At 71.5% G+C, this 227,798-nt stretch carries 204 protein-coding genes, 1 tRNA gene and 6 pseudogenes (1 of these 211 running past the window's edge); 98 read left to right on the top strand and 113 right to left on the bottom strand.

Annotated elements, in window-relative coordinates; genetic code table 11:
• A protein-coding gene (locus NW895_RS26525; RefSeq protein ID WP_289938591.1) for a PadR family transcriptional regulator crosses the window boundary here: on the top strand, nt 1–354 show its 3' portion. It extends 222 nt beyond the left edge of the window; 354 of the gene's 576 nt are visible here — the last part of the coding sequence; the start codon falls outside the window, past its left edge; it ends in the stop codon at nt 352–354.
• Nucleotides 355–505: 151 nt separating this feature from the next.
• On the opposite strand, the gene NW895_RS26520 is transcribed toward NW895_RS26525, so the two are convergent.
• Nucleotides 506–1,312, bottom strand: coding sequence for an SGNH/GDSL hydrolase family protein (locus NW895_RS26520; protein WP_289938590.1), 807 nt, complete (start codon nt 1,310–1,312; stop codon nt 506–508).
• A gap of 207 nt (nt 1,313–1,519) precedes the next feature.
• Between NW895_RS26520 and NW895_RS26515 the strand changes: the two genes are divergently transcribed.
• From NW895_RS26515 to NW895_RS26495, 5 genes are all read left to right on the top strand, one after another.
• Nucleotides 1,520–1,951 (top strand): MarR family winged helix-turn-helix transcriptional regulator, encoded by a 432-nt coding sequence (locus tag NW895_RS26515; protein ID WP_289938589.1) that lies wholly within the window; start codon nt 1,520–1,522, stop codon nt 1,949–1,951.
• Between the two features lie 558 nt (nt 1,952–2,509).
• Complete coding sequence (locus tag NW895_RS26510) at nt 2,510–3,580, top strand: aromatic ring-hydroxylating dioxygenase subunit alpha (RefSeq protein WP_289938588.1); 1,071 nt, start codon at nt 2,510–2,512, stop codon at nt 3,578–3,580.
• Nucleotides 3,577–3,747 carry a hypothetical protein gene (locus NW895_RS26505; RefSeq protein ID WP_289938587.1) on the top strand — a complete coding sequence of 57 codons (171 nt, stop codon included), beginning with the start codon at nt 3,577–3,579 and terminating at the stop codon, nt 3,745–3,747. The genes NW895_RS26510 and NW895_RS26505 overlap by 4 nt, the downstream gene beginning before the upstream one ends.
• Nucleotides 3,744–4,679 carry a PDR/VanB family oxidoreductase gene (locus NW895_RS26500; protein WP_289938586.1) on the top strand — a complete coding sequence of 312 codons (936 nt, stop codon included), beginning with the start codon at nt 3,744–3,746 and terminating at the stop codon, nt 4,677–4,679. Before NW895_RS26505 ends, NW895_RS26500 begins: the two co-directional genes overlap by 4 nt.
• Nucleotides 4,680–4,859: 180 nt before the next feature.
• Nucleotides 4,860–5,006: a hypothetical protein gene (locus NW895_RS26495; RefSeq protein ID WP_289938585.1), complete on the top strand. Its 147-nt coding sequence runs from the start codon at nt 4,860–4,862 to the stop codon at nt 5,004–5,006.
• Here NW895_RS26495 and NW895_RS26490 read toward each other — a convergent pair.
• The 8 genes from NW895_RS26490 to NW895_RS26455 all read right to left on the bottom strand — a co-directional run bounded on the left by NW895_RS26490 (nt 5,000) and on the right by NW895_RS26455 (nt 12,382).
• Nucleotides 5,000–5,671, bottom strand: coding sequence for a GntR family transcriptional regulator (locus NW895_RS26490; protein WP_289938584.1), 672 nt, complete (start codon nt 5,669–5,671; stop codon nt 5,000–5,002). The two genes, NW895_RS26495 and NW895_RS26490, sit on opposite strands and share 7 nt — an antisense overlap.
• Before the next feature lie 42 nt (nt 5,672–5,713).
• On the bottom strand, nt 5,714–6,715 hold the full coding sequence (locus NW895_RS26485; RefSeq protein ID WP_289938583.1) for a proline racemase family protein: 1,002 nt from the start codon (nt 6,713–6,715) through the stop codon (nt 5,714–5,716).
• A 2-nt stretch (nt 6,716–6,717) separates the two neighbouring features.
• Nucleotides 6,718–7,620, bottom strand: a complete 903-nt coding sequence (locus NW895_RS26480; protein ID WP_289938582.1) for a dihydrodipicolinate synthase family protein — start codon at nt 7,618–7,620, stop codon at nt 6,718–6,720.
• A 7-nt stretch (nt 7,621–7,627) separates the two neighbouring features.
• Nucleotides 7,628–8,992 carry an NAD(P)/FAD-dependent oxidoreductase gene (locus NW895_RS26475; RefSeq protein ID WP_289938581.1) on the bottom strand — a complete coding sequence of 455 codons (1,365 nt, stop codon included), beginning with the start codon at nt 8,990–8,992 and terminating at the stop codon, nt 7,628–7,630.
• Complete coding sequence (locus NW895_RS26470) at nt 8,982–9,281, bottom strand: (2Fe-2S)-binding protein (protein WP_289938580.1); 300 nt, start codon at nt 9,279–9,281, stop codon at nt 8,982–8,984. Before NW895_RS26470 ends, NW895_RS26475 begins: the two co-directional genes overlap by 11 nt.
• Nucleotides 9,278–10,429 (bottom strand): FAD-binding oxidoreductase, encoded by a 1,152-nt coding sequence (locus NW895_RS26465; RefSeq protein WP_289938579.1) that lies wholly within the window; start codon nt 10,427–10,429, stop codon nt 9,278–9,280. The genes NW895_RS26470 and NW895_RS26465 overlap by 4 nt, the downstream gene beginning before the upstream one ends.
• A gap of 91 nt (nt 10,430–10,520) precedes the next feature.
• Nucleotides 10,521–11,621, bottom strand: coding sequence for a substrate-binding domain-containing protein (locus tag NW895_RS26460; RefSeq protein ID WP_289938577.1), 1,101 nt, complete (start codon nt 11,619–11,621; stop codon nt 10,521–10,523).
• A gap of 101 nt (nt 11,622–11,722) precedes the next feature.
• Complete coding sequence (locus NW895_RS26455) at nt 11,723–12,382, bottom strand: hypothetical protein (protein WP_289938576.1); 660 nt, start codon at nt 12,380–12,382, stop codon at nt 11,723–11,725.
• 223 nt (nt 12,383–12,605) lie between these two features.
• Here NW895_RS26455 and NW895_RS26450 point away from each other — a divergent pair, with 223 nt between their 5' ends.
• The 3 genes from NW895_RS26450 (at nt 12,606) to NW895_RS26440 (ending at nt 14,251) form a co-directional block, all read left to right on the top strand.
• Nucleotides 12,606–13,265: a helix-turn-helix transcriptional regulator gene (locus NW895_RS26450; RefSeq protein ID WP_289938743.1), complete on the top strand. Its 660-nt coding sequence runs from the start codon at nt 12,606–12,608 to the stop codon at nt 13,263–13,265.
• 32 nt (nt 13,266–13,297) lie between these two features.
• On the top strand, nt 13,298–13,837 hold the full coding sequence (locus NW895_RS26445) for a toxin-antitoxin system, toxin component (protein WP_289938742.1): 540 nt from the start codon (nt 13,298–13,300) through the stop codon (nt 13,835–13,837).
• A 177-nt stretch (nt 13,838–14,014) separates the two neighbouring features.
• The gene (locus NW895_RS26440) at nt 14,015–14,251 is read left to right on the top strand and encodes a hypothetical protein (RefSeq protein ID WP_289938575.1); all 237 of its coding nucleotides are present in this window, start codon (nt 14,015–14,017) and stop codon (nt 14,249–14,251) included.
• A 26-nt stretch (nt 14,252–14,277) separates the two neighbouring features.
• Here NW895_RS26440 and NW895_RS26435 read toward each other — a convergent pair whose 3' ends face one another.
• Nucleotides 14,278–14,958, bottom strand: coding sequence for a 4'-phosphopantetheinyl transferase superfamily protein (locus NW895_RS26435; RefSeq protein ID WP_289938574.1), 681 nt, complete (start codon nt 14,956–14,958; stop codon nt 14,278–14,280).
• On the bottom strand, nt 14,955–15,833 hold the full coding sequence (locus tag NW895_RS26430; protein WP_289938573.1) for a metallophosphoesterase: 879 nt from the start codon (nt 15,831–15,833) through the stop codon (nt 14,955–14,957). Before NW895_RS26430 ends, NW895_RS26435 begins: the two co-directional genes overlap by 4 nt.
• Before the next feature lie 310 nt (nt 15,834–16,143).
• On the opposite strand from NW895_RS26430, the gene NW895_RS26425 reads away from it, so the two are divergent.
• A complete protein-coding gene (locus NW895_RS26425; RefSeq protein ID WP_289938572.1) occupies nt 16,144–17,274 on the top strand; it encodes an ATP-grasp domain-containing protein in 1,131 nt (376 codons plus the stop codon).
• A gap of 142 nt (nt 17,275–17,416) precedes the next feature.
• Nucleotides 17,417–19,100 (top strand): annotated as a pseudogene (locus tag NW895_RS26420) (carbohydrate binding domain-containing protein).
• 21 nt (nt 19,101–19,121) lie between these two features.
• On the opposite strand, the gene NW895_RS26415 reads toward NW895_RS26420, so the two are convergent.
• The 5 genes from NW895_RS26415 to NW895_RS26395 all read right to left on the bottom strand — a co-directional run bounded on the left by NW895_RS26415 (nt 19,122) and on the right by NW895_RS26395 (nt 26,572).
• Complete coding sequence (locus NW895_RS26415; protein ID WP_289938571.1) at nt 19,122–19,985, bottom strand: sulfotransferase; 864 nt, start codon at nt 19,983–19,985, stop codon at nt 19,122–19,124.
• 158 nt (nt 19,986–20,143) lie between these two features.
• Nucleotides 20,144–21,394 carry an alpha-L-fucosidase gene (locus tag NW895_RS26410; RefSeq protein WP_289938570.1) on the bottom strand — a complete coding sequence of 417 codons (1,251 nt, stop codon included), beginning with the start codon at nt 21,392–21,394 and terminating at the stop codon, nt 20,144–20,146.
• A gap of 3 nt (nt 21,395–21,397) precedes the next feature.
• On the bottom strand, nt 21,398–24,451 hold the full coding sequence (locus tag NW895_RS26405) for a glycoside hydrolase family 38 C-terminal domain-containing protein (protein WP_289938568.1): 3,054 nt from the start codon (nt 24,449–24,451) through the stop codon (nt 21,398–21,400).
• 22 nt (nt 24,452–24,473) lie between these two features.
• On the bottom strand, nt 24,474–25,811 hold the full coding sequence (locus NW895_RS26400; protein WP_289938567.1) for a 6-phospho-beta-glucosidase: 1,338 nt from the start codon (nt 25,809–25,811) through the stop codon (nt 24,474–24,476).
• Nucleotides 25,808–26,572, bottom strand: coding sequence for a DeoR/GlpR family DNA-binding transcription regulator (locus NW895_RS26395; RefSeq protein WP_289938741.1), 765 nt, complete (start codon nt 26,570–26,572; stop codon nt 25,808–25,810). The genes NW895_RS26400 and NW895_RS26395 overlap by 4 nt, the downstream gene beginning before the upstream one ends.
• 141 nt (nt 26,573–26,713) lie before the next feature.
• Between NW895_RS26395 and NW895_RS26390 the strand changes: the two genes are divergently transcribed.
• Genes NW895_RS26390 through NW895_RS26355 form a run of 8 tightly spaced genes read left to right on the top strand, consistent with a single transcriptional unit; the run spans nt 26,714 to nt 38,272 of the window.
• On the top strand, nt 26,714–27,733 hold the full coding sequence (locus NW895_RS26390; protein WP_289938565.1) for a carbohydrate kinase family protein: 1,020 nt from the start codon (nt 26,714–26,716) through the stop codon (nt 27,731–27,733).
• Nucleotides 27,734–27,780: 47 nt separating this feature from the next.
• Entirely contained in the window at nt 27,781–29,067 is a 1,287-nt protein-coding gene (locus tag NW895_RS26385) for a substrate-binding domain-containing protein (protein WP_289938564.1), read from the top strand.
• A complete protein-coding gene (locus NW895_RS26380; RefSeq protein WP_289938562.1) occupies nt 29,067–30,032 on the top strand; it encodes a sugar ABC transporter permease in 966 nt (321 codons plus the stop codon). The genes NW895_RS26385 and NW895_RS26380 overlap by 1 nt, the downstream gene beginning before the upstream one ends.
• An 11-nt stretch (nt 30,033–30,043) precedes the next feature.
• The gene (locus NW895_RS26375; RefSeq protein WP_289938560.1) at nt 30,044–30,883 is read left to right on the top strand and encodes a carbohydrate ABC transporter permease; all 840 of its coding nucleotides are present in this window, start codon (nt 30,044–30,046) and stop codon (nt 30,881–30,883) included.
• Nucleotides 30,880–33,795 carry a glycoside hydrolase family 2 TIM barrel-domain containing protein gene (locus NW895_RS26370; protein ID WP_289938559.1) on the top strand — a complete coding sequence of 972 codons (2,916 nt, stop codon included), beginning with the start codon at nt 30,880–30,882 and terminating at the stop codon, nt 33,793–33,795. The genes NW895_RS26375 and NW895_RS26370 overlap by 4 nt, the downstream gene beginning before the upstream one ends.
• 50 nt (nt 33,796–33,845) lie before the next feature.
• Complete coding sequence (locus NW895_RS26365; protein ID WP_289938558.1) at nt 33,846–35,675, top strand: LamG-like jellyroll fold domain-containing protein; 1,830 nt, start codon at nt 33,846–33,848, stop codon at nt 35,673–35,675.
• Between the two features lie 54 nt (nt 35,676–35,729).
• A complete protein-coding gene (locus NW895_RS26360) occupies nt 35,730–37,430 on the top strand; it encodes a PHP domain-containing protein (RefSeq protein ID WP_289938557.1) in 1,701 nt (566 codons plus the stop codon).
• Nucleotides 37,430–38,272 carry a hypothetical protein gene (locus NW895_RS26355; protein ID WP_289938556.1) on the top strand — a complete coding sequence of 281 codons (843 nt, stop codon included), beginning with the start codon at nt 37,430–37,432 and terminating at the stop codon, nt 38,270–38,272. Before NW895_RS26360 ends, NW895_RS26355 begins: the two co-directional genes overlap by 1 nt.
• Here NW895_RS26355 and NW895_RS26350 read toward each other — a convergent pair.
• From NW895_RS26350 to NW895_RS26335, 4 genes are read right to left on the bottom strand one after another with little or no spacing between them, the layout of a single operon-like run.
• Entirely contained in the window at nt 38,263–38,718 is a 456-nt protein-coding gene (locus NW895_RS26350) for a MaoC family dehydratase (protein ID WP_289938555.1), read from the bottom strand. The genes NW895_RS26355 and NW895_RS26350 overlap by 10 nt on opposite strands.
• Nucleotides 38,719–38,733: 15 nt before the next feature.
• On the bottom strand, nt 38,734–40,239 hold the full coding sequence (menE, locus tag NW895_RS26345) for an o-succinylbenzoate--CoA ligase (RefSeq protein WP_289938554.1): 1,506 nt from the start codon (nt 40,237–40,239) through the stop codon (nt 38,734–38,736).
• Between the two features lie 11 nt (nt 40,240–40,250).
• On the bottom strand, nt 40,251–41,126 hold the full coding sequence (locus NW895_RS26340; protein ID WP_289938553.1) for an amidohydrolase family protein: 876 nt from the start codon (nt 41,124–41,126) through the stop codon (nt 40,251–40,253).
• An 11-nt stretch (nt 41,127–41,137) separates the two neighbouring features.
• Entirely contained in the window at nt 41,138–42,055 is a 918-nt protein-coding gene (locus tag NW895_RS26335) for an SDR family oxidoreductase (RefSeq protein WP_289938551.1), read from the bottom strand.
• A 224-nt stretch (nt 42,056–42,279) separates the two neighbouring features.
• On the opposite strand from NW895_RS26335, the gene NW895_RS26330 reads away from it, so the two are divergent.
• The gene (locus NW895_RS26330) at nt 42,280–42,705 is read left to right on the top strand and encodes a MarR family transcriptional regulator (RefSeq protein ID WP_289938549.1); all 426 of its coding nucleotides are present in this window, start codon (nt 42,280–42,282) and stop codon (nt 42,703–42,705) included.
• A 92-nt stretch (nt 42,706–42,797) separates the two neighbouring features.
• Nucleotides 42,798–43,556 carry an IclR family transcriptional regulator gene (locus NW895_RS26325; protein WP_289938547.1) on the top strand — a complete coding sequence of 253 codons (759 nt, stop codon included), beginning with the start codon at nt 42,798–42,800 and terminating at the stop codon, nt 43,554–43,556.
• Between the two features lie 40 nt (nt 43,557–43,596).
• Here the strand turns inward: NW895_RS26325 and NW895_RS26320 are convergent, their stop codons facing one another.
• Nucleotides 43,597–44,889 carry a lipase family protein gene (locus tag NW895_RS26320; RefSeq protein WP_289938546.1) on the bottom strand — a complete coding sequence of 431 codons (1,293 nt, stop codon included), beginning with the start codon at nt 44,887–44,889 and terminating at the stop codon, nt 43,597–43,599.
• Nucleotides 44,890–45,113: 224 nt separating this feature from the next.
• Nucleotides 45,114–46,163, bottom strand: a complete 1,050-nt coding sequence (locus tag NW895_RS26315; protein ID WP_289938545.1) for a hypothetical protein — start codon at nt 46,161–46,163, stop codon at nt 45,114–45,116.
• A 274-nt stretch (nt 46,164–46,437) separates the two neighbouring features.
• Here NW895_RS26315 and NW895_RS26310 point away from each other — a divergent pair, with 274 nt between their 5' ends.
• The gene (locus tag NW895_RS26310) at nt 46,438–47,850 is read left to right on the top strand and encodes a glycoside hydrolase family 16 protein (RefSeq protein WP_289938544.1); all 1,413 of its coding nucleotides are present in this window, start codon (nt 46,438–46,440) and stop codon (nt 47,848–47,850) included.
• Nucleotides 47,851–47,924: 74 nt separating this feature from the next.
• Here NW895_RS26310 and NW895_RS26305 read toward each other — a convergent pair whose 3' ends face one another.
• Both NW895_RS26305 and NW895_RS26300 read right to left on the bottom strand, forming a co-directional pair.
• Nucleotides 47,925–48,290, bottom strand: a complete 366-nt coding sequence (locus tag NW895_RS26305) for a hypothetical protein (protein ID WP_289938543.1) — start codon at nt 48,288–48,290, stop codon at nt 47,925–47,927.
• A gap of 86 nt (nt 48,291–48,376) precedes the next feature.
• Nucleotides 48,377–49,279 (bottom strand): AraC family transcriptional regulator, encoded by a 903-nt coding sequence (locus NW895_RS26300; RefSeq protein WP_289938542.1) that lies wholly within the window; start codon nt 49,277–49,279, stop codon nt 48,377–48,379.
• Between the two features lie 146 nt (nt 49,280–49,425).
• Here NW895_RS26300 and tkt point away from each other — a divergent pair, with 146 nt between their 5' ends.
• From tkt to NW895_RS26260, 8 genes are read left to right on the top strand one after another with little or no spacing between them, the layout of a single operon-like run.
• Nucleotides 49,426–51,501: a transketolase gene (gene tkt / locus NW895_RS26295; protein WP_289938541.1), complete on the top strand. Its 2,076-nt coding sequence runs from the start codon at nt 49,426–49,428 to the stop codon at nt 51,499–51,501.
• Between the two features lie 19 nt (nt 51,502–51,520).
• On the top strand, nt 51,521–52,663 hold the full coding sequence (tal, locus tag NW895_RS26290; protein ID WP_289938540.1) for a transaldolase: 1,143 nt from the start codon (nt 51,521–51,523) through the stop codon (nt 52,661–52,663).
• Nucleotides 52,664–54,286 carry a glucose-6-phosphate dehydrogenase gene (gene zwf / locus NW895_RS26285; RefSeq protein WP_289938539.1) on the top strand — a complete coding sequence of 541 codons (1,623 nt, stop codon included), beginning with the start codon at nt 52,664–52,666 and terminating at the stop codon, nt 54,284–54,286.
• Complete coding sequence (gene opcA / locus NW895_RS26280) at nt 54,283–55,218, top strand: glucose-6-phosphate dehydrogenase assembly protein OpcA (RefSeq protein ID WP_289938538.1); 936 nt, start codon at nt 54,283–54,285, stop codon at nt 55,216–55,218. The genes zwf and opcA overlap by 4 nt, the downstream gene beginning before the upstream one ends.
• On the top strand, nt 55,211–56,863 hold the full coding sequence (gene pgi, locus NW895_RS26275) for a glucose-6-phosphate isomerase (protein ID WP_289938537.1): 1,653 nt from the start codon (nt 55,211–55,213) through the stop codon (nt 56,861–56,863). Before opcA ends, pgi begins: the two co-directional genes overlap by 8 nt.
• 1 nt (nt 56,864) lies before the next feature.
• Entirely contained in the window at nt 56,865–57,746 is an 882-nt protein-coding gene (gnd, locus tag NW895_RS26270; RefSeq protein ID WP_289938536.1) for a phosphogluconate dehydrogenase (NAD(+)-dependent, decarboxylating), read from the top strand.
• A gap of 7 nt (nt 57,747–57,753) precedes the next feature.
• Nucleotides 57,754–58,341 (top strand): histidine phosphatase family protein, encoded by a 588-nt coding sequence (locus tag NW895_RS26265; protein ID WP_289938535.1) that lies wholly within the window; start codon nt 57,754–57,756, stop codon nt 58,339–58,341.
• Nucleotides 58,342–58,398: 57 nt separating this feature from the next.
• Nucleotides 58,399–59,862: a membrane-associated oxidoreductase gene (locus NW895_RS26260; RefSeq protein ID WP_289938534.1), complete on the top strand. Its 1,464-nt coding sequence runs from the start codon at nt 58,399–58,401 to the stop codon at nt 59,860–59,862.
• Here NW895_RS26260 and NW895_RS26255 read toward each other — a convergent pair.
• Nucleotides 59,849–61,642: a sugar phosphate isomerase/epimerase and 4-hydroxyphenylpyruvate domain-containing protein gene (locus tag NW895_RS26255; protein WP_289938532.1), complete on the bottom strand. Its 1,794-nt coding sequence runs from the start codon at nt 61,640–61,642 to the stop codon at nt 59,849–59,851. The genes NW895_RS26260 and NW895_RS26255 overlap by 14 nt on opposite strands.
• Before the next feature lie 26 nt (nt 61,643–61,668).
• Nucleotides 61,669–62,544, bottom strand: coding sequence for a shikimate dehydrogenase (locus NW895_RS26250; protein ID WP_289938531.1), 876 nt, complete (start codon nt 62,542–62,544; stop codon nt 61,669–61,671).
• Between the two features lie 145 nt (nt 62,545–62,689).
• Between NW895_RS26250 and NW895_RS26245 the strand changes: the two genes are divergently transcribed.
• The gene (locus tag NW895_RS26245) at nt 62,690–63,355 is read left to right on the top strand and encodes a TetR/AcrR family transcriptional regulator (RefSeq protein WP_289938530.1); all 666 of its coding nucleotides are present in this window, start codon (nt 62,690–62,692) and stop codon (nt 63,353–63,355) included.
• 202 nt (nt 63,356–63,557) lie between these two features.
• Nucleotides 63,558–64,904, top strand: a complete 1,347-nt coding sequence (locus NW895_RS26240; protein ID WP_289938528.1) for an MFS transporter — start codon at nt 63,558–63,560, stop codon at nt 64,902–64,904.
• A gap of 54 nt (nt 64,905–64,958) precedes the next feature.
• Here NW895_RS26240 and NW895_RS26235 read toward each other — a convergent pair whose 3' ends face one another.
• Together NW895_RS26235 and NW895_RS26230 are read right to left on the bottom strand one after the other, a co-directional pair.
• Nucleotides 64,959–65,393: a VOC family protein gene (locus NW895_RS26235; protein ID WP_289938527.1), complete on the bottom strand. Its 435-nt coding sequence runs from the start codon at nt 65,391–65,393 to the stop codon at nt 64,959–64,961.
• A gap of 89 nt (nt 65,394–65,482) precedes the next feature.
• Nucleotides 65,483–65,932 (bottom strand): PPOX class F420-dependent oxidoreductase, encoded by a 450-nt coding sequence (locus NW895_RS26230; protein ID WP_289938526.1) that lies wholly within the window; start codon nt 65,930–65,932, stop codon nt 65,483–65,485.
• Nucleotides 65,933–66,016: 84 nt separating this feature from the next.
• Here NW895_RS26230 and NW895_RS26225 point away from each other — a divergent pair, with 84 nt between their 5' ends.
• From NW895_RS26225 to NW895_RS26215, 3 genes are all read left to right on the top strand, one after another.
• Nucleotides 66,017–66,595: a TetR/AcrR family transcriptional regulator gene (locus NW895_RS26225; RefSeq protein ID WP_289938525.1), complete on the top strand. Its 579-nt coding sequence runs from the start codon at nt 66,017–66,019 to the stop codon at nt 66,593–66,595.
• Nucleotides 66,592–67,938: an MFS transporter gene (locus NW895_RS26220; RefSeq protein ID WP_289938524.1), complete on the top strand. Its 1,347-nt coding sequence runs from the start codon at nt 66,592–66,594 to the stop codon at nt 67,936–67,938. The genes NW895_RS26225 and NW895_RS26220 overlap by 4 nt, the downstream gene beginning before the upstream one ends.
• 63 nt (nt 67,939–68,001) lie before the next feature.
• Nucleotides 68,002–69,231, top strand: a complete 1,230-nt coding sequence (locus tag NW895_RS26215; RefSeq protein ID WP_289938523.1) for a serine hydrolase domain-containing protein — start codon at nt 68,002–68,004, stop codon at nt 69,229–69,231.
• Here the strand turns inward: NW895_RS26215 and NW895_RS26210 are convergent.
• The 4 genes from NW895_RS26210 to ribA all read right to left on the bottom strand — a co-directional run bounded on the left by NW895_RS26210 (nt 69,221) and on the right by ribA (nt 73,339).
• On the bottom strand, nt 69,221–70,372 hold the full coding sequence (locus tag NW895_RS26210) for a saccharopine dehydrogenase family protein (protein WP_289938522.1): 1,152 nt from the start codon (nt 70,370–70,372) through the stop codon (nt 69,221–69,223). The genes NW895_RS26215 and NW895_RS26210 overlap by 11 nt on opposite strands.
• Nucleotides 70,365–71,426, bottom strand: coding sequence for a saccharopine dehydrogenase (locus NW895_RS26205; RefSeq protein ID WP_289938521.1), 1,062 nt, complete (start codon nt 71,424–71,426; stop codon nt 70,365–70,367). Before NW895_RS26205 ends, NW895_RS26210 begins: the two co-directional genes overlap by 8 nt.
• Nucleotides 71,423–72,568, bottom strand: a complete 1,146-nt coding sequence (locus NW895_RS26200; RefSeq protein WP_289938520.1) for an FAD-binding oxidoreductase — start codon at nt 72,566–72,568, stop codon at nt 71,423–71,425. Before NW895_RS26200 ends, NW895_RS26205 begins: the two co-directional genes overlap by 4 nt.
• A gap of 111 nt (nt 72,569–72,679) precedes the next feature.
• A complete protein-coding gene (gene ribA, locus NW895_RS26195; RefSeq protein WP_289938519.1) occupies nt 72,680–73,339 on the bottom strand; it encodes a GTP cyclohydrolase II in 660 nt (219 codons plus the stop codon).
• Between the two features lie 47 nt (nt 73,340–73,386).
• Between ribA and NW895_RS26190 the strand changes: the two are divergent.
• Nucleotides 73,387–74,058: pseudogene (locus NW895_RS26190) on the top strand (creatininase family protein); the annotation flags it as partial.
• Here the strand turns inward: NW895_RS26190 and NW895_RS26185 are convergent.
• The 5 genes from NW895_RS26185 to NW895_RS26165 form a co-directional block, all read right to left on the bottom strand.
• Nucleotides 74,031–75,179 carry a lysylphosphatidylglycerol synthase transmembrane domain-containing protein gene (locus NW895_RS26185; protein ID WP_289938739.1) on the bottom strand — a complete coding sequence of 383 codons (1,149 nt, stop codon included), beginning with the start codon at nt 75,177–75,179 and terminating at the stop codon, nt 74,031–74,033. The pseudogene NW895_RS26190 and the gene NW895_RS26185 overlap by 28 nt on opposite strands.
• Before the next feature lie 26 nt (nt 75,180–75,205).
• A complete protein-coding gene (locus tag NW895_RS26180) occupies nt 75,206–76,189 on the bottom strand; it encodes a class I SAM-dependent methyltransferase (protein WP_289938518.1) in 984 nt (327 codons plus the stop codon).
• Nucleotides 76,186–77,388, bottom strand: a complete 1,203-nt coding sequence (locus NW895_RS26175; RefSeq protein ID WP_289938517.1) for a glycosyltransferase family 4 protein — start codon at nt 77,386–77,388, stop codon at nt 76,186–76,188. The genes NW895_RS26180 and NW895_RS26175 overlap by 4 nt, the downstream gene beginning before the upstream one ends.
• Complete coding sequence (locus NW895_RS26170) at nt 77,385–77,783, bottom strand: 6-carboxytetrahydropterin synthase (protein WP_289938516.1); 399 nt, start codon at nt 77,781–77,783, stop codon at nt 77,385–77,387. Before NW895_RS26170 ends, NW895_RS26175 begins: the two co-directional genes overlap by 4 nt.
• 150 nt (nt 77,784–77,933) lie before the next feature.
• Entirely contained in the window at nt 77,934–78,914 is a 981-nt protein-coding gene (locus NW895_RS26165) for a zinc-binding alcohol dehydrogenase (protein ID WP_289938515.1), read from the bottom strand.
• 108 nt (nt 78,915–79,022) lie between these two features.
• Between NW895_RS26165 and NW895_RS26160 the strand changes: the two genes are divergently transcribed.
• Nucleotides 79,023–79,799 carry a CDP-alcohol phosphatidyltransferase family protein gene (locus tag NW895_RS26160; RefSeq protein ID WP_289938514.1) on the top strand — a complete coding sequence of 259 codons (777 nt, stop codon included), beginning with the start codon at nt 79,023–79,025 and terminating at the stop codon, nt 79,797–79,799.
• A gap of 3 nt (nt 79,800–79,802) precedes the next feature.
• Here the strand turns inward: NW895_RS26160 and NW895_RS26155 are convergent, their stop codons facing one another.
• The 5 genes from NW895_RS26155 to NW895_RS26135 form a co-directional block, all read right to left on the bottom strand.
• Complete coding sequence (locus NW895_RS26155; protein WP_289938513.1) at nt 79,803–80,249, bottom strand: GNAT family N-acetyltransferase; 447 nt, start codon at nt 80,247–80,249, stop codon at nt 79,803–79,805.
• 150 nt (nt 80,250–80,399) lie between these two features.
• Complete coding sequence (locus tag NW895_RS26150) at nt 80,400–81,647, bottom strand: MFS transporter (protein ID WP_289938512.1); 1,248 nt, start codon at nt 81,645–81,647, stop codon at nt 80,400–80,402.
• On the bottom strand, nt 81,644–83,443 hold the full coding sequence (locus NW895_RS26145; protein WP_289938511.1) for an ABC transporter permease subunit: 1,800 nt from the start codon (nt 83,441–83,443) through the stop codon (nt 81,644–81,646). Before NW895_RS26145 ends, NW895_RS26150 begins: the two co-directional genes overlap by 4 nt.
• 3 nt (nt 83,444–83,446) lie before the next feature.
• Nucleotides 83,447–84,943, bottom strand: coding sequence for an ABC transporter substrate-binding protein (locus tag NW895_RS26140; RefSeq protein ID WP_289938510.1), 1,497 nt, complete (start codon nt 84,941–84,943; stop codon nt 83,447–83,449).
• 3 nt (nt 84,944–84,946) lie between these two features.
• Nucleotides 84,947–85,483, bottom strand: a complete 537-nt coding sequence (locus tag NW895_RS26135; RefSeq protein WP_289938509.1) for a GNAT family N-acetyltransferase — start codon at nt 85,481–85,483, stop codon at nt 84,947–84,949.
• Nucleotides 85,484–85,635: 152 nt separating this feature from the next.
• On the opposite strand from NW895_RS26135, the gene NW895_RS26130 reads away from it, so the two are divergent.
• The 3 genes from NW895_RS26130 (at nt 85,636) to NW895_RS26120 (ending at nt 87,788) form a co-directional block, all read left to right on the top strand.
• Nucleotides 85,636–86,583, top strand: a complete 948-nt coding sequence (locus NW895_RS26130) for an ATP-binding protein (RefSeq protein WP_289938507.1) — start codon at nt 85,636–85,638, stop codon at nt 86,581–86,583.
• A 66-nt stretch (nt 86,584–86,649) separates the two neighbouring features.
• Nucleotides 86,650–87,042 (top strand): SCO5389 family protein, encoded by a 393-nt coding sequence (locus NW895_RS26125; protein ID WP_289938506.1) that lies wholly within the window; start codon nt 86,650–86,652, stop codon nt 87,040–87,042.
• A 320-nt stretch (nt 87,043–87,362) separates the two neighbouring features.
• Nucleotides 87,363–87,788: a hypothetical protein gene (locus NW895_RS26120; RefSeq protein WP_289938505.1), complete on the top strand. Its 426-nt coding sequence runs from the start codon at nt 87,363–87,365 to the stop codon at nt 87,786–87,788.
• A gap of 60 nt (nt 87,789–87,848) precedes the next feature.
• On the opposite strand, the gene NW895_RS26115 is transcribed toward NW895_RS26120, so the two are convergent.
• A complete protein-coding gene (locus tag NW895_RS26115; RefSeq protein ID WP_289938504.1) occupies nt 87,849–88,685 on the bottom strand; it encodes an alpha/beta hydrolase in 837 nt (278 codons plus the stop codon).
• Nucleotides 88,686–88,777: 92 nt separating this feature from the next.
• Nucleotides 88,778–89,566 (bottom strand): annotated as a pseudogene (fusA, locus tag NW895_RS26110) (elongation factor G); the annotation flags it as partial.
• Nucleotides 89,567–89,711: 145 nt separating this feature from the next.
• Here fusA and polX point away from each other — a divergent pair.
• The 3 genes from polX to NW895_RS26095 all read left to right on the top strand — a co-directional run bounded on the left by polX (nt 89,712) and on the right by NW895_RS26095 (nt 93,427).
• Complete coding sequence (gene polX, locus NW895_RS26105) at nt 89,712–91,478, top strand: DNA polymerase/3'-5' exonuclease PolX (protein WP_289938503.1); 1,767 nt, start codon at nt 89,712–89,714, stop codon at nt 91,476–91,478.
• Nucleotides 91,479–92,109: 631 nt separating this feature from the next.
• Nucleotides 92,110–92,715: a sigma-70 family RNA polymerase sigma factor gene (locus NW895_RS26100; protein WP_289938501.1), complete on the top strand. Its 606-nt coding sequence runs from the start codon at nt 92,110–92,112 to the stop codon at nt 92,713–92,715.
• A 13-nt stretch (nt 92,716–92,728) separates the two neighbouring features.
• Complete coding sequence (locus NW895_RS26095; RefSeq protein WP_289938500.1) at nt 92,729–93,427, top strand: hypothetical protein; 699 nt, start codon at nt 92,729–92,731, stop codon at nt 93,425–93,427.
• Between the two features lie 130 nt (nt 93,428–93,557).
• On the opposite strand, the gene NW895_RS26090 is transcribed toward NW895_RS26095, so the two are convergent.
• On the bottom strand, nt 93,558–93,833 hold the full coding sequence (locus NW895_RS26090; protein ID WP_289938498.1) for a hypothetical protein: 276 nt from the start codon (nt 93,831–93,833) through the stop codon (nt 93,558–93,560).
• 395 nt (nt 93,834–94,228) lie between these two features.
• On the opposite strand from NW895_RS26090, the gene NW895_RS26085 reads away from it, so the two are divergent.
• Together NW895_RS26085 and NW895_RS26080 are read left to right on the top strand one after the other, a co-directional pair.
• Nucleotides 94,229–95,332, top strand: a complete 1,104-nt coding sequence (locus NW895_RS26085) for a hypothetical protein (protein ID WP_289938496.1) — start codon at nt 94,229–94,231, stop codon at nt 95,330–95,332.
• Nucleotides 95,333–95,415: 83 nt separating this feature from the next.
• Nucleotides 95,416–95,745, top strand: coding sequence for a hypothetical protein (locus tag NW895_RS26080; RefSeq protein ID WP_289938494.1), 330 nt, complete (start codon nt 95,416–95,418; stop codon nt 95,743–95,745).
• Between the two features lie 175 nt (nt 95,746–95,920).
• On the opposite strand, the gene NW895_RS26075 is transcribed toward NW895_RS26080, so the two are convergent.
• The 4 genes and pseudogenes from NW895_RS26075 to sucC all read right to left on the bottom strand — a co-directional run bounded on the left by NW895_RS26075 (nt 95,921) and on the right by sucC (nt 99,026).
• Nucleotides 95,921–96,008, bottom strand: a tRNA-Leu gene (locus tag NW895_RS26075).
• A gap of 233 nt (nt 96,009–96,241) precedes the next feature.
• Nucleotides 96,242–96,937, bottom strand: a pseudogene (locus NW895_RS26070) (aldehyde dehydrogenase family protein); the annotation flags it as partial.
• Nucleotides 96,938–96,996: 59 nt separating this feature from the next.
• A complete protein-coding gene (sucD, locus tag NW895_RS26065) occupies nt 96,997–97,881 on the bottom strand; it encodes a succinate--CoA ligase subunit alpha (protein ID WP_289938493.1) in 885 nt (294 codons plus the stop codon).
• Nucleotides 97,882–97,895: 14 nt separating this feature from the next.
• Entirely contained in the window at nt 97,896–99,026 is a 1,131-nt protein-coding gene (gene sucC, locus NW895_RS26060) for an ADP-forming succinate--CoA ligase subunit beta (RefSeq protein ID WP_289938492.1), read from the bottom strand.
• 144 nt (nt 99,027–99,170) lie between these two features.
• Between sucC and NW895_RS26055 the strand changes: the two genes are divergently transcribed.
• From NW895_RS26055 to NW895_RS26035, 5 genes and pseudogenes are all read left to right on the top strand, one after another.
• Complete coding sequence (locus NW895_RS26055) at nt 99,171–100,853, top strand: thiamine pyrophosphate-binding protein (RefSeq protein WP_289938490.1); 1,683 nt, start codon at nt 99,171–99,173, stop codon at nt 100,851–100,853.
• Between the two features lie 12 nt (nt 100,854–100,865).
• Nucleotides 100,866–102,107, top strand: coding sequence for a formyl-CoA transferase (gene frc, locus NW895_RS26050; RefSeq protein ID WP_289938489.1), 1,242 nt, complete (start codon nt 100,866–100,868; stop codon nt 102,105–102,107).
• Between the two features lie 4 nt (nt 102,108–102,111).
• Nucleotides 102,112–104,256 carry an acetate--CoA ligase family protein gene (locus NW895_RS26045; RefSeq protein WP_289938487.1) on the top strand — a complete coding sequence of 715 codons (2,145 nt, stop codon included), beginning with the start codon at nt 102,112–102,114 and terminating at the stop codon, nt 104,254–104,256.
• A gap of 122 nt (nt 104,257–104,378) precedes the next feature.
• A complete protein-coding gene (locus NW895_RS26040) occupies nt 104,379–105,767 on the top strand; it encodes an OFA family MFS transporter (protein ID WP_289938485.1) in 1,389 nt (462 codons plus the stop codon).
• 11 nt (nt 105,768–105,778) lie between these two features.
• A pseudogene (locus NW895_RS26035) lies at nt 105,779–106,048 on the top strand (MFS transporter); the annotation flags it as partial.
• Between the two features lie 153 nt (nt 106,049–106,201).
• On the opposite strand, the gene NW895_RS26030 reads toward NW895_RS26035, so the two are convergent.
• From NW895_RS26030 to NW895_RS26005, 6 genes are all read right to left on the bottom strand, one after another.
• Nucleotides 106,202–107,200, bottom strand: coding sequence for a sugar phosphate isomerase/epimerase family protein (locus NW895_RS26030; RefSeq protein ID WP_289938482.1), 999 nt, complete (start codon nt 107,198–107,200; stop codon nt 106,202–106,204).
• A gap of 15 nt (nt 107,201–107,215) precedes the next feature.
• On the bottom strand, nt 107,216–108,427 hold the full coding sequence (locus NW895_RS26025) for a Gfo/Idh/MocA family oxidoreductase (protein ID WP_289938480.1): 1,212 nt from the start codon (nt 108,425–108,427) through the stop codon (nt 107,216–107,218).
• Nucleotides 108,428–108,502: 75 nt separating this feature from the next.
• Nucleotides 108,503–109,552, bottom strand: coding sequence for a substrate-binding domain-containing protein (locus tag NW895_RS26020; RefSeq protein WP_289938478.1), 1,050 nt, complete (start codon nt 109,550–109,552; stop codon nt 108,503–108,505).
• 17 nt (nt 109,553–109,569) lie between these two features.
• Nucleotides 109,570–110,589, bottom strand: a complete 1,020-nt coding sequence (locus NW895_RS26015) for an ABC transporter permease (RefSeq protein WP_289938477.1) — start codon at nt 110,587–110,589, stop codon at nt 109,570–109,572.
• Nucleotides 110,586–112,106 carry a sugar ABC transporter ATP-binding protein gene (locus NW895_RS26010; RefSeq protein ID WP_289938476.1) on the bottom strand — a complete coding sequence of 507 codons (1,521 nt, stop codon included), beginning with the start codon at nt 112,104–112,106 and terminating at the stop codon, nt 110,586–110,588. The genes NW895_RS26015 and NW895_RS26010 overlap by 4 nt, the downstream gene beginning before the upstream one ends.
• A gap of 131 nt (nt 112,107–112,237) precedes the next feature.
• Nucleotides 112,238–113,419, bottom strand: coding sequence for an ROK family transcriptional regulator (locus NW895_RS26005; protein ID WP_289938737.1), 1,182 nt, complete (start codon nt 113,417–113,419; stop codon nt 112,238–112,240).
• A 251-nt stretch (nt 113,420–113,670) separates the two neighbouring features.
• On the opposite strand from NW895_RS26005, the gene NW895_RS26000 reads away from it, so the two are divergent.
• On the top strand, nt 113,671–114,087 hold the full coding sequence (locus NW895_RS26000; RefSeq protein WP_289938475.1) for a PaaI family thioesterase: 417 nt from the start codon (nt 113,671–113,673) through the stop codon (nt 114,085–114,087).
• Between the two features lie 35 nt (nt 114,088–114,122).
• Here NW895_RS26000 and NW895_RS25995 read toward each other — a convergent pair whose 3' ends face one another.
• The 4 genes from NW895_RS25995 to NW895_RS25980 form a co-directional block, all read right to left on the bottom strand.
• Nucleotides 114,123–114,800, bottom strand: coding sequence for a GntR family transcriptional regulator (locus NW895_RS25995; protein ID WP_289938474.1), 678 nt, complete (start codon nt 114,798–114,800; stop codon nt 114,123–114,125).
• Between the two features lie 166 nt (nt 114,801–114,966).
• Nucleotides 114,967–115,905, bottom strand: a complete 939-nt coding sequence (locus NW895_RS25990) for a beta-ketoacyl-ACP synthase III (RefSeq protein ID WP_289938473.1) — start codon at nt 115,903–115,905, stop codon at nt 114,967–114,969.
• Between the two features lie 158 nt (nt 115,906–116,063).
• Nucleotides 116,064–116,198 carry a hypothetical protein gene (locus NW895_RS25985; RefSeq protein WP_289938472.1) on the bottom strand — a complete coding sequence of 45 codons (135 nt, stop codon included), beginning with the start codon at nt 116,196–116,198 and terminating at the stop codon, nt 116,064–116,066.
• Nucleotides 116,167–117,498 (bottom strand): OFA family MFS transporter, encoded by a 1,332-nt coding sequence (locus NW895_RS25980; RefSeq protein ID WP_289938471.1) that lies wholly within the window; start codon nt 117,496–117,498, stop codon nt 116,167–116,169. Before NW895_RS25980 ends, NW895_RS25985 begins: the two co-directional genes overlap by 32 nt.
• A gap of 225 nt (nt 117,499–117,723) precedes the next feature.
• On the opposite strand from NW895_RS25980, the pseudogene NW895_RS25975 reads away from it, so the two are divergent.
• The 5 genes and pseudogenes from NW895_RS25975 (at nt 117,724) to fdhD (ending at nt 123,843) form a co-directional block, all read left to right on the top strand.
• Nucleotides 117,724–118,392 (top strand): annotated as a pseudogene (locus NW895_RS25975) (ketopantoate reductase C-terminal domain-containing protein).
• Nucleotides 118,389–120,308, top strand: coding sequence for a molybdopterin-dependent oxidoreductase (locus tag NW895_RS25970; protein WP_289938470.1), 1,920 nt, complete (start codon nt 118,389–118,391; stop codon nt 120,306–120,308). The pseudogene NW895_RS25975 and the gene NW895_RS25970 overlap by 4 nt, the downstream one beginning before the upstream one ends.
• A 5-nt stretch (nt 120,309–120,313) precedes the next feature.
• A complete protein-coding gene (locus tag NW895_RS25965) occupies nt 120,314–122,131 on the top strand; it encodes an NADH-ubiquinone oxidoreductase-F iron-sulfur binding region domain-containing protein (RefSeq protein WP_289938736.1) in 1,818 nt (605 codons plus the stop codon).
• The gene (locus tag NW895_RS25960) at nt 122,128–122,988 is read left to right on the top strand and encodes a 2Fe-2S iron-sulfur cluster-binding protein (protein ID WP_289938469.1); all 861 of its coding nucleotides are present in this window, start codon (nt 122,128–122,130) and stop codon (nt 122,986–122,988) included. The genes NW895_RS25965 and NW895_RS25960 overlap by 4 nt, the downstream gene beginning before the upstream one ends.
• Before the next feature lie 6 nt (nt 122,989–122,994).
• Complete coding sequence (fdhD, locus tag NW895_RS25955) at nt 122,995–123,843, top strand: formate dehydrogenase accessory sulfurtransferase FdhD (protein WP_289938467.1); 849 nt, start codon at nt 122,995–122,997, stop codon at nt 123,841–123,843.
• Between the two features lie 114 nt (nt 123,844–123,957).
• On the opposite strand, the gene NW895_RS25950 is transcribed toward fdhD, so the two are convergent.
• Nucleotides 123,958–124,395, bottom strand: a complete 438-nt coding sequence (locus NW895_RS25950) for a MarR family transcriptional regulator (protein ID WP_289938466.1) — start codon at nt 124,393–124,395, stop codon at nt 123,958–123,960.
• Nucleotides 124,396–124,504: 109 nt separating this feature from the next.
• Here NW895_RS25950 and NW895_RS25945 point away from each other — a divergent pair, with 109 nt between their 5' ends.
• Entirely contained in the window at nt 124,505–125,422 is a 918-nt protein-coding gene (locus NW895_RS25945) for a zinc-binding dehydrogenase (RefSeq protein WP_289938464.1), read from the top strand.
• 112 nt (nt 125,423–125,534) lie between these two features.
• On the top strand, nt 125,535–126,767 hold the full coding sequence (locus NW895_RS25940) for a DUF4185 domain-containing protein (RefSeq protein ID WP_289938463.1): 1,233 nt from the start codon (nt 125,535–125,537) through the stop codon (nt 126,765–126,767).
• Here the strand turns inward: NW895_RS25940 and NW895_RS25935 are convergent.
• Nucleotides 126,703–127,716 (bottom strand): bile acid:sodium symporter family protein, encoded by a 1,014-nt coding sequence (locus NW895_RS25935; protein WP_289938734.1) that lies wholly within the window; start codon nt 127,714–127,716, stop codon nt 126,703–126,705. The two genes, NW895_RS25940 and NW895_RS25935, sit on opposite strands and share 65 nt — an antisense overlap.
• A gap of 182 nt (nt 127,717–127,898) precedes the next feature.
• Between NW895_RS25935 and NW895_RS25930 the strand changes: the two genes are divergently transcribed.
• The 3 genes from NW895_RS25930 to NW895_RS25920 all read left to right on the top strand — a co-directional run bounded on the left by NW895_RS25930 (nt 127,899) and on the right by NW895_RS25920 (nt 131,884).
• Complete coding sequence (locus NW895_RS25930) at nt 127,899–128,771, top strand: LysR substrate-binding domain-containing protein (RefSeq protein WP_289938461.1); 873 nt, start codon at nt 127,899–127,901, stop codon at nt 128,769–128,771.
• Between the two features lie 365 nt (nt 128,772–129,136).
• Entirely contained in the window at nt 129,137–130,963 is a 1,827-nt protein-coding gene (locus NW895_RS25925) for an AMP-dependent synthetase/ligase (protein WP_289938460.1), read from the top strand.
• Between the two features lie 84 nt (nt 130,964–131,047).
• On the top strand, nt 131,048–131,884 hold the full coding sequence (locus NW895_RS25920) for an aldo/keto reductase (RefSeq protein ID WP_289938459.1): 837 nt from the start codon (nt 131,048–131,050) through the stop codon (nt 131,882–131,884).
• 73 nt (nt 131,885–131,957) lie between these two features.
• Here the strand turns inward: NW895_RS25920 and NW895_RS25915 are convergent, their stop codons facing one another.
• From NW895_RS25915 to NW895_RS25900, 4 genes are all read right to left on the bottom strand, one after another.
• On the bottom strand, nt 131,958–132,659 hold the full coding sequence (locus NW895_RS25915; RefSeq protein ID WP_289938458.1) for an SDR family NAD(P)-dependent oxidoreductase: 702 nt from the start codon (nt 132,657–132,659) through the stop codon (nt 131,958–131,960).
• 83 nt (nt 132,660–132,742) lie between these two features.
• Nucleotides 132,743–133,612 (bottom strand): class I SAM-dependent methyltransferase, encoded by an 870-nt coding sequence (locus NW895_RS25910; protein WP_289938457.1) that lies wholly within the window; start codon nt 133,610–133,612, stop codon nt 132,743–132,745.
• 158 nt (nt 133,613–133,770) lie between these two features.
• The gene (locus NW895_RS25905) at nt 133,771–135,486 is read right to left on the bottom strand and encodes a glycoside hydrolase family 6 protein (RefSeq protein WP_289938456.1); all 1,716 of its coding nucleotides are present in this window, start codon (nt 135,484–135,486) and stop codon (nt 133,771–133,773) included.
• A gap of 29 nt (nt 135,487–135,515) precedes the next feature.
• Nucleotides 135,516–136,763, bottom strand: a complete 1,248-nt coding sequence (locus NW895_RS25900; protein ID WP_289938455.1) for a cellulose binding domain-containing protein — start codon at nt 136,761–136,763, stop codon at nt 135,516–135,518.
• A 267-nt stretch (nt 136,764–137,030) separates the two neighbouring features.
• On the opposite strand from NW895_RS25900, the gene NW895_RS25895 reads away from it, so the two are divergent.
• The 4 genes from NW895_RS25895 (at nt 137,031) to NW895_RS25880 (ending at nt 143,838) form a co-directional block, all read left to right on the top strand.
• The gene (locus NW895_RS25895) at nt 137,031–139,949 is read left to right on the top strand and encodes a glycoside hydrolase family 48 protein (RefSeq protein ID WP_289938454.1); all 2,919 of its coding nucleotides are present in this window, start codon (nt 137,031–137,033) and stop codon (nt 139,947–139,949) included.
• Nucleotides 139,950–140,171: 222 nt separating this feature from the next.
• Nucleotides 140,172–142,817 carry a cellulose binding domain-containing protein gene (locus NW895_RS25890; RefSeq protein WP_289938452.1) on the top strand — a complete coding sequence of 882 codons (2,646 nt, stop codon included), beginning with the start codon at nt 140,172–140,174 and terminating at the stop codon, nt 142,815–142,817.
• Nucleotides 142,818–142,976: 159 nt separating this feature from the next.
• On the top strand, nt 142,977–143,252 hold the full coding sequence (locus NW895_RS25885) for a hypothetical protein (RefSeq protein WP_289938451.1): 276 nt from the start codon (nt 142,977–142,979) through the stop codon (nt 143,250–143,252).
• Nucleotides 143,253–143,358: 106 nt separating this feature from the next.
• Entirely contained in the window at nt 143,359–143,838 is a 480-nt protein-coding gene (locus tag NW895_RS25880) for a DUF4383 domain-containing protein (RefSeq protein WP_289938448.1), read from the top strand.
• A gap of 15 nt (nt 143,839–143,853) precedes the next feature.
• On the opposite strand, the gene NW895_RS25875 is transcribed toward NW895_RS25880, so the two are convergent.
• The 3 genes from NW895_RS25875 to NW895_RS25865 form a co-directional block, all read right to left on the bottom strand.
• On the bottom strand, nt 143,854–145,725 hold the full coding sequence (locus NW895_RS25875; RefSeq protein WP_289938447.1) for a rhamnogalacturonan lyase: 1,872 nt from the start codon (nt 145,723–145,725) through the stop codon (nt 143,854–143,856).
• Nucleotides 145,726–145,838: 113 nt separating this feature from the next.
• Nucleotides 145,839–146,588 (bottom strand): class I SAM-dependent methyltransferase, encoded by a 750-nt coding sequence (locus NW895_RS25870; protein ID WP_289938446.1) that lies wholly within the window; start codon nt 146,586–146,588, stop codon nt 145,839–145,841.
• 4 nt (nt 146,589–146,592) lie between these two features.
• A complete protein-coding gene (locus NW895_RS25865) occupies nt 146,593–146,898 on the bottom strand; it encodes a 4a-hydroxytetrahydrobiopterin dehydratase (protein ID WP_289938444.1) in 306 nt (101 codons plus the stop codon).
• A 127-nt stretch (nt 146,899–147,025) separates the two neighbouring features.
• Between NW895_RS25865 and NW895_RS25860 the strand changes: the two genes are divergently transcribed.
• Nucleotides 147,026–147,841 carry a helix-turn-helix transcriptional regulator gene (locus NW895_RS25860; RefSeq protein WP_289938443.1) on the top strand — a complete coding sequence of 272 codons (816 nt, stop codon included), beginning with the start codon at nt 147,026–147,028 and terminating at the stop codon, nt 147,839–147,841.
• Here NW895_RS25860 and NW895_RS25855 read toward each other — a convergent pair.
• Nucleotides 147,823–148,248: a hypothetical protein gene (locus NW895_RS25855; RefSeq protein ID WP_289938441.1), complete on the bottom strand. Its 426-nt coding sequence runs from the start codon at nt 148,246–148,248 to the stop codon at nt 147,823–147,825. The genes NW895_RS25860 and NW895_RS25855 overlap by 19 nt on opposite strands.
• A 220-nt stretch (nt 148,249–148,468) precedes the next feature.
• Between NW895_RS25855 and NW895_RS25850 the strand changes: the two genes are divergently transcribed.
• Both NW895_RS25850 and NW895_RS25845 read left to right on the top strand, forming a co-directional pair.
• Entirely contained in the window at nt 148,469–149,332 is an 864-nt protein-coding gene (locus NW895_RS25850; RefSeq protein WP_289938438.1) for a helix-turn-helix transcriptional regulator, read from the top strand.
• A gap of 109 nt (nt 149,333–149,441) precedes the next feature.
• Nucleotides 149,442–150,257: an SAM-dependent methyltransferase gene (locus tag NW895_RS25845; RefSeq protein ID WP_289938437.1), complete on the top strand. Its 816-nt coding sequence runs from the start codon at nt 149,442–149,444 to the stop codon at nt 150,255–150,257.
• Between the two features lie 10 nt (nt 150,258–150,267).
• Here the strand turns inward: NW895_RS25845 and dnaK are convergent, their stop codons facing one another.
• The 8 genes from dnaK to NW895_RS25805 form a co-directional block, all read right to left on the bottom strand.
• Complete coding sequence (gene dnaK, locus NW895_RS25840) at nt 150,268–152,136, bottom strand: molecular chaperone DnaK (RefSeq protein ID WP_289938435.1); 1,869 nt, start codon at nt 152,134–152,136, stop codon at nt 150,268–150,270.
• A 60-nt stretch (nt 152,137–152,196) separates the two neighbouring features.
• Nucleotides 152,197–152,955, bottom strand: coding sequence for a glycerophosphodiester phosphodiesterase family protein (locus NW895_RS25835; protein WP_289938434.1), 759 nt, complete (start codon nt 152,953–152,955; stop codon nt 152,197–152,199).
• Nucleotides 152,956–152,961: 6 nt separating this feature from the next.
• Nucleotides 152,962–154,350, bottom strand: a complete 1,389-nt coding sequence (locus NW895_RS25830; RefSeq protein ID WP_289938433.1) for a hypothetical protein — start codon at nt 154,348–154,350, stop codon at nt 152,962–152,964.
• A 130-nt stretch (nt 154,351–154,480) separates the two neighbouring features.
• Nucleotides 154,481–154,906: an OsmC family protein gene (locus NW895_RS25825; RefSeq protein WP_289938432.1), complete on the bottom strand. Its 426-nt coding sequence runs from the start codon at nt 154,904–154,906 to the stop codon at nt 154,481–154,483.
• 74 nt (nt 154,907–154,980) lie between these two features.
• Entirely contained in the window at nt 154,981–156,786 is a 1,806-nt protein-coding gene (locus tag NW895_RS25820) for a hypothetical protein (protein WP_289938429.1), read from the bottom strand.
• Entirely contained in the window at nt 156,783–157,844 is a 1,062-nt protein-coding gene (locus NW895_RS25815; RefSeq protein ID WP_289938427.1) for a MoxR family ATPase, read from the bottom strand. The genes NW895_RS25820 and NW895_RS25815 overlap by 4 nt, the downstream gene beginning before the upstream one ends.
• Before the next feature lie 113 nt (nt 157,845–157,957).
• On the bottom strand, nt 157,958–160,030 hold the full coding sequence (locus NW895_RS25810; protein ID WP_289938426.1) for a phage holin family protein: 2,073 nt from the start codon (nt 160,028–160,030) through the stop codon (nt 157,958–157,960).
• Between the two features lie 106 nt (nt 160,031–160,136).
• The gene (locus tag NW895_RS25805) at nt 160,137–160,538 is read right to left on the bottom strand and encodes a hypothetical protein (protein ID WP_289938425.1); all 402 of its coding nucleotides are present in this window, start codon (nt 160,536–160,538) and stop codon (nt 160,137–160,139) included.
• An 83-nt stretch (nt 160,539–160,621) separates the two neighbouring features.
• On the opposite strand from NW895_RS25805, the gene NW895_RS25800 reads away from it, so the two are divergent.
• Both NW895_RS25800 and NW895_RS25795 read left to right on the top strand, forming a co-directional pair.
• A complete protein-coding gene (locus tag NW895_RS25800) occupies nt 160,622–161,395 on the top strand; it encodes an MBL fold metallo-hydrolase (protein WP_289938424.1) in 774 nt (257 codons plus the stop codon).
• Nucleotides 161,392–162,018, top strand: a complete 627-nt coding sequence (locus NW895_RS25795) for a VTT domain-containing protein (protein WP_289938422.1) — start codon at nt 161,392–161,394, stop codon at nt 162,016–162,018. Before NW895_RS25800 ends, NW895_RS25795 begins: the two co-directional genes overlap by 4 nt.
• A gap of 35 nt (nt 162,019–162,053) precedes the next feature.
• Here the strand turns inward: NW895_RS25795 and NW895_RS25790 are convergent, their stop codons facing one another.
• From NW895_RS25790 to NW895_RS25775, 4 genes are all read right to left on the bottom strand, one after another.
• On the bottom strand, nt 162,054–163,109 hold the full coding sequence (locus NW895_RS25790; protein WP_289938421.1) for an MBL fold metallo-hydrolase: 1,056 nt from the start codon (nt 163,107–163,109) through the stop codon (nt 162,054–162,056).
• Nucleotides 163,106–164,350 (bottom strand): aminotransferase class I/II-fold pyridoxal phosphate-dependent enzyme, encoded by a 1,245-nt coding sequence (locus NW895_RS25785; RefSeq protein WP_289938419.1) that lies wholly within the window; start codon nt 164,348–164,350, stop codon nt 163,106–163,108. Before NW895_RS25785 ends, NW895_RS25790 begins: the two co-directional genes overlap by 4 nt.
• 156 nt (nt 164,351–164,506) lie before the next feature.
• Nucleotides 164,507–165,079 carry a hypothetical protein gene (locus NW895_RS25780; protein ID WP_289938733.1) on the bottom strand — a complete coding sequence of 191 codons (573 nt, stop codon included), beginning with the start codon at nt 165,077–165,079 and terminating at the stop codon, nt 164,507–164,509.
• A gap of 1,237 nt (nt 165,080–166,316) precedes the next feature.
• Complete coding sequence (locus NW895_RS25775) at nt 166,317–167,111, bottom strand: RNA polymerase sigma factor SigF (RefSeq protein WP_289938417.1); 795 nt, start codon at nt 167,109–167,111, stop codon at nt 166,317–166,319.
• Between the two features lie 358 nt (nt 167,112–167,469).
• Between NW895_RS25775 and NW895_RS25770 the strand changes: the two genes are divergently transcribed.
• The 5 genes from NW895_RS25770 (at nt 167,470) to NW895_RS25750 (ending at nt 171,694) form a co-directional block, all read left to right on the top strand.
• A complete protein-coding gene (locus NW895_RS25770; protein ID WP_289938415.1) occupies nt 167,470–169,266 on the top strand; it encodes a thiamine pyrophosphate-requiring protein in 1,797 nt (598 codons plus the stop codon).
• Nucleotides 169,267–169,594: 328 nt separating this feature from the next.
• The gene (locus NW895_RS25765) at nt 169,595–169,972 is read left to right on the top strand and encodes a DUF2795 domain-containing protein (protein WP_289938414.1); all 378 of its coding nucleotides are present in this window, start codon (nt 169,595–169,597) and stop codon (nt 169,970–169,972) included.
• Nucleotides 169,973–170,077: 105 nt separating this feature from the next.
• Nucleotides 170,078–170,509 carry a CBS domain-containing protein gene (locus NW895_RS25760; protein ID WP_289938412.1) on the top strand — a complete coding sequence of 144 codons (432 nt, stop codon included), beginning with the start codon at nt 170,078–170,080 and terminating at the stop codon, nt 170,507–170,509.
• The gene (locus tag NW895_RS25755; protein ID WP_289938410.1) at nt 170,506–171,144 is read left to right on the top strand and encodes a diguanylate cyclase; all 639 of its coding nucleotides are present in this window, start codon (nt 170,506–170,508) and stop codon (nt 171,142–171,144) included. The genes NW895_RS25760 and NW895_RS25755 overlap by 4 nt, the downstream gene beginning before the upstream one ends.
• A 7-nt stretch (nt 171,145–171,151) precedes the next feature.
• Entirely contained in the window at nt 171,152–171,694 is a 543-nt protein-coding gene (locus NW895_RS25750; RefSeq protein ID WP_289938408.1) for a type 1 glutamine amidotransferase domain-containing protein, read from the top strand.
• Nucleotides 171,695–171,721: 27 nt separating this feature from the next.
• Here NW895_RS25750 and NW895_RS25745 read toward each other — a convergent pair whose 3' ends face one another.
• On the bottom strand, nt 171,722–172,000 hold the full coding sequence (locus tag NW895_RS25745) for a DUF6158 family protein (protein WP_289938406.1): 279 nt from the start codon (nt 171,998–172,000) through the stop codon (nt 171,722–171,724).
• 59 nt (nt 172,001–172,059) lie between these two features.
• Here NW895_RS25745 and NW895_RS25740 point away from each other — a divergent pair, with 59 nt between their 5' ends.
• A complete protein-coding gene (locus NW895_RS25740; RefSeq protein ID WP_289938405.1) occupies nt 172,060–173,181 on the top strand; it encodes a Vms1/Ankzf1 family peptidyl-tRNA hydrolase in 1,122 nt (373 codons plus the stop codon).
• Between the two features lie 23 nt (nt 173,182–173,204).
• Here the strand turns inward: NW895_RS25740 and NW895_RS25735 are convergent, their stop codons facing one another.
• Nucleotides 173,205–174,824: an ATP-binding cassette domain-containing protein gene (locus tag NW895_RS25735; RefSeq protein WP_289938404.1), complete on the bottom strand. Its 1,620-nt coding sequence runs from the start codon at nt 174,822–174,824 to the stop codon at nt 173,205–173,207.
• 145 nt (nt 174,825–174,969) lie between these two features.
• Here NW895_RS25735 and NW895_RS25730 point away from each other — a divergent pair, with 145 nt between their 5' ends.
• The 3 genes from NW895_RS25730 (at nt 174,970) to NW895_RS25720 (ending at nt 177,662) form a co-directional block, all read left to right on the top strand.
• The gene (locus NW895_RS25730) at nt 174,970–176,463 is read left to right on the top strand and encodes a bifunctional phosphatase PAP2/diacylglycerol kinase family protein (RefSeq protein ID WP_289938403.1); all 1,494 of its coding nucleotides are present in this window, start codon (nt 174,970–174,972) and stop codon (nt 176,461–176,463) included.
• A 155-nt stretch (nt 176,464–176,618) separates the two neighbouring features.
• Nucleotides 176,619–177,449 carry a class I SAM-dependent methyltransferase gene (locus NW895_RS25725; protein WP_289938402.1) on the top strand — a complete coding sequence of 277 codons (831 nt, stop codon included), beginning with the start codon at nt 176,619–176,621 and terminating at the stop codon, nt 177,447–177,449.
• Between the two features lie 42 nt (nt 177,450–177,491).
• The gene (locus NW895_RS25720; protein ID WP_289938400.1) at nt 177,492–177,662 is read left to right on the top strand and encodes a hydrophobic protein; all 171 of its coding nucleotides are present in this window, start codon (nt 177,492–177,494) and stop codon (nt 177,660–177,662) included.
• A 53-nt stretch (nt 177,663–177,715) separates the two neighbouring features.
• Here NW895_RS25720 and NW895_RS25715 read toward each other — a convergent pair whose 3' ends face one another.
• From NW895_RS25715 to NW895_RS25655, 13 genes are all read right to left on the bottom strand, one after another.
• A complete protein-coding gene (locus NW895_RS25715) occupies nt 177,716–178,018 on the bottom strand; it encodes a gas vesicle protein K (protein WP_289938399.1) in 303 nt (100 codons plus the stop codon).
• Nucleotides 178,015–178,203 (bottom strand): gas vesicle protein, encoded by a 189-nt coding sequence (locus NW895_RS25710; RefSeq protein WP_289938398.1) that lies wholly within the window; start codon nt 178,201–178,203, stop codon nt 178,015–178,017. Before NW895_RS25710 ends, NW895_RS25715 begins: the two co-directional genes overlap by 4 nt.
• Nucleotides 178,200–178,994 (bottom strand): GvpL/GvpF family gas vesicle protein, encoded by a 795-nt coding sequence (locus NW895_RS25705; protein WP_289938397.1) that lies wholly within the window; start codon nt 178,992–178,994, stop codon nt 178,200–178,202. Before NW895_RS25705 ends, NW895_RS25710 begins: the two co-directional genes overlap by 4 nt.
• On the bottom strand, nt 178,991–179,317 hold the full coding sequence (locus NW895_RS25700; protein ID WP_289938396.1) for a gas vesicle protein: 327 nt from the start codon (nt 179,315–179,317) through the stop codon (nt 178,991–178,993). Before NW895_RS25700 ends, NW895_RS25705 begins: the two co-directional genes overlap by 4 nt.
• Nucleotides 179,314–180,378, bottom strand: coding sequence for an SRPBCC family protein (locus NW895_RS25695; protein WP_289938395.1), 1,065 nt, complete (start codon nt 180,376–180,378; stop codon nt 179,314–179,316). The genes NW895_RS25700 and NW895_RS25695 overlap by 4 nt, the downstream gene beginning before the upstream one ends.
• A complete protein-coding gene (locus tag NW895_RS25690; RefSeq protein WP_289938394.1) occupies nt 180,375–181,034 on the bottom strand; it encodes a DNA primase in 660 nt (219 codons plus the stop codon). Before NW895_RS25690 ends, NW895_RS25695 begins: the two co-directional genes overlap by 4 nt.
• Entirely contained in the window at nt 181,031–181,294 is a 264-nt protein-coding gene (locus NW895_RS25685) for a gas vesicle protein GvpG (protein ID WP_289938393.1), read from the bottom strand. The genes NW895_RS25690 and NW895_RS25685 overlap by 4 nt, the downstream gene beginning before the upstream one ends.
• 3 nt (nt 181,295–181,297) lie before the next feature.
• The gene (locus NW895_RS25680) at nt 181,298–182,068 is read right to left on the bottom strand and encodes a GvpL/GvpF family gas vesicle protein (protein ID WP_289938392.1); all 771 of its coding nucleotides are present in this window, start codon (nt 182,066–182,068) and stop codon (nt 181,298–181,300) included.
• A complete protein-coding gene (locus NW895_RS25675) occupies nt 182,065–182,499 on the bottom strand; it encodes a gas vesicle structural protein GvpA (RefSeq protein ID WP_289938391.1) in 435 nt (144 codons plus the stop codon). The genes NW895_RS25680 and NW895_RS25675 overlap by 4 nt, the downstream gene beginning before the upstream one ends.
• 46 nt (nt 182,500–182,545) lie before the next feature.
• Complete coding sequence (locus tag NW895_RS25670; RefSeq protein ID WP_289938390.1) at nt 182,546–182,920, bottom strand: gas vesicle protein; 375 nt, start codon at nt 182,918–182,920, stop codon at nt 182,546–182,548.
• 66 nt (nt 182,921–182,986) lie between these two features.
• Nucleotides 182,987–183,916: a non-homologous end-joining DNA ligase gene (ligD, locus tag NW895_RS25665; RefSeq protein ID WP_289938389.1), complete on the bottom strand. Its 930-nt coding sequence runs from the start codon at nt 183,914–183,916 to the stop codon at nt 182,987–182,989.
• Nucleotides 183,913–185,769 (bottom strand): transketolase, encoded by a 1,857-nt coding sequence (locus NW895_RS25660; protein WP_289938388.1) that lies wholly within the window; start codon nt 185,767–185,769, stop codon nt 183,913–183,915. Before NW895_RS25660 ends, ligD begins: the two co-directional genes overlap by 4 nt.
• Nucleotides 185,766–187,592 carry an FAD-dependent oxidoreductase gene (locus NW895_RS25655; RefSeq protein ID WP_289938386.1) on the bottom strand — a complete coding sequence of 609 codons (1,827 nt, stop codon included), beginning with the start codon at nt 187,590–187,592 and terminating at the stop codon, nt 185,766–185,768. Before NW895_RS25655 ends, NW895_RS25660 begins: the two co-directional genes overlap by 4 nt.
• Before the next feature lie 169 nt (nt 187,593–187,761).
• Here NW895_RS25655 and NW895_RS25650 point away from each other — a divergent pair, with 169 nt between their 5' ends.
• Both NW895_RS25650 and NW895_RS25645 read left to right on the top strand, forming a co-directional pair.
• On the top strand, nt 187,762–188,718 hold the full coding sequence (locus NW895_RS25650; protein ID WP_289938384.1) for an LLM class F420-dependent oxidoreductase: 957 nt from the start codon (nt 187,762–187,764) through the stop codon (nt 188,716–188,718).
• Between the two features lie 17 nt (nt 188,719–188,735).
• Nucleotides 188,736–189,827, top strand: coding sequence for an enolase C-terminal domain-like protein (locus NW895_RS25645; RefSeq protein ID WP_289938383.1), 1,092 nt, complete (start codon nt 188,736–188,738; stop codon nt 189,825–189,827).
• A gap of 38 nt (nt 189,828–189,865) precedes the next feature.
• Here NW895_RS25645 and NW895_RS25640 read toward each other — a convergent pair whose 3' ends face one another.
• Both NW895_RS25640 and NW895_RS25635 read right to left on the bottom strand, forming a co-directional pair.
• Nucleotides 189,866–190,915, bottom strand: a complete 1,050-nt coding sequence (locus NW895_RS25640; RefSeq protein WP_289938382.1) for an SDR family oxidoreductase — start codon at nt 190,913–190,915, stop codon at nt 189,866–189,868.
• 6 nt (nt 190,916–190,921) lie between these two features.
• Nucleotides 190,922–191,281 (bottom strand): phage holin family protein, encoded by a 360-nt coding sequence (locus NW895_RS25635; RefSeq protein WP_289938381.1) that lies wholly within the window; start codon nt 191,279–191,281, stop codon nt 190,922–190,924.
• 166 nt (nt 191,282–191,447) lie between these two features.
• Between NW895_RS25635 and NW895_RS25630 the strand changes: the two genes are divergently transcribed.
• The gene (locus tag NW895_RS25630) at nt 191,448–191,795 is read left to right on the top strand and encodes a VOC family protein (protein WP_289938380.1); all 348 of its coding nucleotides are present in this window, start codon (nt 191,448–191,450) and stop codon (nt 191,793–191,795) included.
• Between the two features lie 93 nt (nt 191,796–191,888).
• Nucleotides 191,889–192,236 (top strand): DUF6204 family protein, encoded by a 348-nt coding sequence (locus NW895_RS25625; RefSeq protein WP_289938377.1) that lies wholly within the window; start codon nt 191,889–191,891, stop codon nt 192,234–192,236.
• Here the strand turns inward: NW895_RS25625 and NW895_RS25620 are convergent.
• The 7 genes from NW895_RS25620 to NW895_RS25590 form a co-directional block, all read right to left on the bottom strand.
• Complete coding sequence (locus tag NW895_RS25620) at nt 192,208–192,759, bottom strand: GNAT family N-acetyltransferase (protein ID WP_289938376.1); 552 nt, start codon at nt 192,757–192,759, stop codon at nt 192,208–192,210. The genes NW895_RS25625 and NW895_RS25620 overlap by 29 nt on opposite strands.
• 19 nt (nt 192,760–192,778) lie before the next feature.
• Nucleotides 192,779–193,021: a DUF1049 domain-containing protein gene (locus NW895_RS25615; RefSeq protein ID WP_289938374.1), complete on the bottom strand. Its 243-nt coding sequence runs from the start codon at nt 193,019–193,021 to the stop codon at nt 192,779–192,781.
• 59 nt (nt 193,022–193,080) lie between these two features.
• Nucleotides 193,081–194,850, bottom strand: a complete 1,770-nt coding sequence (locus NW895_RS25610) for a CocE/NonD family hydrolase (protein ID WP_289938373.1) — start codon at nt 194,848–194,850, stop codon at nt 193,081–193,083.
• A gap of 149 nt (nt 194,851–194,999) precedes the next feature.
• Nucleotides 195,000–195,923, bottom strand: a complete 924-nt coding sequence (locus NW895_RS25605; RefSeq protein WP_289938372.1) for an LD-carboxypeptidase — start codon at nt 195,921–195,923, stop codon at nt 195,000–195,002.
• Nucleotides 195,920–197,872 (bottom strand): prolyl oligopeptidase family serine peptidase, encoded by a 1,953-nt coding sequence (locus NW895_RS25600; protein ID WP_289938371.1) that lies wholly within the window; start codon nt 197,870–197,872, stop codon nt 195,920–195,922. Before NW895_RS25600 ends, NW895_RS25605 begins: the two co-directional genes overlap by 4 nt.
• A 16-nt stretch (nt 197,873–197,888) precedes the next feature.
• A complete protein-coding gene (locus NW895_RS25595; protein ID WP_289938369.1) occupies nt 197,889–199,193 on the bottom strand; it encodes a M20/M25/M40 family metallo-hydrolase in 1,305 nt (434 codons plus the stop codon).
• Entirely contained in the window at nt 199,186–200,019 is an 834-nt protein-coding gene (locus tag NW895_RS25590) for a M55 family metallopeptidase (RefSeq protein ID WP_289938368.1), read from the bottom strand. Before NW895_RS25590 ends, NW895_RS25595 begins: the two co-directional genes overlap by 8 nt.
• A gap of 183 nt (nt 200,020–200,202) precedes the next feature.
• On the opposite strand from NW895_RS25590, the gene NW895_RS25585 reads away from it, so the two are divergent.
• Nucleotides 200,203–201,450, top strand: a complete 1,248-nt coding sequence (locus NW895_RS25585) for an ABC transporter substrate-binding protein (RefSeq protein WP_289938367.1) — start codon at nt 200,203–200,205, stop codon at nt 201,448–201,450.
• 23 nt (nt 201,451–201,473) lie between these two features.
• On the opposite strand, the gene NW895_RS25580 is transcribed toward NW895_RS25585, so the two are convergent.
• From NW895_RS25580 to NW895_RS25565, 4 genes are read right to left on the bottom strand one after another with little or no spacing between them, the layout of a single operon-like run.
• Nucleotides 201,474–202,214 carry an ABC transporter ATP-binding protein gene (locus NW895_RS25580; RefSeq protein ID WP_289938366.1) on the bottom strand — a complete coding sequence of 247 codons (741 nt, stop codon included), beginning with the start codon at nt 202,212–202,214 and terminating at the stop codon, nt 201,474–201,476.
• Between the two features lie 2 nt (nt 202,215–202,216).
• The gene (locus tag NW895_RS25575; RefSeq protein ID WP_289938365.1) at nt 202,217–203,149 is read right to left on the bottom strand and encodes an ABC transporter ATP-binding protein; all 933 of its coding nucleotides are present in this window, start codon (nt 203,147–203,149) and stop codon (nt 202,217–202,219) included.
• Nucleotides 203,139–204,131: a branched-chain amino acid ABC transporter permease gene (locus NW895_RS25570; protein WP_289938364.1), complete on the bottom strand. Its 993-nt coding sequence runs from the start codon at nt 204,129–204,131 to the stop codon at nt 203,139–203,141. The genes NW895_RS25575 and NW895_RS25570 overlap by 11 nt, the downstream gene beginning before the upstream one ends.
• Before the next feature lie 9 nt (nt 204,132–204,140).
• Nucleotides 204,141–205,136 (bottom strand): branched-chain amino acid ABC transporter permease, encoded by a 996-nt coding sequence (locus tag NW895_RS25565; protein ID WP_289938363.1) that lies wholly within the window; start codon nt 205,134–205,136, stop codon nt 204,141–204,143.
• 66 nt (nt 205,137–205,202) lie between these two features.
• On the opposite strand from NW895_RS25565, the gene NW895_RS25560 reads away from it, so the two are divergent.
• On the top strand, nt 205,203–206,117 hold the full coding sequence (locus tag NW895_RS25560) for a class I SAM-dependent methyltransferase (RefSeq protein ID WP_289938362.1): 915 nt from the start codon (nt 205,203–205,205) through the stop codon (nt 206,115–206,117).
• 95 nt (nt 206,118–206,212) lie between these two features.
• Here the strand turns inward: NW895_RS25560 and NW895_RS25555 are convergent, their stop codons facing one another.
• Both NW895_RS25555 and NW895_RS25550 read right to left on the bottom strand, forming a co-directional pair.
• Nucleotides 206,213–208,603 (bottom strand): MFS transporter, encoded by a 2,391-nt coding sequence (locus NW895_RS25555; RefSeq protein ID WP_289938361.1) that lies wholly within the window; start codon nt 208,601–208,603, stop codon nt 206,213–206,215.
• A 151-nt stretch (nt 208,604–208,754) separates the two neighbouring features.
• Nucleotides 208,755–209,198, bottom strand: coding sequence for an SRPBCC family protein (locus tag NW895_RS25550; protein WP_289938359.1), 444 nt, complete (start codon nt 209,196–209,198; stop codon nt 208,755–208,757).
• Nucleotides 209,199–209,359: 161 nt separating this feature from the next.
• Here NW895_RS25550 and NW895_RS25545 point away from each other — a divergent pair, with 161 nt between their 5' ends.
• The 3 genes from NW895_RS25545 to NW895_RS25535 all read left to right on the top strand — a co-directional run bounded on the left by NW895_RS25545 (nt 209,360) and on the right by NW895_RS25535 (nt 212,608).
• Nucleotides 209,360–210,397 carry an Rv2578c family radical SAM protein gene (locus NW895_RS25545; protein WP_289938357.1) on the top strand — a complete coding sequence of 346 codons (1,038 nt, stop codon included), beginning with the start codon at nt 209,360–209,362 and terminating at the stop codon, nt 210,395–210,397.
• A gap of 137 nt (nt 210,398–210,534) precedes the next feature.
• Entirely contained in the window at nt 210,535–212,151 is a 1,617-nt protein-coding gene (locus tag NW895_RS25540; RefSeq protein ID WP_289938356.1) for an alpha/beta hydrolase, read from the top strand.
• Between the two features lie 58 nt (nt 212,152–212,209).
• Entirely contained in the window at nt 212,210–212,608 is a 399-nt protein-coding gene (locus NW895_RS25535) for a RidA family protein (RefSeq protein ID WP_289938354.1), read from the top strand.
• A 164-nt stretch (nt 212,609–212,772) separates the two neighbouring features.
• Here NW895_RS25535 and NW895_RS25530 read toward each other — a convergent pair whose 3' ends face one another.
• Nucleotides 212,773–213,348: an adenylosuccinate lyase gene (locus tag NW895_RS25530; RefSeq protein ID WP_289938352.1), complete on the bottom strand. Its 576-nt coding sequence runs from the start codon at nt 213,346–213,348 to the stop codon at nt 212,773–212,775.
• 370 nt (nt 213,349–213,718) lie between these two features.
• Between NW895_RS25530 and NW895_RS25525 the strand changes: the two genes are divergently transcribed.
• From NW895_RS25525 to pssA, 9 genes are all read left to right on the top strand, one after another.
• A complete protein-coding gene (locus tag NW895_RS25525; RefSeq protein ID WP_289938351.1) occupies nt 213,719–215,524 on the top strand; it encodes a 3-hydroxyacyl-CoA dehydrogenase family protein in 1,806 nt (601 codons plus the stop codon).
• Between the two features lie 232 nt (nt 215,525–215,756).
• Nucleotides 215,757–216,566: a TetR family transcriptional regulator gene (locus tag NW895_RS25520; RefSeq protein WP_289938350.1), complete on the top strand. Its 810-nt coding sequence runs from the start codon at nt 215,757–215,759 to the stop codon at nt 216,564–216,566.
• 397 nt (nt 216,567–216,963) lie between these two features.
• The gene (gene ccrA / locus NW895_RS25515; protein ID WP_289938731.1) at nt 216,964–218,301 is read left to right on the top strand and encodes a crotonyl-CoA carboxylase/reductase; all 1,338 of its coding nucleotides are present in this window, start codon (nt 216,964–216,966) and stop codon (nt 218,299–218,301) included.
• Between the two features lie 11 nt (nt 218,302–218,312).
• Entirely contained in the window at nt 218,313–220,340 is a 2,028-nt protein-coding gene (locus tag NW895_RS25510) for a protein meaA (protein ID WP_289938349.1), read from the top strand.
• Nucleotides 220,337–221,296 carry a CoA ester lyase gene (locus NW895_RS25505; RefSeq protein ID WP_289938348.1) on the top strand — a complete coding sequence of 320 codons (960 nt, stop codon included), beginning with the start codon at nt 220,337–220,339 and terminating at the stop codon, nt 221,294–221,296. Before NW895_RS25510 ends, NW895_RS25505 begins: the two co-directional genes overlap by 4 nt.
• Nucleotides 221,297–221,300: 4 nt before the next feature.
• Nucleotides 221,301–221,813, top strand: a complete 513-nt coding sequence (locus NW895_RS25500) for a MaoC family dehydratase (RefSeq protein WP_289938346.1) — start codon at nt 221,301–221,303, stop codon at nt 221,811–221,813.
• The gene (locus NW895_RS25495) at nt 221,813–223,018 is read left to right on the top strand and encodes an acyl-CoA dehydrogenase family protein (RefSeq protein WP_289938343.1); all 1,206 of its coding nucleotides are present in this window, start codon (nt 221,813–221,815) and stop codon (nt 223,016–223,018) included. Before NW895_RS25500 ends, NW895_RS25495 begins: the two co-directional genes overlap by 1 nt.
• A 170-nt stretch (nt 223,019–223,188) precedes the next feature.
• Entirely contained in the window at nt 223,189–223,836 is a 648-nt protein-coding gene (locus NW895_RS25490; protein WP_289938340.1) for a phosphatidylserine decarboxylase, read from the top strand.
• Between the two features lie 22 nt (nt 223,837–223,858).
• Nucleotides 223,859–224,677 carry a CDP-diacylglycerol--serine O-phosphatidyltransferase gene (pssA, locus tag NW895_RS25485; RefSeq protein WP_289938730.1) on the top strand — a complete coding sequence of 273 codons (819 nt, stop codon included), beginning with the start codon at nt 223,859–223,861 and terminating at the stop codon, nt 224,675–224,677.
• 559 nt (nt 224,678–225,236) lie between these two features.
• On the opposite strand, the gene NW895_RS25480 is transcribed toward pssA, so the two are convergent.
• A complete protein-coding gene (locus tag NW895_RS25480) occupies nt 225,237–226,373 on the bottom strand; it encodes a glycerate kinase (protein ID WP_289938729.1) in 1,137 nt (378 codons plus the stop codon).
• 204 nt (nt 226,374–226,577) lie between these two features.
• Between NW895_RS25480 and NW895_RS25475 the strand changes: the two genes are divergently transcribed.
• Entirely contained in the window at nt 226,578–227,651 is a 1,074-nt protein-coding gene (locus tag NW895_RS25475) for an ADP-ribosylglycohydrolase family protein (RefSeq protein ID WP_289938339.1), read from the top strand.
• Nucleotides 227,652–227,798: the final 147 nt, after the last annotated feature.

The raw sequence follows: 227,798 nt of genomic DNA, 5'->3' as shown, positions 1-227,798 counted from the left end.
GGGCGGAAGGCCGTCCACGCCTACACCGCCGAACCCTTGGGCAAACCGGCGGTGATCCGGGACGAGCTGATGGTCAAGGTGCAGTGCCTGGACGCGGGCGACGTGGAAGCGGTCCGGACCGCCATCGCCGAGCGCATGGAGTGGGCCACCGCCAAGCTGGCCCGCTACGAGCGGCTCCGGCAACGTCTGCTCGACGGTCGCTCCGAGGAGGCGTACTTCGCCGAGGCCGAGCGCATCGGCCCATACCTCACCCTGCTGCGCGGAATGTCCTTCGAGCGGGAGAACCTCCAGTGGGGGGACATGGCACTGCGCAGGCTCGAACAGCGCACGGCCGCACTCCGGGCCGACAGCTGACCTGCGGCGGCCCAACCTGGAGCCAGTAATAGATGGCACACCGGGAGCACGGCAACGGGCAGCTCGACCTGCGTGGCTCGCACTGTCCAACTACCGTCCGACGAGGAGAGTTCAGCACGAGGAGCCACCGGCGTCGTCGCAAGCCAGAGCATCACACCGTTGGGGAGGTGTCCTCAGCGAACCCGGCCACCGGACGCAGCGCAGGCCGCTTGGCCTGGCGGCCGTCGCCGGAGGAGCGGCCACGCAGGCGGCGGCCGATCCAGGGGCCGAGGAAGGTGCCGACCCAGCGCAGTTCGGCACCCACGGCCCTCCAGGCAGAGATGTCCGTCCCCGCGGCCGGAAGGGGAAGGGCCCACTTGTCGTCGCTGCCCGGCAGACCGAGCGCCTGGGCCACGGCAGCGGCGATGCGCGCGTGTCCCAGCGGGCCTGCATGCAGCCGGTCAGCACTCCACAACCGCGGATCGGTCGCCGCCGCGTGCGCTGCCGTCTCCGCGACCACTACGCCGTGGCGGTCGGCGGCCTCCCGGATGCGCGCGTTGAGAGCGAGAACACGGTGACCGATCGGGCGGGCCAACGGCGTGATACGCCCGACGTCGGGAAACATGAGGGTCGCGACGGTGGCGCCCTGCGCGGTGAGGGCGGCGAACATCGCCTCGACATGGCCGGCCACCTCGTCGAGGTCGCACCTCGGACGCAACACGTCATTGACCCCAGCCACCACGGTGGCGAGGTCGGGCCGCATCGCGAGAGCCGGACCGAGCTGCTCGGCGCGCACCTGACCGGCCTTACGGCCGCGCACCGCGAGGTTGGCGTAGAGCAGGCCGGGACTGTGGCGAGCGACCTGCTCGGCGAGCCGGTCCGCCCACCCCCGAAGACCACGGACGTCGTCGCCGTCCCCGAGCCCCTCTGTGTGACTGTCACCCAAGGCGACATAGCGCAGATACGCACTGCTCGACACGGGGCTGACCGCCTCTCGTCAACGCTGATGATGGAAGTGGCACACGATCACCGATGGACAACTAGGCACCTAATCATATTGTTGAATAGGATGGTAGTAGCTACCGGCTCACCTTCCTGCAAAGTGACACAGCTCTGAGAGGAGCCAAGGCCGTCGAGAGCGGTCCACCGCCCCGGTCCACCGCGCCGGTGGGGCGGGCGGCACCACATGCCCGATCCCGACCCCCGCCTGTTCTTCCTGTTGCAGCGCGCGACGCACCAACTGCGTACGGTCGCGGACCGCCGGTGCCTGGCCGCCGCCGGGGTCACCACCGCGCAGATCGGCGCGCTGTTCGCCGTCCACGACCGGCCCGGCATCACCCAGAGGCAACTCGCCGGCACTCTCGGAGTGCGCGAGTCTGCCGTCACCGCGCTGGTCACCCGGCTCACCGGGGCGGGACTCGTCGCCAAGCGCGCGCATCCGCGCGAGCACCGTGCCGTCGTTCTGGAGCTGACTGGCGACGGCCACGCCGCGCTGCGCGCCGCCCGGCCCGAGATCGACCGGTTCAACGGGGAGTTGCGGGCCCTGCTCGGCGACCAGGGGTTCAACCGAACCGCCGCCGCACTGGAACGACTTGTCCAAGCGGAGTGGGACGATTGACCGCTGTGGCCGTGGCGGCGGCTTCTTACCGATGGGTGGAGAGACCCGTACGCCGTCAGGGCCTGCGCCGGACTGTGGCAGCGCTGCGCGGGGAACTGTCCGGGCGGGGGTGCGGGGTCGTGGGGCGCCACGCCGGACGGGGCTCGTGTCCCGGGTGGCGAGTCCCGTGGCATGGGCGGCGGCAGCTTCCGCGGGCCGGGCGGCAGTTCCCGTGGACCGGGCGACCGTGATGGCAAGGGGACCGGAAACCGGGGCTCGTGGCGTCCGCGTGCGGTGGCCGCTCTCGCCGGGGTGGCCGTCCTGGTCGCCGCCTGGGGCATTGCCACCGTGTTCGCCAAACCCATCACCGGCCACCTCAGGAGTGATCCGCCCAGCGGCGACGCCCCGCAGCCGCCGCCAGTGACAGGCAAGACGCATGACAACGCCCTGAACAGCTCTTTCGCAGAGCCCCTTCCGCCTGGCAGAAGCCGCCTTGCGCGGCCACCACAGCCGTCAGGACCCTGATCCCAACCACGGCACGCGGGGCGACGACGCCCCGCCGACAGGGACGGGAACCCCATGCCTCACATGACCGCCTTCGCCAGGAACCAGTGGTACGTCGCCGCCTACAGCCACGAAGTCGGACGCGAGCTGCTCGGCCGGACGATCCTCGGTGAGACGCTCGTCTTCTACCGGACCGAGGAGGACGGGACGCCGGTCGCCCTGCACGACCGCTGTGTGCACCGCCGCTACCCGCTGTCGGAAGCCCCGACCCGCCTCGACGGCGACCGGATCGTGTGCGGCTACCACGGGTTCACGTACGACACGACCGGCACGTGCGTGTACGTGCCGGGACAGAAACGGATACCGCGCACCGCCCGCGTCGCCTCCTACCCCGTCGTCGAGCAGGACTCCCTGATCTGGGTGTGGATCGGCGACCCGGCCCTCGCCGACCCGCAGACCATCCCGCGGGCGAAGCACCTGGACTCCCCCGGCTGGGTCACCGTCCGCGGCATGGAGCCCATCGACTGCGACTACGGCCTCCTCGTCGACAACCTCCTCGACCTCTCCCACGAGACGTATCTGCACGGCGGCTACATCGGCACCCCGGAGGTCGCCGAGACGCCGATCACCACGGAGGTCGACGAGGGCGCCGGGATCGTCCGGGTGAGCCGGCACATGGACGACGCCGAGTGCCCGCCGTTCTACGCCAGGTCGACCGGCATCGAGGGGCGGATCACGCGCTGGCAGGACATCGAGTACCACGCCCCCTGCCTGTACCTGCTGCACAGCCGGATCGCCCCGGTCGGCGTGCTGCCCGAGCCGGACGGCAGCGACCCGAACGGCTTCCACACCGAGATCACGTACGCGATCACACCGTCCGCCGACGGCAAGGTGTACGACTTCTGGATGGTCTCGCGCGACTGGGCGACGGACGACGCCGAGGTCACCGAGTTCCTGCGGGGCAACAACCACACGGTCGTCATGCAGGACGTGACCGCGCTCAACCTGCTGCAGAAGACGCTCGGCACCGAGCGCACCGGCTACCAGGAGCTGAGCATCAACATCGACACCGGCGGTCTGGCCGCCCGCCGTATCCTCGCCCGCCTGGTCGAGGAGGGCGAGAAGCCCGTGGAGAAGGTCCAGTGACCTCCCCGACGGGCGAGATCTACCGCATCGACTGGCTGCCGGGCACCGACGTCCTGCACGGCACCTGCCACTGTGGCGCCGAACACACCGCGCAGGATCCGGTCGAGATGTGGGAATGGATGCTGGCCCACCCGCAAGGACACGAGCCGCGAGGAACCGACTCATGACCCTGTACGAAGCCGAACTCGTCGTCGACCGCAAGGAGTCGGTGGCCGAGGGCGTGCTCGCCCTCACCCTGCGCCACCCGCTGGGCGAGCAGCTGCCCGCCTGGGAGCCGGGCGCCCACGTCGACGTGGTCCTCGGCCCGGACCTGGAGCGGCAGTACTCGCTGTGCGGCGACCCGGCCGACCGGGACACCTGGCGGATCGCCGTACTGCGCGAGCCGGACGGACGCGGCGGATCGGCGTACGTGCACGACCAGGTGGGGCAGGGCGACAAGGTACGGGTGCGCGGGCCGCGGAACCACTTCCGGCTTCAGTCCGCGCCCCGCTACCGCTTCATCGCCGGCGGCATCGGCATCACGCCGATCCTGCCGATGCTGGCGGCGGCGGAGGCGGCGGGCGCCGAGTGGACGCTGCTCTACGGCGGGCGGACGCGTGCCTCCATGGCGTTCACCGGGGAGTTGGGGCGGTACGGGGAACGGGTCACGCTGGCGCCGCAGGACGAGACGGGGCTGCTGGACCTGGCCTCCGTGCTCGGTGATCTGGCGGACGGCACGCTCGTCTACTGCTGTGGTCCCGGTCCGCTGCTCGACGCGGTCGAGGAGCGGTGCCCGTCCGGGGTGCTGCACGTGGAGCGGTTCCAGGCGAACGAGCAACAGACGGGCGACGACGCCGAGTTCGAGGTCGAGCTCGCGCAGAGCGGACGCACGCTCACCGTCCCCGCGGACGTCTCCGTGCTCGACACCGTCCGCGCCGCCGGCATCGAGGTGCTGTACTCCTGCACCGAGGGCACCTGCGGCACCTGCGAGACCGACGTCCTGGAGGGCACCCCGGACCACCGGGACTCGGTGCTCACGCAGGAGGAGCGGGAGAGCGGCGAGACGATGATGATCTGTGTGTCCCGGTGTCGTGGGAAGCGGCTCGTGCTGGACCTGTGATTCCCCGGGTCGGCGTCGATCCGCGCGACGGCCGCCGGCAGGCGGGGCAGCAGATCACGGCGCACGGACTCGACCACCTCGCCGTCCCGGTCCCGCACCGGGGCGGCGACCGACCTGAGCGGGCGAGCCGGGCCTCGATCGCGTCGTCCGGGAGGTGCGCGAGGACCCCGGCCCACGGAGGTGACGTGCGCCGGGAAGCGGGTGCCGACCGTGATGGACGCGGACGAGTCCGGGTACCTCGGCGAGCGGGTGCTCGTGCTGTCCGCCTCCCTGTACGAGCAGATCCAGGCGGCGAAGCACGGAGGGGCGGAGAAGACCGGTCAGTGAGCGGCCCACAGGCCGCGGACGTGCCCGAGGTGCCGGGTCATCACCGCCCGTACGGCCTCCTCGTCCCGCGCCAGCAGGGCGTCGAGGAGTGCGAGGTGCTCCTCCGCCGACGCCTCCAGCCGCCCCTGCTCGGCCAGTGCCGTCAGGCCGTAGAGCCGGGAGCGGCGTCTGAGGTCCCGGACGACCTCCACGAGATGGTCGTTGCCGGCGAGCGCCAGCAGTCCGAGGTGGAAGCGCAGATCCGCCTCGACGTACGCGATGAGGTCGCCGGCCGCGGCCTGGGTGACGATCTCCTGGGCCAGGGGCCGCAGGGCCTGAAGGGCGAGGGGATCGGCGGTGGCGGCGAGTGCGGCCGTCGTCGGGATCTCGATCAGGGACCGGATGTGGGTGTACTCGTCGAGCTGCTTCTCGGAGACGGCGGTGACCCGGAAGCCCTTGTTGGGCACGGTGTCGACCAGGCCCTCCTTGGCGAGGTCGAGCATCGCCTCGCGCACCGGCGTCGCGGAGACGCCGAACCGGGCGGCGAGGGCGGGCGCCGAGTACACCTCGCCGGGCCGCAGTTCGCCGGCGATCAGCGCGGCCCGCAGCGCGTCCGCGACCCGCTCCCGGTAGCTGGGCTTCCTGCCGCCCAGCACGGGCAGGTCGGGGCTGTGCTGCGGGGCCATGGTGGTCGTCCTCCTTCGGTCACCGGAGATTATCGGCCCTGCCTACAGCACGAAGCCCGCCGGGAAGGGGTCCTCGGGATCCAGCAGGTACTGGGCGGTGCCGGTGATCCAGGCGCGGCCGGTGAAGCTGGGCAGGACGGCCGGGCGTCCGGCCACCTCGGTGGTGCCGAGGAGGCGTCCGGTGAAGCGGGTTCCGATGAAGGACTCGTTCACGAACTCGGTGTGCAGCGGGAGTTCGCCGCGCGCGTGCAGCTGCGCCATGCGCGCGCTGGTGCCGGTGCCGCAGGGCGAGCGGTCGAACCAGCCGGGGTGGATCGCCATGGCGTGCCGTGAGTGGCGGGCGGTCGAGCCGGGAGCGGCCAGGTACACGTGGTGGCAGCCGTGGACGGAGGGGTCCTCCGGGTGGACGGGCTCCTCCTCTGCGTTGACGGCGTCCATCAGCGCCAGTCCCGCCTTCAGGATGTCGTCCTTGCGGGACCGGTCGAAGGGCAGGCCGAACTGCTCCAGCGGCAGGATGGCGTAGAAGTTGCCGCCGAAGGCCAGGTCGTACGTCACCGTCCGCCCGTCGGGCAGGGTCGCCTTGCGGTCGAGGGCGACGGCGAAGGACGGGACGTTCCGCAGCGTGACGGCCTTGGCGGCACCGTTCTCGACGGCGACCTCGGCGACGACGACTCCGGCCGGGGTGTCGAGGCGGATCGTGGTGACGGGCTCCACGACCTCGACCATGCCGGTCTCCACGAGCACGGTGGCGACGCCGATCGTGCCGTGCCCGCACATCGGCAGGTAGCCGGAGACCTCGATGTAGACGACGCCCCAGTCGCAGTCGGGGCGGGTCGGGGGCTGAAGGACGGCGCCGCTCATGGCGGCGTGGCCGCGCGGCTCGTTCATCAGCAGCTGCTTGACGTCGTCGCGGTGTTCGCGGAAGTACAGCCGCCGCTCGTTCATGGTGGCGCCGGGGATGGTGCCGATGCCGCCGGTGATGACGCGGGTCGGCATGCCCTCGGTGTGCGAGTCGACGGCGTGCAGGACGAGGGTGCTGCGCATGATCAGTCCTTCTCGTAGGCGAGCCCGGCGGCGACGGCCTTCTCGGTGGCGGCGCGCACGGCGGCCTCCTGCTCGGGCAGCAGCCGCATGCGCGGCGGGCGGACCGGGCCGCCGTGCCGCCCGACGACGTCCATGGACAGCTTGATCGCCTGGACGAACTCGACCCGGGAGTCCCAGCGCAGGAGGGGGTGCAGCTGGCGGTAGAGCCGGCCGGCGGTGGACAGGTCGCCGTCGACGGCGGCGTGGTACAGCTCGACGGACGCGGCGGGCAGCGCGTTCGGGTAGCCGGCGACCCAGCCCTTGGCGCCCGCGATGGCGAGCTCCAGCAGGACGTCGTCGGCGCCGATCAACAGGTCGAGTTCCGGGGCGAGTTCGGCGAGCCGGTAGGCGCGGCGGACGTCTCCGGAGAACTCCTTCACGCCGTGGATGTATCCCTCGGCGTGCAGCTTGGCGAGGAGCTCCGGCACCAGGTCGACCTTGGTGTCGATGGGGTTGTTGTACGCGACGACCGGCAGGCCCGCCTTGGCGACCTCCGCGTAGTGGGCGAGGACGGAACGCTCGTCGGCGCGGTAGGCGTTGGGCGGCAGCAGCATCACCGCCCGGCAGCCCGCGTCCCGCGCCTGCTCGGCCCAGCGCCGCGCCTCCGCGGACCCGTAGGCCGCCACGCCGGGCATCACGTGCTTCCCGCCGATCGCGGCGACGGCCGTCTCGACGACCTTGGCGCGTTCCTCGGGGGTGAGCACCTGGTACTCGCCGAGGGAGCCGTTCGGCACCACGCCGTCGCAGCCGTTCTCGATCAGCCAGACGCAGTGCTCGGCGAACTTGTCGTGGTTCACGGAGAGGTCGTCGTTCAGCGGAAGCGCGGTGGCGACGAGGACGCCGCGCCAGGGGCGGTGGTCGGGCATGAGGGTCCTACCTTTCGTCGGTGGGCTCCTGGGCGAGTACGCCGAGCGGCACGGGACGTGCGAAGGGCCGCGGGGACGGGGTGAGGTCGCATCCGGTGAGCCCGGCGACCGCGGGCCCGCACATCCGGCCCTGGCACCAGCCCATCCCGGCCCGGGTCAGCAGTTTCACGGTGCGGACGTCACCGGCGCCGAGGTCGCGGGCCTCCCGGACGGCACCGGCGGTGACCTCCTCGCAGCGGCACACGACGGTGTCGTCGGTGACCTGACCGGCCCAGTGCCCGGGCGGCGCGTAGGCGGCGGTGAGGGCGTCGGCGGCCTTGCGGAGCTTGGCGCGGGACCTGGCGGCCGGGGACCGGTCCGCCGGGTCGGGTGCCGTGCCCTTGAGACGTGCGGCGATCGAGCGTCCGGCGATGTGGCCCTCGGCGAGCGCGAGGGCGGCTCCGCCGATGCCGGTGGCTTCTCCGGCGGCCCACACACCGGGGACGTCCGTGCGCTGCTCGGCGTCGACCGCCACGGTGAGTCCGTCGAGGCGGCAGCCGAGGCTCTCGGCGAGGTCGGTGTGCGGGAGCATGCCGTGGCCGACGGCGAGGGTGTCGCAGGGGATGCGCCGCTCGGTGCCGGGCCGGACGCGCCCGCCGGCGTCGAGGGCGGCGACGGTGACGCCGGTCAGCCGGTCCTCGCCGTGGGCACGGACGACCGTGTGGCGGGCCAGGAACCGGACGCGGTGCCGCAGGAGCCGGGCCGCGTGTCCGGCGCCCTCGGGGAGTTTGCCGGCGAGGGCACGGCCGTGACGGATGAAGCCCTTCGGGTCGGCGGACTCCACGAGTGCCGCCACCTCGACGCCCGCCGTCGCGAGCCCGGTCGTCACGGGAAGCAGCAAGGGCCCGGTCCCGGCCACGACAGCCGTCCTCCCCTGCACCGCGAGCCCCGCCTTGAGCATGGCCTGGGCGCCTCCGGCGGTGACGACACCGGGCAGGGTCCAGCCGGGAAACGGCAGCACCTGCTCGTACCCGCCGGTCGCGAGCAGCACGGCGTCGGCGCGCACGGCGACCGGCTCGTCCTGCTCGGGACCGAGCAGCGCGTGCACCGTGAAGCCGTCGGCTTCCCTTTCCACGCACCACACGTGATGGCCGGTCAGCAGCCGTACGTCACTGGCGGCGAGCCCGTCCCGCAGCCGCTCCCAGGTGCGCCACCGGTGGTGCAGTGCCTCCGGCCGCCGCGCCCCGAGCCCGGCGGCGGGCTGCCGGTAGAACTGCCCGCCCGGCCCGTCCGCCCCGTCGACCAGCGCGACCCGCACACCGCGCGCGGCCGCCGCCAGGGAGGCCGCGAGCCCCGCCGGGCCCGCGCCGATCACCGCGAGGTCAGTCCTCATGTCCCGTCCCCTCCTGGGTGCGGATCACGTCACCCGGCCGCACGGGCACGAGACAGGCCCTGAGGTTGGGCCGCCCGTTCACGGTCACGAGGCAGTCGAAGCAGACGCCGATCCCGCAGAAGATCCCGCGCGGGCGGCCCGCGCCCCGCGTGGAGCGCCAGGAGGTGACTCCGGCCGCCCACAGCGCGGCGGCGACCGTCTGGCCGGGCAGCGCCTCGATCTCCCGGCCGTCGAAGGTGACGGTGAAGGAGGGGCCGGGCCGCGCTCTCGCCAACTCCAGTGGGTTCACTCGGTCTCCTGGGCAAAGCGGTCGGGCCGGAACGGCGTGAGGTCCAGGTCGGTCCTGCGGCCGGTCAGCGCCTGTGCGATCAGCTGCCCGGTGCCGGTGGCGAGTCCGATGCCCGCGCCCTCGTGTCCGCAGGCGTGCAGCAGACCGGGCGCCCGGGGGTCGGGGCCGATCGCGGGAAGATGGTCGGGCAGGTACGGCCGGAAGCCGACGTAGGCGCGCATGGCCCGTACCTGGGCCAGGAACGGGAACAGACGCGTCGCGCCCGCCGCCAGCGCCCGCAGCGCCGGGAGCGACAACGACCGGTCGTAGCCGACCCGTTCACGACTGGCGCCGATGAGGATCGGCCCGGCGGCGGTGCCCTCCACCACCGGGGAGGTCTGCAGCGCCGCCGAGTCGCTGGCGACGTCGGCGACGTAGTCGGCGGCGTACACCTTGTGCCGTACGCGGCGCGGCAGCGGCTCGGTGACGAGGACGAACCCTCGTCTGGGGAGGACCGGCAGGGACACTCCGGCGAGCGCGGCCACCTCACCGCCCCAGGTACCGGCCGCGTTGACGACCGCGGGGGCGTGCACCTCCCCCGCCTCGGTCCGTACGCCCCGCACCGCACCGTCCGCCGTGCGCAGCACCTTTGTCACCGCCCGGCCGCCGATCAGTCGCGCCCCCGACGCCCGCAGCAGCTGGGCGGCGGCGAGGGCGGGCATCACCTGGGCGTCCTGCGGGTAGTGCACCGCGCCCGCGAGTCCGGGGGCCATGTACGGCTCCAGATCGTGGAGTTGCCCGGCCGGGACGCTCACCGCGTCGACTCCGGCTCCACGCTGACCGGCCGCGAACTCCTCCAGCCCGCCCAGCGCCTCGGGCGTGGTGGCGACGACGACCCCGCCCTTGGGCTCGTACTCGATCGCCCTGCCCGGTTCCTCGGCCAGTTCGGCCCACAACCGGCAGGACAGCAGGGCCAGTTCGAGCTCGGGACCGGGCGCCTTGTCGGAGACGAGGAGGTTGCCCTCCCCCGCGCCCGTGGTGCCGCCGGCCACCGGACCGCGGTCGAGCACGACGACGTCCAGGCCCGCGCGGGCCGCGTACAGGGCACAGGCGGCGCCCACCATGCCGGCCCCGACGACCACGACATCGCAGGTCAGTCGCTGACTCACGCCAGTACTATGTCACATACCCCATGTGCTGAAAACGGCGTCCGACCAGCGCTGACGCGACTGCCGGCTCCGTCCGGGGGCGGTCGGCCGGTCAGCCGGCGGTCGACGAACGGACGTGCAGTTCGGGGAGGATCGACAGGCGGTGCGGGGGCCGGTCGGGGTCGCCGAGGCGCTGGAGCAGGAGGTCCACGGCTGCGCCGCCCACGGCACGCCTGGGCGGCGCCACGGCGGTCAGCGGCGTGTCCGCGAGGGCGGCGACCTCGTCGCCGTACGCGACGATCGCGAGGTCCTTCGGGACGGCGAGGTCCCGGCCGCGCAGTCGGGACAGCAGCAGCAGCGCGTCCTGGTCGTCGTGGACCAGTACCGCGTCCAGGGCTCCCGCCTCGGCCAGCTCGACGTAGGCATCCAGACGGCCGTCCTGGTCGCCGGGGGCCGTGTCGGAGGTGAGGCGCGGCGCCTCGGGGGCGTCGAGGCCCGCCGTCGCCAGCCCGGTCCCGTAGCCCTCGGTGAGGGCGGCGGCATGCGGGGTGTCCTCCCGCACGGCCAGTGCGATGCGCCGCCGGCCGAGGCCGGCGAGGTGGCGTACGGCGAGCCGGGCGCCGTAGGCGTGGTCGCTGATGACGTACTCGGCGGGGCTGTCCTCGCCCTGCCGGCTCTCCACCAGCATGACGGGGACCGGCAGTTCGGCGTACCAGGGGGTGGTGTCGCCGGTGCCGCCGGGGGCGAGGAGGAGGGCGTCCACGTCGTCGGCGAGCAGCCGCTCCGCCTGGGCCCGCTCCTCGGTCTCGTCGTAGCGGGAGATGCCGAGGACGAGCCGGACGCCGTGCCGGCCCGCGGCCTCGCGGGCACCCCGGATGACCTCGGGGTAGTAGGACGACGCGTCCGGCACGATCATGCCGAAGGTGCGCGGGAGCTGCCCGCCGGGCGGCCGCCAGGGCTCGGGGGCGGGACCGGTCCCGGTACGGGTCTCGGGCAGGACGGCTCCGCCGTGCACCCGCGCGAGCAGCCCGCGCTCGTCGAGCGTCTCGACGTCCCGGCGGATCGTCACGGACGAGACGCCCAGCTCGCCGGCGACGTCACTGACTCTGATCGAGCCGCTCTGGCGCAGCCGGTGCAGGATCGCCTGGTGTCGTTCCTCGGCGTGCATGACCCACTCCGTTTCCTTCGGCGTGGGTTCGAGTGTAGTTCGCATGCGATCACTTGTGAACGTTTCTGTCCGATCGAAATCGATCGGACAGCACTCAGTGCTTGATCGCAGGCGAACGCAAAACACACAGGGAACGCCGACGGCGCTCACTCGGCCGTCGGAACCACCCTGAGATGGGAGGCGGAGCGGCGGCTCCGGCGGACCCTGGACGGGGTGCGGCGGGCCTCGCGCAGGACCAGCGTCAGCCGCGTGTAACCGGACTGTTCGAGGGACCTCGGGGTCTCCACCACGATCCGGCAGTCGGTGGTTCCCCAGCGTGGGTCGGGGTGGTGCAGCGGACGGACGGCGCCGTCCTGCTCGGCGGCCTCCTCGCCGACCGCGCGGATCCAGTGCGGCAGGCCCTGCCGGTAGGCGGCCTCCATGATCGGGTCCTGGGCGATGTCGCGGCGGATGGCCTGCAGTCCATGGTCGTGGCCGTGCCGCTCCACGGCGGCCGCGAAGTGGGCCAGCATCGGCAGGCACCAGCTCGACTCGTGCTCGCCCAGGACCGTGGCAGCGTCCGGATGGAACAGGACGAACCTGAGGAAGTTGCCGTCCGGCATGGCCGTCGGATGCGCCCCGACCTCGCGGAAAAGTGTCCGGAAGGCACTGTTGGCCAGGACCACGTCCCAGCGGTGGTCGACGACGAAGGAGGGGAAGGGGACGGCCTCCAGCAACGCGGTGTAGTCCTGCAGATAGGCCTGGGCCTCGGGAGTCCGGGGGACGGGCCGCGGTACCGACCGCTGCCCTCCTGCCTGAAATGCCATCGGGAGGTCACCCCTCTTGCCTATGCGGCCTTCACGCGGCGCCCCGATCCTGCTGCCCGGACGCAAGTCGTGTCAACTATCGTGGCATTTCGTGCCTGTTGACGGCTGAAATTGGCCACAGTTGTGGCGAGACCTGGATGTGAGTTCGAACAAGGGGCTACTCTCCGGGAAGTTCACGGCAACCGCTTGTGAGAAGCCTGTGAGAGACGTAGGAGATCTGTCGGTGTCGGGTGGCTTCGTCGAAGGTCCGGGCGCCACGCCGACCGCCGCGCTGCCGGCCGTCGTCGCCCGCGTCACCGCACTCGCCGACCGGCTCGGCGTGCCGCACGCCGAGGTCTTCGACGTGGGCCGCCTGTCCGTCGCCTCCGGCGTCCCGGAACCCGTGGTCAGGGCCCTGCTGAGCGGCCGGCCCGCGGGCGAACCCGACGTGCAGGCCCGGTTCCTGCAGCGGCTGGACCTGTTGCGCCGCACCCGGCTGAAGCCGAACGGACGCAAGTACACCCAGCAGGAGATCGCCGACGGCGCGGGCATGTCGCGGCAGCAGGCGGGCGCGCTCATCAACGGGGACCGGCGTCCCACCATGGAGCACTGCGACGCCATCCAGCGCTTCTTCCGGGTGCACGCCGGCTTCCTCACGGCCGAGGACCCCGAAGCGCTCGCCGGCGCGCTGCAGCAGACCGAGCAGGAACTGCTGCAGCAGCTCGCCGACCGGGAGCGGAAGGCGGCCGCGGCGGCCGACGACCCGCTGGAGCGGCTGCTGCAGGACCACGGCGTCCGCGGGATCGCCTGGCGGGCCGCGCAGCTGCCCACCGACCAGCACCGCGACAAGGTCGCGGAGTGGCTGGACATGCTCCTGGAGAGCGTCAAGCGGCCCGAGTCGTGAGCCTGGGGAGACAAGTGGGCATCGGTAGGGAAATGCGCCGCCTGTGCGGCGAGTTGGTCGCGGAGCTGACGCTTCCCGCCCCGGCGCGGCCCGCCGACCTGTACGCCGCGCTGTGCGAGGCGATGAGCAGACGCCGTGGCCGTCCCGTCCACTTCCGTACGGCCGCCTTCCCGCCCGGGACCGCCAGCGGGCTGTGGCTCGACATGGCCGACCGGGACCTCGTCGTGATCGAGGAACGCACCGCACCGGACCACCAGTTGGTGATCCTCGGACACGAGCTGTGGCACATGAAGGCCGGGCACTGCAGCCACCACGTCGACGGTGCCGCGGTCGCCGCCCGGCTGCTCAGCGACGACGCCGACGACGCGGTCCTGAGAGCGACCGTCCTGAAGGTCGCCGCCCGCTCCCGCTTCGACCTCGCCGAAGAGGAGGAGGCCGAGAGCTTCGGTCTGTTGCTGGCCAGCAAGTGCCGTACCTGGCTGGCCGGTTCGTCGTTGCGCGGACCGGTGCAGCGCGATCATCTGGCCGGGCGGATCGAGGCGTCGCTGGGGTACCTGGGGTCGCAGGGCTGAGCGACGGCCGGTTCCCTCCGGCGCGGACGGGTCCCTGACGCGGCTTCGGTGCGTTCCGCATGCGCTGAGCGGGCGAACCGGGGCGGAACGCGGGGGCATTGTCAGTGGCGGACGGCAAGCTGGAGGTGCGCCCACGCGCATGACCGCCGATCGCACCGACACGGGGAGAGCCGACCCATGACCACCGCCGTACTGACCGACCGTGAGCGCATGGCCGTCCAGGCCTATCTGCGGCTGCTGCACACGGTCCGAGCCGCCTTGGACGCCGAGTCCGGCCCGCCCGGCGGCCACCGACCGGCGGTCGTCCCGCCGGCGGTGCTCGCCGAGGCGGAACAGGCCCTGGCGGCCGCGGGCCTGACCGGCAACGAGGAGTCGTTCTTCCGGCTGCTGCGGAGCTGGTGCCCCCAGGGGTGACCCGGGCCGGTCGCTCAGCCGGTCGTTCAGCCGTGCGGGACCGTCACCGCCGTGGCCACCAGGCCACGCCCGGCGGTCCAGCGGCCGTCGAAGTGCGCGAGGCGGCGGCCGGCCACCTGCGGGCCCGGCACGAGGAGGACGGCGCGGAAGGTGCCGTGCCGTCCTTCGCCGGTGGCCGCGGTGATCTCGATGTCGGCCTCCGTGAAGTCGAGCCACTTCCGGGTGAGGGGGAACCACGCCTTGTAGACGGACTCCTTGGCGCTGAACAGCAGCCGGTCCCAGTGGACCCCTGGGTGCTCCTCGGCCAGGAGGCGCAGTCGCCGCGCCTCCCCGGGCAGGGACACGGCGGGCAGGACCCCCTCCGGGAGCGGTCCGTCGGGCTCCGCGTCGATGCCGAGGGAGGCCAGGTCGGTGGCGCGCACCAAGGCGGCGGCGCAGTAGCCGTCGCAGTGGGTCATGCTGCCGACCAGGCCGGACGGCCACTGCGGCGCGCCGCGTTCGCCGGGCAGCACGGGGTGGGGCGGGACGCCGAGCTTCTCCATGGCCTGGCGGGCACAGGAGCGCACGGCGGCGAACTCCCGGCGCCGCTTGTCGACCGCCTTGGCCACCAGCACCGCTTCCTCGGGGTACAGGGGCGCGTGCCAGGCCTCGTCGTGACCGTGCGCCTCCACGGTGACCACGGTGTCCGGCAGCAGTTCCTCGATCACCAGACCTCGCCTTCCTTGGAATCCTCGGGCTCCCTGGGCAGGATGCGGCGCAGCCGTCCGGGGGGTTGCGTGCGTTTGCGCCACTCGCGGGGGTAGCCCACCGACACTTCCTTGAAGCGGACGCCCTCGTGCCAGGTGGTGCGCGGAATGTGGAGGTGGCCGTAGACCATGGTGTCGACGCGGAACCGGCGGTGCCAGTCGGCGGTCAGGCTGGTGCCGCACCACATGGCGAACTCGGGGTACCACAGGATGTCGGTCGGGTGCCGGTCCAGCGGGTAGTGGTTGACGGGGATCACGGGCAGGTCGCGAGGCAGTTCGGCGAGTCTGCGTTCGGTCTCGGCGACCCGCGCCCGGCACCAGGCCTCACGGCTCGGGTAGGGGTCGGGGTGCAGCAGGAACTCGTCGTTGCACACGACCCCGGTTCCGTGCGCGTACTCCAGTCCCTCCTCCTTGGTGGTGCACCCGGCCGGCAGGAAGGAGTAGTCGTAGAGCAGGAACAGCGGGGCGACGACGACCGGGCCGCCCGGGCCGTCCCAGACCGGGTAGGGGTCCTCCGGCGTGGTCACGCCGAGGTCCCGGCACATCTCGACGAGGTACTGGTAGCGGGCGACGCCCCGCAGGGTGACGGTGTCCTTCGGATGGGTCCACAACTCGTGGTTGCCGGGCACCCACACGACCCGGTGGAAGCGGTCCGCGAGCGTCTTCAGAGCCCAGCGGATGTCGGACACGGTCTCCGCGACATCGCCGGCGACCAGGAGCCAGTCGGCGTCCGACTCGGGGTGCATCTTCTCGACCAGGGCGCGGTTCTCCGGATAACCGATGTGCAGGTCGCTGATGGCCCACAGGTGCCCGGCACCACCGGCCGTCGACGTCACTCTCGCCCCCTCCGCGCACGTCGCCCCCTCGGGGGACAAGAACGGCACCACCTGATCATATCCGTGGGCGAGGGACAAGGGCGGGACCTTCCGGCGCGTCGGCCGGCCCGGGCCCGGTGTTCCACGTGGCGTGATGATCGGGAAATCCGTAACACGGGCGTTGCACGCGGCGGTCCCGGGAGGCCGTATGATCGCCCCACACACCACCGCCGGAACTTCCCTCACTCAGGGGCGGTTTGGTGTCCCTCCATCCACCCTGGCCGGGCACGGCCTGCTTCGCCCTGCCCGCATACCGTGAAAGGCGGCCTGCATGGTCTCTCGCGTACGCGTCTGGCTCAACCGCACGTACGCGGAGAACGTGTTCTTCATGGATCAGCTGCGGAGAAATCCCAGCGACCGGGCCGTCGAGATCCATGCCACGCACGGCGACGCCGACTCCCCCGTCCTGGCCGCGGCCGACACCGCCGAGCTGGAGCCGGAGGGGCTGTCCCCGGCCGCCTACGTGGAGTTCGCCCTGGACCAGTGCGCGCGGCGGGGCATCGACGTGTTCGTGCCGCGACTGCACCAGGCGGCGATCGTGGCGCACCGCGCGGAGTTCGAGGCGGCCGGCACGGCCCTGCTGGCGCCGCCGCCCGAGGCGGTGGCCGTCTTCCAGGACAAGGTGATCGCCTACGAGGCGGTCCAGGCGATCGGCGTGCCCGTGCCGCCGTGGTGGCGGGTGCGGACCGCGGGCGAACTCATCGCCGCTGTCGAGGAGTTGGAGGCGCACGACCACAAGGCGTGCTTCAAGCCGGCGTCCGGGGCGGGCGGGGTCGGCTTCCGCGTGATCACGCGCGCCCCCTTCTCCGTCACGCACCTGAGCGGCTTTCCCAGCCCGTACGTGCCGCTCGACCTGGTCGTCGAGGCGGTGCGGAAGGCCGAGGAGCCGGTGGACTGGCTGGTGATGCCGCGTCTGGAGCAGCCGGAGGTGTCGGTGGACTGCCTGACCGGCCCGGACAACCGGGTGCGCCTGGCCGTGGGCCGCACCAAGAACGGCCGGCGGCGGGGGTTCACGCTGCACGAGCAGTGGCTGGAGCCGGCGCGGCGGATCGCGGAGGGCTTCGGGCTGCACTATCTGTCCAACATCCAGTTCCGGATGTTCGGCGGGGAACCCGTCCTCATGGACGTCAACACGCGTCCGGCCGGTGGGCTGCATCAGCTGTCGCTGTGCGGTGTCAACGCGCCCTGGCTGGCTGTGCAGTTGGCGCTCGGCGAGGATCCGGGGCAGGTCGAGCCGCCGTTCCTGGGGCAGGACTACACGGTGGTGTCGGGGCCGCGGCCGTTGCGGCCGGTGTCGCTGCCGCAGCAGCGGGCGGAGGACGCGGAGGCGCTGTTGCCGGCGGTCCCCTCCCCCGCGCCGGCCGACTCCGTCGGGGCCGCGGCGCAGGCGCTGCCTCTCTAGGGCCTGTCTGACAGACCCCAGCGCCGAGCTCACCGGTATGGGCCGATCCGGCGTCAGCTCTTGACACCGCGATTGGTCCATACCAACTTGGTGGCGCACCTCTCTGCACTCCCGAACACCCCCATACCTTCAGGGAGATCGCGTGCGCTCCTCACTTCTCCGACGCCCCAGACGTCGTCTCCTCGCCCTCCTCGGCTCCGCCGCCCGGGCCCTCACCGGAGCGGTCGCCCTGCCCGGTACGGCCCACGCGGCCAACGTCCTCGCCAATCCCGGCTTCGAGTCGGGGGCCCTCTCCCCCTGGTCCTGCCAACAACCTCGGCTCGGTCGTCTCCTCCCCGGTGCACGGCGGGACCAAGGCCCTTGCCGGGGCGGTGAGTTCGAGCGACATCGCCAAGTGCAGCCAGACCGTCTCCGTGCAGCCGAACACGACGTACCAGCTCACCGGCTGGGTGCGCGGCGCTTACGTCTATCTGGGTGTGGACGGCGGCTCCTCGACGTGGACGTCGTCGCCGTCGGCGTACAGCCGGCTCAGCGTGTCGTTCACCACCGGCGCCGCACAGACCCGGGCGACGGTCTATGTGCACGGCTGGTACGCGCAGGGCACCTACCACGCCGACGACATCAGCCTCGACGGTCCCGGCGGTGGCGGTTCGGACTCCCAGGCGCCGACGGCCCCCTCGAACCTCCGCTCCACCGGAAAGACCTCCTCCAGCGTGTCCCTCGCCTGGAACGCCTCGACGGACGACGTCGGTGTCACCGCGTACGACGTCTACAGCGGCTCCAGCCAGGTGCTCAGCGTCTCCGGCACCTCGGCCACGGTCAGTGGACTCGCGCCCAGCACGGGGTACACGTTCACCGTGAAGGCACGGGACGCGGCCGGGAACACCTCGGCGGCCTCGAACGCGGTGACCGTCACGACCGAGGCGGGCGGTGGCGGCGGCAGCGGGTTCAAACAGGCCGCGCCCTACCTCTACCTCGGCTGGGGCGACCCGCCGAGCGCGACCTCGGTGATGAGCGCGACCGGCATCAAGTGGTACACGATGGCGTTCATCCTCTCCTCCGGCGGCTGCACCCCCGCCTGGGACGGGCAACGTCCGCTGACCGGCGGCAACGACCAGGCCGTCATCAACGCCATCCGCTCGGCGGGCGGTGACATCGTCCCGTCGATCGGCGGCTGGAGCGGCAACAAGCTCGGACCGAACTGCTCGACGGCCGAGGCGCTGGCGGGCGCGTACCAGAAGGTGATCGACGCCTACGGGCTGAAGGCGATCGACGTCGACATCGAGAACACGGACGAGTTCGAGAACGCGGCCGTGCAGGACCGGATCCTGAACGCCCTGAAGATCGTCAAGGCGAACAACCCGGGCCTGCGCACGATCGTCACCTTCGGCACCTCGACGACCGGCCCGACGTACTGGGGCAACCGGCTCATCGAGCAGGCCAAGGCGCTGAACGCGGGCATCGACGTCTTCACGATCATGCCGTTCGACTTCGGCGGAGGCGCCGACATGTACGGCAACACCGTGAACGCCACCGAAGGACTGAAGAACAAGCTCAGGTCCACCTTCGGCTGGGACGACGCCACGGCCTACGCCCACATCGGCATCTCCGGCATGAACGGTCTGAGCGACCAGCAGGAGCTCACCTCGCCCGCGACATGGACGCAGATCCGCGACTGGGCCAACAGCCACCACATCGCGCGGCTCGCCTTCTGGTCGGTCAACCGTGACCGGCCCTGCCCGGGCGGCGGAGTGACGAGCAACTGCTCCGGCATCAGCCAGAACACCTGGCAGTTCACGTCCGTCACGGCCGGCTTCACCGGCTGACCCACAGGGGCGTGGGGGTACCTAGGGCCCCTCCGGGTACCCCCACGCCTTCGCCAACTCGGTGAGGCGCGGGGGGAGTTCGACGTGCGGTGCGGCCGTGCGGGCGGTCTGGATGCGGCCGGACCTGATGGTGCTGGACCAGTCGCCCAGCTGGGGGCGGAAGGTGCCGTGGTCCTTGCTGCCGTAGTCGAGCATGCCGGGCTCCCAGGGGACGCCGAGGTGGTCGCAGACACCCCGGGTCACCTTCTCCGGATCGGCCGTGAGGTCCTCGTACCTGATCACCTGCACGTTCGGGAGACGCTGCCGGGCCTCCTCCAGCTTTTCGCCGTAGTCGAGGACCTCGGCGCGGATGGCCTCGTGGTCGGGGTCCGTACGACGGTCGGTGAGGGACATGACGACCGCGCCGGGGTGGCGCAGCAGGACGATGTAGCGGGCGTTCGGCCAACATCGGCGCAGCCGGGGCCAGATGAGCGTGTTGGGCGGCGTCTTGTCGACGATGACGTCCTTGCCGCTGCGGGTGAGTTCCAGGTGCAGCACCCGGTCCCACAGCACGTGCTCCAGTTCCTCCTTGTCGAGCTGGAGCTCCTTCATGGCGTCCGCGGTGAAGTCGCGGGACAGGTGGACGTGCAGGGTGCGCAGGTGCATCTCGTGCGGGGCGCGGATACGGCTGTGGCTGTTGAGCAGGACGCGCAGGAGGGTGGACCCGGAACGTACCGACGACAGCACGAAGACCGGGGACTCCACCAGGCGCGGGGCCCGCGGCGCGGTGTAGGTGTCCGTGTTCTGCCGAGGGCCCGGGATCGCGTCGAGGTTCCGGCGCGGGGGGCTGACGGCCTGCATCACCAGCCTTCCGCGCCGCTTGAGTCCCTTGCCGATCGCAGCCATTCGCGGGTCTCGCACCATGACACCTTTCTCTCGCGCCGTGCCGTCGGAATCCCAGTGGCGGAAGGTGACGTTCAGGTGTCGCGCAGGGAAAGCACCCTGGTCACGCGCGTCCACAAACCGCTCGTGACCAGGGCATTTACCGTATTTTTGATAGTGCGTCAGAATCTGCCCGAGCCGCGGTACAGCTGAAGTTCGCCGTCCAGTTCGACGGCGAGCACCGTGGCATGCGGGTCGAGGTCGGTCTCGGCCGGCGGCTCGATCCAGAGGATGCCGGGTGTCTCGTGCAGGCCGCCGGTGATCCGGTGGGAGAGCTCCGTGCCGCTGCCGAGCACCGTGACCCGGCGGACCGTGCTGAGCAGCCCGCGGACGTTGATCTCGGCGCGCGGGGCGTCGAAGAGGATCAGGTACAGCGTGCGGCGGTCCTTCGAGAGGGTGCTCGGGCCGTAGTGGTGCCCCGCCGGCAGCCCGCGCACGGTGCCGTACACGGCCTGCGCGTGCCGGGCGATCCAGTCGCCCAGCCCTTCCAGCCGCTCGGCCTGCTCCTCGGGGATCGTGCCGTCCTCCCGCGGCCCCACGCTGAGCAGCAGGTTGCCGCCACCGCCGATCGTCTCGGCGAAGTAGCGGATCAGCTGGCCGACCGACTTGTGGTTGTGGTCGTGGTGCTGGAAGCCCCAGGAGTCGTTGATCGTCAGGCACAGTTCCCAGGGACCCTCGGGCGGTACGACGGGGGCGCCCTGCTCCGGGGTGGCGTAGTCGCCCTCGCTGAGCATCCGCGCGTTGAAGACGACGTCGGGTACGTAGGACCGGATGAGCGCGGCGAGTTCGGGGATGCGCCACTGCTCCTCGCTGCGGTCCCACTCGCCGTCGAACCACATCAGGTCGGGCCGGTAGCGGGAGGCCAGTTCGCGGATCTGGCCGTCGCGGTAGGCGATGAACCGCTCCCAGGCCTGAAGGTCCTCGTCCTCGGCCGCGACCTCCGAGTACCGGTTGTCCTCCAGCTCCGGCGGTCGGCCCGGCTTGCGCGTGGAGGCGTAGTCGGGGTGGCTCCAGTCCGAGTGCGAGTAGTAGAGACCGACCTTGAGGCCCTGCTCGCGCAGGGCGTCGGCATACCCGGCGATCAGGTCGCGGCCGACGTTCAGATCGCCGTGAGCGGTGTCCCACAGGGCGACGCCGTCGTGGTGACGGCTGGTCAGGACGGCGTACTTGGCGCCGGCCCGCGCGAAGAGCTTCGCCCACTCGCGCGGGTCGTAGCGGGAGGCCGTGAAGCGGTCGAGCTGGGACATGTACTGGTCGTAGGGAACGATGTCGTCGTAGAACGACCAGGACTCCTGGACGCCGTCGACGGCGTAGATGCCCCAGTGGATGAAGATCCCGAACTTGGCGTCGGTGAACCAGGGTTGCATGGGCATGGGTCAGCTCTCCCGGGCACGCTTCAGCCGCAGGGTCAGGACCTGGAAGGGCCGCAGCGTGACCGCGACCGCGCCGTCGCCGTCGAGGTCCGCGTCCTGAAGCGGCCGCTCAAGCAGGTCGGTGACCTGGGCGCCGGCGAGCGGGAACCCGGTGCGCAGCACGCCCTGGGCGCGGCCGCCGCGGGACTCGTACAGGCGCACCACCACGTCGCCCGACTCGTCGTCGGCGAGCTTCACCGCCTCGACGGTCACGCCCTCTCCGGCCACGGAGACGACCGGCTCCGGGGCGCCCGCCGACTCGGCCACGCGCAGCGGCAGGTTGAGGGCGTAGCCCTCGGCCACCGCGTCCTCGATGCGCGCGCCGGGCAGCAGGGAGTAGGTGAGGCGGTGCTTGCCCTGGTCGGCCTCGGGGTCGGGGATGCGTGGGGCGCGGACCAGGCTGAGCCGGACGGTGGTGGTCGTACCGCCGTCCTCGCGGACCGTGCGGGAGACGTCGTGGCCGTACGTCGAGTCGTTGATGACCGCGACGCCGTAGCCGGGCTCGCCGATGTGCACCCAGCGGTGCCCGGACACCTCGAAGCGAGCCGCCTCCCAGCTGGTGTTGGTGTGGGTGGGGCGCTGGATGTGACCGAACTGGATCTCCGCGGAGGAGTGGGGCGCACGGACGTCCACGGGGAAGCCCGCCTTGAGGATCTTCTCCACCTCGTGCCAGTCGATGTCGGTCTCGAAGTCGATGCGGGGGCTGCCGGCCCGGACGGTGATCGTCTGGGTGATCTTCGAGCCCTTGCCGAAGGACCTTTCGACCCTGATGGCGCCGACCAGCGGGTCGGCCTCGACGACCGTCACCGCGTCCGCCTCCAGCAGGTCCCGGTAGCGGTTCTGGTAGTGCTTGTCGATGTCCCAGGCGTCCCAGTAGTTGGGCAGGTCCGTGTGGAGGCGGAGCAGATTGCCCTGGTCGGCGAGGACCTCGCGCCCGGCGCGCAGATCGCGTACGGACGCCAGCGTGCCGTCCTCGGCCACCTCCACCCGGACGAGGCCGTTGTCGAGGACGCGTCCTTCGACCGTCACGGGCTGCGGGGGCTCGGCGGCGGCGAGGGGAGCGCTGCCGCTCGCGGGCACCTTCACGTACACCGGTGCGCCCTCCGAGGTGCGGACCACCTCGGCACGGTCGTAGGGGCTGGTGTTGAAGACCCGGGCGGAGCCGGCGCCGAGGGCGGTGATCGCCTCGGCGGTGAGCGCCTGGAGTTCTGCTGCCACCCGCGCGTACTCCGCCTCCGCCTCCCGGTGCACCCAGGCGATCGACGAGCCCGGCAGGATGTCGTGGAACTGGTGCAGCAGGACCGTCTTCCACAGCCGGTCCAGCTTCTCGTGGGGGTACGCGTATCCCGGGGCGTGCAGCGCGGCGGTCGTGGCCCACAACTCGGCCTCGCGGAGCAGGTGTTCACTGCGCCGGTTGCCCTGCTTCGTGCGCGCCTGGGAGGTGTACGTGGCGCGGTGCAGCTCCAGGTAGAGCTCGCCGTTCCAGACCGGGGCGTCCGGGTACTCCTCGCGGGCCTTGGCGAAGAAGTCGTCCGGGTGCTCCACGACGACCTTGGGCGAGCCCTCCAGGTCGGCGAGGCGGCGCGCCCGTTCCATGATCTCGCGGGTGGGGCCGCCACCGCCGTCGCCCCAGCCGAACGGGGCGAGGGAACGCTTCCCCGCGCCCTTCTCGGAGTAGTTGCGCACCGCGCGGTCCATCTCCTCGCCGCTGAAGCGGGCGTTGTAGGTGTCGACCGGCGGGAAGTGGGTGAAGATGCGGGTGCCGTCGATGCCCTCCCACCAGAAGGTGTGGTGGGGGAACTTGTTCGTCTGGTTCCAGGAGATCTTCTGGGTCAGGAACCACTCGTTGCCGGCGAGCTTGGCGAGCTGCGGGTAGGCGGCGGTGTAGCCGAAGGAGTCCGGCAGCCAGACGCCCTTGGTCTCGATGCCGAAGTGCTCGATGAAGAAGCGCTTGCCGTGGATGAGCTGGCGGGCCATCGCCTCGCCGCCGGGCAGGTTGCCGTCGGCCTCGACCCACATGCCGCCGACCGGCGCCCACTGGCCCTTCTTCACGGAGTCCTGGATGCGGGCCCACACGTGGGGGTAGTTGTCGCGCACCCACTCGTACTGCTGGGCCTGGGAGCAGGCGAAGATGAAGTCCTCGTACTCGTCGGCCAGGGACGTCACGTTGGAGAAGGTGCGGGACGTCTTGCGCTTGGTCTCGCGGATGGGCCACAGCCAGGCGGAGTCGATGTGGGCGTGGCCGACGCCGGAGATGGTGTGGGCGCTGGCGTGGGCGGGCTTGGCCAGCACGGGCGCGAGCACCTCGCGGACGGCCGCGGCGCTGCCGGAGACGTCGTCCAGGTCCAGGGCGTCCATGGCCCGGTCCAGGGTGTGCAGGATCTCGTGGCGGCGCGGTTCGTGCTCGCCCAGGTGGACCATGAGTTCACGCAGCACCTGGAGGTCCAGGTCCAGGTGCCAGACGTCCTCGTCGAGGACGGCGATGTCGGCGCTCTTGAAGACGTACAGCGGTTGGTCGCCGGCCGTGAGGACGTCGCCCAGCGGGGTCGGGGCGGAGAAGTTGTCGGCGAGGATGTCCGGATTCGAGGCCGCCTCGACCAGGTAGTCGATCGTCTCCCCGCCCGACGCGGGGTTGGCGATCGGTACGTACTGGTTGAGCGGGTTGACCGCCTTCAGGGGGCGGCCGTCGGGCAGGTGCACCAGCGCCTCGGCCTGGTTGCCCGGCCAGTCGCCCACGAACCCGAGGTCGATGACCGCTTCGACGCGCTTTCCGGCCCACTCGGCGGGCACCTGCCCGCGCATGCGGAACCAGGTGGTGCCCCAGGGCGGGCCCCAGGGGGTGCCCATGGCGAAGGGCTCGTACCGCGCGGCCGCGGCCTCCTCGAAGGAGACCGGCTCTCCCGGCGCCTGCCAGGCCTCGACCGCGAAGGGGACGGTTGCCGCGTAGATCGCGGGCTTGATGCGCTGGGTGTGGAGGCGTTCGGCGCGCTCCTCGATCCGGCGGCGTTCGTCGTGCATGGGACTTGGTCTCCTGACAGGTCTACTTGAGGTAGGCGAGGCCGGGGTGGACGGCGGTGTAGCCCTCGACGAGGCGGCGGGCGACGTTCACGGAGTCGACGAGCGGGTGCAGCGCGAACGCCTTCACGGCCGTCGTACGGGAGCCGGACCCGGCGGCGGCGAGCACCTCGCGCTCGACCGCCTTGACCGCGCAGACCAGGCCGGTGGCGTGGTCGGGCAGCGGGTCCACGGCGACCGGGTGCGCGCCATTGGCGTCGACCAGGCAGGGGACCTCGATGACGGCCTCGGAGTCCAGCACGGAGAGGGTGCTGCGGTTGCGGACGTTGAGGATGAGGGTGGTGCGCTCGTCGCGGGCGATGGCCCGCATCAGGGCGAGGGCGACCTTCTCGTAGCCGCCGGAGAGATCGTCGGCGTCGCGCTCGCCGGCGCCCGCGCTCTGACGGTTCTCGGCCATGTAGGTGGCCTCCCGCTCGGCGCGGGTGCGGTCCCAGGCCGCCAGGGCGGGCGTGTCCGGGTCGCGCATCTCCTCGTAGAAGCGGGCCTGCTGGTCGCGCAGGAAGGCGCCGCGGGTCCGCTCGGCCTGCTGGTAGGCGCGGACGGCCTCACGGTTGAAGTAGTAGTAGTGCAGGTACTCGTTCGGGATCGCGCCCAGGGACTGCAGCCAGTCGACGCCGAAGAGCTTGCCCTCCTCGAAGGAGCCGAGCAGGTCCGGGTCGGCGAGCAGGCGCGGGAGCTCGTCGCGCCCGGCGACGCGCAGGCCGCGCACCCAGCCGAGGTGGTTGAGGCCGACGTAGTCGATCCAGGCGTCCCCCGGGTCGGCGCCGAGCACGCGGGCGATACGGCGGCCGAGGCCGACCGGCGAGTCGCAGATGCCGATGACACGGTCGCCGAGGTGGCGGGACATGGCCTCGGTGACCAGTCCCGCCGGGTTGGTGAAGTTGATGACCCAGGCGTCGGGGGCCAGGCGGGCCACCCGCTGGGCGATGTCGACGGCGACCGGCACGGTCCGCAGGCCGTAGGCGATGCCGCCCGCGCCGACCGTCTCCTGGCCGAGGACACCCTCCGCCAGGGCCACCCGCTCGTCGTCCGCGCGGCCCTGAAGACCGCCGACGCGAATCGCGGAGAACACGAAGTCGGCGCCGCGCAGGGCCTCGTCGAGGTCGGTGGTGGCCGTGACCTCGGGGGCGTCGGGCACGCCGGCGGCCTGCTCGGCGAGCACCCGGGTCACCGCGGACAGCCTCGGGGCGTCCAGGTCGTGCAGCACGACATGCGTGACGCGGCCCTCGGCGCGGTCCCCGAGGAGCGCCCCGTACACGAGCGGCACCCGGAATCCGCCGCCGCCCAGAATCGTCAGTTTCACGCTTGCACCTTTCCCGCCACGACCACCTCGACGCCTGCCTCCTCCAGGGAGGACCGCGTCTCCGCGTCCACGGTCGCGTCCGTCACCACCACGTCCAGGTCCTCCGGACCGCAGACCTTCGCCATTCCCGTACCGGGGAACTTCGCCGAGTCGGCCAGGAGCACGACCGTGTCACCGGCCTTGATCATGGCCCGCTTGACCGGCACCTCGACGACCGTCGTGTCCATCACCTGCCCTCCCGGGCGCACTCCGCTGGTGCCGAGGAAGAGCCAGTCGGCGTGCAGCTGGCGCAGGTTGTCCTCGGTGAGGAAGCCGACCAGGGAGCGGTACTCGCGGCGGACCATGCCGCCGAGCAGCACCAGCTCGATGCCCTCGTCGTCGGCCAGCTCCTCGTAGACCACCAGATTGCTGGTGATCACGGTGAGGCGGCGGCCGTGCAGCTGGCGAGCGAGCCGGTAGGCGGTGGTCCCGATGTCGAGCAGCACCGACTGGCCGTCCGTGATCATCTCCGCGGCGCGCACGGCTATCGCGTCCTTCTCGGGCACGCGCACCTCGGCGACCTCGGCGAAGGGCTGGTCGCCCTCCTCGGCCACGGCGCCGCCGTGCACGCGGGTGAGCAGGCCGTCCTCCTCCAGTTTGACCAGGTCACGCCGGACCGTGGCGGGGCTCACACCCAGCTGCTCGGAGAGATCGGTCACGGCCGCCGCGCCGCCGGAGCGCAGGGCCCTCAGGATGAGTTGGTGTCGTCGTTCTGCCAGCACGACGTGAACAGTACTCGTCATGCTCAATCATTTCCATGCTCACTTCTGCTCAGGTATTGACCAATCTCATGCAGCAGCGCAACGATTCCCGTCACTGAAATGAAGAGTTCTGACGCTCTCCCCGACGAGAGGACTGCGCGCGTGGACGACGACCGGCCCGATGTGCTGCTGACCGGGCTGCTCTTCTACGACCTCGTCCTCACCGGCCTGGGCAGGCCGCCGACGCCGGGCGAGGAGATCTGGACGGCCGGCATGGGCTGCGGCCCCGGCGGTATCGCCAACCTCGCGGTCGCCGCGTCCCGCTTCGGCCTGAGGACCTCCCTGGCCACGGTCTTCGGCGACGACTTCTACGGCGCCCACTGCCGGGAGATCCTCGCCGGCCAGGAGAACGTCGACCTCTCGCTCTCCCGCGTCGCGGACGGCTGGGCCACCCCGGTCACCGTGTCCCTGGCGTACGGCGACGACCGGGCCCTCGTCACCCACGGCCAGGAACCCCCCTACTCCCAGGACGCGCTGATGGGCGACCCGCCCGAGGCGCGCACCGCCCTGGTCCACATCGAGGCCCAGCCCCGCGCGTGGCTCGCCAAGGCCGCCGCGAACGGCACGCGGATCTACGCCGACGTCGGCTGGGACCCCACCCAGGAGTGGTCCACCGACCTCCTGGAGCAGCTCTCGCTGTGCCACGCCTTCCTCCCCAACGAGAGGGAGGCGATGGCCTACACCCGCACCGACAGCGCGGTCGCGGCGCTCGGCACGCTGGCCGAGCTGGTGCCGGTGGCCGTGGTCACGCGCGGCGGGGACGGCGCGGTCGCCGTCGACCAGCTGACGGGCGAGTACGCGGAGGTGCCCGCCCTCGACGTGGACGTCCTGGACGCGACGGGTGCCGGGGACGTCTTCGGCGCGAGCTTCGTCGCGGCCTCGCTCGGCGGCTGGCCGCTCCAGGAGCGGCTGCGGTTCGCGGTACTGGCGGCCGGGCTGTCGGTCCGGCACCACGGAGGGGCGCCGGCCGCCCCCGGCTGGTACGGCGTCGACCGCTGGTGGCGCTCGCTGACCGACCCCGACCTCAAGCGGGCGTACGGCTTCCTGGCGGACCGCATCCCGGCGGATCCCGGCCCGCCCGTGCGGTACGCCCCCGTGACCCCTCCCGCACGGCAGTACTGACCCCCCACATTCGACGTTTCGAGAACACCCGAAAGGCGGTGGGAGCTGTGCGGCTCTCACGAAGAGGCCTCCTGCGCGCGGGTCTGGCCGGCACGGCGGCCACGACGCTCGCAGGCCTGGCGTCCGGCTGTGCCGTCCCCACCGGCTCGACCGGCCGGAACATGGTCCTGTGGTACTGGGACGGCGGTCTGGGCGACACGGTCGTGACGAAGGCCAGGGCCCGCTACGCCGGCACGGTGAACCTCCGGGCCGTCAAGATCGGCGGTTACTACCGCTCCAAGCTGATCACCACCTTGGCCGGCCGCGCCCACGTCCCGGACATCGCGGGCCTCAAGGGCGAGGACATGGCCTCCTACCTGCCCAACGCCGACCAGTTCGTGGACCTGCGGACGCTGGGCGCGGAGAAGTACCGGAGCCGGTACCTGCCCTGGAAGTGGGACCAGGGCATCGCCGACGACGGGTCGATGATCGGATTCCCGATCGACTGCGGCCCGGTCGCGCACCTCTACCAGTACGAGGTGTTCCGCAAGGCGGGGCTGCCGTACGAGCCCGCCGACGTGTCGAGGGAACTGAACACCTGGGAGGCGTTCTTCGCGGCCGGCGAGCAGCTGAAGAAGCGGATCCCGGGGACCTGCCTGCTGACCGATGTCAGCAGCGTCTTCGAGAACGTCGTGCAGCAGGGCAGCAAGCGGTACGTCGACAAGGACCGCCACTTCATCGGCGACCAGGAGCACATACGCCACGCCTGGGCGCTCGCCGTGGAGGCCAAGCGACGGGGGATCGTCTCGAACCTCGTCAGCGGCACCCCGGACCAGCTGTCGGCGATCGAGGGCGGCAAGCTGCCGAGCCAGCTGGGCGCCTCCTGGGCCACCAACGACATCAAGAACGGCGTGCCCAGGACCAAGGGCAGGTGGCGCGTGGCCCAGATGCCCGTGCGGCCCTCCAACAACGGCGGCTCGTTCCTGTCGGTCACCAAGGCGTGCCGGAACCCCGAGAAGGCCTTCGAGATCATCGCCTGGATGCTCGACGCGGACAACCAGGCCCAGGGCTACGTCGACGCGGGCCTGTTCCCCTCCATCCCCGCCTCGTACGGCCTGAAGCAGCTGCGCGAACCGGACCCCTTCTTCGGAGGGCAGGTCACGATGGACGTCTTCGGGCCCGCCGCGCAGAAGATCGTGGTCGCCTACAACAGCCCGTTCGACGTGGCGCTCGGGCAGCCCGTCAAGGACGAGATCAAGAACGTCGGCGTCCTCGGCAAGGACCCGGAGCAGGCCTGGAAGGACGCCATGAGCAAGTGCCGGCGCATCGCGAACCACCTGGGGGTGAGCTACTGATGGCCACCGCCCCCGCAGTGGAGAAGCCCCCGGCGGTCACCGTGGACACGCCCGCCGCGCGGCCGCGGAAGGGCCTGCGCACGTACTGGCACCTCTACGCCGCGATCTCCCCCTTCTACCTCCTCTTCCTCGTCTTCGGCCTGATCCCCGTCGGCTTCTCGCTCCATCTGTCCTTCCACCGCTGGGACGGCCTCGGCCCGATGGAGTCCGCGGGCCTCACGCAGTACCAGTACCTGCTCAGCGACAGCGACTTCTGGAGCTCGATCGGGAACACCCTCGTCATCTGGGCGATGGCCACCTTCCCCATGATCTTCCTGGCGATGGTCACGGCCGTGATGCTCAACTCGGCGGTCCGCTTCAAGAACGTCTACCGCTTCGCCTACTTCCTGCCGAACGTCACCTCGGTCGTCGCCGTCGCGATCATCTTCGGCTCGGTGTTCTCCACCAACTTCGGCCTGATCAACGCGCTGTCGCAGGCCGTCGGGCTCGACCAGGTGGCATGGCTGAACACGCCGTGGGGCATCAAGGTCGCCATCGCTACGCTGATGACCTGGCAATGGACCGGCTACAACGCGATCATCTTCCTCGCCGGGCTCCAGACCATTCCGAGCGATCTGTACGAGGCGGCGCGCATCGACGGCGCCGGTCCGGTGCAGACGTTCTTCCGGGTGACGCTGCCGCTGCTGCGGCCGACGCTGCTGTTCGTGCTCGTCGTCTCGACGGTCACGGGTCTGCAGAGCTTCTCCGAACCGCAGGTGCTGCTGCAGAACACCTCCAACGACTCGACGTTCTCCGGCGGCCCGGACCACGCGGGCCGGACGATGGTCCTCTACTTCTTCCAGCAGACCTTCGACAACAACGACTTCGGCTACGGCGCTGCCGTGGCCTGGGGCATCTTCCTCGTCGTCGTCCTCTTCTCGATCATCAACTGGCGCCTGGTGCAGCGCCGGGGCGAAGAACAGTGAGGCCGCACACCATGGCATCCATCAAGGGCTCCGGGCGCCGGGGCATCGCGCTGCACGGGTCCCTGATCGTCGGCGTGGTGCTGTCGGCCTTCCCGTTCTACTGGGCCGTCATCATGTCGACGCACACGACGACAGAGATCTTCTCCTACCCGCCGAAGCTGCTGCCGGGCACGCACTTCCTCGAGAACGTCCGCAGCCTCTTCGACAACATCGACTTCTTCGGCTCGATGTTCAACTCGCTGCTGGTGGCCGGGTCGGTGACGTTCCTCGTCCTGTTCTTCGACTCGCTCGCCGCGTTCGTCTTCGCCAAGTTCGAGTTCCCGGGCCGCAAGGTGCTGTTCGCGCTGCTGATGGTGATCTTCATGGTGCCGACGCAGCTCCAGGTCATCCCGCAGTTCGTGATCATGGCGAAGATCGGCTGGATCGGCTCGATGACCGCGCTGATCGTGCCGGCGGCGGCCAACGCGTTCGGCATCTTCTGGATGCGCCAGTACATGAGGAGCGCCATCCACGACGAGCTGCTCGACGCCGCCAGGCTGGACGGGGCGAACTTCCTGCGCCAGTACTGGCACGTGGCGCTCCCCGTGGTCCGCCCGGGCCTGGCCTTCCTCGGCATCTTCACCTTCATGGGCCAGTGGAACGACTACGCCTGGCCGCTGATCGCCCTCACCAACCCGGACAACGTCACCCTCCAGGTCGCGCTGTCCCAGCTCAACGGAGTCCACGGCACCACCGACTACGGCATGGTGATGACCGGCGCCCTGCTCGCCCTCCTCCCGCTGCTGATCGTCTTCGCCATCGGCGCCCGGCAGATCATCGGCGACCTCGCCAAGGGGGCCGTGCGCGGATGACCAGCGATTCCCTGCGCCCCTGGCAAGCGCCCGAGCTGACCTCCTGGGGCAGGCTGCCGATGAGCGCCGTCGACCGGCGTTCGGGTGCCCTCTCCCTGGACGGCGACTGGCGCTTCCAGCTGCTGCCCGCGCCGGACGCGCCTGTACGCGACACCTGGTCCTCGTCGTACGTCCCCGGCGCCTGGACGATGCAGGGCACCGACGACCTGCCGCAGTACACCAACGTCCGCATGCCGTTCCCCGAGTTCCCGCCCGCGGTGCCCGCCGCCAACCCGACAGGTGTCCATGAGCGCGAGGTGGACGTTCCCGCCGAGTGGGCCGGGCGGCGGATCGTGCTCCAGGTCGGTGCCGCCGAGAGCGTGCTTCTGGTGCACGTGGACGGGCGGCCCGTCGGGATCTCCAAGGACTCCCATCTGGCCGCCGAGTTCGACCTGTCCGCCGTCGTACGTCCCGGCGAACGTGCGAGCGTCCGCCTGACCGTCGTGAAGTGGTCGGACGCCTCGCACATCGAGGACCAGGACCAGTGGTGGCACGGCGGGATCACAAGATCGGTGCTGCTGTACGCGACGGATCCGCTGCACCTGGCCGACGTGACGGTACGGGCGGGGCGCCACGGTGACCTGCGCGTCGACTGCCGGGTGCGGAACGCGGACGGTGCGCTGCCGGACGGCTGGTACGTCAGCGGGGAGCTGGACGGGCAGCTGCTGACGCAGGACGAGGAGTTCGACCGCGCAGGCGCCGAGGACGAGCGTGTCTCCGCCTTCCTCGGCGAGGCACGGCTGCAGGCCACCGTCCCCGAGGTGCGCGCCTGGACCGCCGAGACGCCCGAGCTGTACGGCCTGACCGTCCGGCTGCACCGCGCCGACGGCACGGTCGCCGACACCTCCCGCCACCGCGTCGGCTTCCGCGACGTCGAGATCGCCGGCCGGGACCTGCTCGTCAACGGTGAGCGGATCTACGTCCGGGGCGTCAACCGGCACGACTTCCACCCGCTGACGGGCCGGACGGTGTCGTACGACGACATGCGCGCGGACCTGGTCCTGCTGAAGCGTTTCGGCTTCAACGCGATCCGCACCTCCCACTACCCGAACGACCCGGCGCTGTACGACCTCGCCGACGAACTCGGTTTCTACGTCGTCGACGAGGCGGACATCGAGTCCCACGACCACGCCCACGAGATCGCCGACGACCCGCGCTATCTGAACGCCTTCGTGGACCGGGTCTCACGCATGGTGCTGCGGGACAAGAATCACCCGTCGGTCGTCATCTGGTCGCTGGGCAACGAGTCGGACTACGGCGCCCACCACGACGCGGCCGCCGCCTGGGTGCGGCGGCACGACCCGACGCGGCCGGTCCAGTACGAGGGGGCGGCCAAGCTCGACTGGGCGGACCCGCGGCTCGCCTCGGACATCGCCTGCCCGATGTACGCGCCGATCGAGGACTGCGTCGCGCACGCGCTGTCCGGGAAGCAGACCAAGCCGCTCATCCAGTGCGAGTACTCGCACGCCATGGGCAACAGCAACGGCACCCTCGCCGACCACTGGGCGGCCATCGAGGCAACGCCGGGTCTTCAGGGCGGCTTCATCTGGGAGTTCTGGGACCACGGCATCCTCCAGCGTGTGAACGACGGAAGACCGGCCGGGCGTGGGGGCGCCGGGCTGTACGAGGGCGGGGTCGCCGCGCCGGGCCACCGGTGGGCGTACGGCGGCGACTTCGGGGAGACGGTCCACGACGGGGCGTTCATCGCCGACGGTGTGGTGTTCCCCGACCGCACGCCCAAGCCGGTGCTGTACGAGCACCGGGAGATCGCGGCGCCGGTGCGGCTGGAGTGCTTCCGGCACGAGGGCGTCGTCGTCGGCAACCACCAGCACTTCCGGGGGCTGGAGTGGCTGTCCTTCGCGTGGGAGCTGGTGGTGGCGGACGGCCCGGCGGTGACCGTGCCGGCCCGGCTGCCCGCCCTGCGGCCGGGTGAGACGGCGGCGGTGCCGCTGCCGTTCGAGCTGCCGGAGGACGGCGGGGAGGCGTGGCTGACGCTGCGGGTGACGACGGCCGACGACGAACCCTGGGCGCCGCGTGGCACGGTGGTGTGTCTGCCGCAGGTGCGGCTGCGGGCGGCGCCCTCGATGACGCACGTGCCGGTCGCGGACCGCTCGGTGGAGGTCGACGAGGAGGGGCTGCTCGTCCATCCGCTGCTGACGGCCGCCCCCACGCTGTCGCTGTGGCGGGCGCCCACGGACAACGACGAGCTGGGCGGCATGGCGGCCCGGTGGCGGGAGTGGGGGCTCGACGCGCCGGAGCGCAAGGTGGTCGGTGTCCGGCGGGCGGGCGGCAGGGTCACCGTGCGGGCGGAGTACGTCACGCGGGCCGGGGTCGTCCGCCATGAGCAGGTCTTCACCGCCGTCGAGGGCGGGATCCTCGTCGAGGAGAGCGCCGAGCTGCCCGAGGCGCTGGACGACGTGGCGCGGGTCGGGTCGGTGTTCGAGACGGTGGCCGGGCTGAACCTGCTGGAGTGGTTCGGGCAGGGGCCCTGGGAGTCGTATCCGGACCGCTGCACGGGGGCGCCCGTCGGCCACCACACCCTCCCCGTGGACGAGCTGTTCACTCCCTATCTGCGGCCGCAGGAGAGCGGCGGCCGGCACGGTGTCCGGCGGTTCACGCTGTCGGCGCCGGACGCCACCGGGCTGGCCGTGCGGCTCGACCGGCCCCGCCAGGTCTCCGTCACCCGCCATCGAGCCGCCGACCTCGCGGCGGCCGCCCACCACGACGAGCTGGTGCCGCGCCCCGGGTGCGTGGTGCATCTCGACGCGGCCCACCGGGGCCTCGGCACCGCCTCGTGCGGGCCGGACACCTCACCGTCGTACCTGATCCCCACCGGCGTCCACAGCTGGGCCTGGACGCTGCGCGTTCTCTGACAGACACACCCCCCGCTCACTGCCCGCTGCCCACCTTTCCTGGAGCACCCGTGTGTACTTCGCATGAGCACGAACAGGGCGAGGCCCCTCAGGCCGGCGCCGGAAGACGCAGTTTCCTGCGGGCCACCGCGCTGCTCGGCGCGAGCGCCGCGGCGACCGCGGTGGCGGTGCCCGCCGCCACCGCACGGACGGAGGCGACGAGTTGGCGCCCCGACCCGGACAGCCGCCGCTTCACGCTCGCCGTGATGCCCGACACGCAGTACCTCTTCGACGGGCCCAGCATCGACAGGGCGCCGGTGGAGGCGTCCCTGCGCTATCTCCTGGAGCACGGCGGGGACAAGAACATCGTCTTCCTCTCCCACCTCGGCGACCTCACGCAGAACGGCGCGGCGGAGGAGTTCGCGGCCATCGGCGACGCCTTCCGGCTGCTCGACCGGCAAGGCGTCGGCTACAGCGTCCTCGCCGGCAACCACGACGTGAAGTCGTCCACGGACGACCAGCGCGGCCCGACGCCGTACCTGGACGCCTTCGGGCCGCGGCGGTTCCAGGGCAGGCCCACCTTCGGCGGCGCCTCTTCCGACGGCTACAACACCTTCCACCTGTTCAGGGCAGCGGGACGCGAGTGGCTGGTGCTCGCACTGGACTGGCGGCTGTCGGAGAAGGGGTACGCGTGGGCCGAGGACGTCATCGCCCGGCACCCGAGGACGCCGGTCATCCTCACCACGCACGAGCTGGTCGCCGAGGACGACTCCCTGTCGTCCTACGGGCAGCAGCTGTGGGACCAGCTGGTCAAGGACCACGACCAGATCTTCCTCACCCTCAACGGGCACTACTGGCCCGCCGGCCGGGCGATCCGCGCGAACGCGGCCGGACATGACGTCCACCTGCACCTGACGAACTACCAGAACCGCTACTTCGGCGGCGCTGCGATGATCCGCCTCTACCACTTCGACCTGGACCGGAACGTCATCGACGTGGAGACGGTCTCCCCGTGGATCCTCGGCCGGGCCGCCGACGGGCTCAACGAGCTGGAGCGGCAGGAGATCGAACTCAGCGGTGACGCCGACCGGTTCACCGTCGAGATCGACTTCGCCGACCGCTTCTCCGGCTTCGATCCGGTACCGGCCCGTCCGGCGCGGCCCGCGTCGCAGCTACTCGTCCCGGGCACGGTCGCCTACTGGCGCTTCGAGGAGCCTGTGCACGGCACCGTCCGGGACCTGTCCGGACGCGGCAACGACCTCGCGCTCGTCACGGTGGGCGGCGGCCGGCTGGGCTGGTCCGCCGACCACCACCCGGACCAGCCCGGCCACGGCAGCCTGGAGTTCCAGGGCTACAAGTCCCCGCTGCGGGGCGCGTACCTGCGCACGGTCGACGGCGCACCGCTCAACGCGGAGAGGTTCGCGAACGGTTACACCATCGAGGCGTTCTACCGCCTTCCCACCAACTGGGACCCCTCCCACAACGCCTGGGCCGGCCTGGTCAGCCGTACGGGCACGGGCGGCGCCGCCGGCAAGACCGCCGACGATCCGGACGAGCCGCTGGCCACCCTGTCGCTGTCCAACGACCGGGAGCCTCAGTGGGCGATGCGCCCGCTCAACCAGGAGGGCATCGCGACCAACTGGGGCCAGGAGACCCCACTGGAGACCTGGTGGCATCTCGCGGTCGTCAACGACGGCGAGCACACGACGATGTACGTCGAGGGCTGCCCGGTGGTCCGCAATCCGAAGGCCACCGCGGTCGGCATCACCTCGGTCGGGCTGCCGTGGCTGCTCGGCGGCTACGAGTACGGCGGAAAGATCGACCAGATCCTGTACGGCCGCCTCGGCGACGTCCGGATCGTCGCGCGGGCGCTGCCCGTCACGTCCTTCATGAACCACTGAGCCCTTCACGAACCACTGACCCCTTCATGCACCACTGACGCCTCAAGGACCACCATGGCCGAGCAACAGCTGCCCGCCTGGGCCGACCCGTCCGTCCCCGCCGCCGCCCTGGACGCGCAGGGCGTCTCCAGACGCGGGCTCCTGCGCCGCGCGGGCCTCTTCGGCGCCGCGCTCGCCCTCGGGTCCGCGACCCCGGCTCTCGCCGCCGACGACAGACGCCTCGGCGGCAACGACCCCCACCTCGCCTACCTGGTCGGCGACCACCACATCCACTCCGTCTACAGCCACGACGCCAAGTACACGTTCTCCCAGCTGGCCGCCGCGGGCGCGAAGTACGGCCTGGACTGGATGGTGTTCACCGAGCACTCCAACTTCGGGCACGCCCGGTACGGCGCCCCGCTGGAACATGAGGAGATCCTCAGGGCCCGCGCCGAGAACCCGCGCCAGCTGATCTTCCAGGGCCTGGAGTGGTACATCCCGGCCGCCGAGCACTGCACGGTGTTCGTGGCGCCCGGTCCGCACGAGGTCGACGTACTGACCCGGTTCGAGAGCGCCTTCGACGGCAAGCTGCTCGGCTACACCGAAGGATCCGCCGGGGCCGCCGACACCGCCCGCAACGAAGCGCACGCCGTCAAGGCACTCCAGTGGCTGGCCGAGCAGCGCCGCACCGGCTACGTCGACGACGTGCTGGTCCTCGCCAACCACCCGATGCGCCTGGGCATCGACTCCCCGCACGAGATGCGCAACTGGCGGGACGCGGCCCCCGAGATCATGATCGGCATGGAGGGCGCGCCGGGCGCCCAGGGCGCGGCCATCCCCGGCTGGCGGGGCTCCACGTCGATCCGGGGCGAGTACGAGAACAAGCCGTCCGCGCAGTCGTGGGCGGGTTACCCGGCGGACGCGTATCCGACGTACGGCGGCTTCGACTGGGCGACGGCGACCGTCGGCGGCCTGTGGGACTCGATGCTGGCCGAGGGCAGGCTGTTCTCCGTCACCACCAACTCCGACGCCCACCGCATCGTCTTCGACACCTGGAGGAACGGCGACTGGCCGGCGGGGCAGAACTTCGACAACACCGGCAAGCTGCCCGACCCGGTCGACACCGGCTCCCCGCAGCCGGGCAGCGACTTCTGGCCGGGCCAGTTCAGCCGTACGCACGTCGGCGTCACCCTCCCCCACTACCTGAACGGTGGGGGCGGTGCCCCCATCGGCTACCGGGCGGTGATGGCGGGCCTGCGCGCCGGCCGTGTCTGGCTCGACCACGGGCACCTGCTGGACGGCCTCGACGTGCGCCTCAAGCGCGACTGCGACGACGGCCCCGGTGTGACGCTGGGCAGCAGGCTGCGCGTCCGAGAGGGCGACAAGCTCACGCTCACCGTCACCGTGACGACCGCCTCCCGCCCCAACCCGCACGGCCTCCTGCCCGAGTTGGCGCATGTGGACGTCATCCGGGGCGCGGTGCGCGGCCCGGTGGCCGACCGCGACAGCTGGCGGGCGCCCGACACCAGGGTCGTGCACACCACGGACGTCACCGGCCGGACGGGGACGTACACCCTGCGCATCCCGGTCACCGCCGGGGACGAGTCCTTCTACCTCCGGCTGCGCGGCAGCGACGGCAACCGGCACGGCACCGGCTACCTCGGCGCCTCCGTCGACCCGCACGGGCCGATCCCCCACGAGCCCGGAAACGGTGACCCGTGGGCCGATACGTGGTTCTATGCGAACCCCATCTTCGTCGACGTGAAGGGCTCCTGATGAGACGTCACCTCTTCGTATCCACCGCCTTATCGGGAGCCCTCGCGCTGGGCGCGGGTACGGCGTCGGCCGCCGGTGACCCCCAGTGGGTGCAGACCGGCACGGCGTACACCGACACGCTGGGCTCGGGCCAGGGCCTCGCGAGCCGTGCGGACGGCTCGCTGCTGTACCGGGGCCTGGTCTCCGTCCCGCCGGCTCTTCGCGTCAAGGGCTGGAACCACATCGGCGACCCGGACATCGCGCGCGGCCATGTCTTCGACGCCTACCAGGGTGCCGACACGGCCACGTCGAAGATGTTCGCGGTGACCACCCCGGCCGGGAAGCGCTACGAGTACGTCCATCAGCTGACCGCGGGCGAGAAGGTGAACAACTCCTTCGCCGCCGTCTCGCCCGACGGGCAGTGGCTGGTGTCGGGCGAGTGGGGCGAGCAGCGCAGACTCCAGGTCTTCCCCGCTCCCCTGCTCAACCCGTCCACTGCGCCGACGGGCGGCGCGCTGCCGGAGGCCGGGCAGATCACCCTGGACAGGCCGGTGCGCGACATCCAGGGCTGCGACTTCGTCACCGACACCCGCCTGGTGTGCGCGTCGAACGACGCCACCGGAACCCTGTTCCCCGAGATCCGGCCGCTGCTCCAGGTCGACCTGCCGCACAAGCCGGACGGCCGGCCGGTCACCGGCTCGGTGAAGAGCCTGTTCGCACTGCCGCAGCGCAGCGTGTGCACGGGCACGTTCGAGACCGAGGGAGTCGACTACGACGTGACCAGCGGCACGCTGCGCGCGGAGGTGATCCCGCCGGGGGTGTGCGCGGTGGCTACTGCGGTCTATTCGTACCGTCAGGCGTAGAACCGCGACAGGCTCTGCAGTACCGCCGCCGGCTTGGCTCCGCCCTCGATCTCGATCGTGCCGTCGACGCTGATCTGCACTCCGCCGGGCACCTCCTCGACCTCCGCCAGCTTCCCCACCAGCCGGATCCTCGACCCGACCTTCACGGGTGCGGGGAAACGCACCTTGTTCAGGCCGTAGTTGACCTTGGTGGTGACGCCCTGGACGTCCAGCAGTTCGGTGAACAGCGGGATGAAGAGGGAGAGGGTGAGGTAGCCGTGCGCGATGGGCGCGCCGAAGGGGCCGGTGGCGGCCTTCTCCGGGTCCACGTGGATCCACTGGTGGTCGCCCGTGGCGTCGGCGAAGGTGTCGATGCGCTCCTGGGTGACCTCGATCCACTCGCTGGTGCCCAGGTCGCTGCCGGCGAGCTTCTTCAGTTCGTCGAGACCGTTGACGGTGATGCCCATGAAGGTGTCCTTAACTCAGGAGTCGGTGCCGTAGCGCTTGCGCACCCGGGACTTGAGGAGCTTGCCGGAGGCGGTGCGCGGCAGTTCGTCCGCGACCACCACCGACTTGGGGATCTTGTACTTGGCGAGGCGTCCGGCCAGGGACGCGAGGACCTCGTCGGGGTCCAGCGCGGCGCCCTCCCGGGGTACGACGACCGCGCGCGGCACCTCGCCCCACTTGTCGTCCGGCACGCCGATGACCGCGCACTCGACGATGTCCGGGTGGGCGAGGAGCTGGTCCTCGATCTCGGCGGGGTAGATGTTCTCCCCGCCGGAGATGATCATGTCCTTGATCCGGTCGACGATGAAGACGTAGCCGTCCTCGTCGATCCGGGCGGCGTCGCCGCTGCGGAACCAGCCGTCGGCGAAGGAGGCGGCCGTCTCCTCGGGCAGTCCCCAGTAGCCGGGCATGACGTGCGGTCCGCGGACGATGACCTCGCCGGTCTCGCCGACGTCGGCCGGTGACATGTCGGGCCGTACGACCCTCACGTCGCTGAAGAAGTGCGGTACGCCCGCCGAACCCGCCTTGGTGACCGCGTGTTCGGCGTCCAGGAAGAGCGTGCCGGGGGCCGCCTCCGTCATGCCGTAGCCCTGCAGGAAGGTCAGCCCGCGCTCCTGGTACTTCGCGATGAGCGGTGTCGGGACCGGGGAGCCCCCGCAGGTGAGGATGCGCAGGGAGGACAGGTCCGCGGCCGCCCAGCGTTCGTGCCGGGCCACCTGGTCGAACATGGTCGGCACCCCGAACATGAAGGTGATGCGGTGCCGGTCGATCAGGTCGAAGGTGGTCTCCGGGTCGAAGGCCTCGACCAGGACGCAGGTACCGCCCTTGAGCAGCACGGGCAGGGTGAGCATGTTCAGCCCGGCCGTGTGGAACAGGGGCGCCGAGACCAGGGCGCGTTCGTCGGCGATCAGGTCGTGGTCGATCAGGACGTTGAACGCGTTCCAGATGAGATTGCCGTGCGTGAGCATCGCGCCCTTGGGGCGGCCCGTCGTCCCCGAGGTGTACATGATGATGCAGGTGTCGTCGGTGGTGACCGGTTCGTCGATCGGCTCGTCCGGGGCCCCGGCGACCTCCTCCTCGTACTCGGCGCCGACCTCGAGGTACGTCCGTACGTCCGTGCTGCCCGGCAGCCCGGCGACGAGCCCGGCGTGCGAGGGGCCGTAGACGAGGGCCTTCGCACCGGAGTCGCTGAGCTGGTAGGCGATCTCGGGCCCGGCGAGCCGGGTGTTGAGCGGCACGAACACCGCGCCGAGCGTGCCCGCCGCGAACAGGGTCTCCAGGTAGGAGGGGTGGTTCGGGCCGAGGTAGGCGATCCGGTCGCCGCGCCTGACGCCCCGGGCGCGCAGGGCGTGGGCGAGCCGGGTGGTGCGTGCGTACAGGTCGGCGTAGGTGATCGCGGTGTCGCGGTGGATCAGGGCGGTGCGGTGCGGGGTCTTGCGGGCCCGGCGTGCGGGCCACGAACCCAGTCCCTCGTTGCGCATCTTCGCGCCCCTTACGGTGTGGTCAGCCCGAGCAGGCGGGCGGCGTTCTCCTTGAGGATCTTCGGCCGGACCTCTTCCTTGATCGTCAGCTTGTCGAAGTCGGCGAGCCAGCGGTCGGGGGTGAGGACGGGGAAGTCGGAGCCGAAGAGGACCTTGTCCTTCAGCAGCGTGTTGGCGTACTGCACCAGCTGCGGCGGGAAGTACTTCGGCGACCAGCCGGACAGGTCGATGTGCACGCCCGGCTTGTGCGTGGCGACGGCGAGGGCCTCGTCCTGCCAGGGGAAGGACGGGTGCGCCAATATGATCTTCAGGTGCGGGAAGTCGGCGGCGACGTCGTCGACGTGGAGCGGGTTGGAGTACTTCAGGCGGATCCCGCCCCCGCCCGGCACCCCGGCGCCGATGCCGGTCTGGCCGGTGTGGAACAGGGCGATGGTGCCGGTCTCCTCGATCACCTCGTACAGGTCGTACGCCACCGAGCGGTCGTTGGGGAAGAAGCCCTGGATGCTGGGGTGGAACTTGAATCCCTTCACCCCGTACTCCTCGACCAGGCGCCGCGCCTGCTTGACCCCCGCCCTGCCCCGGAAGGGGTCGATGGAGGCGAACGGGATCAGCACGTCCGCGTTGGCGGCGGCGGCCTCGGCGACCTCCTCGTTGGGGACCGGTGCGGTGCCGGTGGCGGACTCGGCGTCCACCGTGAAGATCACGGCGGCCATCTTCCGCTCACGGTAGTAGGCGGCCGTCTCCTCAAGCGTCGGCTTCCGCTTGCCCTCGACCTTGAAGTAGGCGGAGGAGGCGTCGTGCAGGTCGTCGTCCAGGGAGGAGTGGCCCTTGGAGGAGACCTCGGCGTGGGTGTGGACGTCGATGGCGACCAGTTCGTCGACGTTCATGGAGAGGTCCATCACGCCTCCGGGAGCTTCGGCGCCGGGATGCCGACCGTCTGGAGTTCCGCGCCGACCGAGGTGGGCCAGGCGGCGGCCAGGGCGTCGGGGGTCCAGCCGCCGTCGGCGTAGGCCGCCCTGATCTCCTGCGGATGCGACCAGAGTGCCACCTTGTCACCGCCGATGCCGATGGCCTGCCCCGTGATGCCGCGCGCGGCCTCGGAGGCGAGGAACGGGATCAGGGCCGCGCAGTCCTCGGGGGTGCCGAAGCCCTCGCCCTTGCGGAGGAAGTCCGGCAGCGGCTCGCCGTTCTTCATGGCCTCGATGTACGGGGCGAAGGCGGGGATGGTCTCGGTCATCGCGGTCGCCGCGACCGGCACGACGGCGTTGACGGTGATGTTCGCGCGGCCCAGTTCCATGGCCCAGGTGCGGGCCATGGCGGCGATGCCGGCCTTCGCGGCCGCGTAGTTCGTCTGGCCGAAGTTGCCGCGCTGGCCGGCCGGGGAGCCGATCAGGATCAGGCTGCCGCCCTCGCCCTGCTCGCGCATGCGGACGGCGGCGGCGCGGGCGCAGGTGAAGGTGCCCTTGAGGTGGGTGGTGATCACCGCGTCGAAGTCGTCGTCGGTCATCTTCCACAGCACCTTGTCGCGCAGAATGCCGGCGTTGGTGACCAGGACGTCGAGGCGTCCGAACTCCTCCACCGCGCGGCCGACGAGCCGGTCGGCGGCCTCGCTCGTGCCGACCGGGACCACCTCGGCGACGGCCGTGCCGCCGGCCTCGGTGATGGACTTCACGGCCGCCTCGGCCACGGCTTCGTCGATGTCGTTGACGACCACGGACGCACCGTGGGCGGCCAGGGCATGGGCGTAGGCGAGGCCGAGACCCCGGCCGCTGCCGGTGACGACGGCGGCCTTGCCGGAGAGATCGATGCTGGGCACGGGCGAGTCCCTTCGCATGGAGTGCGCCTGGACGGCGCGGCGGTGCGGCTTCGAGATCGAAGCTAAGAGCAATAATTGTCGACGTCAATAGTTGTTGATGACCGCGTGGTGCGCCATGCTGGAATCTCCCTGGGGAACCGGCCCCGGCGATCGAGAACAGGGAGCCCGCCATCACACGCCAGCACGTCACGAACACCGACCCGATCGACGCGGACGAGCCGTGGATGCGCGGGCTGCACGCGGACGCGGGGTACCTGCTGTACCGCCTGGGCCTGCGCTCGGGTCAGCTGTTCAACTCCTTCCTGCAGGAGTCGGGGCTGCGCCTGCGCCACTACGCGGTGCTGCGCTTCCTCGCCACCACCCAGGGCGCGCTGCAGCGTGAGCTGAGCGCCCGGCTCGGCTACGACCCGAGCGCTATCGTCGGCCTCGTCGACGACCTCGAGAAGCTCGGCTTCGCCGAGCGCAGACCGTCCCCCGACGACCGGCGCAGCCGGATCGTGGTCCTCACCGAAGAGGGCCGCGACTTCCTGCGGGACACCGACGAGGCGGGAGTGCGGGTGACGAACGAACTGCTGGGCCCGCTCGATCCGGCGGAGCGGGAGACCCTGCACGCCCTGCTGCTGCGCATCGCGGGGGACGGGCTCAGCTGATGCCGTGCAAGTGATTGACTGCCGCGGGGTCCCTGCCTAACTTCGGTCTGCCCCTCCCCCGACGCCCCCGCACCCCCGGGAGACGCCCGGCCATGACCGTGACCGCCCGCTCCGCGCCCGACCGGCTGCTGTCCGTGCTCGCCGCCTTCGACCACGAGCACCCCGCGCTGTGCCTGACGGACATCAGCCGCCGGGCCGGGCTCAGTCTGACCACCGCGCACCGGCTCGTGGGCGCCCTCACCCAGTGGGGCGCCCTGGAGCGGGACGAGTCCGGCGTCTACCACGTCGGGCTGCGGCTGTGGGAGGTCGCCGCGCTCGCGCCCCGCGGTCTCGCGTTGCGGCAGATCGCGCTGCCGTACCTGGAGGACCTGTACGAGGCGACACACGAGAACGTGCAGATGGCGGTGCGGGACGGGGCGGAGGTCGTCTACATCGAGTGGCTGTCGGGGCGGTCCGCGGTCGGCGTGCACATCCGGGTCGGCGCGCGCTGGCCGCTGCACGCCACCGGGGTCGGGCTCGCGCTGCTGGCGCACGGCGAGCCGGAGTTCCAGGAGGCGTACTGCTCGGGTCCGCTCGTCTCCTTCACCCCGTACACGATCACCGACCCGGCACGGCTGCGCCGGGTGCTGGCGGAGGTGCGGCGCACCGGGGCCGCGGTGAGCGACCGCCAGGTCACGGACGACGCGCTGTCGGTGGCGGCCCCGGTGCGCGGGCCCGACGGCACGGTGGCCGCCGCCGTCTCGGTCGTCGTACCGCACGCCGACGCCCAGGTACCGGTGCTGGTCCCGGCGGTGCGGCTGGCGGCGCGCGGGATCTCACGGGCACTGGGGTGGCAGCCGGAGCGGCCCTGAGCCGGTGAGCGACGTCAGGGCCGCCGGGCGCGGGGTGCCGTCAGCAGTTGCCGGGCATCGGCTTCCCGGCGAAGCGGTCGCCGAGCCACTTCACGACGTCGTCGACCGCCTGGAAGTCACCGAGCATGTGGTCGCCGAGGTAGGTGTTCCACTGGGTGGGGATCCTGGCGGAGCAGTACGCCTGCCGGGTGGCCTCCTCGGTCTCGGACGGGATGACCTCGTCGAGGAGGCCGCGGTACTGCAGCACGGGGAAGCGGATCTCGTAGCGGGCGCCGGAGCCGGCGGGGCCGACGCCGGCTCCGAGCTTGTTGCGGTCGACGATCTGGCCCCAGGTCGTGCCGTCCGGGCCGCGCAGCGCGAAGATCTGGTCGAGCGTCAGCTTGTCCTTGGTGTAGTTCTCGGTCCTGCCGCCGACGAAGCGCGCGAGGGTGCCGACGAGGCACAGTGTCTTCGCGTCCCGCACGGCCGTGCGGCCCTCGTCGTTGAGGAGTTCGTCGAAGGGCATCTCCGGGTTGGTCGTGGCCATGCCGATGACGGCGTCGAGCAGAAACCCGGCGAACGCCCCGCCGTCGAGGCTCTTCGCCACCACCTTGAGGTCCCCGGGCACCCCGCCGGACGCCACACCCACGACGTTCAGGCCGGGGGCGTACGAACGGGCCAGCTGCGCGGCCCACAGGCTGCCGGCGCCGCCCTCCGAGTAGCCCCACAGGCCGACCCGGGCCGCCGCGCTCAGCCCGCTGCCGGGCACCTTCGGCGCGGCCCGCGCGATGTCCAGCACCGCGTGTCCGGCGTCGGCGCCGGAGACGTACGGGTGGACCTGGCCGTCGAGGTACCCGGCGCCGTCCGTCGCGGCGACGGCGTACCCGGCGCGCAGCAGCGCGGCGATGTTCCCGCCCTCGTAGGCGTCCTGGTACTCGCCCGCGAGCTGCTTGGAGAAGGCGCACTGCGGTCCGATGCCGAGGGTGCCGGGCGCGAACGCGACCAGCGGACGTTCGCCCGGACCGGTCCACGCAGCGCGGGGCACGACGACCGTGCCGGACACGGCGACCGGCCGGCCCCGTCCGTCGGTCGACGCGTACTGCACCTTCCAGGCGGTCATCGGGGTGTCGTCACCGACCAGCGGCAGGGCGTCGACCTGGCGGCAGGCGAGGACGGTCCCCGGGGCGGCCGTGACGTTCGCCGGGGCCTGGTAGATCGCGGCGTCCGCCGCGGCGCAGCCCTCCAGGGCGGTGCCGGCCCTCGCCACGGGCACGGCGAGGGCGGTCGCCAGCAGAGCACCGGCACCGAGCAGCGCGGCTCTGCGCACCGACGGCTTCTTCGACCTGTGTGACATCACGTCAGAGCGTCCCTTCCGAGCGGTGAGGTGGGGGCGGGACGACGGTACGAACAGGCCAGTGAGCACTGCTAGTTAAGGAATTACGAACCGGGAGCGCCTTCAGTGCGCCCCGGTGACAAAGCCCGGATGCCGTGCGCAGCCGGGGGCGGCTCCCCGGGCAAGGGCCGTGGGCGGTGCGGGAGGCGGCGCGGCCCTGCGAGCCCCGGCTCGGCCGTCCCTGACTACCGGCTGAAGCAGTCCGTCCCCGTGGCACGGCGGGTGACGGTCCGTGCGCCGGGGCGGACGCGGAACTCGTAGCAGCCCTGGTCCGTCCCGCCCTGGTCCAGGGTGCCGACCCTGGCATCCAGGATCACCGCCGTGGCCGATCTGTCGATGCCGAGGGGGACGGCCACCGGGTCGTGGACCGCGGGCTGCCCCATCGGGCCGGTCTTCGGCAGGGCGAGCGCGTCGCGCAGTTCCGCGTCGGTCGCCCCGCCGTCCGCGACGGCACGGTGGAGCCGCTGTGCGATCTTCCGGGCGGCAGCGTCGAGCCGCGCTCGGGCGGCGGCCTCCTCGCGGGCGAGCTGCTCACGATCCATGCGGTAGCAGCCCTGGTCGGTGAGCTTCCGGTCGGTGACGGAGGCGGGCCGCACCCGGACGCGGAACTCGTAGCAGTCCTTGTCGCCGGCGTTCCTGGACAGCCAGACGAGAGCGGTCAGGTGTCCCCGGTCGGTCTCCTGGTTCTGTATGCCGACGCCGCGGGTGCGCCACACCGGGGCGGCGCGGACCGCGTCGAGTCCGCCGTCGGTGAGGGCCGCGCGCAGCTCGGCGGTGATGTCGCGGGCGACGGTCTCCGGTGCGCGGTAGGGAGCGGAGGGCAGCCGCGTGCAGGCGTCGTAGGGGACTTCCCGCACCCGGACGGCCGGTGGTTCGGCCCGGAAGCGGTAACAGCCGGAAGCCGTGGTGCCACCGGCGAGCCAGCCCGGTCCCGCTCCGTGGAGTGCGGCCGTGATCGTGACGCCGCGTCCCTGTCTCCGGGTCTCGCTCGGGGTTTTGCCCAGGACCCGGTCGATCTCCGTACCGAGCAGGGTGCCGTCGGCGGCGGAGTCGGCGAGCCGTGCCCTCGCCGACTCCACGGCGGTGCGCAGACTGGCGCGCGCCTCGGCCTCGTTGGCGTCCGACGTCTCCGCGAACCACCACCACAAGCCGCCCCACAGCAGCACGATCAGCACCAGAATGGTCATCACAGCGGTCAGACAGCCGTCCACCGCGCGTCCCCCGTCGCTCCCCATGCCCCCAGGCTTCCCGTATCAGCCACCGAGGGGTGACGCGTGTCCGACACGTGATCGGAAAGGGCCCGGCCCGCAACAGAGGCCTCACCGGCGGGCGTCCGGGGTTTCACGGGGTGAACTCCACTGCCGCCCAAGCACTTTCACGGTTTCACCTCTTGACGGCCTCCGTGACGAGGAGCACATTGGCGGCACTTTGAGAGCGCTCTCAGGGACGTCCGGGGCGCTCCCCGGGCTCACCCGCGCACATCACCCCGTACCCGAGAGGCACCCCCACATGAGTGACACCTCCGGTATACCCGTCCCCGCCCCGACGCGCAGACGCCGCCCCGTCCGGCGCGCGCTCGTCGCCGTACTCGGCACCCTCGGCCTCACGTTGACCGCCGCCGCGGTCGCCGGCCCGGCCGCGAACGCCTCCGCTCCCACACCCCCGGCCGGCTGGACGCAGGTCTTCCTCGACGACTTCAACGGCGCCGCGGGCACGGGCGTCAACACGTCCGACTGGCAGTACGCGACCGGCACGTCGTACCCCGGCGGCCCCGCCAACTGGGGCACCGGCGAGGTCGAGACGATGACGAACAGCACCGGCAACGTCTCCCTCGACGGCAACGGCAACCTGCGCATCACCCCGCTGCGCGACGCGGCCGGCAGGTGGACCTCGGGCCGCATCGAGACCAACCGCACCGACTTCCAGCCCCCGTCCGGCGGCAAGCTGCGCGTCGAGGCCCGCCTCCAGATGCCCAACGTCACCGGCACCGCGGCCGAGGGCTACTGGCCCGCGTTCTGGATGCTGGGCGCGCCCTACCGCGGCAACTACCAGAACTGGCCGGGCGTCGGTGAGCTGGACATCATGGAGAACGTCCAGGGCCGCAACCAGGTGTGGGCCACGATGCACTGCGGCACCAACCCCGGCGGCCCGTGCAACGAGACCACCGGCATCGGCAACTCCACGGCGTGCCCGAACACCACCTGCCAGTCCGGCTTCCACACGTACACCATGGAGTGGGACCGCTCGGTGAGCCCGGAGGCGATCCGGTTCTCCGTCGACGGCGTCACCTTCCACACGGTCACCGCCAACCAGGTCGACGCGACCACCTGGGCCAACGCCACCGACCACGGCTTCTTCATCATCCTCAACGTCGCGATGGGCGGCGCCTTCCCGGACGCGTTCGGCGGTGGCCTGGACGGCGACACGCGATCCGGCGTCCCGATGGTCGTGGACTACGTCCAGGTGCTGTCGGCCGGTGGGAGCGGTACCACGCCTCCTCCGACCGGCAGCCGGGACGCCTACAGCGCCATCCAGGCCGAGTCGTACGACGGCCAGTCGGGGGTGACCACCGAGACCACCTCCGACTCCGGCGGCGGCCGGAACATCGGTTCGCTGGCCAACGGTGACTGGGCCCTCTTCAAGGGCGTCAGCTTCGGCTCCACCGCGGCCAGGCAGTTCTACGGCCGGGTGGCGAGCGGCGCCGCCTCCGGCGTCAGCGGCCTGGTGGAGGTGCGCCTCGACAGCCGTACCAGCACACCCGTCGGCAGCTTCGCGGTGGGCAACACGGGCGGCTGGCAGTCATGGCGGACGATCCCGGCGAACATCAGCCCGGTGACGGGCACGCACGACGTGTATCTCACCTTCACCAGCGGGCAGTCGCAGGACTTCGTCAACGTGAACTGGTTCGACTTCGGTCACTGACCCCGGGCCGAGCACGCGCCGGCGAGCGCCCTGCGCCCACCCGCACAGGGCGCTCGCCCCGCTTGCGCGGGCCGTCAGGCACCCCGTCGGTCGAGCGAGGCCAGCCACTGCCACCGTCGGCGTTCCGTGACGAGGGTGGTGGCGGCCAGCAGGGACACCAGGACCGCTGCCCAGGACGGCCAGGCCAGCCACGCGGAGATCACGGCCGCGGCGAGTTGCAGCAGCACCAGCAGGATCGTGACCCGGCCGGGCACCGGCACGATCACCTGGGCCTTGTCCCCTGGGGTGGAGAAGACCGTCGGGAGGCCGATCAGGACCACCACGGCCAGGACGGCGAGCAGCCATGAGTGCCCGGACAGCGCCCAGGGAGTGGCCACCCAGGCGGCGAGTTCCGTCGCGAAGCGCAGGACCGGCGCCGTGCGGTCGTCCGGTCGTTCCAATCGTCCCCCCGAGCAGCGAAGTGAGCCACCGGCAGGCGATGTTACGGGTGGGGCCGTCGCAGGAGAAGGCGATTTCCCGATGGCCCCTAACGCAACTCCGCGCGGAACGCCGCCGGCGTCATGTCCGTGTGCTGGTGGAAGAACTTGGAGAAGTTCGCCGCGTCGGGGAAACCGACCGCCGCGCCGACCCGGCCGATCGGCATGTCGGTGTGGGCGAGAAGGCGCTTGGCCTCCAGGACGACCCGCTTGTCGATGAACGCCTTGGGCGTCTCGCCGGTGGCGGCGCGGACCGCGCGGACCAGGGTGCGGCGGGAGTAACCGAGGGCGTCGGCGTAGGCGCTGACGCTGTGGTTGGTGGCGAACCCCTCCTCCACGGCGTCCCGGAAGAGGGTGAAGGTGGTGCCGGGCCGCCCGGCGGCCTGAGCCGCCGAGCTCGCCGCGAGATGCGCCAGGCGCAGCAGGAACGCCGTCAGGGAGTGGCGCAGCACCGCGGTGTGCAGGCTCAGCGGCAGCGTCGACGTGTCCTCGTACTCGCGCCGCAGCTGGGCGAGCGCGGCTTGCAGGCCCTTCCGCTGTGCCGCGTCGGGGTGCAGCAGGGGCGGCAGGTCGTAGCGGTACAGGCCGGTGGCCTCGACCGTGGCGCGGGGCAGGAAGCCGGGCTGCATGGTCAGGACGGTTCCGCGGTACTCGCTGTCCCGCGCGAAGCGGTGGACCTGCCCCGGGCGGATCCACAGCAGGTCGCCGGCCGTCGCCTCGTACTCGGCGAAGTCGATCATGTGTCGTACGGGGCCGTCGCTGAAGAGCATCACGACGTGGAAGTCGATGCGGTGCACACGGTGAAGCGGCGCCTCGGCGTGCCAGGTGCGGCCGGTGCCCATGGGGCCGACCTGCATGCCGACGCCGAGGACGCTCCGATCGACCGGGAAGGGGAACGTTCTGATCCCGTCGCCGCCGACACCGTCACCGTCTTGGATGGTTCTGTCCGCCATGTTCTTCTTGTGCCCGCTCGATCGCCCGGTCGGTGTCCCAGTTTCACCAAAGGCTGGCACACCGCGACCTTCCCTCAGAAAAGTCAGACTTTTAAGTTCGAACACGTCGGACCAGCTACCACGCTCCCATCGAGGACTTCTTGAAGATGAGCACGCAGACACCGGACACCTTCGAATGGACCGAACTCGACCGGCGTGCCGTCGACACCGCCCGCCTGCTGGCGGCCGATGCCGTGCAGAAGGTCGGAAACGGGCATCCCGGCACCGCGATGAGCCTCGCCCCGGCGGCGTACACGATCTTTCAGAAGGTGATGCGCCATGACCCGGCCGACCCGGAGTGGGCCGGCCGCGACCGCTTCGTGCTGTCCCCCGGCCACACCTCGCTGACGCTCTACACCCAGCTCTTCCTCTCGGGCTACGAGCTGGAGCTGGACGACCTGAAGGCGTTCCGCACGCACGGTTCGAAGACCCCGGGTCACCCCGAGTACGGCCACACCGCCGGCGTGGAGACCACCACCGGCCCGCTCGGCCAGGGCGTCGCCAACGCCGTCGGCATGGCGATGGCCGCCCGCTTCGAGCGGGGCCTGTTCGACCCGGACGCCCCGCAGGGCGAGTCCCCCTTCGACCACACCATCTGGGCGATCGTCTCCGACGGCGACCTCCAGGAGGGCGTCTCCGCCGAGGCCTCCTCCCTCGCCGGCCACCAGAAGCTCGGCAACCTGGTCTTCCTGTACGACGACAACCACATCTCCATCGAGGGCGACACCGCCACCGCCTTCTCCGAGGACGTGCTCAAGCGGTACGAGGCCTACGGCTGGCACGTGCAGCGGATCGAGCCCGCCGAGAACGGCGACATCGACGTGCACGCGCTGTACGCGGCGCTGCGGGCGGCGCAGGCCGAGACCGGGCGTCCCTCGATCATCGCGATGCGCACGATCATCGCCTGGCCCGCCCCGAACGCGCAGAACACCGAGGCCGCGCACGGCTCGGCGCTCGGCGAGGACGAGGTCGCGGCCACCAAGCGCGTCCTCGGCTTCGACCCGGAGCAGACCTTCGAGGTCGCCGACGACGTCCTCGCCCACACCCGCCGCGCCCTGGACCGGGGTGCCGAGGCGCACGCCGCCTGGGACAAGCGGATCGCCGCCTGGCGCGGCGCCGACGCCGAGCGGGCGGAGCTGTTCGACCGGATCAGCAAGGGTGAGCTGCCGAGGGGCTGGGAGGACGCCCTGCCGGTGTTCGAGCCCGGCAAGTCCGTCGCCACCCGTGCCGCGTCCGGGAAGGTGCTGCAGGCGCTGGGGGCGGTGATCCCCGAGCTGTGGGGCGGCTCGGCCGATCTGGCCGGCTCGAACAACACCACCATCGACAAGACCAGCTCCTTCCTGCCGACGGGCAACCCGCTGCCGGAGGCCGATCCGTACGGCCGCACCGTTCACTTCGGCATCCGTGAGTTCTCCATGGCCGCGGAGATGAACGGCATCGCACTGCACGGCAACACCCGCATCTACGGCGGCACCTTCCTGGTGTTCTCCGACTACATGCGCAACGCCGTCCGCATGTCGGCCCTGATGCAGCTGCCGGTGACGTACGTCTGGACGCACGACTCCATCGGCCTCGGCGAGGACGGCCCCACCCACCAGCCGGTCGAGCACCTGGCCTCCCTGCGCGCGATCCCGGGCCTGAACGTCGTCCGCCCGGCCGACGCCAACGAGACCGCGATCGCCTGGGCGGAGATCCTCAAGCGGCACGCCACCGACCCGGCCCCGCACGGCCTCGCGCTCACCCGCCAGGGCGTGCCGACGTACCGGCCGAACCCGGACGCGGCGAAGGGCGGCTACGTCCTCGCGGAGTCGTCGAAGGAGGCCCCGGACGTGATCCTCATCGCCACCGGCTCCGAGGTGCAGCTCGCCGTCGCCGCGCGGGAGCGGCTGGAGGCCGAGGGGATCGGCACCAGGGTCGTGTCGATGCCGTCCGTGGAGTGGTTCGAGGAGCAGGACCAGGCGTACCGCGAGCGTGTCCTGCCGCCGTCCGTGAAGGCCCGGGTCGCGGTCGAGGCCGGCATCGGTCTGACGTGGCACCGGTTCGTGGGGGACGCGGGACGCATCGTCTCCCTGGAGCACTTCGGCGCCTCGGCCGACGCCAAGACCCTGTTCGCCGAGTACGGCTTCACCGCCGAGAACGTCGTCGCCGCAGCCCGGGAATCCCTGGCCGCCGCGCGTGCCTGATCCGACCGCCGGAAAGAAGATGATCACTGTGACCGAAGCGACCGCATCCGCGGGAGCACTCAAGCGCCTGTCCGACGAGGGCGTCTCGATCTGGCTGGACGACCTGTCACGCCGGCGGATCGAGTCCGGCAACCTGGCCGAGCTCGTCGATACCAGGCACGTGGTGGGCGTGACCACCAACCCGTCCATCTTCCAGGCCGCGATCGGCTCCGGCGAGGGCTACGAGGAGCAGCTCGCCGACCTTGCGGTGCGGGGCGTGACGGTCGACGAGGCCGTGCGCATGATGACCACCGCCGACGTACGGGCCGCCGCCGACGTCCTCAGGCCGGTGTACGAGGCGACCGGCGGCCGGGACGGCCGGGTCTCCATCGAGGTCGACCCGCGCCTCGCCCACGACACGGCGGCGACGGTCGCCGAGGCCAAGCAGCTGGCCTGGCTGGTCGACCGCCCCAACGTGATGATCAAGATTCCGGCGACCAGGGCGGGTCTCCCGGCGATCACCGAGGTGATCGGCGCCGGCATCAGCGTCAATGTGACGCTGATCTTCTCGCTGGAGCGCTACCGCGAGGTCATGGACGCCTACCTCGCCGGTCTGGAGACGGCACAGGCGGCCGGGCTCGACCTGTCGGCCATCCACTCCGTCGCCTCCTTCTTCGTCTCCCGCGTCGACACCGAGATCGACAAGCGGCTGACGCTGCTGGGCACGGACGAGGCCCTCGCCCTGAAGGGGAAGGCGGCCCTGGCCAACGCGCGGCTCGCGTACCAGGCGTACGAGGAGCTCTTCGCCGGGGAGCGCTGGACCGCCCTCGCCGCGGCCCGCGCCAACCGGCAGCGCCCCCTGTGGGCCTCCACCGGTGTGAAGGACCCGGCCTACAAGGACACCCTGTACGTGGAGGACCTGGTGGCGCCCGGCACGGTCAACACCATGCCCGAGGCCACGCTGAACGCCACCGCCGACCACGGTGCCGTCGCCGGCGACACCGTCACCGGCCGCTACGCGCAGGCCCGTGCCGACCTCGCGGCCGTCGAGCGGCTGGGCGTCTCCTACGACGAGGTCGTGCGGCAGCTGGAGGAGGAAGGCGTCGCCAAGTTCGCGGTGGCCTGGCAGGACCTGCTGGACGCGGTCACGAAGTCCCTGAACAGCAAGGGAGTTGAGGCTTGAATGAGCGACGAGATCCCCACGGCGGACACGGCCGCCGCCCCCGCGAAGAGCACGGCCGTCCTCGAAGCCGCCCTCACACCGGAGGACCCGCGCCGGACGGACTACTGGTCCAACCCCCTGCGCGACCCCCGCGACCGGCGCCTGCCCCGTATCGCCGGCCCGTCCGGCCTGGTCATCTTCGGTGTCACCGGTGACCTGTCCCGCAAGAAGCTGATGCCGGCCGTGTACGACCTGGCCAACCGCGGCCTGCTGCCGCCGGGCTTCTCCCTGGTGGGCTTCGCCCGCCGGGACTGGGAGGACCAGGACTTCGCGCAGGTGGTGCACGACGCGGTGCGCGAGCACGCCCGCACCCCCTTCCGCGAGGAGGTCTGGCAGCAGCTCGCCGAGGGCATGCGGTTCATCCCCGGTGACTTCGACGACGACACGGCGTTCAAGCAGTTGCGTGCCGCCGTCGACGAGCTGGACGCCTCCCGCGGCACCAGCGGCAACTACGCCTTCTACCTGTCCGTGCCGCCGAAGTTCTTCCCCAAGGTCGTCCAGCAGCTGAAGAAGCACGGCCTGGCCGACGCGCCGGAGGGCTCCTGGCGCCGGGCGGTCATCGAGAAGCCGTTCGGGCACGACCTGGCGAGCGCCTGCGACCTGAACGCGATCGTGCACGACGTGTTCGAGCCCGACCAGGTGTTCCGCATCGACCACTACCTGGGCAAGGAGACCGTCCAGAACATCCTGGCGCTGCGCTTCGCCAACCAGATGTACGAGCCGATCTGGAACCGGTCGTACGTCGACCATGTGCAGATCACCATGGCCGAGGACATCGGCATCGGCGGCCGCGCCGGCTACTACGACGGCATCGGCGCCGCCCGGGACGTCATCCAGAACCACCTGCTGCAGCTGATGGCGCTGACGGCCATGGAGGAGCCGGCCTCCTTCGACGCCGAGTCGCTGCTCACCGAGAAGCTGAAGGTCCTGCGCGCCGTGCGGCTGCCGGACGATCTCGGCAGGCACACCGTGCGCGGGCAGTACGCGCCCGCCTGGCAGGGCGGCGAGAAGGTCCGCGGCTACCTGGAGGAGGAGGGCATCGACCCGGCCTCCACGACCGACACCTACGCCGCGATCAAGCTGGGCATCGACAACCGCCGCTGGGCGGGCGTCCCCTTCTACCTGCGCACCGGCAAGCGGCTCGGCCGCCGGGTCACCGAGATCGCGGTGGTCTTCCAGCGGGCGCCGCACTCCCCCTTCGACTCCACCGCCACCGAGGAGCTGGGCCAGAACGCCATCGTCATCCGCGTCCAGCCCGACGAGGGCATGACGGTCCGCTTCGGCTCCAAGGTGCCGGGCACGTCGATGGAGATCCGGGACGTGTCGATGGACTTCGCCTACGGCGAGTCGTTCACGGAGTCCAGCCCGGAGGCGTACGAGCGTCTCATTCTGGACGTCCTTCTGGGCGATGCCAATCTGTTCCCGCGTCACCAGGAAGTGGAAGAGTCCTGGAGGATCCTCGATCCGATCGAGGAGTACTGGGCGACACACGGCAGGCCCGCGCAGTACGCCTCGGGCACCTGGGGACCCGAGGAAGCCGACGAGATGCTCGCACGAGACGGACGGAGCTGGCGCAGGCCATGAAGATCGACCTGACCGACACCACGGCAAGCAAGATCAACAAGGCGCTGGTGCAGGGTCGCCGCGCCATCGGTACACCCGCGGTGGGCATGGTCCTGACGATGGTGATCGTCACGGACGAGGAGAACGCCTACGACTCGATCAAGGCGGCCGAGGAAGCCTCGCACGAGCACCCCTCGCGCACCCTCGTCGTCATCAAGCGACAGGCCCGCACCCCGCGCGACCGCACCCGCTCCCACCTCGACGCCGAGGTCCGGGTGGGCGCCGACGCGGGCACCGGCGAGACGGTCGTCCTGCGCATGTACGGCGAGGTGTCCGAGCACGCCGACTCGGTGGTGCTGCCGCTGCTGCTGCCGGACGCCCCGGTCGTCGTGTGGTGGCCGGTGGACGCGCCGGAGAACCCGGCGAAGGACCCGCTCGGCGCCCTCGCCCAGCGCCGGATCACCGACCTGTACGCCGTCGAGCACCCGCTGCGGACCCTTGAGGCCCGCGTGAAGTCGTACGCGCCCGGCGACACCGACCTCGCCTGGACCCGCCTCACACCGTGGCGCTCGATGCTGGCCGCCGCCCTGGACCAGGCCCGGCTGGACGTGACCTCGGCGGCCGTGGAGAGCGAGGCCGACAACCCGAGCGCCGAGCTGCTGGCCCGCTGGCTGGAGGCCCGGCTGAACGTGACGGTCGACCGGGTGGAGACCGCCGGTCCGGTCGTCACCGGGGTGCGCCTGGGCACCGAGAAGGGCGAGATCGTCATCGACCGTCCCGAGGGCCCGCTGGCCACGCTGTCCCTCCCGGGCCAGCCCTCGCGCACGCTCGCGCTGAAGGTCCGTCCCACCTCCGAACTCATCGCCGAGGAGCTCAGGCGCCTCGACGCGGACGAGATGTACGCCGTCGCCCTGCGGGGCGAGGGCACCAAGGAGACCCCGGCACATGTCTGACCTGCCCAAGCTCACCCGGCGGCCGCAGTGGGCCGCCCTGGAGGACCACCGCGCGGAAGCCCTGCTCCACCGGAACCTGCGGGAGCTGTTCGCCGCCGACCCGGGGCGCGCGGAACGTTACGTCGTACGCGTCGGCGACCTGCGCATCGACTACTCCAAGAACCTCGTCACCGACGACACGCTGGCCCTGCTCCAGGAGCTGGCCGCCGCCACCGACGTGTTCGGACTGCGCGACGCCATGTTCCGCGGCGAGAAGATCAACGTCACCGAGCAGCGGGCCGTGCTGCACACCGCCCTGCGGGCCCCGCGGGACGCGGTCATCGAGGTGGACGGCGAGAACGTCGTCCCCGAGGTCCACGCCGTCCTCGACAAGATGGCGGCCTTCGCGGACCGGGTCCGCTCGGGCGAGTGGACCGGCCACACGGGCCGTCGCATCCGGAACGTCGTCAACATCGGCATCGGCGGCTCCGACCTGGGCCCGGCGATGGCGTACGAGGCGCTGCGTCCCTACACGGCACGGGAGTTGACGTTCCGCTTCGTGTCGAACGTCGACGGCGCCGACCTGCACGAGGCGGTCCGGGACCTGGACCCGGCGGAGACGCTGTTCATCGTCGCGTCCAAGACGTTCACCACGATCGAGACGATCACGAACGCCACCTCGGCCCGCTCCTGGCTCCTGGAGGGTCTGGGGGGCGACGAGAAGGCGGTCGCCCGGCATTTCGTCGCCCTGTCGACGAACGCCGAGAAGGTCACCGAGTTCGGCATCGACACCGAGAACATGTTCGAGTTCTGGGACTGGGTCGGCGGCCGCTACTCCTACGACTCCGCGATCGGTCTGTCCCTGATGATCGCCATCGGTCCGGACCGGTTCCGCCAGATGCTCGACGGGTTCAGGACCGTCGACGAGCACTTCCGGAACGCACCCGCCGAGGCCAACGCACCTTTGATCCTGGGCCTGCTGGGTGTCTGGTACGGCAATTTCTTCGGCGCCCAGTCGCACGCGGTACTGCCGTACTCGCACTATCTGTCGAAGTTCACGGCATATCTGCAGCAGCTGGACATGGAGTCCAACGGCAAGTCCGTGGACCGGGACGGCAGCCCCGTGGAGTGGCAGACCGGGCCGGTGGTGTGGGGCACGCCCGGCACCAACGGGCAGCACGCCTACTACCAGTTGATCCACCAGGGCACCAAGCTCATCCCGGCCGACCTGATCGGTTTCGCCCGGCCCGTCGCCGAGCTGAGCGACGACCTCAAGGCGCAGCACGACCTGCTGATGGCCAACCTGTTCGCGCAGGGCCAGGCACTCGCCTTCGGCAAGACGGCCGAGGAGGTACGGGCGGAGGGCGTACCCGAGGAGCAGATGCCGCACCGCACCTTCAAGGGCAATCACCCGACCACGACGATCCTGGCCACCGAGCTGACCCCGTCGGTGCTGGGCCAGCTGATCGCCCTCTACGAGCACAAGGTGTTCGTGCAGGGCGCGATCTGGAACATCGACTCCTTCGACCAGTGGGGCGTCGAGCTCGGCAAGGTCCTCGCCAAGCGCGTCGAACCCGCCCTCACGGAAGGAGTGGACGTCCCCGGTCTCGACCCGTCCACCGCCGCCCTCGTGGCCGCCTACCGCGACCTTAAGGAAGTGAACTGACATGCAGATCGGTCTGATCGGCCTCGGCAAGATGGGCGGCAACATGCGCGAGCGGATACGCCGCGCCGGCCACACCGTCATCGGCTACGACCGCAACCCCGAACTCTCCGACGTGAGCAGCCTGACCGAACTGGTCGGCAAGCTCGAAGCCCCCCGCACCATCTGGGTGATGGTCCCGGCCGGCGCCGCCACCCAGTCCGTCGTCGACGAGCTGGCGGACCTGCTCCAGCCCGGCGACACCGTCGTCGACGGCGGCAACTCCCGCTGGACCGACGACGAGAAGCACGCCGCCGAACTCGGCGCCAAGGGCATCGGCTTCGTCGACGCCGGCGTCTCCGGCGGCGTGTGGGGCCTGAAGAACGGCTACGCGCTGATGGTCGGCGGCGACACCGAGCACGTGGAGCGGCTCAAGCCGATCTTCCACGCGCTCAAGCCGGAGGGCCCGTACGGTTACGTCCACGCGGGCAAGGTGGGCGCCGGGCACTTCGCGAAGATGGTCCACAACGGCATCGAGTACGCGATGATGCAGGCCTACGCCGAGGGCTGGGAGCTGCTGGAGGCCGTGGACTCCGTGGACAACGTCCGCGAGGTGTTCCGCTCCTGGCAGGAGGGCACCGTCATCCGCTCCTGGCTGCTCGACCTCGCGGTGAACGCCCTCGACGAGGACGAGCACCTGCACAAGCTGCGCGGGTACGCGGAGGACTCCGGCGAGGGCCGCTGGACCGTCGAGGCGGCCATCGACAACGCGGTGCCGCTCCCGGCGATCACTGCCTCGCTCTTCGCCCGGTTCGCCTCCCGCCAGGACGACTCGCCGCAGATGAAGATGATCGCGGCCCTGCGCAACCAGTTCGGCGGCCACGCCGTCGAGTCGGCGAAGGAGTAGTCCGGCCATGGGGGATCTCCTGCTGGTCCGCCACGGAGAGACGGAATGGAGCGCGTCGGGACGGCACACCGGCCTCACCGACCTGCCCCTCACCCAGCACGGCGAGGAGCAGGCCAAGTCACTCGCTCCTCTCCTCACCGGACGGACCTTCGCCCGCACGCTCACCAGCCCGCTCGGCCGCGCGCTGCGCACCGCCGAACTCGCGGGCCTGACCGGGGCGGTGACGGACGCCGACCTGCACGAGTGGGACTACGGCGCCTACGAGGGCGTCACCACCGCCGAGATACACCGCACACGGCCCGGCTGGGACCTGTGGACGGACGGGGTGCCGCCCGGCCCTCCAGGGCATCCCGGCGAGACACCGGCACAGGTGGGCGAGCGCGCCGACCGGGTGCTGTCCCGGGTGTCGGAGGCGCTCGCGGACGGCGATGTGATGCTCGTGGCCCACGGGCACTTCCTGCGCGTGCTCACCGCGCGCCGGCTGGGCTTGCCGCCGGCGGACGGGCGGCTGTTCCGGCTGGAGACGGGGACGCTGAGCCGACTGTCGACGGAGCATGGCAGGCCCGTGATCGCGGAGTGGAACACCAGGTCGTAAAGCACGGCTGCCGGGGGCGAGTTGACAGCCCCCGGCAGCCGCGTCAGAGTCCCGGCGATGGAGATCAACGATCTGACGCCGGCCGAGGAACGGGTGTGGCGGGCCTTCCCCCGCGGGGAGGCCGTGGACTTCCGCACCGGGGAGGACGAGGACCCGGCGCCCGGCGACGGCCGGGGACCGGAGCGGACCGTACGGGCGGGGGTGCTGCGGGCACTGCTGCTGACGGCTCCGCAGGAGGAGGGGGAAGTCGCCGCCCTCAAGGTGGCCGGCGCCCGGATCACCGGCGTACTGGACCTTCGCTACGCGACGGTCGACAGCGTCGTACGCCTCAGTCACTGCCGCTTCGACGACACTCCCGACCTCTCCGGCGCCCACCTGAGCTATCTCAACCTGAGTGACTCCGTGCTTCCCGGCCTGGGGTTGGCACGCGCCCGGGTGGACGGCAGCCTGCGGCTGACGCGCTGCCGGTTCCGGGGGCCGCTCCGGCTCGGCGGGGCGCAGATCGCGGGATCGCTGTTCCTGGAGAGGGCGGAACTCACCGAACCGGACGGGCCTCGGCCCGTGCTGCAGCTCAAGCACGTGACCATCGAGGACGAACTGTGTGCGCCCGGGCTGCGTACGCAGGGCGGGATACGGCTCGACGGCGCCACCATCGCCGGGTCGGTCGACTTCGACGACGCCCGGCTCCACCACCCCGGCGGAGCCGTCATCGACGCGCAGACCCTCGTGGTGGAGGGCAACATCCTCATGCGGCGCGTGGACCTGACCGGCTGGATCGGCCTGCGCGGCGCCCGTGTGGCGGGTCGCTTCGACCTGTCGCACGCACGCCTGTCGAACCCCGGCGGCCCGGCCCTGCGGGCGAGCGGCTGCGCCATCGGAGAGCTCTGGCTGCGCCGGAGCCCGCCCATGGAGGGGAGCCTCAACCTGCGCCGCGCTCAGGTCGACACCCTGTTCCTGGAACCGGAGGCGGTCCCGGACGAGGTCCTCCTCGACAGCCTCGTCTACACCACCCTCATCCCCCACGAGCCCGCCGAGCGCCGCCTGCCGATGCTGGAGCGGGACCGCGAGGGTTATGTCCCCCACGCCTACGAGCAGTTGACCGCCGCCTACCGCCGTATCGGTGACGACCACGCGGCCCGGCTCGTGCAACTCGCCAAGCAGCGCCGCCACCGCGGCACACTGCCCTGGTACGGCCGGTTGTGGGGCCACCTCCAGGACGCCACCGTCGGCTACGGCTTCCGCCCGCTGCGCGCCTGCGTCTGGCTGCTGTCGCTGCTCGCCGTCGGCTCGGTCGCGTACGGCCTGCACCATCCCCCGCCGCTGAAACCGTCGGAGGCCCCGCGCTTCGACCCGGTGTTCTACACGCTCGACCTGCTGCTGCCGGTGATCTCCTTCGGTCAGGAGAACGCGTTCGCCCCGCGCGGCTGGTACCAGACGCTCTCCTACGTCCTGATCATCACCGGCTGGATCCTGGCCACGACGGTCGTCGCCGGCGTGACCCGGACCGTCAGCCGCCAGTGACCCCCTTCACCGTGTGCTGGGCCGCCAGCCGTACGGGGGCGTTCTGAGCGCCGTAGCCGCGGTAGCCGCCGTCGCGCTGGACCAGTTCGAGGAACACCCGGCCGAGAGTGAGGGTGTAGCAGTGCCGGAACTCGCCGTGCGCGTCCCGGTCGTGGAGGATGCCGAGTTCGCGGTACGTCTCCAGCTCGCCGTCGGCGAACTCGTGCCGGGCCGCCAGGTCGTCGTAGTAGTTCGCGGGGATGGGCAGCAGGCGGCCCCCGGCCGCGCGGAAACGGCGGGCGGCGGCGACGACGTCGGTGGCCAGCGCGATGTGCTGGGCCTGCACGGTGTCGTCGGTGGGCGCCGCGCCGACGCTCAGCGCGATACGGACGCTGCCGTCGGGGTTGGTGACGGCGCGGCTGCGCAGCAGGCCGTAGGGGTCGGCGAGGTCCACGCTCTCCTGGGCGTGCAGGCCGAGGACGCTGCGGTGGAAGAGGGCGGCCTCGTCGAAGTGGTGCCAGGGCTGGGTGAGGCCGAGGTGGTCGATGCGCCGGATGCCGCCGGGTGTGGCGTGGTGCGCCACGTCCGTGAAGTCCGCTCGCCAGTCGGGCAGTCCGGGTCGGTCCGTGGCGCAGAAGAAGAGTTCCGTGCCGTCGGGGGCGGCGACCGCGTCGAGCGGGGCGTCCTCGGGGGCGCGGCGGCGCGGCAGCACGGGGGCCAGCAGGGCCTCGGCGCGGCGGGCCGCGCCCGCCGGGTCGGGTGACTCCAGTCCGATCGCGGCGAGCTGGGTGCCGTCCCGGCGCACGGCGGGGCCGGTGTTGACCAGGACGCGGGCCTCGCCCTGCTGCCACAGGTCGACGGGCTTGCTGCGGTGCCGTGCGGTGCGGACGAAGCCCAGCGCGCCGAGCAGCGCCGCGACGGGTGCCGCGTCGGGGGTGACCAGCTCGGCGAAGGCGACGCCGGTGGGGACGACGGGCGCGGGCGGCGTGGTCACGCCGACCGTTTCCTGGAGCACCCGCAGGGAGCGCTGGGCGTCCACCGCCGTGGGGCCGGCCTCGGACTGCCGGAAGACGTCGTTGAAGACCTCCAGCGAGAGCGGGCCGTCGTAGCCGGTGCGCAGCACGTGCCGCACGAGTCCGGCCACGTCGAAGCCGCCCTGCCCGGGGAAGCAGCGGTAGTGGCGGCTCCACTGCAGCACGTCCATCGCGAGCAGCGGGGCGTCGGCGAGCTGGAGGAAGAAGATCTTCTCGCCGGGGATGTCCTCGACGCCCTTCGGGTCGCTGCCGCGGGAAAGGATGTGGAAGCTGTCCAGGCAGGTGCCGAGCGCGGGGTGGCCGGCGGTCTCCACGATGTGCCAGGCGTGGTCGTAGGTGCTGACGTGCCGGCCCCAGGCGAGCGCCTCGTAGGCGATTCGGATGCCGGACTCCTGTGCCAGGTCGGCGAGCCGGCTCAGCTGCTCGGCGGCGAGCGCGTCGTCGTCCACGGCGAGCGGGGAGACGCTGGAGCAGACCAGGACGGTGTCGGCGCCGAGCCTGCGCATCAGCTCGAACTTGTGGCGGGCGCGCCGCACGTTGCGGGCGAACTCGTCGGCGGGTACGGCCTCGATGTCCCGCATCGGCTGGTAGAGGTCGATGGTGAGGCCGAGATCGGCGCAGCGGGCGCGGACCTCCTCGGGGGTGAGGGGGCTGGCCAGCAGGTCGTTCTCGAAGATCTCCACGCCGTCGAAGCCGGCCCGGGCGGCGGCCGTGAGCTTCTCGGTGAGGGATCCGCTGAGGGAGACGGTGGCGATGGATGTACGCACGTCGGTACCTCTCCTTACCTCGGGTCCTACCTCGGGCTTCCTACGGCACCCGCCAGCTCGGCGATGTCCGCGAGCATGCGTGCGCTGTCGGGTTCCCGCCCGGTGAACAGGCGGAACGCGTCCGCGGCCTGGAAGACGGCCATGCCGCCGCCGTCGAGGGTGGCGCAGCCCAGCGCGCGGGCGGTGCGCAGCAGCTCGGTCTCCAGGGGGCGGTAGACCACCTCGGCGATCCACAGGTCCGGGTGGAGCAGTTCGGCGGGCAGCGGCAGGCCCGGATGGGCTGCCATGCCGGTGGGGGTGGCGTGGACGATGCCGTCGGCGGCCGTGAGCAGCTCGGGCAGCCGGTCCGGGGGCGCGGCGGCCGCGCGGCCGCCGCCGAAGTGCCGGTTCAGGGAGGCCGCGAGGGCGGTGGCCCGCTCGGGCCGCGCGTCGACGACGGTGACCCGCCCGGCGCCGAGGGTGAGCGTGGCGTGCGCGACGGCCGCGCCCGCGCCGCCCGCGCCGAGCTGCACCACTTGCTCCAGCGGCACGTCGGGCAGTCCGCGCGCGAAGGAGGCGGCGAAGCCGGTGACGTCGGTGTTGTGGCCGATCGCCCGGCCGCCGTCGAAGACGACGGTGTTGACCGCGCCGAGCGCCCGGGCCTGCGGGGCCAGCTCGTCCAGGTGCTCGATGACGAGCTGCTTGCAGGGGTGGGTGATGTTGAGCCCGTCGAAGCCGAGGTCGCGGGCCGCGCGCACCAGATCGCCCACCGCCTCGGGCGGCAGGCCGAGCGGGTCGATGTCGATCAGCCGGTACAGACAGCGCAGCCCCTGGCGGTCGGCCTCCCGCTCGTGCAGTGCCGGACTGAGTGAGGGGCCGATGCCGGAACCGATCAGTCCGACGAGATACGAGTCCTGGGGCACCGCGGGCCTCCCGAGCGGCTAATGTACGAACCAGTACGTTAGTCATAGCAGCCAGGGGCCGGACAGGGGAAGACCTCGTCGGGTACGGCGGCACGGAGCGTGCTTCTACAATCACCGGCACTGGCCCCTCGTCCGAAGGAACCCGATGACCAGCGTCGAAGAACCGGCACGACCGAACGGGCGGATCCGTGACGCCGCCCGCACCAAGGCCGAGATCCTCGACGTGGCCACGCAGGAGTTCGCGCGGGCCGGCTACGACGGGGCCCGCGTGGACGAGATCGCCGCCCGCACCCGCACCACGAAGCGGATGATCTACTACTACTTCGGCGGCAAGGAACAGCTGTTCACGGCCGTCCTGGAGCGGGCCTACAGCGTGATCCGCGAGGCCGAGCAGCAGCTCGACGTCGAGCACCTGGACCCGGTGGCGGCCATCCGGCGCCTGGCGGAGGTGACCTTCGACCACCATGAGCAGCACCCCGACTTCATCCGCCTGGTCAGCATCGAGAACATCCACGGGGCGGAGCACATCGCGGCCTCCGAGAAGCTCGGGAAGATCGGCTCACCGGCGCTGGACGTCATCCGCCGCATCCTGGAGGCGGGGCAGGAGTCGGGGCTGTTCACGTCCGACGCCGACGCGGTCGACCTGCACGCGATGATCAGCGCCTTCTGCTTCTTCCGGGTCTCCAACCGGCACACCTTCGGCGCCCTGTTCGGCCGCGACCTGGTGGACCCGGCCCGGCGCGAGCACTACCGCACCATGCTCGGCGACATGGTGATCGCCTACCTGACCGCGGAGCGCGCGGCGGACTGAGCGCCGTACCGACCGCGTACGGCGCGACCCCTTGACACGTGGGAAACGCGGGCGCAGCATCCCTACCCAACCGCTACTAACTACCCAGTGGGTTAATTAGCCGGGTAGCGCCCGGCACGGCCGTCCCGTCACCCCAGGGATCCGGTACTACTCCCCGCCGTCTCACTCCGCCCGCGTCGGAGTCCCCTCGAAGGAGCACGCCGTGTCCGTCCCCGCCCCCGACGCCCCACCCGGGCAGCCGAAGAAAGCCGCGGCCGCCGCCTGGATCGGCAGCGCGCTGGAGTACTACGACTTCTTCATCTACGGCAGCGCCGCCGCGCTGATCTTCCCGCAGGTCTTCTTCGACGAGTCGGACCCGGCCACCGCGACCCTGCTGTCGCTGGCCACGTTCGGTGTCGCGTACGCGGCCCGTCCGGTCGGCGCGCTGTTCCTCGGCCACTTCGGCGACCGCCTCGGGCGCAAGAAGATCATGGTTTTCACCCTGATCCTGATGGGCCTGTCGACCTTCCTCATCGGCTGTCTGCCCACCCGCGCCCAGGTCGGCACGCTCGCTCCGGTGCTGCTGGTGCTGTGCCGGGTGCTGCAGGGCATATCGGCGGCGGGAGAACAGGCCAGCGCCAACTCGATGACCCTGGAACACGCGCCACCGGGCCGGCGCGGGTTCTTCACCAGCTTCACCCTGAGCGGCACGCAGGGCGGCCAGCTCCTCGCGACCCTGGTCTTCGTCCCGGTCGCCGCGCTCCCCGAGGACCAGCTGCTGTCCTGGGGCTGGCGGGTCCCGTTCTGGCTGAGCGTCGCGGTCGCCGTCGCCGGCCACGTCATCCGCCGCACGCTGGAGGAGACCCCGGCCTTCTCCCAGCAGGCCGCGAGCGAGGGCGTGGCGAAGCTGCCGCTGGTCGTGCTGGTGCGGGAGCACTGGGCGGACGTGCTGCGGGTGATCGCGGGCGCGCTCATCGCCTCGGTCAGCACGATCTTCACGGTGTGGGCGCTGGCGTACGCGACCAGTGACTCGGTCGGCATGTCCCGCTCGTCGATGCTGTGGGTGGGCGCGCTCGCCAACCTGGTCGCGCTGGCCGCCATCCCCCTGTGGGCCACGCTGTCGGACCGCATCGGCCGCCGCCCGGTCTACCTGATCGGCGCGGCCGGCAGCGCGGTGACGATGTTCGCCTACCTCTGGGCGATCTCGACGGGCTCCTACCCGCTGGCGCTGCTGCTCGGCATCGTCGCCTTCGGCGTCGTCTACAGCGCCGCGAACGGTGTGTGGCCCGCCTTCTACGGCGAGATGTTCTCCACCCGGGTCCGGCTGTCCGGCGTGGCGATCGGCACGCAGATCGGCTTCGCGGTGGCCGGGTTCGCGGTCACCTTCGCCGCGCGGATCGCCGGCCCGAACGGCGACGACTGGTCGGCGGTGGCCCTGTTCACGGCGGCCCTGTGCGTCCCGCCGGTGATCGCCGCGCTCTCGGCCCGCGAGACCCACAAGGTGCCGACGGAACGGCTCGGCGAGCGGGCCCGGCAGGAGACGTCACAGCCGGAGACGGTGACGGCCTGAGCCCGCGCCCCGCATGCCCCGGGTCCCCGGATCCCTCGTGGCATCCGGGGACCGTCACGCGGAGGCGGCGCCGACGCAGAACTCGTTGCCCTCGGGGTCGGCCATCACGACATGGTGCCCGTCGTACTCCTCCAGCACGGTCGCGCCCGCCGTCACCAGCCGCTCGGACTCCGCGCGGACACGGGCCCACCGCTCGTCGGGGCCGCCGTGTCCCGGCACCCGGATGTCGATGTGGAGCCGGTTCTTGCCCGTCTTGGCCTCGGGGACCTTGAAGAGGGACAGGCGGGGCCCGGCGCCGTCCGGGTCGCAGAGCCAGGCTCCGTCGTCCGCCGACTCGTCCTCCGGCAGATCGAACTGCGCGAGCCACTCCTCGCGTGTGGTGAAGGGAGCCGGCGGTGGCTCGTCGACATAGCCCAGCGCCGTCTTCCAGAACGCGGCGAGGAGCTGTGCGTCCGCACAGTCCAGGGTGAGATCGAATGTGGCTGCCATGGCGGGACCGTACCGGGCGGCACTGACATTGATGCTGATACTCAGGTTCCGGTGGCTCATGGCGCCGGCCGGGCGGAACACGGCCCACGTCAGCCCCGGTCCGCCCTCCTGGGGATGCCGTAGGCCCGCTCCACCCGCAGCCGCAGCACGAGGCGGCGGTCGCGGACCATCGCGGCCCGGTAGTCGTCCCAGTCGGGGTGCTCGCCCTGGACGTCACGGTAGAGGCGGATGAGCTCCTCGACCGTCTCGTCGTGCGGGTCCGAGGCCACCGGCGAGAGGTCGGCCGTGCCCTCGGCGACCGTGTAGGCCCACCGGTCGGGGGTGGTCACGTGGTACGACGCCCGGGGGTCACGGCGCAGGTTGCGGGTCTTGGCGCGGTCGTCCGTGAGGGACACCCGGATGATCCGCTCGTCGGGGTAGTAGGCGTGGCTGACGTTCGACAACTGGGGGCGGCCGTCGCGCTTGAGGGTGACCAGCACCCCGCCGTGGCCTTCGGAGAGCAGGCTGAGCAGCGCTTCCTGCGTGGCGTCCTGAGTCATATCCGGGTCAACCGGCCCGGTCGGCCCGACCATTCCCGCACCAGCACCGTAGACAGTGTCTACTACGACTGGTAGACAGTGTCTGTGAACGAACCCGAGACGGGGCTGCGCGCCCGGCTGGTCGAGGCCGGCGTCGATCTGGTGACGCGGGAGGGTGTGGGGGCGCTGAGCCTGCGGGAGATCGCCCGCCGGGCCGGCGTCTCGCACGGTGCGCCGCGCCGCTACTTCCCCACGCATCTGGAGTTGCTGTCGGCCATCGCGCGCCGCGGTTTCGCCGAGCTGGCGGACCGGGTGACGGCGGCGACCGGCGAGGGCGCGGCCCCGCGTGCCGAGCTGGAGACGCTGGTCCGCGTCTACCTGGATTTCGCGCTGGACAACCCCGGCATGTACGAGCTGATGTTCCGCCACGACCTGCTGGAGAGCGGCCACTTGGGGCTGCGGGACACCAGCCTTCCGCTGTTCGGCCGCCTGGTGGACCTGGTCGGCCGTGTCCGCCCGGAGGCGGATGCCCGGCTCGTCGCGGGCGCGCTGTGGGCGAACCTGCACGGCATCGCCCAGCTGTGGCGCTGGGGCAGCATGCAACTCGCCACCGGCGCCGACGACTTCGTGCCCCTGCTGCGGTCCGCCCTGGACGCTCACCTCGGTCGCGGGGACGGGCGGTGAACCCCCGTCTGACGCTCGCGAGCAGCGTGGCCGGGGCGGCGGTCGTCGCCCTGGACGGCACGGTCCTCACCGTCGCACAGCCCACGCTGCAACGGGACCTGGACGCCTCGTTCGGGCAGGTGCAGTGGACCAGCACGGGATATCTGATCGCGGTGGCGAGCCTGCTGGTGTTCGCCGGGCGGCTCGGCGACCGGTACGGGCACCAGCGGGTCTTCGGCATCGGCATGCTCGGCTTCGGCGCCGCGTCCGCGGGCGTCGGGCTGGCCCCCGACGCCGGCTGGGTGATCGCCCTGCGGATCGCCCAGGGAGTCTCCGGTGCGCTGCTGCAACCGGCCACACTCGGGATGCTGCGCGCCGCGTACCCGCCCGACCGGCTGCGGCTGCCGATCGCCCTGCGGACCAGCGCGATCGGACTGGCGGCGGCCGCCGGGCCGGTCGCGGGCGGGGCGCTGGTGGCCGGGCCTGGCTGGCGTGCCGTGTTCCTCGTCAACGTCGTGCCCGCGCTGGCGTTCGGCGTGCTCGCCCTCGCCGTACCGGGCCCGAGACGCGCCCACCGCTCCCCGCTGGACCTCCCCGGCGCCCTGCTTCTCGCCGTGACGCTCGCCTGCCTGGTGCACGCCCTCGTCGCGCTGCCGGAGCCCGGCTGGACGGCGGTGGCCGGGCCGGCCGCGGGAGCCGCCTTCGTCCGCCATGAGCGCCGTACGGCCAGACCGCTGGTGCCGGAGGACATCGCCCGCTCCCCGGCCGTCGGCTCGGCGCTCGGCATCCTGGTGGCCGCGTCGGCCGCCCTGTCGGGCACGCTGTTCGCGGGCACCTTCGTCCTGCAGGACACGCTCGGCCTGGACCCCGTCCAAAGCGCCCTGCGCAGCCTGCCGTTGGCCCTGCTGATGGTGCTCGCGGCGCCCTGCTGCGCCGTGCTGCTGCGCCGGGCCGGTGCGCGCCGGACGACCGTGGCGGCGATGGCCGTCCTCGCCCTGGGCATCCTGGTGCTCTCCCGAGCGTCGGCCACGCCCGCGCTGTGCGGCGGCTTCGCGCTGATCGGTGCCGGGTTCGGCACGGTGATGGTGGCGGCGACCCATGTCGTCGTGCGGCAGGCCCCCGTCGCGTCGGCCGGAGTGGCGGGCGGGCTGCAGCAGACCGCGATGAACGTCGGGCCGACGCTGGGGGTCGCCGCCGCGACCACCCTCATGGCGCTCGGCGGCGCGGGAGCGGCCCTGCTCACCCTGGCCGCTGTGGCGGTGGCCGGTGCGACGGCGGGGCTCGCGCTGCCGGGACGCCGCGGCGTCACGATCGTCGGTCTTCCCGACGAAGCCGGCCCTTCGCGTGTTACTGCGCCACGATGAGGTCTGAGGGCATCCGTGCTGGGTATGCCGGATCGCACTTGAGGAATGCGACGGAGGAAAGCCATGGCACAGCTGCGACAAGAGGTCGACCCGGGTGAAGTGGGACTGGATCCGAAGGCTCTGGACCGCCTCGACCAGCACTTCGCCCACCAGGTCGACGAAGGACACCTCCCCGGCTACCTCGTGTCCGTCACCCGCGGCGGACGCGTCGCCCACCTCACCACCCACGGCCACCGCGACCTCGCGGCCGGGCTCCCCGTCGGGACCGACACGCTGTGGCGGATCTACTCCATGACCAAGCCGGTCACCTCGGTCGCCGCGCTCATGCTGGTGGAGGAGGGCCGGCTGTCGCTGGACGACCCGGTCGCCGACCACATCCCGGCCTTCGAGAACCCGCGCGTCTACATCGGCGGCTCCGGCGACGGCACCGAGACCCGGCCGGCCGCCGGCCCGATACTCGTCCGGCACCTGATGACCCACACCGCCGGCCTGACCTTCGGCTTCTACCACACCCACCCCGTCGACGCCCTCTACCGCGCCGCCGGACTGGAGTCCTCCGTGCGTCCCGGCTGGGACCTGGCCGCGACGGTCGACCTGTACGCGAGCCTGCCGCTGCAGTTCGAGCCGGGCACGCAGTGGAACTACTCGGTCGCGAGCAACGTGCTGGGCCGGGTCATCGAGGTGGTGTCCGGACAGCCGCTGGACGCGTTCCTCGCCGAGCGGATCTTCGGGCCCCTCGGCATGGCCGACGCCGGGTTCTGCGTCACGGACGAGCAGGCCGAGCGGCTGGCCGAGCTGTACGGGGAGCGGGACGGCGGCGGCATCGAACCGATCCCCGGATTGCCGCTGCGGGGCCGGCCGCGGTTCCTGTCCGGCAGCGGCGGCATGGTGGCCTCGGCCCATGACGTCCACCGCTTCATGGAGCTGCTGCGACGCCGCGGCGAACTCGACGGCACCCGTCTGCTCGCCCCGCGGACGGTGGACCTCATGACCCGCAACCAGCTGCCCGGCAACGCCGACCTGCGCGCCTTCGGCAGCCGCCCCGCCCACGACGAGCGCGGCAACGACGGCGTCGGCTTCGGTCTCGGCGTCTCGGTGGTGATCGACCCCGCCCGCACCCAGGCGCCCTCCGGCCTCGGCACCTACGGCTGGAGCGGCGTGGCGACCACGACCTTCTGGGTCGACCCGAGCCGCGATCTGACCGTGCAGTTCATGACGCAGGTACGGCCGAAGTCCTCGCACACGACCTTCCCGGACCTCAAGCGGCTCGTGCACGAGGCCGTCAAGGACTGAGCCGCCCGAACCGGACGCCCTCGTCGGCGAGTTCGCGCAGCCACTGACGGGACCGCTCGGCCGTCTCCGCGGCCCGGTTCAGGCCCGCCGGCAGGGAGCCGTCCAGGATGTGGCGGACGCCCAGGGCGAGGGTGCGGGAGACGCAGCGGGCCATGGCGCTCTCCTCCGCGTCGCCCACCAGGTCGAGGAGGCAGCCGTCCGACCACGACAGTCCCTCCGCGCCCCGCACGTCCAGCGACACGGCGAGGACGACACGGTCGCGGTCGGCGTCGGTGGTCGGGTAGGCGTCCGCCAACTCCCGTGCCAGGGCGGCGATCCGTGCGTCGTCGCCGCTCTTCAGCTCCTCGAAGACGCCGTCCCAGGCCCGCAGCCAGCCCGCCAGGCGCAGAGTGCCGCGCACGAACGTCCGTGGCTTCCAGGCGGGCGGCAGGCCGTACTGCTCGACGAACGGGACGCTGTCGCGGTTGGGGTAGACCTCGAAGGCCTCCCCGTCGAGAACGTGCCGCCGGGTGGCCTCCCAGGGGCGCTCGGCGAGGGTCTGCGCGCCGTCCTCGATGTAACGGGCGGGCGAGCGAAGGGCGTTGAGCACGCCCAGGGGCGCCCAGCTGAAGCGGTAGGTGAAGTCGTTCGGGACGGCGGGGACGCCGCCGCAGTACGAGGTGAGGTCGTACGAGGCCGCGGTCGTGTCGCCGACCGCCTCGCGGGCCCGGGCGACCAGGTCGTGCGCGAAGAGGTGGTCGATGCCCGGGTCGAGCCCCGCCTCCGTCAGTACGACGAGCCCCGCGGCGAGGGCCGCGGGCACCTGCGCGAGGACCGCGTCCGAAACATAGCTGGAGCAGGCGAAATGGGCCCGCCGGTCCACGCAGGCGGCCAGCAGCCCGGCGTGTTCGGAAGCGGGCAGCATCGACACGACGACATCGCCGGGCGCCAAGGCTGCCGTGAGCGCGGAGAGCGTGTAGGCGCGGGGTTCGGCGCGTCCCGTCAGGCCCAGCCGGTCGAGGGCGCCGGCCGCGCGGTCCTCGGTGCGGTGCCACAGCCGTACCCGCTCGGCCGTCTCGCACAGCCGGGCCAGGCCGCTGCCCGTGGACAGGCCGGCACCGATCCAGTGCACGGTGCCGCTCGCGGGACTCAGGTCAGACATCACCGAACTCCTCTCCCTCGACACCCAGTTCACGGCAGGCCCGGTGGAAGCTGTCCAGGCAGCGGCCCCACGGCCCGCCGACGCCGAAGTCCAGCAGGTGGGGCAGCAGGGCGGCCGAGAAGTCGGTGCTGGACTCCTTCGGCAGCAGGGACGGCAGGTTGTCGATGGCGATCAGGTCGAGCGGGGGCTCCTTGCGCAGCCGGCGGGCGGGCTCGTCCCAGTCGGTGGTGCGGTCGTAGATCGGCAGGACGTTGAGGGGCGAGCCGACGTCGCAGGTGACATCGCAGAGCGTGCGCAGACGACGGGACGGGTCGTCGAGGTCCTGCTCACGGAGGAAGGGCGGCACCGGGCTGGTGGCGAGGACCGCGTTCACCATCACGTCGTGGTCCAGCAGGGCGCGGCGGTCCAGGTCGCGGGTCTCCTCCAGGTCCCAGCAGGTGGGCTCGACCCCGGCCACGGAGAACGCCACACGCGCGCCCCGGCCGCTGCGGCCGAGAGAGCCGATCACGAGTGCGGTGAAGTCCGCGTCCCCGGCCGCGGGCCGCAGCCTCGCGTCCAGTTCGTCCTTCGTCGTGGGCGTCAGGGGCGCGGCCGTCCTGCCCCGGTGCTGGAGCACCGCCAGGGCCGCGCCCAGATAGCCCGCCCAGAACCCGAAGGCGGCCAGGCGCCGCCCGGTGTCGTCCACCAGGTACTCCACGTCGAACAGCCGCCCTCCCCCGGCGGCGAACCGCCGCAGCAGCTCCGCCGCTCCCGGCTGCCGCTTGTAGGCGTGCCCGAAGTAGAGGTGGCGGTGGACCAACCGGGCCGGTTCGTCGGGGAGTTCCTTCAGGCCGGTGATCACGGCGTCCTCGGGCGCCGAGGTCCACGATCCCGCGGGCGCGACCCGGCAGCCGGCCGCCTCGTACTCCTCGATCGGGAAGATCCGCTGCGGTGACTCCTCCACGGTGAGGGTGACACCGTTCTCGACGAGGCGGCGGGCGTCGGAGGGCACGATCGGCGTGCGCCGCTCGGTCGTACGGACCTCGTGGCGCAGCCACAGATGGAGCTCGGTCATACCAGGTTGGCCTCCGGGCGCGGGGCGTCGGCCGCGAACCGGCCGGCGCTGAGCGGGCTGACGTCCACGAAGGGTACGCGGCCGAGGTACAGGTCGCGGACGATCTCGCCCACGGCGGGTCCCTGGAGGAAGCCGTGGCCGGAGAAGCCGGTCGCGTACAGGAAGCGGGAGGGTGAAGTCGCCTCGCCGATCAGCGCGTTGTGGTCCGGGGTGATCTCGTACAGGCCCGCCCAGCCGCCGGTGCGGCGCAGGTCGAGCAGGGCCGGCGCGCGGTGCTCCATGGCCGCGCACAGCCCGGGGATCCAGCGGTCGTGGGGGTCGGTGGCGAAGCCGGGCGTCTCGTCCGGGTCGGACATGCCGACGAGGAGGCCGGGGCCCTCGCGGTGGAAGTAGAGGCTCGTGGTGAAGTCGATGGTCATGGGCAGGGACGGCGGCAGCCCCGCGACCGGTTCGGTGACCGCGATCTGGCGGCGCAACGGCTCCACCGGCAGGTCCACGCCGGCCATCGCGCCGACGGCCCGCGACCAGGCGCCGGCCGCGCAGATCACCGTGTCGGTGGTGATACGGCCCCGGGTGGTGGTCACCGCGGTGATGGTGTCGCCGTGCCGTTCGATGCCGGTGACCTCGGTGTGCCGCAGGATCCGGGCGCCGTGGCGGCGGGCGGCGGCCGCGTAGCCGTGGACGACGGACTCGGGGGTGCAGTACCCGTCGTCCGGTGAGAACGCGGCCGCCAGCAGCCCGTCGGTGCTGATCAGCGGGGAGAGTTCCGCGGCTTCCTCCGGGGCGAGCATGCGGCTGGGCACGCCGAGGGAGTTCTGCAGCCGTACGCCCGCCTCGAAGGCGGCGACGTCCTCGGGCGTGGACAGCAGGAACAGGTAGCCGACCCGGTGCAGCCCGATGTCGTACCCGGTGTCCTCCTCGAACCGGCCGAACGCCTCCAGACTGCGCGCGCCGAGCAGCACGTTCAGCTCGTCGGAGAACTGCGCCCGCACCCCGCCCGCGGCCTTCGACGTCGAGCCGGAGGCGAGTTCCTCCCGCTCGACGAGGACGACGTCGCGGACGCCGGCGCGGGACAGGTGGCAGGCGATGGACGTGCCCATCACACCGCCGCCGATGACGACGACCGAGGCCTGTGTGCTCACGCGGGCGGCTCCTTCCGGCGGGCGGCCCCGGCCCGGCTGCCGAGGCCGACGCAGTCGTACGTGTCGTACGTGTGGTACGTGTCGTCGTACCAGGAGACCGCCCGGACGCCGTCAGGACCAGTGCGCCACGGCGTCCAGATGCGGCAGGTGGTGGTCCAGTCGCTCCCGCTTCGTGCGCAGATACGTGATGTTGTCGTCGCACGGCGGTATCAGCAGCGGCACCTGCTCGGCGACCTGGATGCCGTGCCGCACCAACGCCTCGCGCTTGCGCGGGTTGTTGGACATCAGGCGGACCGACTTCACGCCCAGGTCCTCCAGGATCCGGGCGGCGACGCCGTAGTCGCGGGCGTCCACCGGCAGGCCGAGGGCGAGGTTGGCCTCGACGGTGTCCAGGCCCTCCGCCTGCAGCGCCATGGCGCGGAGCTTGGCGAGCAGGCCGATGCCGCGACCCTCATGCCCTCTCAGGTAGACGACGACACCGCTGCCTTCAGCGACGACGGCACGCAGCGCGTGGGCGAGCTGGTCGCCGCACTCGCAGTGCTGGGAGCCGAACGCGTCACCGGTGAGGCACTCCGAATGCAGCCGGACCAGAACGTCGTCCGAGCCGATCTCGCCGTAGACCAGCGCGACTTGCTCGTCGCCGCGCTCGTGGTCCATGTAGCCGACCGCCTGGAATTTCCCGTACACCGTGGGCAGCGGTGCATTCACCACGCGTTCCACGTCCGTGCGCTGCGGTGACTTCGTGCCGAGTACGCCAATTTTTTCTGTCATGATCGAGTTCCTAAGCAGTTCCTGCGGAGACGAAAGGCCGTGAAGAAATGAGTGGTTCGAAGACGCGGTCGGGGGCACTCGGTCCGGCGCACGGTCTGGTGCCGGCCGACACCACCGAAGACGTACGGATGCGAGGCGCCGACGTCTCACGACAGGTCGCGGTTCTTCCCGTGGGGAGCTTCGAGCAGCACGGTCCGTTCCTGCCGCTGGCGACCGACACGCTGGTCGCCTGTGCCATCGCGCGGGAGATCGCCGACAGGTATCCGGTGCACCTCCTTCCGCCGGTGACGATCTCCTGCTCGCACGAGCACGCGGCCTGGCCGGGGACCGTCAGCATCTCCTCGGTGACCCTTCATGCGGTGATACGGGACATAGCGGCGTCGCTGCGCCGATCGGGTGTCGAAGCCCTGGTGGTGGTCAACGGGCACGGCGGCAACTACGTGCTGGGCAACGTCGTTCAGGAATCCTCCGCGTGCGGCGAGCGGATGGCGCTCTTCCCGGCCCCGGAGGACTGGGAGGCGGCGCGGGAGCGGGCGGGGGTGGAGACCTCGCTGCTCACCGACATGCATGCGGGGGAAATTGAGACCTCCGTCCTTCTGCACGCTCATCCCGAATTGCTCCGACCTGGTTATGAGACCTCCGACTTCGTCGCCGACGACCGGCGTCATCTGCTCTCCCTCGGTATGTCCGCCTATACCGATTCCGGTGTCATCGGTCGTGCTTCGCTGGGTTCGGCGGAAAAGGGGAAGGAACTTCTGGCGAGCCTGGCGGATTCCTTCGGCGCGTATTTCTCGTTGCTGACCTCCACGGACGACGCGGGGTAGGGCCCGTCGGACGCGTGCGGCTCCGGGGCCGCCGCGGCGGTCCCGGAGCCGGCGCGCAGAGCCGTGTACCAGCGGGCCACGAGGACGAGGACGCCCGGCAGGCTCGCCACGAAGCTGAGCACCCCGTAGACGACGGCGACGGACAGCCCGCTTCCGGCGCCCAGCCCCGCCGCGCCGAACGCCCAGGCGGCGACGCCCTCCCGGGGGCCCCAGCCACCGACGTTGAGCGGCAGCGCCATGGCGAGCAGCGCGAGCACGCCCAGCGGCAGCAGGACGACGACGGAGGCGGAGACCCGCGCCACCCGGGCGGCGAGGACGAACATCGCCAGATACCCGGCCAGGACGACGACGGACGAGATCACGACACCGGGCCAGTTGCGGCGGGACAGCAGTCCCGCACGCGCCTCGCCGAGCGCCGCGCGCAGGGCCCGGCCCCGGCGGGAGGGCGCCCGGTTCATCCGGAACGCCAGGACGACCGCGAGTGCGCCCAGCGCGGCGAGGGCGGCGAGCGGGACGATGTGCCGGGCCTCCGCCAGCACCGGGGACGGCATGGTCAGCAGCACCACGGCCCCGACCGCGGCCAGCGCGAGCTGTCCCGCGGCCCGTTCGATGACGACCGAGCGGACACCGCGGCCGAGGTCGCCGGTGCTCTGTCCGTGCCGCACCGCCCGGTGGACGTCGCCGAGGACGCCACCGGGCAGGGCCGCGTTCAGGAACAGCGCGCGGTAGTAGTCGGCGACGGCCGGCCCGAGCGGCAGCCGGATCCGGAGACCCCGCGCCACCAGCGCCCACCGCCAGGCACTGAACACCGTGGTCACCAGCCCGATCCCGAGCGCCGCCAGCAGCGTCACCCCGTCGATCCGGCGCAGCCCGTCGAGGAGGACACCGGTGCCGAGGCGCCACAGCAGGACGGCGAGGATGACCACGCCGGCCAGGGTGCCCACGTGGGTGCGCAGCGCCTTGAGGTTGAGGGCACGCGTGCGGCGCGCCGCGTCCCCGCGCACCCCCGCGCGCATCACCGGTGCCTCGACGGTCTGCACGCTCACGCCACCCCGTCCGTCGGCCGGCACAGGGCCAGCAGGTCGCTGTGGTGGACCACGACCCGCAACTCCCCTGCGGCGCAGGCCGCGAGACGCTCCTCCAGATAGCGCTCGGCGCGCTCGCGCAGTTCGGGGCGCTGTTCGACGGCCGCGCCGACCCAGCCGCGCAGCCATTGGGCCGTCAGCTCGGACTCGGCGGGGCCGAGCCGCCAGGGGCTCGGGTGCACCAGGACCGTCGCGCCACGCTCCGAGAAGGCCTCGCAGGCCGCGTTGACGGCGTCCGGGCCGAGCAGGCCGGTGCGCCGCTGGTGGGCGTTGAACGCCTCGGTGATCTCGGTGTCCAGCGGGTGGGACGGGGTGAGGTCGACGCGTCCGGCCACCGAGAGCGTCAGCAGGGCGGGAACGCCGGCTCCCGCACAGGCGGCGGCGAGGGCGTCGACCTCCTCGCGGGTGAGGACGTCGAGCAGTGCGGACGCCGTCACCAGCGAGGCGCCGGCCAGGGCGTGCGCGGTGAGGCGGCCGACGTCACCGCGCCGCGTCTCGACCGTGACCCTGCTGCCGTCGGCGGCGGAGCGCGGGGAGGCGACGGCCGCGAAGTGCAGGAGGTAGGGGTCGCGGTCGTGCAGGATCCAGTGCTGGGCGCCGTCGAGCAGGGGGGCGAGCCAGCGCCCCATGGAGCCGGTGCCGCAGCCGATGTCGTGCACGGCCACGCCCGCCTTGCCCGGCAGGTTGGCGAGCCGGATGCGCAGCGGATCGAGCAGGTCGTGGGCCCGCGCGGAGGCGTCGGCGGGCTCCCGCAGCTGAAGCCACTCGGGCGCGTACCGGGGCGGTTCCTCCGGCCCGTCCTCCCGCAGCTTGACGGTGGGCCTCTCGCCGGGGCGCACGGTGGGTCCGGCGCCCGGAATCACGGCGTCTGCGGACTCGGGGGCGTCCTTCGGTCCGGGCTGTGCCGGGATCTTCTCCCCGACCGATGCCGTCTTGCTCATGCCGCCCTCCTGGGCTCGTTCGGCAGCCGGCGCAGTACTCCGGCCAGGCTCTGTGCCGTGGTGGCCCAGCCGTCCAGGGCCACGCGCCGGCTGCGGGCGGCCGCCTTCAGCCGGCGCCGTACGTCCGCCTCGCCGAACCAGCCGCGCAGTTCGGCGGCGATCGCGGCGGGGTTCTCCGGCGGGACGAGGATGCCGGGCACACCGCCGTCGGGGGCGCGTCCGACCGCCTCGGGAAGTCCGCCGACGTCCGTGGCCAGCACCGGGATGCCCCGGGCGAGGGCCTCGGTCACCGCCATGCCGTAGGTCTCGGCGTAGGAGGTGAGGACCATGAGGTCGGCGGCGGCGTAGGTGGCGTCGAGTTCGGCGCCGGCCTGCGGTCCGGCCAGCTCCAGCCGGTCCTGGAGGCCGTACTTGCGGATCAGGGCGCGAAGTTCGGCGACGTACTCGGGTTCCTGTTCGAGGCTGCCCACGCACACGCAGCTCCACGGCAGGTCGGCCGCCGCGGCCAGCGCCTCGACCAGCCGGTGCTGGCCCTTGCGGGGCGTCACCGCGGCGACGCACAGCAGCCGGGAGACGCCGTCGGTGCCGGGGGCGACGGGCGCGATGTCGGCGCCGGGGGCGGCGACATGAACGCGGTCCGGGGCGAGGCCGTGGTGGGAGACGAGGCGGCGGACCGCCCAGTCGCTGGTGCCGATCACCGCCGGGACGGCCCGCAGCACCTCGCGCTCGCGGGCGTCCAGCTCGGCGGCCACGGCGGGTTCGAGGCCGGTCTCGTCGCCGAGCGGGAGGTGGACGAGGACGGCCATGCGCAACCGTTCCGCCTCCGGGACGATGATGTCCGGCACACCGCAGGCGACCAGGCCGTCGAGGAGGACGACGGTGCCGTCCGGGAACTGGCTCAGTGTGCGGGCGAGTTCCGTTCGGGCCGCCGCCCCGGGCCGGGGCCAGTCGCCCGCCACGCTGTGCTTGTGCACCTGCCAGCCGAAGCCGGGCAGGTCCAGGCAGACGCGCCGGTCATAGGCGTTGCCGCCGCTCGGCGCGGACGGGTCGTCGACGCCGCCCGGCATGACGAAGTGCACGGAGCGCAGGGACATGGGGATGATGTCGCCGTTCCGGAGCGCGGGAATCTGCGCGGGGACGTAGGAGAGGGACGCACCGTCGATGCCGGTGCCGGGCCGCTCCAGGGTCGTGTCGGTCACAGCGCACGCTCGTAACTCGCCCAGGCGATGTGCGACTCGTGCAGGGTGACGGAGATGCCCGCGATGCCCTTGGCGCCCTCGCCCAGCGCCCCCTTGTGGATGCGCTCGGCGAGCCGGTCGGCGATGACCTTGGCCAGGAACTCCGTGGAGGTGTTGACCCCGGCGAACTCCGGCTCGTTGTCCAGATTCCGGTAGTTCAGCTCGCTGACGACGGCGCCCAGTTCCTGTGTGGCCAGACCGATGTCGACGACGATGTTGTCCTCGTCCAGCTGCTCGCGCCGGAACGTGGCGTCCACCAGGAACGTGGCGCCGTGCAGCCGCTGCGCGGGTCCGAAGACCTCGCCGCGGAAGCTGTGGGCGATCATGATGTGATCGCGGACGGTAACACTGAACAACGGACGACCCTCCAGGTGCGGCGCGTCTGCTCCCCCGCTTCTCGCTGCGCGGGATGCCGAGTAGTACGGCTGTCTGCCTTCCCGCGTTCAGCGGCTCGTACGTTCTTTTCTCAGGTCAGGCGCCCTTGTCGTACCGGATTGAGCGATTCGTCAACCCGTGTGGCCGTAACGGACACGGTGGCACAGGGCGGGGATCTCGCCGGAGGCCAGCTTCGGGAGCACCTCCGGCAGGTCCTCGAAGGCGGACTCCCCCGTGATGAGGGCGTCGAGCGCCGGGTCGGCGAGCAGGTCCAGGGCGAGGGCGAGCCGGTCGGCGTACGTGCGGCTCGCGCGGGCCGGGGAGACGGTGCCGACCTGGCTGCTGCGGATGACCAGGCGCCGGGAGTGGAAGGCCTCGCCGAGCGGGAGGGCCACCTTCCGGTCGCCGTACCAGCTCAGTTCGAGGACCGTGCCCTCGGCGGTCAGCAACTCCAGGGACCGGGCGAGTCCCTGCTCGGTGGCGCTGGCGTGGACGACGAGGTCGCAGTCGCCGAGGGCGTCGCCGGGGGACGCGAAGCCGACGCCGAGGGCGTGGGCGACCTCGGCCCGCGCCGGATCGGCGTCCACCAGCTGCACGCGGACGCCCGGGAAGCGGGCCAGCAGGGCGGCCACGGAGCAGCCGACCATGCCGCCGCCGACCACCGCGATCCGGTCGCCGACCAGGGGCGCCGCGTCCCAGAGTGCGTTGACGGCGGTCTCCACGGTGCCGGCGAGCACGGCCCGTTCGGCGGGCACGCCGTCCGGCACGGGCGTCACGGCGCTCACCGGGACGACATACCGGGTCTGATGCGGGTAGAGGCAGAAGACGGTACGGCCCAGCAGCCTCTCGGGTCCCTCCTCGACGACACCGACGCTGAGGTAGCCGTACTTCACCGGCCCGGGGAAGTCGCCCTCCTGGAACGGCGCCCGCATGGCCGCGTGCTGGCTCTCGGGCACCTGGCCGCGGAAGACGAGCGTCTCGGTGCCGCGGCTCACCCCGGAGTAGAGCGCGCGGACGAGCACCTCGCCCTCGCCGGCGTCCGAAAGGCCGACGTCCCGTATCTCTCCTTGTCCAGGCGAGTTGAGCCAGAACGCACGTGCTGTGCGCTTCATCGAATTCCTCCTGAACGATCGGGAAGCCGCCCACGTACCGAGTGGTGCACAGGCCGCGCACAAAGTAGCGGCGTTGATCGACTCTGTCACACGGCCGGAGGGTGTTCGGTGGCCCTGAACAACACTTACGACGCGAGGCTCGTACAACAGGAGACCGCCGTGGGCGCGGGTGTGCAGATCCTGTTGCTGGCCCTGCTGGGTACGGCGATCGGCATGGGCCCCGCGGGCTGGCTGACCGGCCTCGCGTTCGCGTTCGCCACCTGGGCGGTGCTCTCCCGGGCCCTGCACCGCTCGCGGCTGCGCAGCTTCGGGCCGGCCAACCGGGTCACCCTCGGCCGGGCCACCCTGGTCGGCGGAGTGACCGCTCTGGTCGCCGACTCCTTCGAGAGTTCGCCGCCCATCTCGCTCTTCGTCGGCCTGACCGCCATCGCCCTGATCCTGGACGGTGTCGACGGCAAGGTCGCCCGCCGCACCGGTACGTCGACCCCGCTGGGCGCCCGCTTCGACATGGAGGTCGACGCCTTCCTGATCCTGGTGCTCAGCGTGTACGTGTCCATGGCGCTCGGCCCGTGGGTGCTGCTGATCGGCGGTATGCGCTACGGCTTCGTCGCCGCGGCCCGCGTCTGGCCGTGGCTGAACGCGGCGCTGCCGCCGAGCACGGCCCGCAAGACGGTCGCAGCGCTGCAGGGCGTGTTGCTGCTGCTCGCCGCCTCGGGTTTCCTCCCGTACGCCGCGACGTTCGCGGTCGTCGCCACCGCGCTGACGCTGCTGGTCTGGTCGTTCGGCCGGGACATCCTGTGGCTGTGGCGGACGTCCCGGTCCCAGGAGGCGTCCGAGGCGGAGCTGCTGACGCTGCTGCCGAAGCGCGAGCCGGTCGCCTCCTGACCCTCAGCCGCCAGGTGACAGCCGGTACACCTTCGACTCCCTGGCCTGGAACCCCAGCCGTTCGTACAGCCGGTTCGCCGCCGTCCGCTCGGGCCGGGAGGTGAGGTCGACGCTCCGCGCCCCGGCCTCCCCGGCGATCCGTACGGCCTCCCGCAGCAGCATCCCGGCGATGCCGCGCCCCCGTGCCTGCGCGTCGACGACGACGTCCTCGATGCGGGCCCGCAGCCCGGACGGCAGGGGAAACATCACCAGGCTCAGGGTGCCGACGATGACACCGTCGGCCCGGGCGACGAGCACCGTGTTCGCCTCGCACCGCAGGATGCGGTCGACGGCCTGGAGGTCGAGGGGCCTGGCGGTGGCGGACAGCTGCGGCAGCAGCCGGCCGAAGGCGTCGACGAGTTCCTGATCGGCGTCCCGGGCGATCTCCACCCGGATGTCCTGGATGTCCATGCGCCGGACCTTATCGGCGCGCAACGCCCCCGCCCGCCGCGACAACGGTCCGATCACGCGGCCGGCCGCCTCCCCGCGTCGAGCAGCACGCCCGTCGCCGAACCGCCGACCAGCACACCCCCGGCGTCTCACCGTCCGCACCCCCCGCCCCTACCCGCGCCCGGCAACACCCCGCCCACCCGGCAACAACCCCACCGCCACAGCCGGCACCGCACCCAGCACCAACCACGGCACGGCCGCAGGCAACCCCGCGTCGAGCAGCACGCCCGTCGCCGAACTGCCGATGAGCACGATCAGGCCGGAGACCGAGGACAGCGCCCCCGTGTACAGACCGAGCCGCCCCTCCTCGGCGAGATCGGGGACCCAGGCACGGGCGACCGGCGCGACCAGCATCTGGCCGAGCGTGAGCAGCACGACGAAGCCCGCCGCGGGCAGCAGCCCGGGCGTTCCCGTCCAGCCTGCGGGGCGGGCGAGGGCGACGGTCGCGAACCCGGCCGCGATGAGCACCAGCCCGGCCACCATGGACCGGCGCAGGCTCAGCCGCTCCCCCACCCACCGCGTGACGGGCAGCTGCGCCGTCACCACCAGCAGCGAGGACAGTGCGAACAGCCAGGCCAGCGCCGCCTGGGAGCCCGTGGCGCGCTGCACCTCGTCGGGCAGGGCGAGGTAGAGCTGGTTGTAGGCGAGCAGATAGGCGCCGTACGCGCAGCACAGCGCCAGGAAGCGCCGGTTGCGCAGCAGCAGCCGTATCCCGCCCCGCACGCGGGTCCGTGCCCGCCCGGGGATGTGCTGCGGCAGCAGCCAGGCGTGCCCGGCGAGCACGAGCACGAAGACCCCGGCGCCGGCCAGGCAGACCGTACGGAAGTCCGCCGCCAGCAACAGCGCGCCCAGCAGGGGCCCGAGGAACGCCCCGGCCTGTCCGGCGACGGTGAACAGCGCCAGGACCCGGGTACGGGAGCCGGCGCCCGTCTCCTCCCACACCACGGCCTGCCGGGCGACCTCGGACTCGACGGCGGGCGAGAACAGCGCGGCGGCGAACCCGATGAGCAGCACGGCACCGACGACCGCCCAGGTCTGCCCGGCGTACCCGAGCCATACGAACCCGGCGATCCGCAGTCCGCAGCCGGCGAGCACCACCGGCCGGATGCCGTACCGGTCGGCCAGCGCCCCGCCCACCACGAAGAGCCCCTGCTGGCTGAAGGTCCGCAGCCCGAGCACCAGCCCGACCAGCCAGCCCGCCATGCCCAGGGACTGTCCCAGGTGTTCCGACAGGAACGGCAGTACGGCGAAGAAGCCGATGTTGAAGGCGAGTTGGGTGAGGATCAGCAGGCGCAGCAGGGGCGAGAGGCGGGTGCGCTCCACCGGAGTCTTCCGCAGTCGGATCGACAGCACGGTCATCGAACACCTGCCAATTGCTGTAGGGACGTTGCTTGTTCGGTCTCCGCCAGGGGTGTACGAGGCCGCGGTCGCCGCCACCGCACGCCTGCCCCGGCCTTCGGCCGGTGGGACCTCCGTCTCGCCGCGTTGGCCGCGGTCACCGCCAGCGCCCCGAGCAGGGCGAGGACGGCTGCGGGGGCGAGGACCGCCCAGGGGGCGCGTTCGGCATAGGGCTGGTTCTCGGCGAGCAGCAGGCCCCACTCGGGGGACGGCGGTCGGGCGCCGAGTCCGAGGAAGCCGAGCGAGGCGAGGGCGAGGGCGACGCCGGGCAGGCGCAGCAGGGCGTGGCGGGTGACGGGCGGCAGGGCGGCGGGCAGCAGTTCGTGCCGCAGGAGGTACCAGCGGCCGGCACCCAGACCGCGGGTGGCCGTCAGGTGCAGGGCGGCGCGCTCCTGCCGCAGCAGCGCGGAGGTGTGCGCGGCGAGCGGAGCCCAGGCGACGACGGTCACGGCGAGCGCGGGCGTGGCGGTACCGCCGCCCGCGACGGCGGTGACGAGCAGCGCGGCGAGCACGGGCGGTACGGCGTTGACGGTGTCGGCGAGCGGCCCGGACAGCCGGGGTACGAGGCCCAGCAGCACGCCGGCGACCAGGGCGGCCGCGGTGATGGCGAGGGCGAGGAGCAAGGTGCCGAGGGCGCCGTGGGCGACCCGGGCGAGCAGGTCCCGGCCGAGCGCGTCGGTGCCGAAGGGGTGGGACCAGGAGGGGGGTCGGAGGCGTTCGCCGGTGTTCAGGGCGAGCGGGTCGCGGGGCAGGCCGAGCGCGACGACGGCGAGCAGGGCGGCGCCGTACAGCAGGGGCAGGGCCCGGCGGGCGGGCGGGGCCGGCCGGTGCAGGGTGGGCAGGGCGCCGTCGCGCAGGGCGGGGCCGATGAGCAGCCGGGTCGCCAGGCGGGTGACGCCGGTGGCCAGGGCGGCGAGGAGGACGAGGGCGAGCGTGCCGGCCTGGAGCACGGGGAGGTCCTGGGCGAGGGCGGCCTGGAGGGTGGTGCGGCCGAGGCCGGGGATGTCGAAGATCTGCTCGACGGCGACGGCCCCGCCGGTCAGGCCGACGACGAACAGGCCGAGGTTGGGCAGCAGCGCGGGCAGGCAGCGGCGCAGCGCCTGACGGGCGACGGACCGGCCGGGGATGCCGCGGGCGGCGGCGGCCTGCGCCCAGGGTTCGTCGAAGGCGCCGGGCAGCAGGTCGTCGAGGAGCCGCCCGAGCACGGCCCCGGCGGGCAGGCCGAGGGCGAGCGCGGGCAGCACCGTCCACTTCGGCCCGTACCAGCCGAGGGCGGGCAGCCAGCCGAGCTGGACGCCGACGACGGTGGCGAGCACGGAGGCGGTGAGGAACTCGGGCAGCGCGGCGAGGACCGCGGAGCCGGTGCCTCCCCTGCGGGACCGGCCGCCGGTACGGAGCGTGCGGGCGCACACGAGTCCCGCGGTGACGGCGGCGACCGCGAGGGCCACCGCCATCAGCAGCAGGGACACGCCCAGCGCCTGCAGCACGGCGGGCGTGACCTCGGCGCCGGAGATCCACGACCGTCCGGCGTCCCCGCGCACGAGGCCGCCCAGCCACTGCCCGAGCAAGGACAACGGCCCTTGGTCTAGACCGAGTTGGTCACGAATGTCGGCCAGTACCCCGGGCGTGGGGTCGCGGTCGGCGGACCGGGCCTTCAGCACGGTGAGCGCCGGGTCGGTGCGTGTCAGCCAGGGCAGCAGACCGATGCCGCACACGAGAGCAGCCGCGAGCGCGGCACGCCACAGAACCTGTCGCATCGTTCAGCGCCGCGTTCCGGTGCCGACCAGGGTCCGCTCGTACGGGTCGAGGAGCACGCCGCTGACCGAGGCGCCGACGCCGGTGATGATGCGCTGGTGCACCAGCGGCACCACGGCGTCGCTGCCGAGGATCGCCGCCTCGGCCGTCATGGCCGCGTCCTGCCGCTTCGCGGGGTCGGCGGTCTCCTCGGCCTTCGCCACGGCCCGGTCGACGGCCTTGTCGCACAGCTGGGCGATGTTGAAGCCGCCGTCGCAGGTGTAGTCGCCGGCGAGGACGGCGACGGGGTCGCCGGTGTCGACGAGGGTGTTGCGGGCGAGGACGAACGCGTCGAACTTCCCCTCCAGCGCGTCGCTCTCCAGCCGCGAGTACTCGCGCACATCGAGCTTCACCTCGAACCCGGCCTTCTCCAGCTGCTGCTTGAGCACCTGGGCGACCTCGGGCAGCTCGGGCCGGTTGTCGTACGTGGCGAGGGTGAGCCGCGTTCCCTCGGGCGCCGTGGCCCGCGCACGCCCCACCGGCTGCTTCCGCTTGCCCTCGGCCCAGGTCACGGCGGGCCCGTAGACACCGCCGCCGGGGTCGGCGTGGCCCTCATGGACACCCTTGGCGAGCGCGGAGGTGTCGACGGCCTCGCGGGCGGCGGCCCGGAGCCCGGGGTCCTTGAAGGGCCCGGACTCGGCGTTCAGGAGCAGGCTCGTGGTGCGGGTGGTGGCGGTCTCCCTGCGAGTCTCCTTGTCCAGGGTGGCGGCCTGGGCGACGGGCACCGCCTCGGCGATGTCGAGCTGCCCGGTGCGCAGGGCGTTGGTGCGGGCGGTGCCGTCGGCGATGAAGCGGGCGTCGATGCCGGAGGCCTGGGCGCGGCCGCCCCAGTAGTCGTCGAAGCGGTCGAGGGTGGCGGCGGTGGTGCCGGTGACCTGGGTGATCTCGAAGGGGCCGGTGGCATGGCCGACGGGGTCGACGCGGTCTTGGCGGTCGTACGCCTTCGCCGCGAGGATGGCGAGGCTCGGGCTCGCCAGACGCAGGGGCAGGACGGGGTCGGGCCGGGCGGTGGTGATCCGCAGGCCGCGGCCGCCGTCGGCCTCGGCGGTGAGACCGACGCCGGAGAGGGCGGCGGGCGCGGGCTTCGCCTTGGTGGCGTGGGTGAGGGAGGCGGCCACGGCGGACGGGGTGACGTCGGTGCCGTCCTGGAAGGTGGCATCGCGCAGGGTGAACCGCCAGGTGCGGGCGTTCTCCCGGCGCCAGGACTCGGCGAGTGCGGGCGCCGCGGCACCGTTGGCGTCCAGGGAGGTCAGGCCCTCGGTGACACCGAGACGACTGAGGAGAGTGGCGTCGGCGCCGTACGGCGAGAAATTCTCGGCGGGCGGGAAGGCGAGGGCGACGCGCAGCCGGGAGCCGTCCTGCGCCCCGTCCGCGCCGTCGGCGCCGCCGCCGGAGGCGAAGCAGCCGGTGAGAAGCGGAACGAGGGCGAAGGCCGCGAGCAGCCTCGTACGAGAGAGCACCATTGGTCACCGCCCCATCGGTATCTCGAAGTGCAGAACGCCGTTGCCGCCGCCCGGATCCTCCCGCTCGTCGTGCACGACCTTGCCGAGCGACCGCCAGAAGGCCTCAGCGCCCGGAACGGACGGATCGGTGTGCAGATAGACGGAGCGATAGCCACCCTGCGCCTCCGCGAACGCGAGCAGCTCCTCGACCAGGCGCCGGGCGAGGCCGCGCCTGCGGTGGCCGGGGCGGACGTACACCCGGCGCAGCTGAGCGGTCTCGCCTGAGGGATAGCGCTCGGCGAGGTGGCGCGGGTTCGGCGGGTGAGCCGGGCCCCTGGAGTCCAGGGCCGCGGTGGCGACGACGTCTCCGCCACGCGCATCGAGCGCGACGAGGAGGGTGTGGCGGGCCGAGGCGAGATAGGCGGCGGACGGGTCGATGATGTCGCCGTGCCAGTGGGGCACGTAGCCGGTGCCGAAGTCACGGTAGACGGTGTCGAGCATCACCGCTCGCGCACCGTCGAGGTCTTCCGGGCCGGCCACCCTGATGCAGTAGTCACGCACCTGCACATTATATGCATTAAGCGGAACCCAAAGATCAGCCCCCCCTCACCCCAAGCGCCGACAAAACCCAACTGCTCTGACTTGACAGCAGCTTGACCGCTCCTGAAGCCTAGCCACATGACATTCATTTTCAGAAACAGTACGGAGCGGTGGTGCGGGTAGCGTTCGTCGGCAAGGGCGGCAGCGGAAAGACCACGCTGTCGGCCCTCTTCTCCCGCCATCTGGCAGGCTCCGGCGCACCGGTCCTCGCCATCGACGGCGATATCAACCAGCACCTGGCCGAGGCGCTGGATCCTGACGAGGAGCCCATGGTGGCCCCGCCCCTGGCGTCGCACCTGGGCGAGATCAAGGACTACCTCCGCGGCACCAACCCACGCATCACCTCCCGCGAGGCGATGGTCAAGACGACCCCGCCCGGACGCGGTTCACGCCTGCTGCGCCTGCTCGGCGACGACGAACTGCACGCGCGGCACGTCGGACGGGCGGGCGGCGTACCGCTGATGGTGACGGGCGAGTTCGACGAGAGCGACCTCGGCGTGGCCTGCTACCACTCCAAACTCGGCGGGGTGGAGCTCTACCTGGGGCACCTGGTCGACGGCCCCGGCGAGTACGTCGTGGTCGACATGACCGCCGGCGCGGACGCCTTCGCCTCCGGCCTCTTCACACGCTTCGACATCACCTTCCTGGTGGCGGAACCGACCCGCAAGAGCGTCTCGGTCTACCGCCAGTACCATGACCACGCGCAGGAGTTCGGCATCCGCCTCGCGGTCGTCGGCAACAAGGTGACCTGCGAGGACGACCTGCTCTTCCTCAAGGACCAGGTGGGTGACGACCTCCTGACCCACCTCGTGCACTCCTCCTGGGTCCGCTCGGCGGAACAGGGCCGCGCCGAGGGCGAGTTGGAGTCCCACAACCGGCACGCCCTGAACATCCTGCGCGAGACCGTCGACTCCCGCCCCAAGGACTGGCCGGCCCTGCACCGCCACGCCGTGGAGTTCCACCTCCGCAACGCCCGGGCATGGGCGAACGCGGCGACGGGCCAGGACCTGGCGGCCCAGGTGGACCCGGACTTCGTACCGGGCCCGGCGGCACTGGCCTGACACCGGCCTCTTCCGGCAACCCCTCTTGTCACAACCGAACCACCGATCAGACAGGACACCCCCTACATGTCTCTCGACGTCTCCCCGAATCTCCTCGCCGAAGCCGAGAACGGTGACATCCGCGAGGACGACTTCGTGGACACGGTCCGCACGTCACTCCCCTACGCCTACGATCTGATCGCCTCCCTCGCCGCCGACCTCAAGGGCGGCACCGCCGAGTTCACCGACAACCAGACCCCTCCCCCGTCCGAGCAGGAACGCGGCCAGCTGCTGCGCGCCCTCGCCAGCGACGCGATCCGGGGCAGCCTGGAACGCCACTTCGGCATCAGCCTGGCCTTCCAGAACTGCCACCGCGTGGCGGCGTTCCGGCCGGAGGCGCGGGGTGGGGAGACGCACGCACGGTTCACTTCGGTGCGGGCGCAGGTGCTGAATCAGTCGCCTGAGTTCAGGGACTGCTGAGCCGGGACTCCCCGATGTCGCGAGACGAGGCACGGAAAGCTGTACAACCGCAATCGGACGGAGGACGTGGGATGTGCGGGAGTGGCTGTACCAGTTCGAAGACGAGCTTCGATGGCTCGCACACGTCTCTGGCGGAGAGGAGGTCAGCGGGCCGACGCTCCTGAGGTCCACCGCGATCTGCCGCGTCAGGCGCCGGCGCGCCGCCCTCGGCCTGTACCCACCTGATCGGCGATGAGGATTGGCCATTACTGCCTGCCGCTATGGACTGCGCATCGCCGAATTTCCATACTCGTCCCCACTCGACTCCTGGGAGGGGACGCATGAACCGTCGCACAGGGAGCCGCCTCGCCACCGTCTTGGCCGCAACGGCGCTGGCCGCAGGCGTCTCGCAAGCACCCGCCGGCGCAACTCCGTGGCCAGTCGACGGTGTCAGCACCTCCGGCTGCGTCGAAGCGGACGGCCAGTACGAGTACGAGAAGACAGGAGAGCCCGACCGGTACACGGCCTCCTACTGGATCAGCGTTTCGACGACCGGACGGTGCAGCGGCTCAGTGGGCGGCCACCTGCGTATCCGCTACAAGGAATGGCTCGGCTCCTTCTGGGAGACGCACGACTGGGAGACCATCGCCTCCACGCGGGGGGACGGTGTCGGCTCGGACACCCTGATCGAGGTCAAGGACGTCCGCTTCCTGGTCTGCGACTCCACCGCCAGCCGGCCGAACTACAACTGCAGCTACGTGTCCTGACCGGCCGCGCCGCCAGGTGCAGCAGATGAAGGGTGTCGTTGACATCGTCAACGACACCCTTCACACAGAACGTCGCACGAGCGTCACGAACCGTCCCCCGTCGTCCAGCCACGGAAAGTGCCCCGCCCCCGGCTGGACGACCAGCTCGGCGTTCGGGAACAGGGCGGCGTACTCCGCCATCACCTGGGGCGGCGCCGCCACGTCCGCCTCGCCGGCGAGTACGAGTACCGGGGCCTGAAAGTCGGCGAGTACCGTGCGGGTGGTGTCCGGGGAGAAGGCGCCGTCGGAGGCGTACACGGCCGCCGCCTCCTGGTTCCTCTGTCTGTCCTCGGCCTCGCGGAAGGCTTGCGCCTCCTTGTCCCAGCGGGCGAACCAGAAGGGGGCGATGGCCTGCCACGCGTCGGGAGTCGCCCGCCCCTCGGTGACCGCCTCCAGGGACGCGTACGCCGAGGGGAACCAGGGTTCGTCCCGGCGCAGGCGTGCCGTGCGCAGGCGGTCGTCGGCGGTGATGTCGATACCGACCGCGAACACACTCGGGGTGATCAACGCGAGCCCGGCCACGCGGTCCGGGTGCTGAGCCGTGTAGAGAGCAGCCAGGTTGGCACCGGCGGAGTGCGCCAGGAGGTGAAGCCGGTCCAGGCCCAGCTCCCGGCGGAGAGCCTCCACGTCGGCGACCTGGCGGTCGCAGCGGTACGTCGCCGGGTCCGCCGGTGCCGCCGAGCGGCCCGTGCCCCTGAGGTCCAGCCGGATCACCGTGCGGTGGGCCGTCAGGCCGCCGAGGTCGCCCAGGTAGACCGAGTCCTGCATCGGGCCGCCGGGGAGGCAGACCAGCGGCGGGCCGTCACCGGAGACGTGGTAGGCGAGCGTGGTGCCGTCGGGGGCGGTGAAGGTGGGCATGGCGGGGAGCCTGTCAGCGCGCGGCACCCGAAGCAATCGGATTTCCCGGCCATGCACCACCCCTTGCCTCCGCTGGGCCGGGCGGCCCCGACCGGAGCCGGCGCATGGCCGGCGGGCCGCGCGGTGAACGTGCCGCGCCCCTGGGTGCGGCTGCGCAGCCGCGTCGCGTAGCCGAACAGTTCGGCCAGCGGCACGGTGGCCGTCACGACCGTGGCGCCGGCCCGCGTGGCCGAGCCGGTCACCCTGCCACGCCGGGCGGCCAGGTCACCGAGGACCCCGCCCACCGCGTCCTCGGGCACGGTGACCGTGACCTCGACGACCGGCTCCAGGAGGACCATCGCGCAGGCGCGCAGGGCCTCGCGGTGGCCGAGGCGGCCGGCCGTGCGGAAGGCCGTCTCCGAGGAGTCCTTCACATGGGTCGCCCCGTCGGTGAGCGTGACGCGGAGCCCGGTGACCGGGTGCCCGCCGAGCGGCCCCTCGGCCAGGGCGTCCCGGCAGCCGGCCTCGACGGCACGTACGTACTCCTGCGGCACCCGCCCGCCGACGACCGTCGAGCGGAACTCGAAACCTCCGTCGGAACACGGCTCCACATCGAGGACGACGTGCGCGAACTGCCCGGCCCCTCCGTCCTGTTTGACGTGCCGGAACAACCAGACCGCGCACCCCGCGTGCCGCCGTCTCGCGGTAACTCACCCGGGGGCGGCCGACGCCGAGCTCCAGCCCGTGTTCGCGCCGGATTCTCTCCGCCGCTACCTCCAGGTGCAGTTCGCCCATGCCGGACAGCACCGTCTGGCCGGTCTCCGGGTCGGTCCGCACGGCCAGCGACGGGCCTCGACCGCCACGGACACGACCGGCTCGGCCGCACCGGGCGGCTCCAGGACACTGGTCACGACTGCGCACCGCCGGACCATGGGCGGCGCGTGATGCGTGGTGAGTGCAGGGAACCGGCGAGCGGCGCGGCACCCGGTTTTCACCCGAGCGGTTCCCCCCGGGCACGATCTCCGCAACCCTGCCTACCCTGGACCTGTGGCTCGTTCCAATGACGAGGTCGCCGCGCTGTTCCAGGAGTACGCGGACCTGATCTCGATCACTGGTGGGGACGCGTTCAGGGCACGCGTCTACGAGAAGGCTGCCCGCGCGGTCGGCGGCCACCACGCCGACGTCTCGACGCTGGACGTCAAGGGCCTCCAGGAGATCCCCAACGTCGGCAGGTCGATCGCCGAGAAGATCGTCGAGTACGTCCGTACCGGGAGCGTCTTGGCCGTCGAGGAGCTGCGGGCGAGGATTCCCGCCGGTGTGCGGCGACTGACGGCCATCCCGACGCTCGGCCCGAGGAAGGCGCTGATGCTCTACGAAGAGCTGGGCATCTCCTCCATCGACGAGCTCGTCGACGCCGTGCACGAGGAGCGGCTCCGGGACCTGAAGGGCTTCGGCCCCAAGACGGAGCAGAACATCCTGCACGGCATCGGCCTGCTCCAGTCCTCCGGCGACCGCGTACTGATCGACGTGGCCATGGACGTCGCCGAGGACATCGTCTCCGCGCTCTCCCGGGTGACCGGCTGCCGGCGGTGCGCGTACGCCGGGTCGCTGCGCCGCGTCCGCGAGACCATCGGGGACATCGACGTCCTCGCCGCGGCGCCCCGGTCGCAGCCGCTGATGCGGGCGTTCACCGAACTGCCGTACGTCAGCGAGGTCATCGCCGGCGGCGAGGCGAAGACGTCCGTGCGCACCACCAAGGGCCTGGCGGTCGATCTGCGTGTCGTCCCGCCGGACTCCTGGGGCGCGGCGCTGCAGTACTTCACCGGTTCGAAGGCGCACAACATCCGCACCCGCGAGCTGGCCGTGCACCAGGGGCTCAAGCTGTCCGAGTACGGGCTGTTCGACGTCGAGAGCGGCACGAAGATCGTCTCCGAGACCGAGGAGGAGGTCTATGCCCGGCTCGGACTGCCGTGGATCCCGCCGCCGCTGCGGGAGGACCGTGGGGAGATCGAGGCCGGTCTCCGTGGTGAGCTGCCCGACCTGGTGGAGGAGCGGGACATCCGGGGCGATCTGCACACGCACACCGACCTCACCGACGGTCTCGCCCCGCTGGAGGAGATGGTCGCCGCGGCCGCCCGGCGCGGCTACGCCTACTACGCGATCACCGACCACGGTCCGGACATGGCCATGCAGCGGATGACCGACGAACGGATCCTGGCCCAGCGCGCGCAGGTACGGGAACTCGACGGCGCGTACGGCGGGCGAGGCGGACGGAGCGGGCGCGGTATGCGGCTGCTGCACGGGGCGGAGCTGAACATCGGCCCCGACGGCGACGTGGACTGGCCGCAGGAGTTCCTGGCCGGTTTCGACCTGTGCGTGGCCTCGGTGCACTCGCACTTCAACCAGGACCGCGAGGCGATGACCCGGCGGATGGTGCGGGCGTGCGAGAACCCGTACGTGCACATCATCGGCCACCCCACCACCCGCATCCTCGGCAAACGGCCGGGGGTCGACGCCGACCTCGACGCCGTCTTCGCCGCCTGCGCCCGCACCGGCACCGCTCTGGAGATCAACGCCCATCCGGACCGGCTGGACCTGCGCGACCAGGACATCCTGCGGGCGAAGCGGCACGGGGTGAGGTTCGCCGTCGACAGCGACGCCCACGCCACGGTCCACCTCGCCAACATGCGCTACGGCGTGGGCAGGGCACAGCGCGGCTGGCTCACCAAGGACGACGTGATCAACACCTGGCCGGAGGCACGGCTGCGGCGCTTCCTGCACAAGGAGCGGGCGCAGCGGCACGCCAGGGCCTGACGCCACCGACCGCGCTACGGATCGCCCGAGGAGTCAAGGCGGCTCGCCGACGATTCATGCAGGTCGGAGGGCCATGACGAAGCAGAGCACGCACCCTGTGCAGTGTGATCTGCATCACTCACCGGAGGCGTGTTTGAACCTTGCACATTTCCGCAAATTTTTGTTGAAGCCTCTACCTCTGACTGACTGCCAGTTCGTGCGGGGTGGCGCAAACCGGGGCGCGGGTGGCGAACGGTGGCGCTGCGCGACTGCAAATCGACCAGGAGTGCGGCGTGAATCGGAGCGTACGGGTCCGCAAAATCACGTGGCTGCCGGACTGCACGCTCAGCGGCGTCAGTCCGCTTATCTGTTTCCCAGAGCAACCACGCTCTAGGAGCTGGCCCACGCTGAACGGGGGCGGACGTGGTCGCGGCACCGCAGCAGAAGGAGGAAGGAACACAGCCACTGTGATCTACGACGTAGTCAGCTCCGCGCTGGCCCCCGCCGCCCCGGCGCGGTCTGTCGTGCCCGACGAGCCCACTGCGCCGTGGTGCCGCGTGGGCACCGGCGCGGGCTTACACGCCCCGATCGACCACCGTTTCCCGCTCGCCGCTCCGCCCGCGGCGGGCACCTCCCGTACGGGAGGCCGCCGGTGAGCAGCCAGCCCGACACCACAGCGCAGACACTTGCCGAGTTGATCGCCGCCATGCCCGCCACGTTCTGGCGCTTCCACACTCGGTACGACCGCGCCTACTACGAATACAGCCGGATTCACCTGGGGGACGACAAGGCAGCTCGTCACCTGGTCAACATGGCCTTCGTCCACCTCGCGACGGTCTGGCCGGAGGTGGAGCGGAACCCGGGTGGTTACGCCTGGACGCTCCTCAAGCAGCGCGTAGCCGCAGAACTGGCCCTCCAGGGCCGCACTCCGTCCGCGAGGGAGACCCTGGCGTTCACCCGTGCGATACGTGCGGCCACGGCTCCGCTCCTGGACAGCTTCCGCTCGTCCTTCCGGGCCGCCTACGGGCAGCAGGTCGCCGAGCTCGAAGAGGGCCTGGAGCTGTACTGGCACATGACACGTCTGAGTGAGCGTCACTTCGACGTCCTGGTGCTGCGCGACGCCCTTGGCTTCGACACCAAGGACACCGCTCTGATCATGGGCGTCAGCGCGGCGACCGTCCGCTCCACGCGCCGGACCGCCAAGGACCGGCTGGCCGCGGCCATGGGCTGCCGGTTCGAGCCCCATTCCGACGAGTAAAGGAGAGAACGCCGTGTCCAGCACCCCGCGCAGCGTCGACGAAGTCCTGAGCCGTGCCCGCGTCTTCCAGGGCGAGTACACGCACGCCGATCTGGAGGCCGCCCGGCACGCGATCGCCCGGGAACTCGACGAGTTGCGCCGGGTGCTCCGGCCGGCCGGTGCACCCTCGCCGGCCGGCCGGCCGGTGGCCCTGCACGACCGCGCGGCACGCGATCTGCGGACGCTGTGCCGTGGCACCATCCGGCACCCCGGCGCCGCCGAGCACGTGACCGCCTTCGACACCACACGGGATCCGGACGGGGCGCTCGCCTTCGCCTGCCTGCTCCATCTCGCCGATGAGGAGGAGGGTGCTCAGTTCTGGTGGCAGTACGCGGCCGGAGCCGGGAACGTCACCGGGGCGCTGTGCCTGTACCTACTGCATCTGAGCCGCGGCGAGTTACGGGATGCCGAGCACTGGGCGAACCAGGTCAGCGACCTCAACGAACTCGACTGGAGCGAGTACCGGCCCGTCGAGCACCGAGCCGAGCCGGCCGGCGCCGACCCCCTGCTCGGCACTGCCGTCCGCTACACGCTGCCGCCCGGGCAGGGAGTGCCCGAAGCGGCGGTCAAAGACGCCGTGGCGCAACTGGACGCCCCCGACGCGGGCTTGGGCCCGATCCCCCAGCCCACCGCCGACCTCGCCGTGCACTGGCACGTGCTGGTCCCCGCATGACAGGCCGACGGGACGGACGCAACAGCGGAGCCGAGGTCCGCGCTGGACCTCGGCTCGATGGGACCATGTATGGATCAGATAGTGGGTATGGAGTACACAAGTCGCCTGCGAGATCCGGTGGCCGTCAGAGTCAAGGACGCCCGGGGCTGCCAGGTGTGTGTTCCTGCAGCGCTGTCGCTACCTGGGCCTGTGCTCGCGCGATGTAGGCCTCGCTCGCCGCCCGGAATTCGGCGCTGGCCACCCGTTCTCGCACATAGGCGTCCATGCCCTCCCTGATCACGGCGTTGGCGGTGGTGGACTGGACGGCCGCGATGGCCTGGATGCGATCGAGCAGTTGGCTGGGGAAGCGGACGGAGACCACAACCTGCCGATCTTTCTCCTCTGTCGTCCTGCGCTCGCTGGGCACGTGTCTTTCCCTTCGTCGGGGCCCGGATGCCCCGTTCGCGTCAGGGACGGGGCACGCCATTACCCGGTTCACGGATGCTGATGGCGCGTTCTGCGCAGCACCCTTGCTGACTGAACGCCCCACAGCGTAGGGCACTACAGCACTACGCGGTGTTCTGTAGCTCACATTCCCTCTGCGGACACAAGTTCTGAGTAACCGTCAGTGAGGTCGTGGGGTGTGGCTTACGACACTCACCCACTTCTTGAATGTCGACTCGTAGATGTAGTCGTACATGCCATGCTCTCGATGGACTACAAGTCGTCATCCAGTAGGGTGCACTACAGAGTGAAAGCTACCGGGCACGCCCCGTGTACGCCGCGCGCACGCGGGGCGTGCTCCCGAACCAAGGAGTTCACTTGGACCTCCCCTTTGAAGGTGACGGACTGCAGGACCCTTTCGGCGCCGACGGCATAACGGCGTGCGCCTCCCACACCGCCCTGCTGGAGCTGGACACCCTCGGACGCGAGGTCGCCCTCGGTCAGGACCTCACCCAGGACCTGCCGGACGACGAGAAACTCGAGAAGGTCATCGGCCTGCGCGATTTGTGGCAGCAGCCCGCCCGCAAACGCCCGCCCGCAGGCGTCCCGCGGCAGATCGGGAACTGGGACGCCCAGGCGACCCGGGCCAAGCTCCGCATCACCCGGGCCGTTCAGCGCCGGCTTCGCCAGGTGACCAACGTCTCCGGCAAGCCGATCACCGTGCTCGACTCGGACGGCACCCTTGAGGAGCGCACCGACGCGTTCCGTGCCTGCGTACGCGGGGACCGGCCGGTCGTCTCCGTGTCCGCGAGCGGCTGCTTCCGGCGCTGGCTGGCCACCGGCGACAGCACCGCGACATCGCTGTCGATCATCACCTACATTCCGGGCCGGCCCTTGTACGCGGCCACCGTCACCGTCAACACCGCGCTGCTGTCGGACTGTTCGGGCTCCTGGCGCCTCACCCTCGCGGACGGCTGGCAGGCCATGTCCGGCGAACCCATCGTCGCCGAACCCGACCCCGGCTTCATCGTGCTGCCCCGCTCCCTGGAACACCTCGCCCCCGGTCTGCGCAAGCACTATGAAGAACCGATCTTTCCGCGCGACACCAGCTCCGCCATCGCCCAGGCCGTTCTCGGCGGCGCCGTCCCCGTCGCCGTCCACTTCACCGAGCACGTCCTGAACTCGGCGATCTTCCCCGTCGCCGTCGGCCACGGCATGGTCGTCCGTGTCGATGACGGGCAGCTCATCGAGAAGCCCTGGGACGCCAGCCGCCACCTGTACAAGGCCCTCACGGGAGAGATCGCCTTCGGTGAGGAACACGTCATCGCCCGCGACATGTGGGCCATCCACCGCGTCACCCGGGTCCTCGCCCACGAACGGCAGCTGCAGGAGGACCTGCACCCCCTCGACGCGGGCCTCGCCGAAGACGACGACATCTTCGGCTTCCGCTTCGACGACGACCTCGATCAGGAGGACGACTGACCACCCGGACCAGACCCCCCGACACCCGCAGACCGAACCTGAACCGGCCAGTGAGCCACGGCCGCCTCCCCAAGGACAGCGCAATGACCGACCGTCTCGCCCTCGCTCCCGAGGACGTCACGTCCACCTCCGGGTGGCGCTTCAGCGTCATCCCGCCCAAGCAGGTGTGGGCCCGCTGGTACCGCACCGCCAGGGCGATCCGCCGCCCGGCGGGCAGCCTCGCTCTGCCCGCCATCGCGACCACCGCCACGCTGCACTTCACCCATGTCCTGCAGCACAGCGACAGCCTCATGGCCTTCGGCCTGACCACCCTCACCGTCGGCTACGACGCCGTCATCGCCGTCTGCCGCACCTGGCAGACGACCGCCCGTCAACCGCAGCAGAGCACGACGACCATCCGCCGGGCCGCTTGATCCGGCCCCGCCAGTTCGTCCTTCCCCACGTGCTCCGACACCCCGTCGGAGCACTTTCTGTGCCCGGGACGCACTGCCGCCCGGGACCCGATGCCGGGACAGGGGTCCAAGAACTCCGGACAACGGAAAGTGGTGGTCGGGATCGCTCCCGGCCACCACAGTGTTGGTGAATCGTTGGTGTCCGAGGGGGGACTTGAACCCCCACGCCCGATAAAGGGCACTAGCACCTCAAGCTAGCGCGTCTGCCATTCCGCCACCCGGACCAGGTGTCTGCCGCCTTGCCGGAGGGTTTCCCCGCAGCGACACGGACAACCATACCAAGCTTTCGGAGTGCCTTTCACCTGCGTTTCCGTCGCGCAGGCGCCGTCTCCGGCTGCGGGACACGGCCCGGCGGAGGGGTCACCGGAGGTGACCTGCCGGTCACGATCCGGTGCCCTTCCGGTCCTTCCGGGACCGGCGGCCCGTCACGGCATGAGCTGATGGTCGGGGAAGTTCCCAGCTCGCCGCCGACGAACGCCTGCGCCAGGACGCGCCGAGCCCGCCGAACAGTTCGTCGCGGTCGCCCCGGGAGCGCGCCCTGCCGTGGCCGACCTTGAACGCGCGGATCTGCGGCGCCAGTCGGTCGTACGTGGCCCGGTCGTCGGTGGACAGTGTGGCCACCAGGGCGCCGTTGGAGGCGTTCATGGCGGCCAGCAGCTCGGCCTCGGTGTCGACCAGGACGATGGTGTCGACCGGGCCGAACGGTTCCGCGTGGTGCAGCGGGAGGACGGCGGCGGGCCCAGGAGCGTGACCGGCTGGACGTAGGCCGCCGTGTCCTGGCCGGGCAGGCAGCGGGCGTCGGCCGGTTTGCCGCGGTGCAGCGGGACGGCGCCGCGGTCGATGGCCTCGCTGACCTGGACACCGGGCCGTCCAGCGGGGCCCGGCCGGCGACCATCGCTTCGATGCCGTCGACGTACCAGCGGACGCCGTCGATGGCCCGGTCGACGTCCGCCTGCGCGAGCCGCCAGGGCTTGCCGATCTCCCAGACCAGGAGGAGGGCGAGCAGCTCCCGGTGCTGGGTGAGGGCGTCGAGGGTGGCGGCGACCCGGGCGCGTCGCTCGTCGAGCGGGATGTGGCGCCAGGCGCGGTGCTGGTAGCGGTTCCAGGCGTCGGCCCAGGACGTGCCCGCTTTGAGGGTGAGGGTGGGTGCCATTGGTCTGCTCCGCTCTCGGTGCCCGGTCGAGAGAAAAGGGCCCGTTCAGACAAGAGACGTCACGCCCCGCTTCCCAGGGCGGCGAGTACGAGTCGCGCCGTTTCCGTCGGCGTCCGTCCGACGCTGACGCCGACCGCCTCCAGCGCCGCCTTCTTCGCCTGCGCCGTGCCGGACGAACCGGACACGATGGCGCCCGCGTGCCCCATGGTCCTGCCCTCGGGTGCGGTGAAGCCGGCGATGTAGGCGACGACCGGCTTGGTGACGTGCTCACGGATGTACGCGGCCGCGCGTTCCTCCGCGTCGCCGCCGATCTCGCCGATCAGGACGACGAGGTCGGTGTCGGGGTCGTCCTGGAAGGCGGCGAGGCAGTCGATGTGGGTCGTCCCGACGACCGGGTCGCCACCGATGCCGACGCAGGTGGAGAAGCCGATGTCGCGGAGCTCGTACATGAGCTGGTACGTCAGCGTGCCGGACTTGGAGACCAGGCCGATGCGGCCCGGCTTGGTGATGTCGGCCGGGATGATGCCCGCGTTGGACTGGCCGGGGGTGATCAGGCCGGGGCAGTTGGGGCCGATGATCCGGGTGCCCTTCTTTTTCGCGTACGCGGTGAAGGCGACGGAGTCGTGGACCGGGATGCCCTCGGTGATGACGACCGCGAGACCGATGCCGGCGTCGGCGGCTTCGACGACGGCCGCCTTGGCGAAGGCGGGCGGCACGAAGACGACGGTGACGTCGGCTCCGGTCGCCCGCATGCCGTCGGCCACCGACCCGAAGACGGGTACGGCGCGGTCGTGGAAGTCGACGGTGCGGCCGGCCTTGCGTGGGTTGACGCCGCCGACGACGTTCGTGCCGGCCGCGAGCATGCGCCGGGTGTGCTTCATGCCCTCGCCGCCGGTCATGCCCTGGACGAGGATCCTGCTCTCCTTGGTGAGGTGGATGGCCATGTCGTCCGGTCTCCTCAGGCTGCGGTGGCGAGTTCGGCGGCACGGCGGGCGGCGCCGTCCATGGTGGTGGCCTGCTGGACGAGCGGATGGGCGCGCTCGTCGAGGATGGCGCGGCCCCGGTCGGCGTTGTTGCCGTCGAGGCGCACGACGAGCGGCTTGGTCAACTGGACGGTGTCCAGGGCCTGCACGATGCCGTCGGCGACCGCGTCGCAGGCGGTGATCCCGCCGAAGACGTTGACGAGAACGGAGCTCACAGCCGGGTCGGAGAGGATGACCGAGAGCCCGTCCGCCATGGTCCGGGCGGATGCCCCGCCGCCGATGTCGAGGAAGTTGGCGGGCCGGGCACCGCAGCCGGCGACCACGTCGAGGGTGGACATGACCAGTCCGGCGCCGTTGCCGATGATGCCGACCTCGCCGTCCAGCTTGACGTAGTTGAGACCCTTCGCGGCTGCCGCCGCCTCCAGCGCGTCGCCGTGCGCCGCGTCCTCGGCGCCCCAGCGGGCCTGCCGGAAGCGGGCGTTGTCGTCAAGGGTGACCTTGCCGTCCAGGGCCATGATCCGGCCCTCTTTCGTGCGGACCAGCGGGTTGACCTCGACCAGGAGGGCGTCTTCGCGGACCAGTACCTCCCACAGGCGTACGAGCACGTCGACGGCCTGCGACGGCAGCCCGGCCGCCTCGGTGATCTGGGCGGCCTCAGCCGAGGTCACACCCTCGGCGGGGTCCACGGGAACGCGGGCGACCGCCTCGGGCCTGGTGGCGGCGACCTGCTCGATCTCCATGCCGCCCTCCGCGGAGGCGATCGCGAGGAAACGGCCGCTCGCCCGGTCCAGGACGTAGGAGACGTAGAACTCGGCCTCGATGTCCACGGGCTGGGCCAGCATCACCTTGCCGACGGTGTGGCCCTTGATGTCCATGCCGAGAATGTGGCGTGCCGTCAGCTCGGCGGCCGCGGGGTCCGCGGCGAGCCTCACACCGCCCGCCTTGCCCCGGCCACCGGTCTTCACCTGCGCCTTGACCAGGACACGGCCGCCGAGCCGGCGTGCGATCTCACGGGCTTTTCCGGGTGAGTCCGTCACCTCTGCCCGCGGCACCACGATGCCGTGTTCCGCGAAGAGTTCCGTTGCCTGGTGTTCGTACAGGTCCATTCCGGCTCCTGACTCAAAAGTGCCGCACGCCCCCTGGACACCACCCACCGGATGCGGGATAACAAGCTTCATACAGTATTCGTCGACTGTATGCAATGTACTGCGAGAGCGTGCCAACCCCCTAAGAAGGGACAGGACTTCGCCATGCCCGACGACACCCAGGACGTCATTTCCGGCGGTCATCTCGTGGCCAAGGCCCTCAAGGCCGAGGGGGTCGACCGCATCTACACCTTGTGCGGCGGCCACATCATCGACATCTACGACGGCTGCGTCGACGAGGGCATCGAGGTCGTCGACGTCCGCCATGAGCAGGTCGCCGCCCACGCCGCCGACGGCTACGCGCGCATCACCGGCAAACCCGGCTGCGCGGTCGTCACCGCGGGGCCCGGCACGACCGACGCCGTCACCGGTGTCGCCAACGCCTTCCGCGCGGAGTCCCCGATGCTGCTGATCGGCGGTCAGGGGGCCCTGAGCCAGCACAAGATGGGGTCGCTGCAGGATCTGCCGCACGTCGAGATGATGGCGCCGATCACCAAGTTCTCCGCCTCCGTGCCGGACACGGCCCGGGCGGCGGACATGGTGTCGATGGCGTTCCGCGAGTGCTACCACGGCGCGCCCGGGCCCTCCTTCCTGGAGATCCCGCGCGACGTGCTGGACGCCAAGGTCCCGGTGTCCAAGGCGCGTGTGCCGAGGCCCGGCGCCTACCGCGCCTCGACCCGCTCGGCCGGTGACCCGGAGGCCATCGAGAAGCTCGCCGACCTGCTGGTGCACGCCGAGAAACCGGCCATCCTGCTCGGCAGCCAGGTGTGGACGACGCGGGGCACCGAGGCGGCCGTCGAGCTCGTCCGCACGCTCAACATCCCCGCGTACATGAACGGTGCCGGCCGCGGCACCCTCCCGCCGGGCGACCCGCACCACTTCCAGCTGTCGCGCCGGTACGCCTTCTCGAACGCCGACGTCATCGTGATCGTCGGTACGCCCTTCGACTTCCGCATGGGCTACGGCAAGCGGCTGTCCCCGGAGGCGACGGTCGTGCAGATCGACCTCGACTACCGGACCGTCGGCAAGAACCGCGACATCGACCTCGGGATCGTCGGTGACGCCGGGCTGGTGCTGAAGTCGGTGACCGAGGCGGCCTCGGGGCGCGTCAACGGCGGCGCGTCGAAGCGGAAGGAGTGGCTCGACGAGCTGCGGGCGGCCGAACGGACCGCGATCGAGAAGCGGCTGCCGCAGTTGAAGTCGGACGCCTCACCGATCCACCCGTACCGGCTGGTCAGCGAGATCAACGAGTTCCTCACCGAGGACTCGGTCTACATCGGCGACGGCGGCGACATCGTCACCTTCTCCGGCCAGGTCGTGCAGCCCAAGTCGCCCGGCCACTGGATGGACCCGGGCCCGCTGGGCACGCTCGGCGTCGGCATCCCCTTCGTGCTCGCGGCCAAGCAGGCGCGGCCCGACAAGGAGGTCGTCGCCCTCTTCGGCGACGGCGCCTTCTCGCTCACCGGCTGGGACTTCGAGACCCTGGTCCGCTACGACCTCCCCTTCGTCGGCATCGTCGGCAACAACTCCTCCATGAACCAGATCCGCTACGGCCAGGCCGCCAAGTACGGCAAGGAACGCGAGCGGGTCGGCAACACGCTCGGCGACGTCCACTACGACAAATTCGCGCAGATGCTGGGCGGTTACGGCGAGGAGGTCCGCGACCCCGCCGACATCGGCCCCGCGCTGCGCCGGGCCCGCGAGTCCGGCAAGCCGTCGCTGATCAACGTCTGGGTGGACCCGGACGCGTACGCCCCCGGAACCATGAACCAGACCATGTACAAGTGAGGAGCGCTTGGCATGACCCACGCCTCGACCAAGGCTCTCGAAGGCATCCGCGTCCTGGACATGACGCACGTCCAGTCCGGGCCGTCCGCGACCCAGCTGCTGGCCTGGCTCGGCGCGGACGTCGTCAAGCTGGAGGCTCCGACCGGTGACATCACGCGCAAGCAGCTGCGTGATCTGCCGGACGTCGACTCCCTCTACTTCACGATGCTCAACTGCAACAAGCGGAGCATCACCCTCAACACCAAGACCGAGCGCGGCAAGGAACTCCTCACCGAGCTGATCCGGCGCTCCGACGTCATGGTCGAGAACTTCGGACCGGGTGCGGTCGACCGGATGGGGTTCACCTGGGACCGCGTCAAGGAGATCAATCCACGGATCGTCTATGCCTCCATCAAGGGGTTCGGCGAGGGTCCGTACACCGACTTCAAGGCGTACGAGGTCGTCGCGCAGGCCATGGGCGGGTCGATGTCGACCACCGGTTTCGAGGACGGGCCGCCGCTGGCGACGGGGGCCCAGATCGGGGACTCGGGCACGGGCGTCCACGCCGTGGCGGGCATCCTCGCGGCGCTGTACCAGCGGGAGCGCACCGGGCGCGGGCAGCGGGTGAACGTGGCCATGCAGCACGCTGTGCTCAACCTCTGCCGGGTGAAACTGCGCGACCAGCAGCGCCTGGCCCACGGCCCGCTCGCTGAATACCCCAACGAGGACTTCGGCGACGAGGTTCCCCGCTCGGGAAACGCGTCCGGCGGCGGCCAGCCCGGCTGGGCGGTCAAGTGCGCGCCGGGCGGACCGAACGACTACGTGTACGTCATCGTGCAGCCCGTCGGCTGGAAGCCCATCAGCGAGCTCATCGGCCGGCCGGAGCTGGCCGACGACCCCGAGTGGGCGACTCCGGAAGCCCGGCTGCCGAAACTCAACAAGATGTTCCAGCTGATCGAGGAGTGGTCCTCGACGCTCCCCAAGTGGGAGGTGCTGGAGCGGCTCAACGCCCACAACATCCCGTGCGGGCCGATCCTGTCCACCAAGGAGATCATCGAGGACCGGTCACTGGCCGCCAACGAGATGGTGGTCCGTGTACCGCACCCGGAGCGGGGCGAGTTCGTGACCGTGGGCAGTCCGCTCAAGCTCTCCGACTCCCCCGTCGAGGTGAGCAGTTCACCGCTGCTCGGCGAGCACAACGAAGAGGTCTACATCGGCGAGCTGGGCCTCGGTGACGAGGAGCTGCGCCTGCTCAAGTCGAACGGAGTGATCTGACGTGATGGCGGAAGACCGGGTGCTGAGGGTGCGCGCCCTCCTCGACTCCGTGCGGGCCGAGGGGCGGTGTGCGCTGACCGCGCCCGAGGGCAAGGTGCTCGCCGACGCGTACGGGATCGCCGTACCGGGCGAGGAACTGGCGACCGACGTCGACGAGGCCGTGGCGTACGCGGCGCGCTTCGGCGGGCCCGTCGTGATGAAGATCGTCTCCCCGGACATCCTGCACAAGACCGACGCCGGCGGAGTGGTCGTCGGGGTCGAGGGCGCCACCGACGTACGGGCCGCGTTCTGCCAGATCATCAAGAACGCGCGCGCGTACGACCCCGAAGCCCGCATCGAGGGCGTACAGGTGCAGGAGCTGCTCCCCAAGGGACAGGAGGTCATCGTCGGCGCGGTCACGGACCCGACGTTCGGGAAGGTCGTGGCCTTCGGGCTCGGCGGGGTTCTCGTCGAGGTGCTCAAGGACGTCACGTTCCGGCTCGCGCCCGTGGACGCCGACGAGGCGCTGTCGATGCTGGACTCGATCCGGTCGGCGGAGATCCTGCACGGGGTGCGCGGGCAGGCCGGCGTGGACCGGTGGGCGATCGCCGAGCAGATCCGCCGGGTGTCCCAACTGGTGGCGGACTTCCCGGAGATAGCCGAGGTGGACCTCAACCCGGTGATCGCCACCGCGGAGGGGGCGGTGGCGGCCGACATCCGGGTGATCCTCTCCACCGAGGCTCCCAAGGAGCGCAGGCGCTACACGCGCGAGGAGATCCTCACCTCGATGCGCCGCCTGATGCAGCCCGCCTCGGTCGCCGTGATCGGTGCCTCCAACGAACAGGGCAAGATCGGCAACTCGGTGATGCGCAACCTCGTCGACGGCGGCTTCTCCGGGGAGATCCACCCGGTGAACCCAAAGGCCGATGACATTCTGGGCCGCAAGGCGTACAAGAGTGTCACCGACGTCCCCGGTGAGGTGGATGTGGCGGTCTTCGCGATCCCCGCCAAGTTCGTGGCCTCGGCCCTGGAGGAGGTGGGACGCAAGAAGATCCCGAACGCCGTGCTGATCCCCTCCGGCTTCGCGGAGACCGGCGAGCACGAACTCCAGGCGGAGATCGTGGCGATCGCCGAGCGGCACGGCATCCGGCTGCTGGGGCCGAACATCTACGGCTACTACTCGACGTGGCAGGACCTGTGCGCCACGTTCTGCACGCCGTACGACGTCAAGGGCGGGGTGGCGCTGACCTCGCAGTCCGGTGGCATCGGGATGGCCATCCTGGGCTTCGCGCGCACCACGAAGACGGGTGTGTCGGCGATCGTGGGCCTCGGCAACAAGTCGGACCTGGACGAGGACGACCTGCTGACCTGGTTCGGGGAGGACCCGCACACCGAGTGCATCGCCATGCATCTGGAGGACCTGAAGGACGGGCGTGCCTTCGTGGAGGCGGCGCGGGAGACCGTGCCCAAGAAGCCGGTCGTGGTTCTGAAGGCGGGGCGTACGGCGGCGGGCGCGAAGGCCGCGGGTTCGCACACCGGTGCGCTGGCCGGGGACGACGCCGTGTACGACGACATCCTGAAGCAGGCCGGTGTCATCCGGGCCCCCGGGCTGAACGAGATGCTGGAGTACGCGCGCGCGTTGCCGGTGCTTCCGACTCCTCAGGGCGACAATGTCGTGATCATCACGGGCGCGGGCGGCAGCGGTGTCCTCCTGTCGGACGCGGTGACCGACAACGGGTTGTCGCTGATGGAGATCCCGCCGGACCTGGACGAGTCCTTCAGGAAGTTCATCCCGCCCTTCGGGGCCGCGGGCAACCCGGTGGACATCACCGGGGGCGAGCCGCCGTCGACGTACGAGGCGACGATCCGGCTCGGCCTTGAGGACCCGCGCATCCACGCGCTCGTCCTCGGCTACTGGCACACCATCGTCACGCCTCCCATGGTCTTCGCCGAGCTCACCGCGCGCGTGGTGGCCGAGTTCCGGGAGCGGGGGATCGAAAAGCCGGTGGTGGCGTCACTCGCGGGCGACGTCGAGGTCGAGGAGGCCTGCCAGTACCTGTACGAGCGGGGGGTCGTGGCGTACCCGTACACGACCGAGAAGCCGGTGGCCGTGCTCGGGGCGAAGTACCGGTGGGCGCGGGCGGCGGGACTGTTGGGGGGCGGTTCATGAGGTGAGTGACGACGGGGTCGGCCGACGGTGCGCGTCGGCCGGCCCCAGGACCCGAGCGCGCACGAAAGGCATTGGACAGGGGGCGCTGGCCAGAACTTTCGACGCAAGGGGTGCAACAGGTCATGACAACGACCGATCTACCGACCTCGGTTTCCTACCGTGAGGTGACCGACGCCAACGGACGCGTCTACCGTCTCGGTGAGACCGACATCGACATCATGGGCCGCAAACGCAAATGGATGGTCATCCTGCCGTGGGTCGGCATGATGGGCATCAGCTCGGCCGAGTACGCGTTCGCGTCCGCCGAGGACACTCTGCACACGGCGCACCACTGGAGCAGTGCGCACATCTTCTGGATGCTGGGCGTCTGGGTCTTCTTCCAGGCGGCGGTGGCCTTCCCCGCCGGCAAGCTCCGGGAGAGCGGCAGACTTCCCGCCCGCTGGGCGATGATGCTCGGCGCGCTCGGCACGCTGCTGGGGTATCTCTCGCTGGCGTTCGCACCGCACGTGATCGTCGCGTACGTCGGCTTCGGCATGTTCAGCGGCATGGGCGCGGGCATGGTCTACGCGACGTGCGTGAACATGGTCGCCAAGTGGTATCCGGAGCGCAAGGGAGGCAAGACGGGGTTCGTGAACGGCGGTTTCGCCTACGGCTCCGTACCGTTCGTCTTCCTCTTCACCGGCTACATGGACCTCACCAACTTCCGCTGGGTGCTGGTCTCGGTGGGCGTCTTCCTGGCCGCGACCGTGGCGGTGGCGGGCTATTTCTTCCGTGACCCGCCGAAGAACTGGTGGCCGGCCGACATCGACCCGCTGAAGAAGCCCGACGACGCACGTGCCCGGCGCGCACTGGAGAAGAACCCGCCTGCCGTGCACCAGTACACCCCCATGGAGGCGTGGCGGACCGGCCGCGTGGCTCTCATGTGGTTCTGTCTGCTGTGCACCTCGGGCGTGAACATCTTCGGTATCGCCTTCCAGGTGCCCTTCGGTGACGAGGCGGGCTTCGCGGGCGGCATCGTGGCGACCGCCATGTCCCTGAAGGCCATCGTGAACGGTACGGGCCGCGGGGTCATCGGCTGGCTGTCCGACCGATACGGCCGCAAGCAGTGCCTGATCTTCGTCTGCGTCGTCCTCGGACTGGCGCAGTACGGCATTCTCTTCTCCGGGAACATCGGCAATCTGCCGTTGTTCCTGCTGTTCTCGTCGATCTCCGGTTTCGGCGGCGGCGCCATCTTCCCGATGTTCGCCGCGATGACCGCCGACTACTTCGGTGAGAACAACAACGCTTCCAACTACGGCCTGGTGTACTCGTCCAAGCTGGTCTCCGGTCTGCTGGGCTCCGGTATGGGAGCCGTGGTGGTAGGGGCCTGGGACTACGCCGGCGCGTTCGTCCTGGCGGGCTCGATCTCCCTGTTCGCGGGCTTCGTGGCCCTGTTCCTGCACCCGCCCGGGCGTCCCAAGGCCAAGCGCATCGTTCCGAACCCGCAACCGCTCGGCGAGGAGATGGCGTGACATGACGGTAGGACGTCGGGTTCGGCCCTCTGGTGGCGGCGTCGTCGATGGGCGTCATGGCGGTCATCAACGGCATCGGCCGCGGCGCGGTCGGCTGGCTGTCCGACCGGTGGGGCCGCAAACCCACCCTGGTGTTCGTCATCGTCGTCCTGGGGCTCGCCCAGTTCGGCGTGATCTGGGCCGGTGACCTCAGGAGCGAGTGGCTGTTCCTGTTCTTCGCGTTCCTCTCCGGCTTCGGCGGCGGACTGGGCTCCATGGTGGTCGCCGCCTGGGGTTACGACGCTGACCGGGCCGCACGCCAGGAGGCCCTCCCCGGTGGGCGAATCCCAGGGGTCGTCGCAACACAGTGGGGCCTTCTGGCGTCCTCAGGGTGCCGCCGGACGGGCCGTCGTCCCGGAGCGTCGCTGCAGGGCTCGACGAGCCCTCGAACCGGCTCAGTTGCCGAACGCCGCGTCGAAGGAGGCCGACGGCGGTTCGAAGTCGTACGCCTTGAGGCGGCCCAGAGCCTCTGGCGCGCCCTGGAGCCGGTCCATACCGGCGTCCTCCCACTCGACGGAGATGGGGCCCTGGTAGTCGATGGAGCGCAGCATCCGGAAGACGTCCTCCCAGGGGACGTCACCGTGGCCGGCCGACACGAAGTCCCAGCCGCGGCGCGGGTCACCCCACGGCAGGTGCGAGCCCAGGCGGCCGTTGCGGCCGTCGAGGCGCCTGCGGGCCTCCTTGCAGTCGACGTGGTAGATCCGGTCGCGGAAGTCCCACAGGAAGCCGACCGGGTCGAGGTCCTGCCACACGAAGTGCGACGGGTCGAAGTTGAGGCCGAAGGCGGGGCGGTGGCCGACGGCCTCCAGGGCCCGCTGAGTGGTCCAGTAGTCGTAGGCGATCTCGCTCGGGTGCACCTCGTGCGCGAACCGCACGCCCTCCGCGTCGAAGACGTCCAGGATCGGGTTCCAGCGCTCGGCGAAGTCCGCGTAGCCCCGCTCGATCATCGACTCGGGTGCGGGCGAGAACATGGCGACCAGGTGCCAGATGGCGGAGCCGGTGAACCCGATGACGGTGTCCACGCCGAAGGCGGCCGCGGCGCGCGCGGTGTCCTTGATTTCGGTGGCGGCGCGCTGCCGTACGCCTTCCGCCTCGCCGTCGCCCCAGATGCGGGCGGGCAGGATGGCCTGGTGGCGTTCGTCGATGATGGCGTCGCAGACGGCCTGGCCCACCAGGTGGTTGGAGATGGCCCAGCACTTCAGGCCGTACTTTTCGAGGAGCTGATGCCTCGACCGCACGTAGGAGGCGTCACTCAGGGCCTTGTCGACCTCGAAGTGGTCGCCCCAGCAGGCCAGTTCGAGACCGTCGTAACCGAAGTCGCGGGCGAGGCGGCAGACCTCCTCCAGGGGGAGGTCCGCCCACTGTCCGGTGAAGAGCGTGAACCTGCGCGGCATGCCGTGTGCGCCTCCTCAGGCGGCTATGGGGGTGTAGACGGAGTTCTTCCCGGCGCTCTCCTCCACCGCCGCCAGCACGCGCTGCACCTGCAGCCCGTCGGCGAAGGAGGGTTCGGGCCGGCGGCCCTCGGCGACGGCGTGGACCAGGTCGCGGGCCTGATGGACGAAGGTGTGCTCGTAGCCGAGGCCATGACCCGGCGGCCACCAGGCGTCCAGGTAGGGGTGGTCGGGTTCGGTGACGAGGATGCGGCGGAAACCGGCGTGCGCCCCCGGCTCGGTACCGTCGTGGTACGACAGCTCGTTGAGGCGCTCCAGGTCGAAGGCGAGGGAGCCGCGCTCACCGTTGAGCTCGATGCGCAGGGCGTTCTTGCGGCCGGTGGCGTAACGGGTGGCCTCGAAGGAGGCGAGGGCACCGGAGGGGAAGCGGCCGGTGAACAGGGCGGCGTCGTCGACGGTGACCTGCCCGGTGCCGTCGGCCGGGGCGGCGGACAGGCCCTGCACGACACCGCCGGGCAGGGGCCGCTCCCGTACGAAGGTCTCCGTGAGCGCCGAGACGCCCGCCAGGTGCTCTCCCGTCAGGTACTGCGCGAGGTCGACGATGTGCGCGCCCAGGTCGCCGAGGGAGCCGGAGCCGGCCTGCTCCTTGCGCAGCCGCCAGGTCAGCGGGAACGACGGGTCGACGAGCCAGTCCTGGAGGTACGTCACCCGCACATGCCGCAGCACCCCGAGGCGGCCCTCGGCCACCATCCGCCGGGCCAGCGCGGCGGCGGGCACCCGGCGGTAGTTGAAGCCGACCATCGCCAACCGGCCGTTTTGCTGTGCCGTCTCAGCGGCGCGGGCCATCGCCTCGGCTTCCGCGACGGTGTTCGCGAGGGGCTTCTCGCACAGGACGTGCTTGCCCGCGGCCAGCGCGGCCAGCGCGATCTCGGCGTGACTGTCGCCAGGGGTGCAGATGTCGACGAGGTCGATGTCGTCGCGTTCGACCAGGGCACGCCAGTCGGTCTCGGCCGCCGCCCAGCCGTGCCGGTCCGCCGCCGAGCGTACGGCGTCGGCGTCCCGGCCGCAGATCGCGGCCAGCACCGGGCTGAGCGGCAGGTCGAAGACGCGGCCCGCGGTGCGCCAGCCCTGGGAGTGGGCGGCGCCCATGAAGGCATAGCCGACCATGCCGACGCGCAGGGGTGGCTTGCCTGCCCCGGTCCCTTCCGACTGCTGCTGCGGCTGTGCCATGCGGAGTGTCCTCCTCGTCCTCGTCGGGGGTGTGGGAGTGCGGGCGGAACAGGTCACTGGAAGCCCGGGCACATGTCACTTGAAGCCGGTGGGCAGGTACTGGTCGACGTTGGTCCTGTCGACGACGGCCGAGTAGAGCGTGAGCGACGCCGGGATCTCGTACTCGGCGAGGCCGCCGACGCCCTTGCCCTGGCCGAGGGCGCGGGCGAGGTCGATCGCGGAGGCGGCCATGGTCGGCGGGTACAGAACGGTCGCCTTCAGCACGCCGTCGTCCTGCTTGATGGCCTGGAAGGCGGAGAGGGCGCCCGCACCGCCGACCATCAGGAAGTCGTCGCGCCCGGCCTGCTCGATGGCGCGCAGCGCGCCCACGCCCTGGTCGTCGTCGTGGTTCCACAGGGCGTCGAACGTCGACTGTGCCTGGAGCAGTTGGGCCATTTTGGCCTGCCCGGACTCGACGGTGAAGTCGGCGGCCTGGCGGGCGACCTTCTTGATGTTGGGGTAGTTCTTCAGGGCGTCGTCGAAGCCCTGGGTGCGCTGCCTGGTCAGCTCCAGGTTGTCCAGTCCCGCCAGTTCGATGACGCGGGCGTTCGCCTTGCCCTTGAGCTTCTCGCCGATGTAGTGCCCGGCGTTGAGGCCCATGCCGTAGTTGTCGCCGCCGATCCAGCAGCGGTAGGCCTGCGGGGTGTTGAAGATCCGGTCGAGGTTGACGACGGGGATGCCCGCGCGCATGGCCTTCAGGCCGACCTGGGTGAGCGCCTTGCCGTCGGCGGGCAGCACCACCAGCACGTCGACCTTCTTGTTGATGAGGGTCTCGATCTGCCCGATCTGCTGGGCGGTGTCGTTGGAGCCCTCGGTGATCTCCAGGGTGACGTCCGAGTACTTCTCGGCGCGGCTCTTGGCGTTGTCGTTGATGGCGTTGAGCCAGCCGTGGTCCGCCTGCGGACCGGCGAAGCCGATGGTGACCTGCTTGCCGGACCGGTCGTCGGCGGCGGGCCGGCTGCTGCCGGCCGGCTCATCGTTGCCGGAGTCCTTGGGTTCGTTGCTCGTGCACCCTGCGAGGAGCGCACCGGCGGAGACGGCGGCGGTCCCGAAGAGCAGTCCTCTGCGACTGGTGAGCTCTGTCATGGCGGTGAACCCTTTCCTCAGGTCGTGCTCGCGGTACGGCGCTGGACCAGCACGGCGGCGACGATGATCGCGCCCTTGGCGATCTGCTGGACGTCGCTCTGCAGGTTGTTCAGGGCGAAGATGTCGGTGATCGTGGTGAAGATCAGGACGCCGAGCACGGAGCCGGTGATGGTGCCGCGGCCTCCGGTGAGGAGCGTGCCGCCGATGATCACGGCCGCGATGGCGTCGAGCTCGTACAGGTTGCCGTTGGTGTTCTGACCGGAGCCGGACAGGACGATCAGCAGGAAGGCGGCGACGCCGCAGCACAGACCGGACAGCAGGTAGAGGTACAGCCGCTGGCGGCGGACGTCGATACCGGCCAGCCGGGCCGCCTCCGCGTTGCCGCCGACGGCGACGGTGCGGCGCCCGAAGGTGGTGCGGTTGAGCATCAGCCCGCCGATGACCGTGACGACGGCGAAGACCAGGACCAGCGGAGGAACACCGAGCACGTACGCGTCACGCTCACCGAGGTCCAGGACGGAGGTCACCGTGACGATCTGCGTCCTGCCGTCGGTGATCTGCAGCGCGAGCCCGCGTGCCGAGGCCAGCATGGCGAGGGTGGCGATGAACGGGACCACCCCGCCGTACGCGATGAGCAGGCCGTTGACCAGTCCGCAGCCCACCCCGACGGCGACCGAGGCGAAGAGGATGCCGCCGAAGCCGTACTCCTGGGTGGCGACCGTGGTCGCCCACACCGAGGCGAGGGCGACGATCGCGCCGACGGAGAGGTCGATGCCGCCGGAGGTGATGACGAAGGTCATGCCGACGGTGACGACGCCGATCACGGAGGCCTGGGTGAGGACGAGCTGGAGGTTGCGGGTGTCCAGGAACTCGTCCGGCTTGGTGATCCCGCCGATGAGGATCAGTCCGGCGAGGACGCCGAGCAGGGAGAGGGTGCGGACGTCCGCGCGGCCGAGGAGGGCACGCCATGCGGGGGGCGGGCCGGGCTGCGGCACCTGGTCGGCGCTGTCCCGGGGCGGGGAGACGGGCTGCGTCATGATGCCGGGCTTCCTTCCATGACGAGGTCGAGTACGCGGTGTTCGTCGAGCTCACGGGCGGGCGCCTCGTGCACGACCCGCCCCTCGCGCAGCACCAGCACGCGGTCGGCGAGGCCGAGCACCTCGGGCACCTCGCTGGAGACCAGCAGGACGGCGAGGCCTTCGTCGGCGAGTCGGCGGACGACCGCGTACAGCTCGGCGCGGGCGCCGACGTCGACGCCGCGGGTGGGTTCGTCGAGCAGCAGCACGCGGCAGCCGCGCAGCAGCCAGCGCGCGAGGACGGCCTTCTGCTGGTTGCCGCCGGACAGGGCGCGCACGGGCACGGACGGGTTGTCGGGGCGCAGCGACAGCTCGCGGGTCGCGGCCCGCGCCGCGCCCAGTTCGGCACGGCGGTCGATCCAGCCGCCGCGGGAGAAGCGGGACAGGGAGGAGACCGACACGTTGCGGGTGACGGACTCCAGCATCAGCAGTGCCTGTGCCTTGCGCTCCTCGGGGGCGAGGCCGAGGCCGGCACGGACGGCGGCGCGGACGCTGCCGGGCCGCAACGAGCGCCCGGCGACGAGGACTTGACCGGCCGTGGGCTTGCGGGCTCCGTAGATCGTCTCCAGGATCTCCGAGCGTCCCGAACCGACCAGCCCGGCGAGACCGACGATCTCTCCCGGACGCACCGAGAGGTCCAGGGGCTCGAACTCGCCGTCCCGGGCCAGCCCTCGCACCTCCAGCAACGGCTTCCCGGTCGCGGCCTTCGGCTCAGGCCGCTGCGGGAAGACGTACTCCACGTTCCGCCCGGTCATCAGCGCGACCACCTCACGGGTCGGTGTCGTCTTCGCGGGCAGCCCGACCGCGACCGCGCGCCCGTCCTTCAGCACCGTCACCCGGTCGCCGATACGGCGGATCTCCTCCAGGCGGTGCGAGATGTGGACGACGGCGACTCCGTCGGCGGTGAGGTCGGTGACGACGCGGAAGAGGTTGTCGACCTCGTCCGGGTCGAGGGCGGCGGACGGCTCGTCCATCACGATGAGCCGTACGTCGTGGGAGAGCGCCCGCGCCATGGACACGATCTGCTGCAGCGCCGCCGGCAACTCCCCCACCCGTCGGGCCGGGTCGATCTCCGGGTGCCCGAGGCGCCGCAGCAGGGCGGCTGCCGATGCCTTCGCCGCCTTCCTCCGTACGACGAAACCGGCGGCGGTCGGCTCATGGCCGAGGTGGACGTTGTCGGCCACCGACAGGTGCTGCACCAGGTCCAGTTCCTGGTGGATGGTGGCGATGCCGAGGCGCATGGCGGCGATGGGCGAGCGGAGGGTGACGGGTTCGCCACGCCAGCTGATGGTGCCCGTGTCGGGCTGGTGGGCGCCGGCCAGGACCTTGATGAGGGTCGACTTCCCGGCCCCGTTCTGGCCGAGCAGGCAGTGCACCTCACCGGCCTGGACGTCGAGGTCGACGCCGTCGAGGGCCCGGACCCCGGGGAACGACTTGGTGATGCCGGACATGCTGAGCAGCGGTGGTTCGGGTGCCATGTGTGTTCCCCTTGGCTGGCGTGCGGGCCGGTTCAGGGCGCCTGCGGGCAGGCGTTTTCAGACAGGCGTTCTCAGGAAGGGCGGAGCAGGGCGCCGTGCGGGTGCTGCGTACGCGGTACCGGGACGCGTACTTACGCGGGTGAGAAGAGGTGGTCGCTGATGAGCCTGGCCGCGCCGATGACTCCGGCGGTGGGGCCGAGCTCTCCCAGGACGATGGGCAGGTTGCCGGTCGCCAGCGGCAGCGACTGGCGGTAGACCTGGGTGCGGATCGCGGCGAGCAGGGTGTGGCCGAGGCCGGTCACGCCGCCGCCGATCACGACCAGGCCCGGGTTGAAGAAGCTGACCAGGCCGGCGATGACCTGGCCGGTGCGGGTGCCGCCCTCGCGGATCAGGTCGAGGGAGGTGGCGTCGCCCGCGGCGGCCGCGGCGGCGACGTCCACGGCGGTCAGGGCGCCGTTCGTCTCCAGGCGACCGGCGAGTTCGGCCGAGAGGCCCTGCTGGGCGGCCTCCTTCGCGTCGCGGGCGAGGGCCGCTCCGCTGAAGTGGGCCTCCAGACAGCCCCGGTTGCCGCAGGCGCACGGGCGGCCGTCGGGCACCGCCTGGATGTGCCCGATGTCGCCCGCGCTGCCCGTCGTACCGCGGTGGACGCGTCCGCCGACGACGATGCCGCAGCCGATGCCGGTGCCGATCTTGACGCAGAGGAAGTCGGCGACGGTGCGGGCGACGCCCGCGTGCTGCTCCCCCAGTGCCATCAGGTTCACGTCGTTGTCGACCATGACCGGGCACCCCAGTTCCTGACTGAGCGCCTCCCGCACGGGGAAGCCGTCCCAGCCGGGCATGATCGGCGGGGCCACCGGGACGCCTTCGGGGAAGCGGACGGGGCCCGGGACGCCGATGCCGGCGCCGTCGAAGCCCTCCGCGTGCCCCGAGGCCTTCAACTTCGCGGCCATGGACAGGACTTGCTCGAAGACCGCGACCGGGCCCTCGCGTACGTCCATGGGCTGGTCGAGGTGCCCGAGGATCTCCAGTTCGGCGTTGGTGACGGCGACGTCGACCGACGTCGCGCCGATGTCGATGCCGAGGAAGCGCAGGCCGGGGTCGAGGCGGATGTTGTGCGAGCGGCGGCCGCCGCGGGAGGCGGCGAGCCCGTCGGCCACGACCAGCCCCGTCTCCAGCAGCCGGTCCACCTCCACGGCCAGCTTGGACCGGGAGAGGTCGACCTGGTCGCCCAGCTGGGCGCGGGAGTGGGGGCCACCGTCGCGCAGCAGTTTCAGCAGCCGGGCCTGGTGGGCGTTCGCGGGCCGTGCCGTCATGCGTCTCACGAACCCCTCCCCGCCTCGATCGGCCTGTGCGCGCCGGTTTCCCGCCACTTCCGTGGCTTGCTTTTCAAGGGAACGTAGCAGCGGCCAACGGCTGGGGGAAGAAGTCGCGCAGGAATTGGCCTTACTTTCTCCACTCACAGGACAAAGACTCGTCGTGCGTGCCTTACCTCCCGGGTCATCGACCACGGCCGGGAACCGGGACATGCTGGAGCGGCCCGTGTTGCCGCACCGAGAGGTTCCTCATGCCCGACAGCCCGAACGTCCCGAGCCCGGAAGCGCTGTTGGCCGCGGTCCCGTTCGCCGGAGAACTGGGCATCTCCCTTCAGGAGGCCGGTGCCGCCCGCGTCGAGGCGACCCTGCCCTGGGCCGCAGGCCTGTGCACGCTGGGCGGTGTGCTGCACGGCGGGGCTCTGATGACGCTCGCCGACACGGCCGGCGCGGTGTGCGCGTTCCTCAACCTGCCGCCGGGCGCGAGCACGTCGACGGTCGAGTCGAAGACGAACTTCTTCCGCGCCGTGCGGTCGGGCGTGGTCCGCGCCGAGGCGCGGCCGGTGCACGTGGGCCGCTCCTTCGTCGCGGTCCGGACGGACCTGTACGACGAGGACGGCGGCCTGGTGGGGCAGACGACGCAGACGCAGGCGGTACTCGCGGCCGGCTGAGCGCGAACGGCCAGGCCGGCCCGACCGAACGAGACCTAGGAACGCGAGCGCTCGTGGTACGAGCGCCGGGTGTGCTCGGTGTGTTCGCGCATCAGCTGCGTGGCGCGCTGCTCGTCGCGGTCGGCGATCGCGGCGATCAGTTCGCGGTGTTCGATCCAGGACTGCCGGCCGCGCTGCCGGGCGATCGGCGTGTAGTACCAGCGCACCCGGCGGTCGACCTGCCCCGCGAGTTCGGCGAGGACCGCGTTGCCGGCGAGTTCCATGACCTTGGCGTGAAAGCGGGCGTTCATGGCGACGGCGCCGTCCACGTCGTCGGCGGCGACGGCCCGCTCGCCCTCCTCGCACAGCTCCTCCAGGACGGCGATGCCCGCGCTGCCCGCGTTCGCGGCGGCGAGCCGCGCGGCCTCGGCCTCCAGGAGCGTACGGACCGTCAGGAGCTGGTCGGCCTCCTCCTCCGTGGGCTCGTGCACGAACGCGCCCTGGGCGGGCCGCAGATCGACCCACCCCTCGGTGTTCAGCCGCTGCAGCGCCTCGCGGACCGGCTGCCGGGAGACGCCGAGGTGGCCGGCGAGTTCGCTCTCGACGAGATGCTGGCCCGGCTGGAGCGCGCGCGTGGTGATGAGTTCGAGCAGGGCCTCATAGACGCGGTCCCGCAGCGGTCCGGGTCGTTCCAGCTTGGGCACCGCCCCCTGCGGCAGTCCTGTCGACAACATCGCGGTCCCCCTCCTCGGCAGGGCCGTGCACGGCAGCCGGCAAGCCGGAGTGGCCGTAGGCGTGACGGTAAGGACAGTATCGATTGTCTTTCGTCTACAGTCTACGGCGCGCATGAGCCAGGGGGACGGCGCGTCGGGCTCGTCGCACCGCGTGCGGCGCGGCCGCTCAGGGGCAGCGGACGACCTGGCCGGCGTATGACAGGTTGCCCCCGAACCCGAAGAGCAGCACCGGGTCGCCGGTGGAGATGCGGCCCTGCTCCAGCAGCTTGGAGAAGGCGAGCGGGATGCTGGCCGCCGAGGTGTTGCCGGACTCGGACACATCGCGCGCGACAACGGCGTTGACGGCTCCGATCCGCTGGGCGAGGGGCTCGATGATGCGCAGGTTCGCCTGGTGCAGCACGACCGCGGCGAGGTCCTCCGGCGCCAGTCCCGCCCGCTCGCACGCCCGGCGGGCCAGCGGCGGCAGCTGGGTGGTCGCCCAGCGGTAGACGCTCTGCCCCTCCTGGGCGAACCGCGGGGGCGTGCCCTCGATCCGCACCGCCTGCCCCATCTCGGGCACCGACCCCCACAGTACGGGCCCGATCCCCGGCTGCCCCGAGGCCTCCACGACGGCGGCCCCCGCCCCGTCGCCGACGAGCACACAGGTGGTGCGGTCGGTCCAGTCGGCCACGTCGGACATCTTGTCGGCCCCGATGACGAGTGCGCGGCTCGCCGCGCCGGCGCGGACGGTGTGGTCGGCGGTGGCGAGGGCGTGCGTGAAGCCGGCGCACACCACGTTGACGTCCATCGCGGCCGGCTGCGGGATGCCGAGCCGGGCCGCGACCCGGGCGGCCGTGTTGGGCGAGCGGTCGATGGCGGTGGAGGTCGCCACCAGGACCAGGTCGATGTCCGCGGGGGCGAGGCCCGCCGTCGCCAGGGCCTTGGCGGCGGCGTGCGCGGCGAGTTCGTCGACCGGCTCGTCGGGCCCGGCGATACGGCGGGTGCGGATGCCCACCCGGGTGCTGATCCACTCGTCGCTGGTGTCGACCATGCCCGCCAGGTCCTCGTTGGTGAGTACCTTGGCGGGCTGGTAATGGCCGACGGCGGTGATGCGCGAGCCGTTCATGGGTGGTTCCCCCTCGTTGCCTCAGGTCACGGGTTCACCAGTGTGATCAGTGACTCGCGGGTACGACGGCAGGTGAAGCGACAGGATTCCCGTGTCCGGCTTGTCGGCTTCCGTCATGCCCTTGGACGCCGGAGCACCTGTCCCGCGCCCAGGGACCGTCACCCGGTGAACAGCTGCGCCGCCTTCCGCACCAGTTGGTACAGCCCGTAGGCGAGCGGCGTCCCCACCCACAGCCAGGCGAAGGCGATCAGCCCGCGTCGGCTAGGCGGACTCTGGCTGCTGTCGCCGGTCATCGGCGGCCTCCTCGGGTGCGGGGATGTGGTGGCGGGGATGGACGGGCCGGACGAGTTCGTTGGCGACGAAACCGACGACCAGCAGCCCGATCATGATGACGAACGACAGGCCGTACAGGGACGAACCGTGCCGGCCCGCCTCCTCCTGCCGGTCGGCGATCCAGTTCACGATCAGCGGCCCGAGGACACCGGCCGTGGACCAGGCGGTGAGCAGCCGCCCGTGGATCGCGCCGACCTGGTGGGTGCCGAAGAGGTCCTTCAGGTAGGCGGGGATCGTCGCGAAGCCTCCGCCGTAGAAGGAGAGGATCACCAGCGCGCACAGGATGAACAGCGGCTTGGAGGAGTCTCCGAACAGGGCGATGAGCGCGTACATCAGCGCGCCGGCGCCCAGGTAGACGCGGTAGATGTTCTTCCGCCCGATCAGGTCGGAGGTCGACGACCAGCCGATCCGGCCCGCCATGTTGGCCGCCGACAGCAGCGCGACGAAACCGGCCGCCGCGGAGACCGACACCGGCGTCGAGGTGTCCGCGAAGAAGTCCGTGATCATCGGCGCGGCCTTCTCCAGGATGCCGATGCCCGCGGTGACGTTCGTGCAGAGCACGATCCACAGGAACCAGAACTGCGGGGTGCGTACGGCACTACGGGCCGAGACCTGCGGCCCCTCGACGGCGCTCGGCCCGCTGCCGACCGGCCGCTCGCCGCGCGGCACCCGCACCAGCAGCACGCCGAGCAGCATGAAGACCGCGTACGACAGCCCGTGCACCAGGAACGCGAGCGCGATCCCGGAGTTGTCGGTGCCGAACGACTCCAGCATCTGCGCCGACCACGGGGAGGCGATGAGCGCGCCTCCGCCGAAGCCCATGATGGCGATGCCGGTGGCCATGCCGGGCCGGTCCGGGAACCACTTGATGAGTGTGGAGACGGGCGAGATGTAGCCGATGCCGAGACCGATACCGCCGACGAAGCCGTAGCCGAGGACGATCAGCCAGTACTGCTCGGTGGCCGCGCCCAGCGCGGAGAGCAGGAAGCCGGACGAGAAGCAGACCAGGGCGACGGTCATCGCCCAGCGCGGCCCGTTGCGTTCCACCAGCGTGCCGCCGAACGCGGCCGACAGGCCGAGCATGACGATGCCGAGCTGGAACGGCAGTGCGCTCTGCGTGCCGCTCAGGCCGAGCGCGGACTCCAGCGGCGGCTTGAAGACGGACCAGGCGTAGGCCTGGCCGATGGAGAGGTGGACCGCGAGGGCGGCGGGGGGAACGAGCCAGCGGCTCCAGCCGGGGGGTGCGATGGGGGGACTCATGATCCCGAACGGTAGGAAGACAGGGGGGAGTTGGAAAGGCGGCGCGTCGACCGTATGCGGTGAGCGGTATCCAGGGCGCGGTGAACGGTCGTACCGACCGGTTTCCAAGGCTGCGTCAGGTGCTGCGCGCACCCTTGCTGAGCCAAGTCCCATACTGTAGACAATATTTCGTCGACAGCGTTCGGCAGTTCCTCGGTACCCTCGACCGAACGGAGCTCGCTCGCCATGAAAGTCGCAGTCCTCGGCGCCGGTGCGATCGGCGCCTACGTCGGAGCCGCGCTCCATCGCGCGGGTACCGACGTGCATCTCATCGCCCGTGGACCGCATCTGGCGGCCATGAGGCGGCACGGAGTTCGGGTGCGCAGCCCGCGAAGGCCCCGGCCTCGTAGGCCACTTGGGAGGGACCCGGTTCTCCGTCGGCGAACCCGACCGCAGCGTCTCGGCGCGCTGTCTGGCCTTCAGCGAGGCGATGCGGGCGGGCGGTCCGAAGTGCCCGGTCGAGCCGGAGCTGCGGGGCGACATCTGGGTGAAGCTGCTCGGGAACATCTCCTTCAACCCGATCAGCGCCCTGGCCCGCGCCACCATGCGGCAGATGTGCCTGCACGGCGGCACCCGCAGGGTCGTCGAGATCATGATGACCGAGACGCTCACCCGGTCGCCCGGGCCCTCGGCTGCGAGGTCGGCGTCTCCATCGAGCGCCGCCTCGCCGGCGCCGAGCGGGTCGGCGACCACCGCACCTCCACGCTCCAGGACCTGGAGCGCGGCAAGCCGCTCGAACTCGATGTCCTCCTCGCGGCCGTCGTCGAGCTGGCGGACATCAACGGCGTGGAGGTGCCCACCCTGCGCACCGTGCACGCCCTCTCGGACCTGCTCGCGCTGAGGAGCGCCGCATGAGGAAACGCCAACCGAAGCCCTACACACGGCTCACCCATCCCCTGGTCAGGGACTCGCGGGACGAACCGTTCCGCCGCGCGAGCTGGGACGAGGCGCTGGACCGGGCGGCGCGGGGCCTGGCAGCGGCCCGCGGCGCGTTCGGGATGTTCTCCTGCGCCCGCGCCACCAACGAGATGAACTACGTGGCGCAGAAGTTCGCCCGCGTGGTGATGGGCACCAACAACGTCGACTCCTGCAACCGCACCTGCCACGCGCCGAGCGTGGCGGGTCTGTCGGCCGCGTTCGGCTCCGGCGGCGGGACATCGTCGTACGAGGAGATCGAGCACACCGACGTCATCGTGATGTGGGGCTCCAACGCCCGCTTCGCGCACCCCATCTTCTTCCAGCACGTGCTGAAGGGGATCCGGAACGGCGCCCGGATGTACGCGGTCGATCCACGGCGGACGAGCACCGCCGAGTGGGCGGAGAGCTGGCTCGGCATCGACGTCGGCACGGACATCCCCATGGCGCACGCGATCGGCCGCGAGATCATCCACGCGGGGCTGGCCAACGAGGCGTTCATCGAGCGGGCGACCACCGGCTTCGAGGAGTACAGGGCGCTGGTCGAGCCCTGGACCCTGTCGCTCGCCGAGAAGGTGACGGGCGTGCCGGCCGCCGCCATCAGGGAGTTGGCACACGCCTACGCCCGCGCCGAGCGCGCCCAGCTGTGCTGGACCCTCGGCATCACCGAGCACCACAACGGCACCGACAACGTCCGCGCCCTGATCAACCTGTCCCTGCTCACCGGCCACGTCGGCCGCTACGGCTCGGGCCTGCAGCCCCTGCGCGGCCAGAACAACGTGCAGGGCGGCGGCGACATGGGCGCGATCCCCAACCGCCTGCCCGGCTTCCAGGACATCCTGGATGCCGACAGCCGGCTGAAGTTCGAGTCGGCCTGGGACACCGTCATCCAGCCGCACTACGGGCTGAACCTCACGCAGATGTTCGAGGCGATGGAGGAGGGCACGCTCCGTGCCGTCTACTGCATCGGCGAGAACCCGGCGCAGTCGGAGGCCGACAGCGAACAGGCCGTGCGCCGGATGAAGGCGCTGGACTTCCTCGTCGTGCAGGACATCTTCCTGACGAAGACGGCCGAGCTCGCGGACGTCGTCCTCCCGGCCACCGCCGGCTGGGCGGAGACCGACGGGACGACGACCAACAGCGAACGGCGCGTCCAGCGCGTCCGCAGGGCCGTCACCCCGCCCGGCGAGGCACGCGAGGACATCGACATCATCTGCGACCTCGCGGCCCGCCTCGGCCACGACTGGAAGTACGCCGACGCCGAGGCCGTCTGGAACGAGCTGCGGTCGGTCTCGCCGGACCACTACGGGATGACGTACCGGCGCCTGGAGGAGCACCAGGGCATCCAGTGGCCCTGCCCGAGCACCGACCGGCTCGAACCGACGTATCTGCACGGCAGGTTGTGGGAGACGGACCCGGCGAGGCGCGGCCGGCCGGCGCCCTTCGGGATCGTCCAGCACGATCCGCCCGTCGATCTCACCGACGAGGAGTACCCGATCCGGCTGACCACCGGCCGCCGGCTCGACTCCTACAACACCGGTGTGCAGAGCGGCGGTTTCGCCTCCCCGCTCCGGCGCGGTGAGTACATCGAGCTGTGCCCGGAGGACGCCGAGCGCTACGGCGTCGTGGTCGGTGAGGAGGTCCAGGTCACCTCGCGGCGCGGGGCGGTGACCGCGCCCGTGTGGATCGACACGGCCCTCAGGCCCGGGCTCGCCTTCATGACCATGCACTTCCCCGACGAGGTGGACACCAACCAGCTGACGATCGAGGCGAACTGCCCGATCGCGGGGACGGCGGAGTTCAAGGCGTCGGCGATCCGGATCGAGAAGCTGCCCGTAGCCACCATCGTGAGGTGACGTCAGTGGACCTGCACTTCGGCGACAGCAAGCCGACGGACGAGGAGCGGGCCGCCGTCGACGCCCTGCTCGGCCCTCCGGAATCGTCCTGGGAGGGCGCCGACCGCTCCGATGCCGATCTCCGGTGGGCCCGTGGCGGGCGGGAGGCCCGAGACCGCCGCGACCTGCTGTTGCCGGGGCTGCACGCCATCAACGACCGGGTCGGCTGGATCAGCGAGGGCGCCCTGGACTACCTGTGCCGGCGGTTGACGGTGCCGCCGGCGGAGGCGTACGGGGTCGCCACGTTCTACTCCCTGTTCTCCGTCAAGCCGCGTCCGGCGACCGTGCTCCACGTGTGCACGGACCTCGCGTGCGCGGCGGCCGGGGCGGCGGAGCTGTGCGCGGGGATCGAGTCCCGCCTCGGACCGGGTGTCGCCCTGCAGCGCAGCCCCTGCCTGGGCCTGTGCGAACGCGCTCCGGCGGCGCTGGCGATCAGGGCCGGGGACCCGGTGCGTACGGCGGTGTCGGCACCGGCGACAGCCGAGGAAGCCGTCCTCGCCGCGAGCGCCCCCGACTCGGCACCGGCGGAGCCGCCGGCGGCGATGGCGGTGCCCCAGGCGGGTCAGGAGGGCCTGACGCTGTTGCGGCGCGTCGGCGTGGTCGACCCCTCGTCCCTCGACGACTACCGCGCCCACGGCGGCTACACGGCCCTGCGCCGGGCCTTCGAACTGGGCCCCGCCGGGGTCATCCGCGAGGTCACCGACTCCGGTCTGGTCGGGCGCGGCGGCGCCGCCTTCCCCACCGGCCGCAAGTGGCAGGCCACGGCGTCCCGGCCCGACCACCCGCACTACCTCGTCTGCAACGCCGACGAGTCCGAGCCGGGCACCTTCAAGGACCGCGTGATCATGGAGGGCGACCCGTACGCGCTGGTGGAGGCGATGACCATCGCGGCGTACGCGATCGGCGCGCACCGGGGATACCTGTATCTGCGCGGTGAGTATCCGCGCGCCCTCGCCCGTCTCACCCACGCCCTCGCACAGGCCCGTGCGCGGGGCCTGCTGGGCGAGGACATCCTCGGTCAGGGCCATGCCTTCGACATCGAGATCCGCAGGGGCGCGGGGGCGTACATCTGCGGTGAGGAGACCGCCCTGTTCAACTCCATCGAGGGCTACCGGGGCGAACCGCGCTCGAAGCCGCCCTTCCCGGTTCAGAAGGGCTTGTTCGGCAGGCCCACGGCCGAGAACAACGTCGAGACGCTGGTCAACGTGCTGCCGATCCTGACCATGGGCGCCCCGGCGTACGCGGCGATCGGCACGGCGAGGTCGACCGGGCCGAAGCTGTTCTGCGTGTCGGGGAGCGTGGACCGGCCCGGGATCTACGAGCTGCCGTTCGGCGCGACGCTGGGCGAGCTGCTGGAGCTGGCCGGAGTACGGCGAGGACTCCGGGCCGTGCTGCTCGGCGGAGCGGCGGGCGGCTTCGTACGCGCCGACGAACTCGGCATCCCGCTCACCTTCGAAGGCACCCGGGAGGCGGGCACGACGCTCGGCTCGGGGGTCGTCATGGCCTTCGACGACACGGTGCCCCTGCCGCGGCTGCTGTTGCGGATCGCCGAGTTCTTCACGGACGAGTCGTGCGGGCAGTGCGTGCCGTGCCGGGTCGGGACCGTGCGCCAGGAGGAGGCGCTGCACCGGATCGTGGAGCGTACGGGGGCCGCTGCCGCCGATGACATCGCCCTGCTCAGAGAGGTCGGCCGCGCGATGCGGGACGCCTCGATCTGCGGTCTCGGGCAGACCGCGTGGAACGCCGTGGAATCCGCCATCGACCGTCTGGGGGCGTACGAATGACCGTGACACCGCTGGGGATCCCGCGCCGGCTGCTGGAGTTCACCATCGACGGGGAGCCGGTGCGGGCGCCCGAGGGGTCGACCATCCTCGACGCCTGCCGGGCCGCCGGGAAGGACGTCCCGACGCTCTGCCAGGGCGACACGCTCACCCCCAAGAACGCCTGCCGCGTCTGCGTCGTCGAGGTCGAGGGTTCCCGCACCCTCGTCCCGGCCTGCTCCCGCCGGGCCGAGCCGGGCATGGAGGTGCGGACGGACACCGAGCGCGCCCGGCACAGCCGCAAGATCGTCCTGGAACTGCTCGCCTCCTCGGTCGACCTGTCGACGACACCGAGGGCCGCCGAGTGGATCAAGGAGTACGAGGCGAAGCCGGACCGCTTCGGCCCGGACGCGGCCCGGCTGAACGAGGAGCCGGTGATCGACAACGACCTGTACGTGCGCGACTACGACAAGTGCATCCTCTGCTACAAGTGCGTGGACGCCTGCGGTGACCAGTGGCAGAACACCTTCGCGATCTCGGTCGCCGGGCGCGGCTTCGACGCGCGGATCGCCGTCGAGCACGACGCGCCGCTGACCGACTCGGCCTGTGTGTACTGCGGGAACTGCATCGAGGTGTGCCCGACGGGGGCGCTGTCGTTCAAGTCGGAGTTCGACATGAGGGCGGCGGGTACCTGGGACGAGGCGCGGCAGTCGCGGACGACGACGGTGTGCGCGTACTGCGGAGTGGGCTGCAACCTCACGCTGCACGTGCAGGACAATGAGATCGTGAAGGTCACCTCGCCGCACGACAATCCGGTGACCCACGGCAATCTCTGCATCAAGGGCCGTTTCGGCTACCAGCACGTACAGAACCGGGACTGATCAGACATGGGACGAGTCACGGAACGACGCAAGGTGATCCGTATCCGGGACGGCGCCGTCTCCACCCGGCCGGACACGCTGGTCGCCGAGGAGCCGCTGGAGATCCGGCTGAACGGCAAGCCGCTGGCGATCACCATGCGCACACCGGGCGACGACTTCGCGCTGGCCGCAGGGTTCCTGGTGAGCGAGGGGGTGCTGGGCGCCGCCTCCGACCTCCTCACCATCGTCTACTGCGCGGGAGCCACGGTGGACGGCTCCAACACCTACAACGTGGTGGACGTGAAGACGGCCCCGGGCGTCACCGTCCCGGACATCACCCTCGAACGCAACGTCTACACGACGTCCTCCTGCGGACTGTGCGGCAAGGCGAGCCTCGACGCGGTCCGTACGACGGCGCGTTGGCCGATCTCCGACACTCCCCCGGTCCGCGTGGACCCGGAGCTGCTCGCGAGCCTCCCCGACCGGCTGCGGGCGGCCCAGCGGGTGTTCGACCGGACCGGGGGCCTGCATGCGGCGGCCCTGTTCGCGGAGGACGGCGAGCTGCTCGACGTCCGGGAGGACGTGGGCCGGCACAACGCGGTCGACAAGCTGGTCGGCCGCGCCCTGCAGAACGGCGCCCTGCCGCTGTCCCGGTCGATCCTGCTGGTCTCGGGCCGGGCCTCGTTCGAGCTGGCGCAGAAGGCCGTGATGGCGGGCATCCCGGTGCTGGCGGCGGTCTCGGCCCCGTCGTCCCTGGCGGTGGACCTGGCCGCGGAGACGGGTCTGACGCTGGTGGGCTTCCTGCGGGGCAGCTCCATGAACGTGTACGCGGGCGAGGACCGCATCGCCCTGCGGGCCACGGCCGCCCAGGGCTGAGCGGGTTCCCCGCGACACGGCGGCGGGGCCCCGACCGGCGGGGAGCGCCCCCTGCGCCCTAGGGGCCCCGTCTCAGCCCTCGTGTGGTGACACCCCGTTCGCGGAGGTTGCCGGTCAGCCCTCCGTACCGGAGATCCGCCGCAACATGCCCAGGAACGCCTCGCGTTCGGCCGCCGTGAGCGGTGCGAGGAGTTCGTCGTTCGCCTTCCGGGCGGCCTTCTCGCAGCGCTTCAGCAGCAGCGCGCCCTCCTCCGTGAGCGACACCGCGTTCTTGCGGCGGTCCTTCGGGTCCGGCTCGCGCACGACGAGGCCGGCGGACTGCAGGTCGTTGAGGATGCCGACCAGGTCCTTGGGGTCGAGCCGGACGCCGCGCCCGAGGTCCGCCTGGGCGACGGGGGCGAGGTCGCGCACGGCGGAGAGCACCACGTGGTGCCACATCTTCAGGCCCTGCGCGGCGAGCGCCTCGGCGACCAGGGCCCGGCCGCGGGCGGCCGCCCGGCCGAGCAGCCAGCTGGGAAGGGAGCGGATCGCGGGAAGCGGAGCGTCGGCCATGCCCTCACCCTAGCCAATAGTCGTTGGACCTCCCCATGACTGCGGGATTATCGTTGGGAATACCAACGTTGGAGTCACCAGCGAATGAGCCTTCTTGGAGGTGCGGTCGATGCGCCGTGTCCGCTATGAGTCCCCCGGCGGCCCCCTGTTCCTGGAGGACGTGCCCGTCCCGGAGCCGGGACCCGGCGAGCTGCTCGTGCGCTGCGAGGCCGTCGGCGTCACCCTCCCCGTCGTACGGAAGGTCACCGAGGCCTCCCAGCCGGCCGCGCTCGGGGGCGAGATCGCCGGGACGGTCGTGGCCGTCGGCGTCGGCGTCGGGCGCTTCCGGGTGGGCGAGCGGGTGACGGGGCTCTGCTTCGGGCACGGCTACGCCGACTTCGCGCCGCTGCACGAGTCCATGGCCTCCCCCGTGCCGGACGACGCGAGCGCCGTCGACGCGGTGGCGCTGGTCCGCAGCGGCCTGGTCGCCCTCGGCGCCCTGGAGGCCGCACGGCCCCGGCCGGGTGAGGCGGCGCTCGTCACGGCCGCGGCGAGCGGGGTCGGCCACCTGGCCGTGCAGCTCGTACGGACGCGCGGCGCGGCCCGGGTGGTAGGCGCCGTCTCCGACCCGGCCAAGGCCGGCTTCGTCCGTTCCCTGGGCGCCGACGAGGCCGTCGTCTACGGCGACGAGGGCTGGGGCGAGCCCGTCGACTACGCCCTCGACGCGGTCGGCGGCGAGCTGCTCACCCCGGCGGTCGGGGCACTCGCCGCGGGCGGGCGGCTGGTGGCGTACAGCTCGGGCGGCGGGACGATCCAGGCGTACGACCTGCTGGTGGGCGCGAAGTCGGTGATCGGCTTTCAGATGGCGCGGATCGCGCGCGGTGAGCCGGAACGGTACGAGCGGTGGCGCACGGAGCTGTGGCGCCTGTTCGCCGAGGGCGCCGTGAAGCCCGTCGTGCACGGGGAGTTCGCGTTGGCGGACGCCGCGCAAGCGCACGAGGTCATCGAGTCGCGGAGCAACCTCGGGAAGGTCGTACTGATTCCGTGAAGGCGCCGAGTGACGCGGAACGCGCCACCGGGCACACGGCTTCGGCCACCCGGGACGTCGTCCTGTGGCTCCCCATGGACCGGGTGACGCCCGGCCACTAACGTCCCGGAGCGTGCCCGAGGACACACGAGCACGACAGCTGACGGGGACGGGGCTGGGCCTGCTGCTGGCCCTCGTTCTCGCGGCCGTGCTGCTCACCGCCCTCCCGGACGACGGCGACCGGGAGGGCGGCGGCACCTGTGCGCCGCGCACGGTCGCCTCCTGGTCGGCCGACCGCCGGCTCACCGCCGAGTTCGCCCGCTACGGCGACGACGCCGGCCGCGCCGACGACTGGACCGGCGGCGACGGCACCCACTCGGTGCGGCTGCCGGACGGCCGGGTGCTGTGGCTGTTCTCCGACACCTACCTCGGCCGGGTGCACCCCCCGCCCAACCCGGTCGGCGAGTCCTACGCCTGGCGGGAGGCGACGGCCCCGCTGGTGCGCAACTCCGCCGTGGTGATGGACGGCGACGGACGGCTGGAGAAGACCCTCGCCGCCCCCCTCTTCCCCGACCCGGCCCCGGACCAGTGGCGCTGGCCGGTCGCGGCCCGCGTCGAACCCCGCTCCCCCGGCTCGTCGGAGCAGGTGGTGCGGGTGCTGCTGTGGGTGCGCACGGCGGGTGCCTCCCCGTGGATCTACGGCGTGCCCACCGCCACCGAGGTGGCCACGCTGTCCCTGCCCGGCCTGCGGCTGGAGTCGGTCGTCAAGGTGCTCGACCAGCAGCTGGTCCCCGATCCGTCCCGGCGGGTCCTGTTCGGCACGACCCTGGTGGAGCAGGGCGGCTGGACGTACGTCTTCGGCGGCGACGACGGCCAGGCCGCCTCCCGTCCGGCCTCGCAGGCGTACGTGGCGCGGGTGCCGGAGGGCAGGCTCGGCGAGCCGGGCGCCTGGCAGTACTGGACCGGCTCGGCGTGGAAGGCCTGGGCCCGTCCCCGGCCGGTGCTCGGGGACGGGCGGCGCACCGGCGTGGGCAGCGCGTTCTCGGTGGTGCGGGACGACGGGACGTATGTGCTGTTCACCATGGCCGCGGGCACGAAGGGGCTGACCACGGTGACGTCGTACTGGTCCTGCTCCCCCACCGGGCCCTGGCACGGGCCGGGGAAGGACCTCGCCGCGCGGCTGCCGCGGGGCCAGGTCGCCGCCTACAACCCGCAGGCGCATCCCGCGCTCGGCGGCGACGGGCGGCTGGTGCTGAGCTATGACGTCAACTGGCTGGAGCCGGCCGGTGCCCCGGCGCAGCTCAGCCGGAACGTGTCCCTGTACCGACCGCGGTTCGTGACGCTGCGGCTGGCTCCGGCCCGCTGACCTCCTCGCGGGCGTCGTGCGCCCGCCGCTTGGCGATGACCGCGCAGACCATCAGCTGCATCTGGTGGAAGAGCATCAGCGGCAGCACGGCCAGCGAGGCCTGTGCGCCGAACAGGACGCTCGCCATCGGCAGTCCGGAGGCGAGGGACTTCTTCGAGCCCGCGAACTGGATCGCGATCCGGTCCTCCCGGCCGAACCGCAGCGCCTTGCCGCCGTACCAGGTCAGCAGCAGCATCACGGCGAGCAGCACCGCCTCGACGACCATCAGACCGGCCAGCCGGACGGGGCTCACCTGGTGCCAGATGCCCTGGACCATGCCCTCGCTGAACGCGGTGTAGACGACGAGAAGGATCGAGCCTCGGTCGACGAGCCCGAGGACCTTCTTGTGCCGGGCGACGAAGCCGCCGATCCAGCGGCGCAGCAGCTGCCCCGCGACGAACGGCACCAGCAGCTGCAGCACGATCTCCACGAGCGAGTCGGCGGAGAAGCCGCCCGCGCTGCCGCCGAGCAGGGAGGCCGCCAGCAGCGGGGTGGCGACGATGCCGACCAGCGAGGAGAAGGAGCCCGCGCAGATCGCGGCGGGCACATTGCCGCGGGCCATCGAGGTGAAGGCGATCGACGACTGGATGGTCGACGGGACGAGGGTGAGGAAGAGCAGACCCTGGTAGAGCGGCTGCGTCAGGAAGACCGGGACGAGCCCGCGGGCGGCCAGGCCCAGCAGCGGGAAGACGACGAAGGTGCAGGCCAGCACGGTGATGTGGAGCCGCCAGTGCTTCAGTCCGTCCAGCGCCTCACGGGTGGACAGCCGGGCGCCGTAGAGGAAGAACAGGAAGGCGATCGCGCCGGTGGAGGCACCGGAGGCCACGGCTGCCGCCGCCCCGCGGGCCGGCAGCAGTGCCGCGAGGCCCACCGTCCCGAGCAACAGCAGGATGTACGGGTCGATCGGCATCCAACTCGGCCACTGCAGGCGTTTCACGGTGCTCCACTTGCTCATTGCTGACGTTGCTCATCGCTGTCGGGGACCGGGTCACGGGTCCCCCCTCCATCGTGCTCCGCACCTCGGCCATCGGGAATCCGGCATACGGCACTCACTGCCATCACGTTTCGCGATAGCCGCGTTATCGTGTGGGCGTGTACGACCCCTCGCACCTGCGTACGTTCCTGTCGGTGGCCCAGACCCTGAGCTTCACCCAGGCCGCCCGGCGGCTCGGGCTGCGCCAGTCGACCGTCAGCCAGCACGTACGGCGTCTGGAGGACGCCACCGGGCGGCAGCTGTTCACCCGGGACACCCACTCCGTGGAGCTGACGGAGGACGGTGAGGCGATGCTCGGCTTCGCGCGCCGCATTCTGGAGGTGCACGAGCAGGCGACGGCGTTCTTCACCGGCACCCGGCTGCGCGGCCGGCTCCGCTTCGGCGCGTCCGAGGACTTCGTGCTGACCCGGCTGCCGGAGATCCTGGAGGGCTTCCGGCACGACCACCCCGAGGTCGATCTGGAGCTGACGGTCGAGCTGTCGGGCACCCTGCACGAGCAGCTGGCCGCCGGGAAGCTGGATCTGGTGCTGGCCAAGCGTCGGCCGGAGGACCCGCGGGGCGAACTGGTCTGGCACGACCGGCTGGTGTGGATCGGCGCGGAACGACTGCGTCTGGACCCCGACCGTCCGGTGCCGCTCATCGTCTACCCGCCGCCGGGCATCACCCGGGCCCTCGCCCTGGAGGCGCTGGAGCGACAGGGCCGCGACTGGCGCATCGCCTGCACCAGCGGCAGCCTCAACGGCCTGATCGCGGCGGCACGGGCGGGGCTGGGCGTGATGGCGCACTCGCGCGGGCTGATTCCGCCGGGCCTGGTGCGCGTGCCGGACCGGGCGGGGCTGCCGGAGCTGGGCCGGGTCGACTTCGTCCTGGTGCACGGCCGCCGCCGTACCGCCGCACAGGGCGCGGCGGACGCCCTGGCGGCAGCGATCCTGGCGGGCGGCGACCGACTGCAACGACGCGGGCGCGGTTAGCGCGTGAACCCGCACCCCCGCTGGTCAGCGTGGTCCACGGAGGTAAGCGGAGTGACGAAATACGGTGCGGCCACGCTGACAGAAGAGGGTCTCCGCGTCCTGGGGCCGACCTCGACGGAAGCGGTGGCCGACGGTAATCGGGTCGTACAGATTCGGTGGAGATTACGGCACCGAAACTTACTCAACCGTCGGTATTCTGTCCGACCCTTCCGCATGTGAGGGCATTTTCCCCCCGCTGACCAGCGCGGCCCCGAGCTCCACCCGGCTTCGCACCCCCTCCCGTCCGTTCCCCTGGTGGGGTAGCTTTCACGGCGCTGTGCGGGACGCCATCGGGCGGACCGAGAGCGAGGAGCGGGGAGCGGGGTTTGCGCGAGTTCACCAACCCTCCGTTGGCGTTGGCACCACCGGTGGGCGGTCTGGCCGACGTGGTCTTCCAGTATGCCCAGGAAGACCCGCTGCGCATCGCGCTCGGCCGCAAGGACCAGGCCGGGCGGTGGCGGGACGTGACCAGCGCCGAGTTCCGCGACGAGGTGCTCGCCCTCGCCAAGGGCCTGCTCGCCCGAGGGGTCCGCTTCGGCGACCGCGTCGCGATCATGTCGCGTACCCGCTACGAGTGGACGCTCTTCGACTTCGCGCTGTGGACGATCGGCGCCCAGGTCGTGCCGGTCTACCCCACCTCCTCGGCCGAGCAGTGCTTCTGGATGCTGTACGACGCCGAGGTCACGGCGGCGGTCGTGGAGCACGAGGACCACGCGATGACGATCGCCACCGTCATCGACCGGCTGCCGCAGCTGCGCCAGCTCTGGCAGCTCGACACCGGCGCCTTGCAGGAGCTGTACGACTCCGGCGCCCACCTCGACGACGAGGTGGTGCACCGCCACCGGCAGGCGGTCACCCCCGACTCGATCGCGACGATCATCTACACCTCGGGCACCACGGGCCGCCCCAAGGGCTGCGTCATCACGCACGGCAACTTCATGTACGAGGCGGACACCGTCGTCCGGCGCTGGGAGCCGGTGTTCCACTCCAAGAAGGGCGACGAGGCGGCGACGCTGCTGTTCCTGCCGCTCGCGCACGTCTTCGGGCGGATGGTGGAGGTCGCCGGGATCCGCGGCCGGGTCAAGTTCGGCCACCAGCCGCAGCTCAACGCGGCGGCCCTGCTGCCCGACCTGGCGGCGTTCCAGCCGACGTTCGTCCTGGCCGTGCCGTACATCTTCGAGAAGGTCTTCAACGCGGCCCGCCGCAAGGCCGAGAAGGACGGCAAGGGCGGCCCCTTCGAGAAGGCCGTCGAGGTCGCCGTGAAGTACGCGGACGCGGTGGAGGCGAAGGCCTGGGGCACCGGCCCCGGCCCCTCGGCGGGGCTGCGCATGCAGCACCAGTTGTTCGACAAGCTCGTGTACTCCAAGGTGCGCGCCGCGATGGGCGGCCGCATCCGGTACGCGATGTCCGGCGGCTCGGCGATGGACCGGCGGCTCGGCCTGTTCTTCGCGGGCGCGGGCGTCCACATCTACGAGGGGTACGGCCTGACGGAGTCCACGGCCGCCGCGACCGCCAACCCGCCCGAGCGCACCCGCTACGGCACCGTCGGCCGGCCCGTCCCGGGCGTCACCGTGCACATCGCGGACGACGGCGAGATCTGGCTGCGCGGCCCCAACATCTTCCAGGGTTACCTCAACAACCCGAAGGCCACCGACGAGGCCCTGCACGACGGCTGGCTGGCCACCGGCGACCTCGGTTCCCTCGACGAGGACGGCTACCTCACCATCACCGGCCGCAAAAAGGAGATCCTGGTCACATCGGGCGGCAAGAGCGTGTCACCCGGGGCGCTGGAGGAACGCGTACGGGACCACCCGCTGGTCGCCCAGTGCATCGTCGTCGGCAACGACCGCCCGTACTGCGCGGCCCTCGTCACCCTGGACCACGAGGCCGTCGAACACTGGCTGATGATGCGGGACAAACCGAAGATGACACCGGCCCAGCTGGTGCGTGACGCCGACCTGGAGGCGGAGGTGCGGCGCGCGGTCGTCGCCGCCAACACGCTCGTCTCGCAGGCCGAGTCGATCCGTACCTTCCGCATCCTGGCCCAGCCGTTCACCGAGGAACACGGGCTGCTGACGCCGTCGCTGAAGCTGAAGCGGAAGGCGATCGAGAAGGCCTACGCCAACGAGGTCGAGGCGCTGTACCGGGCGTGATCGCTCACGTCAGGAATGCATGGCGCCTCGTGATCGTTGACGATGGGAGTACCACCTGACGACAACCGAAGGATCGAATAGCTCGTGAGCAGCAAGGTCCCCCCGATCACCCTGAACAACGGCATCGAGATGCCCCAGCTGGGCTTCGGTGTCTGGCAGGTGCCGGACGACGAGGCCGAGACGGCGGTCGCGACGGCCCTGGAGGCCGGGTACCGCAGCATCGACACAGCGGCGATCTACGGCAACGAGGAGGGCACCGGAAAGGCCATCGCCGCCTCCGGTATCCCCCGCGAGGAGCTCTTCGTCACCACCAAGCTCTGGAACAGCGACCAGGGGTACGACTCCACGCTGCGCGCCTTCGACACATCGCTGGCCAAGCTCGGCCTCGACTTCGTGGACCTGTATCTGATCCACTGGCCGCTGCCGGCCAGGGACACCTACATCGACACGTACAAGGCGTTCGAGAAGCTCCACGCCGACGGCCGGATCCGTGCCATCGGTGTCTCCAACTTCCTGCCGGAGCACCTGAAGCGGCTGATCGACGAGACGTCGGTCATCCCGGCGGTCAACCAGATCGAGCTGCACCCGCATCTGCAGCAGCACGCCGCCCGCGAGTACCACGCCGAGCAGGGCATCGCCACGGAGGCCTGGTCGCCGCTCGGCCAGGGCAAGGGCCTGCTGGAGGTCCCGGCGATCGTGGCGATCGCCCAGAAGCACAACCGCACCCCGGCCCAGGTCGTGCTGCGCTGGCACATCCAGCTCGGCAACGTCGTGATCCCGAAGTCCGTGACGCCGTCCCGGATCAAGGAGAACATCGAGGTCTTCGACTTCAGCCTGGACACCGAGGACCTCGCGGCGATCAGCGCCCTGAACGAGGACCGGCGGCTCGGCCCGGACCCGGCCACCTTCTCCATGGACTGACGTCCCGCAGGCGACGGAGGGCCCGGTGTGTGCCGGGCCCTCCGTGTTTCTCGGTCCGGCTGCCCGAGGTCTCTCAGTTGGGCTGCCCGATCGGCCGTACGACCACGGTGTTGACGTCGACGCCGGCGGGCTGCCGGATCGCCCAGACGATCGAGTCGGCCAGCTGGTCGGCGGTGAGCAGGTGGCCGGGCGGGAGGCTGCCGTAGGAGTCCCAGAACGGGGTCTCCACTCGGCCCGGCGCGATCAGGGTCACGCCGACGCCCCACTCGGTGACCTGGCGCCGGGTGTTCTCCGCGAGCCCGGTCACCGCCCACTTCGTCGCCCCGTAGAGGTTGCCCGGCCCGTGCACGAACCCGGCGACGCTGCCGACCAGCACGATCCGTCCGCGCGTCTCCTTCAGGGCGTCGATGGACGCCCTGATCAGCAGCGCGGGACCGAGCACGTTGGTCAGCACCATCTCGGTCCACCCGGCGGGATCGCCCTCGGCGACCGTGTCGTGGGTGGCGAACCCGGCGTTGGCGACGACCGTGTCCAGCCGCCCGAACTCCTTCAGCGTGGCCTCGACGGCGGCCCGCACCTGCTCGTACTCGGCCGCGTTCCCCTGAATCGTCAACAGCCCGTCCGGGGCCCCGAGTTCCTCGGCGAACCCGCGCAACCGCCGCTCGCCCCGCCCGGTGACGGCCACCCGCCACCCGTCGTCGAGCAACTGTCGCGCCGCGGCGGCCCCGATCCCGCTGCCTCCGCCGGTGATGAGAGCGACCGGAGAGTCGGTCATGGTTCCCCCTGTGTTTCCGTGTTTCCCAGTGGTCGTCGGGGAGTCCATCACTTGGAGCGCTCTCGAAGTCAACCGCCTGACGTTCAGGAGGTCCGTACGGCCGTGTACACCGTGTCGGCCGTCAGCACGAACACGTCCGGCCGGCGGTGGACGCTCGCCGCGTCGTCCGGGTCGAGGAGCCGGTCGAGGGTGCTGCGATCGGTCGCGTCGAGGCTCTCGGCGATCCCCTCGCGCAGCCGGGACAGATACGCGGCGACGTAGGCGCGGGCCTGGTCCGAGGCCGGGGCGGGCAGGTCCAGCAGGAAGCTGCGGGTGCCGGTGTGCTTCAGCCCGGCGGCGGCCAGGAGTGCCGGCCAGTCCTCGGCCTGGGCCACGTGGCCGGGCAGGCTCGCGCGCATCTCGGTGAACCACTCCTCCTCGGCCGCGTTGAGCCGTGCCTGGAGGCCCGGGCGGCCGATGCCGATGTCCCGGGGCAGGAAGCGCACGGGCAGTCCGCCCTCCATGAGCGCCAGGGTGCCGCCGGGTGCGAGCCGCTCGGCGAACGCGGCCAGGCCGCCGCGCTGGTCGCCGAGGTGATGCAGGCTGCGGCTGGCCCACAGCAGGTCGGCCGGGTAGTCCAGCTGGTCCAGGACGTCGGGGAGCTCACCGGCGAGCGTGCCGAAGCGGTCGGCGACACCGTGACGCTCGGCCCGGGCGCGGGCCCGCTCCAGCAGCGGCTCGACACCGTCGACGGCGACGACCCGGGCGCCCTCGAAGGTGTCGGCGAGCAGACAGGAGACGACGCCGGGGCCGCTGCCCGCGTCGACGATCAGGCCCGGCTCGGTCACCTCCCTGCCCAGCCAGGCCAGGGCCCGCGCGTGCAGGGGCTGGAACAGCTCCGCCTGGGCCTCCATCTGCGGGGCCATCGCGGCCCAGTCGATGTCGGTGTGGTGGTCGTGGTGGTGCTTCGCCATGGTGGTCAGCCTCCCGTTCGTGTGCGGTCAGCGTGCGCCGACGCACCGCGGGAGGGCCACACCTGTTGCCGTTGCGGCAAAAAACGCGAGATCGCCCATGGGGCGCCCGCCGCGCCTTCGACGCGGCGGGCGCCTCCTTCCTGGAGTCCGAGGACCGCTTACGACAGCGGCGGGTACGCGTTCTGCATCAGCTGCCGGAACTGGGCCGAGAACCAGTGCCCGGACAGCGGGGCGTCCGGCAGGGCACCGGACATGTTGTAGTTGTTGCGCGGGTTGCCGGTGTACGTCGGGTCGCACATCCGGTCGAAGCCCTTGCCCTCGTCGTTCTCGATCGCCTTGCTGGCGCCGTCGGACTCGCCCGGGGGCTTCATCCACACGTACGCGTCGATCCCGGTGGCCGGGTTGGCCTGCGGGCGCTCGCCGAGGCCGGCTCCGGACTGATTGCACCAGTTGCCGGTGTTGAAACGGCGGTCGTAGCGCCCGCCGTCGACGTATGTGTCGACGCTGGTCGTCGCACCCGGTCCGGTGGGCCGTGCGGTGCCGCCCCAGCCGTTGCGGGAGGTGTCGATCAGCATGCCGATGCCGCTGTTGAAGCCGACCGAGACCAGCTTGCTGCGGAAGGCCTGGGCGAACGACAGCTCGTCGACGTACCGGTTCCAGTCGATCCACTTGGACTCGCGGACCGACTTGCCGCCCACGGAGTCGTTGATGGTGAAGTTGTTCTCCTTCAGGGCGCTGTAGTTCGCCGTGTTGGTGATGAAGCCGTGCACGTCGTTGACGGTGGCGCCCTCGGCCGTCGCCGCCTGCTTGAAGACGTCGGCCGAGGGGCCGAAGTTGTCGTCCCAGCCGATCCAGCCGTGGTGTCCGGCGTCGACGTAGTTGTAGACGTTCGGCACGTCGCCGAGCTTGTTCAGCGCGTAACCGACACCCTTGATGTAGTTGCCGTTGGCCTTCATCACGTCGCACTGCGGGGTGGCCGTCGCGCGGCTGCCGGTGTTGGTGACGAGGTTGGGCAGCGAGTCGATCTCGACGGTGGTGACGATCCGCAGCGAGGCGTACTTCGGGTCGGCGAGGATGGCCTTGATCGGGTCGATGTACTGCGTCTTGTACTTGTCGATCTCGTCGGGCTTGAGCTCGCCGTTGGAGGCGAGGGCCGAGCAGTCGCGTCCGGGCAGGTTGTAGATGACCAGCTGGACGACCAGCTCGCCGGAGCCCTTCTGCCGCAGCGCCTCGTCGAGGTGGGCGCGCAGGCCCATCTTGCCGTTCGCGCCGTTGATGGCGGCGATCCGGTCCAGCCACACACCGGTGGGCTGGTTGGATATCCGGCTGCCGCCGGGCTCGGCCGCGGCGTTCGCGGACCACTCCGGGTTCACGTACACCTTGGCGCCGGAGTACGGGTTGTCGACCCGCCCGGAGGGACCGCCGGGGTCGGGCGGCGGGGTGGTGGTACCGCCGTCGTCGACGTTGCAGGTCACGCCGTCGAGGGTGAAGGTGGCCGGGATGGCGTTGGTGCCGCTGTAGGAGCCCTGGAAGCCGAAGCTCACCGAACCGCCGGTGGCCAGGGTCCCGTTGTAGGTCTCGTTGGCGGCGGTGACGGCGGCACCGCTCTGGCTGATCTTGGCGTTCCAGCCGCTGGTGACCTTCTGGTTGCCGGCGTACGACCACTTCACCGACCAGCCCGACTTGGCGGCGCCGTTGTTGGTGACGGTCACGGCGGCGGTGAAGCCGGTGTCCCACTGGTTCTGCACCTTGTAGTCGACGGTGCAGGGGACGGCGGCCGTGCCGAGGTCCGCGGAGTGGACGGCGAACGCCGTCCCGGAGGCCCCGGCGACGAGCGCCATGGCGGCGAGTAACGCTGTTCTGGTACGGCTCATGAGTGCGGGTTCCTTATCCGTTGCGAGGGTCATCCGTTCAGGGCGCGCAGGTGATCGCGCAGCCCCATACCGAAGGACGTGGGGGTTCCGTCGTAGTTCGAGATGAGCGCGGGTCCGGAGGAGCAGTTCCAGGTGTTCCAGGTCCAGCCCAGGTACGACAGGCCACGGTCGTCGAACCACTTCATGACCTGGTCGATGAAGGAGTGCGAGCAGGTGTTCTCGCCGATCTCCCCGGCGACCTCGTAGCCGATGCCGGGGCAGGTCCCGCCGTCGCGCCAGCACTGCCACGCCTGGGTGGTCGTGGACGTGGCGCGGTCCGGGTAGGGCTCGTTGAACAGGTCGAACACCACCGCCGGGTCGCCCTTGAAGGTGTTGGCGACCGAGGTCCAGAACGACGGTGTGTACCGCATGCTGGGCATCGGCTTCTGGCAGCCGGCGTGCACGTCGGAGCAGCCCGCCGATTTGCCGGTGTACTGGCCCCAGGACCAGTGCAGTTCGACCACGGGCGTCATGCCGTGCGCCTCGACGCGCGCCACCAGGTCCTTGACCGCGTTGATGTAGTTGGCCCCGGCGTACTCGGGCTTGATGTGGGACAGGCCGAGCCAGCACTCCTCGTTGAGCGGGATACGGACGGTGTTGGCCTTCCAGTCCGCGATCGCCCTGATCTCGGCGTCGTCGACCGGGCCGTCCCAGATGCCGTAGCCCTGCACGCACATGAACTCGCCGCCGGAACGGTTCACGCCGAGCAGGCGACGGGTCGTGCCGCCTGCGTCCACGAGCCTGCTCCCGGACACACGGAGAGCGGGTGCCTTGTCACCCGTGTCCGGCGGATCGGTCGGGGAGGGTGTGGGCGTCGGCTCGGTGTCGACGTTGCACGTGGTGCCGTTCAGCCGGAACGACGCCGGTACGGCGTTGCCGCCCGACCTGGACGCGACGAACCCGGCGCTGACGCTCGCGCCGGTGCCCGGCGAGCCGTTCCAGCTCTCGTCGGACGCGGTCACGGTCACACCGGACTGCGACCACTGGGCGCCCCAGCCCTGGGTGACCTTCTGCCCGTCCGTGAAGTCGAAGCCGAGGCTCCAACCGCTCAGGGCGGCGGCGTTGTCGGTGAGCTTCACGGCACCCTGGAAGCCGTTGTCCCACTGGCTCGTGACGGAGTACTCCACCGTGCACGCGGGCGTGGCTCCCTGCGCCGTGACCGCCGGCACTACGGCGGTGCCCACGAGGGCCACGGCCGCGCCGACGGCTAAAAGTACTGAACGCGGGGGGTGTCGCATGAGCGACTCCTTGCAGTTCAGGCACGTCATGACACACGCACCGACTGATGGAATCGCTCCCACTGGTGTCAATGAAGCTAGCGCCAAGCGTCGGCAAAGAACAGAGCCGTCACTGACTTTCCCTCAACTGGTTAACGTCGAATCTTTTCGAGTCTTCAAGCATCTTGACCCCTCACACCCCTCTCCCCAATATGGGAGCGCTCCCACTGGTTCAAGGCTTGTTGCTCCTCCCCCCACGTCACCGAGCCGCAAGGAGGAACCAGCACCATGCATCCCCGACGCAGACGCCGCATGGCGCGGCGGCTGTGGACCGCCGCCGTGGCGGCCCTCGCACTTCCCCTCACCATGTTGGGAACGGGCACAACTCCCGCGCAGGCAGCGGCACTTCAGTGCAGCGTCGATTACAAGACGAACGACTGGGGTTCCGGCTTCACCACCGACGTGACCATCACCAACCGCGGTACGGACACCATCAACGGCTGGACGCTGACCTACGCCTACGCCGGCAACCAGAAGCTGCAGGGCACCGGCTGGAACGGCACCTGGTCCCAGTCCGGGCAGAACATCGCGGTCAAGAGCGCCTCGCACAACGCGACGATCGCGGCCGGCAAGGCCGTCTCCACCGGCGCGCAGTTCAGCTACAGCGGCACCAACACCGCGCCGACATCCTTCGCGATCAACGGCACCGCCTGTACCGGCGCGCACCAGCCGCCCATCGCCGTGCTGACGAGCCCCGCCGCGGGCGCCGTCTACACGCAGGGCGAGGCGGTTCCGCTGGCGGCCACCGCCGCTGCGGCGGACAACGCCACGATCAGCAAGGTCGAGTTCTACGACGACACCAAGCTGCTGGGCACGGACACGAGCTCTCCCTACACGCTGTCGGTCTCCGACCTGGCCGTGGGCAGTCACTCCCTGGTGGCGAAGGCGTACGACAGCATGGGTGCCTCCGCCGACTCCACCCCGGTCGGCATCACGGTCGCCTCCGGCCCCACGGTGGTCGCCACGCCGACCCAGCTGGGCGTCCAGCAGGGCAAGACGGGCACGTACGAGGTGAAGCTGTCGAAGCAGCCGAGCGCGAACGTGACCGTGACGACGGCCCGCGCGAGCGGCAACTCGGGCCTGACCGTCACCGGCGGCGCCTCGCTCACCTTCACGCCCTCGAACTGGAACACGGCACAGAAGGTGACCATCACCGCCTCCTCCTCCGGCACCGGCCCGGCCACCTTCGAGTCCACGGCCCCGGGCCACGCCAAGGCCGCGGTCACCGTGACCCAGCTGGCGGCCTCGAAGGCGTACGACGCCCGCTTCCTGGAGCTCTACGGGAAGATCACCAACCCGGCGAACGGCTACTTCTCGCCCGAGGGCATCCCCTACCACTCGGTCGAGACGCTGATCGTCGAGGCGCCGGACCACGGCCACGAGACCACGTCGGAGGCCTACAGCTATCTCCTCTGGCTGCAGGCGATGTACGGCAAGGTCACCGGCGACTGGTCGAAGTTCAACGGCGCGTGGGAGCTCATGGAGAAGTACATGATCCCCACCCACGCGGACCAGCCGACCAACTCCTTCTACAACGCCTCGAAGCCGGCGACCTACGCGCCCGAGCTGGACACCCCCAACGAGTACCCGGCGAAGCTGGACACCGGGGTGTCGGTCGGCTCGGACCCGATCGCCGGTGAGCTGAAGAGCGCCTACGGCACCGACGACGTGTACGGCATGCACTGGCTGCAGGACGTCGACAACGTCTACGGCTACGGCAACTCCCCCGGCAAGTGCGAGGCGGGTCCGTCGGACACCGGCCCGTCGTACATCAACACCTTCCAGCGCGGCGCGCAGGAGTCGGTGTGGGAGACGGTGCCGCAGCCGACCTGCGACGCCTTCAAGTACGGCGGCAAGAACGGCTACCTGGACCTGTTCACCGGTGACGCCTCCTACGCCAAGCAGTGGAAGTTCACCAACGCCCCCGACGCCGACGCGCGGGCCGTGCAGGTCGCGTACTGGGCGGACCTGTGGGCGAAGCAGCAGGGCAAGGGGTCGGACGTCTCGGGGACCGTCGCCAAGGCGGCCAAGATGGGCGACTACCTGCGCTACGCCATGTACGACAAGTACTTCAAGAAGGTCGGCAACTGTGTGGGCGCCTCCTCCTGCCCGGCCGGCACCGGCAAGGACGCCTCCCACTACCTGCTGTCCTGGTACTACGCCTGGGGCGGTGCCACCGACACCTCGGCGGGCTGGGCCTGGCGCATCGGCTCCAGCCACGCCCACGGCGGCTACCAGAACCCGCTGGCCGCGTACGCGCTCAGCAACTACGCCCCGCTGAAGCCCAAGTCGGCCACGGGTCAGGCGGACTGGGCCAAGTCGCTGCAGCGTCAGCTTGAGTTCTACCGCTGGCTGCAGTCGGACGAGGGCGCCATCGCGGGCGGCGCGACCAACAGCTGGGCAGGCCGGTACGCGACACCGCCGGCCGGCAAGTCGACCTTCTACGGCATGTACTACGACGAGAAGCCCGTGTACCACGACCCGCCGTCCAACCAGTGGTTCGGCTTCCAGGCGTGGTCCATGGAGCGGGTCGCCGAGTACTACCAGCAGACGGGCAACGCGAGCGCCAAGGCGGTCCTCGACAAGTGGGTCGACTGGGCGCTGTCCAAGACCACGATCAACCCGGACGGCACCTTCCGGATCCCGTCGACGCTCCAGTGGTCGGGCCAGCCCGACACCTGGAACGCGTCGTCCCCGGGCGCCAACAGCAACCTGCACGTCACCGTCGCCGACTACACCAACGACGTCGGTGTGGCGGCCTCGTACGCCAAGACCCTGACGTACTACGCCGACCGCTCGGGTGACACACAGGCCGCGAGCACCGCCAAGGCGCTGCTGGACGGCATGTGGAACAACAACCAGGACGCGCTCGGCATCGCCGTCCCGGAGACCCGCGCCGACTACAACCGCTTCGACGACCCGGTCTACATCCCGAGCGGCTGGACCGGCACCATGCCGAACGGTGACGCGATCAACTCCTCGTCGACCTTCGACTCGATCCGCTCGTTCTACGAGGACGACCCGGCCTGGTCGAAGATCGAGAGCTATCTGGCGGGCGGTGCCGTGCCGTCCTTCACGTACCACCGGTTCTGGGCCCAGGTGGACATCGCCACCGCCATGGGCTCGTACGCGGAGCTTCTCGAATAGTCCCCGCCAAGCGCTCCGGGGGTCGGGCGGTACGAAAGCTGCGGGCCCGCGCCTTCGCCGGAACCGCTTGAAAGCTCCGTGTGCGTGGCCTCGTCACCGGACGACGAGGCCGACCGGCCGGGCGGCCCCCACCCGCACTGGGGGTCGCCCGGCAACTCTCGAACCGTGCAGTAAGCGCTTACTACGCCCTCCTTCCGCACCCCGCCCCGGAAAGGACACTCCGTGCGAAGAACCCGCATCCTCACGGCGGTGCTTGCACTGGCGGCCGGCCTGCTCGCGGGCGCCCCACCCGCACTGGCGGCCGACTCCGCGAAGACCACGATCGCCGCCGACACCTACACCTGGAAGAACGCCAGGATCGACGGCGGCGGCTTCGTCCCCGGCATCGTCTTCAACCGAACCGAGAAGAACCTCGCCTACGCCCGCACCGACATCGGCGGCGCCTACCGATGGCAGGAGTCGACCAAGACCTGGACTCCGCTGCTGGACTCGGTCGGCTGGGACGACTGGGGCCACACGGGTGTCGTCAGCCTCGCTTCCGACTCCGTCGACCCGAACAAGGTGTACGCGGCGGTCGGCACGTACACCAACAGCTGGGACCCGAAGAACGGCGCGATCCTGCGATCCTCCAACCGGGGCGCGAGCTGGCAGAAGACGAACCTGCCGTTCAAGCTGGGCGGCAACATGCCCGGTCGCGGCATGGGCGAGCGCCTGGCGGTCGACCCGAACAGGAACAGCGTGCTGTACCTGGGCGCGCCCAGCGGCAAGGGCCTGTGGCGGTCGACCGACTCGGGCGTCACCTGGTCGCAGGTGACGAACTTCCCCAACGTCGGCAACTACGTGCAGGACCCGAGCGACACGTCCGGGTACGCCAGCGACAACCAGGGGATCGTCTGGGTCACCTTCGACGAGTCCACGGGCACGTCCGGCAACGCGACGAAGACGATCTACGTCGGGGTCGCCGACAAGGACAACGCCGTGTACCGCTCGACGGACGCGGGCGCGACCTGGCAGCGGCTCGCCGGGCAGCCGACCGGCTACCTCGCCCACAAGGGCGTGCTGGACGCGAAGAACGGCTATCTGTACCTCGCCTACAGCGACAAGGGCGGTCCGTACGACGGCGGCAAGGGCCGGCTGTGGCGGTACGCGACCGCGTCCGGCACCTGGACGGACATCAGCCCGGTCGCCGAGGCCGACACCTACTACGGCTTCAGCGGGCTGACCGTCGACCGGCAGAAGCCGGGCACGGTGATGGCGACGGCGTACAGCTCCTGGTGGCCGGACACGCAGATCTTCCGCTCCACGGACAGCGGGGCGACCTGGACCAAGGCGTGGGACTACACCTCCTACCCCAACCGCTCCAACCGGTACACGATGGACGTCTCGTCCTCCCCGTGGCTGACCTGGGGCGCCAACCCGTCCCCGCCCGAGCAGACGCCGAAGCTCGGCTGGATGACGGAGGCGCTGGAGATCGATCCGTTCAACTCGGGCCGCATGATGTACGGGACGGGCGCGACGATCTACGGCACCGAGAACCTCACGAACTGGGACGGCAACAGCCAGTTCACCATCAAACCGATGGTGCAGGGCCTGGAGGAGACGGCCGTGAACGACCTGGCCTCTCCCCCGTCGGGCGCCCCGCTGCTCAGCGCCCTCGGCGACATCGGCGGCTTCCGGCACACGGATCTCACCAAGGTCCCGTCGATGATGTACACCTCGCCCACCTTCACGACCACCACGAGCCTGGACTTCGCCGAGTCCAACCCGAGCACGGTGGTCCGGGTCGGCAACCTGGACTCGGGCCCGCACATCGCGTTCTCGACGGACAACGGCGCCAACTGGTTCGCCGGGACCGACCCGTCGGGCGTCAGTGAGGGCGGCACGGTGGCGGCGGCCTCCGACGGCAGCCGGTTCGTGTGGAGCCCGGCGGGGACGGGCGTGCAGTACACGACCGGGTTCGGGAACTCCTGGTCGGCGTCGAGCGGCATCCCGGCGGGGGCGATCGTCGAGTCCGACCGGGTCGACCCGAAGACCTTCTACGGCTTCAAGTCCGGGAAGTTCTACGTCAGCAAGGACGGCGGCGCCACCTTCACCGCCTCCTCCGCGACCGGGCTTCCGAGCGGCGACAGCGTGCGCTTCAAGGCACTGCCCGGCGCGAAGGGCGACATCTGGCTGGCGGGCGGCGCGGCGGACGGCGCGTACGGGCTGTGGCACTCGACGGACGGTGGCGCGAGCTTCACAAAACTCTCGAACGTCGAGCAGGCCGACACGATCGGCTTCGGCAAGGCGGCACCGGGAGCCTCGTACCAGACGCTGTACACCAGCGCGAAGATCGGCGGGGTGCGGGGCATCTTCCGCTCCACGGACAAGGGCGCGAGCTGGACCCGTATCAACGACGACGCCCACCAGTGGGGCTGGACGGGTGGGGCGATCACCGGTGACCCGAGGGTGTACGGCCGTGTCTATGTGTCGACGAACGGCCGAGGTGTCATCTACGGCGACACCTCCGACACCGGCGGCGGGACGGATCCGACCCCGACGCCCACCGGCGGCTGCGCCGTGACGTACAAGGTCACGAGCCAGTGGCCGGGCGGCTTCCAGGCGGACGTGCAGCTCACCAACACCGGCACCAGCGCCTGGAGCGGCTGGACGCTCGGCTGGTCCTTCGCCGACGGACAGAAGATCACACAGGCGTGGAACGCCGAAGCGTCTCAGTCGGGGTCCTCGGTCACGGTGAAGAACGTGAACTGGAACGGAAACGTGGCCGCGGGCTCGTCGGTCGGCTTCGGCTTCACGGGGAGCTGGTCGGGCTCCAACGGGAAACCGACGGCCTTCAAGCTCGGTGACCGGACCTGCACGGTGACCTGACACGCCGGGCGGGACGGGCGGGAGGGCGCGCGGCCACGAGCGCGCGCCCTCCTCGCACCGTACGTTCAATGTTGTACGACTTCAAAAATTAGCTGTTATCGCATGGATGGTCCCGATTTGGGCACTTACGTCCGGGTACGCCACAGATCGGAGCACACCATGGTCATCAAGAAACTGCACGACATGGGCATACGCAGCGAGCACGCCTACATGGCCGCCATCGGCAGCATCGGCCTGTCCGTCGCCACCTGGATGGGCAGCCTCAAAGCCGAACCCGGTACCGGACTCGCCCGCGCCGACCGGTGGGGGATCTTCGTCGGCGAATGGGCGCCCACCTTCTTCGGCCTGGGCCTCGCACTGTCCCACTACGAGCAGCAAGAGGGCACCCTCACCGCCAGCGTCCGCGAACTCCGCGAGAAGAAGGTGGCCGGCTGACCGTGCGGACGCCCGTCCCGACCGAAGGCGGGGCGGGCGCATCCGTGGCCGCCGGTACAGCCGAACCTTCTGAGAACAACCCTTTTATCTCATCTGTAGGTTTTTCATGATGGCCACATACACCGCTCCCCCTACGTCCCCCACTCGCACTCCGGTCCAGCAGGCCGCACAGGTCGTGGGCCTGGTCTTCCTCCTGGTGGGCGTCCTCGGGTTCATTCCGGGCATCACCACCGACTACGGCGACATGGACTTCGCCTCGCACGACTCCGGGGCGGAGCTGCTGGGGATCTTCCAGGTGTCGATCCTGCACAACATCGTCCACCTGCTCTTCGGCATCGCGGGTCTCGCCCTGTCCCGCGGCTACGCCTCGGCTCGCGCCTTTCTGATCGGCGGCGGCGCCATCTACCTGGTGCTGTGGCTGTACGGGCTGATCGTCGAACAGACCACGGACGCCAACTTCGTGCCCCTGAACACCGCCGACGACTGGCTCCACTTCGTCCTGGGCGTCGGCATGATCGCCCTCGGGCTCGCACTCACCCGCGGCCGCCGAAGCGATCCCCACGGCCCCACCCGGGCGGGGCCGTGAGAACGGGCGTGCGGCCTACGGGGTGTAGACCGTCGGCCTGGGGGCTGTCGCCATCCCGTTCCCGATGAAGAAGCTCGGGTGCGGGGGCTGGTTGTAGGCCGTGTTCTGCCATGCGAGGGCCGTGCGGTACTGCGTGTCGTGCAGCAGGGTCGTGATCTTCGTGCTGGTCTGGTTCGGCGTCGAGTAGATCCGGAGCGCCGTGTTGTTGCTGGTGGGCCAGATGACCTCCTCGCGCCAGTCGCCGAGGAGGTCCCCGGACAGGGACGGGGTCGCCTTGGTGCCGTTGTTGGAGTGGACGCCCGAGCCGGTCAGCAGGCGGGTGTCGCCGGAGGTGCCGTACTTGTCGATGCGGGTGCCGTCGAGGAGTTCGCGCACGGTGTCCCCGTCCCACCACGACAGGAAGTTGATGCTGGACGGCTCGCGGCCGAGGGAGGCGCCGGTCGCCGAGCGCAGGGTGGTGTCGGAGGCGGACCAGGCCTCGGCGCCCGCGCTGCCGGCGTAGACGTCGGCGGCGACTCCGCGGCCGTTGTCGGATCCGGACGCCGTCTGCCACAGGATCTGGCCGGTGCGCGCGTCGGCCATCCAGGAACCGGGCTTGCTGGAGTCCTCCGAGACCTTGAAGTACTCCAGGCCCGCGCGGGACGGGTTGAGGTCCCCGACATGGCCGGCGTCGCCGTGGCCCAGCTTCGTCGTCCACAGCCCGGAGCCGTTGTCGTCCACGGTCATGGCGCCGTACACGATCTCGTCCTTGCCGTCGGCGTCGACGTCCGCGACGGACAGGCTGTGGTTGCCCTGGCCGTCGTAGCCCTTGCCGCTGTTGGTGGAGGAGCTGGTGTCGAAGGTCCAGCGGCGGGTGAAGGAGCCGTTCCGCCAGTCCCAGGCGGCGATGACCGTGCGGGTGTAGTAGCCGCGGGCCATGATGAGGGAGGGCCGGGAGCCGTCCAGGTAGGCGGTACCGGCGAGGAAGCGGTCGACGCGGTTGCCGTAGGAGTCGCCCCAGGAGGAGACCGTGCCGCGGGCCGGGACGTAGTCGACGGTCTGCATGGCCTTGCCGGTCTGGCCGTTGAACATGGTCAGGTACTCGGGGCCGGACAGGACGTAGCCGCTGGAGTTGCGGTGGTCGGCGGACGAGCTGCCGATGACCGCGCCGGTGCCGTCCCTGGTGCCGTCGGCGGTCTTCATGGCGACCTCGGCCTTGCCGTCGCCGTCGTAGTCGTACACCTGGAACTGCGTGTAGTGCGCGCCGGAGCGGATGTTCCGGCCCAGGTCGACGCGCCACAGCCGGGTGCCGTCGAGCTTGATGCCGTCGATGACGGTGTTGCCGGTGTAGCCGGACTGGGAGTTGTCCTTGGCGTTGGTCGGATACCACTTCAGGACGATGTCGAGGGCCCCGTCACCGTCGAGGTCGCCGACGGAGGCGTCGTTGGCCTCGTAGGTGTAGGCGACGCCGTCGGGGGTGGTGCCGCCGGCGGGCGCGCTGATCGGGACGTCCTTGTAGCCGGTGCGGAACTGCACGGCGTGCACCGAGTCGCCCTGTTCGACGCCGTTCACGATGGCGCGGACCGTGTAGTCGGCCTCGGCGGGGGCGCCGGAGTGGAAGTAGTTCGTCGAGCCGGTGACCGGGGTGGAGTTGACCTTCGTACCGGCCCGGTAGACGTTGAACGAGACGTCGTTCGGATCGGTGCCGAGCCAGCGCCAGCTGATCAGGTTGCCGCCGGCGGTGTGGACGCTGACGACACCCCGGTCGAGCTTCTCGACCTGCCGGGCCGTGGCGGCCGAGGCGGTGTCGACGGTGAGCGTGGTCAGGCCTGCGCCGACCAGGCCTGCGGCGGCGACCGCGGAGGCCAGGCCGAGGCGGCGTCTGCGGTGGCGGTGCGGGTGCTTCACGGGAGAACCTCCTGGGAGGGCGGACGGGTTCCTCCCTCCCAGTCGCCGCCGGTGGCAGGCGAGTTGCCGTATGTCCGGGACCGGTCCGCCGCCGTCCGACCGGACCAGGGAGTTCACTCGTCCGGCGGTTTCACGAACGCCCTCAGGGTGAACACCGGGTCGGGCCGGGGCCGGTCCTGGTCGGGCAGGGCCGCGAGGCGGGTGGCGAACTGCTCGCTGAGGGGCTCTCCGGGCGGCAGGGTCATGAACCAGCCGCGGCGCAGGTCCGCGATCGTGCGGCGGGGGCTGCGGCCCTGGCCGCGGCCGGTGAAGCGGGCCCCTCCGGCCGGGACCAGGCCGTGTGCGAGGGCGCAGGCCTCGACGTCCGCCGCGGCGTCCAGGGCGGCCCGCGGCGGGCGGGAGGCGAGTACCGCGTCGATGTCACTGCCCACGTTGTGGGCGGCGGCCTTGTCGACCGTCGTGACGTACACCCCGCCCGGCCGCAGCACCCGGGCGCACTCGCCGACGATGGTCCGCACGTTTTCGGCGCTCTGCGCGAGATGCAGCAGCCACACGCTGCTGACCGCGTCGAACTCCCGGTCCCGGAAGGGCAGTCGGCGGCTGTCGGCCCGCACGACGGCGCCGGGCAGGCGTACGGCGGCCTGCCGGGCCATGGCGAGGGCGAGGTCGACGCCGGTGACCCGCATGCCGGCGCGTGCGGACGCGAGCCGGCGTGTCACGATGCCGGTGCCGCAGGCGACGTCGAGAAGGCTGGACGCCCTGGGCGGTATGAGGCTCAGCACCGCCTCCGCGGCGGCCGCGGCTCTGGGCTCGCCGCCGCGGGAGGCGTCGTATCGCTCCGCTTCCTTGTCGTAGTCGAGCACGCCGTCAGTGTGCCCCGTGCCCCCCGGCCAGGTCTTCCACCCTGCGGGCGAGCTCCAGATCCTTCTCGGTGACGGCGCCGCCCGCGCTGTGCGTCTGTACGGTGAGGGACACGGTGTTGTAGCCGAGGGTCAGGTCGGAGTGGTGGTCGAGCTCGTCCTGGACCTGGGCGATGTGGACGACCATCGCCGTCGCCGCGAAGTGCGAGCCGAGCCGGTAGGAGCGGGCGAGACGGTCCCCTTCGAGCGACCAGCCCGGCAGTTCCGCCAGCCGGTCCTCGATCTCCTTCTGCGACAGCGGTTCGACGGGCATGGGCCGCGCTCCTTCCCTGGACGCCGGACGTCGGGTACCTCTTCAGCCTGCCACAGCACGGCCGGGCGGGCCCTGGTGGGACGTGTGCGGCTGCACGCCGTACGCCCATGTCGGCTACGGTCCTGGTATGACCACTCTCACGTCCGGTACCACGGCCACCACCCAGCGTGTGGGTCCGCTGCTGCGGGCCTGGCGGGAGCAGCGGCGGGTCAGTCAGCTGGAGCTGGCGCTGCGCGCCGACTCCTCCTCGCGGCACATCAGCTTCATCGAGACCGGCCGCTCCCGGCCGAGCGAGGAGATGGTGCTGCGGCTGGCGGAGCACCTGGACGTGCCCGTGCGGGAGCGCAACGCGCTGTTGCTGGCGGCCGGTTACGCGCCCCGCTACCCGGAGACCCCGCTGGACGACCCGGCGCTGGGCGCCCTGCGCGAGGGCATGGAGCGGCTGATCCAGGGCTACGAGCCGTACCCGGCGCTGGTGGTCGACGCGACCTACCGGGTGGTGGCCGCCAACCGGGGCATCATGATGCTGCTCGACGGCATGCCGGAGTCCCTGCTCGAGCCCCCGCTGAACGCCATGCGGCTCACCCTGCACCCGCAGGGCCTGGCGCCGCGCATCCGCAACCTGCGCGAGTGGCGCGGCCATCTGCTGGCGCAGATGGAGCGGCAGATCGCCCTGCACCGCTCCGAGGCGCTGCGGGCGCTGTACGAGGAGGTGGCCGCGTACCCGGTGCCGGAGTCCGCGCCGGGTGAGGAACCGGACGAGCCGGTGCCGTACTTCGCGCTGCCGATGCAGATCGAGCACGAGGGCCGGACGCTGTCCTTCATCTCCTCGATCTCCACCTTCAACACGCCGATGGACGTGACCGTCGCCGAGCTGGCCATCGAGACGTTCCTCCCGGCCGACCCGGCGACGGTGAAGTACCTTCAGTCGCTGCTGCCCTGACGGGCCTTCAGGGCCGCGTACTGCAGCAGCGCGAAGCCGGCGACGGCGACCGCCTGCAGCACCGACCAGACCGCGCCGGCCGTGGTGGGCGACAGCCAGAGGGCGAGGGCGAGGAAGCTCAGCGCCGCCCAGGCGACGTTGGCCTCGACGACGACGCGCACGCCGAACGCCGCCGGTTGCGGCCGGGCGGCCAGCCAGGCCACGCCCGCCGCGTACACCGCGAGGAACGCGCCGAGGGCCAGCAGCAGCCCGGAGTCGACCCCGAGGAACCGGCCGAGCGGGCCGGAAGCGGCGAGGTAGGCGAGGGCGTTCGCGCCGGTCACCACGGCATCGAGGGCCAGGAAGCGGCGCAGCATCGTCCGGGGCTCGGAGGTCCGGGCGAGCGCGGCAAGCTGGATCGCGGACATGACGAATCACCCTCCGTGGAGATCGAGGTGCAGGAGCTGAGAGCCGGGTCACGGACCGGATGCGCCCGGTCCGTGCCCCGTTGCGTCCACGATCCCGTCCACGGCCGCCCGGGTCGATTACCCGTGGGGTAATGCAACTGTTGCCCCACTGGTTCTGTGAGACCCCCGGCCGCACATGACACACTGGTCGGTATGCTTCGGCGCGTTGGGGAGGCGTGGCGTGAGTGAGCGGCGGGCCGCGCCCACCGTGGGCCAGGTGGTGCTGGGAAAGCGGCTGCAGGAGTTGCGGGAGGCCGCGGGCCTCAAACGCGAGGAGGCCGCGAAGGTCCTCCGGGTCGCCCCGGCGACCGTACGGCGCATGGAGATGGCCGAGGTCGCGCTGAAAATCCCGTATGTGCAGATCCTGCTGACGGCGTACGGCGTGGCCGAGGAAGAGGTGGCCGCGTTCGTCGCGCTCGCCGAGGAGGCGAACCAGCCGGGCTGGTGGCAGCGGTTCCACGACGTGCTGCCGGACTGGTTCAGCCTGTACGTGAGCCTGGAGGGCGCCGCCCGGATCATCCGCTCCTACGAGCCGCACTTCGTGCCCGGGCTGCTGCAGACCGAGGAGTACGCGCGGACCGTTATGGAGGCCGGGACGATCGGCAACGCCGGGCCGGACACGGTGGAGCGGCATGTGTCGCTGCGCATGGAGCGGCAGCGGCTGCTGGACCGGCCCGACCCGCCGCACCTGTGGGTGATCATGGACGAGACGGTGCTGCTGCGCCCGGTGAGCATCGACGGCAAGGTCATGCGGGACCAGCTGGACAAGCTGCTGGAGTTCGCCGCGCGCGACCGGGTCACGCTGCAGATCGCGGAGTTCCGGGACGGCCCGCACCCGGGGACGTACGCCCCCTTCACGCTGTTCCGCTTCGCCGAACCGGAGCTGCCCGACCTGGTGTTCACCGAGTACCTGACCGGCGCGCTGTACCTGGACTCCCGCACGGAGGTCTCCGCGCACCTGGAGGTGCTGGACCACATGACCGCCCGTGCCGCGTCGACGCAGCGCTCGGAGAAGCTGCTGCGCGAGTACCGCGAGAAATTCTGAGCACGGCAACCTCCTGGCCGCCGGCGGCAACTTCTGAGCGACCGGGCCCGTTCTCTGCCCGAGAGGCCCGAGAGGCCCGAAAGCCCGTACCCCCAGGAGAAGACGCCGCATGACCGGATCAGACGCCGCGCCCACCCGTATCGACACCAGCCGGCCGCATCCGGCCCGCGTCTACGACTGGTGGCTGGGCGGCAAGGACAACTACCCGGTGGACGAGGAGCTGGCCCGGAAGATCCTCGCCGCGGACAGCACCGTGCTGCGCGGGGCGCGCGCCAACCGCCGGTTCATGCACCGGGCGGTCCGCACCGTCGCCGAGGCCGGGACACGCCAGTTCCTGGACATCGGCACCGGTATCCCGACCGAGCCGAATCTGCACCAGGTGGCCCAGCAGGTCGCCCCGGAGTCCCGGGTGGTGTACGCGGACAACGACCCGATCGTGCTGCGACATGCCGAGGCGCTGCTGCACGGAACGGCCGAGGGCTCCACGCACTACGTCCACGCCGACGTCCGCGACCCCGACACGGTCCTGCGCCTCGCGGGCGAGTCCCTGGACTTCGGCCGGCCTGTCGCCCTGTCGCTGGTGGCCCTGACGCACTACCTGGGTGACGCCGCCGACGGGGACGACGTCCACGGCCTGCTGAAGCGGTACGTCGACGCCCTCGCCCCCGGCAGCCACCTGATCCTGTCGCAGGTGACAGCCGACCTGAACCCCGAGGCCGTCGAGAAGGCCGCGGGCCACTTCCGCCGGAGCGGTACGCCCTTCTTCCCCCGTCCGCTCCCCGAGTTCCTGCGCTTCTTCGACGGCCTGGAACTGCTGGGCCCGGGCGTGATCCCGGTGACGGGCTGGCGGCCGGGTCCCGAGGACGTGGCGGCCCAGGCGGAGGGGATCGTGCCGGTGTACGCGGGGGTGGCGCGCAAGCCGTGACGTACGGGCCTCAGGCCGCCCCGCCCTTCTGGTCCTTGTCGTCGTCGACGATCTCCGCGTCGACCACGCCCTCCTCGCCGGGCGCGCCCGGTTCCTCGGGCGCGCCCCGCTGCCCGGCGGAGCCGCCGGAGGCAGCCTCGTACATCGCCTGGCCCATCTTCTGGCTGACGGAGGCGAGTTTGTCGACTCCGGTGCGCAGGGCGGCCGTCTCGGCGTTCTGTTCCAGCAGGCCCTTCAGCTCCGAAACCGCCGACTCCACCTCGGACCTGGTGTCCGCGGGGACCTTGTCCCCGTTGTCGCGGAGGAACCTCTCGGTCTGGTAGACGAGTTGCTCGGCCTGGTTGCGGGTCTCGGCGGTCTCGCGGCGCTTGCGGTCCTCCTCGGCGTACTGCTCGGCCTCCCGCATCATGCGGTCGATGTCCTCCTTGGGCAGCGCCGAGCCGCCGGTGACGGTCATCTTCTGCTCGCGGCCGGTCGCCAGGTCCTTGGCGGAGACGTGCATGATGCCGTTGGCGTCGATGTCGAAGGCCACCTCGATCTGCGGCACGCCGCGCGGCGCGGGCGGCAGGCCGGTGAGGTCGAAGACGCCGAGCTTCTTGTTGTACGCGGCGATCTCCCGTTCGCCCTGGTAGACCTGGATGCCGACCGAGGGCTGGTTGTCGGCGGCCGTGGTGAAGATCTCCGAACGCCGGGTCGGGATCGTGGTGTTGCGCTCGATGAGCTTGGTCATGATGCCGCCCTTGGTCTCGATGCCGAGGGACAGCGGGGTGACGTCCAGGAGGAGGACGTCCTTGACGTCGCCGCGGATGACACCCGCCTGCAGGGCCGCGCCGACGGCGACGACCTCGTCGGGGTTGACGCCCTTGTGCGGTTCCTTGCCGGTGAGTTCCTTGACCAGGTCGGTGACCGCGGGCATGCGGGTGGAGCCGCCGACCAGGATCACGTGGTCGATCGCGGCGAGCTTGATGCCGGCGTCCTCGACGGCCTGGTGGAAGGGGGTCCTGCAGCGGTCGAGCAGGTCCGCGGTGAGCTCCTGGAACTGGGCGCGGGTCAGCTTCTCCTCCAGGTGGAGGGGGCCTTCGGCGGAGGCGGTGATGTAGGGCAGGTTGATGCTCGTCTCCGACGAGCTGGACAGCTCGATCTTGGCCTTCTCGGCGGCCTCCCGCAGCCGCTGCACGGCCATCTTGTCCTTGCTGAGGTCCACGCCGTACTGGCCCTTGAAGCGCTTGACGAGGTGGTCGACGACGCGCTGGTCCCAGTCGTCGCCGCCGAGGTGGGTGTCGCCGTTGGTGGCCTTCACCTCGATGACGCCCTCGCCCATCTCCAGCAGGGAGACGTCGAAGGTGCCGCCGCCGAGGTCGAAGACCAGCACCGTCTGGTCGTTCTCCTTGTCGAGCCCGTACGCCAGCGCCGCCGCCGTCGGCTCGTTGATGATCCTGAGGACGTTGAGGCCGGCGATCTCGCCCGCCTCCTTGGTCGCCTGTCGCTGGGCGTCGTCGAAGTAGGCGGGCACGGTGATCACGGCGTCGGTGACGTCCTCGCCGAGATAGGCCTCCGCGTCCCGCTTCAGCTTCTGCAGCACCCGCGCGGACAGCTCCTGCGCCCGGTAGCGGGTGCCGTCGACGGAGCCGTGCTCCGGGAAGCGCCAGTGCGCGTCGCCCATGTGCCGCTTCACCGAGCGGGCGGTGCGCTCGACGTTGGTCACGGCCTGCCGCTTGGCCACCTCGCCGACCAGCACCTCGCCGTTCTTGGCGAAGGCCACGACCGACGGGGTGGTCCGGGCGCCCTCCGCGTTGGCGACGACGGTGGGCTCCCCGCCCTCCAGGACGGCCACCACCGAGTTCGTGGTCCCGAGATCGATTCCGACCGCACGTGCCATCGCCGTCCCCTTCCGCCAGGGCGCTGCCCGACTCCAGCACAAATCTTGAGCGGGCGCTTGTCAATGGGACGGTTGCCGTACGGGGGGCTCCGTGCTGGGCTCGTCGCGGAGGGCCACCGCGCGCCGGGGCCGGTCGGTGATCAGCACGTCCACGCGCGGGTGGCCGAGGAAGGCCCGCATCAGTGTGTCGTCGTTGACCGTCCACACCATGGTGAACAGTCCGTGCCGGGCCGCCTCGCGCAGCACATTGGTCCGCGCGAGCCGCTGGTGCACGGCGACCCCGTGGGCGCCGCAGGCACGGACGCGGCGCATGGGGAACAGCTCGCTCAGCCGGGTCCCGGGCAGACGGGCCAGGGCCAGCTCCCTGCGGTCGCGGCCGAGGGACAGCGCGGTACGCACGCCGGGGAAGGCCTGGGCGATCGCGGCGACGGAGCGGTCCTCCAGGGTCGTGGCGACGAAGCCGTCCTCGCCGAGGAGGGCGACCGCGCGGTCGATGAGCTCCCGCTCGTAGCCCGTCTCCTTCAGGTCCAGGTGGCCGACGAGTTTCCCGGCGATCAGCGCCATGACCTCGTCCACGACCGGGACGGGGTATCCGGCGCGCTCGCTCAGCTCGGCGTGCGTGATCGTGGACAGCAGGGGGCCCGTGTGCGCGGCTCGGGGGTCGTGGTAGACGACGAAGACGCCGTCCGCCGTGCGCCGGATGTCGAACTCGACGTACTCCGCGCCGGACAGCAGCGCGTCCTCGTACGCCTGCCAGGTGGCGGGACCGGCGCGTTCGGAACCTCCGCGGTGTGCGGAGACGGCGGGGCGTGGCGTCATGGTCGGTCAACTCCCGGAGGGCGAGCGTGGCGCGGGCACGGGTGCGGGCGGGTCGTCGGACGGGGACAACAGGGAGCCGGAGCGGGTGTTGACGCGTCTGAGCAGGAGGTATCCGATCACGACGAGGATCACGAAGGGAAGCCAGGCCAGCGCGTACGCCGTCCCGTAGGCGCCCAGGTCGAGGATGGAGCGCTTGTCGTCGACGTCGGTGCCGTTGACGCCGAAGAACGCCAGCAGCAGCGTCGGTGGCAGGGCGATCAGCGTGGCCGCCGCGACCAGGCCGGAGACGGTGCGGTCCCGGCGGTCGTCCCGCTCCGCGAGCTCGGCGTCCAGGGCGGCGGAGCGGGCGTTGATGACGGAGGTCAGGCGCTCCACCATGCGCGCGGAGTTCTCCAGGCAGTCGCGGATGCCGAGGGCGTCGCCGAGGGAGGTCTGGAAGCCCTCCATGAGCATCTCCGGGATGAGCAGGCTGTCGACGTAGGCCTCGACACCGAAGGCCAGGTCGAGCTGGAGCTCGTTCACGCCGGCGGAGAGCCGGGAGATGAGGGAGCGGATCTCGTACGGGGAGTCCGTCATCGCCTGCTCGTTGGCCTTCATCATCTCGAAGGCGGCGAGCCGGGTGCGCTGCAGCACGGACAGGGCGGAGATCATGCCGATGGCGACCAGGGCGAGGCCGTTCTCCACGTGCGGGGCCCAGCCCGCCTGGACGGAGACGCCGCGGCCGTGCGCGGACAGGGTCATGCCGTGGTTGCGCAGGTTCGGCGGGGTGTCTCCGCCGGAGGGCGCGGCAGGGTTTCCCGGCATCCTCCCGCGGTAGACGATCGCGTTCAGCAGGGTGTTCCGCCGGGTTTCGTGCGCGGCGTCACCGTCCAGCAGCTGCTGCCGTAACCGGCCGCCGGGGAAGACGAGTTGGTGGACGTTCTGGCCGAAGGTGAGCGGTTCCGGCAGGGTCAGTCGCTCGCTCAGCACGTCGAGCAGGGGTCGGTCGTCGAGTTCGATGCCTTCCCGGTCGAAGCAGGTGGCAGCCAGCCAGCCGGCGACGTCGTCGGCCGCGGTCTCGCCCGCGAAGCCGCAGTCCACGACGAGCGTGGCGTCACCGCGCGGGCTGGCGACGACCAGGATGCCGACGGACGCGAGGGTCAGGCCGTGGTCGCCGTGCGGAAGCCGCAGTCGCTCCGACGGCAGTCGGTCCGCGAGTACCGGGACGGGCAGCACCGGGTGACTGGTCTTCAGGTGCGGGGCGAAGCGGCCGAAGTCGAACCGGTCGACGAGGGCGCCCAGGGTGGAGCTGCCCGGACGTACCCGGCCCGACAGGCTGAACAGCAGCAGGATGCGGGTCTGTTCGCGGGTGGCGGTGTCGAGCACCGTCGTGCTGCTGGACGTGGTCGGCGGCATCGGGGTCCTTCCCGGACAGGGTGGGGCGGGCGTCCTGTTCATACCCCGGCGGCCGGGGTGCCCGAAACCGGCGTCGCGCAGGCCGCCCGGGGTCGGACGGCCTGCGCGAGGTGGTGGGCGACGGCTCGGGTCAGGCGAGCTTCGCCGACAGGGTGATGTTCACGGCCTTCAGGGCCTGGCTGACCGGGCAGTTGGCCTTGGCGTCCTCGGCGGCGGCGACGAACGCGTCGTTGTCGATGCCCGGGACCGTGCCCTCGACGGTGATGTGGATGCCCGTGATGCCCTCACCCGGCTGGAAGGTGACGTCGGCCGAGGTGACGAGCTTGGTGGGCGGGGTGCCGGCGCCGGCCAGACCGTGCGACAGCGCCATGGAGAAGCAGCTGGAGTGGGCGGCGGCGATCAGCTCTTCGGGGCTGGTCTTGCCGTTCGCCTGCTCGGCGCGCGACGGCCACGACACCGGCTGCTGGCCGATGCCGGAGGAGTCGAAGGTGACGACGCCGTTGCCCTCGAGCAGGTTGCCTTCCCAGACGGTGTGTGCGGAGCGCGTGGTTGCCACGACGGATCCTTTCGCATGCTTATCGTAAGGTCCCCTGATCCGGGTCCCTGGACCCCATCCGATCACACTCCGGCTCAACTCACCCGGAAGACCGGCCCCCGAGCGCTGAACGGCAGCCTCGCGCCCTGCGGGATCAGGTACGCGTGCTCGCGCCGCACCCGCAGTACGTCGCACCAGCCGTCCGTGATCACCAGGATCGGCGCGGTGCGCGGGAAGTCGTCCGCGCGGTGCAGCAGGTCGACGCCCGGCTGCAGGACCGTGCCGCCGCGCCCGTGCACCCGCACCCGGCCCGCGATCTCGGTGACCGGCACATAGCCTGCGTCGTGCGGCGCCGCGTCGCAGAACACGACGCGGGCGGCCGGTACGTCACGGGCCTCGGCGTAGGAGGCGATGGCGCCGAGCGCCTTGCCGAGCAGGGTCCGTTCCATGGAGCCGGAGGTGTCCAGGACGACGCCGAAGGTGCAGCGGGCGATCTCCTCGGGCGGGAGATGACGGCCCGCGCGCGGGATGTCCGGGGTGGCCGCCTGGCGGCGCGAGGGGCGGGCGTAGGACCGTAGGGGCTCGGGGCGGGGCACGAACTCGTCGAACCAGCGGGCGAGCCGCGCGTCCCAGGGCAGCGGAGGGTGGCTGAGCGCGCGGATCTCCTCGACCAGACCGCCGGGCAGGAACCCGCGCTCGTGCCGCTGGTGCAGGTCCAGGCCCTGGGCGAGCCCCCGGCGGTAGAACGCGTCGAGGTCGACGTAGTCCCGCGGCGAGCCGAGCGGGGCGCCGAGGATGTCGCCGACGCCCTTGCCGCGCAGGGTGGCCAGGCGCCGCATCCGCCGCAGATCGCCGGCGATCCGGTCGTACACCTCCTCGGCGGACAGGCCCGCGAGTTCCGGGTCGTGCAGCGCCCCCTCGGGCATGGTGCCGACCTGCATCTCCCTCAGCCAGCCGTTGATGACGTAGTCGCAGGCGATGTTGAACAGGTACGGGTCGCGGGTGCCGCAGCGGTCGCCGTGGCGCAGGGCGGCGTGCAGCATCTCGTGGGCCAGGACGAACCGCCACTCCTCGTCCTCGAACCGGCGCAGCGGGTTGACGTAGATCTCGCCGGCCTCGGCGTTCACCGCGGCGACGGCGATGCCGTGGGCGCGGGCGAGTTCGGCGTCGGCGACCAGCTCGATGCCGGCCGCGATGCCGCCGAGCAGGGGGTAGGAGGAGACGAACCAGCTGCGCGCCTGCTCCCAGGGGCGCAGGGTGGGTGCCTCGCTGTCGAGGGAGTCGCGACGGCCGCCCGCCATGTCCACGGCCGCGGACACGGTCCGGGTCAGGGCGGTGGCGAACGCCAGCTGCCAGTCCGGCGGGGGCCCGAACCGCCAGGTGTCCCACTCCATGAGCAGCTGGTCGGCCTGGGCACCCGCCGTGCCGCAGCGCTCGTACGCAGCCGGGATTCCGTCCCGCCGCCAGCGTGCGGCCAGCTGCTCCTCGTCGCCGTCGGGGTAGGAGACGGGCAGCTCGTCGGGGGCCCGGCCGACCGGGAAGCCGAGCAGGAAGCGGTTGACGACGACGCAGCGGGCCACGACGTCACAGCGGTCGGGCTGCTCGCGGACGCCCTTGGCCGCCGGGACATGGCCGAAGCCGAGGTGGAGCACGGCGTGCGCGAGGGCCCAGGCCCAGACCGCCGGGTCGGCCATCCGGGCCGGGTGCGCGTGCAGGACACCGGCGGAGTCGACGCGCACCAGGCCTTCGCGGGGCGCGACCTCGCACTTCTCCTCGCGGCAGACGGTGAATTCCACAGTGGAGAGCGCCGGGTTGGTCCGCACCAGCCGCAGTCCCTCGTGGAAGGCCTCCGCCGCGAGGTCCCGTTTCTTCTGCCCCTTCGACCGCGCCCCCCGGCTCACCGGCGGGCCTCCACCAGCCGCGGCATGTCCCGCGCCGCCTCCACCAGGAACCAGGCGGGCAGGACGGGGTTGCCGTCGGCGTCGGAGGCGATGACGGACTGGGCGACCTCGACGGAGATCTCGGCGAGCTGCACGAGCAGCGACTTGGCGCGGTACGCCGTCTGCCGTCCGTTCGCCGACATGTGCTCCCTGCTGGCGGGCAGTTCCTTGACGAGCCGCCCGCGGAAGGAGTCCGCGAGGTAGTAGAGCAGGTCGCGGTCCTCGACGCGGTGCGGCCAGCGGGCGTCGCCCTTGATGATCGCCTCGATGCCGAACCGGCTGCGCACGATCTTGACGTAGCCGCAGAAGGCGGTCGCGTGGGCGGGCGTCAGCGTGCCGTGCGCGAGGACCTTCAGGGTCTCCTCGTCGACGCCCTGGCCGAAGGAGTGCAGCGCGTCGGAGAGCATGTGCCAGGAGCGGGGCGTGGAGAACGGCTCCTCGGTCTTCGGCGGCTTGGACCACAGGTGGTCGGGCCGGTCGGTGAGGTGGTCCACGATCCACGGGTGGATGCCGTGGGCCGCGGCCCAGGCCAGCCAGTCCTCGGCGGAGGCCTCCAGGTGCACATGGGTGAGGCGGTTGACGAGCGCGGAGGCGATCGGGCGGGCGAGCGCGTTGTCGGTGGCGCGGTTGCCGGCGCCGACGACGATCGAGCCCTTCGGCAGCTCGTAGTTCCCGATACGGCGGTCCAGGATCAGCGAGTAGAACGCCTTCTGCACGTCCGGCGTGGCCGCGTTGAGCTCGTCCAGGAACAGGCAGTACGGCTCGTCGCGGGCGATCACCTCCGGCGGGCAGAACACGGACCGTCCGTCGCGGATCTGCGGGACGCCGATCAGGTCCTCGGGCGCGAGCTGGGTGCCGAGCAGGCTCACACACTCCAGGCCCAGCGACTCGGCGAACTCCCGCACCAGGGAGGACTTTCCGATGCCGGGCGCGCCCCAGAGGAAGACCGGCCGCACGGTCGCGAGACCGAGCAGCAGCTCGGGGAGGCGGGCGGGAGTGACGGTGACGGCTGCCTGCACGCAGGGGCTCCTGGGAAGGTACGGGGATGCGGGAATCGGAGCGCACAGGTGTGCGAGGTCCGACTGGGACAGTGTGCGGGCGGAGATCGGCGGACGCAGCCGATTTTCCCCGCCTACGCGGCCCGTTCCTCGCGCGCCTCCAGCGGCAGCTGAGGGCCGTCCGACTCGCCCAGCCAGCGGCGCAGGACGCGGTGGACCTGCTCGGCACCGACGAGTTCCTCCCCGTCGTCCACCGGCGCGGTGAAGACGACCGGCGACAGCAGGAAGGGCTTCGCCTGGGCGCCGCCGAGTCCGCCGTGGGAGCCGATCTGCTCCTCGAAGGCGAGGACCTCGCCGTCGGCCGGGTCGTGGAAGGAGTTGACCATGATGTCGGCGGTGTGCTCGAAGGTGTGCGTACGGCGGACCGCGTCGGCGGCACCGGACCCGAAGGCCGCGAGCGGGCCCGGGTCCTCGTCGAGCCGGTCCAGCGGGATCTCCGCGCCGCGCGCGCCGAGCACCACCCCGCCGTGCTTCTCGCTGCGGACCAGCAGGAACCCGATGCCGGGGTGGTTGGCGAGGGTCGTCAGCAGTGCGGGGTGGCGGGCGTCGATCTCCTCCTTGCTCATCCGGTGCGGGACGTCCGGGAAGGACACGAGGCCGAGGTTGCCGGAGGCCAGCACGATCGGCTCCGAGCGGCGCGGCGGGCGGTGCAGCTCGCCGCCCTCCTCGACGGGGATGCGCAGCGCCGCCCGTACGGCCGCGCGGGCCTCGGCGCCGCTGCGGGTGCGCTGCGCCCGGCGCGGCACGGGCAGCCCGCAGCCGGCCCGCACCAGGTCGCCGAGCGTGAGGCCGTAGCGGGCGCGGAAGGTCTCGCCGGGACTCTGGCCGTGGTCGGAGAGCACGACGATCCGGTACGGGCGGGGGGCGTGCTCGATGACGTTCTCGATCAGGGCGAGCGAGCGGTCGAGGCGCTGGAGAACCTTCTCGGCGTCGCGGCTGAACGGCCCGGAGTGGTGCGCCACCTCGTCGTACGCCACCAGGTCCGCGTAGACGGCGGTGCGTCCGGCGAGCAGGTCGCCCATCACCGCGGCGACGACGACGTCCCGTTCGACGACGGTCGCGAAGGCGCGGACGAAGGGGTAGAGGCCGCCGCGGGAGACCCGCGGGCGGGTCTTGGCGATGCGGGCCCGCGTGGACTGGCCGATCTCACGGGCGGCTTCGGCGACGAAGGACAGGGCGGTGCGGACGGCGTTGGCCGGGTCGGAGAAGTAGGCGAAGTAGCCCGCGCGGGAGCGGTTCTCCTTGCTGCGGCGGCGGGTGGCGATGGACAGCACGAGCGCCTGCTCGTCGGCGCCGCCGCTGAACAGGTTCCCGCGGCTGGCGCCGTCGACGGCGAGCAGCCCGTCGTCGCCGGTGCGTGCCATGGCCCGGCGCTGGAGTTCGGCGGCGCTGGTCGGGCGGTTGCAGACCATCACCTCCCGGCTGTCCTTCTCGTACCAGCGGAAGGCCGGAATGTCGTCGTTGCAGCCGTGCAGGATGCCGAGCTGGCTCGCGCCGGTCTGACTGGACCAGTCGGTGCGCCAGGGGGTGAGCCGGTGGGTGGGGGGCCGGCCGTCGCCGCCGTCCAGCCAGCGGGTGACGGTGGGCATCAGGCCCTTGCCGACGGCGTCCAGGAGGACGTCGTGACCGACGCCGTCGAGTTGCAGGAAGAGGGTTCCGGGGGTGGAGGGGCCGGGCGGCTGGGTTCTGCGGCGGCGGTCGGCGAGGCGGTAGAGCCGCCGCCGGTAGGTGTCGTCGTCGCGCACGGCGAGGGCGGCGCCCGTGGCGGAGGCGACGGCGGACATCACGGCGGCCACCACGACGGCGGTCTCCGGGGCGGCGGCGCCGCGCTCGGCGGGGTTGAGCCACAGCGCGACCAGCAGCAGCGCGCCGTTGAGGAAGAACACCAGCAGCCCCAGCACGAGGGCGGGCACGAGCAGCAGGAGGCGGACGAGGAGCGGCCACACGAGGGCCGACAGCAGACCGAAGGCGCCCGCTCCGAAGGCCGCGGTGACGGCGATGTCGGTGGCGCTGTCGCCGTTCTCCGAGCGGAGCCGGAAGTCCGGCAGGACACCGGCGAGCACGAGCATGGTGACCGTGGAGACGGCCCACACGGCGATACTGCGCCCGATCTGACTGGCGATACGCCGCCAACGCCCACCGCCCACGGCCAGCACACCTCACGTCCCGGCCCGTCGTCGGCGCGGGCCCCGTACTCACCTTGTCACAACGGCCGGTGGCACCTGTTTGTCCCGCGGGGTCCTGCCGGTGCGGTCATCGCCCGTCGTAGCCGGCCGTCGGCATCGACAGCCGCCGGTGCACACATGCCTTCATCGCCGCGTCGTACGACGGCTCGGCATGTCCCACCGTCTCCACGCGTACCCCGCGCCGCGCGCACTCCGCGGTGAACTCCTCCACCGACGACAGCGCGCTCTCCAGGACGCGGCGGCTGGGGGCCACGAACAGGTCGAGGCCGGGCCGGACGCCGTCCCACAGCGCGCTGTGGTCGGGCCTGAGTTTTCGGACCAGCAGCTCTCTGGTGACGACGTATCCGTGCTCGGCGGCCCACCGGGCACACATGGCGTGCTGGCTGCGGGAGTCCACCAGGAAGGGATCGGCGTCCAACTCCTCCAGCGGCGTCAGACTCGCGATCGCCGTGACCCGGACCGGCACCATGGCGTCCCCCTCACCTCCGGTTTCGCCGCCGACCCTACTCCTGCACGTAGGCTTCGGGGGAGTCGCGCGAAGGAGGCAAAGAGGTGCCGGTGGAGGTCACCTGGTGGGGTCACGCGACCTGCACGGTCCGGGATTCGGACGTACGCGTGCTCACCGACCCCCTGTTCGCACGCCGGCTCGCGCATCTGCGCCGCCGGCGCGGAGCGCTGCCGCCGCCCGGCGCCTGGCGCGCGGACGTGGCACTGGTGTCCCATCTGCACGCCGACCACCTGCACGTGCCGTCGCTGGCGCGGCTCGCACCCGGCACGCGCCTGCTCGTGCCCCGGGGCGCGCCCCGGGCGGTGCCGGGGCTGCGCCGGCTCTCCCACCTCCGGGTGAGCGAGGTGACGCCGGGGGACGTCACGCCGGTCGGTGACCTCGCCGTACGGGCCGTGCCCGCGCGGCACGACGGACGGCGGCTGCCGCTCGGGCCGCACCGCTCCCCCGCTCTCGGCTACGTCATCGAGGGCGAGGCCCGGACGTACTTCGCCGGGGACACCGGTCTGTTCGACTCGATGGCGAAGGAGGTCGGGCCGGTCGACGTGGCGCTGCTGCCGGTGGGCGGCTGGGGGCCGTACCTAGGCGAGGGACACCTGGACGCGGGGCGGGCTGCTCAGGCGCTGGAGCGGCTGGCGCCGCGCAGTGCGGTGCCGGTGCACTACGGCACGTACTGGCCGATCGGGATGGACGCCGTGCGCCCCCATGAGTTCCATGCGCCGGGCGACGAGTTCGTGCGCTTGGCGGCGCAGCGTGCGCCGGGGGTGGCGGTGCACCGGCTCGGGCACGGGGAGAGCGTGCGTCTGGGGGTCGCGCGGTGACCTGGCTCGCCGCCGTTCCGGCGGTCGTGCCGACGGCGTCCACACAGCAGGCGATCGGGTATCCCTCGCTGTTCCTGCTGGTGCTGATCGGCGCGCTGGTGCCGGTGGTGCCGACCGGTGCGCTGGTGAGTACCGCGTCCGTGGTCGCTGTTCACCAGACGGCGCCGTTCTCGCTGGCGCTGGTGTTCGTGACGGCGTCGCTGGCCGCGTTCCTCGGGGACGGGGCGCTGTACTGGCTGGGTCGGCGCGGTATGCGGTCGAAGAACGGTTCGCGGTGGCTGGAGGCGATCAGGGCGCGCGCTCCCGAGGACCGGCTCGCCCAGGCGCAGGAGAAGCTCGCCGAGCACGGTGTGGCGGTGCTGGTGCTGTCCCGGCTGGTGCCGGCGGGCCGTATCCCGGTGATGCTGGCCTGCCTGATGGCGAAGTGGCCGATGCGCCGTTTCTCCCGCGGCAATCTTCCGGCCTGTCTGGCCTGGGCGGTGACGTACCAGCTGATCGGGATCCTCGGCGGCTCTCTGTTCGACGAACCGTGGGAGGGTGTACTCGCGGCGATCGCACTGACCGTACTGGTCAGCGCGATGCCGAGCCTGTGGCGGAAGATACGGGGGGCTGCGAAGGCCTAGGACGGGGCGGGGGGAGCTCGCAGCGCTTTTACAGGTCAGGTCAGGATCCGGGAGCCGCCGATCGGCAGGTCCCACAGGTTTTCCCGGGGGAGGCCCGCTTTCTCCCAGGCGGCGCGTACGCGTGTGAGTGGTTCCAGGACCGGCTCGGCCGAGAGGACGAACGTGCCCCAGTGCATCGGTGCCATCCGGCGGGCGCCGAGGTCCTGGCTGGCCTGGACCGCTTCCTCGGGGTCGCAGTGGACGTCGCTGAGCCACCAGCGGGGATCGTAGGCGCCGATGGGGAGCAGGGCGAGGTCGATGCCCGGGTAGCGGCGGCCGATGCGGGAGAACCAGTGGCCGTAGCCGGTGTCGCCGGCGAAGTAGACGCGCTGTCCGTCGGGGGCGGTGAGGACCCACCCGCCCCACAGGGTGCGGCAGGTGTCGGTGAGGCTGCGCTTGGACCAGTGGTGGGCCGGGACGAAGTCGAAGCGGACCCCGCCGAGTTCGGCCGCCTCCCACCAGTCCAGCTCGGTGACGCAGGTGAACCGGCGGCGGTGGAACCAGCGTCCGAGCCCGGCGGGCACGAACACCGGGGTGTCGCGTGGGAGTCGGCGCAGCGTGGGGGCGTCCAGGTGGTCGTAGTGGTTGTGGCTGATGACCACCGCGTCGACGCGCGGCAGGGCGTCCCAGGCGACGCCGACGGGGGTGATGCGGGCCGGGGTGCCGAGGATGCGGCGGGACCAGACCGGGTCGGTGAGGACGGTGAGCCCGCCGATCCGCACGACCCAACTGGCGTGCCCGGCCCAGGTGACGGCGATGGTGCGGGCGTCCACGCGGGGCAGCGGGCCCGGCTCGTAGGGCAGCCGGGGGATGTCGGCCAGGCCCTCCGGGCCGGGGCGTACGGCGCCCTCGCGGGCGAACCGGGCGAAGGCCTTCAGGCCGGGCAGCGGGGCGGTCAGCCGGTCGTGGAAGGCTCTGGGCCAGACGCGGCGTTCGGCCAGCGGCCGGGGTTCGGCGAGCGGCGGGGACGGGGGTGCCAAGGGCGATGTGGCCGCCGGAGCGCCGGCTTCCTGGGTGGTCGTACTCGTGGTCGACTCGGGCTGCTGCGTCATCGAGGAGGCTCCCATCGCTGAGCGTCGCGGAGATCGTCGAAGACAGACCTCAGAAGGATCAACGCGCGTTGCACGTGTGGCAGTTCCAACGGAGCGGGTGACGTGAGGCATTCCGCGCGTTCCTCGTCCGTGGCGCCCAGCAGGGGGCCGGTGGACAGCCGGACGCGCAGAGCGCCGAGGTCGTCGCCGAAGCGGTGGCCGCCCGGCGCGGGCATGCCGAGCCGGGCGGTGAGGAAGTCCTCCAGTTCCTGGGCGTCGCCGACACCCTGCTCGGCGAGCGCGGCACGCAGGGGGGCCAGGTCGGCGTACAGGTGGCGCCCGGCCTGGGGCGGACAGGAGAGGGCTCCCCCGGCGACCACGGCGGCGTGCGCGGCGTCGGCCACGCGCGCGTGCAGGCGTACGGCGGCGGACAGGCGTGCGGTGACGGGCTCGGGCTCGTCCAGGGCGTATCGGGCCGCGGCGGCGACGGGGGTGGTGACGCGGGCGCCGAGTGCGGTGAGCACATCGAGCACGCGCGCGTGGAGTCCGTCTCCGGCGGCGGACGGCGGGAAGCGGGCCACCGCGGCCGGCCAGCCGGGCGGCAGCAGGGCTCCGGCCAGGTCGGTGACGACGGTGACCTGATCGGTGAGCATCTCGGCGGGGCTGAGCAGCACCGTGTCGTGCGGGTCGTGCAGGGTGTCGCGCCAGGTCTCGTCGCTGACCAGGTGGAGGCCTTCGCCCACGGCTGCCTCGACGGTCTCGTGCAGGAACTCGGGCGGTACGACGGTGGCGGTGGGGTCGTCGGCGACGGACAGCACGAGCAGCCGGGGGTCGCCGCCCTCGGCGCGGATCCGGCGCACGGTCTCCAGGAGAGCGTAAGGGTCGGGGACCCCGCCGCATTCGGCCGGCGTGGCGACGTGGAAGGCGGGTCTTCCCAGCAGGCGGGCGTACGGTGCCCACCAGGCGGCGCAGGGACGTGGGACGAGGACGTCGCCGTCGATGGCGGCGGTCAGCGCGAGCAGCAGGGTGGGCGCGCCGGGGGCGGCGGCCACGCGGCCGGGGTCGGCGGGCAGACCGCGGCGGTCCCAGTAGCCGCAGGCCGCCTCCAGGAGCGGGCGGCCCCCACCGACCGGCTCGCTGTCGGCCCGGCCCGCGGCCGCCGCGAGTATGCCGGACAGTTCGGGCAGCACGGGGAGCCCGTCGCCGGGGAGCTCGGGCCCGTAGCGGACGGGGCCGTGGCCTTCCGGGTCCGTCCGCGGCATGTGTACCTCCGTATGGTGTCCTCCGGCTCTGAGTACCCACGGGGTCGGCTGGCCATGAGCGCCGGGCGGGGTTGCGGGAGTCACAGCGGGGGTCTGCGTAAGGGTGGGGGCCCGGGGTACTGGTGTGCGTTCGTGGTGGGGTGCCCGCCCGAGTGGTCAGCCGTGGCCGCCCGTCTCCCTCCGAAGCAGCCGGTGTACGGCGGCTCCGAGCGCGGCGGCGATCAGCAGCCCGCCGGCGACCAGGGCGGGCACGGAGTCGGTGAAGGCCCCGCCCGTCCCGGCCCGCACGCCGTGCGGGACCTCCTTGCCGCGGCAGGACGTGCCGTCGGGCTCGGGACACGACCCGTCCTTGCCCCCACCGCCGTGGGACACCGTGAACGTCGCGCTCCACGGCTTGCCCTCCCCGCCGGGCGCCGCCGGGCAGGTGCCGTCGACGGTCCACGTGGAGTCGGGTTCACCCTGGAAATCGTCGGCGGGGGCGATCCTGGCCGTGCCGCGGTAGGCGGGGCCGGACACCTTGTCGTCACCACCCTCGACCCGGCGCAGCGGGACGGTGCCCTCCTCGAAGGCCTGGGAGGTGGCGTCGATGCTCTCGGGGGCCGGGCCCCCGGTCGGATCACAGGAAACCGAGACGGTCACGCTACCGCCGGGCGGAACGGTACCGGGGCTGACCTCCGCGGTGGATTCCCCGGGGGCGGCCGGGTCCCCCGGGTCGGCCAGGTCTTCCAGAGCGCCCGATTCCCGGGGGACTGCCGGGTCCTCGGGGGTCGCCGGGTCGTTGGGGGCCGCTGGGTCCTCTGGGGCCGCTGGGTCGTCTGGGGCCGCCGGGTCCTCGGGGATCGCCGGGTCCGCAGGAACGCCGGGGTCAGCAGCAACGCCAGGGTCAGCGGGAACGGCCGGATCCCCGGAGACAGCCGGGTCCGCGGGCACCGCGGGGTCCCTGGAGGCGGCGGGATCGCCGGATGCGGCCGGATCAGCGGGCACAGTCGGCTCCACAGGAGCCGCCGGCTCCGCAGCTACCGCCGAGTCCGCGGGCGCCGTCCGCTCCCGGGGCACCGCCCGATCCCCGGAGCCGGCCGGGTCCTCAGGCACCGCCGAGTCGGCAGACACGCTCCGGTCCTCGGCCGCCGCCCGGTCCCTGGAGACAGCCGAGCCCCGAGACACCGCCATCTGCGCAGCACCCACCTGCCCCGGGGGCACGCGCCGATCCCCGGACACGCGCCGACCCCCGGCCACCCCCCGCTCCCCCGAAACAGACGAGCCCCGAGACACCGCCACCTGCGCAGGACCCACCTGCCCCGCGGGCACAGCCAAGTCCGCAGACACACTCTGGCCTCCGAGCGCACTCCGGCCCTCAGGCACACTCCGTTCCCCGCTCCCCGCCGGCTCCCCCGAAACAGCCGAGCCCCGGCCCCCGGACAGGCCCCGGGCCCCGGACACACTCCGCTCCCCACCGACCGCCCGTCCCCCAGGCACACTCCGCTCCCCACCGACCGCCCGTCCCCCAGGCACACTCGGATCCCCGCCCACCGCCCGCTCCGCAGGCACCGCCCGCTTCCCGGAGACAGCCGAGCCGCCCCCGGCCACCACACGTCCCCCGGCAACCGCCGAAGCCACAGGCACCGCCGAATCCGCAGGCGCGAGCGGGTTCCGTGACTCGGTCGGCTCCGAGGAGACGGCCAAGGCGGGGATTCCCAGGGCGGCGCCGGAGAGGACGGCGACGGACAGGGCACGGGCGGTGCGGCGCATAGGGCGGGCTCCTTCGAGCGGCGGCTGGGGCACGGCGCTCGCGCCCCCTCAGCCATCACAGCCCGCCCGCACCCACACCGCGCGCGGCCGGACACCATTCGCGCGACAGGCGCCACCGACCGGGTGAACGAGGGCCCCGGCCCGGCACCACCGGCGCCGGGCCGGGGCCCGTCACTCACTCACCGGCGCCGGCACTGGCACCGGCACCGCAGGCAACTCAGGCCACTTCCCGCATCACCTGCTCCCGCACCCGGCTGCAGCACCGGCTGATCAGGCGGGAGACATGCATCTGGGAGATGCCGAGCTGTTCGGCGATGCGGCTCTGGGTCATGTCACCGAAGAACCGCATATAGAGGATGGCGCGTTCGCGCTCCGGCAGCGCGGCCAGGCGTTCCTTGACCGCCTCGCGGTCGACGACCGTGTCGAGGGCCGGGTCGGGCGCGCCGAGGGCGTCGCTGAGCGAGTAGCCGTCCTCGCTGCCGGGCAGCTCGGCGTCCAGGGAGAGCGCGGTGAAGCTCTCCAGGGCCTCCAGACCCACCTGGACGTCCTCCTCGCTCATGTTGGCGTGCTGGGCGATCTCGGCGACCGTGGGGCGGCGGCCCGAGATCGTCTGCGACAGGTCCTGGCAGGCGAAGCGGACACGGTTGCGCAGGTCCTGCACCCGGCGCGGCACGTGCAGGGTCCACATGTGGTCGCGGAAGTGGCGCTTGATCTCGCCGGTGATGGTCGGTACGGCGTAACTCTCGAAGGCGTTGCCGCGCTCGGGGTCGTACCGGTCGACGGCCTTGACCAGGCCGAGGGCCGCGACCTGGCGCAGGTCCTCGTAGCTCTCGCCGCGGCTGCGGAAGCGTCCCGCGAGCCGCTCGGCCATGGGCAGCCAGGCCTCGACGATCTCGTCGCGGAGCGTGTCCCGCTGCGGGCCCTGCGGCAGCGTGACAAGCGTGCGGAAGGCCTCCGCGGTGTCGGGGGCGTCGTCGTGGGGGTGGTGCCTCGCGCTGACTTGAGTCGGCATGGTGCGTCGCAACTCCCTTGGAGTGCGGGGCCCTGTCGTCACGCCTGTTCGGCGACGCGGCCGGGACACCTCCTGCTCGAAGAGCCCTCAGGCGCGCGCGCCGGGTGTCGCGGGGCGGGCGCCGATGCGACGACACGGCCCGTCGGTCGGACGGTCACCGTGGGAGCGCGTCCGAGAAATCCGGACGGACGCACCCGTGGCGGCGCAGCGCCGCTCCCACGGACGTGCCTCCTGTCCGAAGCACTGAGACTCCGCCTGCCCCCGACCCCGCGCGGCAAACACGGCACATGTTTTCCGGCCCTCCGCAGGGTGACTCGTACGGCTGCGTCAAGTCCCCGAACGTCCGGGAGGTCCGTACATGAGCACCAAGGTCTCCGACCACGTCCTGCAGCGGCTGCGCGAATGGGGTGTCGACCATGTCTTCGGCTACCCCGGCGACGGCATCAACGGCCTGCTCGCCGCCTGGGGCCGGGCCGGCAACCAGCCACGGTTCGTGCAGTCCCGGCACGAGGAGATGTCCGCGTTCCAGGCGGTCGGTTACGCCAAGTTCAGCGGCCGTCTCGGCGTGTGCACGGCCACCTCGGGGCCGGGGGCGATCCACCTGCTCAACGGACTGTACGACGCCAAGCTCGACCACGTTCCGGTGCTGGCGATCGTCGGGCAGACCCACCGGACCGCGATGGGCGGCTCCTACCAGCAGGAGGTGGACCTGCACACCCTGTACAAGGACGTCGCCTCCGAGTTCGTGGAGACGGTGACGGTCCCCGAGCAGCTGCCCAACGTGCTGGACCGGGCGATCCGCACCGCGTACGCGCGCCGCTGTCCCACGGCGATCATCATCCCCGGCGACGTGCAGGAGCTGGACTACTCGCCGCCCACGCACGAGTTCAAGATGGTGCCCTCCAGCCTGGGCCGCAGCTCCTGGACGGCGATCCCCTCCGAGGAGTCCATCCAGCAGGCGGCGGAGATCCTCAACTCCGGTGACAAGGTGGCGATCCTGGTCGGTCAGGGCGCGGCCGGTGCGCGGGCCGAGGTGGAGCGGATCGCCGAACTGCTGGGCGCGGGCGTGGCCAAGGCGCTGCTCGGCAAGGACGTGCTGAGCGACGAGCTCCCGTACGTCACCGGCTCGATCGGGCTGCTCGGCACGCGTCCGTCGTACGAGTTGATGCGGGACTGCGACACCCTGCTGACCATCGGCTCCTCGTTCCCGTACACGCAGTTCATGCCGGAGTTCGGCAAGGCGCGGGGCGTGCAGATCGACATCGATCCGCACATGGTCGGGATGCGCTACCCGTACGAGGTGAATCTCGTCGGGGACGCGAAGGCCACCCTGGAACGGCTGATCCCGTTGATCAACGAGGGCCGTGGGCGCGAGTGGTACGACACGGTGTGTGCCAACGTGGCCCGCTGGCAGGGTGTCATGGAGCGGCGCGCGGAGCTGTCGGCCGACCCGATCAACCCGGAGTACGTGGCCCGCGCCCTGGACCCGATGCTGCCGGCGGACGCGATCGTCACCTCCGACTCGGGCTCGACGGCGAACTGGTACGCGCGGCATCTGACCATGCGGCCCGGCATGCGCGGCTCGCTGTCCGGCACGCTCGCGACGATGGGCTGCGGGGTGCCGTACGCGATCGGCGCGAAGTTCGCTCACCCGGACCGTCCGGTGGTCGCGCTGGTCGGGGACGGCGCGATGCAGATGAACGGGCTGGCGGAGATGATCACGGCGGCGAAGTACCGCGAGCTGTGGGAGGACCCGCGCCTGGTCGTCGCCGTCTGGAACAACCACGATCTGAACCAGGTCACGTGGGAGATGCGGGCCATGGAGGGGGCCCCGTCGTTCCTGCCCTCGCAGCAGCTGCCGGACGTGCAGTACGCGGCGTTCGCCCGCTCGCTCGGGCTGACCGGGATCCGGGTGGAGAAGCCGGAGGACGTCGAGGCGGGCTGGCGCGCCGGTCTGGAGGCGGACGGCCCCGCGGTGATCGAGTTCCTCACCGACCCCGCCGTGCCGCCGATCCCGCCGCACGCCACCTGGGACCAGATGGAGGCCACGGCCGCTTCGATCCTGAAGGGCGACGCGGACCGGGAGTCCATGATCAAGCAGGGCTTCAAGGCGAAGGTGCAGGAGTTCCTGCCGGGGCGGGAGAAGAAGCACTAGACCGGGCGGCGGACGGTTCCAGCCTGTCGGGTCCGCGCTGGTCCGGCAGCAGCAGTTCCTCGTAACGGCCCAGTGCCAGCACCACGCCGAGCATGAGGACCGGGATGATCACAGCGAGCACCACCATGGTCCGTCCTTCCCTTCAGCAGGGTTGGGCGTGGGGGGTGCGAGCCGGGTCTCCAGGGGCGGCCCCGTCCAAACACCCGTATACGACTCCTCACCCGGACGGTGGATTCGGCGCAATCCGGCCGGTCCTGCCTCGGTGAATCCGTGTCGGCCTCCGGTGTTCGGGTACGCGGTGCCCACCCCACAGGATCTGGAGGGAGACATGCAGCGAGGCAGTGACCGGCTGAGCGTCCACCGCGACGACGAGATGAAGCACGAACTGCAGGGTCTGCTCAGGTCCGGGCACCCCACCCGCAGCGAGGAGTGGCACGACCCGGAACCGACCGCCGAGGACGACCCCGAGGTCGCGTACGGACCGGTGACACCGAGCCGTGGACCTACGTCCCTGGAGACGGTCCGGTTCGAGCTGGCCCGGATCCTGACCCGCGGCACGTTCCCCGCGAGCCCGCGTGAGCTCACCCGCGCACTGCGCCGCGGGAACGCGCCCGACGCCCTCGTCGAGCAGGTCGAGCGGCTGCCGCACTCGGCGCGCTACGGCACCGTGCAGGAGTTGGCCGAGGCCCTGACGGAGGCGGGGTAAACCGGCCCGGGCAACGCACAGGCATCCGGGCCGGGGGTACTGCGGGCGGCGTCGCGCCGGCCACGGCACCCCAGGGCCCGGCCACGTCAGGAAGGGCCCACAGTGATGGCCGAGTTCGTCAAGGACGTCATGACACCGGGTGTGGTCGCCGTCCGCCCGGACGCCTCGCTCGTCGAGGCGGCGCAGCTGATGCGCGCGCAGAACATCGGCGACGTGGTGGTGGCCGACGGACAGGACGTCGTCGGTGTGCTCACCGACCGGGACATCACCGTACGGGCCGTCGCGGACGGTGCCGACCCGTTGACGGTGAGCGCCGGTACGGTCTGCACCCCGGACCCGCTGGTGGTGGCCCCGGACGACCCGGTGTCGGCCGCGGTCACCCTGATGCGCGAGCACGCCGTACGGCGGCTGCCGGTGGTGGAGAACGGGCTGCCGGTCGGGATCGTCACCCTGGGCGACCTGGCCGAGGCGCAGGATCCCGCGTCGGCGCTCGCCGACATCAGCCGTGCCGAGCCGGACACCCGGAGCGGCGCATGAGGCAGGACCAGGCGACCGAGATCAACGCCACCGGCGCCACCGTGGACGTCGGCGAGGTCACCACCCGCTACCTGCTGTACGGGCTGCTGCCCAGCTGGTTCGTCCCCGGTGTCGCCGACTGGGTGATGCACCGGCGCACCCGGATCGAGGACACGGCCGGCACCAAGGAGTCGTTGATCCACTCGCTGATGATGGCCGAGGTCGGCATCCCCATCGCCCTGACCCTGCGCTACGAGGTCAACCCCCTGCTGCTGACCGTGCAGCTGGGCGGTGCCGCGGTGCACGAGGCGACGGCGCTGTGGGACGTACGCACGGCCGTGGACAGCGACCGCGAGGTCAAGCCGGTCGAGCAGCACATCCACAGCTTCCTGGAGTCGCTGCCGTTCGGCGCGCTGGCTTCCCTGATGTGCCTCCACGCCGACCAGGTGAAGTCGCTGCTGCGCGGCGGACGCGGCGACCCCGACGCGTGGCGCCTGGTGCCGCGGCGGCGGCCGCTGTCGCCCGGCTACCTCGCGGGCATCGGCGCGGCGATCGGCGCCTGCGTGCTGCTGCCGTACGGCGAGGAGCTGCTGCGCTGCGTCCGCACGGCCCGGCGGAAGAAGGCAGCCCTGCGGAAACAGAGGAAAGGACGTTGAATCCACTATGCGTATCGCATTTCTGGCCGCCCCCGAGGGTGTCGAGCAGGTCGAGCTGACCGACCCCTGGCAGGCGGCGACGGACGCGGGCCACGAGCCCGTGCTCGTGTCGACGAAGGGCGGGAAGATCCAGGCCTTCCACCACCTCGACAAGGCCGACACGTTCCCCGTCGACGAGGTCGTCGGCGAGGCTTCGGCCGGCTCCTTCGGCGGGCTGGTCCTGCCGGGTGGTGTGGCCAACCCGGACTTCCTGCGGATGGACGGCAAGGCCGTGGCGTTCGTGCGGGACTTCTTCGAGCAGGGCCGGCCGGTGGCCGCGATCTGCCACGCCCCCTGGACGCTGGTCGAGGCGGACGTCGTACGCGGCCGGGTGCTCACCTCCTGGCCGAGCCTGCGGACGGACATCCGCAACGCGGGCGGCACCTGGGTCGACGAGCAGGTCAAGGTCTGCGACCACGGCCCCAACAAGCTGGTCACCAGCCGCAAGCCGGACGATCTGAAGGCGTTCTGCGAGGCCTACCTCGACGTGTTCGCCGCGGAGAGCGGCTGAGCAGCCACCGACGGTCCACCGACGGTCTCAGGAGCGGGGAGTCGCGCACTCCCCGCTCTGTCGTTCCCGGGCCCCCTCGCGGGTGCGGCCCGCCGCGACCGGGCGGCGCGGATTGCGGCGCAGGTACTCGCCCTCCAGCTGGGCCATGCGCTCGTTGTGGGCCCGCAGCGCGTCGTTCGAGCCGTACAGCAGCGTGTCGTGGCGCGTGCGGTGGATGGTCTCCAGCTCCTTCATGAGCTGCTGGTCGTCCAGACGGCCCGGGTCCACCCCGGTCCTGGTCCTGTCCCGCTCTTCGTGTTCGTTCATGTGGTCCGGGTACCCGCCCCGTGAGCACAAGCACCCCGAGTGGCATCCGGGAGGGAGCCATGGATCTCGCCTTTCTGCACCCCCTGTACGAACACCCGGGACCCTGGGCGTCCGTGTACGTCGACCTCTCTCGGCACGCGGAGGACACCCCCCACGAGCGTCAGCTGACGGCGGACGCCGTGGCCCGGGAGCTGGCGGCGCAGGGCGCCGACGAGGCGACCTGCCGGGCAGTGCAGGAGGCGGTGAACGATCTGCGCCACTCCACCGACCCGCACGGGCGGGCCCTGTTCGCGTGTGCCGGGCAGGTGGTCCTCGACCCGCCTCTGGCCCGTCCCCCGCGCGGCGGCACCGAGACCTACTGGGCGCCGTTGCCGCATGTCGCGCCGCTGCTGGAGCTGGCGGGCGAGGACCCGGTGTGCGTGGTTGCGTACATCGACCGCAAGGGCGCCGACTTCGAGCTCCGCAGCGCGCTGGGCAGCCAGGACGCCGGCGGTGTGACCGGCCGGCAGTGGCCCGTGCACCGCACGAGCAGCGTCGACTGGTCGGAGCGGCACTTCCAGCTGAGGGTGGAGAACACCTGGGAGCACAACGCGGCGGAGATCGCCGACGCGCTCGCCGTGTGCCAGGAGGAGACCCGCGCGGACCTGCTGATCCTGGTGGGTGACGACCGGGAGCGGCGGTCCGTGCACGAGCGGCTGCCGAAGCGGCTGCAGGACCGCGTGGTGGAGTCCTCGCACGGCACCGGCAGCAGGCTGCTGGACGACGAGGTGGAGCAGTTGCGCACGGAGCACGTCCGTCAGCGGGCGCAGGAGGACCTGGACAGGTTCCTGGCCGCCCGCACACCGGACGGCGAGGGCCGGGCCGCCGCGGCGGAGGGCGTGCCCGCGCTGGTCGAGGCCGCCCGTGAGCACCGCATCGACGAGCTGCTCATCATCCCCGACGGTCCCGACACCCACCGCGAGGTGTGGATCGGCGAGGATCCCGACCAGCTGGCGATGCGCCGTACGGAACTGAAGACGCTCGGCGAGCAGCACTCCTGGTCGGCGCGCGCCGACGACGCGCTGATCCGCTCGGCGGTCGCGACCGGCGCCCCGGCGATCTCGGTGACGCCGGCGCTGCCGCGGGAGGCCGAGGAGCAGGTGCCGGTCGGCGGCCTGGGGGCGCTGCTGCGCTGGAAGTGACCTTCTGCTGAGCCCCCGGCGGGTTACCGGGCCCGCTCCACCCGCCGTTCGTCCCACACCGGCTCCGGCGTCTCGCGGACCCGGCCGTCGCTGCCGAAGACGAGGAAGCGGTCGAAGGAGCGGGCGAACCAGCGGTCGTGGGTGACCGCGAGGACCGTGCCGTCGAAGGCCTCCAGGCCCTCCTGGAGGGCTTCGGCGGACTCCAGGTCGAGGTTGTCGGTCGGCTCGTCCAGCAGCAGGGCGGTGGCGCCCTGGAGCTCCAGGAGCAGGATCTGGAAGCGGGCCTGCTGACCGCCGGAGAGCTTGTCGAAGTGCTGCTCGGCCTGGCCGGTCAGCTCGTAGCGGCGCAGCCGCGACATGGCGGCGCCCCGGTCCTGGGAGTGCTCCTTCCACAGGATGTCGAGGAGGGTGCGGCCTTCCAGCTCGGGGTGCGCGTGCGTCTGGGCGAAGTGCCCGGGCAGGACGCGCGCCCCGAGCTTCCACCTGCCCGTGTGCGCCACGTCGTCGCCGGCGAGCAGGCGCAGGAAGTGCGACTTGCCGGAGCCGTTGGAGCCGAGGACGGCGACGCGTTCGCCGTAGAAGACCTCCAGGTCGAAGGGTTTCATCAGGCCGGTGAGCTCCAGCTGCTCGCAGGTGACGGCCCGTACGCCGGTACGGCCGCCCTTGAGCCGCATCCGGATGTCCTGCTCGCGCGGCGGTTCGGGCGGCGGCCCGGCCTCCTCGAACTTGCGCAGCCGGGTCTGGGCGGCCTGGTAGCGGGAGGCCAGCTCATGGCTGATGGTGGCGGCCTGACGCAGGTTCAGCACCAGCTTCTTCAGCTGGGCGTGTTTCTCGTCCCAGCGCCGCCGCAGCTCCTCGAAGCGGGCGAAGCGTTCGCGCCGGGCGTCGTGGTAGGTGCCGAAGCCACCGCCGTGCACCCAGGCGTCGGCGCCCGCGGGGCCCGGCTCCAGGGAGACGATCCGCTGGGCGGCGCGGGCGAGGAGTTCGCGGTCGTGCGAGACGAACAGCACGGTCTTGCGGGTCTCGGCGAGCCGCTCCTCCAGCCAGCGCTTGCCGGGTACGTCGAGATAGTTGTCGGGTTCGTCCAGCAGCAGCACCTCGTCGGTGCCGCGCAGCAGTGCCTCCAGCACCAGCCGTTTCTGCTCACCGCCGGACAGCGTGCGCACCTGCCGCCACTGCGCCTTCTCGTAGGGCACGCCCAGCGCGGCCGTGGTGCACATGTCCCACAGCGTCTCGGCCTCGTAGCCGCGGGCTTCGGCCCAGTCGGCGAGCGCCTGCGCGTAGCGCAGCTGGGCGGCCTCGTCGTCGACGGTCATGATGGCGTGTTCGGCGGCGTCGACGGCCCGCGCCGCCTCCCGGATGCGGGGCGAGGCGACGGACACGAGCAGGTCCCGTACGGTCGTCTCGTCCCGTACGGACCCCACGAACTGCCGCATCACCCCGAGCCCCCCGCTCACGGTGACGCTTCCCCCGTGCGGCTTCAGTTCCCCCGCCAGCATTCGGAGCAGCGTGGTCTTCCCGGCCCCGTTGGGCCCGACGAGAGCCACGACGGCCCCCTCCCCCACCCGGAAGGACACATCGCCGAGCAGCGCCCTCCCGTCGGGAAGGAAGTACTCCAGGTGCGCGGCTTCGAGATGTCCCATGAGGGGGATTGTGTGGGCCGACGTGACCTGGGGCAATCGCTTTTCGCAGCGCGTTCCGAGGCGGAGCCGGGCAGGTTGTGCATCCGGCGGCGTGACCCCGGGCACCCGGCGGCAGGAAACCCCCGTCCCCGGGTAAGCGGGACTCATGAGCCCCGACGTAGACCTCACCGTCCCGAAACCCGGCCCCCACCCCTTGCGTGACCGCCTGCTCGCTCTGGACCGCCGGGTGTTCGAGTTCGCCGCCGAGCGGAACTGGCCCGGTGCGGAACCCGTGCTCCCCCGGCTGAGCCGGAGCGCGAACCACGGGGTGCTGTGGTTCGCGGCCGCGGCCGCGATGGCGGCGAGCCGTACGCCCAGGGCCCGTCGCGCCGCAGCCCGCGGCCTGGCCTCCCTCAGCCTGGCCTCCCTCACCATCAACACCTTCGGCAAGCGTTCGGTCCGCCGCCCCCGGCCCGTGCTCGACCCCGTACCGCTCGTCCGGCAGCTGAAGCGGCAGCCGATCACCACGTCCTTCCCGTCCGGCCATTCCGCGTCGGCGGCCGCGTTCGCGACCGGCGTCGCGCTGGAGTCACCGGCCTGGGGGGCGGCCGTGGCCCCCGTCGCCTTCTCGGTGGCCATGTCCCGCGTCTACACCGGCGTCCACTTCCCGAGCGACGTCCTGGCCGGTGCGGCCCTGGGCGCGGGCGCGGCGTTCGCCGTACGGGGTCTGGTGCCGACCCGCGACCGGGCCGTTCCGCCGGCCCGGCCCCGTACGGACGCCCCGGCGCTGGAGCACGGCGAGGGCCTGGTCCTCGTGGCGAACACGGCCGCCGGCACGGCCGACCGCGCCCGCGCCCTGCTGGACGCGCTGCCCCGCGCGGAGGTCGTCGAGTGCGACCCGCAGGACGTGCCGGCCGAGTTGGAGAAGGCCGCGGCCCGTGCCCGCGTCCTCGGCGTGTGCGGCGGCGACGGCACGGTGAACGCGGCTGCCGAGATCGCCCTGCGTCACGGGCTGCCGCTCGCCGTCCTGCCGGGCGGCACCCTCAACCATTTCGCCTACGACCTGGGAGTGGAGGACGCGCGCGGTCTCGCCAGGGCCCTGGAGAGGGGCGACGCCGTACGCGTCGACGTCGGCCGGTTCACCTCGGGGGACCGTGCGGGCGTCTTCCTCAACACCTTCAGCCTGGGCGTGTACCCCGAGCTGGTGCGCGAACGGGACCGCTGGTCGCACCGGATCGGCGGCTGGCCGGCCGGCGTCCTCGCGGCGCTGCGCGTCCTGCGCTCCGACCGGCACCCGCTGCAGGCGGAGTTCCAGGGGCGGACCCGCCCGCTGTGGCTGCTGTTCGCCGGCAACGGCACCTACCACCGCGTGGGCCTCGCGCCCGGGCGCCGGCTGGACCTGGCGGACGGGAAGCTCGACGTACGCGTCGTGCACGGCGGCCGCAGGCCCGCCGCGCGTCTGCTCGCCGCCGCGCTCGCGGGCCCGCTGACCCGCTCCCCCGCCCACGCGGCGGTCCAGGTCGGCCGCCTCCGGCTGACCGGCGTCGCGCCCGGCACGCTCCTCGCCTACGACGGCGAGGTCACCGAGGTGCAGGGCGAGGTGACGCTGGAGAAGCTGCCCGAGGCGCTCACGGTGTACCGGCCCCTGCCCGGAAGCTGACGGGACCGATCACACCGCTCGACCTGACACAGCGTCAGTCCATATAGCAAAACACGGGTCTCACTATCCGATCCCGCGGCTTACCGTGATCCCACGCCGGGCGGGCCGAGCAGGCCCGTGACCGGCACGACGCGATGCCGAAGAGGGGATCAGCCATGTCGCAGCCGTCGAAGCCACAGGAGACCGCCGTCTACACGCACGGGCACCACGAGTCCGTGCTGCGTTCGCACACCTGGCGCACCGCCGCCAACTCCGCGGCCTACCTGCTCGGCTCCCTGAAGCCGCACATGAAGATCCTGGACATCGGCTGCGGCCCGGGCACGATCACCGCCGACCTGGCGGCGCTGGTCCCCGACGGGCACGTCACCGGCGTCGACCGGGAGCCGGAGATCCTGGACCGGGCCCGGGCCACGGCCGCCGAACGCGGACTGGCCAACCTCGACTTCACGGTCGCCGACGTGCACGCCCTGGACTACCCGGACGACACCTTCTGCGTGGTCCACGCCCACCAGGTGCTCCAGCACGTCGGCGACCCCGTGCAGGCGCTGCGCGAGATGAAGCGGGTGACCAAGCCGGGTGGTTTCGTCGCCGTGCGCGACTCGGACTACGCCGCCATGACCTGGTTCCCGGCCTCCCAGGGGATGGAGGACTGGCTGGACCTGTACCGCCGGGTGGCCCGCGCCAACGGCGGCGAGCCGGACGCCGGGCGCCGGCTGAAGTCCTGGGCGCTGCGCGCGGGCCTGACGGACGTCACGGCGACGTCCAGCACCTGGACCTTCAGCACGGCCGAGGAGCGGGCCTGGTGGAGCGGCCTGTGGGCGGACCGCACCCTGGCGTCGGCGTACGCCGGGCGGGCCACGGAGGGCGGCCACGCGACCCCCGAACAGCTGCGGGCGGTGTCCGAGGCCTGGCGGGAGTGGGGGCAGCGGGAGGACGGCTGGTTCAGCGTGCTGCACGGAGAAATTCTCTGCCGAAAGGAAGCCTGAACCGCCTTTTCCGGGAAACCCGGAAAGCAGGAGGTTCACACTATGGTTCCCATTCTGCTGGTACTACTCCTGGCGCTGATTCTCTTCGGTGCGGGATTCGCAGTAAAGGTGCTCTGGTGGATTGCTCTGGCAGTTCTCGTTCTGTGGCTGCTGGGATTCCTGGCCCGCGGCACGACGGCGACGGGAGGCAGGGGCCGCTGGTACAGGTGGTGAACAAAGGCCTCTGAACGAGCCCCGGGACCGGTCCTGGAACATCAGTCCCGGAATCAGTCCCGGGGCAGCAGAGGCCCGAGCGGCCCGAGGTCCAGATTCAGGTCCTCGGGCCGCAGTCCGTAGCGGTCGCGCAGTTCGGCCATGCGGTCCTCCAGGAGCATCAGGGTGAGCCCGATGCGCTCCTCCTGCTCCTCGGACAGATCACCGACGTCGACCCGGCGCAGCGCCTGGCGCTCCATGAGCTGACGGAGCAGCTCCACCACGGTCAGGACGAGCTTCACGAGGTCCCGCTCCACCGTGTCAGGCTCCAGGTCCAGCCGGTTGCTGCGGTTGCGACGGGGTTCGCGCGGGGTCACGTCAGCTCCCCGAACGGCGACGGGACCTGGGCGTTCACCGAGCTGATGAGCGCGTTCAGGTCGATACGGACGAGGTCGACGTCCGCGATGCGCAGGGTGACGTCCCCCGTGATGACGACCCCGCCGGCCAGCAGCCGGTCGAGAAGGTCCACGAGGGCCACCTCACGGCGTTCGACGACGGTCACGCCCCCTCCTCAGCGGACTCGGGGAGTTCGGCGGACTCAGCAAATTCAGCAAAGGAATAGGCCGCCCACGGGCCGGTGAGTTCCACACGCATTCCGGGTGCATCATCCTTCGTCCGGTCCACCATTTCCACGAATTCCTCCGAGTCCGCCCGCGGCACCAAATAGGCGGCATTCAGCACATTTTTCCCGGCCGCCCCGGAAAGCGTCGCGTTCTGCGGTGCGTGCAGTCGGGAATCCTCGGCGTATGCGGAAAGCCTCTCGTGCAGCCGGGTCGCGAATTCCTCGGCCTTCTGCCACATGTCCTCGTGCGCCCGGGTCTGCATACGCCGCTGACGCAGGTAATCCCGGCCCGAGGCCGGTTTCGCCGGGGGCGGACCGGTTACCGCCTCGGGTGCCATCTCGGCGTACACCTTGACGCCCCACTCCACCCGTCCCTGCAGCCGGTCGAGGGTGCGCCGGAAATCGTCCTCGCGAGCCTCGATCATCGTCCGCACGCCACTGTCGTCCCGGAAGACGGTGCCGAGCCGCAGCGGCAGCGGACTGGTGACGGTGGTGAGCGCGTCGATCACACCCTGGTGGGCCCGCGCCGTCGCCGTCAGCCAGTCGAGGTCCTCCAGATGGGCGTGGAGCGGCTCCTCGGCGAAGTCGGCCTCGGGTACGTGGCTGACGACGGCGACCAGTCCGTGGTGGGTCAGCAGTCTGGGCGGGTCGCCCGCCACGCCCGTCAGCTCGGCCTGCAGGGCCGCGCCGAAGGGGTGGCAGACGGCGTAGACGTACCGCAGTCCGGTCACGGTGCCTCCTCCTCCGCATAACCCGTCTCCAGTTGCGCCAGCCGGTGCCGCAACTCGGCGTTCTCCCGGGCCAGTTCGTCGCGGCGAGCGCGCGAGGACAGCGCCGGGTCGCTCTCCCACCAGTCGATGCCCATCTCCTTCGCCTTGTCGACGGAGGCGACGATGAGACGCAGTTTGACGGTGAGGAGTTCGATGTCGAGCAGGTTGATGCGGATGTCGCCCGCGATGACGATCCCTTTGTCGAGCACCCGCTCCAGGATGTCGGCCAGGTTGGCGCCACTGCTGGGACCGTACGGCTCGGGCAGCCGGCTGGGTGTCGTCATCGGCGGCTCCCGCCTTCGGCGTACTCGTCGCTCTCGTCGTACTCGTCCTCGTACTCGCCCTCGGGTTCCTCTTCCTCCTCCAGGTCCTCCTCGGGCTCCTCTTCGTCCTCAGGCTCCTCTTCCTCTTCCTCCTCCGCCTCGGGCTCCTCCTCGTACTCGCCGCTCTCCTCTTCCTCCTCTTCCTCCTCGGTGAGCGCGTCCTCGTGGCTGCGCACGAGCTCGCCGTCGCGGATCTCGCCGCGCCAGGCTTCCTCCGCCTCGCCCTGGAGCGTGATGAAGCGGGCGAAGTTCTTCAGGTCGAGCCGGGCACGGCGGCCCTGGGCGCGCCAGAGGTTGCCGGTCTTCTCGAAGAAGCCGCTCGGGTAGTACTCGATGACCAGCAGGATGCGGGTGAGGTTGTCGGCGAGCCGGTGGAAGGAAACGACACCCTTCGTCGTGCCCTTGGCGCCCTCCGACGTCCACGCGATCCGGTCGTCGGGGACCTGCTCGGTCGTATGCGCCTTCCAGCTGCGGCTGGACCAGAACACCTTCAGCTGCCAGTCGGAGTGCGTGTCGTCCTCGCGCTTCGCACTCTTCACACCCTGGGCGAAGGTGCTGAAGGTCTGGTACTGGGTCCACTGGTCGTACGCCGTGCGCAGCGGTACGCCGACGTCGATGTGTTCCAGGATGACTGTGGGCTTGGCGCCCGCTCTGCCCTTGCGCTTGCCCTCGCTCTTGCCGCCGAGGTTCTTCAGGGTGCCGAGCACGTTGTCCTTGGCGCGGGAGGCACCGACCTCCAGCGCGGAGCGCAGCGGGCCCTTGCCCTGGGCGAGCTTGCGGCCGCCGTCGAGGGCGAGCTTGGCGAAGCCCGGACTCTTGCCCTCGGCGATGTCGTTCAGCTTGACCGTGGTCTCGCCCAGTTTGCGGCCCACGCCGACCAGCACGCGCTGGGCCTGGGCCGAGAGGTATTCCTGAAGCTCTTCCTTGAGCCGCTCGGCGGCCTCGCTGTGGGCCACGTCGCCGAGCGGGCCCTTCGCCGCTCCGCGTGCCGCGGAGGTCGCGGATCCGAGAGTCTCGGTCATCGTTCACCGCCGCCCTTCGGCAACCTGGGCCGGGCACCCCCGGCCGAGGCCGTCTTCTTGCCGGCCGTCTTCTTGGCGGCCCCGGTCTTCTTCGCCGCCGCCTTCTTGCCAGGGGTCTTCTTGGCGGCGGCCTTCTTGGCGGGGGCCTTCTTCATGGCCTGCCGCGGCTTCGGCGGGGCCTTCTTCGCGGCCTTGCCGCGCGGCCCGGGTTCCTCGCCGGGTTCTGGCTCCTCCTCGGCCTCGTCCGGCCGCTCCTCCCGCGCCTCCTCGTCCGCGGAACCCTCGGTGTCCTCGGCCTTCTCCGACTCCTCCGAGCCCAGGCCCGACGCCTTGGACGTCACCCCGGTGAGCTGGTCGCGCACCTGGGCGGTACGTCCGTGGAGGCGGTCGGCGAGCGCGTCGATCTGCCGCTCCACCATGGCGCCCGAAGCCGCCTTGCCCACCCCGCGCAGATCCTGGCGCAGCTCCTCGCCGATCTCCTTGAGCTGCGGGTTGTTCTTCAGTTGCTGGTTCACCACGTCCGCGAGCGCCCGCGGGCTCAGATGCATCCGCTTGCCGGCCGCGAGGCTGCCGACGGCCATCGCCAGCTTCATCTTCTTCGTCCGTCCGAGGACGTATCCGGCCCCGACCGCGAGGCCCAGTCCCACTCGGTTCATCGTGCCGTCCCCTCGCCTGTTCCCGCGCCACCGCGCAGGCCGATCTCCAGCCGGTCGAGGAGTTCGTCCTCCCGTCGGTCGAACTCCTCCTCGTCGATCTCGCCCGCCTCAAGCTGCTCCTCCAGCTGGGCGAGTTCGGCCCGGACCGCAGCCGGGTCGTAGTACAGGCGTTCCGCCTCACGGATCGCCTGTCTGATCGCCCACGCGCTGCCGCGCACCGGCGCGAACGGCAGCAGGAGCACCTCTGAGATCAGTCCCACGGCTCATTCAGCTCCCTGACTCATCCCGGTCGTGGTGCCCGCGGGCTCGGCGGGGCCGGGCTCGACGAAGCTGTACGGCGGCAGCGGGCCGTTGACGCGCAGTTCGAGGTGCGGGTGGGCGGCGCGGACCTCCTCCGCCGCGGCGAGGAACTGCTCGGCCCGGCCCCGGTCCACCAGGAACGACACATTGGCGAGCCAGCCGGTGGACTCCGGGCCCACACTGACCGCCTCCGCGACCGTTTCAAGGGCACCGCGCACCTGGTCCGCGTCCTCGGTCTCCCGCGCCTTGACGGCGGCCGCGACCATCTCGCCGAGCTTGAGCCGGTCGTCGTACGTCCCGCCGCCCGCCTTCCGGTTGGCCTCCGTCAGGCCGCGGATCTCCGGGTTCTCGGAGAGCACGCGGTGCAGCACGGCCTCTTCGTTGTGCACGGCCTTGACGTTGTACTCGACCTTGCCGTCGAGCGTCCGCAGGCGCTCCTTGTAGTGCTCGGCGCGCTCGGCGAGCACCCCGGTGACGGCCTTGTCGTCCGGGGCGACGCTGCCGAACCGCATGGGCAGCACGACGCCCGCCGCGCCCACCTCGCTGAGCACGTTCTGGTGGGCGAGCAGGTCCCGGCGCTTGGGTCGCAGCCCCTCGGGCGCGTCACTCACGACGGCCGCGAGCTCGCCCTCCTTCAGGATGCGTACCGGGCACGGCGGATCGCCGACGCCGGCCATGCCGTCGGGGAGCGCGGGATGCGAGCCGGCGGTGATGCCATAGACGTACGTGCTCACTCCTGCTCCTCCTTCCTGCGTGCGGCCGTGGTCTTACGGGTGCGCGGGCGGCCCTCGGCCTCGCGCTCCTCGCTCTCGCCACGGGCCTGCTTGAAGGCGTCGGATATGGTCTCGGCGGCGCCGGACAGCGCTCCCTTGGACTTGCCGCGCGCACCGGACTCGGTGATCTCCCCGACCATGTCGGGCAGCCCCGGGCTCTTGCGCGGCCCGGCCTCCAGGTCCAGCCGGTTGCACGCCTCGGCGAAGCGCAGGTAGGTGTCGACGCTGGCGACGACGACCCGGACGTCGATCTTGAGGATCTCGATGCCGACCAGGGACACACGCACGAACGCGTCGATGACGAGCCCCCTGTCCAGAACGAGCTCAAGAACGTCGTAGAGGCCGCTGCTGCCGCCTCCGCCGCCGGTCTGCTGTGCCGGTACTACGGTCATGCCGGCTTTTCCTCCCTGTCTGTGGATGCGGGTCCGGTCGGGCGGCCTAGCGGCCGCCACCGCCTCGCGGGTCGGCCCTGCCGCGCTCGTAGCGCCGGACGCGCCGGTAACCGGTGAGCTGTCCCTGGGTGTCGAGTTCCACCTGGTAGCTCGCCATCAGGCTCATCGTGTCGGGCACGCGGGCGAGCTCCATGACCTCGACCTCCAGCGACCAGCCCTCCTCGGTCTGCTCGAAGGACGACACGGACTCGGCGGCCATGCCGGTGAGCTCCGCGAGCTGTGCGCGCGCCTCGCGCAGCACCTCCATGGGGCTCGGCCGGTCGTCCGCCGGGTGGTTGTCGTTCGGATTGCGAGACGTTTGTGACTTCTGTGAACCCTGCGACTGTTGTTGTGATTCAGACGTGTTTCTTGTGTTCGACATGGCCACCTCCCCCTCCGTGTGGCCGCAAGAGTGTTCGCCAAACCTCCACGAGCGGCATTTCGGGGATCAGCCGCGCAGGGCGTTCAGCCGCCGCCGGGCGGGCCCCAGGGCCCGTCCACGGCTCATGAGCCCGGCCCAGGGGTTGGCGCGCGCCTGGTCGAGGGCGTCGGCGACGGTCCAGCGGCGGGCGTGCAGAGCGGGGTCGTCCAGCTGGGACCAGGAGATGGGCGTGGCCACGGGTGCGCCCGGCCGGGCGCGGACGGTGAAGGGGGCGACCGCGGTCTGGGCGTAGGCGTTGCGCTGCACGTCGAGGTAGAGCCGGCCGCCGCGGTCCTTCTTGCGGGCGGCGGTGGTGAGCCGGTCGGGGTGCGCGGCGGCGAGGGTGTCGGCGACGTCACGGGCGAACTCGCGGACGTCGCCGAAGTCGTGATGGCCGCTCAGCGGCACGACGACGTGCAGTCCGCGCGAGCCGGTGGTCATCAGGGCGGAGGGCAGGTTCAGCTCGTCGAGCAGCTCGCCCAGCAGTATGGCCGCCTCGCGGACCTGGGTGAAGTCGTCCTCGGCCGGGTCGAGGTCGAAGACCATCCGGTCGGGCCGGTCGACGCGTCCGGCCCGTGACAGCCAGCGGTGCAGGGTGAGGCAGGCCTGGTCGGCGAGGAAGAGGAGGGTGGCGGTGTCGTCGCAGACGGTGTGACAGACGGTGCCGCCCTCCTTGGGCACCTTGAGGCGGGTGATCCACTCCGGATAGTTCTCCGGGGTGTTCTTCTGCATGAACGTCGGGCCGTCGATCCCGTCCGGGTGCCGTTCCAGCATCAGCGGGCGGCCCCTCAGGTGCGGCAGCATGAACGGGGCGACGCTCCGGTAGTAGTCGACGAGATCGCCCTTGGTGTACTCCTTCGCGTCGCCGTCGCCGCCCGGGAAGAGCACCTTCTCCGCCCGGTGGACCTGAACCGTGCGCCGGCCGGCCCGCACGGTCCGCCCGCCGTCACCGCTCACGGCACGACCGCCTGCTCCACCAGCAGCCGCCCGGCCGCCGCGATGGACTCGGCGTCGATGCCCGCGGCGTGCAGCTGCTCGGCCGGCGAGGCCGAGCCCGGCATCGTACGGACGGCCAGCCGCACCAGGCGCGGCATCGGGCGCCCGTCGAGGAACGGTTCGACGACCGCGTCCCCGATGCCGCCCTCGGGGTGGTGGTCCTCCACGGTCAGCAGGCAGCCGGTGTCCTCGGCGGCCTGCCGCAGGGTGAGCCGGTCGACGGGCTTGACCGAGTACAGGTCGATCACCCGGGCCTTGATGCCCTCCCGGTCGAGGGCGTCGGCGGCGGCCAGCGCCTCGTGCACGGTGTCGCCCGCCGCGACGATGGTCATCCGGTCCTGGCCGGAGGAGCGCAGCACCTTGCTGCCGCCGATCGGGAACTCCTCGTCGGGGCCGTAGATCACCGGGCTCTCGCCGCGCGAGGTGCGCAGGTAGCGGATGCCCTCCAGGCCGGCCATCGCGGCGACGAGGCGCGCGGTCTGGTTGGCGTCGCAGGGGTACAGCACGGTCGAGCCGTGTACCGCCCGCATCATGGCGAGGTCCTCCAGACCCATCTGGCTGGGTCCGTCCTGTCCGATGGCGACACCCGCGTGCGAGCCGACGAGGTTGATGCCGGAGCCGCTGATCGAGGCCATCCGTACGAAGTCGTGGGCGCGGGTGAGGAAGGCCGCGAACGTGGCGGCGTACGGCACCCAGCCGCGCGCCGCGAGCCCCACCGCGGCGGCCACCATCTGCTGCTCGGCGATGTAGCACTCGAAGTAGCGGTCGGGGTGTTCCTTGGCGAAGAACTCGGCGCGCGTGGAGTCGCCGACCTCGCCGTCGAGGGCGACGACGTCCTGGCGTGCGGTGCCGAGCGCGGCCAGCGCCTGCCCGTAGGCATTGCGGGTGGCCACGCCCTTCTCGGGGTCTCCCTTGTCCCAGCGGGGCAGGTCGAGGTGCCCGTCGCGCACGGCGTGCAGCATGCGGGCGGCGGGCGGCTCCTGCACCTGGACGCGGATGTCGCGGGGGCCGCCGAGCTCGGCGATCGCCTCGTCGGCGTCCGGGAGCGGCTTGCCGTGCAGGCCCTCGCGGTCCTGGACGGCCTCGACGCCCTTGCCCTTGAGGGTGCGGGCGAGGACGGCGGTCGGCTGGCCCTTGGTGGACAGGGCTTCGCCGTAGGCGCGGTCGATGGCGTCGACGTCGTGGCCGTCGATCTCGATCGTGTGCCAGCCGAACGCCTGGAAGCGGCGGGCGTAGGCGTCGAGGTCGTGGCCGTGCCGGGTCGGGCCGCGCTGGCCGAGCCGGTTGACGTCGACGATCACGGTGAGGTTGTCGAGGTGCTCGTACGCCGCCTGCTCGGCGGCCTCCCAGATGGATCCCTCGGCCAGCTCGCTGTCGCCGGTGAGCACCCACACCCGGTAACCGGTGCGGTCCAGCCGCTTGCCGGCCAGGGCGATCCCGACGCCCACCGGCAGGCCCTGCCCCAGCGAGCCCGTGGCCGTCTCGACCCACGGCAGCCGCTGCGGCGTCGGGTGCCCCTCCAGCCGGCTGCCCAGCTTGCGGAAGGTGAGCAGCTCCTCGTCGTCGATCGCGCCGGCCGCCTTGTAGGCGGAGTACAGCAGGGGCGAGGCGTGCCCCTTGGAGAGCACGAAGCGGTCGTTGCCGGGGTGGGCGGGGCGGTCGAAGTCGTAGCGGAAGTGGTGGGCGAGCAGGACGGCCATCAGATCCGCCGCGGACATCGACGACGTGGGGTGCCCGGAGCCCGCGGCGGCGGCGGCGCGGACACTGTCCACGCGCAACTGCTGTCCGAGGTCGACGAGTTCACCGGTGTTCATGAGTCTCCTTCCGCTTCCGCGGGGTCATCGGAACGCTTGACTGGGCCGGGCGCGGTGTGGGGGCCGGGGGGTGGCTGGTCGGCCGGTGGCCGAGGCACGGGGTGATCCTCAGCGGTCCCATCGCCCGGTTGGTTCTTGGCGGCCTCGCCACCCGGCTGCTTCTTGCCGGGCTCACCACCCGGCCGCTTCTTCGCCGGTTCGCCACCGGGCTGGTTCTTGGCGGGTTCGCCACCGGGCTGGTTCTTCGCGGGCTCGCCGCCAGGCTGCCTCTTCGCGGCCTCGCCACCAGGCTGGTTCTTCGCCGGTTCGCCACCGGGCTCACCGGGCTGCCTCTTCCCCGCCCCGCCCCCGGAGCGGCCCTCCGCAGGCCCCTCACCCGGCTCAGCCTCCGAAGAGATGGCGCCCGTGTCGGTCGGGGTCCCGGTTCCGGGACCCGAGCGGGTGCCCGCCCGCTCGCGGGCCTTCGGGCCGGCCACCACCTGGCCCAGGTTCCGGTCACCCTCCTCCCGCTGCCCCGGCCCACCCGGCACCCGCGCCAGCTCCGGCGACGCCGTGTCCAAGGGCACCGACCAGGACCGTACGAGCCCCAGCTGGACGGCCTGACGGGGCAGTACGGCGTCCAGGAGCCAGTCGGCGGCGACCCGGACGCGGTTGCCGGGCATGGCGGCCAGGTGGTAGCCGCGGGTGACCGCGCCGGCCGGCACACCGGACAGGGGCACGCCGAGCGGGTTGGCGGCGGCCTTGGCGCCGCCCAGGTCCACGACGAAGCCGAGGTCGCGATGGCGGTAGGGCCGCATCTCGCCCCGGCCGAGCGACGCGGCGACATTCAGCGCCGCGATCTTCCCCTGCCGCCAGGCGTGCTGCGCGGTCATCGGCGTGTGGTTCCCCGGTTTCTCCGGATCGGGCACCGCCGCCGCGTCACCGCACGCGAACACCTCCGGCCGCCCCGGCACCCGGAGCTGCGGGTCGACCAGCAGCCGCCCCCGCTCCAGGGGCAGCCCCAGCGACTCGGCGAGCGGATCGGGCCGTACCCCCACGCACCACACCAGCGTGCGGGTCTCGACGAACTCGCCGTCGGTCAGCAGCACGCCGTCGTGCGTGGCCTCCTTCACGGAGGTGCCCATCCGTACGTCGACCCCCCGCTGCCGCAGCACCCGGTCGGCGGTCTCGGAGAGCTTCTCGTCCATCTCCGGCAGCACCCGCGGCGCGATGTCCAGCAGCATCCAGCGCGGCCGCATGCCCTGCCGCAGCGGGTGTTTGCGCACCTGCGCGTCGGTGAACAGCTGCCCGTGCGCGGCGACCTCGGTGCCGGTGTACCCGGCGCCGACCACGACGAAGGTGCACCGGGCGGCGCAGCTCTCCGGGTCGTCGGCGGCGGCCGCCAGTTCCACCTGCCGGGTCACGTGGTCCCGCAGGTACAGCGCCTCGGGCAGCCCGCGGAAGCCGTGCGCGTGCTCGGCGACGCCGGGGATGGGCAGCAGCTTGTTGACGCTGCCGGCGGCGAGCACCAGCCGGTCGTACTCCAGCGTGCCCTCGCCGCCCTCGGGGTCGGTGTAGTGCACCGCCCGCCCGTCGAGGTCGATGCGGTCGGCCTCGCCCAGCACCAGCTTGACGTGCGGCAGCGTGCCCGACAGGGAGACCGTGACCCGTCGCGGCTCCAGGACACCGGCGGCGACCTGCGGCAGCAGCGGCAGGTACAGGAAGTAGTCGGTCGGGTTGAGCAGGGTGATGTCGGCGCGGCCCCGGGAGAGTTTGGACAGGGTGCGGGCCGCCCGGTACCCGGCGAAGCCGGCTCCGACGATCACGATGCGGGGTCGACTCACGGTTGCCTCCGGCGCTGTTCGCGTACCTCGGGAGCCTTCCGCGTCCCCATGGCCAGGGCACCCAAACGTCGCCGCCGGGCCGAGGCCCCGCCGTCCGCCGGTTTCCGCAGCGGCCCCCGGGTACCCGGAGCGGGATACGAACCACCCCCTTCACGGAGGCACACCCCCCATGCCCGAGTACGGCTACTTCCTCTCCTGCGAGCAGTACGGTCCCGCGGAGCTGATCGAGCAGGCACGGATGGCCGAGCAGGCCGGATTCCAGGCACTGTGGATCTCGGACCACTACCACCCGTGGAACGACGCGCAGGGGCAGAGTCCGTTCGTGTGGTCGGTGATCGGCGCGCTGTCGGAGGCCGTGTCGCTGCCGATCGAGACGGCGGTGACCTGTCCGACCGTACGCATCCACCCGGCGGTGGTGGCCCAGGCCGCGGCGACCAGCGCGGTGATGACCGAGGGCCGCTTCCGGCTCGGTGTCGGCACGGGCGAGGCGCTGAACGAGCACATCCTCGGTGACGCCTGGCCCGCCGCGCATGTGCGGCTGGAGATGCTGGAGGAGGCCATCCAGATCATGCGCCGGCTGTTCACCGGCGAGGAGGTCAACCACCACGGCACGTACTACACGGTGGAGAACGCCCGCCTGTACACGGTCCCCGACCAGCCCGTCCCGATCGACATCTCCGGCTTCGGGCCCGCGGCGATCCAGCTCGCGTCCCGGGTGGGCGACGGCTACATCACGATCATGCCGGACGAGTCGATGGTGGAGCAGTACCGCAAGGGCGGGGGCGGCGGCAAGCTGGTCAGCGGCGGCACCAAGGTCTGCTACGACACCGACAAGGACGAGGCCGTACGGACCGTGCACCGGCTGTGGGCCAACGAGCAGCTGCCCGGCGAGCTGGGCCAGGTGCTGCCCTCGCCGAAGCACTTCGAGCAGGCGCAGCAGCTGGTCACCGAGGACATGGTGCGGGAGAACCGGGTGTGCGGCGACGACGTCGACGAGCACATAGCGGAACTCAAGCAGTTCGCCGACGCCGGCTTCGACCGGATCTACGTCAACCAGATCGGCCCCGACGTGCGCGGCTTCTTCGACTTCTACCGGACCAAGGTGCTGCCCCAGCTGCAGCACTGACGGGCGGTGAGCAGCCGATGAAGCTCCACCGACCCGCCGTCTCCGTCTACACGGTGCCGACCGACGCCCCCGAGGCGGACGGCACCCTGGCCTGGGACTCCACGACCGTGGTGGTCTGCGAGGTGTCGACGGACGACACGACCGGCACGGGCTGGACCTACGGCCCGGCGGCGGTCGGCGACTTCCTGCGCGACCATCTCGCCCCGCTGGTGGAGGGCATGAGCGCCCTGGACATCCCGGCCGCGCACGAGGCGATGTGCCGCTCGGTCCGCAACGCGGGCCGCCCCGGCATCGCCTCCTGCGCCATCTCGGCCCTCGACCTCGCCCTGTGGGACCTCAAGGCCCGGCTGCTGGAGCTGCCCCTGGCCCGCCTGCTGGGCGTCTGCCGGGAGCGGGTGCCGGTGTACGGCAGCGGTGGCTTCACGACGTACCACGACACGCATCTGGCCGCGCAGCTGAACGGCTGGGTGCACGGCCAGCACATCCCCCGCGTCAAGATCAAGATCGGGGAGAGCTGGGGCGGCGAGGCCGCCCGCGACCTGGCCCGCGTCCGCACGGCCCGCCAGGTCATCGGCTCGCACGCGGAGTTGTACGTCGACGCCAACGGCGCCTATACGCGCAAGCAGGCCGTCCGCGTCGGGCACGCCCTCGCCGAGCACGGCGTGGGCTGGTTCGAGGAGCCGGTGTCCTCGGACGACCTGACGGGGTTGCGGCTGGTCCGGGACGCGCTGGTGTGCGATGTCACGGCCGGCGAGTACGGCTACGACCTGCCCTACTTCGCCCGCATGATCGCCGCAGGGGCGGTCGACTGCCTCCAGGTGGATGTCACACGCTGCGGCGGCCTCACCGAGTTCCTGCGCGCCGCGGCCCTGGCTCAGGCGCACGGCGTGGAGATCTCCACCCACTGCGCCCCGCACGCCCATGCCGCCGTCGCCGCGGCGGTTCCGAACCTGCGCCACATCGAGTGGTTCCACGACCACGTCCGCATCGAGTCGATGTTCTTCGACGGAGCCCTGGACCCCACGGGCGGCACGGTCACCCCGACCCAGGCCCTCGGCCACGGCCTGACGCTGCGGGCGGAGGACGTGGCCGAGTACCGGGTCGCCTAGACCCGGCTAGACCAGGGGAGTACCGGGTCACCTCAGCCCTAGCGGCGGGCCAGGCGGGTGAGTTTGCGGGCGGCGAGGACGCCGGCGCCGACGGTGAGGGCCTTGCCCATCCGGCCGCGGTTCAGGGAGACCCACTCCTGCGGGCTGGTGGAACGGGACTCCGCGTCGAAGCGTCCGTGCGCCCCGAAGTCGTGCCCGTGGGGGCCGTCCGCCGGGGTCCACAGGTTCCCCGGCCGGCCGTGCTCGCCCGGGTCCTGCTGCGAGTCGAACCCGGTGCGGGCGAGGTACCGGTCCAGCAGCCCGGGCGCGACCGCGTTGGCGAGCAGCGTGGCCACCGTCGAGCCGCCGACCCAGTACTCGCGCCGCCGCGCGTGGGAGGCCGCGTGCACGATCGCCCGCGCCGCCACCTCCGGCTGGTACACGGGCGCCACGGGCCGGGCCCGCCCCGGCATACGGCTCAACACCCAGTCGAACTGGGGTGTGTTCACCGCCGGCAGCTGCACCATCGTCGTACGGACGCCGCTGCCCGCGTGCAGCAGCTCGCACCGCAGCGACTCGTTGAACCCCTGGATCGCGTGCTTGGCCCCGCAGTACGCGGACTGCAGGGGAATCCCGCGGTAGGCGAGCGCGGAGCCGACCTGCACGATGGTGCCGCGGTCGCGGGGCAGCATGTGGTGCAGGGCGGCCCGGGTGCCGAACACATAGCCGAGGTACGTCACCTCGGTCACCCGGCGGAACTCGTCCGGGGCGACCTCCGTGAACGGCGCGAAGACGCCCGCGAAGGCGTTGTTGACCCAGACGTCGATCGAGCCGAACGTGTCGGCGACCTGCTGGGCGGCGTCGTCGACGGCCTTGGCGTCGGAGACGTCCACGGGCACGACGAGCGCCTCTCCCCCGGCGCGCTGCACCTCGTCCGCCGCGGCGGCGAGGCCCTCACGGCCGCGGGCCAGCAGGGCGACCCGGTCGCCCCGGGCGGCGAAGGCGAGGGCGGTGGCCCTGCCCACGCCCCCGCTGGCGCCGGTCACCACGACGGCCCGGCCGCGCTTGGACAGCGGCCCCTTCGGCAGTTCCTTCCAAGGCTTGCGCACAGTGCATCACGCCCGGTGGTGCGGAGGTGCGAGGTCGGTGTCGTTCCCGCTGGGTGCCGGCGCGGGCCGCGCCGCAGAGGGCCGGGCCGCGCCGCGCAGCACATAGGCCACGGCGCCCAGGATCACGGCGGTGATCAGCGCCGCGGCCCAGTCCGGCAGGGCCAGGGCGAGGGCCAGGCCCAGGGTGAGCGCGAGGGCCCCGCCCGCGTACAGGGCCACGGTGCCGGAGGCGGCGTACAGCATGGCCGTACGGCGCTGCCTGCGTGTCTGCTCGCGCAGCTCGTCGCGTACGGTCTCGCGGGCCACTTGCGCCAGCTCGTCGACCAGACGCCTGTCCAGATGCTCCAGGTGATCCAAGCGGTCCATGCCGCCCCGGGTACCCGTACACCCGTACGCATAACGCCGTGCGTGACGGCCGCGCACCCGCGCGTAGGCGGGGCGGCGCCCCGAGCCGTGGCGCCCGCGCGGCCGGGGCGCGGGGATCGTGTGGAATGATCACCCGCTTCGGCCGCGCTTAACTAGGCTCCTCCGCATGGAGATTCTCGGAGCCACGCTGCGCGTCTGCGTCGACGACCTGGAGAAAGCGATCCCCTTCTACGAGCGCCTCGCGGGCGGCAGAGCGCTCCGCTTCGAGCGCGGTGGCGTCCAGGTGGCCGCGATCGGCTGTTTCCTGCTGATGAGCGGGCCCCTGGCGGAGCTGGAGGTGCTGCGCAAGGTGGCGGCGACGATCGCCGTGACGGACGTCGACGAGGCCCACCGGGTCCTCACCGAGCTGGGCGCCGACGTCATCGCGGGCCCGGTCGCCACACCGGGGGGCCGCAACCTGATCGCGCGGCACCCGGACGGCACGGTGTACGAGTACGTGGACCGCCGCGGATAGCCGGGCTCGCGGCCCGGATATTCCGTATGCGGTGCGCCCTCGCAGACGTACAGTCGTGCCTTCGACGGCACGAGCAGAGGAGCGGGTCCGCAGATGAGCGAGCAGCACACCTACCGGGTGATCGTCCGGGGCAGCTGGGAGTCCCTCACCGACGAGGCCCGTGCCCGGCTGCTCGCCGAGGCCGGGGAGCACGGTCTGACCAGCATGCGGTTCACCGAGGAGGGCTCGCTGTCGTACGAGCCCTCACCGCTGAAGCACTTCTCGATGCGGTACGTCGTGGTCTCGGACGCGGCGGACGGCGAGGAGATGGCGGCGGCGATCGCGGAGGACCGGGCCGAGACCGCGCTCCGTGGCCTCGGCTACGGTTTCGGGGACCTGCGCTCGACCGTCACCGACCTGGACACGATGAAGGTCAACCGGAAGTCACCATCTCGGCGGTGATGGCCCATCGTTCGTGGTCGCGCCAGGCCCCGTCGACGTAGATCATGTCCGGGGAGAAGCCCTCCAGGCGGAACCCGCAGGTGCGGGCCAGGGCGATCGACGCGGCGTTGCCGGGCTGGACGTTGATCTCCAGCCGGTGCAGCCGCATGGGACCGAAGGCGTGCCGGATCACGAGGTTCAGCCCCTCGCGCATCAGCCCGCGGCCCGCCGCGTGCGCGAAGGCGCCGTAGCCGAGGGTCCCGCACTGGAAGCCGCCCTCGACGATGTTGTTGACGTTGATGAACCCGGCGATGCCGTCGCTGTCCCGCTCGCAGACCAGGAACCCGGCCTTGGTCGGGTCCTCGATCAGCCGGCCCGCGTACAGGGCGTACGCGGCGGCGCTGTCCGGCGGGAAGAGCCAGGGGCGGTGCAGGTCCTTGCTCTCCCGGACGCGGGCGGTGAACTCGGCGCCGTCGTCGTAGGTGAAGTGCCGTATGCCCACCCGGGGGCCTTCGGCGAGATAGCGGGACGCGTGGTGAGGCACCCGGCCACCCTACGACGCGCTAACCGCGCCGCTTCATGAAGTACGCCCCGCACAGGGCGCCGATGACACCCATGCCCAGCAGCGCCATCCACAGCGGCATCGTCACCTCGGGGCCCAGCAGCCGGATCGCGGTGGCGCGGGTGTTCTCGAAGATGAAGATCAGGGCCAGGGCGGCGAGCAGCAGCACGGTCAGCCGGGCGGGCGTCACCGCCTCGGCCCGGCCACCGCTCCTGGTGCCGCTCTCGGAGGTCTTCGGGCTCATGCGACCAGGGTGAGACGGGAGCAGGGCCCGCGCAGGGCGGAGACCGCCTTTCGGGTGACTCACCCGTCTGTCACCGGCAGCTGCAGCACCCCGGTGTTCCCCGGCGCACTGACCACGGTCACCGGCTTGATCCCCCGGTTCCCGACGTAGGCGTCGTCGCTCGCCGCGATCACGAACCGCAGCCGGTGCCCCTTCGCGTACCGGTGCACGATGCCCGGCAGGGTGACGGTGAAGCTCTTCGTCACGTCGGGCACGCGGACCGGGGCGACCAGGCGGTGCACCAGTGTCCGGGTGCCGTCGGGGGCGACGTCGTACAGCTTGGCGAACAGGACGAGCTTGTCGGCGGCGTCGCCCGAGGTCTGGGTCCGCTCCGCCTTCAGGGAGACGACCTTGAGCGTGGCCCGGGGCGCGCCGACGACGTCGAGGTCGCGCTCCAGCGGCGCGCTGGTCCATCCGAGGTAGGTGCCCTTGGTGTCGTACGGCGCCGGGTTCGGCAGCCCGAGGAGTGTGGCCAGCGCGTTCTCCGAGTGGCTGGTGGGGACGAGCCGGTTGGCGTAGGTGCGGCTGCCGGGCGTCACCTCGGCGTGGTTGTCGACGAGTCTGCCGTCGCCGGAGAGGTAGAGGTTCCGGCTGAGCTCGGGGAGGCGGTCGGCGGTGGCGTAGGTGTGGTCCGGGTCGGTGATCCAGTCGCGGTGGTAGGCGAAGGCCGGTCCGGTGTCCACCTGGGTCCGCCGGCGCAGGTGGTGGTCGAACCAGGCCAGGATGCGCCGGCCGACGTAGGAGGACTCCAGGTTGGCCGCGGCGAGGTCGAGCTCGCCCGGTGCGGGGTCGGTGCGTCGGCGGCTGTGGCCCCACGACTGCCAGATCATCTTGGCGGTCGTGCCGCGCGCCCTGAGCGTCCGGTACGTCGCCGTCGCCTCGTTGAGGTTGAAGAGGCTGTCGGCCTGCCCCTGGACCAGCAGGGTGGGCGCCTTCACCCGGTCGAGGTACGACACCGGCGACACACTGCGTGCGTAGGCGAGCAGCCTGGCCGTCCTGTCGGCCGGGTAGCGGCCCGAGTTGAGGGTGCGGACCATCTCGCAGGCCTGGGTGACGAAGTGCAGGCAGGGGAGGGAGTTGATGCGGGAGGCGTCGAGGTTCGGCTCCGTCAGCGGCTGGGCCTCGCCGATGAGGTAGAAGCCGTTGGTCCACTGCCATTTGAAGGCGCCGGGGACTCTCCCGGCACCGGACGCGTTGTTGGGGTCGAGGGAGTACGCCAGGTCGTTCCAGGTGAGCAGGGGCACGAGCGCGTCGACGCGGTGGTCGGCGGCGGCCGTCGCCAGCTGGACGGCACCGCCGTAGGAGCCGCCGATCATGCCGACGCGCGGATCGCCCGGGGCGTCCAGCGTCACGAAGCCGGCGGTGGTGCCGTCGTCGGCGGCGCGCTTCCCGCCCAGGAAGTCGATCAGCTGCGAGGCGGCGGCGCCGTCGATGCGCGGATCGTCGAGCGAGATCAGGCAGCCGGATCTGCCGAACCCGAGGCCGGAGTAGACGAGCGAGACATAGCCGCGCTGTGCGAGGGCCTTGCCGATGGCGTCGGTCCGCCCGTCGGTCTTGCTGCCGCCGAAGCCGTTGGTGGCGAGCACGGCGGGTGCCGGGTGGGCGGGGTCCACGCCCCCGGGCCGGTACAGGTCGGCGTCGACCGCGCAGGTGCGGTCGCCCGCCCGGACGGTGAAGGTGAGCGGAGTGACGGTCAAGCGGTCGGCTGCCTCAGTGGGGACGGTGAGGGCGAGGGATGCGGTGAGGGCGGCGCCGAGGGTGAGCGCGAGAGCGGCTCGTGATCCGGGCACACGACGACGGGACACATGGACCTCCACGCTGAGGACAGCCTCGCTTACCGATCAGTAAGTATGGGCCGGTCGTCATGACGCGAAACGTGTCAGACGATGTCAATCACCGTGAAGAGGGCTTTCTTGACGAGTATTCAGCGGTGGGCGGGTCAGCGCAGGGCCGGCTCGTCGAGCGTCAACGTTCCCGCTTCCGCGTCGAGTTCGGCGGCGACCCCGAAGGGGATCGTGAGCGCCCCTTCGCAGTGGCCGAACCGGACGTCCTCCACGACCGGCACGCCGAGCCCTCCGAGCCGGTCGGCGAACAACGGACGCAGGCCCTCGTACGGCTCGCACCGCTCCCACGAGCCGAGCAGCACCCCGTGGACCCCGTCGAGCCGGCCGGCGCGCAGCAGCTGGGTGAGGTAGCGGTCCAGCCGGTACGTCTCCTCCCCCACGTCCTCCAGGCAGAGCAGCCCGCCGCGCGCGGAGGGCCGGGCGTGCGGGGTGCCCAGCTCGGCGGCGAGCAGGCTCAGGCAGCCGCCGAGGGTGACGCCCCGCGCCCGGCCGGGAACCAGGGGCGTGCCACCGGAGGTGATCGTGCGGACCGTCTCCGGCGCGAAGAGGGTGGCCCTCAGGTGGTCCTGCGCCCCGGCGTTCTTGATGAAGTCGATGCCCGCGGCCATCGGGCCGTGCAGCGTGACCAGGCCCAGCCGGGTGGCGAACGCCTCGTGCAGCGCGGTGATGTCGCTGAAGCCGACGAACACCTTCGGCCCGGCCGCGCGCATCGCCTCCCAGTCGAGCAGGTCGGCCATCCGCTGCGCCCCGTACCCGCCCCGTGCGCACAGCACCGCGTCCACCGACGGGTCGCACCAGGCGGCCTGCAGATCGGCGGCCCGGTCCGCGTCCGTGCCCGCCAGATAGCCGAACTCCCGGTGCCGGTCCAGCACATGGGGCGCGACCACGGGGTCGAGGTCCCAGCCGCGCAGCAGGTCCAGCCCGGCCTGCAGCCGTTCCTCGGGCACGGGCCCGCTGGGCGCGACGACGGCCACGCGGGCGCCGGGGGCGAGCCGGGACGGTCGGAGAAGGGGTTTCACTTGGTCAGCTCCAGGGTCGGGATGCCGCGCGGGTTCAGGCCGAACACCTGGGCGTACAGGGAGAGTTCGGACTCCAGGACACGGATCGTGGTCTCCGCCCGCCGGAAGCCGTGCCCCTCGCCCTCGAAGGTGAGGTAGGCGTGCGGCACCCGTCTGCCCTTCAGGCGGGCGAGGAACCTCTCGCACTGAGCGGGCGGGCAGATCACGTCATCCAGGCCCTGGAGCAGCAGGAACGGCGCGCTGACGCGGTCGGCGTGCTCGATGGGCGACCGCTGCGCGTACCGGCCGGGCACTTCGGCGTACGGGCCGATGAGGGTTTCCAGGTACTGCGACTCGAAGTCGTGGGTCTCCCCCGTGCCCCAGCCGGTGAGGTCGAGGACGGGGTACAGGATGGTGCCGCAGGCGTAGACGTCGGTGGTGGCCAGCGAGGCGGCCGCGGTCCAGCCGCCCGCGCTGCCGCCGCGGATGGCGAGCCGGTCCCGGTCGGCGGTGCCCTCGTCGGCCAGGGCCAGCGCGACGGCGGCGCAGTCCTCGACGTCGACCACGCCCCACTGCTCGCGCAGCCGGTCGCGGTAGTCCCTGCCGTGTCCCGTCGAGCCGCCGTGGTTGACCTCGGCGACCCCGATGCCGCGCGAGGTGAAGTAGGCGATCTCCAGGTCGAGGACGAGGGGCGCCCGGCTGGTGGGGCCGCCGTGCACCCGGATGACGTACGGCGGCAGCTCGCCGCCGGGTGGCACGCAGCCGGGGTTGTGGGGCGGGTAGACGTGCGCGTGGATCTCACGTCCGGCGGGGCCGGTGAAGGTGCGGATCTGCGGCTCGGGATAGTAAACGGGGTCCACGACGTCCTCATGCGCGGCGCCGATCACGCGGGCGTGGCCGGTACGGGCGTCCAGCTCCACCACCTCGTAGGAGGAACGCGGGCTCGCGCCGACGCCCACGACCCGCTCGCCGAGCGCCGCAAGGGTGGGCGCGAACTCCGTCCAGGGACCCGCCGCGTCGACGACCTCGCCGGTCTCGGGGTCCAGCATCCCGAGCGCGGTGGCGCCGCGGCCGTGCACGACGGCGATCAGACCGCTGTCCAGCGGCGCGAACCAGCGCAGACCGAGCTTCCACAGCGGCCCGGCGAACTCCTCCTCGCGCGGGCACACCGGTACGCCGTCGCGGTAGAGGTTCCACCAGCCGGTGCGGTCGCTCGCGTACAGCAGGGAGCCGTCGGGGGCCCAGTCGACCTGCGCGATGGACTCCTCGGGACCGCCGGCGACGGTCCGGGCCTCCCGTAGGGGGCCGTCTCCTTCGATCCCGGCGACGATCAGCTCGGTGCCGTCCCAGGGCATGCGCGGGTGGTCCCAGGCGAGCCAGGCCGCACGCCGCCCGTCCGGCGAGATCCGGGGGCCGGTGACGAACCGGTGCCGGGCGTCGGTGAGTTCGCGTACGGCGTCCCGGTCCTGCGCCGCCGAGCCGTCCAGCGGCACCGCGGCGAGCACGCGGCGCACGTCCGTGGGCCCGTCGCCGGTGAACTCCTCCAGCACGCACCACACCTCACCGAGTCCGAGGCGCAGCTGCGGCTCCGCCCAGCGCAGGCCGCCGCCCACCGGGGACACGGGGGTCAGCGGGCGCGGCTCACCGCCCGGCTCCCACCGGTACAGCCGCTGGTCGGCGAAGTGCACGAAGACGACCAGCGGCCCGCCGTCCGTCAGCACCGCGGCCCAGGGCCGTCCGCCGTACTCGATGACACGGCTGCGTACGTTCCACGGAGCCGCCAGCACCGGTTCCTGGGTCCCGTCGGCGCGCCGCCGCACCAGCGTGCGGCGTCCGCCCTCGGCGGGGCGCGCCTCGGTCCACCACACCTCGTCGCCGACGAACCCCACGAACTCGGGGTACCCGTCGTGCGCGGCGGCGAGCGACGCGTCGATCGGCGAGGGCCACGATCCGTACGCCAGGGTCTGCACGCTCTCCCCCACTCCCCTAGGCCGTCCGCAGGAAACGGTCGAGTACCCGGACGCCGAAGTGCAGCGCCTCGACGGGGACGCGTTCGTCGACGCCGTGGAACAGGGCCGAGTGGTCGAAGCCCTCGGGGAGCTTCAGCGGCGAGAAGCCGTAGCCGGTGATGCCGAGGCGCGAGAACTGCTTGGCGTCCGTGCCGCCGGGCATGCAGTACGGCACCACGTGTCCCTCCGGCGCGGACTCCTCCACGGCGGCCCGCATCCGCCGGTACGTCGGCGAGTCCACCGGCGCCTGGAGGGCGACCTCACGGTGCTGGAACTCCCAGTCCACGTCCGGGCCGGTCAGCCGGTCGAGGGTGGTACGGAACTCCTCCTCGTGGCCGGCCAGGTAACGGCCGTCCACGTAGGCCACGGCCTCCCCCGGGATCACGTTGATCTTGTAGCCGGCGTTCAGCATGGTCGGGTTGGCGCTGTTGCGGACGGTGGGCTCGACGAGCCCCGCGGCCGGGCCGAGTTTCTCCAGGAGGGTGTCGATGTCGTCCAGGTCGGCTTCGAGGCCGTACAGCCCGGCGAGTTCGGTGAGGGCCGCGTGGACGGTCGGGGTCAGCCGGATCGGCCACTCGTGGTCGCCGATGCGGGTGATGGCGGCGGCCAGGCGGGTGACGGCGTTCTCCCGGTTCGTCCGGGAACCGTGCCCGGCCCGCCCGCGCGCGGTGAGCTTGAGCCAGCCCGTGCCGCGCTCGCCGGCCGCGATCGGATAGAGCTGCCGGCCGCTGCCGTCGTGGAAGGTGAACGCCCCGGACTCGCTGATGCCCTCGGTGCAGCCCTCGAACAGCGCGGCGTGCTCGTCGGCGAGGAAGCCGGAGCCGTCCTCGGCGCTGGCCTCCTCGTCCGCGGTGAACGCGATCACCACGTCCCGCCGGGGCCGTACGCCCTGCCGGGCCCAGGCCCGCACGACGGCGAGGATCATCGCGTCCATGTTCTTCATGTCGACCGCGCCACGGCCCCAGACGACCCCGTCGCGGACCTCCCCGGAGAACGGGTGCACGCTCCAGTCCGCGGCCTCGGCGGGCACCACGTCCAGATGGCCGTGGACCAGCAGCGCGTCCGCCGACGGGTCGGTGCCCTCGACACGGGCGACGACGTTCGTCCGGCCCAGGGTGCGTTCCAGCAGCACCGGTGCCAGTCCGGCCTGAGCGAGCCGCTCCGCCGCGTACTCGGCGGCCGGGCGCTCCCGGCAGTCGCCGCCGCCCCGGTTGCTGGTGTCGATCCGGATGAGGTCGGACGTGAACGTCACGACCTCGTCCAGGGCCTGCCCGTCAGCCATACTGCTCCTCCACCGCCGCCGAGACGATCGTGGTGACCGCCTTGAACGTGCGGATCCCCTCGTACATGGTGCCGCTGGTGTAGGTCACCTTCCGCTCTCCGGCGCGGTCCACACCCGGCACGACGGTCGCGGCCATCGCCAGGTGCTCCGCGTCGAACTCCACCGCGACGGTGAACGGTCCGCCGCGCACCGGCGCGTGACGCACCGCCAGTGGGGCGGCCTCCTTGGCCGCCGCCCGGATGTCGGCGGCGGTCCTGGCCGGTGTACGGCACACGGCCGCGTACCGCGAGACGTGGTCCTTGACGGCGACCTTCAGCGCCTCGGGCGCGTAGCCGAGGGCGTCCTCGCAGGCCACGTCGTCGCCGGTGACGAGGACGACGGGCACCCCGTACTCGGCGACGACATGGGCGTTGAGGAGCCCCTCGCTGGCCCGGACGTCGTTCAGCCACACCCCGGTGATGGAGTTGGCGAGGTAGGTGTGCGCGAGGACGCCCTCCATGCCGGCGCCCGCGTGGTAGCCGACGAACGCGACACCGTCCACGTCGCCGTGCTGCACGCCCTCCACCATGGACAGCGCCTTGTGCCGCCCGGTCAGCATCTGCGCCCGCTCGTCCAGCTGCTCCAGCAGCAGATTGCGCATACTCCAGTGCGCCTCGTTGATGAGGACCTCATCGGCGCCACCGTCGAAGAAACCGAGCACGGCGGCGTTGACGTCCGAGGTGAACAGCGAACGGCACCGCTCCCACTGCGACGCGCCCGGCACCACATCGTCCGGCCAGGTCACGCCCGTGGCGCCCTCCATGTCGGCGCTGATCAGGATCTTCATGCTGCGTCACGTTACGCGCCGGAGGGGGGACCGGCCATGGCTGAGGGCGTCAGGTCGCACTCTTCACAGAACGGTACAACCTTATACTTTTCCGCCCTTCAATTAAGTTCTACGCTCATGTACAGAGGGCGGGCGGATGGCCGGCCTGTCGACCTCCGTCGCCTGCACCGAACGGAGGCGGATATGAAAACGTCGATACGGCGGTCCGCGATCCTCACGAGCGCGGCCGCCCTGGTGATGGCCGTCTGCGGCGCGACCGGCACCGCCCGCGCCGAGCCGGGCGATGGTGTGCTCCAATTCGGGTACGTCCTGCCGGAGACGGGACAGCTGGCCTACCTCGGCCCGCCGCAGATCGAGTCGCTGAAGTTCGCGATCCAGACGATCAATGACGCCGGCGGAGTGCTGGACAGGTCCGTACCGGCAGTGGTCTCCAGTGACGAGGCGGGCCAGGAGGCCGTCGCCGCCCAGTCGGCCGACCGGGTCCTCGCGGCGGGCGTGGACGCGGTCATCGGCGCCGCGGCCTCCGGCATGTCGCTGGCGTTCATCGACCGGGTGACCGGAGCGGGCGTCGTGCAGTGCTCGGGGTCGAACACCGCACCCACCTTCACCGACTACGAGGACGACGGGTTCTACTTCCGTACCGCCCCGAGCGACGCGTTGCAGGGCCCCGTCCTGGCGGATGTCGTCCGCGACGACGGCCACGACCGGGTGGCTCTGGTGGCACGGGCGGACGACTACGGGCGCGGCCTCATGGAGACCACACGGAACACGCTCGAAGACCGCGGTGTGACGGTGACGCTCGCCGAGACGTACGACCCTGAGGCCACCAACTTCGACCAGGTCGTCCAGCGGATCGAGAACTCCCGGCCGGACGCCGCGGTGGTGATCGCCTTCGAAGAGGGCGCCCAGATCCTGCAGGGCATGATCGAGGCCGGAATCGGGCCCGACCGGATCGGCGTCTACGGCGCCGACGGACTGCGCAGCGAGGAGCTGCCCTCGCTGGTCTCCCCGAAACAGCCGGAGAGGCTCGCCGGGATGAAGGGGACCGCCCCGGCGTCGGCGGCTAACGAGCAGTACGTGAAGGACCTGAAGAAGTTCGCGCCCGACCTGAAGGAGCTGCAGTTCGCTCCGCAGGTGTTCGACTGCGTGACGACGATCGCACTCGCCGCCGAGAAGGCGGGGTCCGACGACCCGGGCGAGTACGTGAAGGAGATGAACGGGATCACCAGGGACGGCGAGAAGTGCACCACGTTCGCCGCCTGCAAGGAGCTGCTCGCCGACGGCAGGAACATCGACTACGACGGGGTGAGCGGCCCGCTCGACTTCACCGACAACGGAGAACCCGGCCAGGCGACGATCGAGGTGTACGGCTACAACGAGCAAGGAAAACTGCAGACGCTGCGTACCGAGATCAGCAGGGCCCAGGGGTGACGGGAGAACGGAAGGGACAGGAGTCAACGGACGCGGGCGAGCGTGCCGAGGTAGAGCTCGACCACCTTCCGGTCGTGCAGCAGGGCCGTGCCCGTGCCGGTGTACGCGTTGCGGCCCTGGTCGAGCACGTAGCCGCGGTCGCAGAACTGCAGGCACCTGCGGGCGTTCTGCTCGACCATGAGGACGGCGACGCCCGCGCTGTTGATCATTCTGCACCGGTCGAACACGTGGTCCTGATGCAGCGGTGACAGACCCGCGGACGGCTCGTCGAGCAGCATCAGCTGCGGCTCCGTCATCAGCGCGCGTGCCATCGCGAGCATCTGGCGTTCGCCGCCGGACATCGCGCCGGCCTTCTGCTTCCGGCGGTCGGCCAGCACGGGGAAGAGTTCCTCCACCGACGCGACCCGCCGCGCGTAGGTCCTGGGCCGCAGATACACCCCCATCCGCAGGTTCTCCTCGACGGTGAGGGTGGGGAACACGTTCTGCACCTGTGGCACGTAGCCCACGCCCCGTCGGACCAGCTCGTGCGCGGGCCGGTTGGTGACGTCCTCGCCGCGCAGCCGCACGGTCCCGCCGCGCACCCGCAGCAGCCCGAAGACGGCCTTGAGAAGCGTCGACTTGCCGGCGCCGTTGGGGCCGATCACGCCGACCACCTCGCCCGGCCGCACCTCGACGCTGCATCCGCGCAGCACGTCGACACCGGGAACGTAACCGGCGACGATGCCTTCGGCCGCCAGCACCGGCGCCTGTTCCTGGGCGGACATCGCTACTCCTCCTTCCCTGTCTCCTTTTCCGTCTCCTTCTCCGTCTCCTTTTCCGTCTCCTTTTCCGTCTCCTTTTCCGTCTCCCCGGACGTGTCCGGTTCGTCGTGCCGCTTGCCCAGGTAGGCGTCCACGACAGCGGCGTTCCGGCCGATCGTGTGGGGTGGGCCCTCGGCCACCAGCCGGCCGTCGGCCATGACGGCCACCCAGTCGCTGATGCCCATCACCACGTCCATGTCGTGCTCCACGAAGCACACCGTCAGCCCCTCGTCGCGCAGCCGGGTGATGTGCCCGAGCAGGGACTGGGCCAGCGCGGGGTTCACCCCGGCCATCGGTTCGTCGAGCAGGAGCATGAGCGGGCGGGCCATCAGCGCGCGGGCCAGTTCCAGCAGTTTGCGCTGACCGCCGGAGAGCGTGCCGGCATGGTCGTCACGCAGGGGCGCGAGCCGGAACCGGTCCAGCAGTTCGTCGGCCCGGCGCTCCAGCTCCCGCTCCTGCCCGTGCCACAGCGGTCGCAGCAGTGCGGGCAGGGCCCGCTCGCCGCGCTGCCCGGGCGCGGCGAGCAGCAGGTTCTCCAGCACGGTCAGCCCGGCGAGCGTCCTGGTGAGCTGGAACGTCCGCACCAGTCCCCGCCGCGCCACCCGGTGCGCCGGGGAGCCGGTGAGCGGCTGTCCGTCGAACGACCACCGGCCGCCGTCGGCCCGGTCGAACCCGCTCACGACGTTGAACAGCGTGGTCTTGCCGGCGCCGTTGGGCCCGATGAGCGCCGTGATGGTCCCGCGCTGCACCTCCAGGTGCTCGACGCGCACGGCGACGAGGCCGCCGAAGGTCCGGGTCACCCGGTCCAGGACCAGCAGCGGGTCGGGCTTGCGCACGCCCGGCTCGGGAGCGATCGCGGCGAGCCGGCCGGTGTGCGGCACGGCAGTGTCAGCGGCCACTGAGCAGCATCTCCTTCCGGCTGCCGAGGATGCCCTGCGGCCGGAACGCCACCAGGAGCATCAGGGCGACCCCGACGAGCGCGAAGCGCACCGCGCCGACCTCCGACGTACTGATGAGGTCGGGCGAGACGTACCCGGCGTCGATGGCCTGCCGGAGCGCGCTGTCGAGGAAGCTGAGGACGAACCAGAACAGGATCGAGCCGACGACCGGCCCGAGGATCCGCCCGGCGCCTCCGAGGACGAGCAGCGTGTAGAGGAAGAACGTGACGCCCGGATCGTAGTTGTCCGGGTTCACCGACTGCACCTGGATCGCCTGCAGCATGCCCGCGACGGCCCCGATGACGCCGCCCAGCACGAGGCTCTGCATCTTGTACGCGTAGACGTTCTTGCCGAGGCTGCGCGCGGCGACCTCGTCCTCGCGGATCGACCGGATGACACGGCCCCACGGGCTGTGGATCAGCAGGGCGAGCAGACTTCCGGCCACGACCACCAGCGCCCACCCGACGATCATGACCCAGAGATCACGGGAGCTGAACCTCACCAGCCACACGCCGTAGGAGCCGCGCTCGATCGGGTTGAGCGCGTAGAAGCCGTTCGCGAACCTCTGCAGCCCGAACACCCCACCGGTGACCGGCTCGGCCCAACTGGACCGGTAGAACAGCCGTAGCGCCTCCCCCGCCGCGATCGTCGTGATGGCGAGATAGTCGGCGCGCAGCCGCAGGGTGGGCAGGCCGAGCAGCAGGGCCAGCACGATCGCGCAGGCGATGCCGCCGAGGACGCCGAGCCACATCTCCCCGCCGTACGTCGACACGGTGACGGCGAGCCCGTAGCCGCCGACCAGCATGAAGCCGACCTGGCCGAAGTTGAGCAGACCGGTGTAACCGAAGTGCAGGTTCAGCCCCGTCGCGGCGAGCGCGTACACGGCGGCGATGGGGCCGATCCCGGCGCGCAGGGCGTCGGAGACGATGACCGAGAAGTCCATGGCGCCCCCTCAGCCGACGCGTTCCGCCCGGCCGAGGATGCCCTGCGGCCGGACGAGCAGGACGACGATGAGGACCAGCAGAGCCCACGCGTACTGCAGGTCCACCGGGAACCACAGGGTGGACATCTGGGCGACGACGCCGATGACGAGGCTGCCCACCACCGCGCCGTAAGCGGAGCCGAGGCCGCCCAGGATGATCCCCGCGAACATGAGCAGCAGGAGCTTGAAGCCGATGTCCCAGGTGACGATCTCCACCAGGCCCAGGAAGACCCCGCCGAGCGCGGCCAGCCCTCCGCCGAGCATCCACACGAACAGCACCACCCGCGGCACATCGATGCCGGACGCCTCCGCGAGGTCGCGGTTGGCGGAGACGGCCCGGACGGCCGTGCCGATCCGCGTCTTCTGCAGGAGCGCGGCGATGCCGAGCAGCACCAGCACGGCGAGCAGGGTGACGGTGAGGTCCCGTGGGGTGATGCCGGCCGGTCCGAGGTCGATCGTGCTCTGGATGTCGTACTGCGCGTAGGAGGCCGGCCGGGTTCCGTACAGCACGAGCACCACGTGCCGCAGCAGGAGCGAGAGCCCGATGGTGACGATGAACATGTTGATCAGCCCGGTGCCCCGAGCCCGCAGCGGGCGCCAGACGCCGCGCTCGACGGCTCCGCCCAGGAGGGCGCCGAAGGCGACCGCGGCGATGGCGGCGGGGATCAGGTGCCAGCCCGGCCCGGCCGGGGAGACGTTGAGGAAGAACGCGAAGGTCGCACCGATCGTGACGAATTCGCCGTGTGCGAAGTTGATCAAGTGGATGGTGCCGAAGATCAGTGAGAGTCCGATCGAGGTGATCGCGATGATGACCCCGAACTGGATGCCGTCGATCAGCGCCTGCAGAGCGCGCGCGCCGAACGTGGGGCCGCGCGGAGCTCCCTCACCCTGTGCCCGGGCGGAGACCGTGGGCACCATCAGGAGGACCAGGGTGAGGGCCGGTACGAGCATCCGCTGAGAGCGCACGATGGTTCCGATACGTCACGAACGTCCCTTGTGGCTCAGTGTAAGTGCAGGTTGGGGTGGTGGCCGATGGGTCCCGGCGAGAACATCGCGAGTGCGTACAACGACGACAGTGTGCTCTTCCGGGTGTTGCGGCACCTCGGCTGGGACAGCCTGGCCAACATCGGCTGGTTCACACTGCCCGCCCTGCCGGTCGCGGCACTGGCCGGGCCGGTGCCCTTTCAGCGCCGTCTGGCTCGCCGGTCATTGGCGTTGCTGGACGCCCGGCCCGGACAGCTTGTCCTGGATGCCGGGTGCGGCCGCGGGGACACCACGGCGCGGTTGGGTGCCGCGGGATGCCGGGCACTGGGGGTGGACATCCAGCCCGCGCAGATCGACCGGGCACGTCGCCGGTTCGGTGACGGCGCGCGTTTCGCCGTGGCCGACGCCACCGCCCTGCCACGGCAGGCAGCGGGGATCGGGTTGACCGACGGTTCCTTCGACCGGGTGCACTGCCTGGAGGCCGCCTTCCACTTCGGCCACGAGGGCCGTCGGGCGTTCCTGGACGAAAGCTTCCGGCTGCTCCGCCCGGGAGGCCGGCTGGTCCTCGTGGACGTCACGGCCCGTACGGATCAGCCGATCGGGACCCTCGACCCGAACGGCCTCGTACGCGCGACGTGGCGCTTCGACGACATCGAGCCGTACGAGCGGTATCCGCTGATGGCTGCCGCGGCCGGCTTCACCACGCACCGCGTCCTCGACTGGACCACCCCCGTCCTCCACCGGGCGTCCCACCTCTGTGCCCTGTTCGCCGCCACGGCGTCCACCCGGGCCGGCCGGCAGGCCCTGTGCCTGCGGTGGCCCGGCCTGAGAACGCTCGACGCGAGCGACTGGGACGAGGTCATCGCCGTCGTCCGAGCGCACCGGGCCATCGGGCGCGTCACGCGCTACACGGCGTACGTCCTCGACAAACCCGCGAACGGCCCACCCGACACGGCGCAGTAGCAGCGATCGATGCGGCCATACGCCCCTGTCGTCACCGTCGCACCAGCCGTCCCAGCGGCGAGCAGTCCGGCCCGGTGCCGCCGCGACGCCTCTTGTCAGTCCTGGTGCCCCAGTTGGAGGTCCCGCTCGATGCATTCCTCTCCGGCCAGCCGGAGGACGCTCGTGGCAGGCGGATAACCGGCGGCGACGACGGTGTACTCGCCGCCGGACAGTCCGACGAACCGGAAGGATCCGTCGACACTGGTCGTGACCGTGTCGACGACGTTGCCGGCCGCGTCGAGCAGGGTCACGCGCGCGTCCTCGACGGGCCGCCCGCCACCCGCCCGCGCGGTGCCGCGCAGCACCGCCCCGCCGGTGAGCCGGATGTCCTGCCGGGTCTCCCGGGCGGCCTGGACGGTGACGGGGAGCGCGGCCGGGCGGTAGGCGCGCGCAGGGGCACCGGCGGCCAGGGTGTACTCGCCGGCCAGCAGATCGGTGATGGCGTACCAGCCCTCGCGTCCGCTGCGGGTGCTGGCGACCACCTCCCCGTGCGCGTTGGTGAGCGTGACGGTGGCGTCGCGCACGGGGGTGCCGCCGACGCTGAGCACGCTGCCGGTGAGGCGTGCGGCGCCGCCGAGGACGAGGTCGAGTTCCAGGGGGCGCTCGCCCATGGTCACGGACACCGCCTGCGGCTGGTGACCGCCGGCCGCGGCGATCAGGATGTACGGCCCCGGGCCGGGCGTGATCAGTGCGTACCGCCCGTCCTCGCCGCTGACGCTCCGCCCGACCTGCTGTCCGGTCACGTCGACGAGCGTGAGTGCCGCGCGGGGCACGGCGGTCCCGTCGGGGTTCCGCACCGTGCCGCAGACGGGGACACCGGCCACATACGGCGAACGTGCCTGCGGGATCGTGCTGTTCGGTGTCGCGTTCTCCGTCTCGTCGGCGGGGTCGTCGTGGGACACCAGGGGTTTCTCCTTGAGGAAGAAGGCGATGAGCAGACCGAGGACGAGGACCGGCACCAGATGGAGGAAGATCCGCGGCATGGCGTCGGCGTAGGCCCGGACGTAGCCGTCACGCAGCGCCGGAGGCAGCGCGTGGACGAGCTCCGGCGTCAGGGAGCCGGGGTCGGGAAGCCGGACGCCCGCGCGCGGGGGGAGGTGTTCCGCCAGGGCCTCGGTGAGGCGGCCGACGAAGAGCGTGCCGACGGCGGCCGCGCCGACGCTGCCGCCGATCTGCCGGAAGTAGGTGGTGGCGCCGGTGGCGGTGGAGAGATCCGCGGGGCGCACGGAGTTCTGCACGGCGAGGATCAGTACTGGCATCACCATGCCGACGCCCGCGCCGAGGAGCGCCGTCCAGATGCAGTACTGCAGCCGGGGCGTGTCGGCGTCCAGTCCGGACAGCAGCCACATGCCGGCCGAGGAGAGCACCCCTCCGAGGATCGGGTGGACCTTGTAGCGCCCGGTGCGGCGGATGAGCTGCCCGGCGATGACCGAGGCGCCGACCATGCCGCCCGTCATCGGCAGCATCAGCAGGCCGGACTCGGTGGCGGAGACGCCGTCGGCCATCTGCAGGAACGTCGGCAGGTAGCCGGCGGTGCCGAACAGGGCGACGCCGGTCACGAGTCCGACCAGGCCGGTGACGTTGAAGGCGGAGTCCCTGAAGAGCCGGAGCGGGATGAGGGGTTGGGCGGCGAGGTGCTCGGCGACGAGGAAGAGGGCGCCGGCCACCACCGCTCCCGCGCCGAGGCCGAGGATGACACGTGAGTCCCAGGCGTACTCGCGTCCGCCCCAACCGGCCAGCAGGACCAGGCAGGTGGAGACCGCGGCGAGCAGCACCGCACCCGGGATGTCGAGGCGGGGCCTGGCTTCCGGCTTCGGCAGCTTCGGTCCGACGGTGACGAGGGCCAGGGTGAGCAGGCCGAAGGGCACGTTGACGTAGAAGCACCAGCGCCAGGAGAGGTGGTCCGTGAGGTGACCGCCCAGCAGGGGCCCGGCGACGGAGGCGAGCCCGAACGCGCCTCCGAGCAGCCTCCCGCAGCGGCCGTGCCGCCCCGGTGGCACGATGTCCGCGGCGATCGCCTGTACGCCGATCATGAGGCCGCCCGCGCCGGCGCCCTGCACGGCACGGTAGGCGATCAGCTGGTCCATGGTCTGCGCCCGGCCGGACAGCGCGGAGCCGGCGACGAAGACGACGGTCGCGAACTGGAAGACGCCCTTGCGGCCGAGCCGGTCGCCGAATGCGCCGCAGACCGGCAGTGCGACGGTGGCCGCGAGCAGGTAGGCCGTGATCGTCCAGGACATCCGGTCGAGGCCGTGCAGCTCACCGACGATCGTCGGGAGCGCCGTGGCGACGACCATCTGCTCCAGGGCGGCGAGCACCAGCGCCAGGGTCAGCCCGGCGAAGAGCAGCCGCACGCGGCGCGGACTCAGCGGGGCGGCCCGGTCCCGCGCGGGCATCTCCGGTGGCGCCACGGCCGGTTCGTCCTGTGTGAGAGTGACCCCGCCCACGTACGCTCCCCTCGTCGCACCGACGCACACAACCCGCGCAAAGCGGGAACTGCGGGCGAGTGCGACGAGTTACGAGAGAACGCGGCGCGGGAGGGAGATCCACTCGAACCGGTGACGGGGTCGACGACCCCGGGGTTCACCCCTCGAGGGCCTACTTCTCGACCTCGGCGGCGAGCTTGGCGAGCATCGCGTCGTAGATCCGGCCGAGCCCCTTGGGCGCGAAGGTCCTCTCGAAGAAGCCGCCGATACCGCCCGCGCCGGTCCAGGTGGTGGTCACGACCACCCGGGACCTGCCCTCGCCGGCCGGGGTGACCCGCCAGGTGGTGACCATGGAGGAGTTGCGGTCCTTCTCGACGAGCTCGCCGTCGGTCGGCTCGCTGACCTCCAGCAGGCAGTCACGGACACGCTTGCTGGTGGCCTGGAGCTTCCAGTGGACGAGGGTGCCCTCGCCGTCTCCGCCCTCGCGGACCTCGTACTCGCTGAACTGCTCGGGCAGCAGCCTCGCGCGCGTACCGCTGTAGTCGGCGAGGGCGTCGAACACCGTCTCCGCGTCCGCAGCGACGATCCGCTCCGTCGTGGCCTCGACCTGCGCCATCGGTTCCTCCAGGACAGTGGGTTCTCGGGGTCGGGGCAAGCCAACCACCCCGGTCCCCGGCCCCCCAAATCGGGGGTGCCGCAGTGCGGCCGGACCGCACATCCGCACGATCAAGGGAACAAGTGTTCTATTCTGTGTCCCAGTGCTACCGAGGAGGCGTCATGCGCTGGGAGAACCTCACAGTGGAGTCCGGCCACGAGCGGGCCGACGCCGCGCTCTTCGGCGCGGACGCGGTGACGACGCGGACCTTCGACACGCCCGAGTTCCGCGGGATCACCTTCCACGAGGTGCGGGCCCGCTCGATCATCAACCGGGTGCCGGGCGCCTCGCGCATGCCCTTCGAGTGGACGGTCAACCCCTATCGCGGGTGCACGCACGCGTGCGTGTACTGCTTCGCCCGCAAGACGCACAGCTATCTGGACCTCGACACGGGGACCGGCTTCGACACCCAGATCGTGGTCAAGGTGAACGCGCCCGAGGTGCTGCGCCGCCAGCTGGCATCGCCCCGCTGGCAGGGCGAGCACATCGCGATGGGCACCAATGTCGACTGCTACCAGAGGGCGGAGGGCCGCTATCGCCTGATGCCGGGCATCCTCGGCGCCCTGCGCGACCACTCCAACCCCTTCTCGATCCTGACCAAGGGCACACTGATCCTGCGCGACCTCGACCTGCTGGTGCAGGCGTCCCAGGTGACGGACGTGGGCATCTCCGTCTCGGTCGGCTTCGTCGACCCCGAGCTGTGGCGCACCGTCGAGCCGGGCACCCCCGCGCCGGAGCGCCGCCTGGAGGTCGTACGGACACTCGGCGAGCACGGCATCGGGTGCGGTGTGCTGATGGCGCCGGTGATCCCCTTCCTGAGTGACCATCCGGCCCAACTGCGGGCCACCGTACGGGCGATCGCGTCCTCGGGCGCCACGTCCGTGACGCCGCTGGTGCTGCATCTGCGCCCCGGCGCCCGGGAGTGGTTCATGGCCTGGCTCGGCCGTGAGCACCCGCATCTGGTGCGCCGGTACGAGCGGCTGTACGCGGAGGGCGCCTACGCCCCGAAGTGGTATCAGCGCCGGATCACCCGTCAGGTCCACGAACTGGCCGAGCAGTACGGCATCGGGCCCACGCGCGCGGGCGCGTCACGACGGGTGCGGCAGCCGGAGCCGGTCGAACCCGAGGGGCCCGAGCCCACTCAACTCACGCTCATCTAGGAGCATTAGAGGGCATTCGACGACTCTGTTGGGTCAAGAATTTGGCAGAACACGCTCATCCGGGTGCGCTTTCCGGGACGATGCGGCGGAGGCCGTGAACCTCGCGGCTCGAAACCCCTCCGTCCTGGGAGGACTCCATGAGAAGACGCGCAGCCATGCTGTGCGGCGCTGCCGTCGTCGTGGCCGGAAGCCTCACGACCGTCCCCGCCGAGGCAAGCGCATCCCCCACCGCCACGCAAACCCCGCTCGCGGCGAACCTCACCTGGAAGAAGTGCGGCACCACCGACTATCCGACGCTCCAGTGCTCGTCCGTCAAGGTGCCGCTCGACTACCGGGACCCGCACGGGAAGCAGATCACGCTGGCGCTGTCCCGCGTCCCGCACACCGCGAAGACCTACCAGGGCCCGCTGCTGGTCAACCCCGGCGGTCCCGGCGGCAGCGGCCTGACGCTGGCCGGGTTCGTCGCGTCCGCACTGCCCAAGGAGGTCGCGGCCCAGTACGACGTCATCGGCTTCGACCCGCGCGGCGTGGGTGACAGCCGGCCGGCCTTGGACTGCAAGCCGGGCTACTTCGACCCGGTGCGACCGAACTCCGTGCCGAGCACGCCCGCGATCGAGAAGGCCAACCTCGCGCGCGCCAAGTCCTTCGCCGACGCCTGCGGCAAGAAGTACGCGGGGGTGCTGCCGTACATCAACACCATCAGCGCCGTGCAGGACATGGACTCGATCCGTAAGGCCCTCGGCGCGAAGAAGCTGAATTACTTCGGCTATTCGTACGGAACCTATCTCGGCGCGGTCTACGCGAAGCTGTACCCGGAGCGGGTGCGGCGCCTGGTGCTGGACTCGATCGTCGACCCCACCGACGTGTGGTACGACGCCAACATCAACCAGGACTACGCCTTCGACGACCGCCACCAGGCCTTCATGGCATGGGTCGCCAAGTACGACTCCACGTACAAGCTCGGCACCGACCCGGCCAAGATCGAGGCCAAGTGGTACGCGATGCGGGCGGCACTCGCCAAGAAGCCGGCCGGCGGGAAGGTCGGCGCCTCCGAGCTGGAGGACACCTTCATTCCCGGCGGTTACTACAACGGCTACTGGCCCTACCTCGCGGAGGCGTTCGCCGCGTACGTGAACGACAAGGACACCGATCCGCTCGTCGAGACGTACGAGAACTTCGCCGCCGTGGACGCCTCCGGCGACAACGGCTACAGCATCTACACCTCGGTGCAGTGCCGGGACGCCGCCTGGCCGCGCGACTGGAACAAGTGGCGCAAGGACAACTGGTCGGTGTACGCGAAGGCGCCGTTCATGGCCTGGAACAACGCCTGGTACAACGCACCGTGCGCGTTCTGGCCGACCAAGTCGCTGAAGCCGGTGAACGTCGCCAACAGCAAGCTGCCGCCGGCGCTGCTGTTCCAGGCGACCGACGACGCGGCCACCCCGTACCAGGGCGGCGTCACGGTCCACCGTCTGCTGAAGCGGTCCAGCCTGGTCGTCGAGCAGGGCGGCGGCAACCACGGCATCACGCTGAGCGGTAACTCCTGCCTGGACAAGTACCTGGCGGCCTACCTGACCGACGGTACGGTGCCGCGCGGCAGCGGTGCGGCCGACGCGGTCTGCGCGGCGCTGCCCGATCCGAAGCCGCTGAACTCGACGGCGGCGTCGCAGATGAAGGCCGCGTCGGGCTCGGACGCCGCGTCGTCGTCCTCGCGCGGCGAGACGCTGCACGGCATGCTCGGCTTCCGCGGCTGAGCGCCTGAGGGCCCCTCGGGGGCGGGCGTTGTCAGACCCGTGGTCCACCATGGACCGCATGAGTGAGCTGACCAGGATCCCCGCCCCCGAGGGTGTCGCCGCCGCGGCCCAGTACACGCACGTCGTGATGGGCACCGGCCGTTTCGTCGCGATCTCCGGCCAGCTCCCGCTGGACGAGCACTGCAGGCTCGTCGGCGAAGGCGACCCGGCCGCGCAGGCCCGTCAGGTCTTCGAGAACCTGCGCCGGTGCCTGTCCGCTGCCGGGGCGACCTTCGACGACGTCGTCAAACTCACCTACTTCGTCACGGACATGGCCCACATGCCGGCCATCCGCGAGGCCCGCGCCGAGCACATACCCGACGACCGCCTGCCGGCCGCCTCGGCCGTCCAGGTGGCCGGCCTGGTCCGCCCGGAGTTCCTGATGGAGATCGAGGCGTACGCGGTGGTGCCCCTGTAACGAGCGGCGGCGCCGGCCGTGCGGGGCCCAGGATTCCGCCACGGACCTGCAACGGGCCGTACCGGGGCGGTGAAGTCCGCACCGAGGACGCGGAGTTGGACGCGCTCGTCGTCGACTCCGGGCGGCTCGGCAATGACATCGGGCAGGCGCTGATCCGAGCAAGCTCACCGCTGCTCCGGAATGCGCGCCAGCGCGTGGACCGCCGCCTCCGCGAGGGCCGGGTGGGCGAGGGCGTCGTTCAGGACGGGTCTGGCGCGGGCGTCACCCAGTGCGCCGAGGCCCTCCACGCAGGCGAGGGCCACGCGACGGTACGGGTCGTGCGGGCGCAGGCGGCGTCGCAGAGTGGTGATCAGCGCGGGAACGGCCTCCGGGGCGCGCAGCTCCACCAGCAGCCGCACGGGGTGCAGGGCGTAGGCGACGCGCAGTTCGTTGGTGGCGAGGGCTGCGGCCGCGCGGGCGGTACGCGGGTCACCGAGGCGGGCGAGGGCGTACGCGGCGGAAGCGCAGCGCGGCGGGTCACGGTGGTTGAGGAGCAGCACGAGGGACTCGAAGGCGCGCCGGTCACCACCGAGGCCGAGCCGGAACGCCGCCAGCTCCCTGGCCCACAGCGGCTGTCCGGGCTCGGTGAGCACCGCCGCCAGTTCGTCGGGGTCCTCGGACGCCACGAGCCGGTCGTACGCCGCCGAGCCCCCCGACTCGGTCCGTAAGCGCTCCGTGAGTGATCGCAACTCTTCGTCCATGGCACGAGGGTAGGCGTGCCGTCGGCCTCCCGGGACGTACATCACAAACACGAGGGCTGGCGTGCTCGTTACCCGCGAGTTAAGCTCAGACGAGCGAGTTACCCACTCGCACCCTCCTCGCCGCGGTTTGGTGACGCAGCCGTCGGCGAGAGCAGTCGGTTCGGTACATCGCGTACCTGAGTACGGCTCGGCCTCGGGACAGGGCCGGTCGGTTCGACGCCGCCGCGCGGGCGTGTGCACGTCCGCCGGAACGGCACCGGGCGTGTGCGCTCGCAGCCCGGCCAACACCCGCACATCTCACGCACCCGGTGCGCCCTTCGGCGCACCCGGGCGCGTTCCCCGTCGTCACCCTCATTCCTGGAGTCCCGCGATGGCCACTCCCCAGTCCGACACCTCCCTGTCCCCGCTCCAGACGATCGCCGTCGTCGGCCTCGGCACCATGGGCACCGGCATCGCCGAGGTCCTGGCCAAGGCCGGCCGCGACGTCGTCGGCATCGACATCAGCGAGGCCCAGGCCGCGAAGGCCGTCGCCGCTCTGGAGTCCTCCACCGCCCGTGCCGTGCAGCGCGGGCGCCTGACCGAGCAGGAGCGCGCGGACGTCCTCGCCCGCGTCCGCACCTCCACCGACCTCGGGGCGGCGGCCGGCGCCGACCTGGTCATCGAGGTGGCTCCGGAGTCGTACGAGACCAAGCAGCAGATCTTCCGTGAGCTGGACGGGATCGTCCGGCCCGAGACGATCCTCGCGACCGGCACCAACGCCCTGTCCGTCACACGGCTCGCCGCCGACTCGGCCCGCCCGGAGCGCGTGCTCGGCCTGCACTTCTTCAACCCGGCCCCGGCGATGAAGCTGGTCGAGATCGTCTCGTCCGTGCTGACCGCGCCCGCGGCCGTCGCAGCGGTCACCCATCTCGCCCTCGACCTCGGCAAGGAGCCCGTCGCGGTCGGCGACCGGCCCGGATTCGTAGCCGACGGGCTGCTGTTCGGCTACCTCAACCAGGCCGCGGCGATGTACGAGGCGCGGTACGCCTCCCGTGAGGACATCGACGCCGCGATGCGGCTCGGCTGCGGGCTGCCCATGGGCCCGCTGGCGCTGCTCGACCTGATCGGCATCGACACCGCGCGCAGGGTCCTGGAGGCCATGTACGCCGCATCCCACGACCGGCTGCACGCCCCGGCGCCGATCCTCCGGCAGCTCAGCGACGCGGGCCTGACGGGCCGCAAGTCGGGGCGCGGCTTCTACACGTACGAGGCACCGGGCAGCGGGACCGTCGTGCCGGACGCCCTCACCCCGTCGCAGAGCGACGCTTCGACCCCGGGCCGCCCGGTCCGCTCGGTCGGCGTGGCGGGCTCCGGGACCATGGCCTCCGGCATCGCCGAGGTGTTCGCCAAGGCCGGCTACGAGGTCGTCCTCGCGGCCCGCAGCGCGGAGAAGGCACAGGCCGCCAAGGCCCGGATCGGCAAGTCCCTGGCCCGCTCCGTCGACAAGGGCCGGCTGACCGCCGAGGCCGCCGCGCAGACCCTGGACCGGATCACTCCGACGGGAACGTACGACGACTTCGCCCACGTCGACCTGGCGGTGGAGGCGGTCGCCGAGGACCTGGAGGTCAAGCGGCAGCTGTTCGCCACGCTGGACAAGGTCTGCAAGCCGGGCGCGGTCCTGGCCACCACCACCTCGTCGCTGCCCGTGGTCGCCTGCGCCCGCGCCACGTCCCGCCCGCAGGACGTGATCGGCATGCACTTCTTCAACCCGGCGCCGGCCATGAAGCTGGTCGAGGTCGTCCGTACGGTGCTGACGGCCGACGACGTCCACTCGACGGTGCGCGAGGTCTGCGCCACGATCAGGAAGCACCCGGTCGACTGTGGAGACCGTGCGGGCTTCATCGTCAACGCGTTGCTTTTCCCGTACCTCAACAACGCGATCAAGATGGTGCAGGAACACTATGCGTCTCTCGACGACATCGACGCGGCGATGAAGCTGGGCGGCGGCTATCCGATGGGCCCGTTCGAGCTGCTGGACGTCGTCGGGCTCGACGTCTCGCTCGCCATCGAGAAGGTGCTGCACCGCGAGTTCCGCGACCCAGGGCTGGCCCCCGCGCCGCTCCTGGAGCACCTGGTGGCCGCGGGCTGCCTCGGCCGCAAGACGGGCCGCGGCTTCCGCGAATATGCCCGCCGCTGAGCGTCCCGGCGACCGGTCCGGGGCCGGCGCGGACTGGGGCGGGCTGCTCGGACCGGGCAGCTCCCCCACACCCTCCCGGCGCAGCCTTCCGCCACCCGCCCGACCGGGCGCTCCCCCGCCCGCCCGACCGGGCGCTCTCCCGCCCGCCCGACCCGGCTCTCCCCCGCCCGCCCGAGGCGGGGGAAACCCCGGGCCTGCGCATCGAGCTGCGAACATGCAGTACGTTCAGGGCATGTCCCAGCCCGCCAAGTCCTCACGTACACCAGCTACGCCCGACGCGCCGGAAAGTGCCGCAGGCAGTCGCGCCGCCGCCCAGCGGCTCAAAATGCGCCGGGAACTGGCGGCCGCGGCGATGGAGCTGTTCGCGACCAAGGGGTACGAGGCGACCACCGTCGACGAGATCGCGGCCGCGGCCGGGGTCGCCCGCCGCACCTTCTTCCGCCACTTCCGCTCCAAGGAAGAGGCCATCTTCCCGGACCACGACGACACCCTGATCCGCGCCGAGGCGGTGCTCAACGCCGCACCCGCGCACGAGCATCCGCTCGACACGGTGTGCCGCGGCATCAAGGAAGTCATGCGGATGTACGCGGCCCGGCCGGAGATCTCGGTCGCCCGCTACAAGCTGACGCGTGAGGTGCCCACCCTGCGCGAGGCGGAGATCGCGTCGGTGGCCCGCTACGAGCGCCTCTTCACCCGCTACCTCCTCGGCCACTTCGACGAGCACGCGCACGACGACGACGCCAACGACGACCCGCTGCTGGCGGAGGTCGCGGCGTCCGCCGTGGTCACCGCCCACAACCACGTCCTGCGACGCTGGCTCAGGGCGGGCGGACAGGGCGATGTGGAGGCACAGCTCGACCACGCCTTCGCGATCGTGCGGAAGACGTTCGGGACGGGAATCATGGCCGGGCGCACCGCGCCCCCGAAACCGGCCGCGGCGACGACCTCCGCGCAGGGCGAGGTGCTGGTGACCGTCGCCCGCACCGACGCTCCGCTGGACGAGGTCATGCGGACCATCGAGCAGGCGCTCAAGGAGCGCTGAGCCCCCTTCCCACGTCCTCGCCCCTGTGATGACGGCCACCCCACCGGGTGGCCGTTTTGGCATGTCAGGGGCCCTTTTCTGAACTCTCGCCACTCGCATTCGATCGATCATCGCTCATTTGTTACGTAAAGATTTCAGCTGAGGCCAAGTTCTGGCACTCAGTGCCTTGCCGGATGACACGCGGTGTCATACGTTGAAGGAAGTCCGGGCGGCTGTCCCAGCAAGCCCACCGCCTGCGCGCCCGGACGCCTGCGTCACAGGCACCCTCCCGCGCCACAAAGCGCTGCCGAACAGCACCACCGCCGAACCGACGGCACCCCTCAACCCTCAGCAGCACCGACGTAACCCTCAGCGCCCCTCCCTCAGGGCGCTCACCGCCGGAGGCAACACCGTGACCGTGAAGGACATCCTGGACGCGATCCAGTCGCCCGACTCCAAGCCGGCCGACTTCGCCGCTCTGCCGCTCCCCGAGTCGTACCGCGCGATCACCGTGCACAAGGACGAGACGGAGATGTTCGCGGGCCTGGAGACCCGCGACAAGGACCCCCGCAAGTCGATCCACCTGGACGAGGTCCCGGTGCCCGAGCTGGGCCCGGGCGAGGCCCTGGTGGCCGTCATGGCCTCCTCGGTCAACTACAACTCGGTGTGGACCTCGATCTTCGAGCCGCTGTCGACCTTCGGTTTCCTGGAGCGCTACGGCCGCACCAGCGAGCTGGCCAAGCGCCACGACCTGCCGTACCACATCATCGGCTCCGACCTCGCGGGCGTCGTCCTGCGCACCGGCCCCGGCGTCAACGCCTGGCATCCGGGTGACGAGGTCGTCGCGCACTGCCTGTCCGTCGAGCTGGAGTCCAGCGACGGCCACAACGACACGATGCTCGACCCCGAGCAGCGCATCTGGGGCTTCGAGACCAACTTCGGCGGCCTGGCGGAGATCGCGCTGGTGAAGTCCAACCAGCTGATGCCGAAGCCGGCCCACCTGAGCTGGGAGGAGGCCGCCGCTCCCGGTCTGGTCAACTCCACCGCCTACCGGCAGCTGGTCTCCCGCAACGGCGCCGGCATGAAGCAGGGCGACAACGTGCTCATCTGGGGCGCGAGCGGCGGACTCGGCTCGTACGCCACGCAGTTCGCGCTGGCCGGCGGCGCCAACCCGGTCTGTGTCGTCTCCAGCGAGCAGAAGGCGGACATCTGCCGCTCGATGGGCGCCGAGGCGATCATCGACCGCAATGCCGAGGGCTACAAGTTCTGGAAGGACGAGCGCACCCAGGACCCCAAGGAGTGGAAGCGCTTCGGCAAGCGCATCCGCGAGCTCACCGGCGGCGAGGACATCGACATCGTCTTCGAGCACCCCGGCCGCGAGACCTTCGGCGCGAGCGTCTACGTCACCCGCAAGGGCGGCACGATCACCACCTGCGCCTCGACCTCGGGCTACCTGCACGAGTACGACAACCGCTACCTGTGGATGTCGCTGAAGCGGATCATCGGCTCGCACTTCGCCAACTACCGCGAGGCCTGGGAGGCCAACCGGCTCATCGCGAAGGGCAAGATCCACCCGACGCTGTCGAAGGTGTACTCCCTGGAGGACACCGGCCAGGCCGCCTACGACGTGCACCGCAACCTCCACCAGGGCAAGGTCGGCGTCCTGTGCATGGCCCCCGAGGAGGGCCTGGGCGTGCGCGACCAGGAGATGCGCGCCAAGCACATCGACGCCATCAACCGCTTCCGGAACATCTGAGGAGCGCCTGCATGACTGAGCGTCAGAAGGACCGGCCGTGGCTCATGCGGACCTACGCCGGTCACTCCACGGCCGAGGCGTCCAACGAGTTGTACCGGCGCAATCTCGCCAAGGGTCAGACGGGTCTGTCGGTGGCGTTCGACCTGCCGACGCAGACCGGCTACGACTCCGACCACATCCTCGCCCGCGGCGAGGTGGGCCGGGTCGGGGTGCCGGTCGCGCACCTCGGTGACATGCGCCGGCTGTTCCAGGACATCCCCCTGGAGCAGATGAACACCTCGATGACCATCAACGCCACGGCCATGTGGCTGCTGGCGCTCTACCAGGTCGTCGCGGAGGAGCAGGGCGCGGACATCACCAAGCTCCAGGGGACGACCCAGAACGACATCGTCAAGGAGTACCTGTCCCGGGGGACGCACGTCTTCCCCCCGGGCCCCTCCCTCCGTCTGACGACGGACATGATCGCGTACACGGTCTCCCACATGCCGAAGTGGAACCCGATCAACATCTGCAGCTACCACCTGCAGGAGGCGGGCGCCACGCCGGTCCAGGAGATCGCGTACGCGATGTCCACCGCGATCGCCGTCCTCGACGCCGTGCGCGACAGCGGCCAGGTGCCGCAGGAGCGCATGGGCGACGTCGTCGGCCGTATCTCCTTCTTCGTGAACGCGGGCGTCCGCTTCATCGAGGAGATGTGCAAGATGCGGGCGTTCGGCCGCATCTGGGACAGGGTCACGCGCGAGCGGTACGGCATCGAGGACCCCAAGCACCGCCGTTTCCGCTACGGCGTGCAGGTCAACTCCCTCGGCCTGACCGAGGCGCAGCCGGAGAACAACGTCCAGCGGATCGTCCTGGAGATGCTGGCCGTGACCCTCTCGAAGGACGCACGCGCGCGTGCCGTGCAGCTTCCGGCCTGGAACGAGGCGCTGGGCCTGCCCCGCCCCTGGGACCAGCAGTGGTCGCTGCGGATCCAGCAGGTCCTGGCGTACGAGAGCGACCTGCTGGAGTACGACGACATCTTCGAGGGCTCGAAGGTGATCGAGGCGAAGGTGGACGAGCTGGTCGCGGAGTCGCTCGCCGAGATGGAGCGGATCCAGGAGATGGGCGGCGCGATGGCCGCCGTCGAGTCCGGCTACCTCAAGTCGCAGCTGGTCGCCTCGCACGCCGAGCGCAGGGCTCGTATCGAGTCCGGGCAGGAGAAGATCGTCGGCGTGAACATCTTCGAGGGGACCGAGCCGAACCCGCTGACGGCCGATCTGGACACCGCGATCCAGACGGTGGACCCGGCGGTCGAGGCCCGCGTGATCGCCTCGCTCCAGCACTGGCGGGACACCCGCTACCAGCCTCCGTTCAACCACCCGCGCCCCTGCAAGGCGCTGGAGCGGCTGAAGGATGCCGCGCGGGGCACCGAGAACCTCATGGAGGCCACCCTGGAGTGCGCCCGCGCCGGCGTCACGACCGGCGAGTGGGCCGGGGCCCTGCGTGAGGTGTTCGGGGAGTTCCGGGCACCGACGGGCGTGTCCTCCGCGCCGGTCGCCGTGGCTGCCGAGGAGGGCACCAAGCTGGCGGAGGTGCGCAGCAGGGTGGACGCCACCGCCCGCGAGCTCGGCGTCGGCAAGCTGCGCTTCCTGGTCGGCAAGCCGGGCCTGGACGGGCACTCCAACGGCGCCGAGCAGATCGCCGTACGCGCGCGTGACGCGGGCTTCGAGGTGGTCTACCAGGGCATCCGGCTGACGCCCGAGCAGATCGTGGACGCGGCCCTCGCCGAGGACGTGCACGCGGTCGGGCTCTCCATCCTCTCCGGCTCGCACGCCCAGCTGGTGCCGGATGTCCTGGAACGGCTGCGTGTGGCCGGTGCCACAGATATACCGGTGATCGCCGGTGGCATCATCCCCAACGGTGACGCCGAGCAGCTCAGGGCCGCCGGAGTGGCCGCCGTCTTCACCCCGAAGGACTTCGACATCACCGGAATCATCGGCCGCATCGTCGACGAGATCCGGAAAGCGAACAAGCTCGACCCCCTGGAGGTCCCCGCATGACCGTCAACCGTCTCCGCCCGCGGCGTTCCTGCCTGGCCGTACCGGGCTCGAACCCCCGCTTCCTGGAGAAGGCGCAGGGCCTCCCGGCGGACCAGGTCTTCCTCGACCTGGAGGACGCGTGCGCGCCGCTCGCCAAGCCCGAGGCGCGGCACACCATCGTCAAGTTCCTCAACGAGGGCGACTGGACGGGCAAGACACGGGTCGTGCGCGTCAACGACTGGACGACCGAGTGGACCTACCGGGACGTCGTGACCGTCGTCGAGGGCGCGGGCCAGAACCTCGACTGCATCATGCTGCCGAAGGTGCAGGACGCGCAGCAGATCGTCGCCCTGGACCTGCTGCTGACGCAGATCGAGAAGACCATGGGCTTCGAGGTCGGCCGCATCGGCATCGAGGCGCAGATCGAGAACGCACAGGGCCTCAACAACGTCAACGAGATCGCGCAGGCCTCCCCGCGCATCGAGACGATCATCTTCGGCCCGGCCGACTTCATGGCGTCGATCAACATGAAGTCCCTGGTCGTGGGCGAGCAGCCGCCCGGCTACCCGGCGGACGCCTACCACTACATCCTGATGAAGATCCTGATGGCGGCCCGCGCCAACAACCTCCAGGCGATCGACGGCCCCTACCTGCAGATCCGCAACGTCGACGGCTACCGCGAGGTCGCACAGCGCGCCGCGGCCCTCGGCTTCGACGGCAAGTGGGTGCTGCACCCGGGTCAGGTCGAGGCCTCCAACGAGATCTTCTCGCCCTCCCAGGAGGACTACGACCACGCCGAGCTGATCCTGGACGCCTACGACTACTACACGTCCGAAGCGGGCGGCAAGAAGGGCTCCGCGATGCTCGGCGACGAGATGATCGACGAGGCCAGCCGCAAGATGGCCCTGGTCATCGCGGGCAAGGGACGCGCCGCCGGCATGCGGCGCACCAGCACGTTCGAGATCCCGGAGGCGTGACGGCATGCAGTTCGGACGCACCTACGAGGAGTTCGAGGTCGGGGCGACGTACAAGCACTGGCCGGGCAAGACGGTCACGGAGTACGACGACCACCTGTTCTGTCTCCTCACCATGAACCACCACCCGCTGCACATGGACGTCAACTACGCGGAGAAGACGACCGACTTCGGCAAGAACGTCGTCGTGGGGAACTACATCTACTCCCTCCTGCTCGGCATGTCCGTCCCGGACATCTCCGGCAAGGCGATCGCCAACCTGGAGATCGAGTCGCTCAAGCACGTGGCGCCGACCTTCCACGGCGACACGATCTACGGCGAGACGACCGTGCTCGACAAGTGGCCGTCGAAGTCCAAGAACGACCGCGGCATCGTCTACGTCGAGACCAAGGGCTACAAGCAGGACGGCACGCTGGTGTGCGTCTTCCGCCGCAAGGTGATGGTGCCCACCGAGACCTACATCAAGGAGCGCGGCGGCGAGCAGCCGGGCCGCCCGGAGCCGAAGCAGCAGGAGAAGTAATGGCGCGCCTCGCCCAGACCGCCGGTCTGACGGACATCCAGCAGGAGATCCTCTCCACCGTCCGCGACTTCGTGGACAAGGAGATCATCCCGGTCGCGACCGAGCTGGAGCACCGCGACGAGTACCCGCAAGCGATCGTCGACGGCCTGAAGGAGCTGGGCCTGTTCGGTCTGATGATCCCCGAGGAGTACGGGGGCCTGGGCGAGTCGCTCCTCACGTACGCCCTCTGCGTCGAGGAGATCGCCCGCGGGTGGATGTCGGTCTCCGGCATCATCAACACGCACTTCATCGTGGCGTACATGCTCAAGCAGCACGGTACGCAGGAGCAGAAGGACTACTTCCTGCCGAAGATGGCCGCCGGCGACATCCGCGGCGCCTTCTCGATGTCGGAGCCCGGCCTGGGCTCGGACGTGTCGGCGATCACGTCGAAGGCGGTCAGGGACGGCGACGAGTACGTCCTGACGGGTCAGAAGATGTGGCTCACGAACGGCGGAACGTCGTCGCTGGTCGCCGTTCTCGTACGGAGTGACGAAGGTCACCCCGAGGGCACCGCGCCCCACAAGTCGATGACGACCTTCCTGGTGGAGAAGGAGCCCGGCTTCGGCGAGGTGCGCCCCGGCCTCACCATCCCCGGCAAGATCGACAAGATGGGCTACAAGGGTGTCGACACCACCGAGCTCATCATGGATGGCCTGCGCATTCCCGCCGATCGGGTGCTCGGCGGCGTCACCGGCCGGGGCTTCTACCACATGATGGACGGCGTGGAGGTGGGCCGCGTCAACGTGGCGGCGCGTGGCTGTGGCGTCGCTCAGCGTGCGTTCGAGCTCGGCGTCCAGTACGCCCAGCAGCGTCACACTTTCGGCAAGCCGATCGCCCAGCACCAGGCCATTCAGTTCAAGCTGGCGGAGATGGCTACCAAGGTCGAGGCCGCTCATGCGATGATGGTGAACGCCGCACGCAAAAAGGACTCCGGGGAACGAAACGACCTTGAGGCTGGGATGGCGAAGTACCTCGCCTCCGAGTACTGCAAGGAGGTCGTGGAGGACGCCTTCCGGATCCACGGCGGCTACGGCTTTTCCAAGGAGTACGAAATCGAGCGCCTCTACCGCGAGGCGCCGATGCTACTCATCGGTGAAGGTACCGCCGAGATCCAGAAAATGATCATCGGCCGCAGGCTGCTCGAAGAGTATCGATACCAGGGCTAGATGTCCGGATACGGGGTGTTTTCTTGGAGAAGAAGATCACACCCCGTAGGCGCTCTTCGGCCGCCGACTTGGCTTCCTGGCTTACCCAGTTAGGCCCCCGAACCGCTACGATCGCCGGAAAGCCGCCGTCCCCCGTCAGAGCGCGGCATCATCCGCTACGAAGGTCATCCATGCCCCACAGCCAAACCTCTGCACCACGCGGCCGGGTCCGTCTCGCGCGCGGAGCATCGCCGTGGCTCCTCCCGACCGTCGCCACAGCGGCCGTCAGCCTGGCCCGTGCACGCCGCTCCGGCGCCGCCAAGGCCGTCGCCGTCCCCGCCACCGCGCTCGCGGCGGGGATGCTGTGGTTCTTCCGCGACCCCGAGCGCGAGATCGCCCCGGGCCGGGTCATCTCGCCCGCCGACGGTGTGGTGCAGAGCATCATGCCGTGGAAGGACGGCCGTACCCGCGTCGCGATCTTCATGAGCCCGCTCAACGTCCACGTCAACCGCGCGCCGCTGGCCGGCACGGTGACCTCGGTCGAGCACGTTCCGGGCGGCTTCGTTCCCGCTTTCAACAAGGAGAGCGAGAACAACGAGCGGGTCGTGTGGCACTTCGACACCGAGCTCGGCGACATCGAGATGATCCAGATCGCCGGCGCGGTGGCCCGTCGCATCGTCCCGTACGTGCCCCAGGGCACCAAGGTGGAGCAGGGTGAGCGGATCGGTCTGATCCGTTTCGGCTCGCGCGTCGACCTCTACCTGCCCGAGGGCGTGGAGGTCGCGGTCGAGGTCGGTCAGCAGACCGTGGCTGGGGTGACTCGCATTGACCGTGATTGATCCGGATACTCAGGCGGGCTGGGTGCCCGAGGCCGACGCGGTGGACGACGAGGAGGAGATGCCGCTGTCGCTCCGCCTGTCGATAGCGGACACTCTGACGCTCGGCAACGCGACGTGCGGCTTCATGGCGGTGTACTTCACCACCACCGGCATCCTGATCCCGGACCTCACCGGCAGCCCGGCGTCCGGCATGACCCGTCACAGCGCGGCCACGGCGGTCATCCTGATGCTGTGCGCGGCGGTGTTCGACCTGTTCGACGGCCTGGTCGCGAGGAAGCTCCGCTCCTCCCCCATGGGTGCGGAGCTGGACAACCTCTCCGACCTGATCAGCTTCGGTCTGGCGCCGGCGTACTTCGTCCTCGTCTACGGCATGGTCGCGGACGACGCGCACCAGCGGGTGGCGGCGCTCGGCGCGATCGTCGTCCTGCTGGCGGTGGTGCTCAGACTCGCGCGGTTCTCCTGCGTGACGATGAAGGACGGCATGTTCCAGGGCATGCCGTCCCCGTTCGGCGCTCTGACGGTCGTCTCGATCGTCCTGCTGGAGCTGCCCTTCGTGGCGACCCTCCTCGCCATCCTCGGCACGGCCTGGCTGATGGTGAGCCGGGTGGAGTACCCCAAGCCGCGGGGGCGGCTCGCGGTGGCGATGCTCTCCTGGATCGTCCTGTCGATGGGCCTCCTGGCCGCCTGGGCCTTCGACGCCCCGAGCGGCCAGCTGCTCCTGCAGACCGGCTGCGCGCTGCAGCTGGTCATGGGCGCGGTGATCCCCTTGTTCGCCACGGCTCGCCGGGTGAACAACTTCCGCGACAACCGGCGGGAGGCGCGGGCGGCACAGCTGCCGTAGCGCTCCGCTGGGTGGGGCCCCGGACCGGGTTCGGTTCGGGGCCCTTCCCTTTGTGCCCAAGGCTGTGCCCAAGGCCGTAATGGGGCCTGGGGGTGTCAGCTCCACCGAACGGCCTCACCCTCGAACGCCGGAGCCGGACGGCCTGAGACACGGTGAGCGCTGCGTGACGCACGTCTGGACCGACCGGCTGAAGTCCTGACGACCAAGGCCTACCGGGCCGTGGGACCCGCCGAAGGTCGGGGCCGAAGCCTGACCAGCTGCCGGGGGGGGGCACAAATCCCCGCCGGGGGCCGGGGGCGGGCGGAGCCCCACCGAGGGACGAGGCCGGGCGAAGCCCCACCAGGGGCCGGGGCCGGGCGACGCAGTCCCCGCCACGGTCCAAGGAGCGGAGCCCCGCCAGTAACCGAGACGCAGGCCCCACCCAGGGTGCAGCGACGAAACCACACAGGGGTACAGGCGACACAGCCCCCACCACCGTCCACGGCGAAGACCCGCCGGGGTGCAGGGGCGGAGCCCCTGGGGTGGGTGGGTAGGGGCCGCAGGGGTGAGGACGCTGGGGTCAGGGCAGGAAGTCGGCTGCGATCCGCTCCGCGATCTGCTCCAGGATCGGGCCGGCGTCAGCGATGCACTTCGTCACGTCCGGTTCGACGTCCGTCAGCGGGTAGGCCCGCTGGATCCCGGCGCGGTTCAGGGCCTCCGGCGGCAGGGCGAGCCGGCCGCACACGGCGACGACCTGCTTGTCCGCCGCACGGGCCGCCGCGGCCACGCCCGCCGGGGCCTTGCCGTGCAGGGTCTGCTCGTCCAGCGAGCCCTCACCGGTGATCACGAGCGACGCCCGTTCGAGCGCCGGCGCGAAGCCCAGGACGTCCAGCATGACCTCGATGCCGGGACGGAAGCGGGCCCCGAGGAGCAGGGCGCCGTAGCCGATGCCTCCCGCGGCGCCCGCGCCCGGCGAGGCGGCGTACTCGGCCGCCCTGGGACCCACCGTCTCCTCCAGCACCTTGGCGAAGTGCGCCAGGCCCGCGTCCAGCGTCTCCACGTCGTCCGGCGAGGCGCCCTTCTGCGGGCCGTACACCGCCGGCGCGCCCTTCGGGCCGGTCAGCGGGTTGTCGACGTCGCTCGCGAGGACCAGTTCGACCGAGGCGAGCCGTGCGTCCAGGCCCGAGAGGTCCGCCGACGCCACGTCGGCGAGCCCGCCGCCGCCCGGCGTCACCGGCTCCCCGTTCGCATCCAGGAACCGCGCCCCGAGCGCGGACAGCATCCCCGCGCCCCCGTCCGTGGTCGCACTGCCGCCGACTCCGAACACGATCGTGCGCGCACCCGCGTCCAGCGCGGCCCGCAGCAGTTCCCCGGAGCCGTACGTGGACGCCGTCAGCGGCGCGAAGACCCCGGCCGGCAGCCGCTGCAACCCGCTCGCCTCGGCCATCTCCACGACCGCGATGCCCTCGCGCAGCGCGAACGCCGCCGTCACCTCGTGGCCGAGCGGCCCGGCGACCCGCGCCTCGCGCCGCTCGAACCCGGCCGCGACCGCCGCGGCCACCGTGCCGTCGCCGCCGTCGGCCACGGGCAACGCCTCGACCTCCAGGCCGGGCACGACCCGACGCAGCCCCGCCGCCACCCGCTCGGCGACCTCCACGGCCGTCAACGAGCCCTTGAACTTGTCCGCGGCGACGAGCACCCGTCGGGTGCCGCTCACTGCAGCGTCCGCCACTTGTATCCCCTTGCTCCCCGGGCCTCGTGCACGTGCAGTGCACGTGCACGTCACGGCCAGTTGCGCCGCTGTGACCTTAACCGGAGGACGCCCTCGCCGTCATGCCCCGCCCGCACCCTGGGACCACGCCAGGAACCGGCTGTGCGCCGGGCGGCCGAAGTCCCGCCGGATCGGGGTACACCTTCAGCTATGACCCCTGTGGGCACTGAGTCAGAGCTCGCCGACCGCATCCTCGGGGGCTGGCTGGGCCGGATCGCGGGCAACATGCTCGGCAAGCCGGTCGAGCAGGGCGAGGTGTGGACGCGCGACCGCATCGACCGCTACCTGCGGCAGGCCGCCGCGCTGCCCCTCACCGACTACCTGCCCGAGCCGATCAGCGAGAGCGACGGCTTCGAGCTGCGCCCCGAATGGCGCAGTTGCGTCCGCGGCCGTATCCACGGCAGCTGCCGCGACGACGACGTCGACTACGCCATCCTCGGCCTCGACCTCCTGGAGACCCACGGCTTCGGCTTCAGCACCGAGCAGGTCGGCGACCTGTGGCTGCTGCGGCTGCCGTACCTCCAGACCTTCACGGCGGAGCGCGCCGCGTACCGGAACCTCGCGAACGGCCTCAAACCACCCCTCACCGCCACGTACGACAACCCGTACCAGGAGTGGATCGGCGCCCTGATCCGCGCCGACATCTACGGCTGGACCTGCCCCGGCGTCCCCCGCCGCGCCGCCTTGCTCGCCCGGCGGGACGCGGTGCTGTCACACACCGGCAACGGCGTGTACGGCGCGATGTGGGCGGCGGCGCTGATCTCGGCGGCGTTCACGGCCGACGGCGTGCGGGACGCCGTCGGACAGGCGCTGACCGTCATCCCCGCGAGCAGCCGCCTCGCGCGCACCGTGCGCCGGGTCATCTCGCTCCACGACACCCAGATGACCTGGGAGGACACACTCACCACACTCACCGAGGAGACGGCCGGGCTCGGCTGGATCCACACCGTTCCGAACGCCGCCGTCCTCACCGCCGGGTTGTTGTACGGCGACGGCGACTTCACCCGCACCATCACGCTGACCGTCCGGGGCGGCCTGGACACCGACTCCAACGGTGCGACAGCGGGCTCGGTCGCGGGCGTCCTGACCGGGGCGGAGGCGATCCCGGCCCGGTGGAAGGACCCGTTGGAGGACACGGTCCGCAGCGCGGTCTTCGGCTTCGACGGCGTACGGATCAGCGAGCTGGCGGAGCGGACTCTGCGGTTGGTGGAGCAGGGCTTGTGACATGCGCCCGACAGGACATGTGACATGGCCCGTCGGGCACGACGGCAGACCGACGGGTCAGAGTGAGGTGCCGATCAGCTTGGCGAGGTCGATGAGGCGGTTGGAGTAGCCCCACTCGTTGTCGTACCAGCCGACGACCTTGACCTG

The organism is Streptomyces sp. S.PNR 29, from assembly GCF_030386795.1.
Taxonomy (GTDB): domain Bacteria; phylum Actinomycetota; class Actinomycetes; order Streptomycetales; family Streptomycetaceae; genus Streptomyces.
The sequence above is the reverse complement of the archived record's forward strand: the minus strand, read 5'-3'. Positions and strand labels throughout refer to the sequence as shown.

Coding starts and splice junctions, on each gene's coding strand:
- NW895_RS26515 (WP_289938589.1), top strand. CDS start 1,520: ATGCCCGATCCCGACCCCCGCCTGTTCTTCCTGTTGCAGCGCGCGACG.
- NW895_RS26510 (WP_289938588.1), top strand. CDS start 2,510: ATGCCTCACATGACCGCCTTCGCCAGGAACCAGTGGTACGTCGCCGCC.
- NW895_RS26500 (WP_289938586.1), top strand. CDS start 3,744: ATGACCCTGTACGAAGCCGAACTCGTCGTCGACCGCAAGGAGTCGGTG.
- NW895_RS26490 (WP_289938584.1), bottom strand. CDS start 5,671: ATGGCCCCGCAGCACAGCCCCGACCTGCCCGTGCTGGGCGGCAGGAAG.
- NW895_RS26485 (WP_289938583.1), bottom strand. CDS start 6,715: ATGCGCAGCACCCTCGTCCTGCACGCCGTCGACTCGCACACCGAGGGC.
- NW895_RS26480 (WP_289938582.1), bottom strand. CDS start 7,620: ATGCCCGACCACCGCCCCTGGCGCGGCGTCCTCGTCGCCACCGCGCTT.
- NW895_RS26475 (WP_289938581.1), bottom strand. CDS start 8,992: ATGAGGACTGACCTCGCGGTGATCGGCGCGGGCCCGGCGGGGCTCGCG.
- NW895_RS26460 (WP_289938577.1), bottom strand. CDS start 11,621: ATGCGAACTACACTCGAACCCACGCCGAAGGAAACGGAGTGGGTCATG.
- NW895_RS26455 (WP_289938576.1), bottom strand. CDS start 12,382: ATGGCATTTCAGGCAGGAGGGCAGCGGTCGGTACCGCGGCCCGTCCCC.
- NW895_RS26445 (WP_289938742.1), top strand. CDS start 13,298: ATGCGCCGCCTGTGCGGCGAGTTGGTCGCGGAGCTGACGCTTCCCGCC.
- NW895_RS26440 (WP_289938575.1), top strand. CDS start 14,015: ATGACCACCGCCGTACTGACCGACCGTGAGCGCATGGCCGTCCAGGCC.
- NW895_RS26425 (WP_289938572.1), top strand. CDS start 16,144: ATGGTCTCTCGCGTACGCGTCTGGCTCAACCGCACGTACGCGGAGAAC.
- NW895_RS26415 (WP_289938571.1), bottom strand. CDS start 19,985: ATGGCTGCGATCGGCAAGGGACTCAAGCGGCGCGGAAGGCTGGTGATG.
- NW895_RS26410 (WP_289938570.1), bottom strand. CDS start 21,394: ATGCCCATGCAACCCTGGTTCACCGACGCCAAGTTCGGGATCTTCATC.
- NW895_RS26405 (WP_289938568.1), bottom strand. CDS start 24,451: ATGCACGACGAACGCCGCCGGATCGAGGAGCGCGCCGAACGCCTCCAC.
- NW895_RS26380 (WP_289938562.1), top strand. CDS start 29,067: ATGGCCACCGCCCCCGCAGTGGAGAAGCCCCCGGCGGTCACCGTGGAC.
- NW895_RS26375 (WP_289938560.1), top strand. CDS start 30,044: ATGGCATCCATCAAGGGCTCCGGGCGCCGGGGCATCGCGCTGCACGGG.
- NW895_RS26370 (WP_289938559.1), top strand. CDS start 30,880: ATGACCAGCGATTCCCTGCGCCCCTGGCAAGCGCCCGAGCTGACCTCC.
- NW895_RS26360 (WP_289938557.1), top strand. CDS start 35,730: ATGGCCGAGCAACAGCTGCCCGCCTGGGCCGACCCGTCCGTCCCCGCC.
- NW895_RS26355 (WP_289938556.1), top strand. CDS start 37,430: ATGAGACGTCACCTCTTCGTATCCACCGCCTTATCGGGAGCCCTCGCG.
- NW895_RS26350 (WP_289938555.1), bottom strand. CDS start 38,718: ATGGGCATCACCGTCAACGGTCTCGACGAACTGAAGAAGCTCGCCGGC.
- menE (WP_289938554.1), bottom strand. CDS start 40,239: ATGCGCAACGAGGGACTGGGTTCGTGGCCCGCACGCCGGGCCCGCAAG.
- NW895_RS26340 (WP_289938553.1), bottom strand. CDS start 41,126: ATGAACGTCGACGAACTGGTCGCCATCGACGTCCACACCCACGCCGAG.
- NW895_RS26330 (WP_289938549.1), top strand. CDS start 42,280: ATGCGCGGGCTGCACGCGGACGCGGGGTACCTGCTGTACCGCCTGGGC.
- NW895_RS26325 (WP_289938547.1), top strand. CDS start 42,798: ATGACCGTGACCGCCCGCTCCGCGCCCGACCGGCTGCTGTCCGTGCTC.
- NW895_RS26320 (WP_289938546.1), bottom strand. CDS start 44,889: ATGTCACACAGGTCGAAGAAGCCGTCGGTGCGCAGAGCCGCGCTGCTC.
- NW895_RS26315 (WP_289938545.1), bottom strand. CDS start 46,163: ATGGGGAGCGACGGGGGACGCGCGGTGGACGGCTGTCTGACCGCTGTG.
- NW895_RS26310 (WP_289938544.1), top strand. CDS start 46,438: ATGAGTGACACCTCCGGTATACCCGTCCCCGCCCCGACGCGCAGACGC.
- NW895_RS26300 (WP_289938542.1), bottom strand. CDS start 49,279: ATGGCGGACAGAACCATCCAAGACGGTGACGGTGTCGGCGGCGACGGG.
- tkt (WP_289938541.1), top strand. CDS start 49,426: ATGAGCACGCAGACACCGGACACCTTCGAATGGACCGAACTCGACCGG.
- tal (WP_289938540.1), top strand. CDS start 51,521: ATGATCACTGTGACCGAAGCGACCGCATCCGCGGGAGCACTCAAGCGC.
- zwf (WP_289938539.1), top strand. CDS start 52,664: ATGAGCGACGAGATCCCCACGGCGGACACGGCCGCCGCCCCCGCGAAG.
- opcA (WP_289938538.1), top strand. CDS start 54,283: ATGAAGATCGACCTGACCGACACCACGGCAAGCAAGATCAACAAGGCG.
- pgi (WP_289938537.1), top strand. CDS start 55,211: ATGTCTGACCTGCCCAAGCTCACCCGGCGGCCGCAGTGGGCCGCCCTG.
- gnd (WP_289938536.1), top strand. CDS start 56,865: ATGCAGATCGGTCTGATCGGCCTCGGCAAGATGGGCGGCAACATGCGC.
- NW895_RS26265 (WP_289938535.1), top strand. CDS start 57,754: ATGGGGGATCTCCTGCTGGTCCGCCACGGAGAGACGGAATGGAGCGCG.
- NW895_RS26260 (WP_289938534.1), top strand. CDS start 58,399: ATGGAGATCAACGATCTGACGCCGGCCGAGGAACGGGTGTGGCGGGCC.
- NW895_RS26245 (WP_289938530.1), top strand. CDS start 62,690: ATGACCAGCGTCGAAGAACCGGCACGACCGAACGGGCGGATCCGTGAC.
- NW895_RS26235 (WP_289938527.1), bottom strand. CDS start 65,393: ATGGCAGCCACATTCGATCTCACCCTGGACTGTGCGGACGCACAGCTC.
- NW895_RS26230 (WP_289938526.1), bottom strand. CDS start 65,932: ATGACTCAGGACGCCACGCAGGAAGCGCTGCTCAGCCTGCTCTCCGAA.
- NW895_RS26215 (WP_289938523.1), top strand. CDS start 68,002: ATGGCACAGCTGCGACAAGAGGTCGACCCGGGTGAAGTGGGACTGGAT.
- NW895_RS26210 (WP_289938522.1), bottom strand. CDS start 70,372: ATGTCTGACCTGAGTCCCGCGAGCGGCACCGTGCACTGGATCGGTGCC.
- NW895_RS26205 (WP_289938521.1), bottom strand. CDS start 71,426: ATGACCGAGCTCCATCTGTGGCTGCGCCACGAGGTCCGTACGACCGAG.
- ribA (WP_289938519.1), bottom strand. CDS start 73,339: ATGACAGAAAAAATTGGCGTACTCGGCACGAAGTCACCGCAGCGCACG.
- NW895_RS26185 (WP_289938739.1), bottom strand. CDS start 75,179: ATGCGCGCGGGGGTGCGCGGGGACGCGGCGCGCCGCACGCGTGCCCTC.
- NW895_RS26180 (WP_289938518.1), bottom strand. CDS start 76,189: ATGAGCAAGACGGCATCGGTCGGGGAGAAGATCCCGGCACAGCCCGGA.
- NW895_RS26165 (WP_289938515.1), bottom strand. CDS start 78,914: ATGAAGCGCACAGCACGTGCGTTCTGGCTCAACTCGCCTGGACAAGGA.
- NW895_RS26155 (WP_289938513.1), bottom strand. CDS start 80,249: ATGGACATCCAGGACATCCGGGTGGAGATCGCCCGGGACGCCGATCAG.
- NW895_RS26150 (WP_289938512.1), bottom strand. CDS start 81,647: ATGACCGTGCTGTCGATCCGACTGCGGAAGACTCCGGTGGAGCGCACC.
- NW895_RS26145 (WP_289938511.1), bottom strand. CDS start 83,443: ATGCGACAGGTTCTGTGGCGTGCCGCGCTCGCGGCTGCTCTCGTGTGC.
- NW895_RS26140 (WP_289938510.1), bottom strand. CDS start 84,943: ATGGTGCTCTCTCGTACGAGGCTGCTCGCGGCCTTCGCCCTCGTTCCG.
- NW895_RS26125 (WP_289938506.1), top strand. CDS start 86,650: ATGTCTCTCGACGTCTCCCCGAATCTCCTCGCCGAAGCCGAGAACGGT.
- NW895_RS26120 (WP_289938505.1), top strand. CDS start 87,363: ATGAACCGTCGCACAGGGAGCCGCCTCGCCACCGTCTTGGCCGCAACG.
- NW895_RS26115 (WP_289938504.1), bottom strand. CDS start 88,685: ATGCCCACCTTCACCGCCCCCGACGGCACCACGCTCGCCTACCACGTC.
- NW895_RS26080 (WP_289938494.1), top strand. CDS start 95,416: ATGACCGACCGTCTCGCCCTCGCTCCCGAGGACGTCACGTCCACCTCC.
- sucD (WP_289938493.1), bottom strand. CDS start 97,881: ATGGCCATCCACCTCACCAAGGAGAGCAGGATCCTCGTCCAGGGCATG.
- sucC (WP_289938492.1), bottom strand. CDS start 99,026: ATGGACCTGTACGAACACCAGGCAACGGAACTCTTCGCGGAACACGGC.
- NW895_RS26055 (WP_289938490.1), top strand. CDS start 99,171: ATGCCCGACGACACCCAGGACGTCATTTCCGGCGGTCATCTCGTGGCC.
- frc (WP_289938489.1), top strand. CDS start 100,866: ATGACCCACGCCTCGACCAAGGCTCTCGAAGGCATCCGCGTCCTGGAC.
- NW895_RS26045 (WP_289938487.1), top strand. CDS start 102,112: ATGGCGGAAGACCGGGTGCTGAGGGTGCGCGCCCTCCTCGACTCCGTG.
- NW895_RS26040 (WP_289938485.1), top strand. CDS start 104,379: ATGACAACGACCGATCTACCGACCTCGGTTTCCTACCGTGAGGTGACC.
- NW895_RS26030 (WP_289938482.1), bottom strand. CDS start 107,200: ATGCCGCGCAGGTTCACGCTCTTCACCGGACAGTGGGCGGACCTCCCC.
- NW895_RS26025 (WP_289938480.1), bottom strand. CDS start 108,427: ATGGCACAGCCGCAGCAGCAGTCGGAAGGGACCGGGGCAGGCAAGCCA.
- NW895_RS26020 (WP_289938478.1), bottom strand. CDS start 109,552: ATGACAGAGCTCACCAGTCGCAGAGGACTGCTCTTCGGGACCGCCGCC.
- NW895_RS26015 (WP_289938477.1), bottom strand. CDS start 110,589: ATGACGCAGCCCGTCTCCCCGCCCCGGGACAGCGCCGACCAGGTGCCG.
- NW895_RS26010 (WP_289938476.1), bottom strand. CDS start 112,106: ATGGCACCCGAACCACCGCTGCTCAGCATGTCCGGCATCACCAAGTCG.
- NW895_RS26005 (WP_289938737.1), bottom strand. CDS start 113,419: ATGACGGCACGGCCCGCGAACGCCCACCAGGCCCGGCTGCTGAAACTG.
- NW895_RS26000 (WP_289938475.1), top strand. CDS start 113,671: ATGCCCGACAGCCCGAACGTCCCGAGCCCGGAAGCGCTGTTGGCCGCG.
- NW895_RS25995 (WP_289938474.1), bottom strand. CDS start 114,800: ATGTTGTCGACAGGACTGCCGCAGGGGGCGGTGCCCAAGCTGGAACGA.
- NW895_RS25990 (WP_289938473.1), bottom strand. CDS start 115,905: ATGAACGGCTCGCGCATCACCGCCGTCGGCCATTACCAGCCCGCCAAG.
- NW895_RS25985 (WP_289938472.1), bottom strand. CDS start 116,198: ATGACCGGCGACAGCAGCCAGAGTCCGCCTAGCCGACGCGGGCTGATC.
- NW895_RS25980 (WP_289938471.1), bottom strand. CDS start 117,498: ATGAGTCCCCCCATCGCACCCCCCGGCTGGAGCCGCTGGCTCGTTCCC.
- NW895_RS25970 (WP_289938470.1), top strand. CDS start 118,389: ATGAGGAAACGCCAACCGAAGCCCTACACACGGCTCACCCATCCCCTG.
- NW895_RS25960 (WP_289938469.1), top strand. CDS start 122,128: ATGACCGTGACACCGCTGGGGATCCCGCGCCGGCTGCTGGAGTTCACC.
- fdhD (WP_289938467.1), top strand. CDS start 122,995: ATGGGACGAGTCACGGAACGACGCAAGGTGATCCGTATCCGGGACGGC.
- NW895_RS25950 (WP_289938466.1), bottom strand. CDS start 124,395: ATGGCCGACGCTCCGCTTCCCGCGATCCGCTCCCTTCCCAGCTGGCTG.
- NW895_RS25945 (WP_289938464.1), top strand. CDS start 124,505: ATGCGCCGTGTCCGCTATGAGTCCCCCGGCGGCCCCCTGTTCCTGGAG.
- NW895_RS25935 (WP_289938734.1), bottom strand. CDS start 127,716: ATGCCGATCGACCCGTACATCCTGCTGTTGCTCGGGACGGTGGGCCTC.
- NW895_RS25915 (WP_289938458.1), bottom strand. CDS start 132,659: ATGACCGACTCTCCGGTCGCTCTCATCACCGGCGGAGGCAGCGGGATC.
- NW895_RS25910 (WP_289938457.1), bottom strand. CDS start 133,612: ATGGCGAAGCACCACCACGACCACCACACCGACATCGACTGGGCCGCG.
- NW895_RS25905 (WP_289938456.1), bottom strand. CDS start 135,486: ATGAGCCGTACCAGAACAGCGTTACTCGCCGCCATGGCGCTCGTCGCC.
- NW895_RS25900 (WP_289938455.1), bottom strand. CDS start 136,763: ATGCGACACCCCCCGCGTTCAGTACTTTTAGCCGTCGGCGCGGCCGTG.
- NW895_RS25895 (WP_289938454.1), top strand. CDS start 137,031: ATGCATCCCCGACGCAGACGCCGCATGGCGCGGCGGCTGTGGACCGCC.
- NW895_RS25885 (WP_289938451.1), top strand. CDS start 142,977: ATGGTCATCAAGAAACTGCACGACATGGGCATACGCAGCGAGCACGCC.
- NW895_RS25880 (WP_289938448.1), top strand. CDS start 143,359: ATGATGGCCACATACACCGCTCCCCCTACGTCCCCCACTCGCACTCCG.
- NW895_RS25865 (WP_289938444.1), bottom strand. CDS start 146,898: ATGCCCGTCGAACCGCTGTCGCAGAAGGAGATCGAGGACCGGCTGGCG.
- NW895_RS25860 (WP_289938443.1), top strand. CDS start 147,026: ATGACCACTCTCACGTCCGGTACCACGGCCACCACCCAGCGTGTGGGT.
- NW895_RS25855 (WP_289938441.1), bottom strand. CDS start 148,248: ATGTCCGCGATCCAGCTTGCCGCGCTCGCCCGGACCTCCGAGCCCCGG.
- NW895_RS25845 (WP_289938437.1), top strand. CDS start 149,442: ATGACCGGATCAGACGCCGCGCCCACCCGTATCGACACCAGCCGGCCG.
- dnaK (WP_289938435.1), bottom strand. CDS start 152,136: ATGGCACGTGCGGTCGGAATCGATCTCGGGACCACGAACTCGGTGGTG.
- NW895_RS25835 (WP_289938434.1), bottom strand. CDS start 152,955: ATGACGCCACGCCCCGCCGTCTCCGCACACCGCGGAGGTTCCGAACGC.
- NW895_RS25830 (WP_289938433.1), bottom strand. CDS start 154,350: ATGCCGCCGACCACGTCCAGCAGCACGACGGTGCTCGACACCGCCACC.
- NW895_RS25805 (WP_289938425.1), bottom strand. CDS start 160,538: ATGGTGCCGGTCCGGGTCACGGCGATCGCGAGTCTGACGCCGCTGGAG.
- NW895_RS25790 (WP_289938421.1), bottom strand. CDS start 163,109: ATGACGCAGCAGCCCGAGTCGACCACGAGTACGACCACCCAGGAAGCC.
- NW895_RS25785 (WP_289938419.1), bottom strand. CDS start 164,350: ATGCCGCGGACGGACCCGGAAGGCCACGGCCCCGTCCGCTACGGGCCC.
- NW895_RS25775 (WP_289938417.1), bottom strand. CDS start 167,111: ATGCCGACTCAAGTCAGCGCGAGGCACCACCCCCACGACGACGCCCCC.
- NW895_RS25770 (WP_289938415.1), top strand. CDS start 167,470: ATGAGCACCAAGGTCTCCGACCACGTCCTGCAGCGGCTGCGCGAATGG.
- NW895_RS25765 (WP_289938414.1), top strand. CDS start 169,595: ATGCAGCGAGGCAGTGACCGGCTGAGCGTCCACCGCGACGACGAGATG.
- NW895_RS25760 (WP_289938412.1), top strand. CDS start 170,078: ATGGCCGAGTTCGTCAAGGACGTCATGACACCGGGTGTGGTCGCCGTC.
- NW895_RS25755 (WP_289938410.1), top strand. CDS start 170,506: ATGAGGCAGGACCAGGCGACCGAGATCAACGCCACCGGCGCCACCGTG.
- NW895_RS25750 (WP_289938408.1), top strand. CDS start 171,152: ATGCGTATCGCATTTCTGGCCGCCCCCGAGGGTGTCGAGCAGGTCGAG.
- NW895_RS25745 (WP_289938406.1), bottom strand. CDS start 172,000: ATGAACGAACACGAAGAGCGGGACAGGACCAGGACCGGGGTGGACCCG.
- NW895_RS25740 (WP_289938405.1), top strand. CDS start 172,060: ATGGATCTCGCCTTTCTGCACCCCCTGTACGAACACCCGGGACCCTGG.
- NW895_RS25735 (WP_289938404.1), bottom strand. CDS start 174,824: ATGGGACATCTCGAAGCCGCGCACCTGGAGTACTTCCTTCCCGACGGG.
- NW895_RS25730 (WP_289938403.1), top strand. CDS start 174,970: ATGAGCCCCGACGTAGACCTCACCGTCCCGAAACCCGGCCCCCACCCC.
- NW895_RS25725 (WP_289938402.1), top strand. CDS start 176,619: ATGTCGCAGCCGTCGAAGCCACAGGAGACCGCCGTCTACACGCACGGG.
- NW895_RS25720 (WP_289938400.1), top strand. CDS start 177,492: ATGGTTCCCATTCTGCTGGTACTACTCCTGGCGCTGATTCTCTTCGGT.
- NW895_RS25700 (WP_289938396.1), bottom strand. CDS start 179,317: ATGACGACACCCAGCCGGCTGCCCGAGCCGTACGGTCCCAGCAGTGGC.
- NW895_RS25695 (WP_289938395.1), bottom strand. CDS start 180,378: ATGACCGAGACTCTCGGATCCGCGACCTCCGCGGCACGCGGAGCGGCG.
- NW895_RS25690 (WP_289938394.1), bottom strand. CDS start 181,034: ATGAACCGAGTGGGACTGGGCCTCGCGGTCGGGGCCGGATACGTCCTC.
- NW895_RS25675 (WP_289938391.1), bottom strand. CDS start 182,499: ATGACCGTAGTACCGGCACAGCAGACCGGCGGCGGAGGCGGCAGCAGC.
- NW895_RS25670 (WP_289938390.1), bottom strand. CDS start 182,920: ATGTCGAACACAAGAAACACGTCTGAATCACAACAACAGTCGCAGGGT.
- NW895_RS25660 (WP_289938388.1), bottom strand. CDS start 185,769: ATGAACACCGGTGAACTCGTCGACCTCGGACAGCAGTTGCGCGTGGAC.
- NW895_RS25650 (WP_289938384.1), top strand. CDS start 187,762: ATGCCCGAGTACGGCTACTTCCTCTCCTGCGAGCAGTACGGTCCCGCG.
- NW895_RS25645 (WP_289938383.1), top strand. CDS start 188,736: ATGAAGCTCCACCGACCCGCCGTCTCCGTCTACACGGTGCCGACCGAC.
- NW895_RS25635 (WP_289938381.1), bottom strand. CDS start 191,281: ATGGACCGCTTGGATCACCTGGAGCATCTGGACAGGCGTCTGGTCGAC.
- NW895_RS25630 (WP_289938380.1), top strand. CDS start 191,448: ATGGAGATTCTCGGAGCCACGCTGCGCGTCTGCGTCGACGACCTGGAG.
- NW895_RS25625 (WP_289938377.1), top strand. CDS start 191,889: ATGAGCGAGCAGCACACCTACCGGGTGATCGTCCGGGGCAGCTGGGAG.
- NW895_RS25615 (WP_289938374.1), bottom strand. CDS start 193,021: ATGAGCCCGAAGACCTCCGAGAGCGGCACCAGGAGCGGTGGCCGGGCC.
- NW895_RS25595 (WP_289938369.1), bottom strand. CDS start 199,193: ATGGCTGACGGGCAGGCCCTGGACGAGGTCGTGACGTTCACGTCCGAC.
- NW895_RS25590 (WP_289938368.1), bottom strand. CDS start 200,019: ATGAAGATCCTGATCAGCGCCGACATGGAGGGCGCCACGGGCGTGACC.
- NW895_RS25585 (WP_289938367.1), top strand. CDS start 200,203: ATGAAAACGTCGATACGGCGGTCCGCGATCCTCACGAGCGCGGCCGCC.
- NW895_RS25580 (WP_289938366.1), bottom strand. CDS start 202,214: ATGTCCGCCCAGGAACAGGCGCCGGTGCTGGCGGCCGAAGGCATCGTC.
- NW895_RS25570 (WP_289938364.1), bottom strand. CDS start 204,131: ATGGACTTCTCGGTCATCGTCTCCGACGCCCTGCGCGCCGGGATCGGC.
- NW895_RS25560 (WP_289938362.1), top strand. CDS start 205,203: ATGGGTCCCGGCGAGAACATCGCGAGTGCGTACAACGACGACAGTGTG.
- NW895_RS25550 (WP_289938359.1), bottom strand. CDS start 209,198: ATGGCGCAGGTCGAGGCCACGACGGAGCGGATCGTCGCTGCGGACGCG.
- NW895_RS25545 (WP_289938357.1), top strand. CDS start 209,360: ATGCGCTGGGAGAACCTCACAGTGGAGTCCGGCCACGAGCGGGCCGAC.
- NW895_RS25540 (WP_289938356.1), top strand. CDS start 210,535: ATGAGAAGACGCGCAGCCATGCTGTGCGGCGCTGCCGTCGTCGTGGCC.
- NW895_RS25535 (WP_289938354.1), top strand. CDS start 212,210: ATGAGTGAGCTGACCAGGATCCCCGCCCCCGAGGGTGTCGCCGCCGCG.
- NW895_RS25530 (WP_289938352.1), bottom strand. CDS start 213,348: ATGGACGAAGAGTTGCGATCACTCACGGAGCGCTTACGGACCGAGTCG.
- NW895_RS25525 (WP_289938351.1), top strand. CDS start 213,719: ATGGCCACTCCCCAGTCCGACACCTCCCTGTCCCCGCTCCAGACGATC.
- NW895_RS25520 (WP_289938350.1), top strand. CDS start 215,757: ATGTCCCAGCCCGCCAAGTCCTCACGTACACCAGCTACGCCCGACGCG.
- NW895_RS25510 (WP_289938349.1), top strand. CDS start 218,313: ATGACTGAGCGTCAGAAGGACCGGCCGTGGCTCATGCGGACCTACGCC.
- NW895_RS25505 (WP_289938348.1), top strand. CDS start 220,337: ATGACCGTCAACCGTCTCCGCCCGCGGCGTTCCTGCCTGGCCGTACCG.
- NW895_RS25500 (WP_289938346.1), top strand. CDS start 221,301: ATGCAGTTCGGACGCACCTACGAGGAGTTCGAGGTCGGGGCGACGTAC.
- NW895_RS25495 (WP_289938343.1), top strand. CDS start 221,813: ATGGCGCGCCTCGCCCAGACCGCCGGTCTGACGGACATCCAGCAGGAG.
- NW895_RS25490 (WP_289938340.1), top strand. CDS start 223,189: ATGCCCCACAGCCAAACCTCTGCACCACGCGGCCGGGTCCGTCTCGCG.
- NW895_RS25475 (WP_289938339.1), top strand. CDS start 226,578: ATGACCCCTGTGGGCACTGAGTCAGAGCTCGCCGACCGCATCCTCGGG.